A 226881-nucleotide genomic window follows, 5' to 3' on the forward strand; every position below is an offset into this window, starting at 1 on the left:
CAGATGCGGGTCGATGCGGGCGGTTACCTGAAGATGCATTCCTTCCACCCGTAAACACCCACCGACAGCTCCGAAGGAGATGCACCATGAGAATTCATGTCGACCAGGACATCTGTCAGGGACACACAATCTGCTCGATGGTCGCACCCGACCTCTTCCAACTCAGGGACGAGGACGGGCACGCCTACGCGATCGACGGTGACGTCCCCGCCGAACTCGAGGGCGTCGCGCGCGAGGCCATGCTCTCGTGCCCGGAGCGCGCGATCGTCGAGATCTCCGAGCATGCAATTCAGGAAGCCTGAACCGTAATATCCTCTGGCGCTGCGTAAGAGCGCCTCGATCGCACCCGGAGCAATCATGACAGCAGACGATGTTCGCAATGTCGAAAACCTGAAGAAGTGCCCGATCGACTATGAACGCCACGGGCCGAACTTTCGTATCGAGTTCGCGGAGAAAACACACGAGCTTCATGCGAAGTGTCCGATCGCGTGGACTGATTCATACGAAGACCACTGGGTTGCCAGCGGAATGGACGAGGTTTTCGCACTCGCTCGCCGATCCGACGCGGTAACCAACTTCCGGGACGCCGACGGCAGCAAGAACGGGTACAAGGGCATCTCCATCCCGGCGTATGACTATGGCCCGTACGACACTCCGTCATTCCTCGAGCTGGATCCGCCGGAACAGACCGACTTCCGGAAGACGCTCAACCCCTACTTGTCACCAGCCGCCGTCGTACGGTGGATTCCGGTCATCGACGACCTCGTTCGTGCGTGCATCGACGACAAGATAGAAAGCGGCAGTATCGATTTCGTCCACGACCTCGCGAACGTCGTTCCGGCGGTCGTGACCATGGGCATGTTGGGCCTGCCGCTCACCGACTGGGAAATTCACAACGAACCCGCTCACGCGCTGATGTACACCCCGCCAGGTTCGCCCGACCACGAACGGGTGACGCAGATGGCCATGGACAGCCGTGCCGCCCTGACCGCGGCGGTGCCCGAGGTGCGCGCGAATCCCCGACCAGGCCTGATGGACGCTCTCGTGAAGACAACCGTCGTAGGCAAGCCCCTCACCGACCAGGAGGTCACGGGCACAGCGATGCTGCTGGTGGGTGGCGGGTTCGACACCACAACTGCACTGACCGGTCAGTCCATCCTGTGGTTGTCTCAGCATCCGGCAGAGCGAACTCGTCTCATCGACGAGATCGACACTCTTCTCGACCCGGCGACTGAAGAATTCCTCCGCTATTTCACCCCTGCACAGGGCGACGCGCGGACCTTCAGCCAGGATATCGAGATCAACGGCGTCGAGTTCAAAGAGGGCGAGCGCCTTTGGATCTCATGGGCGATGGCAAACCGATCGCCTAATGTGTTCCCGAACCCGGATGAAGTGGACTTCGACCGCGGTGCGAACCGTCATGCTGCGTTCGGACTCGGTATCCACCGCTGCATCGGCTCGAACGTCGCTCGCGTCCTCTTCAAGCGGATGTTGACCGCGGTGCTCGAACGCATGCCCGACTTCGTCGTCGACTCGGAGAAAGTTGTGCATTACGAGTCCGTAGGGCAGATCAACGGACTGGTGAACATGCCCGCAACGTTCACACCCGGCAAACGGCTCGGTCCCGGCTTCGCCGAGACCATCGATCGAGTGCAGAAGATAGTCATCGAGCAGAGCTTGGCAGAACCTGTGGTGTCACGGAGAGAAGCGGCGAAGGTCGGCGACTGAGAACGTGCGGTGTTGCGGTAGGGAGTCTTGTTCCGAGTATCTCCCTGCCGCATTACACCAATGGACTGGGCTGGGGATGTGAGTAGTGATCCGGCTCGATGTGATGAAAAACTGATCAAGTTACGACAGTTCACGCAACTCCCCCTTGTCCCTCCCAGCTCCAGGCGAGCCGGGAGGGATTAAGGAAGCCTTTTCGTCAAGGATTGGGCACGAGGCCGGCGCCTGCATCGAAGTGAGCTCGAGCAGTCGCTCGCGTGAAGTGAAGTTTCCCGCAGCACTGTCCGCAGAGCGCTGTCCGCTGGCGGGACACACCAATTGTGAACCGAGTCGTCACCAAGGTAGCCCGTCATGTCGGACCGACGTTACTGTCGCACAGATCTGATCCTCGTAGTCAGCGTCGGAGATATAACTGCGTCAGCCCAGAACCTGGTAGCTCGGGTCTGTGGTGTCCCTTCGCCCCCAGGTTTCAGGTCCCGCTTGATTCGACGTCTCATGCATGAGGTCTGCAACGTAGATCCGATGATCGATTGCCCACAAGTCTTCGCGCAGAGACCATCGATCGACGTATCGGCCGCGGTGAAAGACATCGGTGACCGTTCCTCCCGACGGTGCCGACCGCAACCACACGGCGACATACGATTCGCTCTTCGCCGTGCCCGAATTCAGATCGACCGAGATGATGGTGTTGCTCACCATATGGGAATGCGACTCTAACCTGAGGTGGTAAGCCCACACGAAATCGAGAAACCCCGCTGCACTGCCTCGATATCCTGGACCGTAGTCAGCCGTACCGTCTGGGTGCCAGACACTGTCGGCCAGCGGTCGATCCATTCGATCGAGCCCACGGCAGTACGAGTACAGCGATTCGGCGATCTGCTGTCTGGCCGCCAACTCGGCGATGACGTTCGATTCGGTTGAAACCACGGTAAGCACTCTTCCCGCTAGATGTAAAGTGAGAAACTCGTCTTAGCCTACCCAAATCTCGCACCCGGTTCCTTCACGGATTCCGGTGGCCGGTACGACATTCCACCCGACCGCCGAATCACGCGAAAGGCCAACGCTAGATACAACCTAACGAACGAGACCTGGCCATCGCCCTGCCTTCACTGTCGTCGAATGCCAACATCCCGACACTCGAAACGCTAAACTTAAAATACAAGGATTAATTTTCAACGAAAGGAATTCCTCGTGATTGCAGCTGATCTACGTGACGAGCTCGCGTCGGGCTCCAGCATGAGTGTTGCCATCGCTCGCGAGTTCGACCGAGCTGTGGACAATTACGTCTACGAAGGTTTGGCCGACGGAGCGGTTGTATCCGTACTTTCGTCGCTTGTTGCCGCTGTTGGGATACTGGAAGAGGAAGTCCGGAGTCTTTCGAACATCCTCGCTCAGACGCGAGGCGAGTCAAGGGTCACCACGTCGGGCGAAGCTGCGACCCAGAATTAGGAGCAACCGACAGCGAGTAGGTGTCGGACCGGAGCACTCGAGGAGACCTTCGCCATCGAAAGGGCAAGGGGATGCCCAACTAGGCGGCAAACCAAGCCCAGTCGCGCAAGATCAAACCGTCATATTCGACTTCTCCAGAGACCGCTCTGCGTTGTATCGCAGGATCGCCGACGCAGTGTAATCGTCTACGCCATAACGCTCGGCGACCGCACCGACGAGTCTGGCGGCTCCATCTGCACCACCATCCGCCAAAAGATCCACGAGGACCGCCTGGTCCGCGGCGGCCAAGTCTTCGTCCCTGCTGTGATCCACTATGTGAGCGACGATCAGGGCAGATTGGCCGTTGGCTGGTTCAACAGCCATCACTACCGGCTCTCGCAGTATTCCATCGCGCCGCCGCAGGACTACGTGATTGCAGTGCTTCGCACTGAGCGCGGCGGCGACCTCTGGACGCACATCACGCAGACCACGCCGGGGTTGGTTGACCTGACGTTCCACCGATTCGACGAACGTTTCCCCGAGAATGCTCGCCGCAGCGCTACAGACAGTCACCGTGGACGTGGGTAAGTCGATAACCAGCCTTCCCACCAATGCTGTCGTGCCATCGCCCATTGTCTTCACCCCTACTCGTTCCAGCCGCTAGCCAACAGAGCGCGGATATGACGTACCCCAATGACAAAAACACTATAACTAATTAATACAAGTGAAGGAACTGTCCCGACGGAACCCGATCGAGATCGAAACACGACAATCGCAAGCTCAAGTCTTCTTCGTCGAGGCGATGGGTCCCGCACGAGTACGCGGGGTGTGGACGGGCGTCAGCCAAGACGGCAACCTCTGCGCCAACTCCGGGTCAGCTCCGGCGCCTGAGATGAAGGCATTGAGACAACCGACGAAGGCATTGCGCAGCGTTGGGCTGGAGCGAACACGCAATTCACAGAGCCCCACTCGACGTCAGTCAGATTCAGTGTCGTCGAGACTGCACGAGTGATCGCTCTCAGTGGAACCGGCGGGCGGTGTGGGCACGAGGAAGCCGGCTGCAACAATACTGGACTTTTCTGGGCAGCCCTTCCGATCTCCCCCAAAAAAGCGCATCAACCACGGCAACGACCCGCCGCCATTCTGACGGGCGCCAGCGCTCTTAAGGCTCAATCCGAGGTGGGCGTGTCTTCATCTTGCTCGGCAAGAGGATCGATGGTGTCGACGCCCTCCAACACCGTCAGCTCTTCTTCTGCCTCGGCTAGCAGACCTTTGGCCTCGGCCTCGATCTTCTTCACCCAATCGGACATCCCGAGCCTCGTCTCTTCAATACGGAGTTCTCGATTTCTGGGTTCAGGATACGTCGCCGGGCCTCTGCGAGTCAGCCGACTGGCTGCCGAGCTATCTACTCAGACCCGACATCTCCCGCTGGATGGCACAAGCACTTCACCAGCACTACGAGCGACCGTAGCGTGCGGAAAACACAACTGAACTGGAGATCTTCTATGAGTGCGCGCCATCCCGTAGCCCCACTGAATATCCACGATGTAGAGAATTTCGACCACGAAACCGAAGTCCTCGTCGTCGGATACGGCTGCGCGGGTGCAGCGGCAGCGTTGGAGGCCTGCGCTCGTGGCAGTGACGTGATTCTGCTCGAACGGGCAAGCGGTGGAGGCGGGTCGTCCGCACTGTCCGGTGGCGAAATCTATCTCGGCGGCGGCACCGAAACTCAGCGTGCATGCGGATTCTCCGATACTCCCGAAGATATGGCGGCGTACCTCATGGCTGCGCTCGGGCCGGACGCAGACAAAGAGAAAATCGATGCCTACGCCCATGGCAGTTTGGAGCACTACCAGTGGCTGGTCGATCACGGTGTGCCGTTCAAACCGTCGTTGTGGGATTCTCCTACGTGGGTGCCACCCACTGATGACGGTTTGATGTGGCTGGGCGAAAACAGCTGGCCTTACGACGAACTCGCCAAACCAGCTCCGCGTGGTCACCGCGTCACCGCCGATGGCTTCGGCGGCAAGGTGCTGATGGCAAAACTCTCCGAACAGGTGGCTGCCCGCAATATCGGCGTACACACCGATACATACGCCACCCGCCTCATCATGGACGGCATTCGCGTCGTTGGGGTCAGTGCACGTAGTTTCGGCAAGACGGTCACCTACCGCGCGCGACGCGGGGTTGTTCTCACCACAGGTGGCTTCGCCGACAATGCCGAGATGGTGGCTCAACACGCACCACAACTTGTGGGATTGGGCGTGAATAGTGATGGTGGCGACGACGGTCGGGGCATCGTTATCGCCCAGGCAGTCGGAGCTGCCGTCAAACACATGTCTGCCGGCCAGGTGGGAATCACGCTGGTTCCCGCAATGATGGTGCGCGGCATGATCGTCAACAACGTGGGGCAACGCTTCATCAACGAGGATGTATATCCCGGCTTGGTCGGTCAGGCTGCGTTGTACCGACACGGTCTCGATGTCTGGGTAATCCTCGATGAGCAGGCGTACGAAGAAGTCCCCGAAGTAGAACGTTGGGGGGTGCAGCCTCACTATGTGGCCGAAACCCTCGAAGAACTCGAGGAAGAAATCGGGATACCCGCAGGAGCGTTGGTCACCACGATCGGTGAGTACAACAAGCATGCAGCAGATGGAGTCGACCCGTACTTCCACAAATCTGCGCGATGGTTGCGTCCGCTCCAATCTCCTTACGCGGCAATTGATGTTCGACGCGGGATGGCGCCTCCCGAGCTTGGCGCATCGAATGGGGGCGGTGCCGAGGTGTTTACCACCGGCGGTCTGTGGACCACTGTCGACGGCAGGGTCCTCAATCTGGACGGGGAAGCTATCCCTGGACTGTTCGCGGCCGGCCGAGCAACATCAGGCCTGCATTCTTGGGGATACATCAGCGGAACCTCGTTGGGAGACGGCACCTTCTTCGGCCGCAGAGCCGGTATCTCGGCGGCCGGCCGATAGACAACCGCAGCCCCGGAGTTCGGCACTCCGGGGCATTCGAGCAGTGCTACTCCGGCAGGAAGATCGATTTGAGGCTGTAGTACGACGCGAGCCCTTCCGGCCCCAATTCACGGCCTACCCCACTCGCCTTGACCCCGCCGAAGGGCGAACCCCAGTCCAGGCCATAGGTATTCACTCCGAAGGAACCTGTTTCCACCTTCCGGGCCACGTCGATCCCTCGATCGCGGTCGGCAGTCCACACCGTGCCGCCGAGGCCGTACTCGGAATCATTCGCCAACGCGATGGCGTCGGCTTCGTCGCTGTAGGGGATCACGGTCAGAACCGGCCCGAACACTTCGTCCTTCGCGATGTTCGCGTCGTTGCTCAGATTGCCGAATACTGTCGGCTCAACGAACCATCCACGATCGAGGTGCGCAGGACGCTTGCCACCTGTCGTGACCGTTGCGCCCTCGGCACTTCCCGCGTCGATCATCGACAGAACTCGCTTGTACTGACGCTCGCTGACCAAGGGGCCGACAAAGGTACCGGCATCAGCGGGGTCACCGATCGGCAGCGACGCCGCCATTGCAGTCACCGCATCGAGGAATTCGGAATACCGAGTGGCCGGTGCAAGAATTCGCGTCGACATGTAGCACGTCTGACCACTGTTCAGCAGAGACGCCGTGGCCAGGCCTGCCACGGTCGTTTCGATATCAGCATCGTCGAGGATCAACGCGGCTGACTTTCCGCCGAGTTCGAGGGTGACGGGACGCAGAAGTTCACCACAGACTCGACCGATGTGCCTACCGGCAGGCGTCGAACCGGTAAACGCAACCTTGGAGACGCCAGGGTGGGCCACCAAGTACTGACCGACGTCGGGGCCGCCGGTCACGATGTTGAGAACGCCGGCAGGCAAGCCTGCTTCGACGGCTGCTTCCGCCAGGAGGTAGGAGTCGAGTGTCGTTTCGGGAGAAGGCTTGAGCACCACCGTGCAACCGGCGGCCAGTGCAGGAGCGATCTTGAACATCGACAGGATCGCCGGGTAATTCCACGGTGCGATCGCGGCCACGACGCCGACCGGTTCCTTTCGCACGATCGTCGTACCGGCACTGGAGAGACTCTGACGCACTTCTTCGACCGACGACGAACGAATCAGATCGGAGTAGTAGCGCAGCAGCTGCACCGGGGCGTCCCCCTCAGCAAACCGGGCGAGAGTGATCGGCATACCGTTCTGCCGGCTGACCAGCGAAGCTCGCTCCTCCGATCGCCGTTCGACGGCATCCGCGAACCTGTCGAGAATCGCGGCGCGATCGGAACCGTCCAGGTTTGCCCACTCCGAGGAGCGCAGTGCTCGGCCTGCGGCAGCGACGGCCGAGTCGACATCTGCCGTCGAGGATTCCGGAAAAATGCCAAACAACTGTTCGGTAGTTGGCGAGAATACCTGAATCGCACCACCAGTCGCCGGCTTTGCCCACTCACCGTCGATGAACAGAGTCGAATGCTCGATTTCCATGTCTGCCTCGGTACTTTCAGCTCGGAAGAATAGCCTGAGCGATCGATCGCAGACGCCACTGCAACGCCGTGAAGCCTCAACCTGCAATCGACAGGTTAGCGATCGTTCGTTTGACTACTATCGGTGAGCCACGAGGCGCTGTCAAGGACGTGGTTTGTTTCGGGTACTCGAGGCAGGAACGGGACAAGGCCTACAAACGCACAGTGGCTCGACGCTGAATCAGCGTCGAGCCACATGTGTCTATGCAGGCGAAAGTCAGTCCACGGTAGGCGCCCACTGCACACCGTTGATGTGCCCACCACCGTCGACGAAGAGGGTATTGCCGGTGACATAACGACTGTCGTCACTTGCCAGGAAGGCTGCAACGGGGCCGATATCGTCGAGGGGATCGCCGATCCGCCCCATCGGATTCTGCGCGGCCATGACGGCCACGTTCTCCGGATTAGCTTCGGCAACACGCTTATACGCCGCACTCTGCGCACCGGGGCAGATGACGTTGCAGTTCACGTGCTTGGGAGCCCACTCGCGGGCAGCAGTGCGAGTCAGTGTCCGCAGCGCTTCCTTGGCCGCGTTGTACTGCACCGAGTACATGTGAGCGTTCACGCCGTTGAGGCTGCACATGTTGATCACGCGGCCGGTGCCGTGACGCTCGAGTTCCGGCAGCGCCGCCTGCATGGCCCAGAAAGCGGCCATCACTGCCATGTCGAAACCGCCGCGCAACTGCTCGTCCGTCATCTTCTCCAGCCGAGCGAAACCGAAAGTCCGCCAAGCATTGTTGACCAGGATGTCAAGGCGTCCGAACCGCTCGACGGCCTTGTCGACCATGGCAAGAACCTGAGCTTTGTCGGTGACGTCGGTGCGGATGAATTCTGCATCCGCGCCCCACTCGTCGCGCAACCACTGGGCGGTTTCGAGGCCGGCCGCCTCGTCGATCTCGGCAACCAGCACCGACGCGCCTTCACGCGCGAAGGCACCTGCCACACCACGTCCGATGCCCATGCCGGCGCCGGTCACAACAGCTACGCGTCCGTCGAGCTTCCCCACTGGGGTTCCTCCTTCGTCAGAACCCCTACCTGGGGCGCGGAATTGTCTTGTCGATGAACAGACCCTCGACCGAAACGCACACTTCACCGTCGGGCGTCCTGATCTCGCCCACCGTGTGAACCTTGCGGCCTTCTTTGGAGATGAACTTGCCACTGATGGTCAAGGGCACGAACAACGGGGTCGGACGGTGGTAGCGCGTGCTCAATTGTGCTGTCATACCGGCTGTTCCACCCCAAGCGTTCGCGACACCGAGGACGTGATCGAGCAGCATCGCCGACACGCCACCATGCACGTGGCCGGGAGGGCCCTGGTACGGCAATGTCAACGTGACAACGCCCTGCACCGAACCGTCTTCGAGTCCTTCGAGAACCACCGGCGGTGCGATGGCGTTTTCTCGACCGGTCACCGGGTCGTGACGAGTGACGCCTTCACCGTTCCACATGTCGATCAATCGCTCTTCGACCTCGGGCGCATGCTGCTCGAGGTGAGCGACGATGCTGTTGAGTTCCTCGGCAACTCGATCGAGGTTTGCGTTGTCGCGGTCAGTGCGCTGTAGCGCGTCGATGAGCCTGCGCGCCGCCTCGGTCGCCCGATCGATGGGAGCATCCTGCGGCGGCGACGTCAGAACCGTTCCGCCCGGATGTGTTGCGGCAGTGGGGTGGGTTCCGACGGTCATCAGTTGATCTCCATAGTGGCGTGCGTGAGAACCGGGGAGTTCTCGCGCTCAGGGCAGGTTGCAGCCAGCGTCAAGGTGTTGCCGTCCTGCCACACCGACGTGGTGATGGATTCGCCCGGGAACAACGAACCGGCAAAGCGCACCGAGTAGTTCTTCACCCGAGAGGGGTCGCCGCCGAGCACACCGTCCACGACGGCCTTGCAGACGATGCCGTACGACGCGAGGCCGTGCAGGATCGGTGCGTCGAAGCCGGCCATCTTCGCGAATGCCGGATCAGCGTGCAGCGGGTTCATGTCTGCACTGAGCCGGTAGAGCAACGCCTGCGACGAACTCGTTGTGGAGGTGAGCACGGCGTCGGGCGCACGATCGGGAACTCCGGCAACAACTTCGGGGCCGGCGCCTCCACCGAATCCACCTTCACCGCGGGCCCAGATTTGCATTCCGGTGGTCCACAACGGATTACCGTCGGAGTCCGCGGCCGCAGTCTCGAGCACGATGACGGCAGCCTTGCCCTTGTCCCACACATCGGCAATGCGAGTGGAGATGCGCGCAGTACCCGTCGACGGGATCGGCGCGTGCAGGGTCAGCGACTGTCCGCCGTGCAGGATCTTGCGCAGATCGATGTCGATGCCGGGCATGTTCATCGCGGCGGGCGGCAGTACGCCTGCCGAAATGCCCTGACCCGCAACCATCGCGAAGGTCGGAAGAACCTTCAGACCCTTTTCGTACACCCAGGTGAGCTCGGCAGGATCCAGAGCATTTACTCCCGCTCCGAGGCCCAGCTGGTAGAGCATGACGTCGCGGTCAGTCCATGACGCTTCGCGCACAGTCGGTTCGGCGGCCAATGCCACCTCGAGATCGATAGCCATCAGTTCTCCAAAGTTCCGGCTCGGTAGACCGTCACGACGCACGCGCCGCCCAGTCCGAGGTTGTGCTGCAATCCGATTCGAGCGCCCTCGACCTGACGGGCGTCTGCGGTACCGCGGAGCTGCCACGTCAGTTCGGCGCACTGCGCCAACCCGGTGGCACCTAGCGGGTGGCCCTTCGAGATCAGGCCGCCAGACGGATTGACCACCCACTGGCCGCCGTACGTCGTGGCACCGGATTCGACGAGCTTGCCGCCTTCACCGGCCGCACACATTCCGAGACCTTCGTAGGTGATGATCTCGTTGATCGCAAAGCAGTCGTGCAGTTCGATGACATCGACGTCGTCGATGCTGATGCCGGCTTCGGCAAAGACCTGCTCGGCGGCCGCAGCCGTCATCGGAGCGCCGACCACGTCGATCATCGACTTCTCGGCAAACGCTGCCTCGGTGTCGGTAGTCATGGCCTGAGCGACGATCTCGATCGCACGGTCCTCGAGTCCGTGTTCACGGACGAACTTCTCACTCACGACGACGGCAGCACCGGCGCCGTCCGAGGTCGGCGAGCACTGCGAACGTGTCAGCGGCGCATGGATCATCTTGTCCTCGAGCACTTGTTCGAGGGTGTACTCGTCACGGAACTGCGCATACGGGTTGTTGACCGAGTGCTTGTGATTCTTGACCGCGACGGCAGCGATCTGTTCGACCGTGGTGCCGTACTTCTGCATGTGCTCGACGGCAGCGTTACCGAACAGCTGAGCTGTCATCGGCGAGCGGGCGAACCCGTAATCCTCGACCATGATCTTCAACTGCGAGTCCAAGGTGGTGACCTTGGGCATCTCACCGTTACCGGTCAGTGCCGTCTTGGTCATCTTCTCGAACCCGACGGCCAGTGCACAGTCGGCTTGTCCGGCCTGGACCCACTCGCGAGCCATCATCAGCGCCGTCGAACCGGTGGCGCAGTTGTTGTTGACGTTGAAAATCGGGATACCGGACAGACCTGTTTCGTACAGGGCACGCTGGCCCGCTGTCGACGCGTTGAACACGTAACCGACTGCAGCGCGCTGGATCTGGTCGTAGCTGATCCCTGCATCGGTGAGTGCGTTCGTGACAGCTTCGGTCACCATGTCCGGGTATTCCCAGTCACGGGTCTCGATCTTCTCGAACTTGGTCATACCCACGCCGATGACGAATGTGCGATTGCTCATGTGCAGATCACTTTCCCGGTTCGGGGTCACGAGGTAGACCCAGGATTCGCTCACCGATGATGTTGAGCTGAACATTCGTTGTACCACCCGCGATGGACATGCACTGCGAGTTCAGGAACATCTGAGTTGCAGACATCCGATGCTGGTCGCCCAGTAGCGAACTCGGTCCGGCCCACTCCATGGCCACGTCCCACACCTGCTGGATGTGCTCGACACCGATGAGCTTCGCAACGGAGGACTCCGCACCAGGCTGCGCACCGGACAGCGAGCGCAGCGTGGTCCGCAGACCCAGCAAACCGCCGGACTGCGCGTCACACAGCACCTTTCCGAGTACCGTCAACTGCTCGTCGTCGATACCGCCTGGCAGTCCGTCGACCAGGCTCAGCAGTGCCTCGCCGCCCGATCCCAGGGAGGAGTCGTTCGACAGCGAGACACGCTCGTTGGCCAGCGTGGTTCGAGCGAGCTTCCAGCCGTCGCCCGGCCCGCCGACGAGGCACTCGTCGGGAACGAAGACGTCGTCGAAGAAGACTTCGTTGAACAGTGCTTCCCCGGTGATCTCGCGCAGCGGGCGAATGTCGAGGCCGCTGTTCTTGATGTCGATGAGGAAGTAGGACAGGCCCTTGTGCTTGGGGGCGTCGGCGTCGGTGCGGGCGAGGCAGATGCCCCAGTGCGCGTCGCGTGCCATCGACGTCCATACCTTCTGGCCCTGCAACTTCCAGCCACCGTCGACCTTGGTGGCCTTCGTGCTCAGAGCTGCGAGGTCGGAACCTGCGCCCGGCTCGGAGAAGAGCTGGCACCAGACGATGTCACCGCGCAGTGACGGTGGGACGAACTTGGCAAGCTGCTCTTCGTTGCCGTGCGCGATGAGCGTCGGGATGACCCAGTTTCCGATAATCATGTCGTGCGGCTTGATCTTCGCCGCGCGCAGTTCCTCGGCGATCACGAGCTGGCTGACGGCGTCGGCGGACTTGCCCCACGGAGCCGTGAAGTGCGGTGCGGTGTAGCCCTTTTCCGCGAGGTACGTCTTCTGCGCGGCGCCTTCGAGTTCGAGCGCCGGAGCGAGTTCAGCGCGAACATCGGCGCGGATCGCCTCGGCCTCCGGCGGCAATTCGATGCTGAGCACGCGGCGGGTGCCGGCAATGGTCAGCGCGGCGACGCGGCGGCGCCAAGAAGCGGTGGAGCCCAACAGAATCCGCAGGGACTGCGCGCGGCGCAGGTACAGGTGCGCGTCGTGCTCCCACGTGTAGCCGATTCCGCCGAGCACCTGGATGCAGTCACGGGTGACGGAGAAACCGGCTTCGAGGGCCGTGGCTCCGGCGACTGCTGCTGCGAGAGAAGCCTCTTCGGCACCGACTCCGTTTGCGGGCGTCAGCGCACGCGCTGCGTCCCAAGCACAGACACGGGCCTGCTCGGCAAGAGCAAGCATCCGGGCAGCCTTGTGCTTGACACCCTGAAACTGACCGATCGGGCGCCCGAACTGCTGACGCACCTTCGCGTAGTCGGCAGAAGTGGTCACCGCCCAGTCGGCCAGACCCGACGCCTCGGCCGCGAACAGGGTTGCGGCGATGTCGAGTACACGCTGGCTGTCGATGTCGAGGATCTCGGCGGCGGTGAGCACCAGTCCGTCGACGGTGACCTCGGAATTACGACGCACGACGTCGTAGCTGGCCAAGTCGGTGACCTCGAGCCGGTCGCGTCCGAGCAGAACGAAACCGCTGTCCGTGGCGAGTAGGAACTGGTCGCCGACATGTCCGCCGAGGATGTGGCTCGACGTTCCGCTGAGGGTAGCGGTGTCACCGTCACGGGTGATCTTCAGCGAACCGGGCTGCACGGCAACAGCTCCGAGTGTGCTGCCGTCGACCAGGCCGGCAAGCGGCGCGGTGACTCCGGCGTCGCTGAGGACTGCGCTGACCAGCACGGTCGGCAGGAACGGGCCGGGAACCATCGAACGCCCCAGTTCCTCGACGACGATCGCAAGTTCGACCAATCCGTATCCGGCGCCACCGAATTCCTCGGCTACGTGCAGACCCAGAAGGCCCTGCTCGGCAAGCCCGTCCCAGAGTTGCGGGCGGGTCTCGACCTTGGCCTCGACAGCTTCGCGGATGACGGCCGGCGTTGCGTGGCGCGCGGCCCAGCCCCGTACGGAATCGCGGAGGTCGCGATCTTCTTCACTCAATCCAATAGTCATGTCTACCTCGTCAATTCGAAAGTGTGAGTACGGATCAGATGCGTTCGATGATGGTGGCGGTCGAGAGAGCTCCACCGGCGCACATCGTGATCAGAGCCGTGGACTTGTCGGAACGCTCGAGTTCGTGCAGCGCCGTCGTGATCAGGCGAGCACCGGTGGAACCGACGGGGTGTCCCAGAGCGATTGCGCCGCCGTTGACGTTGACCTTGGACAGGTCTGCCCCGTGGACCTGCGCCCAGGAGAGGACGACGGAGGCAAAAGCCTCGTTGATTTCGACGAGATCGATGTCGTTCAGGGTCATTCCGGCCTTGTCGAGCACCATCTGGGTGGACTCGATCGGTCCGTCCAGGTGGTAGAAGGGATCGGATCCGACCATGCCGGATGCGATGATCCGCGCGCGGGGCTTGAGGCCCAGTTCCTGTGCGCGCTCTTCACTCATCAGCAGCACTGCTGCGGCTCCGTCGCTGATCTGCGACGAGTTGCCGGCGGTGTGGATATGACCCTCGATGACCGGCTTGAGTCCGGCGAGCGCTTCCGCAGTGGTCTCGCGAAGGCCGCCGTCACGGGTCACCGTAGCGATCTCGCCGGTCGGCGTACCTTCCTTGGTGACGACCGGAGCCTTGACGGGCACGATTTCACGGTCGAAGCGACCTTCGGCCCACGCCTGGGCTGCGCGGCGCTGCGACTCGAGACCGAATGCGTCGACGTCGGCGCGCGTGATGCCACGCTTCTCGGCAATTCGCTGCGCAGAGGTGAACTGGTCGCCCATGTCGATCGTCCAGTCGTCCGGGTACGGGTTTCCCGTTCCGGGCGCATTTGCCTGGCCCAGGAACACACGACTCATAGCCTCGACGCCACAGCCGATACCGGCTGAGATCTGACCCGAGGAAATGAGGCCGGAAATCAAATGCACTGCCTGCTGGGCAGATCCACAGGCGCAGTCGATGGTGGTTGCCGCGGTGCTGTACGGCAGTCCGGCGTGCAGCCATGCCTGACGCGTGACGTTGTTGGACTGCTCGCCCGCCTGAGTGACACAGCCGCCGATGATCTGTCCGATGTCTTCCGGGGCGACGCCTGCCCGTTCGAGAACTCCGAGCTGCGCTGCTCCCAGAATCTCGGCGGGGTGCAGTCCCGCCAGCGCGCCGCGACGACGGCCGATCGGTGTGCGGGCGGCTTCGACGATGACTGCATGGCCCATGATGAGCGCTCCTTCGTAGAGATATCGGTTGGTGAGCTGGCTCACCTATCACTTTTCTGCAATGTATTCTATTTATTTAAGTAGAGCAACGCGGCGGTCCACGTTCAGTACGCTTCTTGAATTAGAATTCATTTCAATTTTGAGAATAAGACAAGCTCAACGCCCGGAGGCGAATCGCTGTCAGTGCCGCGAAAGATTGACCAGAAGCAAATCGCAGCCCTTGCGGATGTCGTACTCCGCGTCGGGAATCGAGATCCTGCCGTTGAGGCAGGACTGAATCACGCCGAACCACAGCTGCATCAGCAGTCGCAATGCGGTGTTGTCGTCTTCGGTGGGATTGTCGATTCCCGCCGCATCCAACACGATCTGACGAAAACCCCGATCGATCTTGCCTGCATCGGGAACTGTTGCGACGTTGGCGGTGCTGGTTGATTGCAGCATCGCTGTCGAGAGGGCCGGCCGACGCAGTAATCCACGGGTGGCGCGCACCAACACTTCGTAGACGGCATCCTGCGGATTTGCCGACTGCACCTGATGCTTGGTGAAGGTGTCGCCGATCTGATCGATCTGCTCGACCATCACGGCAACGAACAAGTGAGTTTTCGACGGGAAGTAGCGGTACAGCGTCCCGATAGCGACTCCGGCACGCTTCGCGACCTCGTGCATCTGGACGCGAGCAAGTTCCTTCTCCGTCGCCAGCTCTTCTGCAGCTTGCAACATCCGGACATGGCGTGCCCGCTGCTCGTCCGAACTGGGCTCGGCCGCGTCTCTGACCTCGGCAATTCTCGGCACCGTCGCCCCTAATCATCCTGTGAGTGTGTAGCGGCCGCGGACGACCGAGTCAATTCTCGCACCCAATCCCCGCATGTCGGCATATTGCCCGCTGAGTGAGACCTGACATAGCCAACGCGGGTCACTGGGTATTGCGTATAGGCCCCACCCTCTTCGAGTTAGGACGCAATGATGCAGGACTGGACCACGGAGTGCGACGTATTGGTCGTCGGTTCCGGCGGCGGCGCGCTGACCGGTGCTTATACCGCCGCAGCTGCCGGATTGAGCACCATCGTGATCGAAAAGACCAACCGCTTCGGCGGAACGTCGTCGTACTCCGGAGCTTCCATCTGGCTGCCGGGAACTCAGGTCCAGGAACGTGCCGGCCTGCCCGATTCCACCGAGAACGCGCGCACCTACCTGCGCTCACTGCTCGGTGATTCCGAGTCCGATCGCCAGGACGCGTACGTCGACACAGCCCCCGCTGTCGTCGCGCTACTGGAGAAGAACCCGAACATCGAATTCGAGTTCCGGGCTTTCCCCGACTACTACAAGGCTGAAGGCCGGATGGACACGGGACGCTCCATCAACCCGCTGGATCTCGACCCGGCCGACATCGGCGACCTCGCAGAACTGGTTCGTCCCGAGCTCGATCAGGACCGAACCGGCCAGGGCCATGCGCCCGGCAAGATGATCGGCGGACGTGCACTGATCGGCCGTCTACTCGCAGCCGTTCAGAGCACCGGCAAGGCCGATCTGCGCACCGAAACCACTCTCACCTCCTTGATCGTCGAAGACGGCCGCGTTGTCGGCGCCGAGGTCGAATCCGGTGGCGAAACCCAGCGCATCAAGGCAAACCGCGGCGTGCTCATGGCGGCCGGCGGAATCGAAGGCAACGACACGTTGCGCGAGCAGTCAGGCACCCCGGGCAAGGCCATCTGGAGCATGGGCCCGTTCGGCGCGAATACCGGCGACGCGATCAGTGCCGGCGTTGCTGTCGGCGGCGCAACAGCGCTGCTGGATCAGGCCTGGTTCTGCCCCGGCGTCGAGCAGCCCGACGGCAGCGCCGCATTCATGGTCGGTGTCCGCGGCGGGCTGATCGTCGACAAGGCCGGCGAGCGCTACCTCAACGAGTCGCTGCCGTACGACCAGTTCGGCCGCGCGATGGACGCGCACAACGACAACGGTTCTGCCGTACCGTCGTTCATGATCTTCGATTCCCGTGAACGCGGTGGATTGCCCGCGATCAGCATCCCCAACACCCCTCCCGCCAAGCACCTCGAGGCTGGAACCTGGGTTGCTGCAGATACTCTCGAAGAGCTCGCAGAAAAGACCGGCATCCCGGCTGACGCGCTACGTAGCACCGTCGAAAAGTTCAACGACGCAGCAAAATTGGGTGTCGACGAGCAGTTCCACCGCGGCGAAGATCCCTACGATGCGTTCTTCTGCCCGCCCAACGGTGGCGCCAACGCAGCACTCACCGCAATCGAGACCGGCCCGTTCTACGCGGCACGCATCGTTCTCAGTGACCTCGGCACCAAGGGCGGCTTGGTCACCGACATCGACGGCCACGTTCTGCGCGCCGACGGTACCGTGATCGACGGCCTCTACGCCGCCGGCAACACGAGCGCGTCGCTCAGCGGCCGCTTCTACCCCGGCCCCGGCGTCCCGCTGGGTACGGCCATGGTCTTCTCCTACCGAGCAGCCCAGGATATGGCGAAGTAGCACAACACAGGCAAGTGGGGCAGGCGATGTCGTACCGCCTGCCCCACTTGCCTTGTTTCACGGCGTGGCAATATCGAAATTCGGATCGAAGGTATCCATCACCTCGGCCAGCGCCTTCAAAACCGACAGATCACCTGTTGCACTTACTTTCCCACCGTCGAGAATCGCTGATGCGTCACCCGGTTTCAGCAGGATTCCCGCAAGTAGAGGCTTGGGACCGCTGAGCGTCAGTTGCGCATCCGGGACGTGCCCTGCCCGAGCGTTCAACACCGCCCGTCGCACCCACATGTTCCAATCCTGTTTTGTGTCAGCAAAACTGAAGTTGAAGGAAATGTCGACGTCGTCCGCCTTTTCGGCGATGAGATGTACACCCGCATAGTCGAAAAGCAGATCGATCGGCATCGCCAGAATTGTGTCGGTTGTGTCGGTGTTGATCTGGCCTGCACCGGTCACCCCGTTCCGCAGTTCCATCGCTGTGGCGAGAAAGATCGAACGATACTGCGGCACTTCCTGCTGGTATCCGAGCTGCTCGTAGGCGTCGGCCTGCAGGTTCTTCGCCTCGACGTCGTCAGGGTCGGCAAAAACGAGGTGGTGCAGCAGTTGCACTGCCCACCGGTAGTCACCGGACTCGAAAGCGTTGCGCCCTTCGGCAAGCAACTTTTCACGTCCGATCAGGTCGACGTGGCGCTTGGCATGATCTACCGGCAACAACGGCAAAATCGTCGCAGGGTCACCGTCCCAGAAGCCGAGCTCCTTGTGGAAGACAGCGCGAACGTTGTGATGCAATCCGCCGTGGTAGTAGCGGTTGTACCACTTCTGACCGATTGCCTCCGGTAGCCGGACGACCTCCGCAGCTTCGAGCGGCGTGTAGCCCTGGTTCGCGAATCGTAGCGCCTGATCGTGAATGAACTTGTACATGTCCCGTTGCGATTCAAGGAATTCCACCACCGTGGCGTTCCCCCATACCGGCCACGTGTGCGGACCGTGGTGAACTTCGACCTCGTCGCCCCACCGCACCAGTGTTTCATCCAAGTACCTGGCGAAGTTGCGCGCATCTCGGGTACGTGCGCCTCGGATCGTCTGGATGTTGTGCATCGAGTGATTGGCGTTCTCGGCACAGGTGAGTGCTTTGATGGCCGGGATCCAGATGTGCATCTCCTCCGGTGCTTCGGTGTCGGGAGCGTAGAGGAACTCGAAATCCCACCCGCCGAGATTGCGTACCTCACCGGTCTTGGTGATGCCGTCGGTCGGCGGAATGTAGGTCATGTGGATGTTCATTCCGTCAGCGCCAGAGCCCAGGCCAACGGTCACCAGCCCGCAATCACATTGTGGCAGAATCAAACCGAAGGTGTATCCCATCCGACGCGACATCGCGTTTCCGGTGATGACGTTCTCACCAATGGCGTGCTTGTTGAACGACTCGATGGTGCCCGGGGCGATGATGGGGATCTTGCCCGCCACCACATCGGCCTCGTCCACAAGTCCTTTGACGCCCGCGTAGTGGTCGAAATGGGTGTGGGTATAGATGATTGCAACGATCGGCTTGTTGTTGCCGAGTTCACGGCGGAAGAGTTCAAGACCTGCCTTGGCGAGATCAGCGCTGGTGGTGGTGTCGATGATGACCAGTCCGTCAGGGGCGTCGACGATGGTCAGGTTGACCGCGAATCGGACTTGATACAGACCGTCGACAACCTTGTACAGACCGCACCGCTTCACCAACTGCGATTGCCGCCACAGACTGGGATTCACCGACTCGGGCGCCTGCTTGTCATCAGCGATGTATTCGAGAGGCCGGCCATCGTGGATCAGTTCGCCCTTGTCGTTGAAGACCTGGTCGTCTTTCCAGCCTGCGATGAATCCACGATCGATGTCGCCGAAATCTTCCCGATCCGACATCGGGTAATCAGCCACCGCCGCGCGGTTGACCTCAGCGGTGAATGCTGTTGCTGGTTTTTCCTGCCCGGACATGACGTCTCCTCCGACTTCGTCTCAGAACCCTCAGGAGTCAATCTGGCCTGCCGACACCGTCGGCGCATCACCCGCAAGAGATGAGATCACTCCGCAGCAGCATTACTCCGCGGCTCGAAGCTCCGCGCACATCCTTCGGAAACCTTCATCGTCGGCCGGATCCGTCGGGATCGCCAAGGCAACGCCGTCACAGATGCTTCCGTACTTCGTAGTCAGCACTTCCGGCAACTCTGAATACGTGCATTGTGTGATCAACCCGTCAAGAACGTCGTCGGTAAGTACGCCGGCCAGATCGGCCCAGTCACCAGAGCGCGCCATCGACGTCAACTTCTCACCGACCTCAGGGAATCCCAGTACATCCAACGCAATTCGGTAGGCCGGTGTGGAGTACAGGAACGCAAGCTCTTTGCGTACCGGCTCACGGGCCGCAGCTACTGCGGCGCCATCACGCCCGGTGATCACCTTCGGAACTGCGACAATCCGAGGTTTCCGACCACCGGACTCGAGCGCCGGAATTATCTTCTCCCCGAGCACTTTCGGATGTGAACTTGTCGGATGTGCAACAAAACCGTCGGCAACCTCGCCTGCCAGGGCGCACATCCGCGCGTTCACCCCGCCCGTCCAGATCTCGGGTGCGGGGACGTCGATCGGCCCCGGATTGAAATACGGCTGCAACCGATTGAATGTGTAGTGCGTGCCCTCGTAGTCGAGAGCACTACCGGATCGGAAAGCCTGGAATATCGACCGGACAGCACCGACGTAATCGCGCAGTTGCGCAACAGGATCAGTCCACGGCATCGAATACCGTCCGACGATGTTTCCGCGCACCTGAGTTGCCAAACCCAACTGGAATCGGCCGCCGGAGAAGTCCGCCAGATCCCAGGCCGCCAATGCCGTGAGCATCGGACTACGCGCAAACGCCACCACCATGGACGTCCGCACGGTGAGCCTGGAACTGTGCTCAATGGCCAGAGCCGCAACGGCAAACGGATCTCGAACGGTCTCCGAAATGTGCACGGTGTCGAAACCGAGTTCCTCGATGCGGCGCACCCGTTCCGCAACGTGCCGGAGCGGGGTATCGGCAGGCAGCGACGTCACTAATTCCATGTGAATCCAACTACTCCAGACGTATCGACAACAACTTTCCTTCCGTTGCCACCTTACGTGCGTGCTCGTTGAAATCCGGTGCCGCACAGACAAACAGTGTTCGTCCGTCTGCCCCACCCAACCCGCAGGCAAACACCCCGGTTTCGAAGGGAATCTCGTCGATCACTCCAGATCCCGCCGCCACATGAAGTATCCGACTACCGATTGCGTCGGCTACCCACATCGAATCGTCCGCATCGATGCAGCACCCGTCGGGCGCGATCACCATCTGGGAAATGGTGGACTCCATCGTCGAACCATCAGGCACGCCGCCGAACGTCGCCCAATCACGACGCTCCCCCAGGGAACCGTCGTCCGCGACGGAGAAAACACTGATGCGATTGCCCAAGGTCTCGTCCACCAGCAGTTCCCCACTGGAAGTCAGTGCCATGCCGTTGGGAAAGTGCAGATCCCGCGCCACAACATGCACGCTGCCATCCGGATCGACCCGCAGCAGATCCGCAGTCTCCACCGCCGCCAGATTCATCAGATCGAACCCGAAGTTGCCGACGTACGCACGGCCGTGAGCGTCGACGAGCATGTCGTTGACGTTGCCGCTCACATACTTCGACAGGTCCGCATGAACGACCAGTTGCCCGTCCGGTTCGCGACGAAGGACCTTCTGATCGCGCATCGACACCACAAGCAACCTGCCGTCCGGCAACCAGCCGAGACCCGACGGCTGCCCGGGCACTTCGGCCTCGACGCGAACATCCGTTCCGTCTTCGCGAGCCGAAACCACCTGGTGGCTATAGAAATCCGATACCCAGATGCGGTCGTCGTGCCAACGTGGGCATTCGAAATAGGTGTAGCCGTCGAGTACGACGGTCGTCTCACGCGCCATGGCCTTGGACTCCCCTTAAATCGGTGAAGTGCGGTATCGGTGAAGTGCGAGCTTTCCGCCATTCAATCACCGGCACCGGGACACAGGGCCCGATTGCGACTATTCAGTCATCGACTCCTCGAAGATGTCGAAGGCCTCGTTCCAACCGTCGTACACATTCCCATCGCCCTTGAATCCGGGGATACCAACCAGGTGGAACGTCATTTCCGTCTTGTCCCCTTGCTCCACCAACGTGACGGTGATGCGGGGTGCACTCTCGACCGACTCCTCCGGGTTACCCCAGGTGAAGACCAGCCGCTTCGGCTCTTCGACTTCGAGATAGGTTCCGCCTGTCGGGTATTCGGCGCCGTCCTCGTCGTTGATCATCAAATAGCTGTATGTCCCACCAACGCGCGGGTCGATGGCGACGTGCTCGCGGGGGCTCCTCACACCACGCGGGTGCCACCAGCGCGCCGCCTCGTCCGGGTCGGTCCAGGCACGCCAGAGAAGTTCGCGCGGTGCGTCGAAGATTCGGATGATGGTGAATTCTGCGGTCTGATCGACATTGTGCTCACTCATTGCCCTTCTCCTTCTTCAATTCGGGATTCTTCAGTTCACGGAGCCGCTCGTCGAGAAGATCGAAACGCTCGTTCCAACCGCGACGGTGTTCCTCGACCCAGACGGCTGCGTCGTCCAGACCTTCGGCGCGCAGCGTGCAGGTGCGCCATTGCGCAGAGGCCGTCCGTTCGATCAATCCGGCCTTTTCGAGCACCTTCAGATGCTGCGATATCGCCGGCCGACTCATCTCGAACGGCTCGGCCAATTCCCCCACGGTCATGGAACCGCTGGTCAAGCGTGACAGCATCGCACGCCGGGTGGGATCTGCCAACGCCCCGAATACCGCGTCGAGCTCATTGCTCATTTAAGCAACTCCTTAATTAAGGAACAACTTAAATTTAGAACGCCCATCGGTCCCCGTCAAGCACTCCAGGCGTATCGCAATCGCTCGACGAGCACCGACTCGTCCAACTCCGAGCACCGTGACTTTTCGAGTGCTTTCACGGCAACCATTGCGTCGATGATCGCGTCTCCGAGGACACTCTTCGCAACTTCCGACAAACGCAGTCGTTGCAGCATCTCGCCCATCTCGGTCGGCATGCGCGTAATCGAAAGCACCGCCCGCTGTGCATCAGCCAGACCTGACGGATTGACGCTCACTTCCGGCGGCAGCGTCAGCGCACCGGCAATACCCGCATGCATGGCGCCGAGAATGACAGCAGTAGCAAGATACGGATTCGCGGAGGCATCCACCACTTTCACTTCGACGTTGGCGCCGTGAGGATTTCCGATGGATTCAGCGCAGAATCGGACTGCGGCCTCGCGGTTTTCATGACCCCAACAGATGAAGGCACCTGACCAGGTGTCGGGCTGCAACCTCAGTCCCGAAAGCGGCGACGACGCCAACACCGCGCCCAGGTCTGCGAGGTGAGCAAGTACGCCACCCACCGCACCGGCACCGTCTGCGGTCATCCCGTAATCCTGTTTTCCACCGGAGAAGATCGACTCGCCGGATCGAGTCAACGAAATATGCTGATGTGCACCGTTTCCCGATCCACCCACAATGGGCATCGGCGAGAACGATGCAGCCATTCCGTGCGATCGGGCGGTGCGGCAGATCAGAATTCGGGCTGTGATCACGCTGTCGGCCGCTTCGAGCGGTGACGCCGGCGCCAGCGAGATCTCGAACTGACCGAGGCCGTACTCCGCGTGAAACTGTTCGATATTCAGTTGGGCGCGTTCGGCATTCACCAACAGATCCCTGACAAAGCTCTCCTGCGCAAGTGCAGCTCCGAGTCCGTAGGCTGACCATTGTTCGGCCACAACCCCGCCGAAGAGTGTGAACTCGATTTCGTGACCCACCCGAGCTTCGAGATTGTCGTGCGCAAGCGTCTGGACTGTGCGTCGTAGTGCCGTTCGACTGCACACAGCCGATATCGATCCGTCCAACTCGTGCAGGGTCGCAGGCGCCCAGGACACATCGTCCCCCACGGCACGCAGGTCTGATTCCGCGATCCTCAACCGAAGATCACCCACCGCGGAAAGCTCCTCGGTGAAGGCGAGGGCGTCGTCGGCGCAGAACACACTCCAGCTCGGCGACGCACCCATCCCGCTGGTGACAAAAACGTCAACCCTGTTCGCGGGCACCATTTTCGCCCGCGAAACACCAGCCAGATCGACAATCGACCCGATGATCAGTTCGGAGGTGTACCTCACAGGGCGGAGGTTACCCCGCAACCTCACATTGTGAACCCGGGACAGTCAGATCAGATTGTCTTCGACCGGCAAACCGAATGCTGCCCGTCCGTACAGCGCCAGCGCCCGCTCCGGTTCGTTTGCCACATGCACGCTGCCCGCGTGAACGTCGCGCCACGCCCGCTCGATCGGGTTGCCGCGCGACAGCGAGTTTCCGCCGGCCGTCTTGAACAGCATGTCGATCGCTTCCACCGAACGCTCCGTAGCGCGAACCTGGTCACGCCGAGCACGCAGCCGCATCGAGAGCGGCAGCTCCTTACCGGCTGCGGCGAGTTCGTACATCTCGCGGACGTTGCGATCCATCTGCAGAATCGCCGCATCGATCTCCGACGACGCCCGCGCCACGGCCACCTGAGCGAACTGGTCCTCGCTGAACCGTCCACCGCCCAGGCTGAGCCGAACACGCTCGCGCATGACTTCGAGGTAACCCTCGTAGCAACCGGCGACAATTCCCACGCAAGGTGCTGCCACCGTCGACGTGAAGATAGTTCCGAAGGGCAATTTGTACAGCGGACCGGGATTGACCGCCTGGCCGGGTCCCTGCAAGTGGGCCGTCTCGTAATTGCGCTTCAACCGGTGCTCGGGGACAAAGGCCTTCTTCACAACTATTTCGTTGCTCGCCGTCCCGCGCATGCCCACCACGTCCCAGACGTCACGGATCTCGTAATCGGTGCGCGGTACCAACACAGTCATGAAGTCGACCGGACGCCCGTCCATGCCCACGACCATCGCTCCAAGCAAAGCCCAGGTGGCGTGCTCACAGCCTGAGGAAAAACCCCAGTTGCCGGACAGTTCGTATCCGCCTTCCACCGCCGTCAGACGACCGACCGGCGCATAGGCGGACGAGATGAGCGTCGACTGGTCCTCGCCCCAGACATCTGCCTGGGCACGGTCGTCGAAGAGGGCCAGATGCCACGGATGTACGCCGACGACGGAGGCGACCCACCCGGTCGACCCGCAGGCTGCAGAAATCGCACGAACCACTTCGTAGAACTGGACGGGATCACTCTCGGCGCCGCCGTAGCGCTTGGGCTGCAGCATCGCGAAGACACCCGCATCGCCAAGCTCACGAATGGTTCGATCCGGTATCTTCCTGGAGTCGTCCACCTTCTGAGCTCGCTCGGCAATCTTGGGAAGCAGATCGCGAACGGCGCTCAGAACCTTGTTGACCATGGGAAGACACTCCTTGCACCGATCAACGGAAACTGGATCGGCAAATAGACATAGCGGATGCCCCGTCACGATATCTTCTTCCGCGATTCCGCTGACCGGAAGTCCCGGAGGCCGGGACTGATGCCGTCTTCGACTCGGTCACACACTGGTCCCGCCTAGTGAGACGACGGCCAGAGCGCCCATCACGGCTCACCTAGCGTCAGTCTGACATTGACCCTGGAAAGGACGGGACTCATCGTGACGATCAATCAGTCCGACAACGACGAGGTTCGCGAGATCCAAGCTGGAACCGCACCTACTCGCTTTGCACGTGGATGGCACTGCATTGGACTCACGGAGTCCTTCAAGGACGGCGAACCGCACTCCATCGAGGCGTTCGGCACCAAGCTCGTCGTCTTCGCCGACAGTGAAGGCAACGTCAAGATCCTCGACGCGTACTGCCGTCACATGGGTGGCGACCTGAGCCAGGGCACCATCAAGGGCGACGCCATTGCCTGTCCGTTCCACGATTGGCGTTGGGGCGGCAACGGCAAGTGCCAGAAGATTCCGTACGCACGCCGCGTTCCCCCGCTCGCAAAGACGCGTGCATGGCAGACCCTCGACCAGGACGGCATGCTCTTCGTCTGGCACGACCCCGAGGGCAACCCGCCGACGGACGACGTAGCCATCCCCCGCATCGAAGGCGCGCTCAGCGACGAGTGGAGCGACTGGGTCTGGTACACCACGACCGTCGACACCAACTGCCGTGAAATCGTCGACAACATCGTCGACATGGCGCACTTCTTCTACGTGCACTACTCCTTCCCGACGTACTTCAAGAACGTCTTCGAAGGCCACGCCGCAACGCAGTACATGCGCGGCGTCGCTCGCTCGGACATGCGTCCGCACGCAGCAGGCACCCCGAAGATGGTCGGCAGCAACTCCGTCGCCACGTACTTCGGCCCCTCCTTCATGGTCGACGACCTGACCTACGAGTACGAGGACTACAACGTCGACTCCGTACTCATCAACTGCCACTACCCGGTCAGCGCAGACAAGTTCGTCCTCCAGTACGGCATCATCGTCAAGAAGTCGGATCGTTTCCAGGGCGAAGCCGCCGACGCGATGGCAGCGAACTTCGGCACGTTCATCGCCAAGGGCTTCGAGCAGGACGTCGAGATCTGGAAGAACAAGACTCGCATCGAGAACCCGCTCCTGTGCGAAGAGGATGGCCCGGTCTACCAGCTCCGTCGCTGGTACGAGCAGTTCTACGTCGACGTCGCGGACATCGCTCCCGAGATGACCGAACGCTTCGAATTCGAACTCGACACCGCGCGCCCCGTCGCCGCCTGGCAGAAGGAAGTCGAAGACAACCTCGCTGCGAAGAAGGCAGACGAAGATGCAGCCTCTTCAGTGCGCTGAGTGCAAGGCGCAGGTCCTGGTCCAGAAGAACAGTTGGGAACACACCACCGTTCAGTGGAGTGACCAGGCCCGCGCCAAGTGCCTCGAGATCGCCGACGAACGTGAATTCGGGCAACGTGAGGGACGCCCAGGCGCTCCTCGCAAGGAGTGCGGCGCCTTGATCGCGTCCATCGTGAACGCTGCAACGGCAGGCGAGCTCGAGATCCTCAACGACGAGCCGGTGCCCAAGCCGATCGTCGACGACAGCGAACCCGTTCCCGCTCCGTTTCATTAGTCAAGCCAACATCTTTCGAAGAAGGTAGTAATGATCGATCCTCAGTACTACGGCCCGTGGGCAGTCATCGCCGGCGGTTCCGAAGGTGTCGGCGCGGGGTTTGCCGACGAGCTCAGCAAGCTCGGTATCAACCTCGTGCTCATCGCCCGCAAGCCGGGCCCACTCGAGGAGACCGCAGCCAAGGCACGCGCCAACGGCGTCGAAGTACGCACTCTTGCACTGGATCTGCTGGTTCCCGACGCGCTCGATCAGATCAAGGCTGTCACCGACGACGTCGAGGTTGGCCTGCTCATCTTCAACGCCGGCGCCAACAGCTACGGCCACGAGTTCGTCACCGGTGATCTGACGGGATTTGCCGGAGTCATCGAGCTGAATATCAACAAGCAGCTCGAACTCTCGCACCACTTCGGCGGATTGATGAAGGATCGCGGACGCGGCGGCATCATGCTGCTCGGTTCGCTGGCCGGATTCATGGGCTCCGAGCACCAGAGCATCTACGCAGCGTCCAAGGCATTCGGACGCATCTTTGCCGAGAGCCTGTGGCTCGAACTCCAGCCGTACGGCGTTCACGTCGTCGAGTTCATTCTCGGGGTGACGCGCACACCGGCTATGATTCGCGCCGGTCTCAACTTCGACATCCCCGGCATGAACGTCGCCGAGCCCGAAGATGTTGCACGCGAAGGCCTCGAGCACCTTGCCGACGGCCCGATCTGGGTTGCCGCAGGAAACTACGAGGGCGCTCAGAAGCGCAGCGGCTTCCCCCGCGACAAGATGGTCAAGGGCGCTGCCGAAGCGATGCGCAAGCTGCTCAACCGCTGACTTCTGCTGTGCGCCTTTATTAACCCCTCTACGTTAAGAAAGGCGCACAGCATGAGCGTCGACATCACCACTCTTCTTGCCGAACGCGAGATCACCCGCTCCATCTTCGAGTTCGCCCGAGCCATGGACGCTCGCGATTGGGACGAACTCCACCGGATCATGACGCCGGACGCTACTGCAGAACTGGGTACCGGAACGCTGCGCGGACCCGCCGAGGTCGTGGCTTCCATCCGCTCGTTCCTCGACGAGTGCGGTCCCACCCAACATCTGATCGGCAACATGCTGGTCGAGGTGGTCGGCGATCTCGCCACCAGCCGCTCCTATGTCAGCGACATGCATGTTGGCACCGGGAGCAAAGCTCACCTGAACTTCTTCACCCTCGGCGACTACCACGATTCGTGGGCGCGGATCGACGGAACGTGGCGAATGACGCACCGCACCAAACATTCCCACGCCAGCCAGGGATCTATCGAGGTTCTGGGCACCGGCCCCAGCGGTTGGCGGAGCTGACTCAGCTCAACATCGACGAACGGCCGGTCGCGAGCGGGCTCTTGCTGGTGAGTCCCCCGTCGACCACCAAGGTCTGCCCGCTCATGTAGCGAGATTCGTCCGAGGCCAGGTAGACCATGGCGTGCGCGATGTCTTCCGGCTGCCCGAGGTACGGCAGAGCGTTTGCCTGCTTCATTCCTTCGATGACGTCAGCCGGGATGTTGTCCACGAGTGCGGGTGTCATGATCGCACCCGGTGCCACGGCGTTGCACCGAATGTTCTCCGGCCCGTACTGAACAGCGATGTACTGAGTCAGCCGGATCACCGCAGCCTTGGCCGCACCGTAGGCCGACTGCAAAGAATCACCGATCAATCCGCCAACCGACGCGGTGTTCACGATCGACCCACCGCCTGCCTTGATCATGTGCGGAATCGCCAGCCGCGACGCGACAACGGTGCTGCGAGCATTGAGCGCCATGACGCGATCCCACTCGTCCAAGTCCATCCGAAGCAGATCAAGATCCTTGCGCGGATTGCTTCCACCGACGTGATTACACAACACGTCGATGCCGCCGAATTCGGCTACTGCTCGGTCGATCATCGAGGCGACGGCATCTTCGTCCATCACATTGACGCCGAAACCTACTGCAATACCGCCTGATTCACGAATCGAAGCAGCAGCCTCCTCCGCGTGAGACGCATCAAGATCGGCAACCAGAACCTTCGCACCTTCTGCAGCCATCAACCCTGCCGCAGCGCGCCCGATCCCGCTGGCCGCCCCCGTGATCACAACATTCTTACCTTCGAGCCTGTTCATCTTCGTTCCTTTCGGCGTATCACCGAGCTCCGGATCTCCCGTAAGGCGGGAAATACCCAATTGATCCCAGTGAACGCCTGACGAACGGCTCGGTTCAACTTTCTTGAATGAACTCACAAGTACGTGACGAGTGGCCTTGCCCCTGCTACATCCCCACAACGAGTGCCGTCACGCACCGAAGATCAGCGCTCGAACGTGCCTTCCAGCCGATTGCGCGAGCCGGGGTGAATCAACCGCGCTGCGCTGACCAACCCGTGGGCTGACCATGTGCGCCGACGGATCAACAAGCAGGGTTCGCCGCGATCGATGTGCAGGAGTTTGCATTCGTCGGCGCTGCCCAATACTGCTTCCACGATGTGCTCACCACGTACCAGGGGTGCCACCTCGCTGAGATAATTATTGGGAGTCACGGCCGCAAAATCCTGAGACAAGTACTCCGGGGCCTCACGCGGGTTCACGTATCGGTCCTCGACCTGAATTGGCGTCTCGTCCTCGAAATGCACCATCAGCGAATGGAAGATCGTCTTCCCGACAGATTCCCGAAGGAACGTCTGCGTGTGGTCGGTTTCCTCTTCTCGGACGAAGACAACCTCCGTGCGATGTCGGTGACCCCGTCGTTGAATTTCGTCGGCGATGTTCTTGACCTCGAACAACGGCGAAGCGGCCTTGGTAGCCGCCACAAACGTTCCGACGCCGATCATCCGCACGATGAGTCCGTCATTGGTCAGTTCACGAAGCGCACGGTTGATCGTCATACGCGAAAGTCCCAGCGCACTGACCAACTGGTTCTCCGACGGTAGTTGATCACCCTCGGTCCAACGTCCGGAATTGATTTGGGAGATCACCAAGTTCTTGACACGCTCGTACGCCGGAGCGGATTCGCCGCCTGCCTCGTTGAACAGCAGCGCGAGTTCTGCGTCTACCTCGGCAATCGCCATCGTCTGCACCTGTTCGTAGGAAACCACCAAGTCGGTTCTCCCACCCGGTGATCGAAGTCTATCCGTTTCGGGCATTCTGCCAGTCTGCACCGCTGGCCTCCGCATCACTGGTTGACCATCCGCCGCAATTGGCTGGTCGCGACGGAAAGCGCGGCCAGGTCACGTTCACCTGAATCTTCGATCTCAGCCAACGTCAGTCGGGACCGTTCGATCCTGGGAGCATTTCTCACCTCCCAGCCTGCAAGCTTCGACTCGGTGGACTCACCCGCTGCCCCCGTGTTCAGGACGTCGAGTGTGAGAGCCCGTATCGTGGCGTACAACTCGTCCCGCAGCGACAGTCTCGCCAACGCATTCCACCGTCCGTCCTTGCTCAGACGGGACACACGGTTGAGCATCGGAACAAGACCGACGTATTCACTCAAGCGGAAGTACAGCGATCCGGTCTCGTCGATGTCGCGGCCTGCACGATCGGAGATTTCGACAACATCGAGAAGCCCGAATTGATCGAGAAGCAACTCCACCCGGTGCACAACTGTCTCGGGAGCGCCCTTCTCCGTGATCGCGCTCGATCGCGCGGCAAGGTTCTGCAGGTCGGAACCCACCATCCATTCACGCAACAACTCCGAAGCTGACACGAACGGTTTACGGAACGACAGGATTTCAGCACCGACGGCCAAGGGTTGTGGCCGTCGCGTCAGCATCCACCGTGACGCACGATCGAGCAGTCTCCTGGTGAGGAGAATCAACTCGTCGGACACATCTGTTGTGGTCCGAGCATCTCGAATCTCGGCCCACAGTTCACGTAATCCGAAAACCGCGGTGACGATCGTGAAAGCACGCACAGCGTCTTCGGGCGTCGCCCCGATTTCCTCTCCGAGCCGGAACACGTAGGTGATTCCGCCACGGTCGACAACCTCGTTGGTGAGTACGGTGGCAATGATCTCGCGGCGAAGTGGATGCCGGACGATGCCTTCGCAGTGATCACGCAATTGCTCCGGGAAGTACTGCACGAGAACCGGAAGAAATACGGGATTGTCGATCAAGTCGCCCTGCAGAAGTTCCGCTTTCAGGTCGAGTTTGATGTGAGCCGTCAATGTCGCGAGTTCCGGAGAGGACAACCCGAGCCCGGATTTTCGCAGTGCCGCCACCTCCTTTTTTGTCGGCAGTACTTCGAGACGGCGGTCCAGCGATCCCTTAGCCTCGAGGCTGCTGATCAGGCGACTGTGCACTCCGAGCATCTGGGTGCAGTCAGCGCGGGTTGTTCCCATCAGTTCGTTCTGAGAATGGTTGTCCGCCAGGACAAGAGCGGATACTTCGTCCGTCATGGAGGCAAGAAGTTCCGAACGCTCCTCTCGCGTTCGCGAACCTAACGCAATCAATCCATCGACTAGCACCTTGATGTTGACTTCGTGGTCCGAGCAGTCGACTCCCGCCGAGTTATCCAGCGCATCGGTGTTGATGCGGCCACCGGAACGTGCGAACTCGATGCGCCCCGCCTGAGTCAGACCGAGGTTGCCGCCTTCACCGACCACTCGAACGCGCAATTCGTTCCCGTTCACCCGAACGGAATCGTTGCTCTTGTCACCGACGTCGAGGCCGGACTCCGCCACGCATTTGACATACGTTCCGATTCCGCCGTTCCACAGCAGATCTACCGGCGCCCTCAGGATCACACGAACCAGTTCCGGCGGAGTCATCGCGGTGACATCCGAATCGAGGCCAAGCGCAGCCCTCATTTCTGCGCTGATCGGCACGGATTTCGCGGAGCGATCCCACACTCCGCCGCCGGAGCTGATCATCGTCGAGTCGTAGTCCGCCCAGGAGGATCGAGGTAAAGCGAACAGACGCGATCGTTCCTCGAAGGAATCACCCGCGGACGGATCAGGATCGACAAAGATATGACGGTGATCGAACGCGGCAATCAGTCGAATCTTCCTGCTGCACAGCATTCCGTTGCCGAACACGTCTCCACTCATGTCGCCGATACCGACCACGGTGAAATCCTCGGTCTGGGTATCGACGCCAAATTCCCGAAAGTGACGTCGCACGCTTTCCCAGGCTCCCCGCGCGGTGATTCCCATTGCCTTGTGGTCGTATCCCACCGATCCACCAGACGCGAAGGCATCACCGAGCCAGAAGTCGTATTGCGCTGCAACATCGTTAGCGATATCGGAGAACTTTGCCGTCCCTTTGTCCGCAGCTACGACAAGATACGTGTCGTCGTCGTCATGCCGAACCACCTTCGGCGCAGGTAATACCGTTCCCGACTCCGAATCGACGTTGTCGGTCACATCCAAGAGTCCACCGATGAACGTCCGATAGTTGCTGATCCCCGACGCCAGCAACGCTTCTCGATCGACTTCGGCTATGCCCGTGGCCAGCGGAGGACGCTTCACCACAAACCCGCCCTTGGCTCCGACCGGCACGATCACAGCATTCTTGACAGCTTGCGCCTTGACCAACCCGAGCACTTCGGTTCGATAATCCTCTTTTCGATCGGACCATCGAAGTCCACCCCTGGCCACCGAACCGAAACGCAGGTGCACGCCAGCCACCGACGGCGAATAGACAAAAATCTCGAACTTGGGTCGCGGTTCTGGTAATTCGCTGATCCTGCTCGAATCGAACTTGAGCGACAAGTGGTCGAACTCGAGCTCGTCGCGAACAAAGTAGTTGGTTCGCAATGTATGTCGGATCAGACCGAGAAGACCCCGCAGTATTCGGTCCGCGTCGAGTCCACTCACGTGCGCCACAGCCGTTTCTGCAGCGACGGCACTTGCCACTCCACCGTCGCCGTTCTCCTGTTCCGGATCGAACCGCTGTACGAAGAACTCGATCAATTGCGCGGCAAGGCCGGGATGCGCGCACAGCACTTCCGCGATGCGGGATGCGCTGTAGGGGAATCGTGCTTGCTGGAGAAACTCCGTGTACGCCCTCAGGACAACAACCTGACGCCAGTTCAGACCGGACAGAGCGATCAACTCGTTGAACGGATCCGCCTCGGCGCGTCCGGTGTGGACGGCGACAAAGGCGGCGGCGAGCCGCTGTGCGAATTCGTCGAATCCGTCGGTCGGGGCATTGGCAAATTTCAGAGTGAACTCGTAGATCCAGTACGCGTCGTCACCGTCCCCAGAGAGAAGGTACGGGCGCTCGTCGAGCACCTCGATACCAAAGCTCTGCAGCGCGGGCAATACCTCGCCCAGCGAGAGAGGCGCCCCCGCGACGAACAACGAAAGCCGATGACTACCAAGCTCATTTGTGACAGCCGACAACCTCAGATCTACGGAGCCAGCTTCAAGATCCGCGATGATCGACATGTCCGCAAGCGCTCGCGCGGCGTCGAAATCCTGCTTGTAGGCCTGCGGGAGTCGGTCGGCAAAACGTCTGCGGCGGTTCCGCTCTTCGAACTGCGTGACACCGACAAGAAAACGGTCATCCCACGTCAAGCAGGCTTCGACGATACGATCACGGAGCTCACGCGCGCGACGCACCGAAACGAACTCCGCGTCATGATCCACAGTTGCCGTGAAATGCACTACCGCCAAAGGAGATTCCGAGACTCGACTGGAAAATTCGACGTTCTCGGCTCCCAAAGCGCTCGCGAGCACGGATTCCGCTGTGATCCTGATCGTGGTACTGAACTTCTCCCGGGGCACGAACAGCAGCACTGCGATCTCACGACCGTCACCCACCGAACGCATGAAGGCATGCATCGAACGTCGCCCCTCGACTGACGTCAACTCGTCCAACACGTCCGACAACTCGGAAGGGCTGATCATCAATATCTCGGCCAGCGGAATGGACTGCACCACGGCCAACATTGCCTGCCCGATATATGAGTCTGCGTCGTATCCAACCGAGCTCAGTACCTGTCCGACTCGGTCTCTGACCAACGGCACGTCCCGCACGTCGACACCCTCACCGGTTGCCGTGAACGATCCGACAAATCGGTGCCGGCTCTCCTCGAGACGGATGTCGATTGCGGTGACGTACTCGGACCTTCCGTACTGCCGACCGAGGTGAACGATGCCGACCGTCATCGGCGAATCGTCGCTTCGTGGGATCGTCGTGAAACTCTGGGAGGGAAGCACACCGAGCGACATCGACTCGGTCGCCGTCTGCTGAACACAACCGGCGAAGCCGAAGTTGCCGGCGATACACCAACTCAAGAATTCGGATTCCTCGCCGAAGCCTGCGGACAGCAACTGCTCCCGAGCCAGTTCCGCCGCGCAGGCCAGAGCTTCACTATCCCCATGAACCCGCGCGATCCGGTCCAGCACAGCGCTGACATCCGACATCACACGAGTTGCTTGACCATCCGAACAACTCTCATGGAGGCCGATGTGGATCCACGATTCGACCTCCATGCCCTCCGGATCGGTGTTCTCCGAGGCTGGAACCGGAATCCCTGTGAACCCGTAGACCAGCTCCAGGACAGGGTGCACGATCAGTTCCGGCTCCACTCGCGAACGCGAGAGCGTTTCGAGGACAGCATCGACGAGGTGCGGCATATCAGCGCTGACGATCTGAAGTGCCGGTCCGGCACCCAATACACCGGCCGGGACAACCCGAACCACGGACGACTCGGACCCGCGACTTCTCGCGACTTCGGCGTGCGATGCAACCACTGCTTGCTTCCGCTGATCGCTCAGCGCGGCGTACTGCTTCGCCGACAACCCCTCGAAATAGGCGGAGCACAACGTACGCACTTCAGTGGCCACTGGCCTCGCATCAGCTGAAACCGGCTTCATGTCAGCACCTTCCGTCGGGAGCCACGCTGCTCCCGACTTGTTGGAAACTTGAATGTGAGAGTTGTCTATACAGGACTAGACAAGATGATCATTTCAGAATGTGAGCCCAGACACAACCGTCACGCGGGACGCATTCAAGCATCTTCATTGACATTGTATATACAGGCCTATACATTTAAATTTCGGTGGCAGTGACTCAGCACACAAACGGTCCGCATCAGCACCTCCGTTGGAGCGACTCGTGTCGAACTGACTCCCTGCGTCGAAACGAGGACTTCGGACCGACGCACCGACCGCACCACACTTCGGCACAGCAAGGAGATCAACATGGAAATCAGTACCCCCGGCCACGAGGCCCGCCTCGTACGCGCTCCCCGCGGCCCTGAGCTCACCACACTCGGATGGCAGCAGGAGGGCGCACTCCGGATGCTCATGAACAACCTCGACCCCGATGTTGCCGAGCATCCCGACAGCCTCGTCGTGTACGGCGGGACAGGCCGCGCAGCACGTAGCTGGGCCGCTTTCGATGCGATGGTATCCACGCTGAAGACCTTGAAGAACGACGAAACAATGCTGGTCCAGTCGGGCAAGCCGGTTGGCGTCTTTCGCACCAACGAGTGGGCGCCCCGTGTACTCATCGCCAACTCGAATCTGGTGGGCGACTGGGCGAACTGGGAAGAATTCCGACGGCTCGAAGACCTCGGTTTGACCATGTACGGCCAGATGACGGCCGGCTCGTGGATCTACATCGGCACTCAGGGAATCCTGCAGGGTACCTATGAGACCTTCGGCGCGATCGCCAAGAAGCGCTACAACGGTTCACTCGCCGGAACCATCACTCTCACAGCCGGACTCGGCGGCATGGGTGGCGCCCAGCCGCTCGCCGTCACGATGAACGACGGCGTTGCGATCTGCGTCGACTGCGACGTAACACGCATCGACCGTCGCATCGCCCACCGGTATCTCGACACCAAGGCCGAGAGTATCGAGCACGCGCTCGCACTGGCGGTGGAGGCACGCGACGCCAAGAGACCACTCTCCATCGGACTCGAAGGCAATGCGGCAGAGATCTTCCCGGCGTTGCTGGAGATGAAGGCCCCGATCGACATCGTGACGGATCAGACCTCGGCACACGACCCGTTGTCCTATCTCCCTGTCGGCATCGCCTTCGAAGACATGAAGACCATGTCGGACAAAGATCCGCAGAAGTTCACCGAGGACTCGCGTGACGCTATGGCCGCGCACGTCCGAGCCATGGTCGGTTTCATGGACGCCGGCGCTGAGGTCTTCGACTACGGAAACTCCATCCGCGACGAAGCCCGTAAGGCCGGATACGACCGTGCCTTCGACTTCCCCGGATTTGTTCCCGCGTACATCCGTCCACTCTTCGAGGAAGGCCTCGGCCCCTTCCGCTGGGCCGCACTGTCGGGCGACCCCAAGGATATCGAGGCAACCGACAAGGCCATTCTCGAACTCTTCCCGGACAACGAGCACCTGCGTCGCTGGATCACCATGGCAGGTGAAAAGGTTGCCTACGAAGGCCTCCCGGCCCGCATATGCTGGCTCGGATACGGCGAACGGCATCTTGCCGGACTCAAGTTCAACGAGATGGTCGCGTCCGGAGAACTGTCGGCACCGATCGCCATCGGCCGAGACCACCTGGACTCGGGTTCCGTTGCCTCCCCTTATCGCGAGACGGAGTCCATGATCGACGGGTCCGACGCAATCGCGGACTGGCCACTCCTCAACGCGCTGGTCAACACAGCTTCCGGCGCATCCTGGGTATCACTGCATCAGGGTGGCGGCGTGGGCATGGGGCGGTCGATGCACGCCGGTCAGGTGTGCATCGCAGACGGTACCGATCTGGCGGCGCGCAAGCTCGAAGCCGTTCTCACCAACGATCCGGGAATGGGCGTCATCCGCCATGCGGACGCGGGCTACGACCACGCTCTCGACACAGCTGCCACACGGGGCGTACGTATCCCGATGAACGAAAACTGAACCATCTCCGACGCCCACACCCGAGACAAGGAATACAGTGACCACGAACGGTTTTCGAACCACAGTTCTGACCAACATCGGAACGCTCGTCACCAACGACCCGTCTCTCGGTGAGGGAAAATTGGGTGTACTCCGCGATGCCGCAGTCGTTTTCGACGCAGGCGTCGTTGCATGGGTCGGCAATTCCACTGACGCCCCGGCTGCCGATATCGGTCAGGATATCGGCGGCCGGGCAGTCATTCCCGGCTTTGTGGAGAGCCACTCGCACTTGGTGTTCGGCGGTGAACGAGCCGAGGAGTTCGCCGCCCGCATGGCCGGCGAGAAGTATGCGGCCGGCGGCATTCGCAACACTATCGAAGCCACCCGCCGCTCCACCGACGACGAGTTGCGGGCCAACGTCCGACGCCTACTCGACGAATCCTTGCGCTCGGGCAGTACCACCGTCGAATGCAAGACCGGATACGGACAGAACACGGAGAGCGAACTGCGCAGCACGCTGATCGCCGGTCAGTTCACCGACGAGGTCACGCTGTTGGCTGCTCACGTTCCTCCACCTGAATTCGCCGGCCGCGCCGATGATTACGTCGCGATGGCGTGCGACGAGATGATCCCCACCTGCGCACCACACGCGAAGTGGATCGACGTCTTCTGCGAACGCGGAGCATTCAATCGTGAACAGGCACAGGCCGTTCTGAGTGCCGGCGTCGCTGCTGGGCTGATCCCGCGTGTGCACGGCAACCAACTCGGCGACGGCCCCGGAGTGCAACTTGCAGTCGAGATGGGCGCGGCATCGGTCGATCACGTCACCTACGTCACCGCAGACGACATCGACGCCCTGGCTCAGAGTTCCACTGTCGCAACTCTGCTGCCGGGCGCGGACTTTTCGACCCGCAACAAATACCCTGATGCTCGCGCACTGCTCGATGCCGGCGTCACAGTCGCCTTAGGCGCCGACTGCAATCCCGGCACCTGCTACACCACCAGTCTTCCGTTCTGCATCGCCGTAGCGGTGCGCGACATGCACATGACCCCGGCCGAAGCCGTCTGGTCTGCCACCGCCGGCGGCGCTCAGGCTCTGCAACGCACCGACATCGGGTCTCTGAGCATCGGAACCCGCGCCGACGCGATATCCCTCGACGCCCCGTCCTATCTTCATCTGGCCTACCGGCCGGGAGTTCCACTGGTGCGGGACGTGTGGAAGAACGGGCAACTCACCACTACTTATTGATATCAATTATCGGGAGGTCCCTGTGGCACATGCCATCACCGTCGACATCGCACCCAAACCGTGGACCGGCCGGTCAGACGGACTCAGTCCAGAACACCTGCGGTGGCACCAAGCGGTGCAACCCCACAGTGCCGACATCCCTCCCGGAGATTGTCTGCTGATCGGCTTCTCGAGCGACGAAGGTGTGCGCCGGAACAAAGGCCGTCGCGGTGCCGCCCACGGCCCGGCGGCACTGCGGTCGGCCTTGTCGTCGATGGCTCTGGCAGAACCATTGGTTCTGCAGGACGCAGGCACCGTCGTGGTGTCCGGTGAAAATCTCGAAGCGGGTCAAACAGCCCTCGGCACTGCCGTATGCATGGCGCTCGATGACGGACACTTCCCCGTTGTGCTCGGGGGTGGACATGAGATTGCATACGGGACATACCTCGGGGTGGCCGGTGCCGCGCTTCGCGCACCCGATACGGTGCTCGGTATCTTGAACCTCGACGCGCATTTCGACCTCCGCGCAGATCTGATCCCGAGTTCTGGCACACCCTTTTGCCAGATCGCCGAAGACGAGGCCGCTGCGGACACCTCGCATCGGTATGCCGTCGTAGGCATCAGCCAACCGAGCAACACCACGGCTCTGTTCGACACAGCGCACGACCTCGGAGTGACGTACCTCCTGGACGATCAGTGCGGTGTCGCCGACCGCCACCACGTGGAGCACTTTCTGGACGACTTCCTCGACAGCGTCGACATCGTCTATCTCACCATCGATCTCGACGTTCTCCCGGCCTCAGTCGCCCCCGGTGTCAGCGCCCCGGCGTCGTACGGCGTTCCGATGGAAACAATTCAGTACGTGTGCGACCGGGTAGCGAAAAGTGGAAAGCTCGTCGTTCTCGACGTGGCCGAATTGAATCCGTCCCTGGATATCGACAATCGAACAGCTCGCGCTGCGGCGCGACTGATTCACCGGGTAGTCACCAAGCACGTCCCGTTCACACATCCGCTCTGACGATCTCCTCGACCGCAACGTCCGCCGCACCAGGAAGTCTCCCTGGTGCGGCGGACGTTTGTGCATCCGGACCTAGCCCGGTCAAGGAATCAAACTGTTCTCCTGCAACCACTCCTGAGCGATATCCGTCATGTCGTCGAGGTCTGCAACACGCTGATTCATCTCGATCAGATCTTCCGTGGTCAGCGCCGCCGAGACGCCGGCAAGCACCTGACGGACGTCCTCGCGCGCCTTCAACTCGTTGATGACGGGCGTGATGTTCTCAGCAAGAAACAGGTGCTTCGTATCCTCGAGCGCCACCAGATTCTCGGATCGCATCGACGGGTCGGTGCTGAAGATATCCGCAACCTGGATCTGACCGCTCAGCAATGCATTGAGCGTCAACGGTCCGCCCGCATCGAGCGCCAGGAACTCCCGAAATGTCAGACCGTAGCGGTTCTTCAAACCGGCCACACCGTTTTCCCTCGTCTTCCACTCAGGTGGCCCACCGAGTGTCAATTCGTCGGCATGCTCCACGAGGTCTTCGACGGTCTCGAGCGAGTACTTGTCTGCGGTTTCCTGTTTGACGGCGAGGACGTCCTTGTCCTCGGCGGGTGACGATTCCAAGGCCACCAAGCCGGCGGGAAGCTTGGCTTCCAGTTCTGCGGTCACCTCGTCCGACGCAGTGGCCGTGGTCTTGCTGTCGAGATACTGCAACAGAGCCCCCGAATATTCGGGGATCAGATCAATGGAACCGTCGCGCAGTGCCGGAATGTACAGCTCCCGGCTACCGATATTGAACTTCTCGGACACATCTATGCCGTTGGCCTTCAATGCTTCCGCGTATATGGTCGCAATCAACTGACTCTCGGGAAAGTCCGCGGAACCGATGACGATCGCGCCCTCGCTGCTACCCCCACCGCCGGCAGCCAAGGGATCCTTGCCGATTCCGCACGCGGAGAGAGCCACTACAGTGGCGCCGACCAGAGCGGCCGTCAACAACTTCTTCATGTCGAATGTCCTTAGATGGGTGTAGGCGCCGGTACGGCGGTGGGCATCGGCGCTGTGGTCGACTGCTTGACCTTCGAGCGGTCTCGCCTGGTCAGTCCAGGCGAGACGATTCGAGTCGTCAACGCGCCGATTCCCACATCGAATACGAGTGCAATGAGTGAAACCAGAACAGCGCCGGCGGCCATCTGCCCGTAGTCGCTCTGGGCCTTGCCATCGATGAGTAACCGCCCGAGACCTCCGAGCGAGATGTATGCGGCAACCGTTGCAGTGGAGACGATCTGGAGCACTGCGCTGCGGACCCCGGAGAGCATCAATGGCAATGCGCAGGGAATTTCCACCTCGGTAAGAATGCGCATGGATCGAAAACCCATTCCACGCGCCGCGTCGACAGCCGCTTGATCGACGGCACGTACGCCGGCGTACGTGTTCGTGAGAATCGGTGGGATCGCCAGCAGTACCAGAACGATCAAGCTGGGAATCAAATAGGCGAGTCGATTCGAGAACGAGGGGGCAATGATCAGAACCAACAGGATCAGCAGGCCGATCGTGGGCAACGCGCGCAGTGAATTCGCCAGCCCCGCAACCACTACCGAACCCCTGCCGGTATGACCGATGTACAGACCGAGTGGAATCGCGATGGCTGCGGCGACGACGAGTGCCAGGAAGGTGTACATGAGGTGCTGCAGAACCAGAGTTGGAATACCGTCAGAGCCACTCCAATGAGCGGCGTCGAGCAGGAAGTCGATCATGATGTCGTCACTTTCGGGGTCCACGGCGTCAACAGCCGATTCGCCAACATGATGAGGAGGTCGAGAATGAGGGCCAGCACCAGACACAGCGCGATACCCGCGATGATGGGGGTGTAGAACCGGAGTTGGAATCCCTGTGTGAACAGTGAACCTATCTGCGGAATTCCCAAGAGCGCCCCGAGCGAGACCAGGCTGACATTGGAGACGACAGCCACTCGAAGTCCGGCACAGATCACCGGAACACCAACCGGCAACTGCACTTTCAGCAAGGTTTGATATGGGCGATAGCCCATCGCGGTTGCCGCCAAGACCGTTTCCGGCGGAACCGCGTCCAGCGCGTCCGCAACAACCCGCACCAAGAGTGCCACCGTATAGACGGTGAGTGCCACGATGATGTTCATCGGATCCAATATCTTGGTTCCCAGTATCGGTGGCAACAATACGAACAGGGCCAATGACGGAATCGTATAGAGCAATCCGGCAGTCCCCACTACATAGGGGTGCAGGCGTCGACTGCGGTGCGCCACCCAACCGATCGGCAGTGCCACGACCAGTCCGATCACCAACGGAATCAGCGACAACAGGATGTGCCACCCCACGAGATCGACGATGCGGTCGGATTGTCGTCCGAGCCATTCGAAGTTCATCGGGCACCGACCCCTGCAGAGACCAAGTCTGCCGCCTCGATGGCGTCAACTGCCGCATGAGCGGTAACCGTCCCGATGAGTTCGCCGTGGTCGTCCACTACTACGCCTCGCTTGCTCGGTGCCGACAGCGCCGCGTCGAGCAGAGCGCGCATCGTTCCGTTGGAGTTCGCAACCGTGCCACTGAGATTCAGATCATCAGGCCGGATGATGCCGGTGAGCCGAGCAGGCTCCACCCAGCCGAGCGGCTTCCCTCCGGAGTCGACGACCAGTAGCCAGGTATCCGATGTTGCACCGCGCGCAGATTCCGCCGTATCTCCCAGGTGTGCAATGGGTTCGGGGGCGGTTGGCAAACTTCCATCCAATGTTGCAAATCCCAATGATCGATAGCCACGGTCTCGTCCCACGAAATCAGCCACGAATTCGTCTGCGGGTTGCGTCAACAATTCGAGTGGGGTCGCCGCTTGAGCCAGGATCCCACCGGTCCGGAGAACAACCACCTGATCACCCAGCTTGAGAGCCTCGTCGATGTCGTGGGTGACGATGATGATCGTCTTTCCAATCTCCTGCTGCAAACGAAGGAATTCGTCCTGCAACTGACCACGAACCACCGGATCCACTGCACTGAACGGTTCGTCCATCAACATGAAGGACGGGTCGGCCGCCAAAGCGCGAGCTACCCCGACTCGCTGCTGTTGCCCACCGGACAGCTGCCAGGGATACCGGTCTGCGAAATTAGCCGCGAGTCCAACCGTCTCCAGTAACTCCATTGCACGCGAGCGTGATTCCTTCTTCGATTTGCCAAGAAGCCGCGGCATGGTGGCGATGTTGTCCACGATGGTCCGATGGGGAAACAGGCCTGCATGCTGGATCACGTAGCCGATGCGGCGACGCAGTAAGGCAGGATCCATACCCGACGTCGATTCCCCGTCCAGAGAGATAGTTCCCGAGGTCGGCTCGATCAGTCTGTTGATCATTCGCAGCGACGTGGTCTTACCACAGCCGGAGGGGCCGACCAGGGCAGTGATTTTGCCTGTCGGACATTCGAGATCGAGCTTGTCGACGGCGACCGTACCGTCTGGATACGCTTTGCTTACCTTGTCGAATTTGATCATCGGCGTACTACTTTCGTGTCGACCCGAGTGCTGACCCACTCGGGAGGGGAGTAAAGCTCTGGTGATTCGCTGAAGTCATGGAGTTTGTGCCAGAAATGTCACCGCGGCGGCCAGGTCTGCACTGAGCGGCCGATCCTCGGTGCGCGCGTCGAGAACTTTTTGGGCACGCTGCACATAGGCACCCAACTCGGTGGCCGGATCGAGCACACGGTTCTGCTGCCTCAGCGCCCGGATCGCCGAAATCAATTCGCACGCAAGCACGAGCCTCGATTGAACAAGGATGTCAGCGAGTTGTGTTGCGGCTTGAGAGGCGAAGCTGGCATGGTCCTCGGTTCCCCGAGAAATAACGGTATGCCCCAGTGAACCAGGCGCAGCGGACGACCGAATTTCCGCGATGGCCGCCGAGGTCGTGTACTCGAGCAACATCGTCCCACTGCTGCCCGCGGGTCCGTCCGCCAGAAACGCGCGCAGGCCGGTGACGCTCGGATCCGAGAGGTTCGCGAGTCGACACTGCGACAACAGTGCGGCACTGGCCAACGCCAACTTCGCTTCGTCGATAGCCAAGGCAATCGGCATCCCGTGAAAGTTGCCGTTGTGAAAGACTTTGTCGTCCTCGACCGACACCAGTGGATTCTCCGACGACGAGTTCATCTCGACGCTCAACGTCGTACCCAGTCTCTGTAGCGCCTGCCATGTCGCACCCAGAATTTGCGGCAGTGCGCGAAACCCGAACGAATCCTGCACCCTGACGGCTGTCACCAAGTGCGGCGTAAGAAGTTCGCGAATACGCGCGGCAACCTCTGCCTGTCCGGGGTGTTTTCTTGCCGCTTGAACCTGTGCGGCAAAGGGTTCCGCCGAGCTACGGGTGGCAATGACCGACAGAACGCTGACAACCAGACAGTGCCGCAGCCAATCGGCAACATCGACGGACGTATTACCGGCGATCGCGACGGTCATGGCATTTGTCGAGATGAGTGGCAACGCATCACCTTGATGCGGAGACCAAGCGGTGTGAACCGACCCGTCAGTTCGCGCACTTTCTCCCATCAATCCGAGCGCGATCTCGGAGAAAGCGCTGAGGTCGCCTGTCCCGATCGCTCCACGCGCATGGACGATCGGCAGTTGGCTGGACGCGACGGAATCCACCAGCGCACCGACGATATCGGGGTGCATTCCGGATCCGCCATTGAGAATCTGGTTGATCCTGATAATCATGGCTGCCCGCACAATGTGATCGGGGAGCGCAGGTCCTGACCCCGTCGCATGGCTTCGCAACAATCGAAGGTCCTGCTCGGCACCGTCGACCACCGACGTATCGCGATTCCCACCAACTCCGGTGGTTCTCCCATACACGGGTTGGCGGGCCGCTATTCCGACAGCTGTCTCCCAGGACTGCAGCGTCAGTTCGAGCGCACGAACGGTAGGCAACACGACAATGGGCGCCCCCGCGAGTCCCGCTACCCGTTCCACGGTCAGTGTCGAGCCATCCAGCGCTACTTCCGGATCGTCCACCAGAAGTCGTTCAGTCATCAGAACTCCGTCGATCGGCGTGGAACGCCTGTTGGGATCGTGCATGCAAGTCCCTCTCAGTGTGCTCCATCTCACTATTTATGAATGTATAGTCCTGTATATACATCTATCTGTCAAGAGGTGGCCGACGTCAACCACAACATTGACGTCGGCCCTATTCCCCTGAAAGTCCGGATCATCCAGACTTCAGCAACACCTCAGCGGGCAGAACTACGCAACCCCTACCGGCCGGTCACCGACGATCGAGATCCGATCCATCACGCGCCGCGCGGGAAAATAATCACTCGACGCATAGTGCTGACACGTCCGATTATCCCAGAAGGCAACGGTATTCGGCTCCCATTTCAACCGGACCTGGAACTCCGGACGGTTGACGTGCCGGTACAGCAGGGTGAGAAGTTCGTTCGACTCCTCTTGCGAAACGCCGACGATTCGCTGCGTGAAAGTCATGTTCACGAACAGGACCCGTCGGCCGCTCTCGGGAATAACGCGCACAACCGGATGCCGAACCGGCGGAAATTTGGGGCGCAGCATGTCTACCGCTTCGGCCGGCATCGACTTTCCGAACGCGTTGATCCAATCATGCTCGGCTTCAAGGTGTTCGATGCGTTCCTTGATGTCCTGCGGCAAGAGGTCGTACGCCGCAGCAGCGTCAGCCCACAACGTGTCGCCTCCAACTTCCGGCACTTCGACGGCTCGAAGAACTGCCGCAAAGGACGGATGCTCGTGCCACGTCACATCGTTGTGCCAGTTGTTCTCGACGCCCCCAACCATTGCGTCCTTGGCCAGCGTCGTGACGTCGATGTCGGTCTGACCAGGCTGGGTGTATTTGAAGAACGGATGCTGCTCCAGTGAACCCCATCGTTCCGCGAAGGCACGATGCTCCGCGCGGTCGATGTCCTGGTCCCGAAAGAACAGCACCTTCCACTCGAGCAAGGCGCGGCGTAGTTCGGCCATGACCTCGTCGGACAGGTCGCCACCCAGCCGCAGCCCCGAGATTTCCGCACCGATGGTGGGTGTGTGCGGCTTGACCGCAAAATGGATATACGGCTCTGGTGCAACCGTTTCCGGATTCCGTTTTGCCACTAGCGGGCCATACGCAGCCAATGGGTCCGTCGGAATCGGAAAGATCATGGTGGGAAACAGGACGGCCATCTTCAGACTCCCTCGAGTACAGCGACAGTGAACCAGATCACTTCAACTTTAAGGAGACGCCCTTAACCTGTCAATGACTCATCCCGGACTTATCCCTGCAACACCCCCTTGATCTCGTTCTTGAGCACCTTCCCCACTTTCGACCGCGGCAGATCTTCCCAGACGACAACCTCTTTCGGTGTCTTCACGCTTCCGATGCGAGCCTTCACAAAGGCCATGACTTCGGCTCCGTCGATGACAGCTCCCTGATGCGGCTGCACTACAGCCACAACGCGCTCGCCCCACTTGTCGTCAGGGAGGCCGATCACCCCACAGTCCTGAATTCCCGGATAGGCCATGAGGGCCTGCTCGACCTCCACCGAATAGACGTTGAATCCCCCGGTGATGATCATGTCCTTCGCCCGGTCGACGATGAACAGGAAGTTGTCCTCGTCCAGATATCCGATATCACCAGTGTGATGCCATCCGTGTGCCGATGCCTCCGCACTGGCTTCGGGGTTCTTGAAGTACCCCGCCATCACCAGCGAACTGCGAATCACGACCTCACCGCGTTCCCCACGCCCGAGCAGTTGCCCCTTGTCGTTCATGATTGCGACGGTGACCAAAGGCGACGGGCGTCCGGCGGAGGACAGCCGCTCGGTTGCAATGGCACCGTCCGGGCCGAAATGGTCCTTCGGTGCCATCGTGGAAATCATCATCGGCGCTTCGCTCTGGCCGAACAGTTGCGCCATGACCGGCCCGATCTTGGTGATCGCCTCCCCCAGCCTGGTCGGCGAGATAGGCGCTGCGCCGTACCAGAAGCATTGCAGCGAGCCAAGATCCGTATCCGCCAGATCAGGATGCTCGAGCAGCATATAGATCAGCGTCGGCGGCAGGAACGTGTGCGTGACCCGATGCCTCTGTACGTTCTCCAAGAACGCACCGAGATCGGGTTTCGGCATGATGACAACCTCCCCGCCCAACGCCATAATCGGAAAGCAGAGAACCCCGGCCGCGTGTGTCAACGGCGCCAACGCGAGATACACGGGACGACCCTCGAACGGGTAGCTCATCAACGTGATCGCTGTCATCGTCTCGATATTGTGGCCGGTCAGCATCACACCCTTGGGGCGCCCGGTGGTGCCGCCGGTTCCGACGAGCATGGTCACGTCGTCGGGCGGCGACGCCTCCGAATCTTGCTCCCCGAGCCACTTTTCGAGGGACGGCGCCCAGTCGGTCTCACCGTCGATGCAGACCAGCGTCGCCAATTTCGGCAGCGCCTGCCGGATCGAATCGACAAGAGGCGCATACGACTTCTGAAAGAACAGCGCCCGAGTATCGAACAGATCCAACAGGTCACGGTTTTCCGCAGCCTCATTGCGCGGATTGATCGGACACCACACCGCACCCGCCCGGCTGATACCGAAAACGCACGAAAACGAGATCGGATCATTGCCGGACAGGATGGCCACTTTGTCTCCCGGGGCAATCCCGGAGGCTGCAAGGGATGAGGCAAACCGGCGACTGAACTGTTGAACGTCACCGTAGGTGAGCGTGCGCTCCCCCATCGTCAAACATGGCGCGGTGGAACCGAGAGAGGCTCCCTTGTCGAGATAGTCGGTCAAACGCATAGCGGGAGCCTCTCAGGCAGAATCGAATGGTGGTCTAGGTGTTGACGGTGATTTCCGGCTCCAGCACCAAACCGAAACTCCTTAGCGCACCGAGCAATTCACGGTGACCGAAGGCCTGGCACGCCGACGCCAACCCGGCACGCTTGGGCGGCTGCTGCAGCAGCGAGTGAGCCGCGTACGCCTGCAGCAGGCCCGTCTGCTTGTAGTTGCAGTTGCCGTGGATGACGACGTGAGCACGTCCGAGCGGACCGGATGCGTACACCGAGTCCATCGACGTGTTGATGCGCGGGTTTTCCCGTGGCGGCATGCCTGCCTGCACCGAACCGGCGATTTCCGCCAGCGCTGCCTCCTGCTGATCGGCGGGCAACGTCTTGATCTGCTCTTCCACCATCTTCTGGGTGGCAACAACACCTTCCATCACCGACCGATCGAACACGCCACCCGCAGCCTTGACGTTGGACACGCGCGGGTCGTTCTTGAACCACACAGGATGGCAGGTTCCGCCCCACGGCAAAGCGAGAGCGGTTTCGTGCTGACCCGGAACAACAACGTCGAAGGTCGAACCGGGCGCCCACTGCACGTACTTGTTCTGCTCGAGGTAGTACCAGTTGGCTTTGAGGATCGTGAAGATGGTCTGGGTGGACGCGTACGTGGGAAAGCCCTTCCACAACACCAGAATATCGAGCGTGTCCAGGCCCGGATTCTCCAGCGCGATGTTGGCAGCGATCTCACCTGTCGTGTACATCTGCGCAATACCGGGTGAGAGCAACAAGCCTTTCTCCTGGTACTTGTCGCCGAACTTCTCTTGGACGTCGAGAACCCAGTCCTGCTCACCGGTGGTGTCCATGTAGTGGCAGCCGGCATTGAGCGCTGCCTCGACCACGGTGCCACCCAACTTGATGAACGGGCCAACCATGTTGCTGACTACCTGTGCGCCGGTGAACAACTCGGTCAATGCTTCTACCGTATGCTCCACCTCGACCACTTCGTGATCAACAGTGTCGAGGCCGGGGATCTTGTCGAGCACTTCCTGGATGCGTGCGGCATCTCGGCCGGCGGCGATGAACGGAATGTTGAACTCACGCAGGTATTCACACACGAGGCGTCCTGTGTACCCGGAAACGCCGTAGACGACGACTGGCTTCTTGTCAGACATGTTGGTTGAACCTTTCGAAGTTGGGGTCGAGCCGAAAAAGACTGTGTGGGTTACATACCCATGCCGCCGTCGACGGGCAGGCCGATACCGGTAATGAAGCGGGCAGCATCCGAGGACAGGAAGACGACCGCGTCCGCCATGTCGTTCACTTCACCGAGACGTCCGAGTGGCGTAAGGCCGATGACGTCGCCAACGGCCGCCTCCGCGCTCGGCCACAAACCGAGCTTCTCCATGTCCGACGCGAGACCCAGCCCCATCTCCGTCGCGACAAGTCCCGGATAGACGCAGTTCACGCGTACTCCGTAGCCGAGTTTTCCGGACTCCGTCGCAGCAACGCGGGTAAAGCGGTCGACGGCGGACTTGGTGGCCGAGTACCCACTGATTCCGGGAAACGGAATAGTGGCCGCAACCGACGAGATGTTGATGATGGAACCGCCGCCGCCGGCAATCCCACCAGGCCGCATGCTGCGCAAACCGTGTTTGGTGCCGAGCGCGGTGCCGAGGATGTTCACCTCACACATCCGGCGGATGTCATCCGCGTCCAGGTCCACCACGAGCGAAGAGATTTCAATGCCCGCATTGTTGACGAGGATGTCGAAACCGCCCAGGGTCTCCGTCGTGGCAGCGACCGCGTCAGCCCAGTTGGCGTCGTCGGTGACGTCCAGCTTCACAAAGCCGGTCTTGGCTCCGCCCGAACCGACGGCCTCCGCGGTTGCCCGGCCCTCGTCCTCGAGAACGTCGCCGATCATCACCGACGCTCCCGCCTTTGCCAACGCCTCTGCCATTCCTGCACCGAGACCCTTGGCGCCGCCTGTGACCAGTGCTTTTCGTCCCTCGAGATCAAACATGCTCATTTTTCACTGCCTCCATGACTGAAATGAATCTCGCGATGCCACCGTTCACAGCGACGCTGCCAAGTGGTGTGAGTCACAGAGTATTCAACTTTGGACGAGTGTCAAGAGAAATCTTGACGACTGTCAAGATTTTGTTACACGATCGTCAAAGAGCAGGGACTACACTGTTTCCAGCAGCCGGTCATACTGATGGCACACATCGCACGAACAGGACGTAACGCCGTGACTACCACCGTCGAGAATGCAAGTGGGACAACCAAAAAGTCCTCCCCGAGCAATGCCGACAAGGTCTCACGTCGGCAGGTCGACAAGTTCTCGGATCGCCGCGACGAGCTGGCCGAAGCAGCGTTGCAAACGCTCGCCGAACTCGGATATGCGCGTACCAGCCTGCGCGAAATCGCTCAGAACTCCGAGTTTTCCCACGGCGTCCTGCACTACTACTTCAGCGACAAAGTCGACCTGATCACACACTGCGTTCGCCACTACAAGGCGCGTTGCGTCACCCGCTACGACGGCATAGTCTCCACTGCGCAGACACCCGACGAGCTGCGAGCGGGCTTCGGCGCTATCTTGGCCGAGACCATGATCAACGAGGCGACCATGCACCGGCTCTGGTACGACCTGCGAGCACAGTCTCTGTTCGAGGATTCTTTCCGCGCGGATGTGGCCGCGATCGATGAAAGCCTCGAAAACATGATCTGGCGCATCGTCAGCCGCTACGCAGAGCTCCTCGACACCGAACCCACCATTACGCCCGCCGCTATGTACGGAGTTTTCGACGGCCTGTTCCAACAGAGTCTGCTTCGCCATTTCTCCGGCGACGCGAGCGCAGCCACGTATCTGTCCGGCGCCGTACAGTCGATTCTCTTACAGGTGGTGCCCACACCACACGCCTAGCGGGCAGCGATACTATCCGTGACAAACCTTGCGCCACGATCGAATTCGGCCACCACATCGTAGCCGGCATCCTGACGCCAGAACCTGACCAGCGTGCTGTAGACGCCACCGATCATCTGCGCCAAGAACAACGGTGGATAGTCGGCTCGAACTTCACCGGTCTCGAGACCGGCCGTGACGATGCGCAACAGTTCCACGTGAAACCGCTTGTCGTGGGCGGCTCCCGCACCGGATGCGGCAAAGTCGCGTTCCAATTCCGTTGTCACCATACGCAAATAGCGTGGATGCTTCACCGCTTGCAGTGCAAAATCCTCGAAGAGCTTGACGATTCGATCCGTCGTGGACATCGGCGTACCCATGAGCTTGTCCACCATTGACGCCAGCCGATCCAGATGGTCGCTGTGCAGCGCTTCGAGAACCGCATCCTTGCCCTGAAAATAATTGAAGAAAGTAGCCCGCGAAACTTCTGCCCGTTCGGCGATATCCTCGACGGTAGTGCTGGCAAATCCTTGCGCCGAGAAGAGAACACGGGACGCGGACAACAACCGATCGTTGGTGTCGCGCTTGTTCTGCTCGCGTTTGGAAACCATGTCTTTGGAAACCACGTCTTTCGAAACCACGCGGACTCGCCTCCTCAGCCCTTGGCCTTGCAATCAGCGTACGTAAGAATATAGATGGACTACAGTCCAATTATGTCGACTGTAACCACTGAACGCCAGGGCAAAGTACTTATCGTTCGGATCGAACGCGAAGAACGTCGCAACGCCATCAACCGCGAAACCGCCGAAGGCATCGAATCCGCACTCGACCTCCTCGACGACGATCCCGAGCTGTGGGTCGGCATCATCACCGGCACAACCTCCGTCTTCTGCGCCGGCACCGACATCCGTGAGCGCGCCGACCTTCGCATGCCGCGCGGTGGCGAATACGGCATCATCCGGCGACAGCGCAACACGCCGTTGATCGCAGCAGTCGAGGGATACGCATTGGGCGGCGGATTCGAAATCGCCCTGGCCTGCGACTTGATTGTTGCTTCTCGCACAGCACAATTCGGCCTTCCCGAGACCCGCCGCGGATTGGTCGCCACGTCGGGAGCCCTGTTCCGGGCACCACGCGCACTACCTCTCAACGTTGCCCGTGAACTCTTGATTACCGGCCGCACACTCGATCCCGAACGCGCGCTGAATTTGGGCGTCGTCAATGCGGTAACCGAACCGGGCAAGGCGCTCGACGAAGCATTGGCTATGGCGTCGGAAATCTGCGAATCCTCCCCCACCTCGGTGAGCCTGACTTTGAAGTCGGTGAATGCCCTGTACACCGAAGATGATTCGCAGGGCTGGAATGTCACCGACACGGCGCGCGATCACATCCTGCAATCGCCGGACATCGCCGAGGGACTCGACGCATTTGCCAACCGCCGAGTGCCACGTTGGAACAACGCCCCGACCGCATGAGCAACCAGCATTCGGGACAGATTCCCTATAGGGCTGGTGGGAAAGGTTGCCAGCCGGTTACAGTCACTGGCGTGACGGGATTCGGCGCATACACGACACGCACGCTGCTGACGCGGCGTCGCCATGTCGATTTTGCGCACGTCTGTACCTCTGGGTGTCCGATCTTCTGATCGGACCTACTTCCGCGGTCACCGCCCGCGGAAGGTATTCGTATGCTCACCCAGATCAGGGGATCTTTCTGTCATGACCACCGCATCCGTTTCACACTTGAGTTCCGTTGTTGCCGCGAACGCTGACGCGATCGGCAAGGACTCCGGCAAGGCTCATGTCGTCTTCAAGGCGTCGGCGCAAGCCCACGATGCCGTTGCCAGCACAGTCACGCTCGGCAAATACAGCGTCGAGGTCGACGAACCGCCGGCCCTCGGCGGCGAGAACACTGCCGCCAATCCGGTCGAGTACTACCTCGCTTCACTTCTGTCCTGCCAGGTGGTGACGTATCGAGTATGGGCGGACAAGCTCGGCATCCGACTCGACGACATCTCGGCACGCGCCGAGGGCGACCTCGACGTGCGCGGCTTCTTCGGATTCGACGACGCTGTCCGCCCCGGTTTTTCCGAGGTTCGTGTGGTTGTCACACTGACCGGCCCGGAATCGCGTGAGCGCTACCTGGAGTTGCAGGAGACGGTCGACGCCCATTGCCCCGTGCTTGATCTCACCCGCAATCCTGTTCCAGTGCATACAGTCGTCGAAACCGCCTGACCCGCATCAATCACCTTCACTACGGAGTATGAATTCATGAGCGAGAACACCCCAGCCGAAATTGATCCGACCGCCAACTGGTCGTTCGAAACCAAGCAGGTCCACGCCGGGCAGGGCCCCGACAGCGCCACCAATGCTCGGGCACTGCCGATCTACCAGACCACCAGCTACGTCTTCGACAGCACCGACCACGCCGCCGCGCTGTTCGGCCTCGCCGAACCCGGCAACATCTACACCCGCATCATGAACCCGACGCAGGATGCAGTCGAACAGCGCATCGCTGCCCTCGAAGGCGGAGTTGCGGCTCTACTGGTCGCGTCCGGTCAGGCTGCGGAGACGTTCGCGATCCTCAACCTCGCCGAAGCCGGTGACCACATCGTCTCGAGCCCGCGTCTGTACGGCGGCACGTACAACCTTTTCCACTACACGCTGCCCAAGCTCGGTATCACCGTCGACTTCGTCGAAGACCCGGACAACCTCGATCACTGGCGCGACGCAATCCGTCCGAACACCAAGGCGTTCTACGGCGAAACCATCTCCAACCCGAAGAACGACGTGTTCGACATCCCCGGCATCAGTGCGATTGCCCATGAGAACGGCATCCCGCTGATCGTGGACAACACCGTTGCAACTCCGTATCTCATTCAGCCGCTGAAGCACGGCGCGGACATCGTCGTACACTCCGCCACCAAATACCTTGGCGGACATGGCACCGCGATTGCCGGCGTCATCATCGACGGCGGAACTTTCGACTGGACCCAGGGTCGCCACACCAATTTCACCACCCCGGATCCCAGCTACCACGGCGTCACCTTTGCCGACCTCGGTGCGCCCGCTTACGCTCTCAAGGCCCGCGTTCAGCTTCTGCGCGACCTCGGTTCGGCAATCGCACCGTTCAACGCGTTCCTGATTTCGCAAGGCATCGAAACGTTGAGCCTGCGTATCGAGCGCCACGTGTCCAATGCGCAGAAGGTGGCCGAGTTCCTCGACAGCCGCGCCGAGGTTACGTCGGTGGCCTACGCCGGACTGCCGTCATCTCCGTGGCACGAGCGCGGAAAGCAGCTGGCGCCCAAGGGCACCGGCGCGATCGTGGCGTTCGAGCTGGCCGGTGGGGTCGATGCGGGTAAGAAGTTCGTCAACGCCCTGACTCTGCACAGCCACGTCGCCAACATCGGTGACGTCCGCTCGCTGGTCATCCATCCCGCGTCGACGACGCACTCGCAGCTCACTCCCGAGGAGCAGCTCGCGTCGGGCGTTACCCCGGGACTCGTCCGCCTGGCAGTCGGAATCGAAGGAATCGACGATATCCTCGCCGACCTCGAAATCGGTTTGGCTGCAGCAGCTTCCTGATCGCCGACAACAAAAGGCTCGGCCCCGACGCGAAAGTCGGGGCCGAGCCTTTTGCCGGGTGAAACTAGCTCTTGGGCGTGAAGGCCGCAAGCGGTTCGCTTGCGGACCAGTCGTGGCCCCAGTAGCTGTCCGCTGTGATTTCCTCAGCGGTGTAGAACGCTTCGTCGACCAGCATTCCCTCGCAACCGAATTCGAGGTCCCAACCACCGGGAGCGCGCACGTAGAACGACACCATCTTGTCGTTCGTGTGGCGCCCCAAGGTCGAGGAGATCGTGAAGCCGAGCTTGGCGACACGATCGAGTGCCTGACCGACAGAGTCGAGGGTCTCGGCTTCCATCATCAGGTGCACCAGACCAGGCTCGTCGACCGGCGGGGCCGGGCACAGAGCCAGGCTGTGGTGACGCTGGTTGACACCCATGAAGCGGACACGGCGAGCTGGCGGCGGCGCGTCGATACCGCCGAGGCGAATGGAGCCGCGCGGCAGGAAGCCGAGAACCTCGGTGTAGAAGGCGTGTGCTTCGTCGAAACGCGTGACGGGGAGCACGACGTGGCCGAGTCCCTGATCGCCGGTGACAAAGCGTCCACCGTGCGGGGTGACCAACGGGCTGTGGTCGAGAACCGGCCCGAAGAAGACCTCGACACGGTTGCCGTTGGGATCGTTGAACGCGATGACCTGCTCGGCGTCGCGGTAGCTGGCATCGGTCTCGGAGAGAACCTCGACCTCGACCCCGGCCTTCTCGACGGCTTCGCGAACACGCTGGAGCGCGAACTGATCTCGCACTTCCCAGCCCACTGCCAGCGCCTTGTCCGACTCACCCGGAAGGACGATCAGTCGCGAGCGACGCTCGTCCAGACGGAGGTAGAGGCCGTCGGGTTCCGGGCCGCTGCCGACCGCGAGACCGAGTCCGTCAACCACGAGCTCGCGCCAGCGAGCCACGTCCTGCGTTTGGATCCTGAGATACCCCAGGCCCCGAATTTCAGTCATGCCTAACCGTCCTTGCTTCGAAAGTATTTGTGGGACTAGATCATCGAGCGGTGGATGCCCTGCGGCTCGCCACCGAGCTGCGTCAGGGTCGACGCGTGGAAGATCGATCCGGGCACGTGGATGGCATGCGAGAGACCCGCGTGCGCGTCACGCCAGAATCGCTGCATCGGAGTGCTGAGCTGGAGGGCGCCGCCGCCGGAGCGAGCGAAGATCTCGTCCACTGCGCGCACTGCACGCCACGCGGCAGCCGTCTGAGTGCGTCGGCCGATGGAACGAAGTTCGAACGAAACTTCCTGGCCCTTTTCGGTCATGTCCCAGAAACGGTCGACCGTCTCGAGGATCGCCGCGCGCGAAGCCGCGATCTCCGCAGCAGCCTCGCCGATGGCGAAGAGTACGTACGGATCTTCCTTGATCGGGACACCACTGACTGTGACGCGCTCACGCTGGGCTGCAATGTTGCAGGCCAATGCGCCTTCGGCGATACCGATCAACGAGGAGGTGATGCCGAGCGGGAAGATGCAGGAGAACGGGAACTTGTACAGGGTCTCCGTGCGGCCGGCTTCCTTCCACGCGCTGCCGTCGTACACCTTGGACGCGTCGATGGTGCGGTAGGCGGGGAGAAAAGCATCCTTGATGATGAGGTCCTTGGAACCGGTGCCTCGCAGGCCCACGACGTTCCAGCTGTCCTGGTCGATTTCGTAATCGCTACGCGGCAGCAGGACGTGCAGGTGCTTCGGCGGCATGAGGGGCTTGCCCTCGGCGTCGCCGACCATCGCGCCGATCATGACCCAGTCACAGTGATCCGTTCCCGAGGAGAATGACCAGCGACCGTTGAGGATGTAGCCACCGTCGACGGGACGAGCAACACCCATCGGTGCGTACGGGGAAGCCATCCAGGTGTCCGGGTTCTCGCCCCAGACCTCTTCCTGCGCCTTCTTGTCGAAGAATGCAAGCTCCCACGGGTGGACGCCAACGATGCCGCTGACCCAGCCGGTTGCGCCGTCCATCGCGCCGATAGCCATTGCCGTCTCGGCGAACTCACGCGGGTGCGATTCGAGCCCACCGAATTCCTTGGGCTGGAACATGCGGATGACGCCGGAATCGCGAAGACGCTTCGCGTTGCCGTCCGACAGCTGCATGATCTTGTCGCCCTCGACGCCGCCTGCGCGGATCTCGTCGGCGAACTGAGAGATGTTGTCTAGAACCTGTCCCATGGTTTTCTCGGCTTTCTGGTTTCGGTACCCGGCGAATGCCTAGGCAGACTTCTTCGCGGCGAGTCCAAGCGCGATGTCGATCAACTGGTCTTCCTGCCCACCAACTACCTTGCGGCGGAAAACTCGCTGCGTATCACTGAGCATCGCGTCCTCCTGGAAGATCTGGCGAGGTGAAAATCTGTTGGTGAAACCGTGGCAGGTGCGGATCGGTAGTGCAGAAATGCTTCCCGGTGAGTGGGAGCAGCCCCTGTGCGCCTTTTTGGTAGTGGGAACTGCCGGAAAGGCGCACGGGGGCCGAAGGCCCTTACGGGCGGGTAAGGAATGCCAGAACTGCCGAGACCCAGGCGTCGCGGGCCTCGATCATCGTCCAGTGACCGCACCTGGGGAAGATGTGCACTTCACCGTTGGGAATGTCGCGCATCGGCAGAATCGCCATGTCGACGGGGCTGACGCGGTCATCGCGACCCCAGGTGAGCAGTGTCGGAGCCTTGATCTTGTTCAACTGTGCCCAGTACGGAACATCCGTCGACGCAGCAGCGGCGGCGCCCATAGCGGCCATGGCCTTGCTGCTGTACATCCGGCGTGCGATCTCGAGGGTCGTCGGCTCGGTGGCGAGCGCCCAACGCTCTTCGATGAGCTGCTCGGTGACAACGGCCGGGTCGAAGACCATCGACTGCAGCCAACGGATCAGGGCTTCGCGGGTGGGGTTGTCGGTGAATTCCATGAGGAGCTTGATGCCTTCACCGGGGCCGGGCGAGAAGGTGTTCTTGCCCATGCCACCGATGGTGACGAGCTTGCTGACGCGGTGCGGTTCGTCGATCGCGACCTTGGTGGCGACAATGCCGCCCATGGAGTTGCCGATCAGGTGGACGGGACCGAGACCGAGTCCGTCGAGGAACGCGCTGACCGAAGCCTGAGCCATCATCATCGGATGGCCGTCGCCCGGGTCGCTGACGCCGAAGCCGGGGAACTCGAGAACGTAGCAGTGGAAGTGCTCGGCGAAGTCCGCGAGAACGCCGCGGTAGTTGCGCCACCCGGTGACTCCGGGACCTGATCCGTGCAGCAGCACCAGCGGCGGACCGTCGCCGGCCTCGTGATACCGAAGCACACCGAGATCGGTCTGCAGCTCTTTCAGAGTGTCCTCGTAGCTCAGTTCAGTCGTCATACCCGGAACGGTGCCATCACCGCCGCTGAGCTGCTACGAACCGTCCCGATCAGCGAGACAGAAAGGGCAAGAAAACTCAGATCCACTGCTCGGTGGACGCCGCCAGAAGTCGGTCCATCGTGTCTGCCGAGAAGGTGTTTGTCGGGATCGGAGGAGCCTTGCGGCCACGGCGAGGCGCACCCAGCTCGGGGTACAGCGAGCGCGAGACCTCACGGGCCGCGTCGACTACCAACGGGGCGACTCGCTCGAGCTGAGCCGTCCGCATGTCGCCGCACAACGCAATGCTGCCGACGGGGCCTTCATGCCCACGAATCGCAGCGGCCACGCATGCCAGGCCGCGAGCGGATTCACCGCGCTCGAAGGCCAAGCCCCGGCGCTGACGGATGCGGTTGAGTTCCTGATGCAAGATGCCGATCTCCGCGATGGTGTTCTCGGTACAGCGCGGAAGGGTCGCGCCGAACAAGGCGTCGACGCGCTCCGGATCGATCCACGCGAGCATCGCCTTGCCGCCCGCGGTGGAGTGCGCAAGAACCCGGCCACCGACGCGCGACGGGAGTGCAGCGGCAAACCGGCCGCCGACCTTGTCGAGATAAACAGTTTCACGGCCGTCGAGCACCGAGAGGTGCACAACCATTCCGGTCTGAAGGTGCAGTTCGTGCAGGAGGGGTGCAGCAGCTTCACGAATCTGGCTGTGGCCACCGTCGCCGCCACCGAGGCCGAGTGCACGCCGTCCGAGGCAGTAGCCGAACGATGCGTGATCTACCCAGTCGAGCTTGACGAGCTGATCGAGAATGCGGTGGACGGTGGAGCGCGGCAACTGCGTGCGGCACGCCACCTCTTCCAGGGTGAGCCGTGCTGCGCGTCCGTCGAAGGCGTCGAGAATCAGCGTCATCCGCTCGACCATCGACGGCGGAAGATCCTTTTTAGCCTGAGCGCTGGTCGGCTGAGCAGTGGTCATGGTGTCGTTGATTTCAACGATGGTCATTGACGCCTCCCGGAAACTGGAATTGATTCTAGTGACTATAACCCAGGTCACAGTATCTGGAAAGCCAATCCGACAATCTCATCCCGATCACCGGAAATTTCTGTGCCAGAACTGCTCGTCGCAGCTATAAACGCTCGATGCACCTCGGACTCGTCACACCGGTACTGATCCAGCACCCCAGCACCCGATCAGATTGGGAAGCGACGGCTGAGATCGACGAGGTCGCACAGATCGCCGAAACTGCTGATCGCCTCGGTTTTCACCACCTGACCTGCAGTGAACATATCGCAGTTCCCACAGAAATAGCCGGAGAACGCGGCGGAACCTACTGGGATCCGCTCGCAACACTCGGATATCTTGCGGCTCGAACACGCACTATTCGGCTCGCAACTCAAGTGCTCGTGCTGGGATACCACCACCCACTGGAGATCGCGAAGCGCTACGGAACGCTGGATCGGGTCAGCAACGGGCGACTTGTCCTCGGCCTCGGAGTCGGGACGCTAAAAGAAGAATTCGATCTCATAAACGCTCCGTTCACCGATCGTGGAGCTCGCGCCGACGACGCCCTCGCAGCGCTGCGCACCTCGCTCTCCACTCCGCTCCCGGAGTACCACGGCGAGTTCTACGACTACTCGGGATTTGTTGTCGAGCCGCACGCCGTCCAACCGCGAGTGCCTCTCTGGATCGGTGGCCGCACCAAGCGCTCACTGCGCCGCGCACTCACCCATGGCGACGGCTGGGTTCCCTTCGGACTGCGCCTCTCGGAGCTCGCGGACATGCTCGCGGCAGCGCCGCTCCCCGAGAACTTCGACGTCATCTTGTCCACTGGCGCAGCCTTCGATCCGCTCGGCGACCCGGAACGCGTCGTCCGCTCACTGACCCGAGTCCGCGACGCCGGTGCCACGATCGCCAGCACGTCGATCAGCGCGTCGAGCGCTGAGCACTTCGCGGAACAACTCGAGGAACTTCACCGCATCGCCCTCGCCGAGGGCATCGATTTCACCTGATAGATCCACTTCGTCTACGTAAGGAATGCCGATGACCGACGCCACCGCACTGAGCAACTCACTTGCCCTGGTCGAATCACTGATTGCCCGAGTCGAATTGCTCGAAGACAAGCTGGCCATCACCGAACTGCTCACCGCGTACAGCCCGGCCGTCGACAGTGGATCTGCCGACGAGGTCGCAAACCTGTGGCTCGAGGACGGTGTCTACGACGTCGACACGGGAGCAATGCACGGCCGTGGCGAACTCCGCGCCATGGTGCGCAGTGCCGCTCATCAGAACTGGATCATGAACGGCGCAGCGCACATGATGACGCCGGCGCACATCCGCATCGACGGCAACAAAGCCGTGGCAACCTGCCACTCGCAGCTCGTCATCAAGGATCCCGAGAACCCGTCCGGATTCAAGGTTCTCCGGATCACCGCGAACCGGTGGGAACTGGTCAAGAACGACGGCGTCTGGAAGGTCGAATTGCGTACGAACGCGCTCCTCGACGGCCGCCCCGAAGCCCGCGCCCTCTTGGCCGCAGGAGTAACGAACTAGTTCTGCGCTCTGCCCGAGCGTCATCCAGCGCGTCCCTCACAAAACGCGCTGGATGACGTCGAACTAGTTAGCTTCCGTCAAAGTTGCCTTGGCCCAGCGGTAGTCGGCCTTGCCACTGGGAGAACGACGGATCTCCGACACGCTCACGACGGTACGAGGCACCTTGTACCGCGCGACCTGAGACGCGCAATGCTCACCGATCTCGGCGAGGTCCGGGACAGCGAAACCGTCACGAGTGGTGATGACCGCAGCCACGCGCTCGCCGAACTTGTCGTCCGGCACTCCGGCAACCAAGGCGTCGAGAACAGCCGGATGACTCTTGAGTGCCTGCTCGACCTCTTCGGGGTACACCTTCTCGCCACCGGTGTTGATGCACTGAGAACCGCGCCCCAGCAGAACGATCGAGCCGTCGGCCTCGACCCGTCCGATGTCGCCGAGTACCGACATGCGGACGCCGTCGACGACGGGGAACGTCGCTGCCGTCTTCACGGGATCGTTGAAGTATCCGACCGGAACGTGACCGGAACGAGCGATGTACCCGGTCTCGGGTGAACCGGGCTCGAGCGGACGCATCCGATCGTCCACGACACGAGTCTCGTCGCGAGCGGCGATCCGCATCAAGCCGTCCGCGCCGATCTCGAGGTTGCCGTCGACGCCGGACTCGGACGAACCGAAACCGTCGCGGATGATCAGGTTCGGAAGAATCGACTTCAACTGCTCACGCAGTGAGAGCGAGAACAACGCTCCGCCGGACGAGACCATGCCCACCGTGCTGAGGTCGTATTCGGCCGCGTTCGCAGCCAATTCGTCGGCGAGCGGGCGTGCCATCGCGTCGCCGACAACGGTGATGGAGACGGCCTTTTCGCTCCCGGCAAGCTGGAGCGTCTTCTTCGCGTCGAAACGCGCCATCAGAATTGCGTTGGCGCCCATGAAGAATCCGGTGAACAACGAGTAGGACGCCGCGCCGTGCATCAGCGGTGCAGTGCTGAGCATGTTCATCGCGGGGACGTGCGGCACAGCGGCGTACAGATCTTCGGCCTTGACGTGCGGAGGGCCGAACGGGTTTCCACCTGTGAGCGCTGCGAAGTAGAAATCCTCGTGACGCCACATGACGCCCTTGGGCATACCCGTCGTGCCGCCGGTGTAGATGACAAAGAGGTCGTCTTCGCTGCGCGGCCCGAAGTCTCGCTTGGCCGACTGCGCCTGCGTTGCAACGTCGTAACTGATGCTGTCGACGCCGGCAAGCTCGGCTTCGCCGACGACGACAACATGCTTGACGCCGGGCGTTGTGGGAAGGATCGACGCGACGGTGTCGGCAAACTCCTCGTCGACGATGAGTGCGACCGCCATGGAGTCGTTGTAGAGGTACGTCAGCTCGGCATCGACGTAGCGGTAGTTGACATTGATCGGCACTGCGCGAATCTTGAGGCAGCCCAACAGGCTCTCGACGTATTCGATGCTGTTGCGCATGTGCAAGGCGACGTGATCTCCCGGTCCGACGCCAACACTCGCGAGGTGATGGGCGATGCGGTTCGAGCCTTCGTCGAGTTCCGCGTATGTCCGTCGACGCCCGTCGCACACGATTGCCGTGCGGTCCGAGATCAAGTCCGTTACGCCCTCGTACAGATCTGCCAAATTCAGTGACACTGTTGGTGCCTTCCGTTATTTCAGGTGCGGCAGGTCCGGCCCGGCCGCATCTAGTGGTACTTCGAGTGCGTCATCCGCCGATCCGACGTCCCAACAACGATGCCAGGAGCTGCGCAGATCCTCCCGTTGTTCCACCCGATGCAGCCAGAGCGGATCCTGCTGTGAGGATCTCCGACGATTGGCTGGGGCGTAGATGCTTCCGAGCAGGCGAGTCGTTGAACATGGGTTGCTCCGGGCAGTGTCGGCGGTGACGCAAGTGCGTGCGCGCCCGGTCGGCGCGTAGCCACAAGGTGGCATGTCCAGCTCGTGACCTACATCACCGCTCCCACTGACCGGGACTGTAGTGTTCTGGCTCGCATTTCTGATCAAAACTAGAACTAATTCTGATTTTGACTCTGCTAGTTTTGCCGAATTTACGCCAAAATAGATTGAACAAATTAGAATGAATACTAATTTCTGACCCGGATCGAAGGAGCACGACATGACGCAATCACTGAGCTTGGAAGGCAAAGTAGCCGCAGTCACCGGTGCCGGCGCCGGACTCGGCCGCGCGGAGGCACTCGGCCTCGCAGCAGCCGGCGCAGCCGTCATCGTCAACGACATGGGCCCCGCAGCCAATGACGTGGTCGACGAGATCAAGGCTGCAGGCGGACAGGCCATCGCCATCACGGGCGACGTCTCCGACTGGTCTCTCGGTGCGCGCTTCGTCGAGGAAGGCGTCAAGAACTTCGGCTCCTTCGACATCCTCGTCAACAACGCGGGCATCCTGCGCGACAAGATGATCTTCAACCTGACCGAATCCGACTGGGACGACGTCATTCGCGTGCACCTCAAGGGCCACGCCGCAACCTCCCATGCAGCTGCAGTGCACTGGCGCGCCGCAAGCAAAGCAGCTGATGCTCCCGTCTACGGACGCATCATCAACACCTCCTCCGAAGCCTTCCTCTTCGGCAGCGCCGGACAGCCCAACTACTCGGCAGCCAAGGCCGGCATCACGGCTCTGACGCTCTCGAGCGCAGCCGGCCTCTCCCGTTACGGCGTCCGCAGCAACGCAATCTGCCCGCGCGCCCGGACAGCAATGACAGCAGATGCGTTCGGCGAGAACAACACCGGTGTCACCGGTCTCGATCCGCTTGCACCCGAGCGTGTTGCAACTCTGGTCAGCTACCTGGCTTCGCCCGCCTCGGACGAGATCAACGGACAGGTCTTTGTCGTCTACGGCAAGATGGTGGCGCTGATGGAAGCACCGAAGGTCGAGAACCGTTTCGACGCAGCCGGATCCGCGTTCACCGTCGAAGAGCTCGGTGGTCAGCTCTCGTCGTACTTCTCGGGCCGTGGCCCCTACGAGACCTACGCTGCTTACAGCATCGCCGGCCTCGAGAAGATCGCACTCGCAGTCGACGAGACCGCAACCGTCTAAACAGCATCAAACACAGAAGGAGCGTTTTCATGAGGTTGAACGGCAAGGTAGCGATTGTCACCGGCGGCGCCGGCGGAATCGGTCGCGCAATCACCCGAGTCTTTGCCCGTGAAGGCGCGAAGGTCCTGTTCGTCGACATCAACGACGAGCAGGGCCAGGCCCTCGAGCAGGAACTGGCCGGCGCCGGCAAGTTCCTCAACGTCGACCTTGCCGCCGCAGGTTCGGCCGAGCAGATCCGCGACGCCGCACTCGAGGCGTTCGGCAAGCTCGACATCCTGGTCAACAACGCCCACGCGTCTCGTCAGGCCCCGCTGCTGGAAACCACGCAGGACATGTTCGACCTGTCCTTCAACACCGGCTTCTACCCGGTTGTCCACCTGATGCAGGCGTGCCACGACGAACTGGCGAAGACCAAGGGTTCGGTCATCAACTTCGCCTCCGGTTCAGGCTTGGACGGTATGCCCACCCAGACGTCGTACGCAGCGGCCAAGGAAGCTGTGCGCGGTCTGACCCGCGTCGTTGCCAACGAGTGGGCGCCGGAAGGCATTCGGGTCAACGTGGTCTGCCCGTTCGCCGCAACCGAAGGCGTCGTCAAGTGGCAGGAAGCCTTCCCCGAGCGTGCAGCCGCGTCGGTGGCCAAGGTTCCTCTCGGACGTATCGGTGATCCCGAAACCGACATCGCTCCCGTCGTCGTGTTCCTCGCGAGCGACGACTCGCAGTACATGACCGGTCAGACGTTGATGGCCGACGGCGGCAGTATCAAACTGCGCTGAGCTGAAGTTCTTCTCGGTGAGCTCAGCTCACCGAGAAGAGCTTGGCCGCGTTGTCGTGTACGACGGCGCGCAACCACTCGTCCCCGAGATCGAACCGCGTAAGTGCTTGCAACGATTTGAGATACGGGTACGGAATGTTCGGGAAATCGCTCCCGAAGAGTATCCGGTCCTGCATGTCGATCAGGCGAGAGATATCCGACTTGGGAAAGGCACACTGCTCTTCCGTGAAGTCGGTGAACGCCATGGTGGTGTCCAGGCGCACATTCCCGTACGCCTCTGCAAGATCAAGGAATTCGCTGTACTCCGGCATACCCATGTGCGCGATGATCAGCGGCAACCTCGGGTAGCGCGCCAGCAACGACGCGATTCGATCCGGCCCGGTGAACGTACCCGGCGCCGGCCCTGAGCCACAGTGAATGACGATGGGTGTCTCGGCGTCCTCGAGTTGGCCCCACACGTTGTCGAGCAACGGATCGTTAGGGTCGTAATTGCCGACCTGGATGTGGGACTTGAAGATTCGCGCGCCCGACTCCAACGCTTTCCCGACGTACGACGCGGCCGTCTCTTCGGGATAGAACGTGGCCGTATGTAGGCAATCCGGCGTTTGGGCGGCAAACTCGACGGCCCACTGATTGAGCCACTCAGCCATCGCGTTCTTGTGCGGGTAGATCATCGAGGTAAAGGCGCGGACTCCGAATTCACGCAGCCGCTGTACGCGTTCCTCTTCCACCAGGCGATACGTGATCGGCCATGGTCGACCGATCATCGGCCCTGCCGAGTCGAAGTACCCCCACACTTTGTCCATGACACTCTTGGGCATGAAATGGGTGTGAACGTCGATCAAGCCCGGAACACCCAGCTCATCCCAAAAGTCCCGAACCGCGGCGATCTCCTCGGCCCCGGGGACCGAATCCGTATCTACGCACATAGCGAGCGCTCCTTCCGTTTGCTCGACCATACCGAGTGTTGTCGCGCTCACTGAGACAGGTGATTGACGGCAAGGCCGTACGCACTCGAATCTGAAGGCATCTTGCCGATTACTGCTGGAGGTTGCATGTCTTTGACCGAGTCCGAAGTCGCGTCACTCAGTCCTGTCGAGGAACTACTCGCAATCGAGGAAATCAAGAAGGTCTTCTCGGCTCGCCTGCGTTGCATGGACACCAAGCAGTGGCATATCTACCCGACACTGCACACCGAGGACGTCGTCAGCGAAACCTGGGGCGGCCTCCCCACGGACAAGCAACCCAAGACCGGTGACACCTCCAATCAGGTGGTCGGTATCGAGAAACTCACCAACGCCATCCGGAACATGCTCGACGGCGAGATTCCTCTCACCACGGCGCACCACGCACACACACCTGAAATCGTGTTGACCTCCCCCACCACCGCCACGGGAATCTGGGCGATGGAGGACATGCTGTGGTGGAACGACGGTGAGAAGGAATTGCACCTGCACGGCTACGGCCACTACCACGAGGAATACCGCAAAGAGAACGGTAAGTGGCTGATCAGCTACCGCACTCTCACGAGGTTGCGCGTCGATCAGGACCCCGGATTCTTCCGATTCATGAAAGCACTGTGATTGACATGACCAGTCCCCTTTTCCAGCCTTTGCGCATTCGTTCGCTCGAATTGCCCAACCGCATCGTCATGTCCCCGATGACGCGGACCTACTCCATCGAGGGCGTCCCCGGTCAGGATGTCGCCGACTACTACCGTCGACGCGCTGAGGGCGGCACCGGCCTGATCGTCACCGAAGGCGTTGCGATCGACCACGTAACTGCGGTCGACCATGCCAACGTCCCCAACCTGCATACGCCCGCCGCTCAGGCCGGCTGGCGCAAGGTCATCGACGACGTTCACGGCGCCGGCGGCAAGATCGTGCCGCAGCTCTGGCACGTCGGCCCGTTGTGGGGCGCGATGACGCAGATGGATCCTTCGCTCAAACCGATGCGCCCGTCCGGTGAGTGGGGCCCGCTCGGTGTCACCTCGTACTCTGCCGCCTACGTCGAGCGCGCTCAGGCAACAACCGACGCGATGACCGAGCAGGACATCGAAGACGTGATCGCCGCCTACGTCCGCAGTGCGAAGCACGCTGTCGAGCTCGGCTTCGACGGCATCGCCATCCACGGCGGCCACGGCTACCTACTGGATTCCTTCTTCTGGGAAGGCACCAACCGGCGCGACGACGCGTGGGGCGGCGACTTGGAGCGTCGTACCAAATTCCCCGCAGCCGTCGTTGCGGCGATCCGCGAAGCCATCGGCCCCGATCTGCCGATCATCTACCGCTTCTCCCAGCACAAGCAGCAGGATTTCACCGCGAAGATCGCGGAAACCCCGGAAGAGCTGGGCGTGATCCTGGGCGCTTTGGTCGATGCCGGGGTCGATGTGCTGGACGCCAGCATCCGACGCTTCGACGTTCCCGCCTTCGAAGGCAGCGACCTCTCGCTCGCCGGCTGGGCCAAGAAGCTGACTGGCGCCGTCACCATGGCCGTGGGCAGCGTCGGCCTCGGAAAGTCACTGCGCGACAGTCGCATCGAAGGCGTTGCACCCGTCGTGGACAACATCCCCCAGCTCGAGGAGCGCATCGGTAGCGGAGAGTTCGATCTGATCGCGATCGGCCGCTTGCACTTGGCTGATCCGGCACTCGCCACCACCCTGCGTGCCGGCGGCCCCTTGCCGGCATTCGATCGAGCGGTGCATGAGGGCAGCTTGATCTAGGGGCTACGCCTTTTAGAACAGCGTGAACAGATCTTCCGGTTCGACAGCCGTCGTGGACTTCTCCTTGTACGAGGAGTTCACGACGGTTACTTCTTTTTTCACCGGCACCGGTGCCTGCGCAGCAAGTGGTACCGACTCGATGTCCCCGGAGACAATCGCACGGGCGGCTTCGCCTGCCAGCTTGTCGGCCATCTCGTTGTAGTGGTTGCCCACGTGCCCGCGGACCCAACGGAAACGCACCGGCCCGACACGATCGGTGATGGCACGGTCGATGCTCTGCACAAGTTCCAGGTTCTTGACAGCGCCGCCGCTCGCGGTTTTCCAGCCCTTGCGCTTCCAACTCGGCAGCCACTCCGACGCACATTTGATGGCGTACTGGGAGTCCGATTCGATGAGCAAAGGCTCGTCTCCGGGGTGAGCGACAACGGCCTCGAAGAGCGCCCTCAACTCGGCGATCTGGTTGGTTCCGGATGATTCGCCGCCCGACATCGACGGACCCTCGTGATTTACCCAAGCCCAGCCGATAGCTCCGCCGGGGTTGCGCAGACAGGATCCGTCGGTGCTCACGATGATCATGGCTCGGACCTTACGTTGCCCCACCGACATGTGTCTGAACGCGGGGCGACCGTTGCAGATACGCTGGCCGACGATGACGCCGAAACTCGAGGCTGCCGAAGTCACGGTGACTTCTCAGCGACCACTCGATGCCGCGCTGACGCTCAGCCCGCATCAGCGCGGACCTGGCGACCCCGCTCACAGACGTACCCCGGACGGCGCGATCTGGCGAGTTTCCCGCCAACTTTCGGGTCCTGTGACCTACCGCATTACACAGTCGGATCGCCACACCGTCCGCGTGCAGTCGTGGGGCGTCGGCGCTACGGAGTTCCTGAGCGGAGCCGAAGCATTGCTCGGTCTCGACGACGAAGCCGACGATTTTGCTCCCGAACATCCCAAGCTGGCCGAAGCTCATCGACGCTTCCCGCATCTGCGGATCGGACGCACCGGACGCGTCATGGAGGCTCTCGTCCCCGCCATCCTCGAACAACGTGTCCACGGCGTCGACGCCTTTGCAGCGTGGCGACGTCTGCTGACCAAGTTCGGAGAACGAGCTCCCGGACCGGCGCCCGACGGAATGCGAGTTCCACTCACCGCGGATCAGTGGCGACGGATGCCGTCGTGGGAGTTTCATCGCGCGAACGTGGACCCGGCAAGATCCAAGACGATCGTGCAGTGCGCTCGGGTCGCCGATCGGCTCGAGCAAGCGTCAACCTTCTCGAGGGCGGAGGCGACGAGGCGATTGCGAGCCGTGCCCGGCGTCGGAATCTGGACCGCCGCCGAAGTTGCCCAGCGTGCATTCGGTGATTCCGACGCTCTGTCAGTGGGCGACTACCATCTCGCCGCAGTAGTCGGCTGGTCCCTCCTCGGGGAACCGATCGACGACGCTCGTATGGTCGAGTACCTCGCTCCCCTGCAACCGCATCGGTATCGGGCGGTCCGGCTCCTGCAGGTCAGCGGCCAGGCCGTCAAACCGAAGTTCGGGCCTCGCACCGCAATCGCCGATCACCGTTGGCACTGAGCGCAAGGAGAGTAATGATGTCGAGTCGATACGCACACATCGCGTTCTCACCCGCTGCGGTCGAGCGCCAGCGCGAGTCGGGCAGTTTCACGATCTACGGATCCAAACTCGATCAGCCCGATACCGGCCCCATGGAATTCGACTCTCGCGCTCGGGGTTTCGTTACATCTGTCGATTCGTTCTTTCTGTCCACGGTCACTTCCGACGGTTGGCCGTACATCCAGCATCGTGGTGGTCCCCGCGGGTTTCTCCACGTGTTGGGTCCGAACCGGATCGGCTTTGCCGACCTGCCCGGAAATCAACAATTCGTGACACTCGGCAACCTCGAGACCAACAACCGCGTCTCGCTCTTTGTCGTCGACTATCCGACACGAACCCGCCTGAAAATCTACGGCCGCGCTCACGTAGTCGACGCCGATGCCGACCCCACGCTGCTGCAACAACTTCTGGAGGTTCCCGGCGGCATCATGTCGGCCAAGGCGCAGCGCTCGATAGTCATCGACGTGGAAGCATTCGATTGGAACTGCGCGCGAAACATCACTCCGCGCTACGACAAGGAACGAATGGACGAATCTCTGGCGCTTGCCCGCAGGCCACTACAGGAACAGATCGACTCACTCCAGGCGGACGTTGCCAGGCTCGCCGCCGAGAACGAAGCGCTCCGCGCTCGAGTGTCGAATAACGAATGAGACTGGGCGGTTTCAGAGGTATCGGAGCCGGGTAGCCACTTGTCACGACCCGTCGCGAGGAAGTCGACGGGTCCGCTTGTGCCCGAAAGTTCCACACAGACAGATTGGCTTTCCCCATGAAACTGTCCCGAACTCTGACCATGACCGCGATTGTCGTTGCTGCCGTCGGCGCAGGCGCCGGCACGGCTGTTGCAGCTCCGAACACCGGCTTCGATCCGTTCAACCAACCGGTAAGCACGAACAGTCCAACTGCAGCGACGCTTTTCCCGGGTAACGATGCCAAACAAGCTGCGTTCGACACCATGACGAACGAAATCAATATCGGGTGGAACAACGGCGGCTTGCAGTCGACGCTCGGCGGTGCGGCCACAGGTATCGGGATTGGGTGCTTGTCGATCTTCCCCAACTTCATCGCCGGATGCATCGTCGGCGGAGCCATCGGAACGGGTATCGGTCTGGGCAACGGCATCATGAACGGAAACCCGAATGCCGCACCGGCAGTGGAGAAATTCTTCGCCACTCCCTAGTTCAGTCGTGGTATTTCAGTCGTGGTAGTTCAGTCGTGCGAGTGACCATGTGTGGGATCGTCGCCGAAGTGCGTGGCACCGATCGAGTGAAGTAGCTGGTGAACGGTGTCGTCAGCCAATTGGTAACGCATCGAACGGCCGTCTCGCGTGGCTGTCACCCACCCCTGGCTCCGAAGCAGCCGAAGTGCATGCGAGACAGCCGTCCCGCTCATTCCCAATGCCACGGACAGGTCCGTGACGCAGATCCCCGGCGCGTGATGCAGACACAGGAGAAGCCGAAGGCGATTGGCATCGGACAGCAGTTCAAACCTGTTGGACCACACAGTCACGTCCAGGCCTTCGAGCGCCGCCTGCCCGCGCCGGACATCGGCGATGTTCAAAGCGCCGCTTGACTCCATGCCCGACCGCCTCCGTAGTGCTGTTATCCCTCATACGGAGTGTACCCAGGGGACGCTCAGGCGGATTCCACCACAGCGGCCAGGCCCTGCCCGCCGCCGATACACATGGTCAGCAGCGCTTTTCCGCTACCGCGGCGACTGAGTTCATGCAGGGCTGTAGTCGTCATCCGGGCACCCGTCGCACCGACGGGATGTCCGAGTGAAATTCCGGACCCGTTGACATTGAGCCGATCGAGGTCCTCGAAGCCCCATTCCTTCACGACGCCGAGAACCTGGCACGCAAATGCCTCGTTCAGCTCCACCAACTCGAAATCGGAGAAGCTGCCGCCGGTCCGGGCAAAGAGCTTCGATACTGCTGCGACGGGTCCGAGTCCCATCAGCGCGGGTTCACAGCCGGCGGCAGCCCAACTGTCCAGGAAGCCGATCGGTTCGAGACCCAACTCGTCCAGTCGATCTTCGGCAACCACCAACATCGCAGCCGCAGCGTCATTCTGCTGACTGGCATTTCCGGCCGTGACGACGCCACCCTTCGTGACGGTCCGCAACCGACCGAGTGTGTCCATCGACGTGTCGTCGCGAATTCCCTCGTCGCTGCGGAACTCCGTGACGTTGCCCTTACGATCGGTCAGTTCCACGGAGACGATCTCGGTGTCGAAACGGCCGGAATCTCGCGCTGCCGTTGCCTTGCGATGACTGTCCACCGCAAACTGATCAGACTGCTCGCGACTGATGTCGCAGCGTTGCGCGACATTCTCCGCGGTTTCGATCATGCCGCTGATCTTGCCGAATCGCCACTCCGGCTGTGACCGCTCACGCCCACGATCGAGCCTGTCGAACAGTTGCAGCCCACCGGCTTTGGTGCCCCATCGCGCTCCGGTGGTGTAGTGCTCAATGCCACTCATTGATTCGACGCCGCCCGCAACAACAACGTCAGCAGCGCCTGTTTGAACCATCATCGCAGCGGTGATGATGGCCTGCAGGCCCGTTCCGCATCGGCGATCCGTCTGGAAACCGGCAACCGAGATGGGAAGCCCGGCCTCGAGCGCTGCCCACCGGCCGATGCACGGTGCCTCCGAATTGGCGTACGACTGCCCCATCGCAACATCGTCGATGCGGGCAGGGTCGATGCCGCTGCGACGAACCGTCTCCTTGATCACTGTGGCTGCCAAAGTCTCGGCAGGCACGTCACGCAGTGCCCCGCCGAAGCGGCCCACCCCGGTCCGAACCGGCGCAACCAGCGCTGCTCGTTTCATGATTTCCTCGAATCTTGTTCTGTAAGTGTGAGAATGACTCAGGCGACAAGCAGGCGAACCGTCTCGGCAACAAGCGCAGGCTTGGTAGCGCCCTCGATCTCGATCGTGTAGCGCACGACAATCGTCGCGCCCTTCGCAGTGCGCTCGAACGACAGAATTTCAGCGCCTGCGCGAACCGACGAACCGACCTTGACCGGTTCGGGGAATCGAACCTTGTTGCTGCCGTAGTTGACAGTCATGGCAATGCCGTCGACGCGCATCACCTGGGCACCGAGCACGGGCAGCAGTGACAGGGTCAGGTAGCCGTGTGCAATGGTGCCGCCGTACGGACCCTGCGCGGCGCGTTCGGGATCCACGTGAATCCACTGGTGATCTTCGGTCGCGTCGGCAAACTTGTCGACTCGCTCCTGGGTGACCGGAAACCACTCGCTGTATCCGAGGTGCTCGCCTACTGCCGACTCGACGTCGTCGATTCCGTTGAATACTCGCATGGTCTCTCCTGAGAGATTTTGGGTGACAACGAGATACGACCGCGGGAACCGCTAGTGCGCGCCTCGCCGTAGCGTCACTCGATAGGTGTACTGCTCGGGCAGGAAGTAGCTGACGGACAATTCGTTGGCCAGACCGGCAGCGTTGGTATACAGGCGATCGACGCGCAACATCGCATGCCCGGGTTCACAATTCACGTCCCTGGCAACGTCAGCAGTAGCCGGTGCCACCGTAATCGACTGCGCTGCTTCGATTATCGGACTGTCCAACAGTGGCTCCAATAACCCGATCACGGTATAGGAGCTGACGGCACCTGCCAACATTTCGGGTGCGTCGACGATGTGACGGGCAACAGCTTCGGGCAGGTGTGCGGTGGTCTGTACAAAGGGAATGCCCTCGTGAAATCGGCGAAATACCACCGTATACACCACATCCGTATCCAACCGGAGCCTGCTTGCCGCTTCGATGTCCACACGCCGAACCAGTGGCGCGACGACTTCCATTGTCGTGTCCTTCGACAGGTTCATCAGGTCTTCGATGGACCCCAGATGCCGCAGATACTGGCCGGTGTTCTCCGTCACGAACGTGCCACGACCCGGGACCCGATACACGATGCCTTCGGAAACCAGGTCGTGGAATGCTCGTCGAACCGTCTGGCGGCTCACGCCGTGCCGCGCCGCCAGTTCGGATTCGGTGGGTAGCTGAAGGCCGTCGCGGTAAGTTCCGGCGGATATCTGCTGACGAAGCTCACGGGAGAGGCGTTGATACGCCGGCTCCGTCTCTCTTTCCTTACCGCTCATAGCATTCAGATTCTACTGGCTCACCGAGTGGTCACAGACCACCGCGCGCAACCAGCTGCGCGACGATGACATTGCGCTGAATCTCGTTGGTGCCCTCGCCCACGATCATCAGTGGGGCGTCCCGGAAGTAGCGCTCTACGTCGTATTCCGTCGAATAACCGTAGCCACCGTGAATGCGGACCGCGGACAACGCAATTTCCATGGCAACCTCGGACGCATACAGCTTGGCCATTCCGGCTTCCATGTCGCACCGCTCGCCGCTGTCGTACTTCTCTGCCGCGTGCCAGGTCAATTGCCGAGCCGCGGTCAGCTTCGTCGCCATGTCCGCGAGGTAGTTACCGATCGACTGATGCTTCCAGATCGGTTTGCCGAAGCTTTCACGCTGCTGCGCGTAGGCAAGCGAATCCTCGAGTGCAGCGGTCGCAACACCGAGCGCCCGGCAAGCCACCTGGATACGGCCGGTTTCGAGGCCCTTCATCATCTGACCGAAACCCTTACCAGGCACGCCGCCGAGGATCGCGTCTTCGGAGATGCGGTAGTTGTCGAAGGACAACTCGCAGCTCTCGACGCCCTTGTAGCCGAGCTTGGGGAGATCACGGGAAACGTTGAGCCCCTCGCCCTGTTCGACCAGGACGATCGAGATACCGGCATGCCGCGGACTTGCCGAAGGATCCGTCTTGCACAACAGTGCGATCACACCGGATCGCCGCGCATTGGTGATCCAGGTCTTGGCTCCGTTGATGACCAGATCGGTACCGTCACTCTTGGCGTTGGTTGTCATCGCCTGCAGATCGGAGCCACCACCCGGTTCGGTAAGAGCCATGGTGGCTCGAATTTCACCGGTTGCCATCAGCGGCAGATACTTCAGTTTCTGTTCCTCGGTGCCGAACAGGGTGATGAGCTTGGCTACCACCGTATGTCCACCCATTGCACCCGCTAGCGTCATCCAACCTCTGGACAGCTCCTGGGTTACCTGCGCATAGCAAGGCATCGATACAGGGCATCCACCGTATTCCTCGGGAATGGCGAGGCCGTAGATCCCGATCTGTTTCATCTGGTCGATCCACTTTTCGGGATATTCGTTCGCGTGCTCCACCTCCTGCACGGAGGGCTTGACCTCGCGATCTATGAACGATCGCACCGTGTCGACCAGGAAGGTCTCTTCGTCGTTGAGCTTGAGCATGAATCCGCCTCGACATTGTTCAAAGTTTGTACGGCCATATTCAGCCATTGTTGACCCTTTGTCAACACTTCGCCTTGACAGTCACCCGCAAATGCTGCCAGCATCGTGGGAAAACCAGTGCAATTCTGGAAATAGCCACGCAATTTCGACTGATTCACGGCAACTCACCACATTTTCAACTGGCCGTACATTTGGGCCCTGATCGAGGTAATCGACACACGTGACAAACAACGAGTACCCAACTGTCCGACGCCGCACAGCCCTGGTTGCGCCCGGCAGCGACGAGCGCAAAGCACGCAAAGCACTGAACTCGACCGCGGACGAGGTGATCCTCGATCTCGAGGACGCCGTCACCACTGCCAACAAAAACACCGCCCGCGAGCTTGTCACCGAACTCGTTCGCGAGTTCGGCGCAACCCGAACCGTGTCCGTACGCGTCAACGGACCGACCACCCCGTGGTTCGTCGCCGACATGACCGCGTGCGGCGCACTCGGCGAATCGTTGACCAGTGCGATAGTCCCGAAGGTGGAATCTGCCGAGGAACTCCTCGAAGCGCAGCGGCTTCTCGTAGCAGCAGGCGGACACTCCATAACCCTGCAAGCGCTCATCGAGACACCGTTGGGCGTCTCGAACGTCGACGCCGTCACCCGATCGACGACGCGCCTGCAGGCAATCGTCATCGGATACGCCGATCTCGGTGCAGCACTGGGACGCTCACGCACCGCTCTCCCGGAGCACTGGCTGGCCGTGCAGGACAGAATTCTGATCGCCTGCCGCACTGCGGGCATCGCTGCCATCGACGGGCCGTTTCTCGGAATTGCCGACGACGACGCCTTCCGCCACTCCGCGGCCTGGACCAGCGCGCTCGGATTCGACGGAAAGTGGGTTATCCACCCGGCGCAGATCGATTCCGCTACTGCGGCATTCACACCATCGGACTCCGATGTCACCGACGCCCGACGCGTCTTGGGCGCACTCGAAGAAGCCGAAGCCTCCGGCGCCGGCGCAGCGCAACTCGACGGCCAGATGCTCGACGAAGCCGTCGCCGTCGCAGCACGTCGCACACTCGCCCGAGCAGAAGGAGTCAGGGCATGAGCGTACAGAATGGGAGCGACCATTACGCCGCCGAGCATTATGTAGGTGGACCGTATTTCGACGAGCTCACCCACGGGCAGGTTTTCGACGAAGCTCCCGCGGTAACGCTGACGAGTGGCCTTGCCGCCACCCATCAGGCCATCCTCGGCGACCGGATGCGACTGTCCCTCGACGCCCATCTCTCGACTGCAGTTACGGGAAGTGCTGCACCCGTTGCCAATCCCGGCTTGGTAACCGACATCGCGATCGGCCAGTCCACGGTGGTTACCCACCACGTGAAGGCCAACCTGTTCTACCGCGGACTGCGATTCCACAGGTTCCCCGTTCTCGGCGACACCCTGTACACGCGTACCGAGGTGGTGGGACTGCGCGAAAACTCGTCCAAGCCCGGTCGCGCCCCCACCGGCCTTGCGGCACTGCGGATGACGTCCACCGACCAGAACGGCAACACCGTTCTGGACTTCTACCGTTGTGCGATGCTGCCACTGAGCGGCAATCCCGACGACGGGCGCACGCGGCACGACGACGATCTGTCGTCCATCGGCCCTGACGCGCTCGCCCCGTACGTGACGCCGAAAGACTGGAACCTTGACGCCTATCGAAACAAGGTTCCCGGCAAGCACTTCGATCAGGCACTGGTCGGTTCGATCCACCGCAGCAGCGGCGACGTCGTCTCCAGCGCACCCGAACTCGCCCGGTTGAGCCTCAACATCGCGGCGACACATCACGACGAACGCGTCGGCGCCCATGGCCGTCTTGTCTACGGTGGCCACACCATCGGTATCGCCCTCGCGCAGGCAACTCGGGCACTCCCGAACCTGGTCACCGTTCTCGGATGGCATTCGTGTGATCACACCGGACCCGTCCACGAAGGCGATACACTCACGAGCGAACTCCGCGTCGAGAGCGCCACTCCACTCGAACACGGCACTGCCGTCGAGCTTCGATCACTTGTTTACTCCCACAACAGCTCTGCCAGCGACACCCCCGTACTTGACTGGCGATTCACAGCTCTGATGGCATGACCGACACGCTAAGGACCATCATGACCACCCAGAACACCTCCGCTGGCCCGTTGGCAGGACTCCGCATCATCGAGATCTCCAGCTTCGTCGCGGCTCCCCTGTGCGGACTGACACTCTCCCAACTCGGGGCCGAGGTCATCCGAATCGATCCCATCGGTGGCGCTTCGGACTACAACCGTTGGCCGGTGACCGATCAGGGCGAGAGCATCTACTGGACTGGCCTGAACAAGGGCAAGAAGTCACTCGCCGTGAACATGCGCTCCGACGAGGGGCAGGCATTGGTGCAACAACTCGTCACCGCACCCGGCCCCGGCAACGGCATCCTGGTCACCAACGCGGGCGGACGCGCGTGGATGAGCCACGCCACCCTCGCTGCTCTGCGAGAAGACGTGATAACCCTGGAAATCCTGGGCCGCCGCGACGGCTCCCCCGGAGTCGACTACACCGTCAACGCCGGGTTGGGATTTCCGATGATGACCGGGCCTGCAGACCACGCCGGCGTCGTCAATCACGTACTTCCGGCCTGGGACATGGCCTGCGGGTTGCATGCGGCACTGGCAATTACATCCGCAGCACGCAAACGGGACACCACCGGCGAGGGTTCACAGATCACCCTCCCCCTCGAAGACGTCGCGCTCGCAACGGCGGGCACACTCGGGTACTTCACCGAGGTCCAGATCAACGGACACAGCCGCACGTCCGGCGGCAACGCGGTGTACGGAACGTACGGAATCGATTTTCTCACCAGCGACAACGAACGTTTCATGATCGTCGCGCTGACCACCCGCCATTTCCGTGACCTCACGGCCATGACCGGAACAACCGAAGCCGTCGAAGCCGTCGAAGCTGCCTTGGGCGCAGATTTCACCACCGAAGCTGACAGGTACACCCACCGCGAGGTGCTCACCGCCCTGTTCTCGCGATGGTTCCGCGAACACACCGGCGCCGAAGTTGCTGCAGCACTGGACAAGACATCGATCCTGTCCGAGCGCTACCGGAGTTTCGAAACGGTTGTCGAATCCGGCGAACTCGAAAAGAACCCGATGTTCACGACGCTCGAACAACCTCGTATCGGCTCCTACCTCGCCGCCGGTCATCCCGCATCATTCAACGGAACTCACCTCACGACCGGACCCGCCCCGGTAGTCGGCGAAAATTCCGTGACCGTACTGGCCGAGATCCTCGGCACGACTGCAGATCGTGCGGCCGAGCTGGCAAAGAACGGCACAGTCGGCGTTCCGGCACTCTGATCACCTGCATACAACTTCGGCCTCGGGAAACTCTCCCGAGGCCGAAGTTGTAGGTACACAAGAACTGTCAGAGGCCAAGATCTTTCGCAATGATGGTTTTCATGACTTCACTTGTACCACCGTAGATTCGCGTGACGCGTGTATCAGCGTAGAGGCGAGCGATGGGGTACTCGGTGATGTACCCGTACCCACCGTGCAACTGGAGGCATTTGTCGATTACTCGACCGGCCGCCTCAGTACAGAACAGCTTTGCCTTTGCTGCATCGGCGATGGTCAGCGTGCCACGGTCATGATACTCCAGTGCGTTGTCGGACACCAACTGGATTGCATCAACTTCGGTAGCGCACTCCGCCAGAACGAATTTGGTGTTCTGGAACGCCGCAACCGGCTTGCCGAAGACCTTGCGATCCTTGACGTAATCGATGGCAAATCGAAGTGCTGCTGTGGCCGTCGCGGCCGCACCGAAAGCAATGGTCAATCGTTCCTGCGCCAGGTTGTGGGTCAGATAGCCGAAGCCGTCACCTTCTTCGCCGAGACGATCCTCGACAGGCACCTGGACGTCGACAAACGACAGCTCCGCGGTGTCCGAGGTCTTGAGCCCGATCTTGTTGATCTTGCGCCCCACCGAGAAACCCGGTGACGATGTATCGACCACCAGAATCGACAATCCACTACGACGGTTCTCCGCGGTACTGGGCGCGGTCCGGCACACCACCAGAATGCGATCGGCAAGCACGCCGCCGGTGATGAACGTCTTGGCTCCGTTGAGCACATAGTGCGTACCGTCCTCGGACAGCTTGGCCGACGTCGCGATGTTCGCCAGATCCGAGCCCGTTCCCGGTTCGGTCATCGCAATCGCGAACATCAGATCGCCGGATGCAAACCCGGGCAGCCACCGATTCTTCTGTTCCTCGTTTGCGTACTCGAGCAGGTACGGCAGGATGAGGTTCGTATGGACCGACTGCGAGCCGAACGACGCCCCGGCCGCGGCAACTTCCTCAGCTACGACGACATTGAACTTGAGCGAGGACTCACCGCCTCCGCCATATTCCTCCGGAACCTGAATTCCGAGTACGCCCAGCTCACCCAACCGGCGATAGAAATCACGGGGCGGGTGACCGTCTTCTTCCCACTTCTCGTGGACTGGCGTCACTTCCTTCGCGATGAAATCGCGGACGGTTGCCCGGAATGCCTCGTGATCCTCGTTGAACACGGTGCGCTGCATGTATGAACTCCAGTCGGTCAAGGGAAACGAGGGTGATCCTTTTTCTCAACTTGCCTCAATTTGCTGCGTGCGATCCAACACCCATCACCTATGTGTCCGATAGGGCATTCCAATACCCCCTGACCTGCGATACATAGGTAACCGCTATCGTTCCGATCACCGACGCGACATTGCCGAAAGTGATCCAGAACACGTTGAATAGGACTGCCGGCAACGCACACAATCGATCGCTTCGAGGCCGTGCTTCGATCACGATCGCCACCGCCTACCAACCTCGAAGGGACGCCCGTGACCAACATCGCGCAGCATCGTAACGACGTCCAACCAGAATCGTCTGTCGTCCCGGTCTTCGGCACCCGCAAGCGTGCATGGACGATGACCGGACTGGTCGTCTTCCTCTACGTCGTCAACTACGCCGACAAAGCAGTCCTCGGAATCATCGCTCAGCCGCTTGCACGTGAGCTCGGACTGAAGTCATCGCAAATCGGCATGGTCGGCTCACTGTTCTTCCTGATGTTCTGCATCGGTGGCTTCATGGCCGGACCCCTGAACAAGTACCTGACCCTTCGTTGGGCGCTGCTGATCTTGGCGGCGATCTGGTCCGTGGTCATGCTCCCCCTCGTTCTCGGCGCAAGTCTCGCAATGCTGATCGTCTCGAGGATGCTGCTCGGACTGGCCGAAGGACCCAGTTCGGCTCTGATGCACACCGCCGCATATTCGTGGCACCCACCGGCCAAGCGCGGCCTTCCCGGCGCGATGCTCGCCGGATCCGCTTCCGTCGCAAAGATCGCCCTCGCTCCCGTGCTGACGTTCATCGCCGTTCATTACGGTTGGCGCGCAGCAGTTCTCTCGCTCTCCGTTCTCGGTCTGGTGTGGATGGGTTGCTGGCTGGCCGGTTGGTCCGAAGGACCGTACACGAGCAAGGCAGTCAAGGCGACCAAGCAAGCAGATACCGAAGAATCAGTCGAGACGACTGCAAAAGCCGTCACCGAACCGAACGTTCCGTGGCGCAAGATCCTGCTCTCCCGCACGTTTGTCAGCTGCTGCTTCCTCATCGCCGCCATCTACGCGCTGACCACCGTCGTCCTCACCTGGCTGCCGTCGTACTTCGAGGTCGGCCTCGGTTACAGTGCGATGCAAGCCGGTTCGATGTTTGCACTGCCGTCGATCGTGGGCCTGATCCTCATGATCACCTCCGGTTCCGTCACCGACAAGTTGATCGGCCGCGGTTTCACGTCTCGCACAGTTCGCATCATCGTTCCCTGTGTCGGCGTTCTGATCTGCGGATCGATTCTCCTGTTCCTCCCCCAGATCTCCGCTCCCGCCCTCGCGGTCGCCATGGTGTCGATCGGCTACGGATTCTCGGCAATCACTTTCCCACTCATCAACGCCGCGATCTCCGAACTGTGCCCGCCGCAGCAGACTGCCGGAACCATGGGATTCTTCCTCGCCATCATGTCGATCGGTGGCCTGATTGCGCCTTACGCAACGGGAGTCATCGTGGATAACGCCGCAACGGCTGCCGACGGTTATGCCCAGTCCTTCCAGGCAATCGGCATCATCGGCGTCATTGCAGCGGTTCTGGTACTCGTCTTCGCCAATCCCGACCGCGACCGAAAGCTCATCCGCGGCTGAGAACTCCACTCATAGCCATTCGCTAACAAAGCCATTCACCGAAAGACATTGCCGGGTCGCCCTTGCTCGTGATCGACTCGAAGCACGACCCGACCGCACAGTCGCAACACCGGGCACGAACAGCAGGAGAGACACATGCGAGATGCCGTCATCGTCGACGCAGTACGTACACCGATCGGCCGACGCGGCCGCGCCCTCTCGGAGATCCATCCGGCGGATCTGTCTGCACACGTGCTGCGTGCACTCGCCGAACGGACCGGACTCGACGCGGCAACGGTCGACGACGTGATCTGGGGATGCGTCAGTCAGGTCGGCGAACAGGCCGGAAGCATCGCCCGCACAGCGGCACTCGCCGCCGGTTGGCCCGACAGCGTTCCCGGTGTCACGCTGACCCGCGCCTGCGGATCGAGCCAACAGGCAGTCTCCTTCGCCGCGGCCACCGTCATCTCCGGCCAGAACGACGTGGTCGTAGCGGGCGGCGTCGAATCGATGTCACGAGTGCCGATGGGAACCGCCAGCAAAAACGGTGAGCATTTCCCCGCTTCGGTACTCGAACGATTCGGCGTCGACGGATTCAGTCAGGGAACCGGCGCCGAGATGATGGCTCGCAAATGGACACTCACACGGACGGCTCTTGACGAATACTCCCTCCGCTCACACGAACTCGCGGCGCGCGCCACCGATGCGGGTGCATTTACCGGACAGATTGCTCCGATCGCCGACTTATCTCAGGACGAAGGAATTCGGCGAGGAGGAAGCCTGGAGTCGCTCGCGAAACTGCCGGCAGCATTCGACGCAGACGGAGTGATCCATGCCGGCAACTCTTCTCAGATTTCCGACGGAGCGGGCGCCACACTCGTCACGACCAGTGAGTACGCCCGAGCACGTGGCTGGAAGCCCCTCGTCCGTATTCACACCGCAGTTGTCGCGGCCGATGATCCTGTCATCATGCTCACCGGTCCGATTGCCGCCACGGCAAAGGCATTGGAGCGATCAGGGTTGTCCATCGACGACATCGGCGCCTTCGAGATCAACGAGGCATTCGCGCCCGTCCCACTGGCCTGGTTGGCGGAAACCGGCGCCGCCATCGATCGTCTGAATCCGCTCGGCGGCGCGATCGCGGTAGGCCACCCGCTCGGAGGATCCGGCGCCATTCTGATGACTCGGCTCGCGCATCACATGCGCGATAACGGAATCCGTTACGGACTGCAGTCGATGTGCGAAGCCGGCGGCATGGCCAACGCGACAATTCTCGAATTGATCTGACCCGACGTCATTGTCCGGTCTACTCGTCATCCAGCAGGAAAGAAGAACTTAATTCATGAAACTCGAGGGACTTTCCACCGCGATCACCGGCGGCGCTTCAGGTTTGGGCCTGGCAACCGCTCGACGACTGCTCGACGCCGGAGCACACGTCACCCTGATCGATCTGCCATCCTCCGAAGGTAAGCAGATAGCAGCCGATCTCGGGGCTGCGGCACAGTTCGTCGAGGCCGACATCACCGACAGCGAACAATTCGCGGAAGCACTCGACGCGGCGCACGAGCGTGGTGGCCTACGCGCAGTTGTCCACTGCGCCGGCGCCGGACGTCGGATGCGCATTCTCGACAAGGACGGTAAAGCGGGATCGGTCGAGGATTTCGAGTTCGTCGTCAAACTCAATCTCGTCGGTTCGTTCAACGCACTGCGTCTCGGCGCCGAGCGGATGGCAGAACTCGATGTCGTGGACGGTGAGCGCGGCGCCATCGTCATGACGGCGTCGGTCGCAGCCTTCGAAGGTCAGATCGGCCAGATCAACTACACGGCATCCAAAGCCGGGATCGTCGGTATGACCGTCACCGCTGCCCGCGATCTCGCCAGCCGAGGTATCCGCGTCAACACCATCGCGCCAGGCATCATGGACACACCATTGCTGGCACGTCTGCGCGAAGACGTGCGGGCAGGCCTCGAAGCCTCGGTTCCCAATCCGTCGCGGTTGGGCCGCCCCGACGAGTTCGGCCAGCTGGCGGTATCGATCCTCGAAAACGGCTACCTCAACGGCGAAACCATCAGACTCGACGGCGCTATCCGGATGGCGCCCAGGTGACGGGCGGGGGCATGACTGCCAATCCACAACTGCGCCACAATATGCAGTATCCAGACACCACCATGGCGTACTGGGCGCCCAGCATGGCGGCTCTCTACGGTGACCGCCTCGCCGTCGTGGACGGTGAGCGTACATGTACGTTCCGCGAACTCGGTGAGCGCAGTGCACAATTCGCCGGCGCGCTGCGACAGTCCGGTGTCGGTGTCGGTGATGTCGTGTTGCTGCACCTCGGAAACTGCGTCGAGTTCCTGCAGGCTTACTACGGCTGCTTGCAGGCCGGGGCAACGGTCACGTTGGTCAACCCCTTGCAGCCGGAACCGGGATTGCGCAAGCAGATCGAGGAGACGTCGGCCGTCGCTGCTGTCACTCAAAGCGCACAGCTGCACACACTCCTCGGGGCAGCGTCGGGAACCTCCGTCCGCACGATCGTTATGGTTCAGGACCCCGACGTCGCCGTTGACGCACCAGAGGCCGTCGTCGCGTTCGGCTCCTTCATCGCGGGCCTACCCACCGAATTCACCCCTGCCTCCGTCCGAGGTGACGACGTCGCGCACATTGCGTTCACCGGCGGCACCACCGGAGTTTCCAAAGGCGTTCGCGTTCTTCACCGCAACGTCGTCGGCAACGTCACCCAGATGTGTGGCTGGCGAACCGGTCACGAGTTGGACGTAGGTGCCGACGGACTCGTCACGCCGCGGCCCATCGACGGCCTCGACGTGCTCGGGCCGACGCCGGGAACGGGGGCGACTATCGTGGTCTCGCCTCTCTTCCACGCACATTCGTTGCTCAACACGTCGTTCCTGTTGATTTCCGGCCTCACTCAAGTTTTTGCCGGCCGGTTCGAACCCGGTCGAATGCTCGAATTGATCGAAAAGCACGGGGCCACCTATCTCACCGGCTCACCAGCCATGTGGCACGCACTGTCGGTCCACCCCGACGCGAACGTGCGCAACACCGACAGCGTCTGCGTCGTGTCCTCGGGCGCCGCCCCGATCGACAGCGTCACGCTAGCAGCTCTCCGCCGCGCATTTCCCAAAGCTCTTGTCGTCGAGGGTTACGGGCTGACCGAGGCGACGTGTGTTGTCACGGCAGCTCCGCTGATCAACGGTTCGGAATACCGTCAGGGCAGCGTCGGGTTCCCGATCTTCGACACCGAGATCCAGATTCGCGACCAGATCGACAGGCACACAGTGCTCGCCGAGAACGAACGCGGCGAACTGTGGGTACGCGGACCTCAGGTCACCGACGGCTATCTCGGCCACCCGGAAACCACCGCACAGCAATTTGTCGACGGGTGGCTGGACACCGGAGACATCGCATACGAGGATTCGGACGGATACCTCTTCATCTGCGACCGCGCCAAAGACATGCTCATCTACAAGGGGTACAACGTCTATCCCCGTGAACTCGAGGAAATCCTGATCTCGCACCCCGCAATCTCGACGGCCGCGGTCGTCGGCCGCGAGGTGGGAAGCAACGGTCAAGAGCCGGTTGCTTTTGTCGTGATGATTCCCGGAGCTGAATTCGACGCCGAGCAGATCAAGTCGTTTGTCGCCGAACAGGTGCTGCCGTACAAGAAGATTCGCGAAGTTGTCGAGGTCGAACTACTCCCCACCTCCGCCGCGGGCAAGGTCCTCAAGACCGACCTTCGCTCGAGGCTTCTCGAATCCGTCGACAAGACAGGTGGTTCTTAGATGACAACCTTCGCCGATCTGACCTCTCGGTTGCGGGTACCGGTTCTCGCCTCACCGATGTTCATCATCTCGACTCCTGACCTCGTCATCGCACAGTGCACCGCTGGGATCATCGGGTCGTTCCCGGCACTGAATGCTCGCCCACAATCAGCGCTTCGGGATTGGCTCAAACTGATCACGGTGGCGCGTGAGGAACACGACCGTGAGCACCCGGAAACCCCGTCGGCGCCGTTCGCCGTCAACCTCATCGTCCACCGGTCCAACAACCGACTGGAAGAGGACCTGGCAACCATCGCCGAGTTCGAGGTTCCCATCGTCATCACCTCGCTCGGTGCTCGCACCGACATCAACGATGCCGTTCATGCGTACGGCGGAATCGTCCTTCACGACGTCATCGACAACCGCTTTGCGCGCAAGGCCGTCGAGAAGGGTGCCGACGGACTGATTGCGGTAGCTGCCGGTGCCGGTGGTCATGCCGGTACGCAATCACCGTTCGCTCTGATTCGCGAGATCCGGGAGTGGTTCGCCGGTCCAGTTCTGTTGTCTGGCGCCATCGCTCACGGAGATTCGATTCTCGCTGCACTCGCTGCGGGAGCCGACTTGGCCTACGTCGGCTCGGCATTCATCGCAACCGAAGAGGCTAACGCCGATCCCGCGTACAAGGAGATGATCGCGGGTTCCGGGGCTTCCGACATCGTCTACTCCAACCTGTTCACCGGAGTACACGGAAACTACCTGCGCGGCAGCATCGAGGCCGCGGGATTGGACCCGGACAACCTAGCCGAATCCGATCCTTCCGCAATGAGTTTCGCGACGACCGACACCGATGCCAAGGCGTGGCGCGACATTTGGGGCGCCGGTCAGGGAATCGGACCGATCGACGCTGTCCTTCCGACACACGCAGTGGTCGAGCGTCTCGCCGCCGAGTTCGATGCTGCGCGCGAACGCATCTGCCGTCTCTAGCCCGGCAGGCATTCGTGCACCAAGTCCACGAATGCCTGCCCCACCGGCGAGAGGATGGACGGGTCGAAGACAAGCCCGTACGTCCGCAGGAATCTCGGCTCACAGGCCCGCTCCACAACCTGTCCCGGCATCGACTTCGCCACGGCACGCTCGACCAACGACCCGCCGAGCCCGGCAATGACCATGGGCAGCCTCGATTCCCGCTGCTCAGTGACGACGGCGAGCTCGGTTCTCGTCCCAGCCTTGCGAATCGAGTCTTCGATAGCGTCGCCCATCGCTGCTCCGCGAGGAACAAAAACCATGGGAATGTCGGGCATCTCGGCAAGGCGCACCGGCCCCTCCGGAAGTTCGGTTCCGACAGGATAGACCAGTCGATAGTCCTGTTCCCCCAGCTCGATGATCTCGAATCCCTTCGCTGCTTCGAGGGGCAAATGGGCAACCGCGAATTCGCAATGGCCGTCACGGATCAGAGAATCGAGATTGTCTTCACGCTCCAACTCCGAAAACCTCACTCGCGCCCGGGGATACCGAATGCAGAACTCGGCGATCAGATCGACGATGGTCCCGGACGTGAGAGCGGGAAACGCCATGATGTCGAGTCGACCGACGACGGCGCCGTCAGCAGCAGTCAACTGCCCCTCGGCGGCAGCAACATCGCGGAGCACCTGACGGCTCGGCCCGACCAGACTGCGTCCGGCCGCACTGAGCACCATCCCCCGCCCGATCCGATGGAAGAGCCTTACTCCCAGTTCGCGTTCCAGCCCGCGCAGTGCCTGAGACACTGTCGGCTGAGCGACGCCCAGCGCGGCAGCCGCACCACTGATTCCCTTGTTCTCGACAACCGCGAGAAAGTACTCCATCTGCCGAAATTCCACAGTTCACTCCTTCGCCGTGGATCCTGCAGAAGCGGTGGCCATTTCGGCTGCTGTTGCGATGAAAGCGGCGGCCGCGGGTGACTGCTCACCGGCGCGATAGACAAGACCGACGTCTCGGGCCAGCGGCGGATCGAACGAGAACGCGAGCACATCGTTCATCTGTTGCTGCGCAACCTTTCTCGGCACAACCGTGGCTCCGATGCCCCGACGTACGAGTTCCCAGGTGGTCACGGGGTGCACACAATCCACCACGACGTTCTCTGCACCGGCACTGAGCAGAGAACGGAATTGGTTCGATTGATCTCCGAGATCTACCACCAGTGGCAGAGCATGGAGGACGTCGCGCCGAACCGGATCGACCAACGGTTTCACAAGCCTGTCGGACAACGACACATGTGTGGCGAGCACCATCTCCTGGGTCGTTATCGGTGCGGTGACCAGACCTTCGTATCCGATACTCAGATCGGTGACTCCGACCTCGGCGGATCCACGCCTCAGGGCAGTATCCACTCCGGCCGGCCCGAAGGTATCGAGAACCCGCACGACAATCTTCGGAAAGTTGACCCGGAATCGCCGAACCAACTCGACCATCGGATCGATCGAGAATGCCGAGTACGACACGACGTCGACACGACCGAACTCGAGTTCACGGACGGCGGTCACCTTGGCCTTCGCGCGCTCGACGTCGGCAAGGATTCGCCTGGCCGCGAGATCGAATGTGCGGCCAGCATCGGTGAGGACCAGACGTCTTCCCGTCCGGTCGAACAAAGTGGCACCCAATCGGCGTTCAAGCGTACGAATCGCCTGAGAAAGCGAAGGTTGCGAAATGTAGAGAGACTGAGCCGCCTTCGTTATCCCACCGTGGTCGACAACAGCGACGAAGTAGGTAACAAAGTGCAGATCCACTCACCCATCATACGACCAGCGATGCATCCCTCATTCCACTCTAGGTGCCCCTGATACCGCCCACTCTCCGGTGAAGACCGGTTCGCGCTTTTCCACGAAGGCTCGAACTGCGTCGGTAGCGTCCGTCGCGAAATTGACGGCCTGTGCCCTCGCCTCGTTGTCCAACGCCTCTCGTAAGGTCAGCGAGGTGTGCTGCTCGAGCATGGCAGCAGACTGACTCAATGCGGCAGGCGGACCGTCAGCCAACCGCTGCGCAAGTTCGGCCGTGCGTTCGTCGAGTTCGGCCGGTTCGACCAGATAGGTCACCAATCCGAGTTCGTAGGCTTCCCGTGCGTCGATCGTCTCGGCGAGCATCACCAAACGTTTGGCTTGCTGGACGCCGACCAGTCTCGGCAGGATCCACGACCCGCCGAAGTCGACGGACAACCCCCGTTTGGCAAAGATCTGACTGAACTTCGTACCCTGTGCCGCCACCACGAAGTCGCAGAGCAATGCCATGTTCCATCCGGCTCCGACCGCAAACCCTTCGACCTTCGCCACCAGGGGCTTGGAAAACTCACCCAGTGCGATCGCGGTTGCATTGATGACTCGCATGCGATCGAGCGGGTGCGACGAGCCTCGCTTGTCGAGATCGGAGCCCGCACAGAAGGTGCCGCCCGCGCCGGTCAGGATCACGGAGCGAATCTGCGCGTCCTCCTGAAGTTCGTGCAGTGCCTCGCGCAGAGCGATCCAGGCCTCGAGGTCCAGGGCGTTGCGACGGTGTGGTCGGTCGAGCACGATCGTGGCAACAGCGCCGATGCGCTCGACACTGACGGCCGCACGCTCGATGGTTTCGGCACTCACGAGCCACTCCACACGGGAGAACGCTTCTCGGCAAATGCCGTGGCGCCTTCCTTGGCATCACGGGAAGCAAAGACCGGATCGATGAATTCGCGCTGCGCGACAAAAGCATCCGGGTCGGTGTACTTCGCGGACATCGCGAGGACCTGCTTGGTTGCTCGAACTGCCAATGGACCGTTTGCCGCCACCCGCGCCGCAAGTTCACGTGCGACCGCCAGTGCTTGTCCAGGTTCGGCGAGCCGATTGACCAGCCCGTGATGATGCGCCAACGTGGCGCTGAGCGGGTCACCGGTGATTGCGATCTCCATGGCCAGCTGATACGGCAGGATCTTGGGCAGACGCAGAAGACCGCCGGCGGCAGCGGCAAGCCCCCGCTTCACTTCGGGCAAGCCGAATTTCGCATCGGTAGACGCCACGATCAGGTCGGCCGCCAAGGCCAGTTCACAGCCGCCTGCCAGCGCCCAACCCTCGACCGCTGCGATCAGCGGCTTCGACGGCGGCGCCTCGGTCAATCCGGCAAATCCACGACCGGGGAGTGACGGCCGTTCTCCGCGCGCGAATCCCTTGAGATCCATACCGGCGCAGAAGGTTCCACCAGATCCGGTCAGAATGCCGATAGTAAGATCTGACCTCGCCTCGAACTCGTCGATCGCCGCAGCCAAGGCTTGTGCAAGTTCGAGGTTGACCGCATTCTTGGCCTCGGGTCGATTGAGTGTGATGACGGCGATGCCGTCGGCGAAGTCGGTGAGCACAACGCTCATGTTCGGTTCCTACTTCCGTGATGAGAATTTTTGAATGGTCACAGCGATCGAAGACTCCATCGCACGGGCGAACGGCCGGACGCGGTCACCATCTCGCGCTTGGCCAACACCACCAGATGAGCGTGGGTTTCGCGGACTGCCAGGCGAAGTAGTCGCGGCGACATCTGATCGAACGGGCGAGACCAGGAGATCGTGCGCGACAGTTCCCAGGCCGTCGATTCGGGATCGGCCGCAACGGCCGCAACGATTTCCGACAGCCTCGCCTCGTGATGTCCCATCAACTGACGTGCGCGATCGGCGATCCCGCGGAATCGATACTCGTGTGCGGGCAGCACCTCGCATTCACCCAAGGCTGTTGTTGCCTCGAGTGAGAGCAGGTAGCGATGCAGCGGATTCTCGAGTTCACCGGGAACCGTGGAGATGTTCGGACTGATCCGCGGCAGCATGTGATCACCGCTGAACAACAAGCCCCTGTCCTCTTCCACGAAGCAGAGGTGTCCGGGTGTGTGCCCCGGCGTCCATTGCGCGCGGAGATTCCATCCCGGCAGATCGAGTGGATCTCCGTCGCCCAGAACAACGTCGATTGATTCATGCTCGCCGAACCGCACCAGATCGACCCGAGACGCGTCGAGTACTGCAGTCGGCGCTCCGAGTTCGGACAGTTGCACATTCCAGCCGGTGATGTCCTCGCGTGCCTGTTCGGGACCGTGGTATCCGAGTAGCGTCGCATCAGCCACATGCATTGCCAGTGTTGCGCCGCTGACTTGCCGAAGACGCGGCGCCAGACCGAAGTGATCGGGATGCAGGTGTGTGATTGCCGCATACCGCACTTCGGAAACGTGGTAACCGGTCGACGCTATGCCGTCCACGAGAGCCTGCCACGACTGTTCGTGATCCCAACCGACGTCGATGAGTGCAAGTCCGTGGTCGAGCGCGAGCGCGTAGACGAGCACGTAACGCAAAGGGTTGTCCGGCATAGGAACCGGAATCGACCACAAACCGTCCCGTACCTGTTCCACCGGCGGAAGAATGTTCTTCGCCCAGGCCTCGCGTTGTGCGACGCCGACGTCTTCGGTCACGATCACAATGCTTCTCCGCTCGCACTCAGCGTGGTTCGCAGGCTCGACTTGAGCAGTTTCCCGCTCGCATTGCGAGGTAGGGAGTCCACGAAATGGATCTGTCTGGGCTTCTTGTACGACGCCAACCTCGCTGCGCTGAAGGCGATCAGCTCGTCGACGCTTGGCACGTCTGCACCGTCGACCAGTTTGATCACCGCGGTGACGGATTCACCCCAGCGCTTGTCGGGAACCCCGACAACTGCTACTTCGGCAACCGAAGGATGCTCGGCCAGAATCGATTCCACCTCGATCGGATAGACGTTCTCGCCGCCGGTGATGATCATGTCCTTGAGACGGTCGGTGACAAACAGGTAGCCCTCGTCGTCCAGGTGCCCGGCGTCGCCCGTTCGAAGAAAGCCGTCGTGCGTGAACAATTCGGCGCTTTCGCGTTCACGTCGCCAGTATCCGCGCGTGTTGTTTCTGCTGCGCGCGACAATTTCTCCGGATTCGTTGGGCGGCAACTCCTCGCCCGTCATGACGTCGCGAATGGAGATCTCCACGCCGATCATCGGCTTTCCCGCGGACCGCAGTAACCCGGAGCGCGGCCCACTGACGTGATGGTCGTAGGCACGAAGTACGGACACAGACCCCGTTGTTTCGGTCATCCCGTAGCGCTGAACGAACTTGCAGTTCAGGACATTCATAGCGTGAGCGAGGAGCGCCGGCGTGATCGGCGACGCCCCATACGCAACCACCTCCAAGCTGGACAGATCGAAACCCTCGAGAGTGGGCAGATCGACCAGTGTCTGAATTACCGCCGGTACCAGAAATGCGTGGGTGACATGGTGTGTTGCAATGGCTTCAGCCACCCGGGCCGGCGCCATGTCGCCGAGCAGAACCATCGGCACCCCGGCCGACAGACACGTACTCATCCAGCCGGCACCAGCGATGTGAAAGATGGGAAGTGCGTCCAGAGCCATTGCATTCGAACCGAATTCGTACACCTCGAACCCCACGGGTTCGTTGTACAAATTCCGGTGTGTGGCCACGACGCCTTTGGGGCGGCCGGTGGTCCCGGACGTGTACAGCTGCAGAACCGCGGTGTCCGGATCGTGCCCCAGTCCGGGGTCGATGCCCGTCCCGGACGCCACGAACTCTGCCCAGGTTCGCGAATCTGTCACGCCCCCTTCATCTCCCACAGTAACAACCGTCACCTCCGGCAACACTGCGGAGATCGCGGCGGCCCCTACTGCGAACTCGTCGTCGACGATCAAGACGTCGAGTTCTGCGTCCTCGGCGACGTCCACGAGCTCCCGCGGACTGAGCCGCCAGTTCAACGGAATGAAGACCGCGCCCGCCTTTGCACACGCGATGAAAGTTTCCGCGCCTTCGAGGCCCATTCGCAGTAATGCTCCGACACGAGCACCGCCCGTGGAAACCCCCACAAGTGCACTCCCCAACGCATTGGTCTCGGCATCGAGATCGGCACACGTCAATGTCCGGTCGCCGCACGTGATCGCGGGATCCGATGGTCGCGCCAACGCCGAGTGACGTATCCGGTTGGGCAGGTGAAGCTCGCTCACATCACGCTCCTGAGATTCGGCGGTACTGGAACAGTCGACCATCGCTATGGCCCGCGCCACAAAGACGAGTAGGCGCACCGAGCCATAGCTCAGACCTATATCGGCAGGTCGAAGGATGTCATCACAGTCGAGACGGCATCATCTGGGAGAATTCGTCAGATGCAGGCACCCGGGATGGACATTCGCAGCGCGCAGTACCTCGTTGCCGTTGTCGATCACGGCGGTGTCACCGCCGCCGCAAACGCACTGCACATCTCCCAGCCGTCGCTGTCACAGGCGGTGCGCAATCTCGAACGGACTCTCGGTTCCACACTGTTCGAGCGCACCGCACGCGGCTTGATCCCCACCGCGGCCGGAGCAGCCGTCGCCGACGCTGCTCGGACACTACTGCGCGACGTCGCCAAGGCCGAGACCGCAGTCGCTGCGGTGATCGCACTGCGATCGGGTGAACTCACCATCGCTGTTCAATCCGACCTTGCGCTCGACTGGGTCGCCGATCTGGCTGGTCAGCTTCACCGCACCGCTCCGGGTATCACCTTCTCCACAACCGCGGCGCCCAGCGCCCACGAGGTGCTCGCCTTGGTCCGGTCGGGCAGGTGCGAACTCGGTTTTCTCGAACGCGATCTCGCGGACGGACCGTCGGACGGCCTTCTCGAGATCGAGGCCAGTGCTCAGGAGATGGTTCTGTCGATCCCACCGGCACTTGCGGTCGACCTTCCCGATCCGGTGCCCCGCGCGTCGATCGGGGCCCTGCCCATGATCGTCGAAACACCGACAAGCCGTCGCAGCTACCCGATCGGAGGCGACGGGGGCCTCGTCAACGTCGTCGCCGAGGTCCCCGATCGCCTGGCCGTTCGTGAGATGGTCGGCCACGGCGTCGGCGCCGCACTACTACCCCGCTCCATCGCCGAGCAGGACTCCCCCGCGGCGAGCGTTCGATCGCTGGACCCACCAGTCATCCGACGGACACGCATCGTCTTTCGTGACGGATCGTTGTCACCGGCTGCGGCGGCGCTGGTTTCGAATCTCCCCGCTGCTCAGAGTCCTTCGACAAACAGCTTTCCCAACGGCGACAATCTCTCCGGATCGAACTCGATACCGTAGGTCAGCGAGATCGCAGGGCTCAACGGGAAAATTTCGGCCCCCGACGCGGCTGCACGTTCGGCAAGAGAACGTTCCATGAACGCCATCCCCAAACCGGCGAGGACGAACTCCCCGACGGTCTCCCGCTGCGCAAGTTCTGTCGACATCCGTGTTCTGGCACCGGCAGCATGCAAAGAAGACTCGATGACGATCCGGGCCTGTGAATGCTTCAGCACTCCGACTACGGGAAGATCAGGAAGCGCGGTCAACGAGACAGGCTCTCCCACAGCAGGTTTAATTCCACGTGGCCAGACCGAGAGCGGCGCCTGCGGGGGAAGAGCAAGCCAGTAGTCGTTCACTCCGATGATGTGTGTCGACAGTTCAGACATCTCCGGTGGCCAATAACTGAAAACCAGCTCGCACACCCCGTCAGCCAATACCTGTTCGGCGGTATCGCCGCGTGGGAGCTCGCTGACACGCACCGTGATTCCCGGGCAGCGTCGACGGAAATCGGCCACGATCCGCGCCACCGGCCCCTCCAGTCCCTGAGCGGCAGAGCAGATGTCCAGGCGGCCCTTTGGTTCGATATCCACCCCGATCGCAGCAGTGGACGCAGCTGCGCTACTTCGCATCATTTGCCGAGCGGGCCCGATCAGTGCGCGTCCGGCCGACGTCAAGACCAGACCCCGACCGACGCGGTGGAAGAGTTCGACGCCCAGTTCACGTTCGAGACCGCGAATACCTTGCGACAACGACGGCTTGGTCACCGACATGGACTGCGCCGCCGTCGCCAACGACATGGGCTGCGCTGCGCTCGCCAACGACATGGGCTGCGCTCCGCTCGCAAAGGACTCCCCGCCTGCAACGGCGAGAAAATACTCGATCTGACGTAGGTCCACCCGTCGACTTTACGACGGACACCAAAACGCGGTTCAGTTATACGAGCGCAACAGTCCCTTGCTGATGATCTGCTTCTGGATATCGCTGGTGCCCTCACCGATCAGCAGGAAGGGCGCCTCACGCATCAAGCGCTCGATCTCGTACTCCTTGGAGTACCCGTAACCGCCGTGAATACGGAAACTGTCCTGGGTGACTTCGGCACAGAACTCACTGGCCAGGTACTTCGCCATACCGGCAGCAACGTCGTTTCGTTCGCCCGAGTCCTTGAGCCGAGCCGCATTCACCATCATCAGGTGGGCCGCTTCGACTTTGGTACCCATCTCCGCGATACGGAACGCGATGGCCTGATGCTCGGCAATCGGCTTACCGAATGTCTCACGCTGCTTTGCATACGTCACCGCAAGTTCGAAAGCACGCTGCGCGATACCGCATGCACGCGCCGCCACATTCACCCGGCCGACCTCGACACCATCCATCATGTGCCGGAACCCGACGCCGGGCTTGCCACCGAGAACCGCGTCCGCGCTGATCTCGAAACCGTCGAAGACCATCTCCGTCGTGTCGATTCCCTTGTAGCCCATCTTCTCGATCTTGCCGGGGATGGTCAGGCCGGGAAGAACTTCACCGAATCCGGCAGGCTTCTCGATCAGCAACGTCGTCAGATTGTTGTGCGCCTTCTCCGCGCCTTCGTCCGTCTTCACGAGCACAGCCACCAGAGTTGACGAACCACCGTTCGTCAGCCACATCTTCTGCCCGTTCACCACGTAGTCGCCGGATTCGGTGCGTTTCGCCTTGGTCGAGATGGCAGCAACGTCGGAACCCAGTGCCGGCTCCGACATCGAGAAAGCACCGGTGAGCTCCCCGGTAGCCAGCCGCGGCAGGTAGTTCGCCTTCTGCTCCGGTGTCCCGTGTGCCGAAATCATGTGTGCCACTATGAAATGGGTGTTGATGACACCGGACACGCTCATCCAGCCGCGAGCCAATTCCTCGACGCACAGTGCGTACGTCAGGAGGGATTCTCCGATGCCACCGAACTCCTCGTCGATCGTCAGACCGAACAGACCCATGTCTTTCATCTGCTTGACGATGTCCGTGGGATACGTGTCGGTGTGCTCGAGTTCTTGCGCGGCGGGAATCACCACACGATCGACGAATCCCCGCACGGCACCGATGATGTCGTTCTGCGTCTCGGTCAATCCCGCAGTCTGCGCCAAACGCGTCACTGTTCCACCTGTTCTTCGAGGGAGATCCTCCGACCATTCAATCCCCGAAACGCAGGGGTGTCAAAGTTCGACAACCATACGAATGGTTAGGGAAAAACTATGTCCGAGCAGCACTTCTACCGCTGTTGACAACCACGGCGCGCATGCTGAATATTCGAGGGCACGCGTTCGTATTTCTCTAAACGCACCTTCCTCGTCCACACTCTCCCGACAGGCGCATTCCATGTATGACGCAGTCATCTGTGAACCCGTTCGTACGCCAGTAGGCGGATTCGGCGGGGTCTTCAAAGACGTTCCGGTAACCACGCTTGCGGCCACCGTGATGCGAGGACTGATCGAGCGGACCGGACTCCAGTCCGCCGATATCGACGACGTCGTCTTCGGTCAGGGTTACGCAAACGGCGAGGCCGCTGCCATCGGGCGCATCGCAGCACTCGACGCCGGACTGGATATCTCGGTTCCCGGCATCCAACTCGACCGCCGTTGCGGGTCAGGTTTGCAGGCAATCATCTACGCGGCCATGCAGGTTCAGACCGGCATGAGTGATCTGGTGATTGCCGGCGGCGCTGAAAGCATGAGCGGCGTCGAATTCTATTCCAACGACATTCGTTGGGGTACGAAGAAACCCTCCGTCGAGTTCCACGACCGCCTGGCCAAGCCCCGCACCAACTCGGGAGGCGTCAATTTCCCGGTCGAAGGCGGCATGATCGAAACAGCCGAAAACCTGCGACGCGAATATGCGATCTCACGCGACGAACAAGACCGCTACGCGCTTCGCTCGCACGAGCGTGCCGTGAACGCACAGGACAAGGGATACTTCGACGAGGAGATCATTCCTGTCACCGTCCCATCCCGCCGCGGCGACGCGAAAGTTGTTACCCAGGACGAGCATCCGCGTCGAGATGTGCAACTGTCCAACCTCGCCGCACTGCGCCCGCTGCGTAGCCGCGTCGACCCGGACGCGACCGTTACCGCCGGAAATGCCTGCGGGCAGAACGACGGCGGCGCGGCGGCCATCGTCACCACGCCCGCCAATGCCGAACGACTCGGATTGCGCCCCTTCGCGAAACTGGTCAGCTGGGGCGTCACCGGCGTCGAACCGAACCGCATGGGCATCGGCCCCGTTTCTGCGGTGGCAAAAGCGCTCTCACGGGTCGATCTGCAACTCTCCGACATCGATTTGATCGAAGTCAACGAGGCATTCGCCGCTCAGGTCCTCGCGTGCGCCCGCGCCTGGGGTCTGAGCGAGACGGATCTCCTCGAACGGTTCAACGTCAACGGTTCCGGCATCTCACTGGGCCACCCCGTCGGCGCTACCGGCGGACGAATCCTCGCGAACCTGCTGCGTGAACTCGACCGTCGCCAGGGCCGCTACGGAATCGAATCCATGTGCATCGGCGGCGGCCAGGGCATCGCCGCGGTCTTCGAAAACCTACGACGATAAAACGTTGGGGCGCTATCCGATCGATCCGTCTCGGTGAAGGTCGGCGATCTGATCGGCCGTGCGCCCCAACTCCGTCAGAATCGACTCGGTGTGCTGACCAAGGGAGGGCACATCACCCATCTTCATTTCCACGTCGGAGAAGGTCATCGGGGGTAGCACAGCGTCGATGGGCCCAACTTCTGTTCCCACGGATCGCCACCGCGAACGCTCGTCCAGCTGAGGGTGTTTCAGCAATCCGCCCATGTCGTTCAACGCTGCTGCGGGCACACCCGCTGCGGCCAGACGCTTATCCAGCTCTGCGGTCGAATACAGTCGCGTGAGCGATCCGACCATCTCATCCACCTCGGCTCGATTCTCGACCCGGACGATATTGGTGGCATATCGCGGATGATCCACCAGATCTTCCCGCCCGAAGACGTCGACCATGAGCGTCCGCCATCCGCGCTCGTTCTGGACTCCGATGAGGATCTGACCATCCGACGTCGGGAACGAATCGTACGGAACGATGGCCGCATGCCCGAGCCCGACTCGCGGAATCTGCTTGTCCGCATACATTTTCATGTACATCGGGTGGCCGAGCCACTCGACGGTCGCGTCGAACATCGACACGTCGACCGTTGCGCCTTTGCCAGTTCTCTCCCGACGGAACAAGGCACCCAGTATCGATGTCAGCGCGTACATCCCGGCTGCGATGTCGGAAACCGGAACACCCGTTTTCGTAGCCGTCTCGGGTGTTCCGGTCACCGAGATCATTCCGGTCTCGGCCTGCACCAACATGTCGTACGCCTTGCGCTCACGACGTGGTCCGGCGCTGCCGTATCCCGACATGTTGATCACGATGAGCCGAGGGAACTCTGCTCGGAGCGTGTCCGCACCGAAGCCCAGTCGATCTGCAGCATCCGGAGCGAGGTTCTGCAAGAAGACGTCGGCTTCCGCGATGAGATCGAGCACGACTCGACGGCCGGACTCCGACTTGACGTCGACGGCAATCGATTCCTTGGAACGATTGAGCCACACGAAGTGCGAGCCCTGACCGCGCACCGCGCCGTCGTAGTGACGAGCGAAGTCGCCCTCACCCACCCGCTCGATCTTGATCACGCGAGCACCCATGTCCGCGAGATGCCGACTGGCGAGCGGCGCCGCAACGGCCTGTTCCAACGCCACCACGGTAATCCCGTCGAGTGGGAGATCCGAATGCGACTGTCCCATGTCAGAGTCCATTCCTGAATTGAAGCACGCGCCTCAGATGTGGCGCCCGCCCGTAATTTCCAGGACGGTACCGGTCAGGTAGCTCGACATATCACTCGCGAGGAACACCACCACGGACGCAACCTCGGACGGTTCCGCGGCACGACCCATCGGAATTTCGGCCAGCTTGCTGTTCCAGACGCGCTCCGGCATCGCTTCGGTCATCGCTGTGCGAATCAGTCCGGGCTGGACGGCATTGACCCGAACATTCTTGAACGCAACCTCTTTGGCAGCAGCCTTCGTGAGACCGACGATTCCGGCTTTGGCGGCCGAGTAGTTGGTCTGGCCCAACATGCCGACCTTGCCTGAAATCGACGAGATGTTCACGATCGATCCCGTCTCACGCTCGCGCATGCGGGCCGCGGCTGCGCGAGTTCCGTTCCAGGCACCCTTGAGGTGGACGGCAATCACGTCGTCGAAGTCCTGCTCCGTCATGTTCCGCATTGTCGCGTCGCGAGTCATGCCGGCATTGTTGACCATGACATCGACTGGGCCGAAAGCACTTTCAGCTAGATCGAGCATTGCCTCGACCTGGTCGGAATGGCGAACGTCGCACGAGATGAACCGCGCCACGGAATCGCCACCGAGCTCAGCTGCGGCAGCGACGCCGACAGTCTCGTTGATATCGCCGATCACCACGGTGGCGCCTTCTTTGATAAAGGTTCGGGCAATTTCGAACCCGATACCCTGTGCGCCCCCGGTCACTACTGTCACCTTGCCGTCCAACAGTCCCATGTCCACTCCATTCGTCAGTTGAAGAAAGTACGTGCTGTATTACTTCGCTTGCTTCTTCGCTTGCGACACAAGACCGCCGCCGAGTATCAACCGCTGAATTTCACTGGTTCCCTCGTACAGGCGCAGCAACCGCACTTCCCGATAGATCCGTTCGACAGGAACGCCCCGCATGTACCCGCTGCCACCGTGGATCTGGACAGCGAGGTCAGCTACGTTTCCGACCATCTCGGTGCAGTAGAGCTTTGCCGCAGACGGTCCGAGTCGACGGTCCTCGCCGCTGACGTAGCGCGCCGCAACCTCACGGACCATTGCCCGGCCGGCCATCACACCTACTTGTTGATCTGCAAGCATCGCTTGGACCAATTGGAAGTCACCGATCACAGTCCCACCCTGTTCCGTGACAGTGGCAAAGGCGACAGATTCGTCGAGGGCTCGCTGGGCTGCTCCCACCGACAATGCGGCAATATGAACGCGTCCACGTGCCAAGGAAGTCATGGCAGCGCGATATCCGGTGTCTTCGTCGCCCCCGACCAGGGCCGATGCGGGGACGCGCACGTTGTCGAAGCTGACCTCGGAGGTCCAGGCACCTTCCTGACCCATCTTCTTGTCCTTCGGCCCCACCGTGACACCTTCGGTATCGGCCGGGACCAGGAAGACAGCGATACCGGGACCGTCGGAGTCGGCCGGACGCGTGCGTGCGAACACGACAAACAGTTGCGCTGTCGGGGCATTGGTGATGAACCGCTTGTTGCCGTTGATCACCCAGTCGCTCCCGCCGCGGACTGCCTTGGTGCGCAGGCCGGCGGGGTTGGATCCAGCGCCCGGTTCGGTCAGTGCGAAGGACGCGACTACCTCACCCGACGCGATGCGTTCGAGCCATTCCGCCTTCTGCTCATCGGTGCCGAAGCCGACGAGTACCTGTCCGGCGATGCCGTTGTTGGTGCCGAACATCGAGCGCAGAGCCAGCGACGTGTACCCGAACTCCATCGCGAGTTCGACGTCTTGCGTGAGGTCGAGGCCCAGACCACCCCATTCCTGGGGAATGGCGTAACCGAACAGTCCGATATCGGCGGCCTTCTTCCGGATGTCCTCCGGAATGGCATCGGTATCGGCTATCTCCTGCTCACGAGGGACAACTTCCTTCCGGATGAATTCCCTTGCCGTCGCCAAGATATCGGCGAAGTCGTCCGCGTCGACCTGCATACCCACCACTCACCTTGCTCGTTCCACGTTAATGCGTCTTCCGAAGTCAATCCGGTCGAGCATTATGAGTCAAAGACTTGAAAACGAACCGAAGGTAAGGCGATGCCTATATCGGCGCTATCGAATCGATCAGGCCCCAGTCGAGCGCACGCTCCGTATTGATCGCAGCACCGGAGAGAAACAGGTGGTACGAGCGCCAACGCCCGATCCGGCGCGGGATGGACACAGTGCCACCCGCTCCCGGAATCAAGCCCATCGAGATCTCAGGCAGGCGGAACACCGTATCCGGGTGCGCACACACATCGGCGGCAAAGGCCGGCACCTCGATGCCCGCTCCCACGCAACTTCCGTGAACCTGTACCTCGATTCGATCGGACAGCCGGGCCATCAGCCGCGCAGCTCCCGATCGCGTTCGAATCAGATGCGCGATCGCCAGATCCGGAGTGGTCCCGAACTCGTCCAGATCACCTCCCGCGGAGAACGACGGCCCAGCGCCGTCGAGCAGAACCTTCTCGATGCCGGGGTCCATCACGGCGACCTGTAATGCTGCGACCAGCCCGTCACGCACCTGCGCCCCGTAAGCGTTCCGACGTTCCGGGCGGTTGAGCGTGATGTGCAACAACCCATCTCGACGCTCGATCAGCACCGGTTCCTGCGGAGCTGGGGGCGGCAGCGGCCGTGGTCCTCGACCAGTGAGCCACCGCTCGAAGTCCGGAGTGCCCAACAGCGTCGAGTAGGCCAGAGATTCCACGTCAAGCGCTGCGGGGATCGACAGGTTTTCACCCAACCGCAGAACCTGCGAGGCAACAACTGACGCATAAGGATTTTCTTGGAAGCGGTCGAAGACAGACGCCAGTTCAGCGTCGGGATCTTCGACACCCACAAACTCTCGGACGTTCTCGGTCAATACCGTCGACACCGTCGAGTCGAGCGAACGCGCCAGTGTTCTTGTTGCGGCATCCGGTGTACGGCCCGTGTACCGCCCGAGAACAACACGGTCGGATCCGAGAACTTTCGCCGACACCGCACGGGCTTCGTCCTCTGAGAACTCCTCGTCCAGGTCGACCAGGACCACTGGATTATCAAGTGCGCCACCGTCTGCAAGAAGTGGAAGATCGATCCTGCCGTCGAGAATGTCCTGCGGCGACAGCGCGTGCATCTGGTTGACCATCTTCATCCTTCTCGAGCGCCGAATCATTGCTCGGCTTCCTGCACCCGACGGCAGTTCTGCACGCGGGATACCTTTTCCGGTAATACTTTTCGGAGTGTAACATCGGAGAATGTTTGCCTGGCCCGACGACGCGGACGAGGACCGCCGCGTCCTCGACTGGCTCGGCAGCGGGATAGTGCCACTCACCGGCTCCCCCGACGAATCTCCCAGAATTCCCCCCGGAAACGCCGCCACCCTGGCACGGCACCTCGGTGAATTCATCAACGGCAACGAAGACGGAGCCCGCTTTCTTTCCGAACGCGCGGCATTCACCGGATTCACCCGCAGCGGTTCAATCTCTCTCGGAGGCAGTTGCCGCCTCCTCCCTACACAGGACGGCTGGGCAGCCGTGTCCTGTGCCCGACCGGACGACCCGATTCTGCTCGGTGCACTGATCTCCGCGGAGATCGATGATGATCCCTGGCCGGCGGTCAGTGCCTGGTTAGCCGAACACCCCGGAGCCGAGTTGGCCGAGCGCGCAGCCCTACTCGGGTTGGCGGCTGCCCCGGTCGCACGCCCAACTGCGTCAGTTCCCGCGCCCACTACCCGGCGATCGGTCAAGGATCTGCTTGTTGTCGACTTCAGTGCACTGTGGGCGGGCCCTCTGTGCTCACACCTACTCGGAGCCGCGGGCGCGCGGGTCGTCAAGGTGGAGACCCCGACACGACCGGACGGAGCACGTCGCGGTAACAGCGAGTTCTACGAACTACTGCATGCCGGGCACGAGTCCGTCGTCCTCGATCCGAGTGCCGCTCCCGACAGGTCGGCGCTGGCGCAGCTCGTGGAACGCGCAGACATCGTTATCGAGGCGTCGCGGCCACGCGCACTCGCGGGCTTCGGGCTCGACGCAGAAGCCGCGGCCGCATCCGGTACCACCTGGATCTCCATCACTGCGGCAGGAAGAAACTCCGCTCGCATCGGATTCGGTGACGACATCGCAGCATCAAGTGGTCTTGTTGCACAAGATAATTCAGGTGCGCCCGTATTTGTCGGCGACGCGATAGCCGATCCCCTGAGCGGACTCATGGCAGCCGCCCTCGCCATGTCGGAGACGCCCACCGGCGCAGGATACCTCTGGGACCTCTCGATGGCCGACCTCGTCGCGTCGACGCTCACCCACGGAACCGATACTCCGTTGCCCCCATCGTGCACTGTGGCTATTCCGGAGAAACGCCAGTACGTCGGCAGTGCGCCCACCTCCGGCTCTGACACACACGCCGTTCTCCGCGGCCTCGGAATTGTCGCCCCTTGAACCATCTGCTGATCACCAATTGTTCTGTCGGTGGCCGTCACAGCCTCGACATTCGCATCACGGGCGGCGTGATCACGGAGATCGGCCGCGGACTGACTCGCCACGGCGAGGACGTCCTCGACGCCGACGGCAATCAGATCATTCCCGGCCTGTGTGATCACCACATCCACCTACATGCGCTGGCTGCCCGACGCAGTTCCGTGGAGTGTGGCCCGCCGGCCGTCCGAAATTCCGGAGAACTAGCTGCCGCACTACAGGTTTCACCAGGTTCCGACGGCTGGGTGCGAGGTGTCGGATACTTCGAATCGGTAGCGGGCGACCTCGATCGCGATGCCCTCGATCATCTTCACGCATCACGACCTGTTCGTATCCAACATCGCAGTGGCGCAATGTGGGTGCTCAACACAGCGGGCGTCGTTGCAGCCGGATTGGAACAGGCTGACCATCCCGGTATCGAACGCGATGCAGCCGGAAAACCAACCGGCCGAGTGTGGCGCGCAGATTCCTGGCTCCGAGCACGGATTCCGGGAAATGCCCCACCGCCGTTACGCGATGTGGCGACCGAACTGTCGCGACTCGGCGTCACTGCGGTAACTGATGCAACGCCGGACCTCGCTCCGGAGAGCATCGAATCCATCTGCGCAGCAATGTCTTCGGGAGAATTGCCACAACGGGTTCATCTCCTCGGTGTGCCACTGGGTGTCTCACTGCCGTCGACGGAACCAACCGTCGGCCCGTACAAGATCGTGCTTGCCGATTCCGGACTTCCCGATCTCGAACAGCTTGCCGCCGTTATCGAGTCCGCACACTCCATCGGGCGAGCGATTGCAGCACACAGTGTCAGCCGCGAAGCTCTGCTGATCTTGCTCTCCGTTCTCGGCGAAATCGGCACGATCCCTGGTGACCGGATCGAACACGGCGCATTGATTCCGATCGAATCCATTTCCGAGATCAACCGCCTCGGTTTGGCTGTCGTAACCCAGCCGGGGTTCATTGCCGATCGCGGTGACGACTACCTCGAACATGTTGCTGCCATCGACCACCAGGATTTGTACCGTTGCCGATCCTTGCTGGATGCATCTGTTCCGGTGGCGTTTTCGAGCGACGCACCGTACGGACCACTCGACCCGTGGGCAGTTATCGCAGCGTCACAGGCGCGGTTGACACCCGCGGGCACTGTTCTGGGCGATGCGGAGACAATCGACTACAACACCGCACTGGACGCCTATCTCGGCCGTCCCGGGGATCCAGGCGGCCCACCGCGCCGGGTAGAAGTCGGCGCAGCGGGCGACCTGGTTCTGATCTCCCGCTCGCAGCCGCCCTCAGTACTAGCCACGATCATCGGCGGCAGGCAGGTCTACTAGACGGTGCGCAGTTCCCGCTTCAACAGCTTCCCACTTTGATTCCGGGGAAGTTCCTCCACAAATCGAATGTGCTTGGGCACCTTGAAGGGAGCGATCTTTTCCTTCACGTAGGCGATCAACGCCTCCGGCGTCATGGCGTCCTGACCGTCCTTGAGAACAACGATTGCGGTGATCGCTTCGATCCACTTCTCATCGGGTGTTCCGATGACGGCAACTTCGGCAACACCGGGATGTGTGTAGATGGCGTCTTCGACTTCACGGGATGCGACGAGAATGCCGCCCGTGTTGATGACGTCTTTGATGCGGTCGACGACGGTGATGAAACCTTCACTGTCACGCACGACGAGGTCGCCGGAATGGAACCAGCCGTCGCGGAAGGCTTCTGCGGTTGCTTCCGGGTTTTCCCAGTAGCCATTGCAGAGTTGCGGTGAACGGTAGAGAACCTCACCGGAGACACCGTCCGCAACATCGTTGCCCTCGGCGTCGACAACACGGGTTTCCACGAAGAACACTGCCCGACCGCACGACGACGGCCTATCCGCGTGCTCGTCCGGCTGCAGAACTGCTGCCAGAGGGCCGATTTCGGATTGTCCGAAGCAGTTGTAGAAGCCGATGTCGGGGTAGCGCTCGCGCAGACGGTTCAGCACGGTGACCGGCATGATCGACGCACCGTACTGCGCCTTCTTCAGCGACGACAGATCCCGGGTGTCGAGATCGGGATGATTGGCGAGCGGCACCCAGACGGTAGGAGCGAGGAAAAGTGAGCCGATCTTGTCGGCTTCGATGCGGCGCAGAATCTCGGGGATGTCCGGTGCCGCCATCACGTTGACCGTCGCACCGACGGACAGGTACGGAAGCATGAACACGTGCATTCCCGCAGAGTGGTACATGGGCATGCAAATCAAGGGGTTATCTGCCTTGTCGAGCCCGAGCGCGATCACCGACGACACGTACTCGTAGACCAGAGCGGCGTGAGTCATCATCGCGCCCTTGGGCTTCGACGTCGTTCCCGACGTGTAGAGCAACTGCGCAAGATCCGTTGACGAGGCCCGCGGTTCGAAGTCCGGGACCTCACCCGACGTGCTGATGGCGACCACTGAATTCGTGTCGTCCCGCAGCGGCACAACGTGGTCGATATCGAGATCGCCGCGCACGGAGTCCAACGTCGGCAACAATGCCGGATCCACCAGAACGGCCCGAGCGCCGGACTGCGCAACCAGGTAGCGCAGTTCATCACCCTTGAGCGCGTAATTCACCGGAACGTGGACCAATCCTGCCCGGCAACTCGCGAGGAACCCGATGACATACGCGTCGGAGTTGGTTCCGTACGCGGCCACACGATCGCCGTGCTGCAAGCCGAGGTCGACGAGGTGCGCCGCGACCCGCGTTACCGCCTCGTCGAGTTCTCGATAGGTGCGCGAGCGATCTTCGAAAACAATGGCCACCCGATCGGGGTACTTGGCCGCCGAGCGCCGAAGCACTCCGTCGATGGTGTTGGTACGCGGGTCCAGGCTCATGAACGATAGATTATCGGACGTCCAACTAATGCGAAAGGGCTCGGCTCACTTGTTCTGCCACTGCGGCACCCGCTTATCCACAAACGCCTGCATACCTTCCTGAGCGTCGCAGGTCACGGCGTTTGTTGCCATCGTTTCCGCCATTGCCTCGTACGCCTGCGCCTGGGGCAGATCGATCTGCTGATAGAACGCCTGCTTACCGATCCGAACCGTCAGGGGGCTGGCGGTCGTGATCTTCGCAGCCAAGTCGCGCACTTCCCGGTCGAGGTCAGCCGGGTCGACCACGAAGTTCACCAGACCCCAATCAGCCGCCGTCTCAGCATCGATGGTTTGGCCCGTCAGCAGCATCTGCATCGACCGTTTGCGGCCAACTGCCCTACTCAGGGCCACCATCGGCGTGGAGCAGAACAACCCGATCTTCACCCCGGGTGTACCGAAGACAGCATTCGACGCCGCCACGACAAGGTCACACGACGCCGCCAACTGGCATCCTGCCGCGATTGCCGGTCCCTGCACGGCAGCGATCACCGGCTGGGCGATCTGCTGGACCGTTTCCATCATCTCGGTGCAGCCGTCGAATATCGCGCGCTCGTCATCGAGGGTGCGGCCGATCATCTCCGTCAGATCGTGGCCGGCCGAAAACACGGGCCCCTCGGCCCGCACGACAACGATGCGGACTCGCGGATCGGCGGAGAGTTCCCGAAGTCCCGCTGTCACCTCGCTCATGGTCTGCGCCGAGAGCGGATTGCGCCGCTGCGGCTGATCGAGCGTCAGAAATCCGATGCCCGTCGACTCTTCGACTGATGTAGCTACCGCACTCTCGTTTATCTGCGTCTTCGACATGCGTCCTCTCTACCAATCGAATCCGTCCCGGTCAACGAGACGAAACGGGCAGCTCGCACCGAAGCGTCGATACCTTTTCAGTTAATACTTCGCCACTACGAGGAGTGCCCATGAGCACCGACGCCATCATCACCACCGACCTTGCGCAGATCCTGCAGGCGCAACAGGACGCCACCCGCGCCGCGGGAGCGCCGACTGCAGAAGAGCGTCGCCGGCGCATTCAACAGGTGATCGACCTGCTCGTGGCGAACCACAAAGACTTGACCGAAGCCATGAACGAAGACTTCGGTGGACGCCTCCCGGCCTACTCGGTCATGAATGACGTTCTCGGATCGATGGTTTCACTCAAGCACGTCCGAGATTCCCTTGAAGACTGGATGGTTCGCTCTCCGCGCTCCACCGGCGCCGTCCAGGATCAGCTGGGCGCCAAGGCTTACGTCGCGTACCAGCCCAAGGGTTCCATCGGCATCATCGGCACCTGGAACGCGCCCCTCTTCACACTCTTGAGCCCCCTCGCCTGCGCACTCGGTGCCGGTAACCGTGCCGTTCTGAAGCCCTCCGAAATCGTGCCGCACACCGCTGCCGTCCTGGCCGACGCTGCGGTGCGCACCCTCGATCCACTCGAAATCGCCGTCGTCACAGGCGGACCCGATGTGGCCGACAATCTCACGTCACTGCCCTTCGACCACCTGGTCTTCACTGGAAGCACGTCCATCGGCAAGCTGGTGATGGCAAACGCCGCGAAGAACCTCGTGCCGGTCACCCTCGAACTGGGCGGAAAGTCGCCGAGCGTCCTGGGCAAGAGCGCAGACTTCGCCGAAGCTGCACACCGACTGGCTATCGCGAAGTCCACCAACGGCGGTCAGCTCTGCGTCTCCCCCGACCTGATCTACGTTCCGCGTGAAGGCATCGAACGATTCATCACCGCGTTCGCAAATTCGTTCACCGGCCTCTTCCCCACCGTTGCCGACAACACCGACATGGTCTCCATCGTCAACGACCGCCATCTCGCCCGCATCGAGGGATACATCGCCGATGCCGCGGATCGTGGGGCACGCATCATTACCGTTCCCGACGAAGAACTTTCGGCCGACACGCGTCGACGCCCACTGCGGATGGTCGTCGATCCTCCGGCCGATGCCGAGATCATGAAGGAAGAAATCTTCGGGCCGGCCGTCGTGATCTTGCCTTACGACGAGATGGATGCCGTTGTCGCCGATATCAACTCGCGCCCGAAGCCCTTGGCTCTGTACTACTTCGGTACCGATCTCGACGAGAAGGAATCGGTGCTCGAGCGCACCAATTCCGGTGGCGTCACGATCAACGACGCGATGGCGCACCCAGGTCTCTCCGACGCACCGTTCGGCGGCGTCGGCGCGTCCGGAATCGGCCACTACCACGGCCGCGAAGGTTTCCTCGAGTTCAGCCACGCACGTACGGTTCTCGAAGCGGCAGAACATGATCCGCGCGGCGAGTGGGGCATGTTGCCGCCGTACGGTGACAGCTTCGAGCAGATGATGCTGGCTCAGGTCACACCTTAGGGGCACAGCCCCTGTGCGCCTTTCCGCTAGTCACCGCGACCGGAAAGGCGCACGGGCGCAGCCCAACTGCCGAGCAGAGGCGCGATCTGCGCTATGTCGGCGACACCAGTCGCTGCGTCGATAACCACGTCGTACGCATCATCTTCGGGCGCATCGAGATGTAGCCCGTTGATCGAATAGAAGACAAAAGCAGCAACCCACGACAATCGCTTGTTCCGTCGACCAGGGCATGATTCCGGACGAGGGACTGCAGCAGCGCAGCTGCTTTGACATGAATGTCCGGATAAGCCTCGTCACCGAAGACCGTTGCACTCGGTCGATGCGTGGCTGATTCGAGCAAGCCGACATCCCGAACCTGCAGACCGCCGAGCTCATCACAAAGCACTAAAAGATCGTCGACCGTCAGATACCGAATCACTGTGAGAGACGGTCGAGCAACGGGCCGTACTCGGAAATGGCGGCGCGGGCAGCTCGTCGAACTTCGGTATCTTGACGCAGACGTGCCGCTCGATCAGCAATTGCCCTGATCACGGCTTCCTGCTTGCTCATATTCGAATGATACCGCTCTGATACCAGCACCGAAAGTGACAAAGTTACCGGTTAAGCGCTACCGAAGTGCAGCAAACCGAGCGCTCAAAAACTCGACCAACTGCCAAGGCTCCGTGTCCGGCGAATCGAGCAAGGCAATCAGTCCGTCCTTGTCGGCAGCAGCGATCGGTTCGATTCCCCCGAAGGTTCGCATAGCGCTGCCGGCGGGCAACACCCGCGCACAGACCAACGAACCAGCTTCGAGGTTCAGGCTTCCCCACTCGTCGGCGACGTCGTACGCCACGTCGGTTCGGACATCGCGCAACGTCAGCGATGTACCCGGCACCGTCGACGCAACCTCGTACACCGACTGCGGTACCTGCAACCACTGCTGCGCCAGTTCCAGTTCGTCGGCCGGCAACAGTTCACCTCGCCGTTCGACAAACACTCCAAAGATGTTGCTGTCGAAAAGTGCTGTGTCGACAGCCAATCCACCCTCGAGCGCACGAGTCAACGCGTCGTCGTCATCCCAATGCTGGGCGCGAACCTCGGCGAGGTCGAAGACAACATCGAAGTACTCGGGGCTGCGGGAGAAGAGTTGTGCCTTGATGTACAACCAATTTGCCCGGTCGTCGAAGGTGATCTCCGACTTACCCAGATGGCAGACCTTGTACTTGCGTCCGGATCCACACCAGCACTTGTCATTACGGCCCAGCTCAGGATGTTCGGCCGGCGCATAGCGCGCGAGAACGTCGTGCAGAATCTCCGACTCTCCGCCTTCGATCCGACCCAACAACGCAAGCGCCCGCGTTGCGTCGCTCCGATCCGCCGCGAGCAACGCAAGCTCGAAAATCGCCGGCACCCAATCGGGATCGCGATCGAGCGCGCTCTCGTAGTAGGCCTCGGCCACAATGACCTTGCCGAGACGATCAGCTGCCTTACCTGCGAGCCAGTACGCGGCGGGCTTTACCCGGCGCGGCCCCTTGTCAGCCAGCGCCGTAGCCACCGCGTGCAGGATCTCGTCGTGGTCGTCGAGTTCGGACAACAATTCAAGTGCCGCAGCAGCTGCCGGCGGTTCGGCAACGGCCACATAGATCTGCGGGTTCTCCGTGATCTGCGCACGCGCCCAGTCGCCGATTTCCGACGTGTCTTCCGGGAATTCGAGATGCGCAGCCGACACCAGATCGACCAGCGCGATAACCGCAGCTGCCTCGTCGGGGTGCAGGTTGTCGCGAATCTCGAGCATCCGCGCGCGGTTCGCCAAATGGAACGCCTCGAAATCGAACCCCTCGATCGCGACGTAATCGCCGTCGCGAACATAGCCGGCCGATTCGAGCAGTTCCCCCAGCGGAGCGGCGGGCTGACGGAACAGTGTCGGCTCCTCGAGCATCAACTGCCAGACAATCGCGTCGAGTGTTTCAGCGCCGGTATCGGTGAGGATGTTCGCTAGGGCGTCCGCAAAACCGGGTGTCGGATCGACTACGTCGGCAACGGTACAGAGCGTCAACTCACGATCTGCGACAAACAGCCCGATCAGATCGCCTGCCGCGCATTCCGACAATGCGTCGGGGGCAAGCAGAAAACCTTCGTCAGCCGGGAACGTCGGGTCGTCGATTCCGCGTTCGGCCAGGGCGGCGTCGTCGAGCCCACGATGTACGACGCGAATCTCCCGATCCTCGTTGTCATCGAAGCTGTCGAGAAAAACACGCAAGACCATGAGATCGGGGTTTGCGTCGAGAACGCCAGAGCTGATCTCGGCGTCGGTGAGGCGATGCGTGAGTATCCGGTGCTCGAACAGTGTGTCGAGCGCGGCGTAGCGGGCCCCGGTCAGATAGCCCAACAGCGGATCCTCGACGTACTCCACGAACTCCGTCATGTCGTCCGGCGTTCCATGCCCGGCGTCAGCCAGCAAGTTTCCCCAGTCAGCAGCGGTCTGGGGGCCATGTTCGCGCAACAACTCCATCGCAGCTTCGGCGATCAAGTCATTGGGGTCCATAGGTTCGCTCACCTATCCAACTTTATCCGGTAGGCCCCGGCACGAGTATTCCGCATCGACCAGCGTCGACGCCCTCAGCTCAGCACTCTGATCAGCTCAGCGACATCGTGATGATCCCGCCCTAGAACCTGGAGCACATTGGCGGCCTGCAACTCGGAAGACACGATGACGCTGCCGACAACCTGGGCGCTCGAACCTGCAGGCAGAACGCGAGCACACACCAGATCACCGGGCTCGAGATCTGCGGCACCACTGACAGTCACGGTGTCGCCGGTCCGGCGATCCAGCAGCGTGTTCATCTCGGTCACCTCGAACACGGAACGCTCGACATCGAGCCATTGACGTGCCGTCGCCACCTCATGTTCGGTGAGTAAATTTCCGCGGCGGGTGATGAACTGCGCGAAGATTCCACCCTCGAACAGCGCGATGTCCAAGGCCGGCCCGTCGAAGATACTCCGATCGTCGTCATCGCTGCCGGCGGCGACAAGATCGTCGAACTGAACCACCATGTCGGCAAATTCGGAGGAAAACGCGAACATGCACGCCTTCTTGTAGAGCCAGCGGCCGTCTTCTCGAACCGACTCGTCAACCTTCCCCAGATGGCAGACCTTGTATTTTCGGCCGGATCCACACCAGCACTTGTCGTTTCGTCCCAGCTCGGGATGCTCTACCGGAATGAACTCCTGCAGTACTTCGTACAGGGTTTCCTCGGATCCACCGTCGATCCTGCCCAGCAAAGACAGTGCTCGGGTCGCGTCGCTCCGGTCGGCGGTGAACTGAGCCAATTCGAAAAGTGCCGGACCCCAGTCAGCTTCCCATTCCAGTGCCTTCTCGTAGTGCGCTTCCGCGTCGAGAACGCGTCCGAGACGATCAGCCGCCTTACCTGCCAACCAGTGTGCCGCCGGCTTGACGGCCTTCGGACCGCGTTCGGCCAGCTCGCCGCCAAGCGCTTCGAGGATCATGTCTGCGGTGGGGTCCTGGTTCCGGAATCCCAGATCGAACGCCGCCACAGCTGCGCCCGCATCCGCAAGGGCGGCAAACGAATCAGGAACAACACCGACATGTCGACGTGCCCAGTCACGAAGGTCGAGATTCTCGATCTCGGCGTCGACATATCCGCGCTGAGCCAGGTCGACAAAAGCTACAACAGCTACGGCTTCGTCGTGCGTGAGATCGTAGGTCGACGCAATCTCTGCGGTCTGAATCTGAACTGCGTAAGCAGCGAAGTCGAATCCATTGCGTGCAAGGAGTTCTCGTTGATGCTCGTATCCTGCCGCGGCAAACATCTCGCCCAACGGAGTGCTGGGAACAGTGAACAACGACGAGTCGTCGACAGCGAGTTGCCAACCCACCGCCTCGAGCGCTTCCACACCGTTTTCGGCGAATATCTTCTCGAGTGCCGGCGCCAGATCCGGCTCGTCTTCGACATCCGCCTGCCACACCGTCAGTTCACCGTCTTCGATGGCAATCGCGATCAGATCACCAGCTGCGAAGTTGGCCAAAGTCCCGCGGGGCAAGGCAACAACACGGCGACTGAAAGCAGCGTCGATTCCGCGCTCTCGCAACAAGTCTTGTTCGAACTCTGCCTCGACAACCCGAACTTCGCCGTCGATACTCGACGCGAAACACAACACCGGTTCGAGGTCAGGCGTCGCCTCGAGCACCTCCGACGCGATCTCGATTTCGCTGAGCCTGTGCGTGAACACCAACCCTTCGAGCAGTTCGTCCAGAGCGACATACTTGCCGCCGGGGAGGTACCCGATCATCGGATCATCAAGGTACTCGAGCACTTCGGCAATGTCGGACGGCGAGCCGAACTCACTGACACACTGCGCCCATTCTTCGAGACTGAGCGGACCGCGCTCACGCAGAGCGGTCATCGCAGCAGTAGCGAGGGCATTGTCGTCGACTTCGTTCACCACCCAATAGTAGGCGAGCGCGCAGGCTCGCCAATCTGCCTCGACTAGCCGAGTCCACTGACCCCTTCACCCAACACCATCGCGCCGAGCAGAGCCAGGATCACCGTCATCATGACGGCGTTGTTGGCGGCCATCCACGATTTTGCCGAGTCGAGCATCGACGCGGCACGCTCGCCGAATACGAGGTTGACCACAACCGGTGCGGCGACTGGGCGCTCGCGACAATCGTGAACACAACAGCGGCGATGGCTTGCTCAGCCACGACGTAGGTTCCGGCGGCTATGGCCGCGCCTCCCGCGACGGCCAGTGCAGCATTCTTGGGATTGGCCGCTGAGAGCAACGCGATCCCCAGGGATTTCAGCGGGCTGAGCGAACTGACACTCGACATCCACTTCGGCTGAGTGGCTTCTGCGTCGCCCCGTGGCCGGGATCGCCATTGTCTGAATGCGAGCGCGAACAAGGCTAACCCCAGCACTATCCGGACGACACTTGCCCACCGCGTGGTCTCGGATTCGGGTACGGCGGTGTCGACAAAAGCGATAGTCAGTGCCACCACAGCTCCGATGCCCACGACCCAGCCGAGAATGAAGGCTGCAACCGAGCGCCGTGCGTCTGCAGTGACCAGCATGAGAACCACAACTGCCATCGGCACGGACACAATCGCCAAGCCGACTGCAACGGGCAATGATTGACCTAGCGCATCAAGCACGTGGGTCCTCTCGGTTAGTTAGCGCTCATAGCCCTTGCGCATATCATCTACTATCCGAGGCTGGTCGAGCGTCGACGGTTCCATGTCGCGGCGTGGACGGTCCCGCGGAAAGACCGAAGCCGACGCCAAAGTAGGTCCGTCGAGGAAGCGTAATTCCGGAGCGCTTTCAGGCAGACTCAATTCCGGTGACACTCCCCCGGACTGAGCAAGTACGTATCCCCAGTCACCAAAACTGGGAACGAACACGTGGTACGGGGAGACCCCCAAACCAACTGCGGATACCGTAGACACTGTTCGCCAATAGGCATCGGGCGTCGAATAGGGACTGCCCGACTGGACGACCATCAATCCGCCCGGATTGAGCGCTGCCGCGGCCAGACCGTAGAACTCCATCGAATAGAGCCTGCCCAATGCCGGGGTATCAGGATCGGGCAGATCGACGATCACCGAGTCGAATCCGGGTTGAGGCGTCTCGCGCAACCACCGAAAAGCATCATCGAGCACAACGTGTACGCGTGAGTCTTCGAGTGCACCGCCGTTCAACGATCGCAGTCGGGTGTTCGCCAGTTCGATGACGGCAGGATCGAGCTCCACTTGCACAATGTCCTGAACGCTGGGCATCCGCAACACTTCCCGTGCTGCAAGTCCGTCTCCGCCGCCCAAGATCAATACCCGTTGTGGATTGTTCGTGAGCGCCGGATACACCAGAGACTCCGTGTAGCGATGTTCGTCGACGCTCGAGAATTGGAGATCTCCGTCGAGGAAGAGCCGGACGTCGTTCTTACGTTCCGTGACAACAATTTCTTGATACTGCGATCGCGATGCCGCGACTACAGGGTCGGTGTACAAGCGCTGACGGGCCGTGGTTTCGATGTCGGAGGCGGCGATCAATAGCCATCCGATCAGGCTCGCTGCTAACAACATTGCCACGACGGCAATCAGTCGAGCGCGCAGGCTGAGCTGCCACCGCAGCAGAATCAAGGCAACGACTGCCGCAGCGACGAGGTTGATCATGCCGGTAATTGCTGCGCCCCGGATCATCCCGACCCACGGCAACAAGACAAACGGCCAGAGCAACCCGCCGATCAGCGCACCCAAGTAGTCGGCTGCATTCAGATTGGCGAGCACTTTTCCGGCACTTTGTGCGTCGTTGTCGGTGCGTCCGGATTGCAGCAACGTCATCAGCAGTGGCACTTCCGCACCCACGAGAATGCCGATCAGTGCCGTGGCAGCAACAAGAACTGCCCCGCTGGAACCAAAGAACGTGAAGGTGACGTAGAGCGTGACCGCGCTGAATCCACCGATGATGCCGAGCAGAATCTCCACTGTCACAAAGGAAATAGCCGCGTGCCCCAACAACGGTTTGGCGGCGAGGGCACCGATGCCGAGCGCCGCAACAAATCCGGCGACGATCAGTGACGTCTGCGTGATTCCGCCGCCAGTGAGACTGACCGACAGAGTGAGCAGGGCCAACTCGTAGATCAGTCCGCAGGCAGCGCAGGCAGCGACGGCTGCAAGGAGCAGCACCCGCGCCCGAGCAGTGAGCACAGCGCGTGAATCGGTGACAGTCATCAGGTGAGAGCAGCGGCGTTCACCAAGCCGATGGACAGCAGGGTCACGCCCACCGCCCAGGCCGCACCGCACATCTTCGGATCCTGTACCAGCGCAACCAACTTACCCGGCAGGAATGCATTCATCAGTCGCAGCGCAATCGCCTGGAGAACAATCGCGAACAGACCGTACACGGCTGAATCCGCAAGTCCCTGGGCAAATCCGTCGGAACTGGTGAGAATGGCGGTCACGACGATAATGGCAAGCGCCAGATGGTTGGCACCCAGAAGAATTGCCGCATTCGGATTCTTGTCGACGTACACCTGGTGGCGGAGATTGCCCGGCGTCATAAGATCGAGAACCAGAAATCCGGTGGCCAGAACTGCAACTCCGACGACGAAGTACGCCAGCGTCCCCAGAACACCACCGACCAGCAGAGCTGGGTCAACAGTGCCGATTTCCACAGTTTCAGCAGCAAGGTTGGCGTTCACGAAGCTCTCCTGAGTTTGGTCCGATTGTCACTTGATGTGGTCATTTCGCACTTCCCGATCCACCGCTGCCGCTGCCTCCACCGGCCGGTGAGCCCGGATTGAATCCCGGTCCCAGATAGGCATATCCGCCGCTGCGGTATGTGCCGTTGATGTCTTCGACCTTGATGGTGCTTCCCCCCGCTGCTGCGCTGACGGTAACGATGTCGTCGTCGTAACGCAGGTACTCGTTGCCGCCGTCGGCGCTGCGAGCCGCAGGTTCTTCCGCATCGACGATTCGCGACACCGTCGTACCGACAGGATCTTTCGACGAATACACAGCGACGTCGCCGGTTTGCGAACTCTTGGAATAATTGTCCGCAATGAAGTCCTTGACCGCGTTGCCGCACGACGACAGCACACATGCCATGGCGATCATGACGGGAACAACCCATTTCCTGCCGATCACGGATGCCACCTACTTCTGGTCTTCACAATCACTCCTGTCCCCTCCCCTGGGTACAAATGCCAACTCTGCCAAGCCCATCCATGCCCCAGGCTGCTGCCGAACAACACCGTGACAGCGGTGTCGTCTCCGGGAAACGAACCGCAAATCCAACCATCTGCCGCTGCCTGCACTTTCAGGCGGACAGCCTCGGCAACGAACTCGGTTCGATCGAGAGTCTGCGTGGAAGATTCGAAACGATACGGTCCCAGAACTTCAGCACCCGGCAGTGGATCGCCACCAGCTGTGACCGCATCGCAGGACACCTGCTCGGTCAAGGTCTCACCACCCGAGCGTGCCGTCACCACATGCGATGCCCCCAGCACTCCCAAAGTCAAAGCACCGTCGACTGTTTCGATAACAAGCTGGGCCAAGGCCGGTGGCGCAGGTGCGTCCACCACAAGGCCGAGCGCAGACGCATCCACGTCGGTGGGCTCCACGTCGAGGAGATGCACACTCACTGCGGAGGGCCGGAATGTATGACGGTCAACTCTGCACGGGTGACTGCGCGGCCGGTGGAAACCTCCCACGACTGGCCGCGCGCCCACTTCTCGAATGCAATGAGCCCAGTTTTGTCAGCAGTTGCATAGTCGGCGTAGTCCATCACGCCTGACGGCGCGGTTCCTGTCGTGCCCTCGGCTGTGAATCGTGCGGTTCCGCTTTCGATCCTGCGGTGCACCTTGTCGTCGAGAATGACGTCGCCACTCGGCTCGAGGTTGGTGCCCTCACGCCGCATCCACAGTGTCATCTCGAGTTCACCCTCGTCATCTTCGACGGTCAGCCAGCGGCGGCCGGTCGAACCGTCGAGAAGGTGCTCGCGCCAGATGTACCCCTCTTCGTCGAGGGTGATGGTCCCGCGAACCACGTGATCGATCCCCGCGTAGGTGACGATGTCTCCGACACCGATCTTGTGGGGGTCGTATACCTCCGGATAGTCCGCAAGCGGGTCTACACGCCCCACCGGAGCGCTCTTACGACCACGCAGAACCACGAAGGCCACTGCCGCGATCACAACAAGTATCAGTACAACTATCAGCACGTTCGTCAACGGTCACTCCGAAATCGTCGGGCTCGGCAAGGGCGCCGGGGCAATACCCTACCGATCGCTACTCGCCCGAGCGTCCGTACGTCGCTGCACCCGATCCCGTTCGATGCCGATTTCGGACAAACGGCCGTGTATACCCGGTCACGTTTCCCTGAAACCCGTTGGACGGATTAACTTTCGATGTGGATATCTCGGAATCCTCGAGGGCCCTCGGGCGTTGAACAACTATGGCCAATTACAAAACAGTCAATCCCGCGACAGGTGAAACCGTCAGGGAATTCGATACTTTGGATGACGCCGGAGTGGAAGCCGCACTGGAAAAGGCTCATAACGGCTATCTGAACTGGCGAAAGAGCGCGCCGACGCAACGCGCGCAGATACTGACCAGAACCGCCGAACTGTACAACGAACGTGCCGACGAACTGGCACGCATGATCGCCCTGGAAATGGGCAAGCCCGTTCGCGAAGCCAAGGGCGAGGTACAACTGTCCGCGGCGATCTACCAGTGGTACGCCGATCACGGACCGGCGTTGCTCGCAGAAGAACGACTCGATGTTCCCGGTGCCGAAGAGTCTGTGGTGTACCGACGCCCGATCGGGGCTCTCGTCGGCGTCATGCCCTGGAACTATCCCTACTATCAGGTCGCCCGGTTTGCGGCGCCCAATCTCATGCTCGGAAACACCGTCATCCTGAAGCACGCGTCCAACTGCCCTCAGTCGGCGCTGCTGATGGAGGAGATTCTGCAGCAGGCAGGCCTGCCAGAGGATGCATACGTAAACGTTTTTGCGAGCAACGAGCAGATCGCAGACATGATCGCTGACCCCCGTGTGCAAGGTGTCTCGTTGACCGGCAGCGAACGCGCCGGGACCAGTGTTGCGGAAACGGCGGGGCGCAACCTCAAGAAGGTGGTACTCGAGCTCGGTGGTTCGGATGTGTTCATCGTCCTCGACTCCGACGACATGGACGCCACAGTCAAGGCGGCAGCCAAAGCACGATTGTCCAACGCTGGTCAGGCGTGCAACGCCGCCAAACGATTCATCGTCGTCGAGGACTTCTACGACGATTTCACTCGGAAACTGACCGCATCGTTCCAGTCCGTCACGGCCGGCGATCCACTGGAAGCGGATACGGTCCTCGGTCCGCTGTCGTCCCAAACCGCAGCAGATACATTGCTCGAGCAGGTTCAAGACGCCGTCGACAAGGGCGCAACGCTTCTGACCGGTGGAGCGAAGATCGACCGACCCGGCGCCTACGTCCAACCGACATTGCTCACCGATGTCACCCCGGACATGCGCGCCTACAGCGAAGAACTCTTCGGGCCGGCGGGCGTGGTGTACAAAGTGAAGTCAGCGAAAGATGCCGTTGACCTTGCCAATTCGTCGGTGTACGGGTTGAGCGGATCCGTCTGGAGTACCGACCTGGACGCTGCTCGTGCGGTCGCCGCCGATCTCGACGTCGGAATGGCCTTCGTCAACGAACACGGAACCACTCTGCCCGGCCTTCCCTTCGGCGGAGTCAAACGCTCCGGAGTGGGTCGCGAGCTTGGCCCTTGGGGTATGGACGAATTTGCCAACAAGAAGTTGATCCGCGTGTCCAAGAAATAGGAGCTTTACGTTCGACCTGACAACTTTTCGACGGCGGCCGGATAGTCGGCCAGGATCTGATCGCGTGCGTCGTACAGATACCGCTGCAGCAATTCGACCGCCGTCGCATTGTCACCGGCTTTCAAAGCGCTGTATATCTCGTGATTCCGGGCGAGATACGGCGAGTGGAATCGGTGTGCGTCGTCCATGACGTGAAAGACCAGTCGCAGTTCGTTCCACACGCCGCCCATCAGTTCGTCGATTCTGCTGCTGTTACTCAGACCAGCGATAGCGCGATGGAAATGGATGTCGGCCGTTCCCACTCCGGTCCAGTCATCGGCGGCCAGACGTTCTTCTGCGAGCTCGAGCGCGGCGGCGACGTCACCGAGATTGCCTGTTTCCGGATCGAAATCTCGTACTCCCGCCGACTCGACCACCCGACGGCAGATGTACAACTCGGCGATGTCCTCAGCCGACGGGACTCGAACGAATACGCCACGGTTGAGTTCGTGTGAAACCAACCGGTCTTCGATGAGGATCTGGAACGCCTCGCGCACGGTATTTCGGGAGACATCCAACGCCGCGCAGATGTCGGGCTCGGACAGTCGTGCGCCCGGACGAAAGCTTCCGTCGATGATCAGCTCGCGCAGAATCCCGGCGACCCGCGCTGTTCGACTGGTGCGCTCGAGGAGCCCTCGATGGGCGGCCAACGCGGCGTTAGCATCCTCTTTCGGAGGATTCAGGCTGGTCAAGTGCACTCCTAGTGGTTTGTTGCTGCCCTCATCATAGTGAGAGCAGGGCGTCCGGACGGCCTACGGCTGCCCCCAAAAGTTTCCAGCACATTAATTATCCCTTCATGGGATTGCAGGATCGTTGAACGATTTTGTACGTTGGGAGTCCTGACATTCCATCTTCACGCGAGGTACCGATGACCGCTCCGATTCAAACCGCAGGTGCCCCTCCGCGCCCGTTCGACTGGTTCCGCACGCTTGGACCGAAGGGCAAGAAGGCATTCGTCGGCGCTTTCGGCGGCTACGGCCTCGACTCCTACGACTTCCAGGTTCTCCCTCTCGGGTTGGCCGCGATTGCCGCGTACTTCTCGATCACGACGGGACAGGCCGGTCTGCTGACCACCGTCACGTTGGTGGTTTCCGCGCTCGGCGGTGTTCTCGCCGGCATCCTGGTCGACCGCATCGGACGTGTCCGCACCCTGCAGGTGACGGTAGCGACCTACACGATCTTCACGGTCCTGTGCGGATTTGCACCCAACTTCGAGACGCTACTCATCTTCCGCGCGTTCCAGGGTCTCGGCTTCGGCGGCGAATGGGCTGCCGGCGCAATTCTGGTGGCCGAATACGCAAAGCCCGAGTACCGCGGCCGAGCGGTCGCCTTCGTCCAGAGCGCCTGGGCGGTGGGCTGGGGTTTGTCGGTCATCATCTACACGATCGTCTTCCAACTCTTCGATCCCGACATCGCATGGCGCGTTCTGTTCTGGACCGGAGTCATCCCCGCCTTCCTCATCATCTGGGTGCGCCGCAACCTCAAGGACCCGGAAGAAATCACGGAGAAGCGTGAGAAGAAGGCCGACAAAGGTTCTTTCCTCGCCATCTTCCGCGGCCCGATGCTCAAGACCACGCTGTTTGCTTCACTTCTCGCCACCGGAGTCCAGGGCGGTTACTACACACTCGCGTCGTGGCTTCCGACTTACCTGAAGAACTCACGCGGCCTCGACGTCGTGGGCACCGGCGGCTATCTCGCGATCCTCATCAGTGGCGCATTCCTCGGCTACGTCAGCGGCGGCATCCTCACCGACAAGCTCGGCCGTAAGCGGACCATGCAGCTGTTCGCCACCTTGTCTGCCGTGTTCATGGTGCTCTACACACAGGTTCCCGACGGCGCCAACACCCTCATCATGATTCTCGGATTCCCGCTGGGCTTCTGCACGTCGGCGATCTTCAGCGGATTCGGTTCGTTCCTCTCGGAGCTCTACCCGACCGCGCACCGCGGTACCGGCCAGGGCTTCACCTACAACTTCGGTCGCGCAGTCGGTGCGGTGTTCCCCGCCATCGTCGGTTTCCTCGCAGCCAGCAGTCTGGGCATCGGCGGCGCCATGATCTTCGGCGCCATCGGCTACGGCATCGCTGTCCTGGCACTCTTCGGACTCCCCGAAACCCTGGGACGCCAACTCAACTGATCGGTGTTTTGAACTGATCGGCGCCTTTTCAGGAATGAGGATTGGACTTCACCATGATCGAGAATCGCACCAACCCGGATCCACGCTCGGCTCGCGCGGGATTCAGAGCCGGAGACGTGTTCCCCACGTCCGGAATCGCACCGGGCTTCGCCCAGACCAATCTCATTGCGGTCCCTAAGGACTGGGCATACGACGTTCTGCTCTTCACGCAGCGGAACCCCAAGCCCTGCCCGGCACTCGACGTCACCGACGCCGGGGATTTCACGACGATTCTCGCTCCCGGAGCAGACATCAGGACGGATTTTCCGCTCTACCGCGTGTGGGTCGACGGCGAACTGACTGCTGAGATTCCGGATGCGACGCAATACTGGCGCGACGATCTGGTGGCATTTCACATCGGCTGCAGCTTCACCTTCGAACACCCTCTGATGGCCGCTGGGATTCCTCTTCGCCACGTCGAGCAGAACCGAAACGTCCCGATGTACATCACAAATCGCGAATGCCGGCCCGCCGGGCGGGTCAGCGGGCCGACCGTGGTGTCGATGCGTCCCGTCCCCGCAGACCAGGTCGAACAGGCCCGCTCCATCACCGCGCGTATGCCCGCCGTTCACGGTGCACCCATCCACATCGGCGATCCAGCCGAACTCGGCATCTCCGACCTGAGCCGTCCCGACTTCGGCGACGCTGTGGAACTCCAACCGGGCGACGTACCGATGTTCTGGGCCTGCGGAGTCACTCCGCAAGCTGCGGTCATGGCGTCGAAACTCCCGTTCGCCATCACTCATGCTCCCGGGCATATGCTGGTCACAGACGCCCCGGACAGCGATTACACCCTGGATCTGGCATGAACATCGACCTCAATTGTGATCTCGGAGAAAGCTTCGGAGACTGGCGTATGGGCGACGACGCGGCGCTCCTCGACATCGTGACGAGCGCCAATATCGCGTGCGGATTCCATGCCGGCGATGCGGCCACCATGCGACGGACCTGCGAGATGGCGGTCGAACATTCGGTATCCATCGGAGCGCACATCGGTTTTCGGGATCTGGTCGGATTCGGCCGACGGCACATCGACATCACACCAGGTGATCTGTTGGACGAAACTCTCTACCAGGTCGGCGCACTGGCAGGATTCGCTCACTCCGCGGGGTCTTCTGTCACCTACGTCAAGCCTCACGGCGCGCTCTACCACTCCGCATCGAAGAGTCCCGAACTCGCCGACGCTATCGTGTCCGCCATGACCGAATTCTCGAATCGCCTTGCGCTGCTGGGACCACCACAGTCTCATCTGCAGAAAGCTGCGGAGGCACACGGCGTCGACTTTGTCGCCGAGGGATTCGCCGATCGCACGTACACCCGGTTCGGGACGCTGACCCCGCGCAGTGAACCTGGTGCGGTCATCTCCGATCCGGCCGCCGCGACGGCACAGGCGATCGACTTGGCCAGCAGCGGAACGGTACTCACCTCCGATGGGATCGCCATCCCGATGTCGGTGAAAAGCATTTGTGTTCACGGTGATTCGCCTGGCGCCGTTGCCATGGCCAATGCCATCAAGGCCGGCTTGATCAACTCCCGCATTCGGGTGGAGTCGTTCACATGAGTCGCCCGACTATCCTCCCGGCCGGTGAACACGGGCTTCTGGTGGACCTCGACACCGAGGCCGATGTTCTGGCATTCACCCATGCGCTCACGCGCAACACTCCGGCTGGAGTGGAGGATTTCCTGCCCGCCGCACGCACGGTTCTCGTGATCTGCAGGCCCACGGCACATGTCACTGCGGTGCTCCATGAACTGAACGAACTGGCACGCACCATGTCCGAGGCAATCCCGGACGAGCGCGGCGACGATACTCCCTTCACCGTCAATGTCCGCTACGACGGACCCGACCTCGACGACGTAGCAAGGATCCTGAAAATGAGCCGCGCCGAGGTCATTTCAGCTCACACCTCAGCGGAGTGGCGCTGCGCCTTCATCGGATTTGCGCCGGGATTTGCCTACCTGACGTCCGGCGACGCTCGGCTCGACGTCCCGCGTCGAGCCCAATCACGCACCGCGGTGCCCGCCGGCGCCGTAGCCCTGGCCGGCGGATACAGCGCGGTGTACCCGCGAGCCTCCCCGGGTGGCTGGCAGATCATCGGCAGCACCGACGCCGTGATGTGGGACTTGGACGAAACACCGCCTGCCGCTGTGCAGCCCGGGCGTCGGGTGCGATTCGTCAATGAGGACAAGCGATGACCGGGGTGGAGATACTCGAAACCGGTCCGCTGAGCTTGGTTCAGGACCTCGGTCGAACCGGTCATCTGCGCTCCGGCGTCGGTGTGTCCGGTGCTGCCGACAGACGATCCTTGCGACTCGGCAATCGACTTGTCGGCAACTCCGAAGACGCTGCCGGAGTGGAAATTCTGATGGGTGGCCTGAGTCTTCGCGCGCAACAGCAGATCACCCTGGCCTTCACCGGAGCCCCCGCGCAGGCGTACCTCGACGGCATCCCCGTCGGACATTCGAGCGTCGTCGTCGCGGACCCCGGTCAGGTAGTCCGCTTGGAGTACGCGCCCACCGGCCTACGGACGTACCTGACCGTCCGGGGCGGAATCGCGGTGCCCAAGATTCTCGGATCACGCAGTACCGACACGCTTTCCGGAATCGGTCCGGCGCCCCTCAAACCCAACGACGTGCTTGAGGTCGGGCCCACTCCAGTCGCATTTCCGCTCCTGGACGTGGCACCTGTTCAGCCGGTTACAAACGGAACACTCGACATTCGGGTGATCTTCGGGCCGCGCGCGGATCGTTTTGCCAATCCGGAAACCCTGACCCAGGGGCGATGGACAATCTCGACCGACTCCGACCGCATCGGTGCCCGACTCGACCGCGTCGGCAATGACGCACTGCTGCAGCGGGTTGACGGACTCGAATTGCCCACCGAAGGCGTTGCGCTCGGTTCGATCCAAGTGCCGCCCAGCGGCCAACCCGTGATCTTCCTGGCCGATCACCCCATCACCGGCGGATATCCCGTTGTCGGTGTTGTGGCCGACGCCGATATCGACCGACTCGGCCAGGCCCGCCCTGGTCAGCAGATTCGCTTTATCGGTTTCTGACGTAGAACACGCAATCAACCTGGTGCGGCGTGATCGACGCGGCAACAGTTTCGGGTGTTATGGTCGGTTCCGAATAATCGGAACGAGAAAGATCGAAAAATGGTTGGTGAACTCGACATCTCCGGGTAAAACCCGGCACTGACGGCCACCGGTAAGCGCTTTCGCAGCGCTGCCGCAGTGGCCATGTTGTCGTTCACCACATCATTTCTTTCGCGGAGCCGCTTTGACGCGCCCGCGCGACACTCGAGGTCTCATCATGTCCGATTCATACATTGTCTGTTCACACCTGTCGTTTGCCTGGCCTGACGACACACCGGTTTTCGAGAAACTGTCCTTCAGTGTGCCCGGCGGCCGGACCGGGTTGGTAGCACCGAATGGCGCCGGAAAGAGCACCCTTCTCCGGTTGATAGCGGGTGACCTGCCCATAGGCGGTGGCAGTGTGTCCGTCGACGGGGTGCTCGGGTACCTTCCGCAGAGCTTGCCGATGACCGGCGACCTCACCGTTGCCGAGGTTCTGGGGATCGCACCGATCCTCGCGGCGTTGGACGCTGTCGAGTCGGGGGATGCCGCCGAAGAGCACTTCACCACGATTGGTTCCGACTGGGACATCGAGGAACGTACCGGCGCCCAACTGGACCGTCTCGGCTTGGGAGACCTGTCGTTCACCCGCCGACTTCACACGCTCAGCGGGGGCCAGGTCGTCTCGCTCGGTCTCGCTGCGCAACTGCTGCGTCGCCCGGACGTTCTGTTGCTCGACGAACCGACGAATAACCTCGATCTCGATGCGCGGCACAAACTCTACGGCGTCCTCGACGATTGGAACGGTTGCCTGCTACTGGTCAGCCACGATCGTGCTCTGCTGGACCGAATGGACCGCATCGCCGAACTCGACAATGGTGAAATTCGTTTCTACGGTGGAAATTTCACCGAATACGAAGGCGCCGTGAACGCTGCACGGGAAGTTGCCGAAAAGAACATTCGCAATGCCGAGCAGGACGTCAAGCGGGAGAAACGGGAATTGCAGCAGGCCCGCGAACGCGCTGCTCGTCGCGCAAGCAACGCAGCACGCAACCTCGGAAACGCCGGGCTACCGAAAATTTTTGCCGGGACGATGAAACGCAATGCCCAGGAGTCTGCCGGCAAGGCAAACGAGACGCATAACGCCCGCGTCGATTCGGCCAAGGCCCGACTCGATACCGCGGGGCGAGCGTTGCGCGATGAACAACGAATCACGTTGGAACTGCCCGGCACCGATGTTCCTGCGGGCCGGACAGTGTTCCTGGGCGAACGGATGCAATTCCGTTTGGGCGATCGGGAGGTCTTCGCCGACGGCGGGGCAGATCTGGCGATCCGCGGACCTGAGCGAATTGCGGTGACCGGTCCGAACGGCGCGGGCAAATCCACGCTGTTGCGGATCATCAACGGCGAACTGACCCCGAGTGGCGGCAAGATCGCACAGGCGCAGGGCCGCGTTGCGTATGTGTCACAGCGACTCGATCTACTCGATGTGAACCTCACCGTCGCGGAGAACCTGGCTGCTTTTGCCCCGGACATGCCGGCACCTCAGCGGATGAATCTGTTGGCACGCTTTCTCTTTCGTGGATCTCGCGTTCACCTTCCAGTCGGGGTCCTCTCCGGTGGTGAGCGGTTGCGAGCGACCCTCGCGTGCGTGCTGTTCGCCGAGCCGGCACCTCAATTACTACTACTCGACGAACCGACCAACAACCTCGACCTTGTCAGTGTCGGGCAGTTGGAGAGTGCGCTCAATGCCTATCAGGGTGCCTTCGTGGTCGTCAGCCACGACGAACGGTTCTTGTCCGAGGTGAAGGTCGAACGCTGGTTACGTCTGTCGGAGGGACGTTTACGCGAAGTCGCCGCACCGGCCAATGTCACCCTTGGTGCTGAACATGCCTGAAACAGCGTTGATTGCACAATATCTCGTCCGCACGCTGGGAACGCGGCGGGTACTCGACGGCGTCTCACTCACCGCGGCACCTGGTGATCGGATTGGTCTCATCGGCGAGAACGGCGCCGGGAAGTCGACTCTGTTGCGGGTGCTCGCGGGTACGGACGAGCCCGATGCGGGCAGCGTGGAGCGACCGTCTGATCTCGCGTTCCTGCAGCAGGAAACGGTGTACGACAACAAGACGACGATCGCCGACGTACTCGATACAGCCCTCCGGGACGCGCGCGAGATCATCGCCGAACTCGACAGAGCTGCACAGGAACTCAGTTGTGCGCCCGAGGATCACACTGCCGCCGACGCCTACACGGATTGCCTTGCACGCGCGCAGCGACACGAGGTGTGGGATGCGGACCGGCGGGCCGCGATGATTCTCGGCGGGTTAGGTCTCGGACACCTTCAGCATGAACGCCTCCTCTCGTCGTTGTCAGGTGGTCAACGCAGCCGGCTGGCCTTGGCGGCTCTGATGATTCGCCGACCATCCGCGCTGTTGCTCGACGAGCCGACGAACCATCTCGACGACGAGGCGGCATCGTTTCTGGCCGAGCATCTTTGCGGCCTGTCCGGGGTTGTCGTCGTGGCCACTCACGACCGCGCGTTCCTCGACGCCGTCTGCACGGATCTGATCGACCTCGACCCCGCTCTGGACGGTCCCACCCGCTACGGCGGTAACTACACCGCGTATCTGTTGCAGAAACGCGCCGAACTGGAACGCTGGCAACGGCGATTCGATCAAGAGCAGGAGGATTTGGACGCGTTGCGCTACGCGGCCGGTGTCAGTGCATACGAGGTTGCGCCGAATCATGTGAAGCGCGACAACGAAAAAATGGGATACGGTCACGCCGGGGGTCGAGTACAGAACCAGATCGCACGCCGGGTTCGCAGTGCCACCCGCCGGCTCGACAAGCTGGAACGAGACCAGATTGAGCAACCCCCGAAGCCTCTTCGATTCAGTCCTGGCGTGTTCATCACCCAGGCTGAGGACGAAATCCTCCTGTCATTGCGGCAGGTTCGAGTTCCTGGCCGAATGACGATGGACAGTCTCGATATCTCATCCACCGACCGACTACTGGTCATCGGAGCGAATGGGGCCGGGAAATCCACCTTGCTTGCAGTACTCGCCGGTGCGCTGGACCACACCGGCACGCTGGCGCGAAAACCCGACCTGACGATCGGTCTTTTGGCGCAGGACACCGCGTTCGATCGGGCTGACCGAACTGCGCGGGAAATCTATGATCTGACCCTCGGCGCGGAGATTGCCGAGAAGGTTCCGTTGGATTCCCTTGGCCTGTTGGCGGTTTGGGATCAGGACAAGTTGGTTGGCGAGTTGTCCGTCGGTCAGCGTCGCCGGCTGGCGTTGGCACTGTTGGTGGCCCGTCCACCCGAGTTGCTGCTTCTGGACGAACCGACCAATCACCTGTCCCCGAGCTTGTGCGGAGAACTCGAGGATGCCATGGGCACCGGCCCGGGCGCGATCGTGCTGGCCAGCCACGATCGGTGGCTACGATCCCGCTGGCAAGGAAAGGAAGTCCGAATGCACGGGGTGGAAGCGGGGTAGAAGCACTCGGGCCAGTTGTTGTCGGACCCAACCGTCACACTGGAGCAGTGAGAGTTGTCCTGGTTCCCGGTAGTACGACGTCCACGGGAGCAGTCACCGCGACGGTTGTTCGCACCGACCCCGACGGGACTGCCGTCGGCGACCGCGTCGAATATCCCGATCTGGTTGCCGCGGTCCAAGCTATCGAGAGTGCCGAGCATCCACGGTGGGTCTGGCCGAGCACCGCCTCGGTCTACCCGATGTTGCTGCGCGCCGGCGTCCACGTACAGCGCTGCCACGATATTTCGCTGACCCGCGCGATCCTGAGCATGCGCGCGGGTCAGCCGTCACCACCGGCCGAGGAGTCCGACGACGACCGTCTCGGCTTGTTCGACACCGCTCCCGTCCTCGATCCTGATGGTGTTGTTGCGGAGTTCGCGGAGCAACGCACTGTCATAGGCGCCGACGCGCGCCTGGATCTGCTGATTGCCGCAGAATCAGCCGGCGCGCTCAGTGCTGCTGAAATGACGCACGCCGGTTTGCCGTTCTCGACGCGGAAGCACCGCGAACTCCTCGAGGAGAGACTTGGCCCCCGGCCAACGGGGTACGACCTCCCCGTTCGCATGCAGGAACTTGCCACCCAGATCAGCGACGCCTTCGGGCGGACGGTGAACCCCGCGTCGTCCGTCGAGATCACCGAGGCATTCGGGCGCCAGGGCATCGAACTGCCGTCGACGCGCAAGTGGTTTCTGCAGGAAGTTGATCACCCGGCGGTTCCGTTGCTCCTGCGCCACCGCGAACTCGCCAAGCTGTACAGCACCAATGGCTGGCAATGGATGGACAGTTGGGTGCGTGGCGATCGCTTCCGCCCCATCTACGTTCCCGGTGGTGTCGTCTCGGGCCGGTGGGCAAGCCGAGGCGGCGGCGCCCTCCAGATCCCGAAGACCATGCGCTCGAGCGTTGTTGCCGATCCCGGGCACGTATTCGTGGTGGCCGACGCCGGTCAACTCGAGCCCCGGATTCTGGCTGCCATGTCACGCGACCGCCGCATGATGGCGGCAGCCGGTGATGACGATCTGTACGCCCTCGTTGGCGCCGAGGCATTTGGCGGCGACCGCGCCAAAGCCAAAGTTGCCATCCTCGGAGTGCTCTACGGCGCCACCGCCGGTGAAGCCAAAGCGCTACTCACGTTGCTGCGCAAGCGTTTCCCCGTAGCGGTCGAGTACGTCGAGCAGGCCGCCAAAGCCGGCGAGCGCGGCGAGGTAGTGCACTCTCTGCTCGGCCGAGCGTGTCCCCCGCCGTCTCCCGATTTCTATTCACACGGCGACGCTCACGCGCGCGGACGTTTCACCCGCAACTTCGTGGTGCAGGCAACGGCCTCGGAATGGGCTCTGTGTCTCCTCGCCGACCTGCGACGACGCCTCGCCGAGGACCCGGACGGCGAATTGGTGTTCTTCCAGCACGACGAGGTTGTGGTGCACACGCGAAACCCCGAGTCCGGTACAGCTCATGTACTGGCTGCGGCAGCATCCGCAACTCGACTGCTGTTCGGCGACACGGTTGTTCGATTCCCCATGGACGTCGGGGTCCGCGAAAGCTACGGAAAGAGCAGCGTCTAGCCCGCTCGGATGTCGTCGAGTTCGTGAACGCGTGTGCAGCACGCGTCGAGCAGGTCACGATCGTGGCTGATGAGAAGCACCCCGATACCGTGATCCGTTGCCCGTCGCTCGATCAACCGAACGATGGTGGCGGTGGTCGCGGCGTCGAGCATCGCGGTGGCTTCGTCGCAGATGAGGTAACGGGGTTGCTGCGCCAATGATCTCGCGAGCGCCGCGCGTTGAAGCTGGCCGTCACTGACCTGATGCGGGCGACGCGCCAGCAAGTCGGGTGTGAGTCCGACTTCCGAGGCCAGTGCATCGATGTCGATATCGCGGCCCGCGATGTCGGCGGGCTGCCCGATGATCCGTGCCAGCGTCTGCCGGGGATCAGTTGCGGCGCGTGGCGATTGGAAGAGCATGGACACAGCCCCTCTGAACTCAGCGGGAACACCGAACTTGGTTCCTGCAACGCGAGAACCGTCGATCTGCACTTCGCCGGACCACGGCGCGTCCAGCGACGCGAGAATCCTTGCCAGCGTCGATTTTCCGGTTCCGGACGGCCCGGTCAACCCGATCAGATGGCCGGCCGGGATCTCGAGGGAGACATTCTCGAGGACGGGACGCCCGCGCTCGTAGCCACCGGTGACATCCAGGGCGCGCAAACTCATCGTGCACTCACCTCCCGGCGGGTTCGGTACGTGCGCTCTCCGAACGTGACCAGTTCGGTTGGCCCACCGGATTGCGCGGACTCCGGTCGGCGCAGGTAGTAGACGCACTCGTCCGGAAGATTCGTCAATTGAGGGGGTGATCCGGGGATGGGATTGAGCCCGCGAGACGGCAAGGCTCCGAGCAGGTCTCGGGTGTAATCGTGAAGCGGCTCCTGCAGAACCTGCGCAGCCGGGCCAATCTCCATGATGCGCGAGGCGTACATGACGGCCAACCTGTCTGCGATCGCAACTCGGGTCAACGACGCCAGATCGTGAGTGATCAGCAGAACCGCGGCACCCGCATCGGCGCACTCGCGCAGCAGGCCGAGAACATGATCGGTGAGCGCGCGGTCCAGGTTGGCGGTCGGCTCGTCGGCCACGACCACCGACGGGTCCCCGGCCAACGCGCCGGCAATGGCAACCCGCTGCGCCATGCCACCCGACAGTTCGTGCGGGTAGCAGTCGAGGGTGGAAGGTTCGAGACCCACTCGCTGCGCCAAGCCGTCGCAGGTGTGGGCGGTTCCGAGTGCGTCGATTGTCTCCTGCAGTTGCGAGCGTGCCGTCCGCACCGGCGTGAGATATGTTGCGGCAGATTGTGGCACGAGTGCGGCATGACTACCACGGAAGGGTGTTCCGGAAAACACGTCGATGTCGTCGACGGTGATGGTACCGGTGCACTGAGTGCCAGGCGGCAGCATGTTCATCACCGATGTTGCGATGATGGACTTGCCGCAGCCGGATTCTCCGACCAGCGCTGTGACAGTCCCAGGCGGCACCGCAAGGTCGATGTTGCTGGCAGCGTGAACAATCGAGCCCCCGGGCAGCGGAATCCGGACGGTGAGCGCATCGATTCGAAGGCCGGTATTCACAGTCGAAGCTCCGATGGCCGAGGCGGCGCGAGCTTCGAACGCAATGCCGAACCGGCCACCGCCACCGCAACGGTAGTGACCACCAGAACGGCTGCGGGAAACACCAGCGTCCACCAACCACCGAGCAGCAGAGAACTGCGAGCCTCTTCCAGAAGTGTTCCCAGACTGGGCTTGTGGGGCGGAAGGCCGAATCCGAGGAACGAGAGCGTCGACTCGTGCCACACGGCGTGCGGCAGCAGGAGGACCACCGCGATCAAGGCCTGCGGCGCAGCAGCCGGAACCAGGTGGCGAGTGATCACATGTCTCCGGCTGGCTCCGGCGAGGACGGCTGCGTCGATGTACGGGCGGTCACGCAAATTCAGGATCTCGCCGCGGATGATGCGAGCTACCTGGGTCCAGTGTGTGAGTGCGATCGAGAGAACGATGGCGAGGATACTGCCGCGGAACATCGCGACGATGACGATGCCGAGCAGCAAGTGCGGGAGGGCGTTCACCGCGTCGGTGCCGCGCATGACAACTCGGTCCACCCAGCCGCCGAGGAGTCCGGCAGTGGTGCCTACCGCCACCCCGATTACCGTGGACAACAGTGCGCAGGCGAGAGCGATCAGCAACGACGTCCGGATACCGGCAGCGACTCGAACAAACAGGTCTCGCCCGGCAGAGTCGGTGCCGAAGGGATGCGTGAGCGACGGAGCCATCCGGGCCTGCGCGAAGTCGGTGACACGGTCGTCGACGTCGGCGATCCACGGAACCAAGCCGGCGTAGAGCGCGACGAGGATCAGGACACCGACGGCGATTGCGAAGCGGCGCTTAGCCATCTGTGCTCACCCTCGGGTCGAGGAGGGCAACAACCACATCAGCGAGAAGCGAGCCGAGCATGACCGTCAGAGTTGTTCCGACCGTGAGGAACGCGAGCAACGCCATGTCGAGGTCCCGAGCGGAGGAGACGATGGCACCGGCAATTCCCGGCCAACTGAACACTTCTTCCACCAGTACCGCACCGACGACAAGTTCGGGCAATCGGACTCCGATGATGTTGACGAACGGCGCAAGCGAGGTCGGCACGATATGACGTTGTGTGATGGTGGAAGTCGGTATTCCGCGCGCCACCGCCCCGGCGACAAATCCTTCACCAGTAGATCCGACGACGGATTCGCGCACTGCGAGGAGTAGCCACGGCATTTGGGAGATCGCAAGGACGGCGACCGGGAGAATGAGGTGCCGAATGACCTGCGCCGGTGTGGGATCGGCACCACCGTCGGTCAACCCGGCCACTGGCAACCAACCGAGAGTCAGCGCGAAGAGCGCGATAGCTCCGAGCGAGAGAACAAACGGCGGAAGTCCTTGAACGACGACGCACAGCCCGGACACGGTTCTGTCCAGGAGCCCACCCTTGCGGATTCCGGCGAGCACTCCCAGCACCAGCGACGCGAGAATCGCAATCACCAGACTGACGCCGACCAGGAGTAGCGTCCACGGCAGTCGTTCGGAGATGACTTGGGTGACTGGCTGATTGAAGGATCGAGAGACGCCCAGATCGCCGGTTATCACTGCATGCAGCCACGTCCAGTACGTGCTGTACCAGGGGTTGTCGAAACCCATCTGCGCGGCGATCAGGGCCTTGTCCGCTTCGCTGGTTGTCATGTACCGCGTGCCCAGATAGCCGACAAGCGGATCGAACGGCGAGATTGCCGCGGCGGCAAACAAACCGGCGGACACGACGATGATCACCGGGACGATGAACAGCATCCGGCGCCCGACCATCACGAGGATGGAGCGTCGGCGAGCGTTGTGCGATCGCGGCGGGTCCGACGTTGCGGCGCCGGTTCGTACGTCGATTGCCGTCATTGTTCTTGCGTCCACGTCTGCAACGACCACCACGGACCCCAGGTCACTCCGTGCGCGTGCGGTTCCAGCACCGGACCGGACATCGTCCAATCGGAATCTTTCGACACGTACGTGTGATCGAGGAAGACCAGGTACACATAACCGGGATCATCGACGTACGCCTGCTGCACATCTCGGTAGGCGGCGTCGCGGGTCGCTTGGTCGAGGCTTCGGCGACCGACGTCGAGTCCAGCGTCGACAACCTGATTCGAGTAGTCACTGGGATTGTCGTAGATGCTGCCGACACCGGGAGCGATGGACGCGGAATTGAGTGCGTCGTAGGCCTGGGTATCGGGATCGAACGGTTCGTCGCCGCCGCCGAGCAGTGTGGAGTCCCGATTGATTCGCGGATCGATGCGATCCCAGGACAGTGCTTCGAGATCTACTTCGACGCCGATCCCGAGTGCGTCGGATGCAAAGGCCTGGGCCAAGTCTCGACGGACCGTGTCCACAGAGTTGTACATGATCGTGAACTGCGCACGTCGACCGTCTTTCGAACGAATCCCGTCACTGCCTTCGATCCAACCGGCATCGGTGAGGATCTGCTCAGCCTTGGCCGGGTCGTACGCAAACGTTGCGTCCGGGTTGTACGAGGCACCGTAGACCTCGGGAATCGGCGTGGCGGCGACGCGGCCGTGCCCACCGAGAACGTTGTCGATCATGGACTGCCGGTTGGCGGCAAGATTCAGTGCCATGCGCATCGCCGGGTCACCGGCTACCGGGTTGTCGGTGGGCAGCGAAACACCACGCCAGTCCGCGGACTGATGGGCCGTCACCGACATGCCGTCCCGCGATTCGAACGTATTGGCAAGCAGCGGCGGGAGATTGGTGCCGTCGATCTCGCCCGAGGCCATCCGCTGCGCCCGGGTGTTGTCGTCCGGAACATAGAGCAGCGTGAGCTTCTTGATTTCCGGTGCGCCGTCCCAGTAGTTCTCGTTGGCCGCAAACACCGCGCGGTCGGGTGAAAGATCGACAAGGGTGTACGGCCCCGTCCCGATCGGTTCGGTGTTGAGCGTCGACTCGGCCGCCAGAGCGGGTGTCGCCACGGATTCCGACGGCACAATGCCGATCAGCATCTTGGTGAGTAGCGGTGCGTAGGAGTACGCGAGACGGAACTCCACGGTGTTCTGGTCCAGCGCTACGACATCGCTGATCATGTCGAACGACGACTTCGCCTCGGACGCTGATGCCGGATCGAGGATCGCCTTGTACGTGGCAACCACGTCGGCGGCGTCAAAAGTGGAGCCGTCGGAGAAGGTGACGCCGCCGCGGAGAGTGACGGTCCAGAGGGTGGCGTCGGCGTTGGCGGTGGGGATCGACGTCGCAAGAGCCGGTTCGAAACCAGGCATTCCCTCACCGCCGCGCAGGCGCACCAGACCGTCGTACATCTTGGCTTCGCCGGCCGCACCGAAGCCGGCGACGGGGTTGTATCCGCCCAGTTCGTAGCCGTCGGCGAGGACCAGACCGTCGCTTGCGGTCGACGTGCCCGACGGGGTGCTGCACGACGTGACGAGCAGGGTGCCGACGACGGCAGCGATCGCGAACGTCGGAACTCCGGAACGGATGAGACCCACTGTTTGCCCCTTTTCTTCTGAATAAAAATAACATCTGTACAGATATTCAGATAAAAAATGGGCAATGCGGACGTTTTGCCAGACGGCAGCGCGTCAGGACACTGTGTGAACCAGTTGCGGCAGCGGCAGGCCGGTGTAGTTCTCGGCAATCAAGGTCAGCCCTGCTTGGGAGCTGGTCACGACGTCGAGTTCAGCTTCCTGCCGTTTGATGTCGAACGGCGACGCGTCGGGTGCTGTATGCAGCATCGTCGACATCCACCACGAGAAATGCTGAGCACGCCACACCCTCGGCAACACAGCCGCGGAGTAGCCGTCGAGGGCTTGTCGATCCCCAGCGGTAAAGAAACCGACCATGGCGTCGGCCAGAACCCACACGTCTGCCAGCGCGAGGTTCATGCCCTTGGCGCCGGTCGGTGGGACAGTGTGCGCGGCGTCCCCGGCCAGGAACAAGCGGCCGGATTGCATGGGTTCACACACAAAGCTACGGAACGGCAGGATGCTCTTCGAGAAGATGGCACCCTCCTTGACCTCGACGCCAGGTCCGTCCACGCGTCGGTGCAACTCGTCCCAGATTCGATCGTCCGACCAGTCGTCGACAGTGTCGTCGACCGAAACCTGTAGGTAGTGCCGCTGCACAGTCTCGGATCGTGTGCTGCAGAGTGAAAATCCCCGCGGGCTGTGGGCGTAGATGAGTTCGTCCGACGTTCGGGGGGCCTCGGCAAGAATGCCGAACCAGACGAACGGGTACTGGCGGAAGTAGTCGGTGCGTACCTCGGGCTCCGGAATGAGGTGGCGCGTCCCGGTTCGCGAACCATCGCATCCCGCAACAAGTTCGGAGTCCAGCCGCTGCGCCTGACCGTCGGAGTCGACAAACGTGATGAACGGGCGATCGCCAGTGTGCTCGTGGACCTCGACGTCACTGACGCCGAAGCGAATGTCGCCGCTGTCTGCCAGCCTGCGCGCAATCAGATCGATGAGCACCTCATGCTGCGGGTACACAGTGACAGCCCGACCCGTGAGCCCTTCGAAGTCGACGCGACGCCCCTCACCGGCGAACCTGATCTGGGTACCGGTGTGGCGATGACCTTCCGCGAGTAACCGATCACCCACGCCGGTTGCGATCATCAAATCCACGGTGTTCTGCTCGAGAATTCCCGCCCGGATCGTTCCTTCGACGTCTTCGCGGGTACGGCATTCCAGGACAACGGAATCGATCCCCTGAAGATGAAGAAGATGGGAGAGCATCAGACCGGCCGGACCGGCCCCGACGATACCGACCTGGGTGCGAATGGGCGGCAGACTCATAGAACTCTCCTCGGTAGAGAACAACTTTTCACTGATTGGATGGTCGCGGGACATGAGGGCCGCCAACAAGGTAGTTTTCATTGAGTGAAAGAAGTCGCTACTCCGCCGGGAATGCTGGAACGAGCTATGGTCCTGCTCGATCTGTTCACTCCGCAGCACCCCCGCCAGACAATCACCGAACTTGCACTGGGTTCCGAACTGCCCGTGCCGACGGTCTTTCGCATCTGCCGAGAACTCACCAGGCTCGGAGCCCTCGAACGTGGCGACGACGGCCGATTTCAGATCGGACTTCGGGTCTGGGAGATCGGGTCCCGCGCACCCCGAGCACACGGTTTACGTTCCGTAGCAATGCCGTTCATGGAGGACTTGCACGAAATCACCGGGCAGAACGTACAACTGGTTGTCCGCGATCACCTCGAGGCTGTCTACCTGGAGCGGTTGTCGAGCCACGACGCCGTCGGTCTTGTCGGCCGGGCTGGTGGACGATTGCCGCTGCACGCGTCCAGCGGTGGGCTGGTGCTTCTGGCTCATGCTCCCCATGGCGTCTTCGACGATGTTGTCGCGGCCGGATTGCGGGCGCTGACGCCGTTCACGATCACCGAGGAACCTACGCTTCGTTCTCTGCTGGCCGAGATCCGCCGCACCGACATCGTCATAGCTCGCCAGTACCTCAATCTCGGCACGCTGGCGATAGCGTCGCCTATTCGCCGCTCTCGCGACGTTGTCGCGGCATTATCTGTTGTCGTTCCACTCGACACCGGCAGCGCTCCCCTCGTCCCGGCACTGCAGGCGGCCAGTCGCGCGATCTCCCGAGGAATTTCCTGACCCGAATCAGGTTTCACCTCGACGGAAGATCTTGTTGCCCAGCCAGACCAGCGGATCATAACGCCGATCCACGACTCGTTCCTTCATCGGGATGATTGCGTTGTCGGTGATCTTGATGTCCTCCGGGCACACCTCGGTACAGCATTTGGTGATGTTGCACAGACCGAGTCCGGACTGGTCTTGCGCGGCGTCCCGACGGTCTGCTGTATCGAGAGGGTGCATTTCGAGTTCGGCGATCCGAATGAAGAAGCGGGGGCCGGAAAACGCCTCCTTGTTGTCCTCGTGATCGCGCACGACGTGACAAGTGTTCTGACACAGGAAGCATTCGATGCACTTGCGGAACTCCTGCGAGCGGGCGACGTCGATCTGCTGCATTCGGTACTCACCGGGAGCCAAGCCGGGCGGCGGTGTGAACGACGGAATCTCGCGTGCCTTCCGGTAATTGAACGAGACATCGGTGACCAGATCACGGATGACCGGGAATGCGCGCATCGGAGTCACAGTCACCACTTCGTCCTCCGCAAAAGTCGACATCCGCGTCATACACAGCAGCCGCGGACGCCCGTTGATCTCCGCTGAGCACGATCCACACTTGCCCGCCTTGCAGTTCCACCGCACCGCGAGGTCCGGAGTCTGCGTGGCCTGCAACCGGTGAATGATGTCGAGCACCACCTCCCCCTCGTTCACCGGAACCGAATAGTCCCGCAGCTCACCACCATCGGCATCGCCGCGCCACACCCGGAAACTCGCGTCGTAGCCCATGTCAGGTTTTCCTTCCCGGATGGCCGGCAAGTTCGGCGTCCGTGTAGTACTTCGCCAACTCGTCGATGTCGAAGAGCGCCAAAAGGTCCGGTCGCATCGGCGATTGCGGCTCGGAGGTGACCTGCACGTCGGGAACAACAACATCCGCTCGCCCGGCGACCGCTGCATCCACAGCGCACACCAGCAGGGTGTTGCGCCACTGCGCAGCCATCGCCGGGTGATCGCCGCGAGTATGTCCGCCCCGGCTCTCGGTGCGCAGCAGCGCGGCTTTCGCGACACATTCGCTGACCAGCACCATGTTTCGCAGATCCACAGCCAGATGCCATCCCGGATTGAACTGCCGATGCCCCTCCACCACAACCGAATCGATCCGTCGTTTGATGTCGTCGAGCGTGCGCAGCGCGCGGTCGACTTCCTCAGCGGTGCGGATGATGCCGACCAAGTCGTTCATCGTCTGCTGCAGTTCGGTGTGCAGGGTGTACGGGTTCTCGAGGGCACCGGCGTCACCCTGAGGTTCGAACGGCGAGAGCAACATCCGTGACGCGGCATCCACGTCGCCGTCCGCCACGACGGGCCGAGCAGGCAGCGACTTCACATAAGTCGCGGCGCCGAGGCCGGCTCGTCTACCGAACACGAGCAAATCCGACAGCGAATTTCCGCCCAGCCGGTTGGACCCGTGCATTCCGCCGGAGCACTCCCCCGCCGCGAACAACCCCGGTACGTTCGACGAACCGGAGTCTGGGTCGACCTCGATCCCGCCCATCACGTAGTGGCAGGTCGGACCAACTTCCATTTGCTCTTTTGTGATGTCGACGTCCGCGAGTTCCTTGAACTGGTGATACATCGACGGCAACCGGCGCTTGATTTCCTCGGCCGGCATTCGCGACGCGATGTCGAGGTACACACCGCCATGCGGGGTTTCGCGTCCCTCCTTCACCTCCGTGTTGATGGCACGAGCCACCTCGTCGCGGGGTAGCAGATCGGGGGTGCGCCTGTTGTTCTCCTGATCCTCGTACCACCGATCGGCTTCTTCTGCCGTCTCGGCGTACTGGCCCTTGAACACCGGCGGGATGTAGGAAAACATGAAGCGGTCGCCCTCGGAGTTCTTGAGCACACCACCGTCACCGCGTACGCCCTCCGTCACGAGAATGCCTTTGACGCTCGGCGGCCACACCATGCCCGTCGGGTGAAACTGAACGAACTCCATGTTGATCAAGTTGGCGCCCGCGCGAAGTGCCAGCGCGTGTCCGTCCCCGGTGTACTCCCACGAATTGGATGTGACCTTGAACGACTTGCCAATTCCGCCGGTAGCCATCACCACGGCCGGTGCTTCGAACAGCACGCACCGTCCACTCTCACGCCAGTATCCGAAGGCACCGGAAATACGGTCGCCGTCCTTCGTCAGTTCCGAGATGGTGCATTCCGCAAAGATCTTGACGCGTGCCTCGTAGTCTCCGGTGGCCGCGAAGTCTTCCTGCTGAAGCGAGACAATCTTCTGCTGCATCGTCCGAATGATCTCGAGACCTGTTCGGTCACCGACGTGAGCGAGCCGCGGATACGTGTGACCACCGAAGTTGCGTTGACTGATTCGCCCGTCCGGCGTCCGATCGAACAGTGCGCCATAGGTTTCGAGTTCCCACACTCGATCCGGCGCCTCACGCGCGTGCAGCTCCGCCATCCGCCAGTTGTTGAGGAACTTCCCACCGCGCATCGTGTCCTGGAAATGCGTCTGCCAGGTGTCCTTCTCGTTGGCGTTGCCCATCGCGGCAGCGCACCCACCCTCCGCCATGACGGTGTGAGCCTTGCCGAACAGCGACTTACAGACCACGGCAACAGAGAGTCCTTGCTCTCTGGCCTCGATCACCGCGCGTAGTCCGGCTCCGCCAGCTCCGATCACCACGACGTCGTAGGTGTGCCGTTCGACTTCGGTCATTCACTCTCCCTGAAGAATTGGGTGGTCAATTGATCAGACGTAGGTCGTCGATCGTCCCGCTGGCCACGAGCATGATGTAGAAATCGGTGATCATGAGTGTGCCGAGCGTGGTCCACGCCAGCTGCATGTGCCGCGTGTTGAGTTTGCTCACCTGCGTCCACAACCAGTAGCGGATCGGATGTTTCGAAAAATGGGTGAGCCGTCCACCCGTGACGTGACGACACGAATGGCACGACACCGTGTAGGCCCACAGCAAGCACACGTTGCCGACGAGGATCAGCGTGCCGAGACCCATCCCGAAGCCACCGTCCGCTCCGTGGAAAGCCCGAATCGCGTCGTAGGTATTGATGATCGACACAACAACAGCGACGTAGAAGAAGTACCGATGCGAGTTCTGGATGATCAGCGGAAGTCGTGTTTCACCCGAGTACGCGCGATGTGGTTCTGCGACCGCACAGGCAGGCGGCGACAGCCACACAGACCGGTAATAGGCCTTGCGATAGTAGTAGCAGGTCAGCCGGAATCCGAGAAGGAACGGCAGCACCAGGAACCCGAGCGGAATCCACATCGGCAATTCACCGATCGGTGTGCCGAAATCGCTGGAACCCGGCGCACACGAGTCGCTCAGGCACGGAGAGTAGAACGGTGTCAGGTAGTGATAGTCCGCGACCCAGTACGCGCTGCGGACGAACGACCGGATCGTCGCGTAGACCAGGAAGACGGACAATCCCAGTACGGTCAGTAGCGGCGCTCGCCACCACCGGTCCGTTCTCAGCGTGCGTGCCGCAATGCGAGCACGCGAAGAAGCACCGACCCCACTCGAATCGATCGGTGGTGCACTCATCCGTCGTGCTCGGTCGGGTGGCCGCCGATACCCTCGTCATCGGCGCCCTGCCACATCGACGCGTCGTACGGTGTGTCGGGCACGGGGATTCGTTCAGCCTGTTCGTGATGGGTCAGGTGCGGCGGCGATGCGTCAAGATCGCCGGAGTCGATCTCGAGCCGCTCCAGATCATTGACCAACCGGCGGACCTGCGGCACGTCGCCGTACAAGGACCGCAGCGAACCGACACAGTGACGGAGATGGTCGATGGTGCGCTCGAGTTCGAGCATTTCGGTGGTTGACATAAATCTCTCCAACCGATCGGTAGAAGTGGTGACTCATATCGGCTTCGACAACCGGGTCGCTGTACCTCCTGCGCGTGAAAGTTGTGTTCCTCGCATCAGCGGGTACCCCAATTGCGGTAGTTCCACCCGGCTTGCTCGCGTGTTCTACTGAAAATGTTGTTTTATCGGTGACGGCCTCATGTGCCCCCAGGAGAACGATGACCAAACTGGATTCCACTGACGCGGAAAAGAACGACGGCAGAGCGATCAGAGCCTTTCGCCTGCCGATCTTCACGGTGATCGCATTGGCGATCTTCGCCTTTGTCGCGGGCGGTTTCGGCGGTTCGTTCCAGAGCAAACTCGCGGAGGTTCAGAAGAACGACAACTCGTCGTATCTTCCGAGTTCGGCAGAGTCCACCGTCGTCGCAAATGAATCCGCGAAATTCCTTCCGGTGGAGACCATTCCTGGTTTTGTCGTATTCCATCGGGATTCCGCGCTGACCGATGCGGACAAAGCTGCTGTCGAATCTGCACGTCAAGCCATTTCCCGAGTACCCGGCGTCGATGCCGACGGGATGCAGCCAACTCAATTCTCCGCCGACGGCACCATTGCATCCATTTTCGTTCCGCTGATCGCCAAGGACGACGGCGCCGCGGTGTCCGGTGAGGAGCTGGCGGCAACCGAACAGAAAGTCCTCGACGCGGCCGAGCAGGCTGCCGGCGACATGGAAGTACTACCGGCAGGTCCTGGCGGGCTCCTGGTGGCCTTCATCGACGCTTTTGCCGGCTTGGACAGTGCGCTCCTCGGCGCCGCCTTACTCGTTGTCATCCTGATTCTTCTAGTGGTCTACAGATCGCCGGTGCTGTGGTCTTCCCGCTGTTCTCGGCGCTCCTGGCAATCGGCTTGTCGTCGATGGTGATCTACTTCCTCGCGAAGGCCGAGATCCTGACCTTGACCGGTCAATCTCAAGGAATCTTGTTCGTACTCGTGATCGGTGCGGGCACAGACTATGCGCTGCTGCTCATTTCGCGTTACCGCGAAGAACTTCACAGCTACCCCAATCGATTCGACGCGATGATACGAGCGTGGCGTGAATCAGCGCCCGCGATCACAGCATCGGCTGTCACTGTCGTTCTCGGACTGCTCTGCCTGACCTTCTCGCAGTTGAACTCCAACAAGAGCCTCGGCCCGGTGGCCGCGATCGGGATTGCCTGCACGTATCTGGTGATGATGACGTTCATGCCCGTCGCACTGGCGGTGGTCGGCCGCTGGGTGTTCTGGCCCCGAACTCCACGCGTCGATCACGCCGCAGATCTTGCGACGCACGGCATGTGGGGCAAGATCGCGACAACTGTCGGCAACAGGGATCGCTCGCTGTGGATCGGCGCGTCGATCCTGCTCATCGTGTTGTTCGCGGCCGGAATCGGAAGCCTGAAAACCGATGGGCTGACCGCGGCCCAGAACTTCACCAACACTCCGGACGCCGTTGTCGGGCAAGAACTCTACGATTCCGCGTTCGACCCGGGAGCCGGTGCCCCGGCCGTCATCACTGCGAACGCGGATCAGTCCGATGCGGTCATCAAAGCGGCAAGCGCTGTCGAGGGTATATCCCAGGACGCCGGGTCTGTATGCACGCAAGTCGACGTGGCGAAGGTCAGCGAATTGATCAAGACCAATCCAGCGGCCGTCGCCCAGGCAGCCGCCGCCGGCTGTGCCCCACCAGGCTTCACTGCCCCACCGATCAACGGTCGAACCATGATCAACGCGATGCTTGTCGATTCATACGACTCGCCACAGGCACTCGAGACGATCAAACGCCTCCGGACCGCTGTACACGCAGTTCCAGGCGCCGACGCTCTTGTGGGCGGCAGCACCGCAACCACACTCGACGTTCAAGCAGCGTCGGTGCGCGACCGCAATCTCATCATCCCCATCGTGCTTGCGGTTATCTTCGTTGTTCTTGCGCTACTGCTTCGCGCGCTGGTCATTCCCGTAATTCTGATTGCAACGGTGGTCCTTTCGTTTGCGGCCACCTTGGGCGTCAGCGGCTTCTTCTTCACTCACGTCTTCGGTTTTGCAGGCGCAGACCAGTCGTTCCCGCTCTACGCGTTTGTCTTCCTCGTAGCGCTGGGCATCGACTACAACATCTTCCTGATGACCCGTGTTCGCGAGGAAACCGGTGAATTCGGCACTCGCGCAGGTGTATTGCGCGGACTTGCCGTCACCGGCGGCGTCATCACCTCGGCCGGGATCGTGTTGGCGGCAACGTTTGCCGTCCTGGGAATTCTTCCACTGGTCTTCCTGGCCGAGATCGGTTTTGCCGTTGCGTTCGGCGTGCTGTTGGACACGATCATCGTGCGCAGCGTCCTGGTTCCCGCTCTGTCCCATGACATCGGCAAGAAAATCTGGTGGCCATCTAGCCTGGCGACCTCGAAAGACTGACTAGAGAAAAGCTTCTTTCGTCCACAGATGAAACAACGCGTAAGCGCGCCACGGTCGCCATTGCTCCGACAATGCCGCAGCTTCCTTGCCGGACGATACACCCAACGCGCGTTTGAGAACCAGATCATCCGGCACAAACGCGTCCCGATCTCCGAGGATCCTCACGGTGAGATAGTCGGCAGTCCACGGCCCGATTCCTGGCAGAGCTAGAAGATCAGCACGAAATCGCACTGGGTCGGCATCCCAGCCGAGATCAAGATACTCGACAGCGGCAATCGCCAAGGTGTGCACCGTTCGTGCACGCGCACTGGTCAATCCGACAGCTTTCTGTATCGCGTCCGGGGAACTGGCCGCTACAGACTCCGCCGATGGGAAGGCCGAGAACTCGTGATTCACAGGTAGTCCGAACGCTCCGACAATCCGTCCGCCAAATGTTCGCGCCGCCCCCAGCGAAACCTGCTGCCCCAGAACAGCCAGCACCGCAGTCTCGAAACCGTCGACGCTACCGAGCACACGTAAACCTGGCCGGGCCGAGATCAGCGGAGCCAGCGTCTTGTCCGACGCCAGCACCGCCTCCCACACACGATGATCGCCGTCGAGATCGAGCCACCGCCGTACAACCGACTCGAGCTGAGCGGCGTCCGTGTCCCTGTCCGCGCTCACCGACACACAATCGTCGTGCCATGACACCGACACGATCACGGGACCGGTCGGCAACGGCACGACGCGCACATGAACCCCGTCGTCGTGACGTTCCAATCCGGCTACCGCATGGGCCTTCAACGCGCCGATCAACGGCTCCGTCGCATACGGCGGCATGAACGGAAGAGTCAGCGTCGCAGCCTTGTTCATTGCCGCGATTCCAGGTCCAGCAGTACGGCCTTGAGCTCCGGGCCGCCCGCGTACTGGCCCAGGCTTCCGTCACTTCGGACAACTCTGTGACATGGCACCACCAACGGCAATGGATTCTTCGCACACGCCGTGCCCACCGCCCGCACTGCACGCGGGCTACCCGACGCCGCGGCGACCGTCGAATAGCTTGCGGTGTGGCCGTATTCGATCTCCGGAAGGTGGCGCAGCACTTCACGCCGAAATCCCTTTGCCAGCTGGAAATCCAAATCCAGGTCGAATTCCCTTCGGGCGCCGGCAAAGTACTCGTCCAGCTCCCGGGCAACGGCGTCGAGCCTGCGCGGATGATGCAGGACACGAGGACTGACAGTATCGGCCAGCCGTCCAAGCACGACGTCGTGCCCCTCGACGGCAAACGCCACCCGCACCAATCCGACGTCCGTTGCAGCGAGGAGCAATTTCCCGATCGGCGAATCAACGATCCGATAGGCAACATCGATCAACTGCGCCGCCGCAGCGGCATCAGCCAGCCGTGAGTGCAGTCGCGCCAGCGCTTCCGGGTCGGACGCGGGGAGTGCGCCGAACACATCAGCTTCGGTAGTCATGATCGGCTCCCTTCCGGAATGGTGTTGGGTAAGTATGTTTTTCGCAGGGACGCAATACCGTCGGAGCCGGCCTTCCTCGCGGCGGACGGAGTACTGCCCAGAATCTCGGCGATCTCCGCGTACGGCAGCCCGCCCAGGAAGTGGTACGCCACCGACGCTCGCTGCTTGAACGGCAGTTGTTCGAGTGCATCCCAGAGTTCGTGATTCCAGGTTCCCGGAAGGCCGATACGCGTCGGCAATTCCGGAAGGTCGTCGGTGGGAATCGCGACGCGCGCTCGTACTCGCACGATGTCGATGGCTTTGCGGTGCGCAATGGTCACGAGCCATGCCTCGACATTCGCGCCGGGATCCAGGTCCGGATAGGCACGCATTGCCGCCAGGAAGGTCTCGGACCACGCGTCCTCCGCATCGACCGGACCGACCACAGCGCGGCACACCCGAAGCACCACCGCCCCGTGCTCTGTCACGACGTTCTCGAATGGTTTCAGTGCCACGATCGGTAAACGCTCGCATCACGAGTTATGTGAGTTCGTTCCATCAGAACAGCACGTCCGAGACTCCGCCGGACTCTTGCTCGAGCAGAAAGCGCTTGCGGTCGAGACCGCCCGCAAAGCCCGTCAGGCTCCCGTCACTACCGACCACGCGATGGCAGGGCACGATGATGCTGATCGGATTCTTACCGTTCGCCGCCGCGACAGCACGAATCGCCAGAGGGTTGCCAAGGGTTTGCGCGAGGTCCATATAGGACCACGTCTGCCCGTAGGGAATTGTCCGCAGCGCATCCCACACTCGTTGCTGAAACTCCGTGCCCGACGGATCCAACGGCAACGAGAACTCGGTTCGCTCTCCGGAAAAATACTCGTCCAACTGTTCCCGGACAGCACCGAAATTCGCGGGTGAACTCTCCCCGAAGGTCGACTCGTTCGGCTTGTGACGATGCTCTGCCATGTAGAGACCGCACAAGCCGTTTGCCGTCGCGACCAGTGTCAACGGCCCGATCGGCGACTCGATCACTGTGTGGGTACGGTTAACCGCCATGTCTCGATCCTTCCAGGTATCGAGTAGCGACGGCCAAGATGTGGGAACGCCAGCGCCTGAGCTACTCATATCTCGAAGACGCCCCGACTCACAGGAATGTGAGAAATGCCTGCACTTCCGACCATTATCAGGCAGTATCGAGTGATGGCTCTAGTTTTGCCGGGACGTTCCAGCCTGGTCCACTCCGTCAGCGATGTGGTGCACTGGTCGCTGTCGACGGTCGCTTTCGCGCTCACGCTCCCTGCCCGCCTCGAGGCGCTGTTGGTGAGCGTCGAGAGACTGGTTGCGCGAATCAGCCAGATAGCCGAGAACGCAGACCGCGTCGTAGTCGGCGCAGCTTCCGTCACTGTTCGCGCCGAGACGTTGATCGAAGCCGTCGAGCAAACATCGGACATCGCGCAGCAACTTCTCGAGCTGTACGAACCCATCGCAGTTCAACTGGCTCCGTTAGCTGCCAGGTTTGCGGATGATCTCAGCGAATCCGAAGTCACTGCCGCCATCACGCTGATCGACAAGCTCCCGGAACTCACCGAGCGGGTCACTGCCGTCCTGCCGATTCTCGCCACCTTGGACTCGGTCTCCCCCGAAGTCCACGAACTCCTGGGGGTCGTGAAAGACCTGAAACAGGCGATCGTCGGTGTTCCCGGGTTCCACTTCTTCCGCAAGCGTGGCGAGAATCGGCCGGGTTGATCAGGCCCCGTAGCCGTCGGTCCCGGCTCGGGTCATCACGATCTTGGGGACCACTGCCCTGGCGGACAAACGTAGCAACCCGTCGACCAGTTCGACGATGTCGTCGACTTTGATCATCGATTCCGGCGTAATCCGATCGTGCGTCCACGCCGACATGTCGGTGTCGACGTATCCCGGAGCAATTGCCGTGCCGCTGATGCCGTTTCCCGATTCTTCGGCGTTGAGCGCCTCGATCATCGAAATCAACGCTGCTTTGGTCGCACCGTAAACACCCAAGCCGCTTTCGGCGTACACCCCGGCAATTGATGCCAGCGCAACAACCTTTGCTCCGCCACTCGGATGTGCATCCGCTGCCAGGCGCAGGAACGGCAACGACGCCTGAAGCAGGGCCAAGGGCGTCCGCAGATTCACTGCGAGCGTCTTGTCGAAGCGCCTCATGGGGTAGTCCGCGATGCGCCCGCTGGTTCCCACACCCGCATTGAGAATGAGTGCACGCATCGAACCGAATCGATCACCGTGAGCGGCAACCAATTCCGTCGCAAAGCTCTCGTCTGCCATGTCACCGGCCAGCACCAGAACGTCGGGCGAACCGGCACGACGCAGTTCCTCGGCAACTGCGTCGAGTGTCTCACTGTCTCGCGCCGTGATGGTCAATCCGTATCCGAGCGTCGCGAGACGCGTCGCAATGCCCAGCCCGATGCCTTTGGACGCGCCGGTGACGAGCGCCGACGCACTCACGCGAACTTCCCGTTCAACGCGTTCAGCCCCGCCGAGATCAGTTCGGGTACCGCAGTTCCCGCACTCTCGAAACCACCACCGACTGTCGCACCGGCCCGGAAACGATGATCGATCCCCTGAGCGACAACGGCCAGCTTGAAGAATCCGAGTGCCATGTAGAAGTTCCAGTTGCCGAGATCCCGACCCGAGACGCGCGAATAGCTTTGGGCCAGATCGACAACAGACGGCAATGACGAACTGGTCCAGGCTGCCGGCTCCCCGAGAACCAGGTCCAACGCGGAATGGCGATACACGCACATCATAGCGATATCGGCCAAAGGGTCACCGAGAGTAGACAGTTCCCAGTCCACCACGGCCGCGACCTTCGTGACATCGTCGGCAGCGAGGATCGTGTTGTCGATCCGGTAGTCACCGTGAACGATCGACGACTCGGATTTCGCCGGAATAAGTTCCGCGAGAGCAGAAGCCAAGCGGTCGACGTCCGCAGAATCCTCGACCTTCACCCGCGACCACTGACCGGCCCACAATTTCACCTGCCGCGCGACGTACCCGTCGGGACGCCCCAATTCTCCGAGGCCGACGGCGTTGTAGTCGACATCGTGCAGCGCCGCAAGTACGCGCACCAATTCATCGACGCAGGCCGTGACCTGTTCTGCCGGAAGAGCATCCAGTTCCGACTTCGTCCGGATCACCTGACCTTCGATGAACTCGACGACCGTGAACGTCGCACCCATCACCGACGAGTCCTCGCACAGGGCGACGGTGGGAGCCACCGGCACCGCAGTGTTCTGCAGTGCCGACGTGATGCGGAATTCCCGCGCCACATCATGGGCCGACGGCGTCAATCCCGCAGTCGGAGGGCGGCGCACAATCCAACTGGATGTGTCGTCGTAGATCCCGTAGGTGAGGTTGGACTTGCCACCGGAGATCAGTTTCGCACGCAGATCGCCGGTCACCGCGACGTCCGAGTCGAGCAGGTACTTCCGCAGGGCAACCAGGTCGAGACCGGGAAACTCAGTCATCACGCCCCGTCTCGAGCAGCTCGACGTGCCGCGCCCACAACGCGCTTCGCGATTGCCCACCGATGAACCTCGGACGGTCCGTCGTACACGCGGAACGGGCGGACCTCGCGGGACAGGCGTGCGAGAGGCAAGTCGTCGGACACACCGATACCACCGCACATCTGGATGGACCGATCGACGATACGGAAGATCGCCTCCGCTGCATACGTTTTTGCGATCGACGTGGAGTTGCTTGCATGGCCACCCTGATCGAGCTCCCAGCACGCCTGAACCAGCAGCGCGCGAGTGGCCGCGATGTCGATTTCGTTGTCCGCGATCATCTTCTGGATCATCCCGAGGTCACCGAGCTTGGAACCGAATCCTTCACGCTCCGCCACCCGGGCCACGGCGATGTCGTGCCCACGACGCGCGGCGCCCAGCCAGCGCATCACGTGTGTCATGCGGGCAGGGCCGAGACGTACCTGTGCGTAGGCGAAGCCCTGGTCGACCTCGCCCAGAACAGCCTCGTCGGGGACAAAGAGATCTTCGAAAGTGACCTCGCAGTGGCCACCGATCATGGACTTGTCGAGGGTTCCGATATGACGACCGACGATCAATCCCGGGGACTCTGCCGGCGCGAGAAACATTGTGGCACCGCCACGTTGGCCGGGTTCACCCGACGTGCGCGCCATGATGATGAAGAAGCCTGCGCCGTCAGCGCCGGTGATGAACCACTTCTTGCCGTTGATCTTCCAGCCACCCGGAGCCTTCTCGGCGCGGGTATTGAGGGCCGACGGATCGGATCCGGCGCCGGGCGCCGGTTCTGTCATCGCAAAAGCCGAACGCTTGTCACCACGGGCGAGCGGAGCGAGGAACTGTTCCTTCTGCGCCGCGTTTGCCACGTGGGCCAGCATGTGGACGTTGCCCTCGTCCGGGGCGGCGATGTTCAGTGCGGTCGGACCGAACAGTGAGTAGCCGGCCTCCTCGAATACCGGCGCACGATCACTCATGTTGAGACCGTGCCCGCCGTATTCGATCGGCGCATGGGGAGCGAAGACGCCTGCAGCCTTTGCCGCGGTCTGCATCTCGATGCGAGTTGCGTCGCCGCCTGCAACGGCAATGTCGCCGCCATGCTTGTCCTCGATCGGGAGAACGACATCCCGAGTGAAGGCGCGCGTCTTCTCGATCAGCGCGGTCACCTCCGGCGCATACGTCAGATCGATTGCCACCATCCACCTCCAAGTAAGACCGACCGAGCGATCGTTCGGTACCAGCACTCTCGCACATGCCGACTCACCGGGTCAACAATCTTCGAGCAATGCCTCCGAATGATCGAGCCGACCGGCAACCACCATGTCCCGGTACAGCTCATCTTTGTTCATCAGCTCGTCGTGGTTGCCGATGTTGCGAATCCGGCCGGCTTCCATGACCACGATCCAGTCGGCGTCGCGCACGGTCGAGAGTCGATGAGCGATCGTCACCACAGCCCCGGTGCGCGCACGTTCGTTGATCGCATCGACTATCGCGGCCTCGGTGAGAGTGTCGACCTGGGCAGTGGCTTCGTCGAGCAGGAGCAACGCACTCGGCCGCAGAACTGCACGTGCCATCGCGATCCGCTGACGTTGTCCGCCGGACAGCGACGTGGCGGTCAGAGCGGTGTCGAGTCCGTTCGGCAGGGCCTCGATCGCGTCGTCGAGCCGGAGCAGACGTAGTACTGCCTGCACCTCGTCATCGGTCGCGTCGGGATGACTGAAGACCACGTTCTCTCGGATCGTTCCCGGCACCACCGGCGTCTCCTGCTCGACATACGCCAGGCTTTCGCGCACTGCTCGGTGATCGAGCGCGTTGTATCCGACTCCGCGCAGAAGAACCTCACCGGCTCCTGGTTCGACAAATCGCAGCACGGTCGAGAGCAACGTGGTCTTTCCTGCACCCGACGGTCCGACGATCGCCATATGTCCCCGCTGCGGGATGACCAGCGAGACGTCGCTCAGCGCTGGCTCGGTCGAGCCGTGGTAGCTGACCGTGACGTTGCGCAATTCGATCAACGGCGCGACCGGGTCGGTTTTCTGGACAACTCCCAAGGCAACGTCATGCGTCTCCGTAGGCATCGACTGCATCTCTCGAATCCTGATGGCTGCCGCGATTCCCGACTGAACAGAGGTGACGTTCTGCGCAAGCTCCGAGACCGGACCCATCAGCGTGAAGGCGTAGAGCAGAAAAGCGATGAGTGTGGAGACTGCCATTTCACCGTCGGCGACGCGCCAGGCACCGAACCCCAAGATGGCAATGATCGACCCTTGAATGGCGGTCCACGCGACAGTCCATGCGGTCGCGGATACTCGAACCGCTGTGACTGCATGCTTTTTTGCATCGGCCGCATTGTTCGTCACGAGAGCGCCGACTCGATCCTCCGCGAGTGACACCTTGACCGTCCGGATTGCTCGCAAACCACCTTCGAGAACTCCACCGAGCTTGCCGAGCGATTCCTGGGTTCGAGCCTCCGCTGCGGAAATCCGGGGCATCAGAACGGCAAAGAGGATGGAGGCGAACACGATTGCCACCATGGTCACGCCCAGCAACGGCAGATCGAGAACACCCATCAAGACAATCGTTCCGATGGTCAGGGCGGCGGCATTGAGAATGTTCACCGCGGCTGACGACGCGGCCTCACGCAACAGCAAGGTGTCCGACGTGACTCGGGTGACCAACTCGCCCACCGACCGCGATTGCAACGACGGCACGGTCGCGGCCAGGAACCGTCGGACCAGCGAGGACCTGGCGTCGAACACGACCTTCTCGGCGGCAGTGCCGAGCACGATCCATTGAGCGCAGCCGAGCACTGCGCCCACCACGAGAAGGACGACCAGTGTCAGGATCGGCCCTTGCAGCGAAGCGCCGGTGTCGAGCGTATCGAGAACCCACTTGGTGACCATCGGCGTCGCCAGCGTCGCCGCTGAGCCACACAGGGCCAAGACCAACCCGAGCAGGAGCGACGGCAGGTGCGGGCGAGCGAACTCGGCAAGAACGCGGAGATTGCTCCATTTCGGCGTGGGTTTGCGAGCGTCAGATTCGAGCATAAATTTATGGAACACGAATGTTCCAAAAAGGGCAAGGGAATTCCGATACGGAAAGACTGGATACCGAAACCGGACACGGCTACGCTTCGAATTCGTGACAACGATCCACAGCGCACCAGAACAAAGCGCAACCCGCGAGCGCACTCGCAAGGCAATCCTCGATGCCGCCATTTCAGTGTTCGCGTCCAAACCCGCCGCGACGCTCAGCGAAATCGCATCGGCCGCAAAAGTCGGCCGGACCACCCTGCACCGCTACTTTCCCGAACGGTCAGACCTGGTCGAGGCCGTCGCGTCAGAGGCCACCCACGCCGTCGACAAAGCTGGCGCAGCGGCGAGACTCGGTGATGGCACCGGTGCCGAAGCACTGGTTCGCCTGTGCCACGAGTACTTCGAACTGGCCGACCTTCTGACGGTCCTGTTCTTCACACCCGGTGTGTATCAAGAAGATTCCTTTGCCGAATCCGCATCCAACGACAGCGGAGTCAGCGACGCCATCGAACGTGGACACTCCGACGGTTCCATCGATCCCGACATGAGTTCGGACTGGGTACAGAACCTGCTGTGGTCGCTGCTCTACACATCCATGGACTACGTCAATCGTGGCGCAGGCACCCGACTGCAAGCGTTGGATCTGACGGTTCGCAGTCTCCGTCGCGGAATTACGCCCGATCCCGCGGGCTAGGCCGTCACCGCCCGAACCCAAAGGAGTCAGCCATGCCAACTCACCCGCTCGATCGTCGCGTTCTCCTGAAAACCGCCCCGAACTTCCGCGACCTCGGCGGCATTGCCGTTGCAGGTGGCACCGTCCGTCCAGGCGCGCTCTACCGTTCGGCGACGCTCGCGAAACTCGACGGCGACGACGTTGCCGCAGTCGCCCGCTTGGACATTCGGACTGTGTACGACCTGAGGACCGCCGCCGAGCGCGACGGCGCACTCGACAATCTCCCCGACTCGACACGGACGGTCTGGCTCGACGTACTCGCCGACAATGCCCAGAACGCCGCAGCCACCGGACTACTCATGACGGACCCGGCCGCGTACGCCGAAACGATCAGCGGCGGGCGTGGGATCGCGCAGATGGAGGAAGCGAACCGCAACTTCGTCACCCTGCCATCCGCGCTCGACGCCTACCGCACGTTCTACCTCGACCTCATCGACGAAAAACGCACCGGGGCAGCACTTTTCCACTGCACCACCGGCAAGGATCGCACCGGATGGGCCGCAACCTCCTTCCTGCTCCTCCTCGGCGCCGACGAAGCCGATGTACGCGCCGACTACCTGCAGACGAACACCGATCTGGCACCCATGACGGAACCGATACTCGACTTCGCCGCAAGCAAAGGCGTCGACGCCGAACTGCTCCGGCCCCTCCTCGGCGTCCGTGACAGCTACTTCGACGCCGCGCTCGACGAGATGCGCGCACACTTCGGCACCGTCGAGGACTACGCACTCAACGGACTCAAGCTCACCGCAGAGCAACTCACCGCGCTCCGCGAGCGGTTCACATCCCGATCGGGCTTTATCAGCGCGACGTGACCGGGGCCCTGACCGGACAGGCATCTTCGCCCTCGTCCCGCTTCTTCGGGCGATTGCCCACCCGGGTGACCACGACGACGGCGAGGATGCCCACCGCCAAGCCGAGCGCGGTGTACGGAGTGAAGGATTCCCCGAACATCAGCGCACCCCAGACCGCGGTGACGGGAGCGATCAAGAACATCAACGTATTGACGGACGTAATGCCGACCCGACGGAGCAACAACCAGTACAGGCCGTAACCACCGAAGGTGGACAGCACGATCAACCAGAGCAATGCGATCCAGAATGTGTTGACACTCGGCGGTACGGCATTTCCGGAAGCGACCGCTAGAGCCGTGAAAACTATTGCGCTGGTTGAGCAGTGGATAGCCAGAGCCTGCAGTGGCGGCGTGGACGTGGGAGCACGTTGTTCGACGAAGGTGGATGCGACCAGGCAGAGCATCCCCAGGAACGGGATCGCGTACGACCACCACGGCGCCGCTGTACCGGCTCCGGCGTCGGCGGCGGTGACCATCGCGACGCCGCCCAGCCCGATCACCAACCCGACCCACTGTGTGCGCGGCACTGCGACACCGAGGACCGGGCCGAGCAGCGCGGCTGCCACCAGCGGCTGAATACCGTCGATCAGTGCAGTTGTTCCGGTGTTCACGCCGAGATCGACTGCCCAGTACACAGACAACAGGTATCCGCTCTGGGAGAGCATCCCGATCACCACCTGCCTGCCGAGAGTCCGCGGGGCCGGCATCGTGTTCAGGCGCCGGGCGGACAACCAGACAATCGGGACGAGTACTGCGGCGAGCGGGAGGAACCGCCACATCAGCACCGTGGGGATCTCGGCGCTGCCCGCGCCGAGTTTGGCTCCGATAAATCCCGAACTCCAGCACGCGACGAACAAGACCGACAAGGTAGCCGTCACGGCAGATCTCGGGATCGCGATCCGAGGTATACCGATCTGTTTACTCATACCTCGACTATACAGATCGGTATACTTTTGGCCATGGCAGAGGAATCCGTACCCGAGTTGACTCCGAAAGCGCGTCGCATCCTGGAGTCGGCGTCGAAGTTGTTCTACGAACAGGGGATTCACGCCGTAGGTGTGGATACCGTCGCACTGGACGCCGGGGTCACGAAGAAGACTCTGTACGAGCGGTTCGGCTCGAAGGACGGTCTCGTCGTGGAATATCTGAAGGACCGAGATCGGCGGTGGCGAGCCTTTCGCGACAAGAAGCTGGCATCAGCCGGAGACACTCGCGCCGAACAGTTGAGTGCGGTGTTCGATGCTTCCGCCTCCTGGTCCAAGGCGAGCGGAGGCAAGGGGTGCAGCATGATCAACGCGCACGCCGAGTTCAGTGATCGCTCACATCAGGTGTTCGCTGTTATCGCCGAACAGAAGCAAGAAATGATGAATCTCTTTCGGCGCATTCTGGCGACAGAAGGGCAGGCCGACCAACGCCTCGTCGAGTCCCTCATGCTGCTTCACGAAGGTGCCCTCGTCGCAGACGGGATCGGCATAGGCACCGACCCCTTCGGCGTCGGCCGGGACGCGGCCCTCGAATTGCTGAAGAACTCCAGGTGATCGCCGAAGTCCCGCAGCATCAACCAAACATCACATCCCAACCCGCTTCGCCCCCACCGTGCACCTCGCAATCCCCAAATACCGCTCCACCAACTCCTCCGGCGACAATTCACCATCCGGCCGATACCACTGCGCCACCGCCACACACATCGTCACGACGGCCCGACTCGCGTCCACTGGATACTCGGCGTCGAATTCACCCGCTCGAACTCCGTCGAGAATGATCCGGTCGACCTGCTTCTGCTGTTCGTCACGTTGAGCGATGTAGCTAGCCCGACCCTCCGGTTCCATACTCCGAAGCTCCGAAGACGCGATGAACGACTGCTCCCGTCGAAACATGTGGAACCGCAACAGTGATTCGATCACCGCGTCGAAGCGATCCGACGGATCTGGGCCGGCTTCGATCTCGGCGGCGCGACTGCGTTCGAGCAACTCGCCCATCACCACCGTGGTCAAGCCGACGAGCAAGGCCTGCTTCGACGGATAGTGGTGGTACAGACCTGGCACCGAGAGCCCCGCTCGCGCTGCGATGTCCCGAATCGATGCCCCGTGGTACCCCTGCTCGACAAACGCTTCCAGTGCCGCCGCGAGAGGCTTGGACAGACCCAGGTCTTCGTAGTGTCGCCAGGATTCGGGCATAGCAGGCTCGTTTGTCATAACCGTTACCGTAGATCCACTTGCGCCGACACCGAACATGTCACCGTCATTGGTTACAGTCGATGTCCACCGATAAACAAGGGACCAGTCATGATCCACGTTCGCCATTCCGCGGTTGCCGCCGTACCCGTTGACGTCGCGTTTGCCTACATAGACGACTACCGGAATGTCGTGAACTGGATGTACGGCGTCTCCGAGTTCTACCCAGACGGCGAGTTCGATCAAGGTCTGGGCGCAACATTCGACGCCGCAATCCAAATTGGTCCGAGCACCGTGCGCTCGAAGCTCGAAATCACCGAGTGGGAGAAAGACCGCATCATCACACTCTCATCACTGGGAGATGTCGCCAATTCGTCTACCTGGGAATTCACGCGGGTAGACGACACCAAAACCGAGTTGGCGGTCGATTTTGCCTACAAGCTGCCCGACGGTCTGGCCGGCAAAGCGCTGGGCCTCGTAGTGGGTCCGTTCATCGAGAACGCGGTCCGCAACAGTGAGGAAACTCTGCGCCAGAATCTCGAAGCGGAGTTCGCACGCGGAACCCGCTGAGCCGCTGCTACCGCTGCAATCGGAGCGCGTTGGCCCAAATCTGGGTAGCGGTCTTGACCACTTCTTCGAAGGGCACCGGCTTGCCGTCTGAGCCCGGTTCCTCAGACACGAACACGCTGTAGGCGAAGCGGCTCACCATCGACGAGAGTGCCCGCGACGCCAACAACGGATCCAGCGACGTGTCGGCCTTCCCTTCCGTCTGCAACCGCTCGATGGCTTTTGCATTGCGCGTGATGAAGGTTGCACCACGATCGCGTCGTAGTTTCGCGAAGGCCGGATCGATCTGTGCCACCTGCTCGAGCAGACCCATCAATTTGGCATTGCGTTGGAAGGCAATCAGGTACGCGCGGTTGCTCGACTCGAGCACAGCGTAAGGGTTGTCCGCGTCGCGGACGCGACCCATGCCGGGGTGCAGCATGTCTTCCTGCGCGACTTCGAGGACAGCGGCAAAGATCTGCTCTTTGTTGTCGAAGTACGTGTAGAACGTGCCCGTGGAGCAGTTCGCTTCCTTCGTGATGTCGGTCAGCCGGGCGTCGAGGTACCCCGCTCGCTCGAACACCGTCCGGGCTGCCGCAACCAGAGAAGCCCTGGTCCGGACCCCGCGCGCCGTCACCGGGAGGTCACGTAAAAGCTCCGTTGCAGCCATGGACGGCGGCGGACGGTCTTCCCAGTTCTCCGAGGGGTCGGCGTTTGAAGTCACCTGCTACTTATACGGCAAACGGGATGACCTCCCGTCATCGACGTCAGGTGATCGTGATCCCGCCGTCGACGGCAATGGTCTGGCCGGTGACGTATCCGCCGGCCGGGGAGGCCAGCCACACCATGGTTGCCGCGAGTTCTTCCGGATCTCCCATTCGACCCATGATCAAGCGGGGAGCCATCGATTCGAGGTAGCCGTCGTTGTATTGGTCGGTCATTTCCGACTTGAAGAATCCCGGCGCGATGGCATTGACACGGATGCCCTTGCGGGTTCCCCACTGCTGAGCCAGGTCGCGGGTCAATCCGACGATGCCGGCTTTGCTGGCTGCGTAGGCAGCCTGCGGCAGTCCCGCCGTGGTCAACCCGAGAATGCTGGAGATATTGACGATGGAACTGCCCGGCAGCATCACTCGACCGCACGCCTGCGCAGCCCAGTACGAACCGTTGAGATTGATGTCGATGACGGAACGAAACTCGTCGGGAGTTTCACGGGTTGCCGGAACCGCGGTTCCGACGCCGGCGTTGTTGACGAGTACGTCCACGCGACCGAACTTCTCCATAGCTGCGTCGACCATGTGCTGGGCCTGGGCCGGATCGACAATGTCGGTGGCCACACACAACGCTTCACGGCCTGCATCACGCACGAGCTTGGCGGTGTCTTCGAGCTTGTCGACGCGCCTGGCTGCCAGCACGACGTCGGCTCCCGCCTCAGCTGCGGCTCTTGCAAATGCCACCCCGAGACCCGACGACGCACCGGTCACGATGACAACTCGATCTGTCAGAGAGAACTTGTCGAGAACAGACATACGCGGTGATGCTCCTGTGGTCGAAGGGCTCGGGAGGAAATAGCGCTTGCGGTCGAAACTACAGGCCGAGGTCGCGGCCGATGAGTTCCTTCATGATTTCGTTGGATCCGGCCCAGATCTTGGTGACGCGAGCGTCCATCCAGGCGCGAGCAGCCCGGTACTCGGTCATATAGCCGTAGCCACCGTGCAGTTGGACGCAGTGATCGAGGACCTCGTTCTGTACCTGCGCGGTCCACCACTTTGCCTTGGCTGCGTCGATGGCGGTCAGCTCGCCGGCCGCATGGGCGGCGACGCAGTTGTCGACGTAAGCCTGGGTGACCTCGACGCGGGTCACCAAATCTGCGAGCAGGAATTTGTTCCACTGCAGCGAGCCGATGGGCTGACCGAAAGCCTTGCGGTCCTTGGCATATTGCAGCGTCTCCTCGAGAATCGGAGCAGCGTGCGCAATGTTGGACACTGCAGCGCCGACGCGTTCCTGCGGCAGCATTTCCATCATGTGGATGAAGCCGCGGTCGATCTCGCCGATGATGTTGGTGGACGGCACGCGAACGTTCTCGAAGAACAGTTCCGCGGTGTCGGACTCGTGCTGGCCGACCTTGTCGAGCTTGCGTCCGCGCTCGAAACCGTCCATGCCGGTTTCGACGGCAAAGAGGGTGATGCCCTTGGACTTCTTCTCGGGGCTGGTGCGGGCTGCGACGATCACGAGATCAGCGTTGTAGCCGTTGGTGATGAAGGTCTTGGAGCCGTTGATGATCCAGTCGTCGCCGTCCTTGACCGCCGTGGTCTTGAGCGAGGCGAGGTCGGATCCGCCGGAGGGCTCGGTCATGCCGATTGCGGTCAGCATTTCGCCGGTGCAGAACTTGGGCAGCCAACGCTGCTTCTGCTCTTCGGTGGTGAGCTGAACGAGGTAGGGAGCAACAACGTCGGCGTGGATGCCGAAACTCGAAGCAACCGCTGCACTTGCGCGCGAGAGTTCTTCTGCCAGCACCGCGTTGAAGCGGTAGTCACCGGCTTCGCTTCCGCCGTACGCCTCCGGGACCTCGAGACCGAGGAAGCCGTTGCGTCCCGCTTCGAGCCAGATCTCGCGGTCGATGAAGCGCTGATCGATCAGCTTCTCTGCGACCGGAAGGATGTTCCGGTTGACGAATTCGCGAGCCGATTCGCGAAACGCCTCGTGATCGGGTCCGTACAGAGTGCGACGCATGAGGAGTTGCTTCCTTTCGGTGCGGCGTTCCCGCACGTGACGACCAATCTAAGCGCATGCTTAGAATCTAAGCACTTGCTTATAGTGGTTCGAGAGCGCGATATTGTCAACATCCGACATCCGTGACACCTGGAGGAACTGTGAGCGATTCACCTGACGTGGTGATCAGCCCCTCCAAAGCTGCAGCCCGCATCCGTGCTGCCGCCGTCGACGCGTTTGCCTCCGCCGGGTACGGCGGCACCACTACCCGTGACATCGCCGCGCGCCTCGACATGAGTCCCGCCGCCATGTATCCGCACTACCGCTCGAAAGAAGAGCTGCTTTTCGCGATCAGCTACGAAGGCCACACCGAAGCGTTGAAGGTTGTCGAGAGCGCTGACCGACCGGGTGAAGAACCGGCGGTTCGCCTGCGTGAACTGGTCGGCACCTTCGCCAGTTGGCAGGCCGGGCACCATTCACTCGCGCGCGTCGTCCAATACGAACTCACCGCACTCACCCCCGAGCACTACCGGACTGTCGTCGCCCTTCGCCGCAGCACGACGCGAGTGGTCAGGGAAGTCGTCAACGCCGGAGTGCAGTCTGGCGATTTCACGATCCCCGACGCAGAAGGTGTCACGCTCGCACTGATGTCCCTGTGCGTCGACGTGTGCCGCTGGTTCCCTGCCGGCAACTACACGGATCCGGAAGATATCGGAAAGCTGTACGGAGACTTGGCCTTACGGATGGTCGGCGCGAGCGCGAAGTAGCTACTCCACTATCTCCCCGAGACGACGCTCCAAGTAGGCCCGCTCCGGTTCGGTACCAACCAGTTTCAGAGCTCGCCGGTACGCGGATTCTGCAGCATCGATGCGGCCCAATCGCGCCAGGAGTTCGCCTCGCGCGAGGTGGTACGGGTGATAGTCGGCAAGTTTGGGCTCCGCGGACAGCTCATCCAGAGCAATCAATCCCGCCTCATCGCCGTCGCGCATCGCCAGTGCCACTGCTCGGTTGACTGCGACGACGGGCGAAGGCGTCAGCGTGAGGAGTACTCCGTACAGCGCGCAGATCTGCGGCCAGTCGGTGCTCTCCACATCCGCTGCCTCGTCGTGCAACGCCGCGATTGCGGCCTGCACTCCGTACGGACCAGGCGCTCCCCCGGTCAACGCGACCACGACGAGGTCGCTGCCTTCCTCGATCATCGGCTGGTCCCAGCACCCGCGATCTTGATCGTCGAGGAGCACGATCCCGCCACCGGTGTCGGTGCGGGCATCCCGACGCGCGTGGACGAGAAGCATCAGCGCAAGCAATCCGGCAATCTCGCGCTCATCGGGAAGCAATGCGCGCAAGATCCTCGCCAGCCTGATCGCCTCTACGGCCAAGTCGATTCGTTGCAGATCCGGACCCGAGCTGGCGGCGTACCCCTCGGTGAACACCGAATAGATCACCTGCAGAACACCAGGAAGACGCTCCGGGAGTTCTTCGGCGCTGGGAGTTCGGAAGGGAATCCGAGCCTGACGGATCTTCTTCTTCGCGCGCACTATCCGCTGCGCCATCGTCGCCGAAGGTACGAGGAAGGCGCGAGCAACTTCAGGCGTCGTCAACCCGCCGAGGCAACGCAAGGTGAGGGCGATCCGGTCATCTTCCGCGAGTGCGGGATGTGAGCAGGTGAAGAACAGCTGCAACCGCTCGTCGGGAAGTTCCCCGTCGACCACAGGCGGCGCCGGGTCGGCACGATCGGCGTCCACCTGCATCACGGCCAATCGCGCCGCATAGGCCTGATCACGCCGAAGCCGGTCGACGGCTTTGCGACGCGCCGTGGTCAGCAGCCACGCGCCGGGTTTTGCGGGCACTCCGTCCACCGGCCAATGCACCAACGCGGCCTCGACGGCTTCGGAGGTGACCTCCTCGGCAAGATCCAGGTCACCGAAACGGCGGACGAGCGAGGCCAAGAGTCGTCCACGTTCCTCCCGGAACACGGACTCGACCGAGTTCTCAGCCTGCTCGTCCACGGCGAATCAGTCCCCGAACCCGGCCAGCGGACGCACCTCGACGCTGCCACCGTCACGGGCGCCGGGGCATCGAGCAGCCCAGGCCAGGGCGGCATCGAGGTCGGGAACGTCGATGACGTCGTAGCCGCCGAGGATCTCGCGGGTTTCGGCAAACGGCCCGTCGGTGACGGTCTTTTCCCCGGACGGCGAGACCCGAACCGTCGTCGTGGTGGTCAGGTCGGCGAGGGCATCGCCGGACACCCAGATGCCGGCGTCCTTCATTTCCTTGTCGTAGATCTCCCAGTCCTCCATCGTGCACTGAGGTTCGGTGTCTCCGCCGGGTGCGGTGTAGATGAGCAACATGTACTTCATGGCTGAACTCCCTGGTCTGTTGTTTCTCTTCCGGCTTTCTTGCCTTACAACATGACGACGAACGGTTCTTCCTCAAATCGACAGACGACGCGAAAAAACTTTTGGCAGGCACTCCGACGAGCTGCCGCTAGGCTGAAGTTTATGTCCGAACGCGACCGTGATGTCGGCGGAAAGCCACTCAACGCACGCCCGCGCGACGGTCTCGGGCGCCCTCTGCCTCGCGATTCCGCTGACGGTGTTCCCCGAATTCCGGACGACGTGCGTCTGCCGCCGGACGAGGCGATCACCGAGGCACAACGCCTCCTCGATCACGGCATGCCGTTTCACGCACACGAGATTCTCGAAGGAACGTGGAAAAACGCACCCGCCGAGGAACGCGACCTGTGGCAGGGAATGGCCCAACTTGCCGTCGGGCTCACGCACTTGCTGCGCGGCAACACCACCGGCGCGGTATCGCTGCTGACCCAGGGGCACGATCGGATCAGGCACTACGAGATCGAAAGTCCCCACGACCTCGACATTGCAGGTTTACTGACATGGTCCGAGCATCTGATCGCAGAGATCGATCGTCCCGGAGATTTCCCCGCCCCTCCGATTCCGAGGTTGAGAATTCCCTGATGCCTATCTTCCCGATGTTCCCGCTCGGCTCCGCGTTGCTTCCGGGTGAATTGCTGCCGCTCAACATCTTCGAGCCCCGGTACCGGGCGCTGGTCGAGAACGTTCTCGCGGCCGCTGACGGTCCACTGTTCGGAGTTGTCCTCATCGCTCGAGGTCACGAGGTGGGCGGAGGGGAATCACGCCACGATGTCGGCACACTGGCACGCATAGAATCCCATGTCGAGATGGGTGCCGGGCGGTATCAGTTGTACTGCCGGACGGAAGACCGAATTCGCGTCAAACAGTGGCTACCGGATGATCCTTATCCGCTTGCGGAGGTTGAATTGTGGCCGGACGAGAACAACGGAACACCGGTCACCGCCTACGAATACGACTCTTTGCTCGAGCGCATCGAGTTCATGTACGGAATGTTGGGAAAGCTTGCGCTGCGGGCCGGGGAACAGACTCCACGAATGCCTGCCCCACCGTCTGCATTGGATCCGTTGGGTTCGCGGCTGTACGCCCTGGCCCGCAGCATTCCGATGGGCGACGCCGACCGCCTGGCGATATTGACCGCGCCAGGCGCCGACGAACGTATCCGCACACTGTCCGAAGCAGTCGAAAACACCATCGAGGTGGCGCAGTTCAATCTGCTCTGAGTGCGATTACGCCATGGTCTGACCCATATCGATGACGATCTTCGTTCCGGTGACTGCGCGGGAGAGATCTGTCGCGAGGTAGACCACCGCATTGGAGATGTCCTCGACCGTCGTGCGCGGAACGGAGGTGAGGGGCCACTTGTAGGAATTCATGTACTCGGGATGCGTTGTGAGCACCTTGCCGACGTTGGGATCGTTGCCCATCTCGGTCTCCACCGCGCCGGGGTGAATGCTGTTGACTCGAATGTCGAAGCTACCCAATTCCGTTGCTGCAGTGCGGGCCAAGCCCACGAGGCCGTGCTTGGCCGCCGAGTAGTGCGCACAACCGGGCGCTTCGGCGACGCCGGCAGCGCTGCTGACAAGCACAATGGAACCACCGTTGCCGGCCTCGATCATCGCGGGAACCGCAGCAGCCATCGTGCGCCAGACACCATTGAGATTGATGTCCACCAGCGTCGACCACTGCTCTTCCGGCATCTCCCAGAACCGGTTCCACGTTGCGATACCGGCATTCGCGATCACGACGTCGAGGCGACCGAACTTCTCGACGCCTGACGCCACTGCCGCGCGCAGAGCCTCGAGGTCACGCACATCCGCTACTGCGGTGACGATCTCGCGCCCCTCGGCTCGAACGAGGCGCGCCGTCTCTTCGAGGTCGGCCTCGGTTGCAGCTGCGTAGCCCACATCCTCGGAGACGGACGCGCACACGTCGACGGCGATGACGTCGGCACCTTCCTGAGCGAGTCGAATCGCATGATTGCGGCCCTGACCCCGCGCTGCTCCGGTAATGAAAACGACCTTGCCTGCCAACAGTTGTGTCATTCCACGGACGGTAATGCGACTGCGACTGGGCGAGGTCGTCGACTCCCGGACAACGGGAGCAGACAAGGAAGTCGAGACGACGTCCTCTGCGCCGCACCTCGCACTCGACTTCCGAACACCGGGACTGACGTTTGAATGTGTCCTGCATCACCGCCACTGTTGTCAGCGAGTGGCGGGATACTCCCTGCCTCCGACGCAGTTGAGGACACCAAAGTCGTGAATGGAACGGTCACAACCTCCAAGGTCAGGCTAGCTACCCGAGAATCCATGTTGGCTCGCGTGACGTCGATTGTCGATGCATACACCTCACCGCACGAGCGGCTCAACCTCGAAGAACTGGCACTGCGGACCGGTTTGCCGCGATCGACTACCCACCGGATTCTCCTGGAGATGGTCGAACTGGATTGGCTCATGCGACACGATCGCGCGTACCGCCTCGGCCCTCGGGCGCTGGGCACGGTCGGCCCGGAAGTGGCGCAAGCGCATGTGCGTATTGCGGCCAACGACATCATTCGCGAGCTCTATCTGCGCACCGGCATGGTGATTCATCTCGGTGTTCTCCACGGTGGACACGAGTACTTTCTGGACAAGATGGGTGGACCGCTCGCCGCCGCGTTGCGCTCACGCGTCGGTGCACGATTTCCCGCGCACCGCGGCGCGGGTGGGCGTTCCATGCTGGCTCTGCTTTCCCCGGAAGAAGTCGATCCGATGATCGAGAGAAACCTTGCGGCTGTACCTTCTGACGACCCTCGAGAATTGGATGCCCTGCACGCCGAACTTGCACGTATTCGTACGTCGCACGGCATCGCCTATCAATCGACCGGGAGGGTCCCGGGGTTCGGTTCCGGAAGAATCTCCAGCTTGGGTTGCGCGATAAGAACTCCCGACGGCGCGGTGGTGTCACTGTGTGTCGCGGGCGAGGCTGAGAAGGTTCATCTCGACCGAGTCACGCCACTGGTCAGGAAGGCCGCCGACGACCTAGCAGCAGCCGTTTGACCTGCTCCATCTCGATAGTCGAGATGCACCGACTGTCCATACAGAGCCTTTGGCTTACTGATTCGAGTACGGCACTAACTGCCCAAGAGGACGAGAGGAATCACCGTGGACGAATTCGAAGGCAAAGTTGCACTGATCACGGGAGCCGCACGAGGCCAAGGACGTTCTCACGCAGTGTCTTTTGCCGAGCGAGGCGCCGACGTCGTCATTGTCGATCGGTGCGAAAATCGTGAGACCGTCACATACCCCATGGCAACTATCGAGGACCTGGACGAAACCGCACGGCTGATCGAGAAGACCGGACGCCGCGCGCTGATCGTACGGGCCGATGTGGCTGATCGAGCTGCGATGGACAGCGCGGTAGCGCAGGGAATCTCAGAATTCGGCCGTATCGACATCGCTGTCGCCAACGCCGGAGTGTCCGCAATGGGTGCCGTCCAAGCAACCTCGACAGCGCTGTGGGACGAAACAATCGGAAGCAATCTCACCGGGGTGTTCAATACCATCGGCGCCGTAGCACCGGGGATGATCGAACGCGGATACGGCCGGATCATCACCATCTCGTCGATGCTCGGCCGCCAAGGTGCAACAAACACCGCAGCCTACGTCGCGTCCAAGTGGGGCGTCATCGGGCTGAGCAAGAGTTCTGCGCTCGATCTCGCGCAGCACGGAATCACCGTCAATGTTGTTGCGCCAGGGAATATCAGCACTCCCATGATCCACAACGACAAGCTCTATCGGCACATGCGCCCCGACCTCGAATCCCCCACCGCCGACGATGTGGAACCCATCTTCCGGTCACTGCACAGCCAGCCTGTTGCCTGGCTTGATCCCTTCGAGATCACGCGCGCGGTGCTCTTTTTCGCGGCCGAGGGCAGCGCCCACATCAGCGGAACAGTCATGCCGGTCGACGCCGGTAACGCTGCCCGCGTCACCGGCTGATCACGCATCGCTCGAACAGTATTCGACCAAAGGAGCCTCACAATGACAACATCAGTACCCGACTCAGACGACGCTATCCGCGAGATTCAGGCCGGCGACGCCCCCACCCGATTTGCTCGCGGCTGGCACTGTCTTGGCCTCTCTCGCGAATTCAACGACGGAAAACCACACTCGATCAACGCTTTCGGCACCAAGCTGGTCGTCTTTGCCGGCGAGAGTGGTGACCTGAAGGTGCTGGACGCCTACTGCCGCCACATGGGTGGCGATCTGTCGCAAGGTGAGGTCAAGGGTGATTCTGTAGCGTGCCCATTCCACGACTGGCGCTGGGGCGGCAACGGAAAATGCACCGGCATCCCCTACGCCCGCCGCGTACCTCCGCTGGCCAAAACTCGATCCTGGCCAACGCTCGATCAGGACGGAATGCTGTTCGTCTACAACGACCCCGAAGGCAATCCCCCGCCGCCTGAGGTAGCACCGCCGCGCATTCTCGGCGCACTGTCCGACGAGTGGACGGATTGGAAGGGCTTCAAGCAGATCGTCGTCAACACGAACTGCCGTGAACTCATCGACAACAACGTCGACATGGCTCATTTCTTCTACATCCACAAGTCATTTCCGACGTACTTCAAGAATGTGTTCGAAGGCCACGTCGCTGCTCAGTACATGAACGGCGTTGGCCGTGACGATTTTCGTCGGCCCGCCGCGGCCGGTGAACCGAAACTGTCGGGAAATAGTTCTTCGGCAGCGTATTACGGCCCGTCGTTCATGATCGACGAGTTGACGTACCACTACGAGAACTTCGATATCGAGTCGATTCTGCTCAATTGCCATTACCCGATCGACGAGAACAGTTTCGTTTTGACGTACGGCGTGATCGTCAAGAACTCCGAGCATCTCGACGGTGAAGCCGCGACCAGTATGGCCGAGAGCATGAGCGGGTTCATCAGCACCGGTTTCGAGCAGGACGTCGAGATCTGGAAGAACAAGGCACGCATCGACAATCCACTCCTCTGCGAACAGGACGGGCCGGTGTACCAGCTTCGCCGTTGGTACGAGCAGTTCTACGTCGACGTCGCCGACATCAGCCCGGACATGGTGGCCCGCTTCGAATACGAACTCGACACCACACGTCCCGTCGAGTCGTGGCGACAAGAGGTTGCCGACAACATGGCAGCACGTCAGTGAGCGAGCCTGTTCAGATCACCTGTGGGACATGCTCGGCCGAGGTTGTGGTGGAGAAGTTCAGTTGGCACCACACAACGGTGCAGTGGGACGCGGCGACGCTGTCCCACTGCACTGAACTCGGCGTTCCCGCAACCGCGACGCATGACATCGCCCCGATGCGCAGCTGCCCACGGCTACGCGACGCGATCGACGTGGCGGCAGTCGAAGGGAAGTTCGGCGACCTCGACTGACCCCCTCAGTCGACGATCACGACATGCAGATTTCGTGGGCCGTGAACACCTTCGACGCGCTCGAGTTCGATATCGGAAGTTGCCGACGGCCCACTGATCATGGTGGTGGGCCGTTCGGGGGTCAGCTTTGCCATCGCCTCGGGCACACCAACTTCCACGCTTGCGCGATGAACGACGCAAATGTGGGTATCAGGCACCAGAGTCAATGCGCGACGCCCCTGATCCGGACCGGCATCGAGAAAAATGGTGCCGGTCTCGGCGCAGGACACTCTGGACCCCGTAACCACCGCGTCCAGTCTCTCGAGCTCCGGCGCAGGCACCTCGGAGCTGTCGACCACCAGTTCGCCGCTGAAGCCTGCAACCCAGGAGCGGTCAAGGCCGACAGGTATACCCACGGTTTTCAGATCGTTCGCGATGAGAATGCCGTTGATCGTCTCCGCGATATCCGTTGCGCTGCACTGATAAACATGCGCCTTGTAGTCCACCAAACGGTCGACAAGAAGTTCGATGCGCTCGGCATCGGGCAAGGTTCTGCCGGTGCGGTACTGACGTGGGATCTGCGCATCGTTTGCGGGAGCCAGCGTGATCGCGTCCCGAATGCGTCCGAGCACCACTTCGCGTGAATTCATTTGCCGGCCTTCCCTTCGCGACGAGCCTCGTCCAGCGCCGCTCGGCCTTCGTCGGAGTCCCACCAGGACCGGAAGGTCTGCTTGGGCGGCGCCGGGATATCCCTGGCCGCGGTCCAGCCGTTCAGCGGCGGCGGAAGCGTCGAGATCTTGCCCTTCTTGCCCGCTACGATGCGGCCGAGCCCAGCTGCCTTCTGCGCGGCAGTCCAGCGCGTCGACGAGGACATCGCGAACGACGCTGCTTTCATCGCCACCGATTCAGCCGTCACACCGGCCTGTTCCACCTTCTGGTGCCTCAATTCGACCAGCAGCGAAGGGATATCGATCTTGACCGGGCACGCGTCGAAGCATGCGCCACACAGGCTCGAGGCAAAGGGAAGCGTCGAGTTGGGGTCGTCCTTGCCGTGCATCCCGGCCAGCTGCGGTGTGAGCACTGCGCCGATCGGTCCCGGATACGTTGATCCGTAAGCGTGTCCACCCGTGCGCTCGTAGACAGGGCACACGTTGAGGCAGGCCGAGCACCGAATGCAGTTGAGCGCCTCGCGGCCGATCTTGTCGGCCAAGGCCGCGGTACGTCCGTTGTCGAGCAGCACCAGGTGAAACTCCTGTGGGCCGTCACCGGGCGTGACACCGGTCCACATCGAGGTGTACGGGTTCATCCGCTCACCCGTCGAGGACCGCGGGAGAAGTTGGAGGAAAACCTCGAGATCCTGATACGTCGGCAGGATCTTTTCGATGCCCATCACGGTGATCAGAGTTTTCGGCAGCGTCAGGCACATGCGTCCGTTGCCCTCGGACTCCACGACGGTCAGCGTGCCGGTGTCCGCGATCCCGAAGTTTGCACCCGAAATCGCGACCGGGGTGGTCATGAACTTGTGGCGCAGGAACTTTCGCGCAGCGCCGGCTAGGTCGGCCGGATTGTCCCCGAGATCGGGGTCCACATCCGGCATCTCACGCAGGAAGATCTCCCGGATCTCGGATCGATTGCGATGGATCGCGGGAACCAGGATGTGCGACGGTTTGTCGTGGCCGAGTTGGACGATCAGTTCGGCTAGATCGGTCTCGTACGCCAAAATTCCCTGGGTTTCGAGGTGTTCGTTGAGTCCGATCTCCTGCGTTGCCATCGACTTGACCTTGATGACCTCGTCGGAGCCGGTAGCTTTGACAAGCTCGGTCACAATAGAGTTGGCCTCGTTGGCATCTGCCGCCCAGTGAACGTGTCCGCCGCGTGCGATCACCGCGGCTTCGAACTGTTCGAGGAGTTCAGGCAACCGCGCCATGACGTCGGTTTTGATTGCAGATCCGGCGTCGCGCAACTCTTCCCAGTCCGGAAGCTCACCCGTTACATTGAGGCGCTTGGCGCGAATGGTGTGCGTGGCCTTGCCGATATTGCGTCGTAGTTGCGCATTGGCCAGCTCGTGATGCGCTGCGACGGGGAACTTTTCGGTTCCTCGCAGAAATCCCGCACCTTCGGGCGACCTCGGGGGAAAGCTGGGCAGACCCAGCGTCACGGCACTCATGCGTGCACCCGGCTTTCCACAGATGCCAGGATCTCAGCGAGGTGAATGGTCTTGGCCCCCATCTGCAGTCGCGACATTCCGCCGCCGATATGCATGAGACAGGACGAATCTCCGGCGCTGCAGAACTCTGCGCCGGTGTCGGCCACATGGCGAATCTTGTCGGCCAGCATGGCCGTCGACGTCTCGGCGTTCTTGATGGCAAACGTGCCGCCGAATCCGCAGCAGGAATCGGCTTCGGGGAGTTCCACCAGATCGATGTCGCGAACGTTGCGCAGCAACTGGAGCGGCTTGTCGCCTACTCGCAGCATGCGCAGCGAGTGACAGGTCGGGTGATAGGTGACCCGGTGCGGGAAGTACGCGCCGACATCTGTGACATCGAGAACGTCTACGAGGAATTCGGAGAGTTCGTACGTCTTTGCCTTCACCGTCTGTACCTGCCCACACAGTGACGCTGTGCCGTAGCGCTCGGCAACAATCTCATGCTGATGCCGGATCGAACCGACGCACGATCCCGACGGCGCGACAACAGCGTCGATCGACGTGTCACCGAACGTATCGGCGTAGTTCGCGACCAGCGGCAGCGCGCCCGGCTGATAGCCGGTGTTGACGTGCATCTGCCCGCAGCAGGTCTGCCCGGGCGGAAACACGACGTCGTGCCCAAGACGGGTGAGCAGGAGGGCGGTGGCCTTGGCCGCATCAGGAAACATCGTGTCTCCGATACAGGTGGCGAACAGCGCTACTCGCATGTGATCTCCGCAATCTTTCGGTGTGGTCAGACCACAGTAAAGCACGGTCAGCGCCACAAGGAACCCGAATACCCCGAAAAAACAAAAAATCCACACAATGCTCGATTGTGAGCCGGGTCATGGTGTACGTTCCTGTGGTCCGACCACACAAACCGTCATTCAGACCGTCTGTCAGGAGATACCAGTGGCTACCGAGCTACTCGCGGTGACTTTCACACCGTCCACTACCGCGATCGGCGGGTCGTTGACCGCGTCGGCGCTCGTCGGGCTGCTTCCCCTGGCGACGTTCTTCGTCCTTCTGACCGGATTCAAACTCAAAGCCTGGTACTCCGGACTCGGCGCGCTGGCAGTTGCCGCGATCGTGGCTGTCGTCGGCTTCGACATGCCCACGTCGCTGACAGCACTCTCGGCTCTCCAAGGCATCACCTTCGGGCTCTTTCCGGTCATGTGGATCGTGGTCACCGCCATCTGGTTCTACGAATTGACAGTCGTCAGTGGACGTTTCGAAGACTTGAGACGCGTCTTCAATACCGTGGGCCGGGGCGATATGCGCGTGCAGGCAATGCTCATCGCATTCTGCTTCGGCGGAATGCTCGAAGCGCTCGCAGGTTTCGGAGCCCCCGTCGCTATTACCGGCGCCATGCTCATCGCACTCGGTATGCCGCCGATCCGCGCGGCCGTGACCGTCCTGGTCGCCAATACTGCACCGGTTGCCTTCGGCGCCATGGCAATTCCGATCACGACGGCCGGCAACCTGACGGGCATTCCCGCTACCGAGATCGCAGCCGTCGTCGGTCGTCAGACCCCGATCCTGGCACTGTTCGTACCGCTTCTGCTTCTGTTCCTGGTTGACGGAAAACGCGGAATGAAGCAGGTCTGGCCCATCGCATTGGTCACCGGCGCCGTTTTTGCGCTCGCACAGTTCTGGTGCTCCAGCCACTTCTCGTACGAATTGACCGACGTCGTCGCATCTCTCGCCGGCCTCGCGGCTGCTGTGACGATGCTCCGCTTCTGGCATCCCGCCACTCCCGACGATCAGCGTTCCAAGGTCGAACCCGAAAAGCTCAGTCCGTCAAGAACCTTCCTGGCACTTTTCCCCTACCTTCTCGTAGTCGTGGTCTTCGGCGTCGCCAAACTCTGGACCGCCGGATTCGACCTCCCCGCCTGGCTGAGCAAGACTGACCGCAAGGTCGAATGGCCTGGTCTGTACGGAAATCTGCTGACCGACACAGGAACTCCCTCGTCGAGCGCGATCTACACGTTCTCCTGGCTGTCGAACCCCGGCACGCTGCTCTTGATCTGCGGCATCATCGTCACAGCCGTGTACGGATTCTGGACTCACGGCGGACGATTCCCGTTGACCGCCGGGCAATCGCTGACCACGTTCGGTACGACAGTCGTGAAGATGCGTCTGGCCATTGCGACGGTCGCCACTGTGCTCGGCTTGAGCTACGTCATGAACCAGTCCGGACAGACCGTCTCGATCGGCACCTGGCTGGCCGGCACCGGCGCTGCATTTGCCTTCTTCTCTCCCATGCTCGGCTGGCTCGGTACTGCCGTGACCGGTTCAGACACCTCCGCAAACGCCCTGTTCGCCAAGCTGCAGCAGGTTGCTGGACAAACCGCGGGCATCGATCCGACATTGTTGGTCGCGGCCAATACATCGGGTGGTGTCGTAGGAAAGCTGGTCAGCCCGCAAAACCTGACGATCGCCGCGACCGCAGTCGGCCAGGTGGGCAGCGAGCCCATCCTGCTGCGCAAAGTCATCGGATACAGCCTCAGCATGCTGCTTATCCTCTGCACGCTCGTGTATCTGCAGTCCACACCGGTCCTGTCGTGGATGCTCCCGTAAGCGCCACCTAGGCTCTTGGCTCATGCCCTCCGATTCGAGTCCACGCGCGTGGGAACAAGTACTGACGCACCTGGAGAAGCGGCTGACCTCGGGAGAAGTCGTCCCGGGTCAGCGGCTTCCGGGTGAGCGCATTCTGGCGGCCGAACTCGGCGTCGGCCGATCATCGGTACGCGAGGCTCTACGCGTCATGGAAGCACTCGGACTACTCAAAGCCCAGACGGGATCCGGCCCGACCTCCGGCGCGATGATCGTGGCCCGCCCTACCGGCGGCATGACCATGCTGATGCGGATGCAAGTTGCCGCACAAGGGTTTCCGGTGACAGATGTAGTGAAGACGCGCCTGGTTCTCGAAGCCGAGGTCATGCAGGAACTTGCGCGGACGCAACCCACACCGGACCTGGGAGCCGCTGTCGAATTACTCGACTCCATGGACAACCTTGATCTCAGCGCACACGAGTTCCTGATCCTCGACGCACAATTCCACGTTGCGCTGGCCGATGCTGCCGGCAACCAGGTTGTCGCGGCCATGATGACGGGGCTGCGCGAATCCATCGAGGCGTACGTCCTCTCCGGAGTGAACCTGGAGTGCTGGCCAACCACGTGCTGCCGGCTCCGGAATGAACACCGCGGAATAGTCGACGCCGTGCAGGCCGGAGATCCTGAGTTGGCGCGCGAACGCATCACCGGTCACATCCGTGGGTACTACGCGGAGAGCACTCACACCGGGGCCTGAACGTGGGTTGGTAATTGCACCCGTTTTTGTAGTGTAAGGTTGGTTTCACACCGACGCGGGGTGGAGCAGCTCGGTAGCTCGCTGGGCTCATAACCCAGAGGTCGCAGGTTCAAATCCTGTCCCCGCTACAAAGTGAAGGCCCGTAGGTTGCGCAAGCAACCTACGGGCCTTTTGCTGTGCGCGCCAATTCAGGAACGAGCCACCCGGCCCATCAGATAGAACTCCGGATTCGGCATCATCCCCGAGAAACTGGCCATTCTGTTGCTCAGGCCGAAGAACGCGGTAACAGCAGCGATGTCCCAGGCGTCCTCGTCACCGAAGCCATGCTTGTTCAACGCCTCGAAATCCGCATCGCAGATCTCGTGCGACGCGGAGTTGACCTTGGTTGCGAAGTCGAGCATCACCCGCTGACGATCGGAGATGTCCGCTGTCCGATAGTTCACTGCCACCTGATCGGCAACCAGCGGCTTCTTTTCGTAGATGCGCAGGATCGCACCGTGCGCGACCACACAGTACGTGCATTTGTTCGCCGCTGAGATGGCGGTAACGATCATTTCACGATCACCCTTGGTGAGCGCAGAGTCTTCCTTGAGCATGATCGCGTCGTGGTAGTCGAAGAAGGCCCGAAACTCTGCGGGACGACGCGCGAACATCAGGAACACGTTGGGCACGAACCCTGATTTTTCCTGAACAGCAAGGATTTTGGCAGCGATATCCTCGGGCACGTCGGCCAGCTCTACTTGCGGAAAACGGTCGGTCACGGTGCCTCCTGGGCTGTCAGCCAATGATCAAATTAAGATAATCACCATTAACTGAGTTGTCCAGGGGCTCCGACGTGCATCGCACCCGGATCCCCTAGTTCGCCATGCAGTCCGCCCAAGAAGATCCGCAACAACTCCGTGAGTTGCGCCTGCTGGGGAGCAGACAGCACCGAAACCAAGTCGGCCTCGCGGCCGAGCACACGGTCGACCAATTGCTCCACCACCTCATGCCCCGCGGCCGTCAGCGACACGTCGACAACCCTCGACCCCGACTTCGTCGACCGCTCCACCAAACCGGCAGCTTCAGCCCGAGCCAGCCTTTGTGAAATTGCGCCTGCCGTCACTCCGGTCCGTTCGGTGATCTGACGGGTCGTCAATCGATACGGCTCCCCAGCTCTCCGCAAGACGCTCAGCAGATCAAGCGTTGCCGTATCTGCGCCCGCGGCGGTAAGGATTCGCCGGCGGTCCTCACCGAGGAGTTTTGCGCACGCCCACAGCCTGGTCACGATGCCGATCCCCTCGACCGGAGTTCCCGGACGCTCGCGCAACCAGGCCAAGGCAATCGCGTCGACGTCGTCGTCAGGGTCCAAGCCACCAGTCACATTGCACCTCATTTAGATCTAAATGATACGTTCTCGTATAGACCTAAACGTAGCTCACTGGAGGAAGACATGACACGCACAGTTCTGGTCACCGGCGGCGGAACCGGCATCGGCCGCGCCGTAGCAGCCGCATTCGCTCAGAGTGACGACACAGTGTTCATCACCGGACGACGCACCGGACCGCTCGAGCAGACAGCAAGCGAACTGAGCTCGAACGTTCACGCCGTAACCTGCGACAACTCTGACCCGAAGGATCTGAAGCGGCTTCAAGACACGCTCCCGGCAAACCTCGACGTCGTAGTGCATTGCGCGGGCGGTAACACGGACTTCGATCGAGAGGCGCCGTCGGATCTCGATACCTTGGCCGCCGGATGGCGAGCCAATCTCGATTCCAATCTATTGTCGGCGGTTCTGACCACTGCTGCCGTCCGCGATCGCCTCACCCCCGGCGGCCGCGTCATCACTATCGGATCCATCGCCGCAGACAAAGGTGCGGGCGCCTACGGCGCAGCCAAAGCTGCTGTCGCAACCTGGAATATCGACCTTGCCGCCGAATTGGGTCCACTGGGAATCACCGCGAACATAGTTTCTCCCGGCTACATCGCCGACACCGAATTCTTCCGTGACGTTCTCACCGACGCTCGACGGGAGGCACTGATCGAAGCCACGAGCACCAAGCGCGCCGGGACTCCGGAAGACGTCGCTGCCGCAGTCCTCTTCCTGGCCTCGGCGGGCGCCGGACAGATCACCGGTCAGGTAATCGCGGTCAACGGCGGAGAACGAACAAGTCGTTGATCTAGCCGCCGTTGATCTAGCGCAGATGACGGCCGAAGAACGCGTCGATTCTCCTCCAAGCATCTTCTGCTGCAACCGGATCAGGGCCCATCCCGAGGATTCGCTCCAGCGGACGCAGCACCTTGGGACCGGCTTCGGCATCGTTGAGGAACGCGTGTCCGGCCGTCGGATATTCCTTGATGTCGTGTTCGACGCCGGCCCTGTTCAGGGCGGTTTCCAGTTTCAGCGCCGCACCCCGCAAGGTGACGTCCTTGCCGCCGAAGCTACCCACCAGCGGGCATGAATCTGCCACTGCCGCATCAAGTTTTCGCGGGAGCTGTCCGTAGTTGACCGAAGCGACGTCAAAATCTTCGGCGCTGATCAGCGCGAATCCGCCGCCCATACAAAATCCGATGACACCGATCTTCCCGGTGCAGTCCGCGGATTCGACCAGCCAGTTTCGTGCGACCCCGATGTCGGTAAACGCCCGCCCCTGCCCGCGGAGCATCGACGTCATCGTCGGTACGAGGCAGCGCCTCGCCCCACCCGCGCTGTACAGATCCACGGCCAACGTCAGAAAGCCGGCGCCGGCGAGGCGCTGCGCTTGCCGCCGCATGACGTCGTCGAGCCCGAAAGCCTCGTGAATCATCACCACACCCGGCCACTGGCCAGGGGTGTCGGGAGTTTCGAGGATGCCACGGAGCGGTTGGGATCCGCCGACAACTGCGGCGCGGGCCGTCAGATCGATGTCCACCATTACCCGATCGTAAGCATTTGCCTGGTAAATGTGCCCGATTCACCCCATCTGAAGTGCGTTTTCGCACGCGGGCGTGCGCCCTGTTGCGCGGCATGGGAGGATGGGGGAATCGAGATCGGGACTTCGATGTGAAACCCGGATCGATTTTGTAGGGAGTATTTGTATGGCACAGGGCATCGTGAAGTGGTTCAACGGCGAAAAGGGCTTTGGTTTCATTGCTCCCGACGACGGAACACCGGACGTGTTCGTTCACTACTCTGAGATCTCAGGCAACGGCTACAAGTCGCTCGACGAGAACCAGCGTGTGGAGTTCGAGGTTGGCCAGGGCCAGAAGGGCCCCCAGGCCACCAATGTGCGCGCTGTCTAGTCAGTGACACAAGAAGAGGGTCGTACCCGCAAGGGTACGGCCCTCTTCTGTTTCTCCTACTGCTCTTGATCGTCCGCACGGGCTTTGATCACAGCAGCCACCGCGGCCTCGATATTCGATTCCGCGACAGCTTTGTCGACGCCGAGGTCGCTCAGAACACCGGAACCGTCCTCGAGTTCCAGCAGTGCTAGCAAGATGTGTTCGGTTCCGATGTAGTTGTGCCCCAAGCGAAGAGCCTCACGGAAGGTCAGTTCGAGAACCTTCCGGGATTGAGCGTCGTACGGGATGAGTTGCGGCAACTCCTCTGATTCGGCCGCAGGCAAAGCCTCTACGACGGCCGTGCGCACTGCGGCAGGTTCGATCCCCTGCGCTGCAATTGCCTGTGGTCCTAACGCTTCCGGTTCGGTCAGGAGCCCGAGAACAAGATGTTCGGGTCGAATCTCCGCATTACCGGCCGCTCGGGCTTCGTTCTGCGCAGCCATCACCACATTCTTGGCACGAACCGTGAACCGACTGAAACCGTCTTCGGGAACCATCAGCTTGCCCTCACCAGCCGCTTTCGGCACAAAACGCTTCTGCGCGGCTTGTTTGGAGACGCCCATGCTCCGACCGATGTCGGTCCACGACGCGCCTGAGCGCCGCGCCTGGTCTACGAAGTGACCGATCAGGTGATCAGCTACTTCACCGAGATGATCAGCGGCAACCATTGCGTCGGACAATTGATCCAACGCGTCGGTGTGAACTTTCTTGATGGCGGCGATGAGGTCGTCGAGTCGGACTTGGTTTGTCATCTTCACTGGATCCTCATGCGTCAACCATAAGTTGACGCATGAGGATCGTCAACCCTGAGTTGACGATCCCCGATTCACGAAAAGAAATCACTCAACACCGGCACGATTGCAGCATCGGACACACCATGCGCCTGGCCCGGAATTTCCAACGTCTTCGCTCCCGTAATTGTCGCGCCGATTCGCGCCGCCGAGGACCGACCCCACTGCCCACTGTCACCGCCGTACATGACCAAGGTGGGGACTGTAGCCGAGGCCAGCCAATGGAGCGACTCGCTTCCGTGGTTACAGATGGCGACGTCGTACGGCAGGGTGTGAGCAATGGCGCACATGCCTGGCCAGTCCGAACTCTGCTTCATCTCCTCGACCATGTGCGGCGACGCACCGGTCAGTGAGAGGAACCGCACCACCGCCCCCTCCCTGTCTCCGGCGGCAACCAATCGCCAGAGGTCACCTAGCGCGGCCGCATCCGACTGACCTTCGTCCATGTACGGCGCCTCGTAGACGGCAAGCTTCCTCATCGGAACGCCCTGCGCCGCAGCTTCCAACGCCAGTGCGGCGCCCGAAGAAAGCCCGTAGACCAGCGGCACCTCCCCAGTGGCGGCGATAACGGCGCGCAAGTCCTCCACCTCGGCCCCGATGGAATATGCACTGCCGTCGCCGCTGTCTCCGCGACCACGCCTGTCGTAGGAGTACACGGTGAAATCTGCTGCCAGCTCTGCGGCCAGGGAGTCGAACCACTGCCGATCGCAGAACGCTCCGGCGACAAGAACCACTGCTGGTCCTGCGCCGGAGCGTTCGTACGCGATCATTGTTCCGTCCGCGGAGCGCACTGTGTCCATGACCATCTCCTAGGGTTGGAGGACATCTCCTTCCCTGATTAGACCGCCGCAGACTCCAGAAGTCACCGATTCGGCATCAGCTGATTTTGGCGTACAGAGCATCCCACCCCTGGGCGACGTACGAAATGGTGTAGATCGAACCGTAGAAAGTCGATCCGCCGAGGTTAGTGACGTTGCCCGCCTGCACCGCCGGGAGTCGCTGCCACAGCTTGCTGGCCACCAACGCCTGATACGCCGCACTGTCCTCGTCCTCGGTGATCATGAAACCGTCGACGCCGGCCAGTACGTCCAAACCCTCGAGGCTGACGCCGCCTTCCGGATCCAGACCTTCCGCAGTGACGGTCTTTCCGCCGATATCGCCGAGCGTCATGTCGCTGGGCTTGTCGCCCTTTTCCGACGTACGAATACTGGTGACGTAGAGAGTGTTGGTGTCCGGCAGGAATGACACACTCGCAACCGTCTTCGACGCGATCTTCTCGGCATGACGCGATTGAATATCCGCAATGAGGTTGTCGTAGTCGAGAATCAGCTGGTCGAGCGTCTCGGTTCGGCCGAGCCAGCCCGACAGCCTGGTGAGGTTGGTTCGCCAGTCGTCGGTGAACTCGGTGGTGAGAACCGGTGCGATGGTCTGCATTTCACCAACGGGCCACCACTCACTTTCATAGTTCAGGCACACGATCAAGTCAGGTTCGAGCGCAAGAATCTGCTCACGATTAGGGATTTCGGACAGGAAAGGCACCGATGCGTCGACGGGCACCCAGGGCGTAGCCTGTGCATAGGTGTATCCGACCAGCGGAAGCTCCAGCGCCACAGCAGGTTCGAGATCGAGCCGAGAGTCGATCGCGACCACACGCTTGGGCTCGACGGGAATGTCGTACGTTCCGAGCGGGGTGGTCACCGAGCGCATTTCGTTTGCGGCGGCACTACTTCCGCTCTCGCCGCACGCCGCGAGAAAAGCACCCAATCCGGCGATGCCTGCACCGATTCCGAATTGGCGTCGAGTCAGATTCGAGACGATGCGATTATCGGTGTACCCCCGCGGGAGCAGCAGGGTAGATGAAGCGGGCATGTGCGCGGACCTTCCAGAAGAACGTGATCATCCACCCTTCGCGGGCGAATAAGGATGCCCTAATAGCGTACGTACCGTGCATCGTCGCGACCGGCCCAGAAGTGTTCGGTTCCGGCCACTGATCTCAGTTTGCCCCCAGCACCTGCCCGGACCACTCGACCAACGGCGTCAATGCGCGCCACGCCTTGCGGACTTCCTTCAGCGTCCGAGGACTGTCCAACCACGACGGACTGGGATAGCTGCGGCCGGCCGTCAACGACTTGTGCCGCAACAGTTCGATGCGCGGATGATCAACGGTGTACCCGCGCGGCGCCGTCTTGAGCGTGTCACCACCCACCGTGAATCCGGCCTTGCGCACACCTGCGAGAATCTTCTCGAGTTCCGCACCTCGGACGTCGTCGTCGACCGCCGCTCGGTACCGCGCGATCGTTTCGGACGTGCTGGCGTAGAAGCCCCCGGCAACCATCAGTCCCGCCGCATCGATCTGAACGTAGTAGCCACAACTCTGCGCAAGGCCCACAAAAGCACCTTGGTGCGTCTTGTACGGAATCTTGTCCTTCGAGAAACGCACATCACGGTACGGCCGAAACAGTTTGGCTGTGCCGAATTCGTCTTCCAATTCCGTGACCAACGCCGCCATCGGTCGACGAACGATCTCGTCGTACGTCTGCTTGTTGGCCGACCACCACACCTTGCTGTTGTCCGCTTCGAGATCCTCGTAGAAGTCGAGTGCAGCAACAGGTATTCCAGTGAACGCAGCCATGCGTAAAGCGTAGTCGTATCGATTGGAGGGGCCATCACCTCCCGATGTGAGCCATGCGCTGCAGTGATGCCCCGATCGGGCAGAATCCGTAGACTGCGTGGGGATGATTTCCGAAATGCAGGCCTGGCAACTGACCGATACCAATCGAGACTGGCTCATCCACCGACCCATCGAAATCGCGATCTATGTGGTGCTGGCGGTAATTCTGCGATTCGCTCTGCACCGTGTGATCGATCGAATGTCGAACGGGCGCAAGCCTTCGGTGAACGCACGCAGGACACAGCGTGCCCGCACCATTGGTTCCGTCCTCAAATCGACCGTCTCCATTGTCATCCTGGTCTGGTGTGTGCTGCAGATTCTCGGGATCCTGGGTGTCAACGTTGCACCGTTCATCGCCTCTGCCGGCGTCATCGGCCTCGCCATCGGTTTCGGCGCACAGAATCTGGTGCGTGACTTCCTCTCCGGAATCTTCATGCTGCTCGAAGACCAGTACGGCGTCGGTGACGTCGTAGATCTGGGTGATGCGGTGGGCACTGTCGAAACCGTCGGTCTGCGCGTCACCACGGTCCGAGATGCAAACGGAACCTTGTGGTACTGCCGTAACGGTGAGATTCTCCGAGTCGGAAACATGAGTCAGGGCTATGCGACCGCTGTACTCGATCTCCCCATCGCCCACAACGCCAACGTGCACCGGGCATGCGAAGTCGCAACGCGGGCCGTACTCGAGGCGGCTGAATCCGACTCCATCCGATCGGACATGATCGAAAAGCCGGAGATGCTGGGAGTCAATTCCGTTACTGCAGAATCGATTACCATCCGGGTTACCGCGCAGGTCAAACCAGGCCGGCAGTGGGCAGTCCAGCGTGCATTTGCCCGCTCTGCCCTGACTGCGTTCGAGCAACACGGGATCGAGGCGCCATACCTACCGATCCTCCGCTGAGCAAAACTATTGACGCCGGTGCCTTCGACAGATGCAATTACTCGAGCACAGAGGGAGTTACGTGAGTACAGCGTCGGAGTTGATGGTCGACATACCCGGCGGCGTGGTCGATCTGCGTGACGACCGCAAGGCCATCCATTGGAGCGTCGACATCGCTCCCTTCCGGATGGCTCGATACGTCACGACCGTGCGCGATTCAGCGAATCCCAAGGTCAACGTGTCCTGGATCGACGCGATCGCAGCGTGCAACAACCTGTCAGCGCAGGACGGACTGACACCTGCCTATCACGACCTCGACAGTGAATCTCCGACGTGGGATCGCACATCGAATGGCTACCGGCTCCCCACCGAAGCGGAATGGCAGTACGCCTGCAAAGCCGGGACTCCCGGGTATCGCTACGGCCCGATCGATGAAATCGCCTGGTACGAAGCAAACTCCGGTGACACTTGCCATCCTGTCGGATCGAAGGCCCCGAACGCGTGGGGACTTCACGACATGATCGGCAACGTCTGGGAATGGTGCTGGGATCTCTACGACCCGGAGGTATACGGCACTTACCGCATCTTCCGCGGTGGCAGTTGGGCGGAGGTGGCGCGGGGTTGTGGCGCTAGCGTTCGGCGTCGTAGCCACCCGAGCTTCGCAATCGACGACTTAGGGTTCCGTATCGCCCAATCTGCCGGTCCCGGCGCATAACATGTGAAGAATCCGCACACCGGAACCGGTGGGGAGAGAGGGCACAACAATGCAGCGTGAAGAGTCGTCGTTCACCGGAGTGTCCGGCACCAAGATCGTTTACGACGTGTGGACGCCGGACCGTGAGCCCACCGGCATCCTTGTCCTGTGCCACGGACTCGGGGAGCATGCTCGGCGCTACGACCACGTGGCCGCGAGACTGGGTGAACTCGGTCTGGTCGTGTACGCACCTGATCATCGTGGGCACGGACGTTCCGCCGGCAAACGCGTCCACCTCAAGGAGTTCTCCGACTTCACCGACGACGTCAACACCCTCTTCGGTATCGCCACCGCCGCCTATCCCGGCAAGGACAAGTTCCTTCTCGGCCACAGCATGGGCGGCGCGATTGCACTCTCGTACGCCCTGGATCATCAATCGGATCTCAAGGCATTGGCGCTCTCAGGACCTGCCGTGATCATCGCCACCGGTACTCCCAAAATCGTCATGCAGGTGGGCAAGTTCCTCGGCAAGTACCTCCCGGACGTTCCGGTCGAGAGCCTGGAAGCTGCGGCGGTGTCTCGCGATCAGAAGGTAGTCGACAAGTACAACGCAGATCCATTGGTCCATCACGGCAAGGTCCCGGCCGGCATTGCGCGTGGAATGATCACGGCGGCAGAGGGATTCCCAGCTCGCCTGCCGTCGCTCACCATTCCTGTTCTACTGCAGCATGGTTCAGCCGACAGACTCACCGACCCGGCCGGAAGCAAGCTGGTCGCAGACCTCGCCGGCTCCCCTGATGTGACCCTGAAGGTCTACGACGGCCTATACCACGAAATCTTCAACGAGCCTGAGCAGGAAGAAGTTCTGAACGATCTTGTCGAGTGGCTGCGCCCTCGCGTTAGCGGAGCTTAGGTTCGATGACACCGTGCGGGATCCTCTTGGCCGCAGGCGGAGGATCCCGCATGGGCACACCCAAGGCGTTGAAGTTCGACGCCGACGACCGATCATGGCTACGCCGCGGTGTGTCGACTCTCCGCGACGCGGGCTGCTCGCCGGTCATCGTGGTGCTCGGAGCTCGAGCAGCCGACGCCGTAGCACTCCTGCCGCCTGAGTCCGCGGATACCCTTGTGGTGGAATCAGACTGGCAGAAAGGCATGAGCGAATCACTACGCTCGGGCCTGGAGGCGGCACAGAACCTGGATGCAGTGGCCGCTGTCATCACCCTTGTCGACCTACCGGACCTCGACACCACGACCATCACCCGAGTGACCGGCCCGACGGTTCAGTCAGATGACCTCCGACGCGCTGTATTTCACGGCACCCCAGGACATCCCGTCGTCATCGGCCGCGATCACTGGCCGGCCCTGATCGCTTCCCTGGCGGGCGACAGCGGCGCCAACGCGTATCTGCGCGCGCACCACGCCGATCACGTGGAGTGCTCAGACCTGAGCACCGGCCGGGATGTCGACTATCCGCAACCCTGAGCACGCTTGCTGAAATGTCCCACCAAGATTCACCAGACACAGTTACGTACGCGGACACTCCGTCCATGTCCATCTGAGCAGCGGATGCTCTGCTGCTGTGCGCCGCCCGAGCTCACAAACCGGCCGGGGTGATGTTGGGGTTCGCCCATGCAGGCGGTTCCCGGCGCGGCATCGAGCCCTGACCGTCCAGCGTCTTCACCTCGAGACCTTGATGCCAGGGAAAGTGCAAGCTGAACGCCACGAGCCCGGTCCGTTCATCGGCAGGAACAGTGCACATCGCGAAGACTGTCTCCACGAGGTATTCGACTGGTTCCGTCTCGTAGCCTGCAGGAAGGAGTGCCTCGGCGCCAGGCGTCGAAATAGCTGTCGACGGCCCAACCGCGTTGACTGCGATGTTGTCGTCGAGTAGTTCCGCTGCGAGGCCCTGAGTCAAGCGATGCAGGGCAGCTTTGGCTGCCGCATAGATGACGTCACCCGATGTCTTGTTGTACTCACGGAACGGCCTGATCGGACTCAGCCCTGTTGACGACCCGATGTTCACGATCCACCCCGCGCCGCGGGAACGCATGTGCGGAATTGCATTGTGCGCCAGCACGAAAGGTGCACGAATATAATGCTCCATGGTTCGGTCGAACGTCTCGAGCGACATCTCGTCGATGGTCGAGTAGTCTGCAAACCCCGCATTGTTGACCAGGATATCGATTCCACCGGTGGCCTCGACAACGCGGTCGATCAGGGTGTCACGCGCGTCGACATCTTCCAGATCTGCCGGAATAGCCAGCGCTCTACCACCATTCACCTCGATCATCGCGATGGTCTCGGCAAGCGAGCCTTCGACTACGACGCTATCCCCGCCTCGAATCGCCGATGTCGGGCCGGACGATCGTGCGGTGACCACCACCGTCGCACCTTCGGCCGCAAGTCGGCGAGCAATAGCACGTCCGATACCGCGACTACTTCCGGTGACCAACGCCGTCTTGCCCGTCAATGACTTTGTCATTTTGGTTCTCTCAGTCGTAGGTTTCGAGGGCGCAGGTGGTTAACGTGAATCTCATATCTTCAGGCTCGCTTGGTCCCTCGACAGGTTCCGCTTACCAGGATGATGCAATGGAGGCCGAACTGGTTGCCACTCTCCCGCGTGGCGGGAAACGACACTGTCCTGACTTACCGCCGACAGACTGATACGAGAGATCAACTCACGCAAAACATCTACTACAGAATGCATCGATGGCCTGCGGTACACCAGCAATCGGAAACTTTGTCTCCCGGTACGCGAGACAAGCACTACTGCAGGGGTTTTGATCAGAAGTAGTCTAGAAATATGGCAGGCGAAAAGATATTCGTGATAGACCGAATCCTCACAGAACGGGGGTGCGGGAAACGGTTCGTCGATGCATACACAACTCAGTACGTACCCCGCGCACAGCGCCGCGGCATGACACTGACAAATATTCTCGTCAGTCCCCCGCTCTGGATCGAGGACGAAACCAACATCGTGACGATTACCTGGACAGTGGACGGCACGTCCGGTTGGTGGAAAATGACACGCCAAGGTCGAGCCGATCAGGAGTCCAGTCAGTGGTGGGAACGGCACTCTGCGTTGACAATCGAGCGCAGTCGCACCATGGCTGCTGACGCAGCCGATATCGAGGGACTCTCCGATGTATAGCGTCACACGAATCGTCCACGCCGCCGAAAATGCATCGCGCGAGACCTGGGACGACGCCGTGGCCTCTGTGACAGTGGCGGCTGAAGCAGCGGGTGCCACCCGCCTGGTTGTGTCGAGAACGCTGCCGGGAGTGATCAACGGTGGAGATTTGATCGTCCACTTACAGTTCACCGACGAAACGTCGTGGCAATTGGCGAGCGACGCACTCGACGCCAGCTTCGAGCATCCGGCCATCGAGCGGTTCCACGGCGTCGAGTACACGTCCGGATCGACCGGACGGTCGGCGATCGACACCCGTAACAGTGTCTACCGAACATTGCTCCTGCGAGTTGAGCCCGGCACCGAGGCAAGCAAGGTCGAGCATTTCGAACGCGATTTATTACGGATGCCGGCGCTGATCTCGTCCATCGGTGCATGGCGACTCAGCCGTGTCAGTTCTGCCGTTGGCCCGACTCCATGGACGCATGTGTGGGAGCAGGAATTCACTGACCAGGCTTCATTACTCGGGCAGTATCTCGATCATCCGATCCATTGGGCTGTCGTGGACCGTTGGTTCGATCCGGAGTGCACCGAGGTCATCGTCCGCGATCGGATCTGCCACAGCTTCTGTTCGATCGACGACGTCGTTCTCGCGAGCGATTAGCCACAGGCCCGGCCCCCTCGAGGGCCGGGCCTGCACCCATGCGCGATCGCCTATCTCTTTTCGAGCACTCCGCGAACCATTGCCCAGATGTCACGTCGAGCGGGTTCCGTGAACGAGAGCGAGGTGAATGTCAGAAAACCGTGAAACAGTCCATCGAACCGGTGATGGACGACGGGCACATCGGCCGCCTCCAACATCTGCGCATATGTGTCACCCGACGTGCACGGCGGATCGAGTTCGGCGGTGATGATGACAGCCGGCGGTAGGCCGGTAAGACTTTCTGCCCGCGTCGGAATCACACGAGGATCGTCGGTTCCGTTGGGTGCATATTGCTGCCAGTACCACTTCATCGCCGAAGTGGTGTTGTAGTAGCCGGTGCCGTACAGCCGATACGATTCCGTCTCGAAATCGTCGTCTATCACCGGGTACAGGAGAACCTGCGCCGCAATTGCCGGGCCCCCTCGATCTCGCGCCGCAATGGATACAGTGGCTGCAAGATTTCCACCGGCGCTGTCCCCAGCGAGGACGATGTTCGACGGATCTGCGCCGTAGTCACCCGCATTTTTTGCCGCCCATTCCAAGGCTGCGTACACATCATCATGCGCTGCCGGAGCCTGATGCTCAGGAGCAAGCCTGTAGTCAACTGCAACCACCACAGCGCCAACACCTTCCGCCATCGAGCGACAGAGTTCGTCGTGACTGTCGAGATCGCAAAATACGAAACCTCCGCCGTGTGCGAACACCACGACCGGCAGATCATCATGATCTGTGTGCGGCCGGAACACCCTCAACGACAGATCTCCTCCCGGACCGTCGATCGTGAGATCGTGAACATCGCGCATGCCCGGTAGCCCCTGCAGCGGAGCACGCCGACTACGAATCAGCTCACGCAGTTCTACTGGCGGGAATTTCGTCACGTCCGGGAATCCGGATTCCAGCGCGGCCAGCATTGCCGCAACTTCTGGATGGACTGTCATGAATGATCTCCTGATCGTCTACGAATTCTGTTATCTCGGTGCGGAAATCGCCATTTCCTGAGCCTCCGCTGCGTCCCGTTCAAATCCGTTGCATCCGGACTCCGCCACTTCGCGCCCACGCCATGTGCGGCACTCACGATGTGACACCCCTCTCGAAATCCGTCGCCGATACCCGACACACCGGAACACTTACGTGCTGCCACGATAAGTCGCCCACCTGGCGATGAGAACCGACTCTCCCGTCCAGTGGTCGCTTATGACAACGAACTCCCAGCCGTGAACTGCTATCCGAATTTGGCCCCGGCCGTCCACTAATCCTGACGCAAATGCCTAAGCCAGGTTTGGGAAGCGATTCAGCGAATCAGGATCGACGCCCGGGTCTCGGCCGTTCTGGCATTCCTTACCCGTGCAGAAGCCGACCAATAGAGAAAAGTCAGGCGCTGATCTGACGCTTCGACGCCAAGGTACGTTCCAGGAACGCGATACTCAGATCAACGATCGTGCGCCCTTCGCGCAGCGCCTTGCCGATCACCGGGAAGGCATGGATCTGCCCACTCCAGATGTGGGTTTCGACGGTTTGCTCTGCCTTGATGAAGTTTTCGGTCATTATTTCCACGTCCGGGCGCATCAGTTCGTACTCAGCGCACACCAGAAACGAGGGCGCAAGCAACTTCGGATCGGCGTTGATCGGTGACTGCTCGCCGACAATGTTGTCCGGTCCGTTCAACCATCGATCCTTGAGTTTCTCGACCTGCGACATCGGCAGGTACGCATCGCGTTTCATGAAATCAGGATCGTGCTCTTCGAGGTCTACGTTGAGGAGCGGCGAGTACCCGACAACGGCGGCCGGGCGTGTGATTCCGCGCAGCGCTGCTATCTCGGCGACCTTCATTGCCAGGTAGCCGCCTGCCGAATCACCGGCAACCACAATCTTGTTCGGGTCTTCCGCGGTCTCGAGAAGTGCCGTGTACGCGGCCATGGCGTCAACCACGGACGTGCCGATCGACCCTTCGGGCAACTGCCGGTACCGAACGGAGATCACCGGGACGCCGGCTTTGGCGGACAGGAGGCCACACAGTGCTCGGTGGGTGGCAAGTCCGCAGAAGATGAATCCACCGCCGTGGAAGTAGAGAATGGTGGCTCCCTCGAGCGCGCCGGTAGCGCGGCGCGGGTGCGTGACCTTCTCGCAGGAAACCCCGCCCATCGTCAGCGGTTCGATGTCGAGATTCTTGGGCTTGGGCAGGCGGTCGGCAAGTGCGTCGAGCTTTTCGAGTTGCCGGATCCCGCGGTCACCGGTCGGCCAGTAGGTGAATGCGGGCTTCACAAATGTCCTGGTCACAGCAAAGATGAACCGTGCGCGCGGGCTCACGTTCCAGTGCCATACCGTCGAATCTCGCGTCCGCATAGCGTCCTCCCAGGTCAAGGCATTTTGTGTATCCGAGTTACACATACCTTGACTGAACGATAACCGACGCAATTTCGACAGGACAGGCTGGCGCCCGAACTCAGTATCCGAGCTCTTCGAGCCGTCGCAGAATTTCCTCCACTATCTCGACTGGACTACCACCGACGTCGATGATGATCGCCTGTTCATCCGGGTCGATCGGCTCGAGCGTGGAGATCTGCGAGTCCAGCAGTGACGGCGGCATGTAGTGGTCGAGGCGCGCAGTCAGCCGCTGGCCGATCTGATCGCGCGAACCGGCAAGATGAACGAACACGACGTTCTCACCCCGCAGTATGTCGCGGTAACTGCGTTTGAGTGCCGAGCACGTGACGATGCCCGGCTGCCCTGCATCGGTATGTTGCGTGATCCAGTGCGCGATCTTGTCCAACCACGGCCAACGGTCGTCGTCGTTCAACGGATGCCCGGTAGCCATCTTCTCGATGTTGGCCTGCGGGTGCAGATCGTCGCCCTCTTGGAGATCCCAGCCCATCGCGCCGGCAATCATTCCGCCGACAGTCGATTTGCCGGAGCCCGATACACCCATCACGACAAGCACGGGATTCTTCTGTGCTGCTTTCTCAGTCATGCCCAACCCCTAGATAATTGCGCTCAGGACAAGGACACCGGCAAGTCCGGACACCGAGATAATGCACTCCATCACCGTCCACGTCTTGAGGTTCTGCACAACGGTGACGCCGAGGTATTCCTTGACCAACCAGAATCCTGCGTCGTTGACGTGTGAAAGGAAGAGCGAACCCGCGCCGATCGCCAGCACCATCAACGAAACGTGAGTCGAAGAGAGCTCGGCGGCAACAGGAGCCAGGATTCCGGATGCCGTGACCGTCGCCACGGTTGCCGAACCTGTTGCGACGCGGATCAATACAGCGACCAGCCACGCGAGGAAGAGCACCGGCAAGCTGCTGCCCTTGATCGCGTCGGCAATCACGTCAGCGATACCCGTGTCGATAAGCACCTGCTTGAAACCACCACCTGCGCCGACGATCAGCAGGATGCCGGCAATCGGCGGCAGTGAACTCTCGAGTGACTTCGAAATGGCCTTGCGATCCATTCCGCCGCCGCGTCCGAGCAGCACCATGCCGACCAGAACTGCGAGTCCCAAAGCAACAACCGGGGTTCCGAGGAAGTCGAGTACCGATTTGGGGAGCGATTCGGAATCAGGGGCGATGACCTCAGCCAGAGCTTTGCCGAGCATGAGCACCACGGGAAGCATGATCGAGGCAAGAGTGGCCGCGAAACTGGGGCGCTGCACCTTCTCCTCTTCGCCCCGATCCTCGCCTGTGACAAAGAGATCGGGAACTTTGACATCTACCCAGCGGGCCGCGATCTTGCCGAAGACCGGGCCGGCCAGGATCACCGTCGGGATGGCAACGAGTACACCAAGCGCCAATGTCAGACCGAGGTTGGCGTTCAACGCGGAAACGGCGACCAGTGGTCCGGGGTGCGGCGGAACCAAGCCGTGCATCGCAGACAGACCCGCGAGGGTGGGAATCGCGATACGAATCAAGGACTGCCCGGACCGCCTGGCCACCAGAATGATGACGGGCATCAACAGGACGAGGCCGATCTCGAAGAACATCGGCAAACCGATGACGGCGCCAACCAGAGCCATCGTCCACGGCAGCGCCCGGTCACTTGATCGACTGACGAGGGTGTCCACTATTCGATCAGCACCGCCGGAGTCGGCCAGCAGTTTGCCGAACATGGCACCGAAGCCGATGAGAATGCCGACGCCGCCCATCGTCGAGCCGAACCCTGTCGCGAAGGCCGCAACGGACTCAGCCGATCCGAGCCCTGCAGCCAATCCGACGCCTACCGCTCCGATCGACAGAGCAAGGAAGGGGTGCAGATCGAGCCAGGTGATGAGCGCGATGATCACGGCGACGCCCGCAACGGCGGCGATGATCAGTCGAGCATCGCTTCCAGCCGGGACGACCTCGGCTGCCAGCAGTGCTGTGGTGTTCATAGGGACTCCAGTCCAACGAGTGATGGAGGTCACTGTTCCTCAATTAACCTACAATTTCAAGACCAGACACTAATTTGTAGTATTTATCGGACTTTCATCGGGCTTAATCCATACACATGGGACGATCTACGCATGGCCTCACTCCCGTTTCAGCAACTGCATGACTCGATGCTGGAACAACTGGGTCAGGACATCGTCAGTGGTGCCCTCGCGCCGGGCACCACGATCTCCGCGGATGAAGTCGCGACCCGCTACGACGTGTCCCGCACAGTCATCCGGGAAGTCGTGCGAGTACTCGAATCACTCGGCCTCGCATCGGTGCGTCGACGCGTCGGAATCACGATCCTCGGATCGGAGCATTGGAACGCGCTCGATCCCACTGTCATCCGCTGGCAATTGGCCGGCCCCGGTCGGTTCGAGCAACTGTCGATCCTCAGCGAACTACGCTCGGGAATCGAGCCTCTGGCTGCTCGCTTGGCCGCGACCCGGGCCACCCCGCAGCAGTGCGGCGCGCTCACTGCGGCGGTGATCGGGATGTCAGCTACCTCACGGGCTGCAGACACCGACGCCTATCTGGGGCATGATTCGGACTTTCATCGCACACTGCTCGCAGCGTCCGGAAACCCGATGCTGCGTGCGATGTCACAGATCGTCGTCGAGATCCTCGAGGGCCGAACCCGCCACGCCCTGATGCCCCACGAAGCTGATCCGGAAGCCATTCACCTGCACGGAGTGGTCGCGTCGGCAATCCAGTCCGGTGACGCCGACGCCGCCGAAGCCGCGATGCGGTCGATAGTCGCGGAGTCCGCCGACGCCGTCGAAACCATGCGTACATCCGCGCCGCCGAGCGCGCCGTAAGTAAGCCGAGCCACAGACTCTGCTGATTTGCTCCGCAACCGCTCCGCAAGTGGAACGCTTGGAACCATGACATCACTCGCTACGCCCGAGAGCGCACTCTGATGGCCCGCCCGGTACGCGTCGTTGTACTCGGCGCAGGATCCTGGGGAACCACGGTTGCCGGGCTGGCCGCCCGCAACACCCCCACCTTGTTGTGGGCACGCAGTGCGGACACCGCTGACGAGATCAACTCCCAGCGCACCAACAGCAGGTACCTCGGTGAACGCAGGCTTCCGAAAGGCTTGAAAGCGACATCCGACCTGGTTCAGGCAGCGCGCGAGGCCGACGTTCTGGTCTGCGGCGTTCCGTCGCATGCCGTTCGTTCCACACTTGCCGAGATCTCCAACGAGGTTCGCGCGTGGGTACCGATCCTGTCGCTCGCGAAGGGTCTCGAACCCGGTACGCGTCAGCGACCCACCGAGGTGATCGCCGAGTGCCTGCCCGGACACCCTGTCGGGCTTCTCGCCGGACCCAATATCGCCAAGGAGATTGTCGACGGCATGGCCGCCGCCTCCGTCGTCGCGACGCAGGACGACCGCGTTGCCGCAGCACTGCAGCCACTCTTTGCGTCGTCGGTGTTCCGCGTCTATCGCAACACCGACGTCCTGGGATGTGAACTCGGCGGCGTCCTCAAGAACATCGTCGCGATCGCGTCCGGAATGGCCGACGGTCTTGGCGTCGGCGACAACACCCGTGCCATGGTGTTGGCTCGTGGGCTCGCGGAGATGACCCGGATGGGCGAAGCGATGGGCGCCAATCCGCGAACCTTTGCCGGCTTGACCGGCGTCGGCGATTTGATTGCCACCTGCATGGCTCCCACCTCCCGCAACCGCCGAGTGGGCGAAGCACTGGCGCAGGGCCTGACAGTCGAGGAAGCCGTCGAGAAACTGGGTCAAGTTGCCGAGGGCGTGAAAACCGCTCCGACGGTCATGGCTCTGGCCCGCGAGTACGGCGTGGACATGCCGATCGCGGCGGAGGTCGAGGCGGTCATCGCCGGCCGTCAAAGCGCCAACGACGCTTACCGAGGTTTGCAGAGGGTGGCTGCAGGCGACGAGGAAGACATCGCGTGATCAATATCTACAGGTATCTAGCCCATTAGCTAGATACCTGTAGATAGATCAATCGATACTCAAGCAATCACTGGACGCAGGATCCACCAACCGCCGACAGCCAGCACTCCCACGTTCACCACGAAGAACAACGTGACCCACACGATCGCGGGTATCGGCGAGAGTCTGGCCAGTTGATCCGCGTCGGAATCCGGCGCACCGCCGCGGCGGCTCCGCTGACGCTGCAGTTCGACGACCGGGCGGGGTCCGGCAAACAGCAGGAAGAGCGTCAAGAAGTATGCGGCGGCCACCTGCAGTTCCGCCGATCCCCACCACACGAGAGCAAACAGCGCCGCCCCCACTACGGCAAGCGAGAACACTCCGTACAGATTGCGGATCAACACCATCATCACCGCAACAACGAACAGTCCGATCCACAACACCAACACCGCCCGTTGCGCACCCAACAAGGCGGCCGCTCCCAGTCCGAGAATCGACGGACCCACATAGCCCGCGAACGTCATCACGATGACGCCGAATCCTGTCGGTTTACCCGAGGAGATGGCAACCCCCGACGTATCCGAGTGCAGCCGAAGACCTTTCAACCGTCGGCCGACCAGGACAGCAACAATGAGATGAGCGCCCTCGTGTGCGATGGTCACGACGTTGCGGGCAACCTGCCACAGGTGTGGTTCGAGGACGATCACCACGGCGACAAGCGCTGCCAGCGGAACTACCCAGGCTTGCGGAGCAGGGCTGATCGCCGTAACCCGATCCCACGCGGTCTCGAGCGCGTTCACTCTGCCTGCCCACGCAAGTAGCGGCCGAAGTGCGGCACCGTGAATCCGATCGAGCCTCGCTCCGCGGAATAGATCAGTCCCTTCTTGATCAGCCCGTCACGCGCCGGTGACAACGACGCGGGTTTGCGTCCGAGCTCAACCGCGATCGCTGCCGTCGCAACCGGCCCGTCGTCACCGGACAGATCTGCCATGGCACGCATGTACTCCCGCTCTGCCGGAGTTGCTCTCTCATACCGTGATCCGAAGAACCCGACCGCCAATTCCTCCTCGGCCGTCGGAGCACCTACCCGCACATCGTCTTTCGTGATCGGACTCGACGCGGCCACATCCCACGTGGCTTTTCCGTAAGCCTGAACAAAATACGGGTAGCCGTCCGCCGCGTCGTACAGAGCGTCGAGCGCTGCGTCCGTGAATTCGACATCCTCACGTGCGGCGGGTGCGATCAACGCCTGGTCTGCCGCATCACGTTCGAGTCGATCGATCCGGTGGTAGCTGAACAGCCGCTCCGAATAGCTTTTCGACGCGGACAACACTGCAGGCAGGTGCGGAAGTCCCGCTCCGACCACGATCAAAGGTGCTGCGTCCTGACTCAATTCGTGGCAGGCCCCACAGATCGCCGATACGTCTGCCGCACCGAGATCCTGCATTTCGTCGATGAAAATCGCGATACCGACACCGACGTCCCGCGCCAACGACGACGCATCCATCAGCAATTCGACCAAGTCGATTTCGATATCGCCACTGTCGGCCCGCCCTTTGAGCGCCGGCGCGTCAATACCTGGTTGCCACCGCTCACGCATCCCCTTGTCTGCCGTCGCCCGGAGTGCAAACGATTTCAGAACACCGAGAAACTGCTCGACCCGCTCAGGATCGCGATGCGAGACCGCAATCTCCCGGACGGCCATGTGCAGGGCCGACGACAGTGGGCGTCGTAGGTCTTGGTCGGGGCGAGCCTCGATCTTGCCCGTCCCCCAGCTCTTCGAGATGGCCGCCGACCTGAGCTGGTTCAGCAGCACGGTCTTTCCCACACCGCGGAGCCCGGTCAGGACAACACTGCGCTCGGGTCGACCGCGCGCGATGCGCTCGAGCACGACGTCGAACGCGTCTATCTGCTTGTCTCGACCGGCCAGTTCCGGCGGCCGTTGGCCGGCGCCAGGGGCATATGGATTGCGTACGGGGTCCATGCCCATCGACGGTACAAGTCAGCTAGCCGAATATGCCGTCATCTAGGGCGTGTCCTAGAGAGAACTAGTAAGCGCAATATCGACTGGATGCAAAGGTAGCCAGATGACCCCACATGTGGAATCGATCCTGGAAGGGCCGCGAGGTCGACGTTTGTGCCTCGAACTTGCCAGGGAGTTGGAACCGGACATTGCTAGCGCAATCTTCCGGCTCGCCCACGGTGTCGAGAAAACAAGTGAGGGGATTCTCGTTCCCGCGCCATGGGTGGACGACGCCGAACCCTTCCCCGTTTCATTGCTGGAGCACCTCTCCGCGGACCTTGCGTCGCTCGATCTGTCCGGCCTCGACACCACGCAGACAGTGACCGCTCTGGGACGATCGGTGAACTCTGCCATGTACTGGCAGGAGCCGGACGGTGCTGACGTGCTCGCGGGCCACCCGATCATCCGATCAGCCCTCGCCTACATTGCCGAACGAATTGCGACGTCCCCGATCATGGAGTGGTTCACGGAGTCTCGCCGGACCGAGCAGTGGGCCATCGACTGGCGATCGGCCAATGCCTGGCCACCACTGCCGAAACATCCGCGACAAACCCTGCGCCAGTGGGCAATCAAGGAACGCGCCGAAGAAGAACGCGCCGCGCGGGAACGCCCACGCGACCCCAACGCCAGTTGGGGCGGAACATGGTGGTCAATCCCCCTCGGACTTGTCAAGACTATCGGTCGACTTCCTGCTGGGTTGGGCCTCGAGGAAGACGGCTACGGGTGGAAGCAAGCGACCTCGATACCGGTCCGCGGGTCCGGGCGGACGTTCGAGGTTCGTTCGGCCGAGGACTGGATCCTGCTGTGCCGTGAGTTTCCGCTCGAGGTCACCGCGTCCCGCCGACATGTGTGGTTTCAGGCGACCGGCCGCGACGGCCGGTGGGTCATCCCCGATTGGGAGCGTGTCGCGAATGAGTGGGACGCCGTGCACCTCACGCTTTTAGGCTATCTCAGTAGCGCGACGCGGGTCCTGCACGTCGACACCGAGACCGCTTCGGTCATTGGCGGATGGGACCCCGACACCACCATCTGGCTCACGGATGTCGCACGCGAATGGGATGGCCCGCGACAGGATTGGCACCTCGACGGAGGCAGCGACACTTGGATTTTGACGCTATAGGCGCTTTCTGCCGGGATCTGGGTACTGCGAGAGCACTTTATTCCGATACGCGCGGAACTCGTCGAAGCTCCCGGTGAGGGCCTGTAAAAGTTCGGCGGGGCTCTCCACCCAAGCCGCGTCGTCGAGTTCCGGAAGATCTTCGGGCGCGTGGTTGCGCTGCGGCACAAGAAACGTCGGATCACCAGAGGGGTTGACGATCATGAAACCGGCAGCGACACACAGCTCGTAGATGAACTCGCACTCTGCACCGGTAAGGCTGGCATGAAAGATACCGCCACTCAAAGGATCACTCTTGTCCAGTGGGTCGAGGTACAGGTCAGAGAAACGATCGTCGAAGCTCAGAGGCTTGCCGTCGAGATCGAAGATCTCTCCTCCGTACCGGCCCGCAACGAGTTGCAGGCCACGCCGTTCGAGGAAGTCGGCGACGCCGCCGCGGTCGGCATCAACCTGCTCGTCCTGCTTGATGCGCATGAAGGTCAACGAGAAGCCCATGTCGGCACACTAACCCGAACGCGCCGACTAACCGGCGCATTCGATCACGACCTGGACCGCGCCTTTGTCGGTGCCGATATGGCTGAGCCAGTACCCCCCGACATCCATTCGGTGAGCAGGGTTTGCCACGACCCGCAGTGGCAGCGCAGGTAGGTGACAGTCCCTTCGCTGGTCCGATGACGCGATTCGATTTCCCACCGGTGGATGCACCTGACGCTGGCAAGTTCTGTTTTCTTCATACGACAACCATGATGTAATGCCATTATGCATCTCAACCCTTACGGCGAATATGCGGTGACTTTGGCCGCCGACCTGGCCAATCGCCATCCCCAGAACCTGAATGAACTCGTCGAACGTTGCGTCGAGGCGGGCATCATTCTCGATTTCCCCATTGCTGAGAAAGACCTCGGAGAGACGCTCGACCTCCTGATCGAATGGTCGAAAATCGTCGACGTCACAGATGAGAATGCCCGTGCCGAACTGGTGAACGTCATGTTGGAGCAAGCGTCGGCCTACCCGCGCATGACCAATCACGCGGGCGATGGCTGGCATCTGCACTACCGCGATCCACAGCAGTCGCTTGCCGAGGTCCTGAAAGCCTTGTTTTCAGTTGGGACGGCACTACACCTCGTGGGCCGCGGAATGCATCGTCTGGGCCGATGTTCCCTCGAGGAGTGCACCAACATCTATGCCGACACCTCACGCAACGGCAGACAACGGTACTGCTCCCCGACCTGTTCAAATCGAGACGCGGTACGACGCCATCGCGCGCGAACCTGAACTCGCTACGAGGTGGGCACGACTACATCTATGCCCGAGCCGCCTTGGAAGTCGAAGCTCCCGAGATTGGCGCCGAGGCTCTCGCTGTTGCTGCCGGTGTTGACGGCACTGCCGTTACCGCTACCCGAATCACTACTTCCGGCGGAGATCCGCTCCCAGGCCTCGATGAGATCGTTCACACTCTCGAACCCGAGACCTTCCAACGAGCCTGAAACACTTCCCGTTCCGAGCCCTTCGAAGAATCCGCCGACAACCACAACTTCGGGCAAGCTTATTGCCGGAAGCGTCGTGATCGGCGGAATGAGACTCGGAATGAACACGCAGGCACCGACAACCGCGTAAACCCCGGTGGGAATATCGGTGACAGTCTTGGTCAGCTCTCGCTGCGGAAGGACTCCGAACAGATCACCGATGTTCGTAACCTGTGGATAGACAAGGACACCGGGATCGAGCAACGACGCCGGGTCACTGATGACGGCGGGCAGATTCCTGATATCGACAATCGCCGGTGTGCAGTTGATCAGGCTCAGTCGCGGATTCGGATTCTTGATAGTGAACGTAATGTTGTTGCCCGACACACTCACCGAGAGCGGGGGTGGCAATACAACCCGTTCTGCCGACGCCGCAGCCGGCGTCAGAAATACCATTCCGATCGCCGCAGCGGACGCCAGTGCAATTCCGCTGAGAATTCTGGTGAATCCACGTGTGGCCATAACCTTCTCCGCTCAGCTGCCGAACAGTCCTGTGAGACTACCGGTATTGATGCCGCCGAGGGGACCGCCGATGATAACCACGGCGGGAGTTCCGATTGTCGGGGTGAGTCCACTTCCGTCGCGGAAGTCGACGCATCCGCCGACAACGGCGTACGTACCGTCGGGAAGATCAGGTGCAGTCTTGGTAACGGTCGAGCCCACTCCGACTCCGAAAAGCGTGGATGGATCCGAAACATCCGGATAAACAACAACATTCGGATCGAGTAATTTGCCGGGCTCCTGGGCAACAGCCGCCGCGTCCGCCGCGTTCAGGACAAATACCTGGCACCACGAGGTGATCGTCGTGTTGGTATTGCGCACCGTCAGCGTCAGGTCGTTACCGTCAACCGAGTACGACACCTCGGGAGCCGTCGTTGCTGCCGACGCGACTGCCGGGTTGATCAGCACCCCGACACCGAGCGCTGCCGCTGCTACAGCGGCGGTCCCGACTACACGACGAACTGCACTTCGGCGCTGAATCAGCATTGACATCCCTCTCGATCACGTTCGACGGCAACCAGCAAAGGGTAGAACCACCCATCCTGCCGGGTCGTTCGAACCGCCGGAGTCGCATGGACCGAAGGCAGATCAAGGACCAATGTCCCGCATGCGGTTACACCCGAGTCGCCACTGCGCCGCGAACCAGACCACGACGCTCGAGGATGGGACGAACTCCCTCACCGAACTGGTAGGTCTCCTCGAGATGTGGATAGCCCGACAAGATGAAGTGGTCCAACCCGATTGCCGCGTATTCCGCAATTCTGTCGGCAACTTCCTCGTGCGAACCGACCAGAGCGGTACCCGCACCACCGCGCACCAATCCGACTCCCGTCCACAGGTTGGGCGCAATTTCCAGTGAACGCGCACCGATGCCTTCCCGGTATGCGGATCCACCGCCATGCAGTTCGTTCATCAGGCGCTGGCCCTCCGAATTCGACCGGGCGAGGTTCGCCTGCGCACGCTCCACCGTCGCCGGATCCAGAGCGCCGAGCAGACGATCAGCCTCGGCCCAGGCTTCTTCGGCCGTGTCACGACTGATGACATGCAAACGAATTCCGTAATCGAGCCGCCGCCCCTGGATCTCCGCCAAGTCCCTGATCCACGCGATTTTCGCGGCAACAGCAGATGGTGTTTCACCCCAGGTGAGGTAGGTATCGGCAAAGCGCGAAGCGACGGTTCCCGCAGCGGGTGACGATCCGCCGAAGAAGACGGGCGGAACCGGGTCCGGAAGGCGATGCAGCTCAGCATTTTCCACGCTGACGTACTCGCCGGAGAAATCAACCGGACCGTTTCCTGCCCACAGTTGACGGACGACGTCGAGGTACTCGCCACAACGCGCGTAACGCTGATTCTTGTCCAGGAAGTCGCCGAACGTCCGCTGCTCGTAGTCCTCGCCGCCGGTCACGACGTTCAGGAGCAACCGTCCACCTGATTGCCACTGAAATGTTGCTGCCATCTGAGCTGCCAACGTCGGACTCGTCAGGCCGGGCCGCAGAGCGACAAGGAATTTCAGGGTTTCAGTGGTGTCGATCATCATCGCCGTCGTCAGCCAGGCATCCTCGCACCAGGCTCCCGTGGGAGTGAGGACTGCTTCGAAGCCGTTGGCCTCGGCTGCGGCGCCGATCTGATTGAGGTACTTCAGTGTGGCCGGTCGATCTCCGGACATGCCACTGCCGTGGCCACCGGCCATCAGATTCCGGGAATCGCCATAGGTGGGCAGGTACCAGTGGAAGCGCAAGGACATGGCAGTTCCTTCGGATCGACAACAACAAACAGGGGCAAAGACTCCATTAGACCGTTCGAGCGCGCCCGGCAACAGGGTTGAAATCGCGATGATTCTTACCATCAGCCACCGCGCATCTACAGATATTCGTTAATCTTGCGAATTTGCTAGATATGGATAGAAACACCGGACAAAGGCAAATTTATCGATACGCGATCGCATCGGATACATCCGTGTATCGTTTAGGAAACCAGCACAAGGAGGTACCGATGACGGATGTTGACACCTCCCCTACAAAACGTGTCACTAAACGTCGAGGTCAAACGCGTCAACGACTTCTCGACGCCGCCGCTGAGGTTTTTGGCGACCAGGGATTCGGACACGCAACCGTCGAGCAGATCTGCGAACGAGGCGGATACTCACGTGGCGCCTTCTACTCCAACTTCGACTCCCTTGACCAACTGTTTTTTGCCATGTGGGAACAAAAGTCCGCCGCGATGCTCGCTGATCTGAAGTCAGCCACCGCCGCAATCAGTACCGACTCCCTCGACATGACTGCCGTCGTCGGACGGATTGTTTCCGTAGTCCCGGTAGACGCGCAGTGGTACCGGATCAATGCCGAGTTCACGGCGCACGCACTCCGCAACGATGCACTGCGAACTGCAGTGGCCGACCGCGAAGACGCGATACTCCAGACTTTGCTTCCCCTGGTGCAGTCCGCACTCGGTGACGTCGGACGGCGCATCGTGGGAGATCCGACCACATTGGGGCGCGCCCTGGTCGCCGTTCACGACGGCACCAGCGTGCAGTGCCTGGTCGATCCCGACACCGACGCCGCGTTTGCCCTTCGCCTCGACATCTTTACTCGAATCCTGCTGTCCTACACCGAACCAATCCCGCCCCACCCATCATCAGAGGAGTCCCCATGAGCGAACATGCCGACGTCATCGTTGTCGGGGCCGGGCTTGCCGGCCTTGTCGCCACGTACGAACTGACCCGGGCGGGACGCAAAGTCCTTGTCGTAGAACAGGAAAATGCAGCCAACCTCGGCGCTCAGGCGTTCTGGTCACTCGGCGGACTGTTCCTCGTCAACAGTCCGGAACAACGCCGACTCGGCATCAAGGACTCACTCGACCTCGCCATGCAGGACTGGATGGGTACCGCGGCCTTCGATCGGGATCGCGAAGACCACTGGCCTCGTCAATGGGCAAAGGCGTACGTCGAATTCGCGGCCGGCGACAAGCGTCAGTACCTGCACGACTTGGGGCTTCGGTTGATGCCCAACGTCGGCTGGGCCGAGCGCGGCCGCGGAATGGCTCTCGGACACGGCAATTCCGTACCGCGATTCCATCTCACCTGGGGAACTGGCCCCGGCGTCGTCGACGTGTTCCTGAGCCGAGTGATCGCCGCCCAGAAACGCGGACTGGTCACGTTCAAGCACCGCCACCAGGTCGATCAACTGGTGGTCACCGACGGCGCTGTCACCGGCGTCCGCGGCACCGTTCTGGAACCTTCCAACAACCTTCGCGGAGTTGAGAGTTCCCGGACCCCGGTCGGCGAATTCGAGTTCGCCGCACAGGCTGTCGTGGTGACCTCCGGCGGAATCGGCGGCAACTACGAGCTGGTGAAGAAGAACTGGCCGGAACGACTCGGCAAGGCGCCGAAGCACATGCTGACCGGCGTACCCGCACACGTCGACGGACGGATGCTCGAAATCACCGAATCCGCGGGCGGAAACATCGTCAACCGCGACCGCATGTGGCACTACACAGAAGGCATCCAGAACTGGAATCCCATCTGGCCCAACCACGGAATCCGCATCATCCCCGGACCGTCGTCGATGTGGTTCGACGCTACCGGCAAGCGTCTGCCGGTACCCAACTTCCCCGGGTTCGACACGATGGGCACCTTCAAGTACATCCTCGACAGCGGCCACGAGTACACCTGGTTCATCCTCGATCAGAAGATCATCGAGAAGGAGTTTGCCCTCTCGGGATCGGAGCAGAATCCGGACTTCACCAATCGAGATTTCAAGCTCCTCCTCGAACGCATCAAGAAGGGTGCACCCGGCCCTGTCGAAGCCTTCAAGCAGAAGGGCGCGGACTTCGTGGTGCGCAACAACCTTCGCGACTTGGTCGACGGCATGAATGCCCTGACTGACACGCCACTACTCGATTTCGAGGACATCGAGCGCGAAATGATCGCCCGCGACCGCGAGGTAGACAACAAGTACAGCAAGGACTTCCAGGTCACCGCCATCCACGGTGCCCGTAATCTGCTGGCAGACAAAATCGTGCGCGTCGTTGCTCCGCACAAGATCCTGGACCCCAAGAACGGCCCACTGATCGCTGTTCGTCTGCACCTACTCACCCGAAAGACGCTCGGCGGCTTGGAAACCAATCTGGACTCGCAAGTGATCAAGGCCGATGGCAGCGTCTTCGACGGCCTCTATGCAGCTGGCGAGGTTGCCGGCTTCGGTGGCGGTGGCGTCCACGGGTACAGCGCCTTGGAGGGAACCTTCCTCGGTGGCTGCATCTTCTCGGGCCGCGCGGCAGGCCGAGCGCTGGCCCGAGACCTGTAGCGAGCTGGTGACGCCGGCCTCGAGATCGTGCGACCTCGAGGCCGGTGCTCTACAACGATGTCCCGAACAGCATTCCGAGTAGATATGTTGCTGCCGCGGCGCCGTAACCGATGGCAAGCTGACGGAGCGCCCGCTTGAAAGGCGGCCCGCCGGAGAGCAGTCCGACAACAACGCCGGTGCCCAGAAGGGCAATACCCACCAGCAGCGAAGCCACGATCAGCGCCGTCACACCTTCCAGCCCGAACAGGTACGGCAGCACGGGAATGATTGCGCCGGAGGCAAAGAAACAGAAGCTGGCGGCTGCAGCTCCCAAACCGGTGCCGACAGACTCGTGAGCGTCTTCGACATCTGTCACACCGAAGTTGTTGTGCTCCAGGACCTCCGCCGCTCTCACTTCGGCTTCTTCGGCCGTCATGCCGCGGGCTCGGTACACCAGAGCCAACTCGTTGGCGTCGACGTCGAGCAATCCGACGGCATCGCGCGCGTCGGTACCTGGAGTGGACGCTTCCAACAATTCACGTTGCGAGCGGACGGAAACGTATTCGCCGGCACCCATCGACAATGCGCCGGCAAGCAAACCTGCCATGCCGGTGAGCAACACGATCTGATTCGAGACTCCGCTGCCACTGATACCGAGAACCAGGGCCAAGTTACTCACCAGACCGTCGTTTGCGCCGAACACGGCCGCGCGGAAGGTTCCCGACAGCCGATTGCGCCCACGAGTTGCCAGCGCGCGCACCACTTCTTCGTGGATCTTCTCGTCGGCACCCATCGAGGCAGTTGCATCCGCGTCGTTCGGGTAAGGCGATCGGGTCTCTGCACGTTGAGCGAGCGCAAGAACGAAGACCGAGCCGAATCGTCGGGCGAGGAACCCGAGGATACGAGTGCGTATGTCGCCGGGCATCGGCTTTCCGACATGTTCGCCGAGGAGGGCACGCCAGTGTGCCTCGTGCCGACCCTCAGCTTCGGCGAGCGCAAGGAGGATCTCGCGTTCCTCACCGGTGCGCCGCCCTGCGAGGTCGCGGTACACCGCGGCTTCTGCCTGCTCGTCGGCGAGATAGCGTCGCCAACGCTTGATGTCTCGCGGGTCGGGATCAGGCCTCGCGTTCGGAACTGTCGGCATCAAAACTCCTCACGCTCGGCAGGTGAAATAGGGCACTCGCTTGCCGCATTCCCGCACATCCCAGCCCTGATTCGGATATACCGGACACACATGTCGGCCGGCCGGAGGAACGAACCATGAATCCCACAGTAATACGTCGGATCGTCCTTCTCGCGGCATCGCTGACCGCGATTGCCCTCGTCAGCGGTTGCGGATCCGATAATTCGGACACGGCCACCAGCACTACGGTTCCCACCACTTCCTCGGCGCTACCAACGTCCGCAGCGCCCGGACCGACTCCGGCAACAACTACACACGCAAACCACTCGGCGACATCGAGTACACAGGTCAGTCCCGAGAACTGCACGGTCGCAGAACTCAGCGTCACCCTTGGACAGGCAAGCGGTGCCGCCGGTTCCACCGAACTACCGGTGGTGTTCACCAACACCAGCACGCGAACCTGCACCCTCGACGGCTTCCCCGGCGTTTCCTACGTAACCGGTGCGGACGGCAGCGAGGTGGGCGCAGCGGCAACGCGCACTGGCTCCGGATCTGCGGTCTCCCTCGCACCGGGTTCCGCTGGAACCGCCTTGGTTCGCGCCACCAACGTCGCCAACTATCCGGCCGACCAGTGTGGTGTCACCGACGTCGCCGGACTACGTGTGTACCCGCCCAACTCCTACGATGCGGTGTTCCTCCCCTACCCCACCGAGGGTTGCTCGATGACCGGCGCGAACATCAATCAGCTGAGCGTCGCACCGGTCACCGGCTGAGCATTACGGCTTGAGGCGTCGTACACCCCATAGCGCCGGGATCAAGAACAGTCCCGAAAGCACGAGTGTCAGAGCAGCTTCCGTCACCTGGAATCGGCGGAACTGATCGGACGAATGGTAGCGGATCTCGCGGTGGTCTGCTCCGTGCTCGCGCAGACAGACCTCCATGTCTCGATCCTGCTGCGCCAACAGTACATCTATACGGATTGTGTACTCGGCGCCCGTCTCCTCGGGACGCTGATCGTACGGATTCTCGTCGCCAGAGCCATTCCAGGTGCATTCGTCATAATCAACGTCGACGAAATTTCCCTGGATGTCGACGTACCCCTGCTCGATTTCCCAGTCGCCGCCAAATTGTTCGTAACCGCCCAAATACGAAGAGTATCTACTGGATCCGTCCAGTGGCGATGCTTCGACGCTGAGCTCCGCGTAGTGCGGCCTCGCGACAAACTGAAACATGGCCAGTACTGCCACGACACCGGCCATCGTCAGCGCCATTGCACCGATCGAACTCCGCACCAGCAACGCGAGAGCCGCGCCAAGAATCAGAGCCATGAATGTGTATGCACCCAAGGCTAATCCGCTGGACTGAAAGAAAGGATACGACAGGTTCGGTGGGTCGACGAATGTCGCTCGGCCGGCAACAAATGCGAAGTTGCTGTTGGCGGGCAGCCTCCGAGTCCACTCCAACACGAAACCGAGCAACGCAGCAGCGACGGTCAGCGGAACAAAGACAACCAGCACTCTGGTCCAGAACCAGCGAGCCCGGCTGACCGACTGGGTAAGCCCCAACACATGTGTTCCCTGCTCGATATCCCGGGAAAACGCTGTTACACCAACCAATGCTCCCAGGAACACCGGCAGCATCGTTGCAATGAGAGTGGTCGCGGTCAGAGCAGTTTCAGCCGCACAGATCGCCGTTGTGTTGCCGAAACAACCGAAAAACGATCCGAAGGGGCGGCCACTGCCATCGCTCTTGATAATTGCACCACCGACCAAGCCCGTAAGCGCGAGCACCGCAATGATTCCCAGTGAGAAAATGAGCGACGTTCGATGATGACGCCAGGTAACCCAGATCATGCCGACACCTTCGCTTCTGCGCTCAGATGCCCGAGCACTAGATCGTCCAGAGTTGCATCGTCGACACTCCAACCTGGTAGTTCATTCGGTCGACGACCGGCCACGAGGTGGGAATTTCGGCGCAGCCCGACATCGGTGTGAACAACAGTGCCGCCACCCACCACGTCCGACGGATCGCCATCACCAACCAATACGTAATGGGCTGAGACCAATTCATCCAACGATCCGGAGAGTCGAGCATTGCCGTCGCCGAGAAGAAGTAACCGATCCGAGACGTCTGCCAATTCGGAAATGATGTGCGAGGACAACAGGACGGTTGTCCCGTGCTCTGCGACATCTTCGAGCAGCGAGGTGGCGACAGACCGTCGGGCAAGTGGATCGAGGTCTGCCAGCGGTTCGTCGAGAAGCAACAGCTTCGGCCTACGTCCGAGTGCCAAAGCCAGTGCCACCCTGGTTCGTTGACCGGGAGAGAGCGTCTTGGCCTTCGCATCGAGCGGAATGCCCGCACGTTCCACCAAGGCAAGCGCGTACTTCGCATCCCAGCTGTCATTGGTGTAGGCGCCGAACCGAAGCAGTTCCGCAACAGTGAATTTCGGGTACAGCGGTTTGTGCTGGGCCAGATAGGCCAGGCCCGGGCTGATACCGTCACGACTCGGAGCGGCGCCGAGTACGGAAATGGCGCCGTGATCCGGCGTCGTCAATCCCACTGCCAAGGACATGAGTGTCGACTTGCCGGCGCCGTTGACGCCGACAAGCGCGGTGATGCTCCCTGCCTCGACTTCGAAGGTGCATGCGTCGAGCACCTTCTTGCGCCCGTAGCGCTTGTCCACGTCGGCCATGGTGAGCGCAGATTCTTGGTCGGTCACGATGTCTCCCCCTCAATCTCGGACGAATCAGATTTGACGAACTCACGCTCGAGTTCCATGTCGACCAGTGCCTCGATATCCGTGCGCTCCAGTCCTGCGGCCACCGCATCACGCATCCACCGGGAAAGCTCTGCCCGTAGAGCGGAGTTCTCCGCCATGCCCGGCTTCGCGAGCGACTTGGTCACGAACGTCCCCAACCCCGGCCGCGGCGCAACAAGACCGTCGCGTTCGAGTTCCTTGTAAGCCTTCAGAACTGTGTTGGGGTTGATGGCAAGAGCCCCCACAACGTCCTTGGCGGTAGGCAGACGGTCACCGACCTGTAGGTCACCGAGCCGTAGTGCCTGCTTCACCTGGACGACCAATTGCACGTAGGTGGGAATGCCGGATCGGCGGTCGATACGGAAGTCGATCATCCGAACCCTTTCACTAGTTCATTAGTGGAATAGATATTTACCGTGCCTTTGCCGCTCGAGTCAAGAGCGGCCGCCCCTGTAAAGTGCAAATGCCCCGGGTTTCCGGGGTGCCACGCTGCTTGTGAAGTCCGGTGAAAGCCCGGCACTGTCGACGCAACTGTGAAGTTGTCCGTGTACCCACGGATGAACGAGTCAGGTCACCCAGCCTCGTGGCGACACGATGGTCCTCGGACGAAGGACGCTCGTGCAGCCCAGCCCTCCGGCCGCGCCGCATGGCGACTTTCTCCGCACTGATGGAGGGGTGGCTGTGAACATTCGGCCGACACGCACGTTCCGATCGATCTTTGCGGCGCTGGCGGTGAGTACGGCGCTGTTGGCCGGTGCCTGCAGCAGTTCCACCACCTCCGACGCCCCCACCACGTCAGCGGTCTCCGACGGCTCATTCCCCGTGACGGTGGAATCCGGTCCCACCGGTTCTGGCACCGACATCACGATCGCGGCGCGTCCGACGTCGATCGTCTCACTCAGCCCCAGCGCTACCGAGACGCTGTGGGCTGTTGGCGCGGGCGATCAGGTCAAGGCCGTCGACAACCAGTCCGACTACCCGGCCGGCATCCCGGTCACCGACCTGTCCGGCTTCTCGCCCAACGTCGAAGCCATCCTCGGCTACGCACCGGATCTGGTTATTGCGTCCGACGACATGAACGACCTCGTGTCCGGGCTTCAGAAGGCAAAGGTGCCGACTCTCCTTCTGCCGGCGGCAACGAGCATCGACGACGTCTACGCACAGATCGAGCGCGTCGCGATCGCAACCGGCCACGAGGCAGAGGGCGCCGAGGTGGTCAGTGACATGCGCACCGAAATCGACGCAGCGGTGGCGAGCGTTCCGGCCCGCGAGCAGCCCCTCACGTACTTCCACGAACTCGACTCCTCGCTCTACACGGTGACGAGCACAAGTTTCATCGGCCAGATCTACGGCTTGTTCGGCATGAAGAGCATCGCCGACGCAGCCGCTCAGGGCGATTACCCGCAGCTTTCGGCGGAGTTCGTGGTTCAGGCCAACCCTGATCTGATCTTCCTGGCGGACTCGCAGTGCTGCGGTGTCACCGCGGAAGCTGTTGCAGCGCGCCCCGGTTGGAACGGGATGAAGGCTGTGACCGGCAACCAGATCCACGTACTCGACGAAGACCTGTCCAGTCGATGGGGACCCCGCGTCACCGACCAGGTGAAAGCTGTTGCCGCGATCGTGGCGCAGGTTCCGACGGCCTGAGTTCTCTGATGCACAAAGCCGGTCTCGCGAACCATCGAACCACCGCGCTGGTCGGTGCCGCACTCATTTTATGCGTGTCACTGTTGATCGGCGTTCTGGTGGGACCGGCAGGCCTTACCCCTGATCGGGTCATTCTCGAACTGCTCGACGGGATTCCGGGCGTCGATATCGATTCCGGGCTGACCGTTCAACAGCAGGCAATTCTCTGGCAGATCCGACTTCCCCGCGTAGTCCTGGGTGCCTTGGTTGGCGCGATGCTGGCCGTCGCGGGAGCCGCGTATCAGGGTGTGTTCCGAAATCCGTTGGCCGATCCGTATCTTCTGGGAGTGTCCAGTGGTGCCGGACTTGGCGCAACGTTGGCTATCGTCTCCGGCGGGGCTGTGGGAATGTTCGGAATCCCCATGGCCGCCTTTGTCGGTGGCGTTCTAGCCGTGTTCATCACGTACGCTCTGGGCCGCAGTATCGGCGGCGCCCAGAACGCGGTCGTCATCATTCTGGCCGGCGTTGCGGTGGCCGCGTTCACCAATGCCGCGCAAACTTTTGTGCAGCAACGGTTCGACGATTCACTGCGCGAGGTCTATTCGTGGTTGCTCGGCGGTCTGTCGACGGACGGTTGGTCGGAAGTTCTTGTTGTGCTGCCGTACGTGATTGTGGCCTCGGCAGTCATCCTGATTCACCGTCGAGTACTCGACGTCATGGCAGTTGGTGACGTGGAGGCAGCCAGTCTCGGTGTGGATCCCGCCCGCTCTCGACTCGTCCTGGTTCTTGCGGCAACTCTCGGTACAGCAGCAGTGGTCAGTGCCAGCGGCCTCATCGGCTTTGTGGGAATTGTTGTTCCCCATGCCGTTCGACTGGTCGCAGGACCTTCGCATCGACTGCTTCTCCCGCTGTCGCTGATGCTGGGCGCAGCGTTCCTCGTCCTCACCGACGTTGCCGCCCGATCATTGATGTCCCCCGCCGAACTTCCCATCGGCGTTGTGACAGCCATGATCGGCGCCCCGTTCTTCCTGCTCGTCCTACGCCGCAGTCGGGTGTCGGCATGACCGAGTTTGCCGTTCACTGCCAGGACCTTCGGGTCGTCCTGGGCGGCAACAACGTTGTCGACGGCATCGGACTCGACGTTGCAGAGGGTGAATGGGTTGCTGTTGTGGGACCGAACGGCGCCGGGAAAACCACGCTGATGCATGCGCTCGCCGGGTTGATTCCGTCGGCCGGCCAACTCACCGTCTCCGGCCGTAACCCTCGAGATGCCGGTCGCAAAGCCATGTCTCAAGTTGTCGCGCTGATGCCACAACGGCCAGTAGTGCCGGAAGGCGCAACGGTCACCGAACTTGTCGCGCTCGGCCGAACTCCGTATCTGCGACGCTTCGGCACGGAGACCGCCGCCGATCGCATGGTGATCAACAACGTCATTCAGCGCCTGGACCTCACTGAATTTGCCGATCGCCGGGCTACCGAACTGTCCGGCGGTGAATTGCAGCGAGTAGTGCTGGCCCGAGCGCTCGCCCAGGAACCGAAAGTGCTGCTCCTCGACGAGCCCACCAGCGCCCTCGACATCGGACACCAGCAGCAGGTCCTCGATCTTGTGGAGGCAATGCGCTTGTCGGACAACATCACCGTGATTGCCGCGATGCACGATCTCACTCTCGCGGGGCAGTACGGATCGCGCATCGTCTTGCTCGATCGGGGCCGCGTGGTGGCAGACGGACCACCGGCCGACGTTCTACGTTCGGACCTCCTCGGCGAGATCTACGGCGCCCGCGTCGAGGTTCTCGATCGACCGAGCGGACCCGTCGTAGTACCGATCCGCGAGAAGGACGGCCGCTGATGGAACTGGTGATACTGGGTACCGGCGCCGCCGACGGTTGGCCCAATCCCTTCTGCGAGTGCACATCCTGCACGGCCGCACTGGCAAGCGGCACGGCCCGAGGGCACACAGCGGCCCTGCTGGACAATCGAATCCTGCTCGACTGCGGCCCCGAAGTACCACGCGCCGCTTCGCGATCCGGCCGCACCCTTGCCGGAGTCGAACACATCCTGCTCACTCACTCGCATCCCGATCATCTCGGCCCGATGGCGCTGCTCTTCCGATCCTGGGCCGGTCGCACCGAACCACTGCAGGTACTCGGACCTCCTGACGCCCTTGATCTCTGCCGCGACTGGGTGGGGCCACACGACCCGGTCACCTTCACACCGCTTGTCGCCGGCCAATCGATCATGCTGGGTACATATGACGTTCGCGCTCTCGAAGCGACACACGAAGTTCCGACCCTGCTCTACGACATCACCGACCAAGCCGGCGCCCGCATCTTCTGGGCCACCGACACCGGGCCCATCGCACCGTCGACAATCGCCGAGCTCGAGAACGCCTCGTTCGACGCGCTCTTCCTCGAGGAAACCTTCGGATTCAAGACCGATCATGGCACCGGGCACCACGATCTGCCCAGCTTCGCGCGGACGGTCGCCACACTGCGCGAAATCGGCGCGGTCACAGACAGAACCGACATCGTGGCCGTCCACCTCGGCCACCACAACCCGCTCGCACACGAACTCTCGGCAGCACTAGAACAGTGCGGCGCACGAACCGTTCTCGACGGCACAGTGCTGCGCATCGGCTCCAGAGCGCCTGGCCGAACTCTGGTTACCGGTGGCGCCCGGGCGGGCAAGTCCACCTACGCCGAAGCACTACTGTCCGGATACCGGCACGTCACATACATCGCCACCGGAGATCCACATGACGACGATCCCGACTGGACGGAAAGGGTAGCGTCACATCGCGCGCGGCGGCCGGCAACCTGGGCAACGCTCGAAACCGTCGATGTATTCGAAATACTCTCCGGCGCAAGCGACCCCATCCTGCTCGACTGCCTGGGTACCTGGCTGACAGCACGGATGAATCGCCATGATGCCTGGCTGGACGGCGACACGGCTGCGGTTCGCCAAGACATCGATCAGTTGCTAGCGGCCTGGAAGTCCTGCCCCGTCCCGATCATTGCAGTCACCAATGAAGTCGGCAGTGGAGTTGTTCCGGAAACCAAGTCCGGTCGTCTCTTTCGGGACCTGCTCGGCCTACTGAACGCACGCATCGCCGATGCGTCCGAGTCGGTTGTCTTGATGACCGCCGGACTACCCACCCGTCTACGCTGACATCTCAGATCAGCCCGGTCAGACGCCGCGCGCAATCGAGGAGAAAGCCCACCAACTCTCGGTCCTCCACAGTGACACGTTCGCACGAACCCTGGATACACAATCCGCCGGCGACCAGGTCGGCATGATCGCGAATGGGCACCGCTAACGCCGACCGCCCGAGCCGAGATTCCTGATTCTCGAACGCGAACCCCTGCAATCGAACCGAACGCAACTGCTCGGCCAGCATGGCACGATCATCGATCGTGAATTCGGTGAGTCGACGTAGTTCCAGATCGACAACGAGCCGCTCGTCGTAGGCCAACAGAAGTTTGCCCAGCGCATTTGCATGGATGTTCTTCGAAAGCGTGGTTATCCCGATGATCTCGTGATCAGGGTCCTTGTCGATGAATCGGAGTCGCCCGGCGTTGAACGACGCAACATGCAATCCGTATCTCGTGTGGGTACGCATGTCTTCGACTTGTTCGTGCAGCGACGGCGCCGGGCCACTCGTTGTTGCGGCATGCGACAACTCAGCCGTCCGACGCCCCAACGCAAAGCCGGACAGGTCAGGTACCCGCACGAGAAAACCCTCTGCCACCAACAGATTCAGCATCCGATACGCCGTGGCCGATGGAACTCCCGCGAAAGTGGCGATCTCCTTCGCTGTTGTTCCCGGTCCTAGATGCGCAACCGCCTCGAGCATCCCGAGCGCTTTCTGAACCGCTTTGGGTTGCTGCCCGCTGAAGTGCGATTCTTCGCTGGTCCGTTTGCCGACTCTGGTGCCGGTGGTGGCGCGGTCGGCGCTCACTCGCCCCACTCCGGTAGGTCGCGGTCTGCGGCAGAACGATCCGGCACCAGGCGTCGTCGACCGTCGTCGCCGATAAGGAGTGTTCCGGCCCCAGGCAGGAGGTCCGCAGTTTCAAGGCTGTCGAAAGCTCCCACCGCCGTGAGACTCTCAGGCCGCACCCGCCGGAGAATTGCACTCCAGATCACTCCGGATGCAGCAAGCGCTCCAGCTGCACACGGCAGCGCCCAGATTCCGTGGACGGCACCGTCGAGAATGATGTACACAAGCAAACCGGCCCCGGCGACGCTGACCGACAACGTGCACACACGCGTCACCGCTGTGTGCTCGCCGATTCGGTTCAAGAACTTCCAGGACGCAAAGGCCACCAACGTGTACGCACACACGAGGGCAATTTCCACCACTCCGTCGAAAGAGCCTGAATCATCTCTCACCGCATCGGAAAACAGAAGAACGCCGACTGTGCTGACGGAGACAAACGCGAGGACCGCAATGTAAGGGGTTCGGAATCGACGGTGCATCCGGGCGAGCGATGACGGCAGCACCCGTTCGACGCCCATGGAGTACAACAACCTCGAACCCGCTTGCGCGCAGCCGAGAGTGCATGCCAGCCACGAGCACGTCATACCGATCTTGACGGCCAGAACCACCCCGGCGCTGGCACCGGATGCCGTCCCCTGGAAGTACGCCCCGACGATGGTTGCGCCATGCCCCGTCATCGCCGCCCACGCTGCAAAGACGAATAGTAGCCCGCAGATGATCGGCGAAATCAGCACTGTGCGTGTGACGGTGATCAACGGGCGCTTGGCCTCTGGACCGAAGAATGCTGCACTCTCGAATCCGGCCATACTCAGAACAGTCAGCATCGCCAGAAAAGGAACCACGCTCAAAGACTGATTCGGCAGTGACACAGTGCTTGTCGTATCGGTACGGGTTGCCAGCATCACCGCGATGATCAAGATCAACGAACAGCTTTCGATCACCAGAATCGCGCGGGTCGCAAACCGAACTCCACGCACCGCTATCCACGCAACGGTGAGGGCGATCAGTACGGTCACGACTAACGTCGAAAGCGGCCCGCCTACATTGGTGCCGATGAGCGAAATCGTGTCCAGCAGACTGGGAACCGCCTGGGCCAACACCGATATCGAGATCCCGAGATACCCGACGACCAACGCGGCTCCGACTAAAAGCGCACTTCGTGTTCCGGTACCTTGGAAGACAAAGCTGTAGAGCGAACCAGCCGCCGCCAGCCTGCGGGTGAAATGCGTGATGCAGAGCGCAACCAGAAAGACCGCGGATGTTGTCGCGGCGATAGCGGCCAAACCTGCGTACCCAGGGCTGTACGTGATCATCCACAATGCGATGAACACCATTCCCGTAGCCGGTGCGATGGTCGACAACGACTGTCCGAGAAGATCGATCGGCGTCAGCCGCCGCCGACCCAGACCGCGCAACGGCGAGTACACCGGCTCGCCGTCCTGATCCGCACTCTGTGCCCGCGCGAGTGCCGCGCGCAACGCCGCCGTCACGGCCATGTCTCACCGTCCGTCCGATATCTGATTCACCGATTTCGGTCAAGTTAGTCCGCATTTGTTTCCGGCCAGTTTCCACCGTGGCGCGCAGTGACGATCCAAGTGGGAATCCGCGCGCTCGAGGTCTCGCCCGCTGGCCCTGCCACAGCTCCGAACCATGTCGATCCCGTGCCGAAGAAACCTACTGAACTGCACAAATATCGATTCTCACCGGCGGCGCGCATTCCCAGTTGCGTATCCCCCGGACGTATCCACGCCGAAGCATGTTCGCCGCATCACCAGTACAGGATGTGTCCCACACACCAGCGCTTGCCGACCTGAAAGGGAGGAATCATGGACTTCACCATCGCTGCCGTATCGGCGATCATCGGGTTTGTCCTACTGCTCGCCGGCATCCCCAAGCTGACGGACTACGACGGTGTTCTGCGTTCGGTACGTGGATACAAAGTCCTTCCGAGCGGGCTCGAAGGACCGGTTGCCCGGGCACTTCCCATCGCCGAGACCGTGGCGGGCGCACTTCTCGTGACCGGCATCGCCCGGCAGTGGGCGGCCGGGGTTGCCGCACTCATGTTCGCGTCGTTCTTTGTCGGCCTTGTCGTCAACCTTGCTCGCGGCCGACGCGACCTCGACTGTGGTTGCTTCGCATTCGGCATCGGCGAGATCCCGCGTATCGGATGGTTCCACGCGGTACGTGCCGGAATCCTTGCCGCTGCGTCACTCTCCATCCTGGCAATCGGCAGCTCCGCGGGCGCGGGCGCGCAAGCAACAGCTGCCACCCTCGCACTCCTCCTGGTGCTGGCCGGCGTCGCCATCGCACAGATCCGATCCGTCGTTCATTTCGGCAAGCGCCCCGTCGACGACTACCTCTCGAGTGCTTCCGTCCGACTGCGTGCCGCCGGCGCCACGTCTCGGTACGGCGTTTGACCTTCTCCCTATTCACCGACTGCGCAAAGGCAGGACTTCTACGATGACTACTTTTCTACTCGTAGCGACCGTGATTCTCGTGATCGCCGTGGCCGTACTGTTCTTGATGGTTCTCGCTCTCGCCCGTGAAATCGGCCGTGTGCAGGTGCGTCTCGGACCACTCGGTGCCCGAATGATGGATACCGGTCCCAAGGTCGAACAGGTCGGGCCGTCGTTTGCCGGTTTGATCGACCAGGAAGGTCGAACCGTCGGAGTTGGTGGTCATCGAGACAAGGCTCAGCTCCTGCTGTTCACAGCACCGAGTTGCTCGACCTGCAAGAGCCTGCTTCCCGGCGTGCGGGCAATGGCCCGAGCCGAATCCGACCTCGACGTTGTCATCATCTCCGACGGAACCCCCGAGGAACACCGAGAGTTCTTGGCCGGCAGCGGCATCGGTTCCGAGCTCAGCTACATCGACGCTCGTGACGTCGGCATCGCCTACCAGGTGGGCACCACTCCGTACGGCGTAATTCTCGACGAGCACGGCAAGATTCGCGGCAAGGGCCTGTGCAACCACATGGCTCAGGTCGAGAGCCTGCTCAACGCACTCGAGTCCGGAACCCCCTCACTCCAGCACCTTCATGCGCAGGCTAAGTCGGGCAGCGCGGCCTGATCACCCTGAGTTCTGCTCGTTCCTCTTCACGAATCAGGAGAAATTTGTTGGACGACAATGCGTTTCCACAGCACAACATGACAGAGAACCGATATCCGGTAGACGAGGCAACCGTTCAAGCGCAGGCCGAATGGATGGCAGGCCAAGGTGGTTCACTGACCAGCCGCACCGGCCGCAAGCTCTCCGAACGCGTCTCGCGGCGGTCGATGATCAGCCGAATCGGCAAGTGGACCATGGGAGTATCCGGCGTAGCGCTGATCAGCACCTTGCCCGTCACTCGTACCGCGTTTGCTCAAGAAGCCACGCCTCCCGCTCCGGCACCGGGCCCGGAACCGCTTGTTCCCGTGTACGACGGCAAGGATCCCGCGGAATGTGAATACTGGCGCTGGTGCAACATGGACGGCACATCCTGCGCTGCCTGCAACGGCGGCGGTGTCACCACGTGCGCGCCCGGCAGTAAGCCAGGCGCCGAGTTCTGGGTTGGCTGCTGCACCAATCCCGATACCGGAAAGACCTATCTGATCGCGTACTACGACTGCTGCGGTGCGCCTTCGTGTTCCAACGCCTTCTGCGGCGAGCCGGACATGCAGGCAGTGATGTACAACCCGGTTTCCGGCAGCTACGACCAGGAAATCATCTGGTGTGTCTCCGACGAATCGCAGGCGTACACCTGCACCATGGCTCCCATCATCGGTGAGGACTGCCAGACCCGTCCGGCTGCACGCCCCAAGGTCGGTGCCGGATCATGAGCAGTTCACGAACCCGAAAGCTCGCCCGTCCCGCCGTCGCAATACTGCCTCTCACCGTTGTGCTCGCACTGGCCGGTTGCAGTTCGTCCGACAACGACGAACCTTCCAGCGCAGGTGATGTCACCTATCCCACCGTCCCGTTCACTGCTCCTGGTGATGGCATTTCGCTCGGTCACGACGATCAGGAAATCGGCGACACCATTCCCGAACCCCTGCACGTCGGGTCGATCGTTCCGATTGCCGCTGACCGACTCCTCGGCGTCGAAGGTGGATTCGGCCAGCTCGAACTCAGTGTCAACGTCATCGATCCGAAAACCGGTGTGGCCGAGAGCCGCATCACCGTCGGACCCGGTATCTGGGATCCCGTCATCCACGGATTTGTCGGTGACTCCGACGATGACCCAGCGGTGCTCGCCGCCGAAGTGTGGCGTCCCCGAGGTTCGCGTGGCGCAGCCGATTTCACGGTCAGCACCTACTCCGGCAACCTGCTGGAGCCGGCCGAGGTCATGCTTCCGGACGTCGCACGTGTGCATTCGCGTGCCGGCTCCAATGCCGTCACCTCCGACGGCAAGTTCTTTGTCACTTGGGACGACGGCCTGTACGGCATCCGTGTTGTCGACTTGGAGAAGCAGGAGGCGACCGGCGCCCTCCAGATCGTCGGATGTGGACCGTTCACCTGGATGGTCGGACACGAACTCTACAGCGTGTGCGAGGACACCCGTGAGCTGCTTCAAGTCACAATCAGCGACGACGGAGTCCCCACCGAGACCGCCCGATCCAAGGTCTTGCCCGACGATTTCGTCTCGACTCGCAAAGTGACGTGGGCGGCCGACGCGCAGAAAGCGTTGTTGGTCAGCGAGAACGGTGACGTCTTCGTCTTCGACTTCTCGAACGGACTACCCAAGGAAGCCGTCAAGCCCATCGGAAATGCGGGCCAGGATTCCGGACGCTTCTCCGAGAACCTCATCAATGCGGATGCAACGCGTCTGGCAATCGAGTACACCGACAGCGCAATTCACCCGGACTCCGCTCGCGGTGGTTCGATCGTGAAGATCGATCTCTTCGACGCGGCTACGTTCGCCCCGATCAAGAGTCTTTCTCTGGCCGACCTCGGCCTCACCGATATCGGAAGCACCGCCTTCTCAGTTGACGGTGCAACGTTCTACGTGCTCGGCACCGGACCGGAGGTAGAAGGCTCCGCTCCGCAGAAGATCTTGGGCTACAACGCAACCACCGGTGAGCAGGTCAGTTCCGTGGATATCTCGGGCAATGTCGGTGATGTCACCGGGTTGATCACACCAGAAGTACTTCGATGAGTCGTCCCGGATCCGGTGTAGTGATGGGCCGGCGCCGCTTCCTGAGTCTGGGAGCACTCGGCGCCGGGGCAATCGGGCTCGGCGCCGTGGGAACGATCGCCGGATGCAGTTCCACTGCAGCAACTCCGACGCCGCTGACCGATCTCGACTTCATCATGCCCACCGACCCCGAAGTTGCTGCTGCAGAGTCGGCACGAGCCTGGAACGGAACCACCGCCGCGTTTGCCTTGGCAGCCGGATTCTCGACGGTTGATCTCGGCGGACGCCTCGTGGACACATGGACGTACGGTGGCGCTGCTGTCGCTCCGGAACTTCGGCTGAAGTCCGGTGACCGGGTGAACGTCTCCGTCCAGAACAACCTCGATGCCGAAACCACGCTGCACTGGCACGGAATTCGAATCCGCAACGACATGGACGGCGCGGCACCCACCACGCAGGCTCCCATCGCGGCGGCTTCGACCTTCGACTACAACTTCGTCGCCCCGGATCCGGGAACGTACTGGTACCACTCGCACAGCGGACTACAGGCAGACCGCGGACTCTTCGGCGCCATGATCGTCGAGGACCCGAACGACTCCAGTGGGGCCGACGCCGATGCCGTTCTGGTACTCGACGACTGGGTCGACGGATTGGGTACCACACCGGATTCCATACTGATGGCACTCAATCCGGCAATTGCCGGCGGCCACGGCGGCCATGGCGGAGCCGCATCAACACCCGTTGAGCACGCCGAGGGTGACATGGCAGTTGCGCAGCAGTTGGTGAGCGCCGGCCATGGTTCGTCCGAGCCTTTGGGCGGCATGACACAACACATCGCGTATCCATTGCACTTGATCAACGGGCGACCGCCCAACGATCCAGCTGTGGTGACCGCTGCGCCCGGTTCGACTCTGCGACTACGAATCATCAACGCGGCGGCCGAAACTCCGTACCGGTTTGCCGTGGCCGGGCATGAGATGACGATCGTAGCCACCGATGGCTTCGACGTGGAGCCGACTCACGCCGACGCCATCATCGTCGGAATGGCGCAGCGCTACGACGTACTCGTGACGGTCAAGTCGGGAACCTGGCCGGTGGTCGCCAAGGTCGAGGGCCGCGACGGATACGCGTCGACCGTCCTGCGCAGCACCGACGCGTTGGCACTCTCGAATCCGGATGTGGGTGGTGTGATCTCGGAGTTGGGCGGCCGTTTGGTGCTCGAAAGCGCTCTCCGTCCCGCGGAATCCACACGCCTCGAGACGAAGTCACCCGATCGCGACTACCACATCGAGTTGATCCAAGCCGGAGATCGTTACGTGTGGGGTATGGCCGGTGCCGATGCGGGCAAACTCGTGATGAAACAGGGTGAACGCGTTCGGATTACGATGAAGAACACGTCCACCATGTGGCATCCCATGCACACTCACGGCCACACCTTTGCGGTACCGGATTACGGCGGGCTTCGCCGTGACACCGTCAACGTGCTACCAGGCAGCGAACTCGCCATCGAGTTCGATGCCGACAACCCCGGCGAGTGGATGTTCCACTGCCACAATGCCTACCACTTCGAAGCCGGAATGACGGCAAATCTGCGTTACGTCCGCTGACAAGTAAGAAGAATCGAGAGGACCTCTCATGAAGAAGCTCGTTCCCGCTTTCCTCGCCGCTTGTGCGGCTTTGAGTCTCACCGCCTGCAGCAGCGGCAGTTCGGCGTCGGACGAACCCGCCGTCGTGATCGAGGTGAAGAACATGGCCTACACACCGGCGTCGGTCACGATCGAAAAGGGCCAGACCGTCGAGTGGAAGTTCGACGACGGCGGACTCCCCCACGACGTGGTCGGTAACGGTGAGCTCGAAGGGAAACTGAAGAGCGAGTTGCTCACCGAGGGAACCTTCTCGTTCACGTTCGACGACGCCGGTACCTTCACCTACCACTGCACGCCCCATCCGATGATGGTCGGCACCGTGATCGTTCAATAGTGAGGAGGTGGATCGCCGGCTTCAGCCTTGCCGTCGCGGCAACGTGTGTTCCCGCGTGCGGCACAGAAGGTCCCGCCCCCGACGTCGTGGTCGAGATCAGCAATGTTCAGTTCAGTCCGATGGACGTCACCGTTGAACATGGCGGCACCGTCGAGTGGCGTTTCGACGACGGCGGACTTCTGCATCATGTGGAATCACCCGGACTGTTCGACAGTGGCATCACCGGAGATGGCACCTTCCGGCACACGTTCGAGAGCGCCGGCGTCTACGAGTACTCGTGCTCCGTGCACCCGTACATGATCGGAGTCATCACAGTGTTGTGACTACTGGCTCATCATTTTTCGTGAACTACATACATTTTGGAGGATCTGATGACTACCGTTCTCTCACACGGCCCACTCCAGACCGATGTCCCTGACATTCGGCCGACCCTTCAAGGCTCAGTCGGCACGGCTACTCGCGCCAGCCTCATCGCCGCAGGTGCTGCGGCGGGTGCCGGCATTGCACTCGTGGCTGCGCCTTCTGCGACAACAGCTTTGACCACTGCGGTTGTCGGAGCCGGACTGGTCACCTCACTGGCCGCCAACTGGTCGACCTGCGGAATGTCGGTTGCCGGAGTTGTTGCCGCACCGAAGCAAGCCGACCGTAAGGGATCGTCAACTCCGGTACGCCGACTCGGTTGGCATGCACTGGGTTCCGTCACGACAGGTGCCGTCACCGGCGCCCTGATCGGCGCTCTCGGCGCGGCGGTGTCCGGTTTCATTCCGATCGGCTGGGCGTTGGGTGCCTGGGCTGTTGTGGCACTTGCGTACGGTCTGCACGAGTTGGGTGTTCTCACGATGCCGACTCCGATGCGGCGCCAACAGCTTCCGCGCCATCTGCGCCGCACCATGGCGCCGTGGAAGGTCTCACTGATCTTCGGCGCTATCATCGGGCCCGGATTCCTGATCTTCATCCGCTCGAGTGCGTACTACCTCCTTGCACTCGGTGTTATCGCCTCGAGCTCACCGGCTCTCGGCGCTGCACTGTTCACCGTTGTCTCCCTCGGCCGCTGCATGCCTAGCCTCGCGGCAATCGTGCACACCAATCGCGGTGGCTCGATGCCCGGTTTCCTCTCGGTCATGTGCGTCGTAGACCGTCGGGTGCAGAGCATCACGGGCGCCGCACTGATCGCACTGGGAGCATTTGCTGCTTTCGCGTTGGTCTGAGTTTCCGTCGAAAGTAGTGTGGCCGGTGAGCATTTGCTCGCCGGCCACACTGCGGTCCGGAGATTCGTACCAGAGACGAGGCTTGCCTCAGTCCGAGAGGAAGACAATCGGTGTCGCTTCGGGAATTCTCCAACTTTCTGATCGAACGCATCGACGCCGCGGCCGCGGTCTACGGGTCCGGACGGCCCATTCCCGAAGCAGAAGCACGTGAGCGGTTGGCTGCCGAATTCATCGTGCCGAACGACGGCTACCTGGCGTTCATCGGCAGATGGGGCGGGTGCTACGTCGGGGTGTCCGTCCACGCCTGGGATCAGAGTTCACTCCTCGGGACAACCAGGTGCCTGGAACTCACAGCCCGTGCGCGCGATGACTTCGGCGAGATCAGGTGCGGATGCGCCGAGATCGCCATGCCGTCCTTGCTCTCGCGCGGCGGCGGTTGAATGTGTTGTGAGCGATGGTCCGTGACAAAGTGGTCTATTTGCCAGGACCAACTGCCGCATTGGCCGCGCAGATAACTTCTGAAGCGATCAGTAACAGACCCGAATGGACTGTGTTCTGGCCCGCGTCCATTCGTAAGCCGTATCAAGCGTTGTCGCTATGCGGCAGGGACACCCGTCGACTGGTGCGGGTGCGATGTGAGCAGTGACTCAATCGAGACAGAACTCATTACCTTCGACATCTTGCATTACGAGGCATGACTCGTTGTAGCCATCGGCGCGCAGTAGTCGCACACGTACCGCACCGAGTGCGATCAATCGTGCGCATTCGGATTCGAGCGCGACCACGCGTTCTTCGCCCACGAGTCCCGTACCTACTCGCACGTCAATATGTAGTCGATTCTTGACAACCTTGTTTTCAGGAACGCGCTGAAAGTGCAGGCGCGGACCTATACCCGAGGGATCGATACATCCCGATCCGTTGCGCTCGTAACCTAATACTTCGCACCAGAATTCCGCTACGCGCTCAGGCTCCTCACAGTCGAAGGTGACTTGAATCTTCTTGATCGATGCCATCGGATCACAGTAGATGCGGGTCTCTTCGTTTGCACGTTCTTTATCGCATGGTTCGCGCTAGACGTGAGCTGCGGTGAGAATTTCGTGAATCCGTCACCTTAGTGATCGAGTGTCGAATCCAAGAACTCTTTGGTGAATACCGATCGCGCACAGAACTACCGAAACATCAGCGCCCAGCTCCCGAAGGGCGAGAGCTGCGTTCCTGACCGCACCGCCAGTGGTGATGACATCTTCGACCAGGGTGACAGTCTTCCCTGCGACGTCGATTCCCTCTGCCAGCTTGTTGGTTCCGTACGACTTCGGTTCCTTACGGATAAAGACCGCCGGTAGACCGGTTGCCTGGCTGAGCATAGTGACGATCGGGATACCGCCCATTTCCAGTCCGCCGAGTATTTCGGTGTGTTCTGGAACCAACGGGGCCATGCGGTCGGCGATGCGACGTAGAAGGTCCGGGTCGGTTTCGAATAAGTATTTGTCGAAGTACTCGGAAGCGGTTATTCCCGAGCGGAGAGTGAACTTGCCCGTCAGGCAGCGTGAGGAGGGGCAGATCCATCTCCCAGTTTGGCGGCATATGCTCGCATACAGGTCCTTCGTACCTGCATCGCCTCCGGCTCAGCCAGACGGAACGGCCTGCGGCCGTGCTTGACAAAACCTATTGAGATTCCTTTCAAGTGTTATGGGCTCGAGCCGTCGGCTAGAGCTGACCACCCGCGTCGACGGTATGCGTGGTTCCCGTGACATAGCGTCCGCTGTCTCCGACGAGGTAGAGCACTGCGTCGGTGATGTCGGATGATTCGAGCGCGGGCACCGGCAGGGTGTTGAGTGTCAATGCGGCTTCCTCGAAGTCAGCGCGTGTAGGCGCGGCGAGGTCCGGCCGGAAGAGCTTGTAGGTGGCGTCGTTGAGGATCATGTCGGTTGCCACGGTGGTGGGATGGATGGTGTTGACTCGGATATTCTGCGGCGCAAGCTCTTTGGCGAGCACCTTCATGAACCCGACCAGACCCGCCTTAGCCGCTGAGTAATGCGCGGTATTCGCGTTCGCTTTCAGAGCGGCGAGTGAGCTCGTGATCACCACAGAGCCGCCCCGACCACCCGCGACAATATGCGGCACCGAAGCGACACAGGTCTTCCACACTCCGGTGAGATTGATATCGATCATCGTCGACCAGGTTTCCTCGGACATCTCCAGCGTCGAAGCAGGCACCGAGATACCGGCATTGGCGAGCACGATGTCGAGGCGGCCGAGCTCATCGACACCGGCGTCGACCACTGCTTTCAAGCCGTCGAGGTCCCGGACGTCGACTTCGCGGGCAACAATGCGACGACCGAGGGCTTTGACCGCACGCTCGGTTTCCGCGAGGTCGTCCGCCGTGGCGGTCGGATACGGCACTGTGTCGACCTGGCGACATACGTCTATCGCGATGATGTCGGCCCCTTCTTGCGCGAGCCGTAGCGCATGGCTGCGCCCCTGGCCCCGTGCAGCACCGGTGACGAATGCAACTTGACCCTCGAATTGCCCCATGACAGAAAACCTTTCGGCACATGTGGCACCGACCTTCAGCGGTGCCGCGTCGTACAACCGAGGTTATGTCAGTCGATGCCAAAACATGGCGTTTTGAGAAAACTCACCACCCGGGCGATACGGGTAACCCGCCCAAGCCCGAAGGCCGACGCCATGGCCGGGCGAACCTGGAACGATGGACGCGTGATGAGTACCGACAACCGAATCGACCGCGGCGGCAGGCCGGCGGCAACAACCGCGCACCACCTCGCCGCCGTCGCCCAGAGACTGTTCGTCGAACGCGGCTTCGACCGGACCAACGTCGAGGACATCGCGCACGAAGCGGGAATCAGCACTCGAACCTTCTTCCGATACTTCCCGACCAAGGCCGACGTCCTGTGGGTCGAATCGGACGCCGAGATCAGTCGGCTGCGACAAGCACTGGCCGACAGCACCACGACCGAACCGTACGAAGCCGTCTTGGTGCGCGCCGTAGTCACCGCCATGGCTTTCCCCGACGACCAGATCGAATGGGCCAGACACCGCGCCCAACTGGTCCTTACGGAACCCGCCGTGCAAGCGCAGGCATCGCAGCGCCACACGCGGTGGCGAGCCGCTGCCACCGAATTCGTCAGCGCTCGCACCCCCGACGATTTCTTCCCGATTGCGGTGGGACACGCAGTACTCGCCGCCACACAATCGGCCCACGAGTACTGGATCGCGCATCCAGAGACGCAACTCGCCGATCAGCTCGAACGTGCACTGCTCCTGCTCCTCCCACCCCTACCCACAGCGGTCTAGCTCGCATCGACCTTGGAATCGAGATCCAATGCTCGGCTTGAATTACCTCCGCTCGAGGTAAACCACCAGGACAGCGCAGCGAAAGAATTGTCCGTCCCGCTGGGCGCACCTCGAGATGCGGAGGTTCCGATGCCCGAGCTCGGCAACAACTCACCGCCCATGGGCGGAGGTGTAGAACCTGCTCACGGCGACGTAGTCGGGCAACCCCATACCTCCGCCGAGGGGCAACCGATCATCGCTGCAGAACAAGACGCTGCCCGAATCAGCTCACCCGCCCACCCGCTGGGTAAGCCCGGACCGAGCTTCGACCGCAAGTCTCCGTTCATGATCGGAATGGCCGCAGCCGCGGGAGTGGCCGTCACTTACGGCGGGATCGAGTTACTGATCGCAGCACACGGCGTACTCGTCCTCATTGTCATCGCCGCGTTCCTCGCAGCCGGCCTCGAACCCGTCGTGTCTTGGTTGGTGCAACACCGAATTCCCCGTTGGGCGGCTGTGACCGTGGTCTTTCTCGCGGCCTTCGGCATGCTCGCCGGTTTCCTCGCTGCCGCGATACCCCCGATCGTCACCCAAGGCAGCGCACTCGTGGACAACGCCCCTGGCTACCTGCACCACCTCCAAGAGCGCTACCCCGCCATCGACGAACTCAATTCTCGATTCCATCTTCAGGACAAGCTCCAGCAGACGATCGGTGGCGAAGGTGTCCCGGATGTCGTCGGCGGGATCCTCGGTGCCGGTAAGTTCGTGTTCAGTGCGATCAGCGGAACCGTCATCGTGGTTGTCCTCACCGCCTACTTCCTCGCCAACTTCCCCCGAATCCGCGCCTCGCTCTACCGCCTGGCACCCCACTCCCGCCGCCCGCGGACCATCCTGATCGGCGACGAGATCTTCGCCAAGGTCGGTGGATACGTCCTCGGAAACATCCTGATCTCGCTCATCACCGCCGTTCTCACCTTCATCTGGCTGATCACCTTCGGCGTTCCGTACCCACTATTGCTCGCCGTACTGGTCGCAGTACTCGACCTGATCCCGATAGTCGGATCGACGCTCGCCGGAATCGTCGTAGCACTGGTGGCTTTGACTGTGTCACTACCTATTTCGCTCGCCACCGTAGCCTTCTTCATCATGCTCCGACTCGTCGAGGACTACGTGCTCGTGCCGCGCATCATCGGCCGGACCGTCCAAGTACCACCCCTGCTTACGGTCGTTGCTGTCCTGCTCGGCGGGGCTCTGCTCGGAATCGTCGGCGCACTGCTCGCCATCCCGATCGCTGCCGCGATCTTGCTGCTGGCCCGCGAAACACTCCTCCCCCAGCTGGACCGTCGATAATCTGCCGGGGTTGTTTCGAACTCCTGTGTTCACGGAATAAGCATGGTCTTGATGGAGCGTCGCTCGTCCATCGCCGCATATGCCTCAGCGACCTGATCGAGCGGCAGAGTCAGATCGAAGACCTTGCCCGGCTGGATGTGCCCGTTCCAGACGCGGTCCAGAAGATGGTCGAGGTATGCCCGCACCGGTGCAGGTCCACCGCGCAAACCGACGTTCTTCCAAAACATGTGCCGCTGAGGAAGATCCGCGACATGGGGTACGCCGACCCAGCCAACCATGCCGCCGGGGCGCGCGGACCGCAGGGCCTGCTCGACGGAATCGTGAGTACCGACGCACTCGAGCACCGAATCTGCTCCGATTCCGGATGTGAGTTCCTTGACCCGCTCGACGCCGTCGTCGCCGCGTTCGGCAACGATCTCGGTGGCGCCGAATTCCAGTGCGAGACGCTGCCGATCCTCATGGCGGCTCATCGCGATGATCCTCTCCGCGCCCAGTTCCGCTGCTGCAAGTACACCGGAGAGGCCCACCGCGCCGTCACCCACAACCACGACCGTGCTTCCCGGCTTGACGCCTGCGCTGACCGCCGCATGCCAGCCGGTACACATGACATCGGAGAGCGCCAGGATGTTCGGGATCATCGCCTCGTCCGGCAGTTCGGGGGTGGCGATGAGTGTTCCGTCGGCATTCTGAACACGGATCAACTCTGCCTGGCAACCGTCGTATCCGGTGCCGTGGAGGCAATTCGCGTGTGCGCCGACTTTGCACAGCGCGCAGGTGTTGTCGCTGGTCAAGAATCCACCGACCACAAACTGTCCGGGCTTCACGGTGGTGACGTCGCTGCCAACCGCTTCGACGATGCCGACGTACTCGTGGCCGATGGGCGTCGGCTTGGTGACCTCCGCGATGCCACGATATCGCCACAGATCCGAACCGCACACGCACGCTGCCACTGTGCGGACTATCGCGTCGGTGGGCTCCACGATCACGGGATCGGGTCGGTCCTCGAAGCGGATGTCATTGGGACCGTAGATAATTGTGCCGCGCATGAATAACTCCTTCGCTGCCGTTTGCGCTTCAAGCGGGGAAAACCTCGAGGGTGGCCGAACGCGGTCCACTTTCGACAAGGTGATCGACAATGCTCGGGTACTGGCGGTACTTCTTCCGGTAAGCACTGTCCACAAGCGGGAGGTCTGCGTCACCGGCCTCGACGAACTTCACCTCGTACGCGCTGCCGCCGGAAATAATCTGCCCGGTTCCGGTCGCGATCGCGCCCTTGAACCAGGCTGCCGGACGGCCGTTGGTAGATCGGATGAAGAGCCGGTCACCGTCGCCGACGATCCAGATGATCGTGGGCCTTCTCAGCGAACCGTCGGCCCGCCTGGTCGCGACCTGCACTTCCTGAGGGTTCGCGATTGCCGCTACCTGCTCTTCGCTCCAGCCTGTCATTGCCCGTACCCCTTGCATCGACGACATGTTCCTTCAGCCAACCCCAGATCTGCCACGGGCGCGAGGGCCAGGGGTTACCGGTAATGGCAGTGCCTCCTTCGAGGGAGTTCGGCAACCTGACACCCTTTGTGCGCAGCGAGCACCCCTTGCTGCACGCCACAACCGTTGTTCACTGTGCACAAACCGTGCTCACTCAACAGCTCTTGATATGCAAGCTCCAGCTTGCCTATAGTGGTGCCGTGGTCACCATCTACCGTGCTCTCGACGACGACACGAGGCGCATCATCCTCGACGAACTCGCAGCACATGACGGCCAGACTCTGTTCGAGATCTGTTCACTGCTCACGATGCGACACGGTCTGGGCTTCACGCGTCAGGCGATCTCTCAGCACCTCGGTGTACTCGAGTCGGCTGGACTGGTCGTGACCGAGCGGCGCGGACGCTCCAAATTCCACTACTTCAATCCCGAGCCACTTGCCGAAATCACCCGGCGGTGGCCCATCGAGACAGGAACACCATGCAAATCAAACTGACAAGCATCTTCGTCGACGACCAGCGAGCAGCACTCGCCTTCTACACCGATGTCCTGGGTTTCACGAAGCACCACGACATCCCACTGGGCGAGGATGCATGGCTCACCGTCGTCTCGCCGGAGGTACCGGACGGCCCGCAACTCCTGCTCGAGCCCGCGAAGCACCCGGCTGTGAAGCCGTATCGCGATGCTCTTGCCGAGGAAGGCATTCCACTCGCTCAGTTTGCCGTCGAGGACGTGGAGGCCGAGCATGCCCGCCTGACGGAAAAGGGTGTGGTGTTCACGCAGGCTCCGACGGATATCGGCACCGCCGTCATCGCTGTCTTCGACGATACGTGCGGCAACCTGATCCAGATCATCGCGGAGAAGCCGGCTCAGTGAGACTCCTGCTGTGCACCTTTGTTAACCGACCGCGGTTAATAAAGGCGCACAGCAGAATTGACCGAATCCTCCGGCGGACTCGTAACCTTGGCATCACGACCGGACAGCATGTCGATTGCCGCTTTCGGCTTGGCGAGAATCCACTCTCGGGCAGCATTTTTGACTAATGTCGTTGTTGCGCAACCACAGTCACTGTTCACGCCGTCCGCATCGATTCCGGCGTCACGGCATAACGCGACGGCGCGGGGAACATGGTAGCCCTGGGTGACAATCAACGCCTTCGACACACCATACGTATGTATTGCCCTCGAGCAGGTGTCATACGTGTCCAGGCCGTACGGATCCCCGACGATACGACGCTCATCGATCCCCTGCTCTACCAGGTAATTTGTCATGGCCGCGATCTCGTCGCCCGAAGCTCCATTCGCGTCCCCGGACACCAGCACGGCGCTCGCTTTACCGTCCTCGACCAGTTGAACGGCCGCGTCGAGGCGCCCTTTCAGGAACGCCATCGGCTTGCCGTCCTTGATCTGAGCACCCAGAACGATTACCACCGGAGCCTCGGGCGCATCCGCGACGTCGAAGGTGTGCCCCTTCGCGGCAACGGAGATCCAGACGACGGACCCCACATAGGCAACGACGCCGAGTGCAACGAGACCCGCAATCCACCGCTTCACTAGCGGAAGAGATTCGCGACAAACGGAATCGTGTCGGCTTGCGATTCGATCAACGCGCCGCTGTGGTCGGTGTTGTACGCCTTGAACGTCACGGGTTCACCATTCGCAACCAGAGCCGCGACGAGCGAAAGTGCCGACGGGGCAGGCACATCCACGTCCAGCAAGCCTTGGCCGATGAAAATGGGGCGGTCGTAACCGCTGGTCGGCACACCCATGTAGTCGTTCAGGAGACGGTAGAAGTTCGGGATTTCGTTCAGCGGGCGAGACAGCACCTCGCCCAGAACGAGCTTCTTCGATGCATCTTCCAAGTCTGCGGCGCACAGTTTTTCGGCCAGATCGACCTGCTCGCGACCCAGCGGAGTCAGGTACGAGTTGACGTCGATTTCCGGGTGAGCTTCGCGCAGACCCGCCAGAATGTAGAGGGCGTACGAGGTCAAGCCTCCGCCGAGTGCAATGGGCGGAAATCCGGGACCGGCCGGCAGGAAGACCAGTTCGATGTTTGCCGGCACACCCGTCCCCACACCGCCCCGGTAGTCGAGAGAATCCCCGCCGTATTCGGTTGCGTATCGCGCGGTGGTGATTGCCGCGCCGCCGCCTTGCGATTGTCCGACCACTGCCCAACGATTCGAGATCGAGGAATCGAGGGCGCGAGCGGCCTTCACGGAATCAACGACGCTGTGCGCCTCCACTTTTCCGTCGAGGTATGGCATGAGGCCCGGAGTTCCCAGCCCGACGTAATCGGTTGCGACCACGGCGTAGCCTTCGGCGAGCCAGCGGCCCAGATACGGGTAGTCGCGTTCCGGGAGTCCTGGCCCGACCAAGGAAGGTGCGCAGGAGTCGTCGAGGCCGGTGGTTCCGTGCGCCCACGCGATGACGGGCCAGCCGCCTTCGGGGGCGGGGCCAGCTGGTACGTAGTACGCACCGCTACTGAGGGCAGGGCTGCCGTCGGAACCGATGGTCCAGTACGTGAATCGAGTAGCGTCGACGGTCCCCGGAATCCAGAGATCGCGCGGTAGCGGTTCGCTCGACACAACGGTTCCGGTCGCAACCGAAACCCCAGGTGCCTCCGCAGACGCCATTGGCGCCAAGACCACCGAACTAATTGCCGCAGCACACAGCGCCGCAATAATCGACTTCGACTGAAAATTCACGTCCCGACAACCCCTCACTCCGATGCACTGGAGTCATCGTAGGACGTGGTTCCGATCGGCGCGGCTGATTGTCACCGCTGCGACGACTACGCCGATCACCACTCCGATGAGGGTGTCCGCCACTCGCGCGAGCGCCGCGCTGGTCTCGATGGGTGCACTGAGACCGATGAGCACCAGGGCCATCGGCGTCACGGCAACCGACGTCAACGCGTAATTCTTGACGACAAACAGCTCTGCCGCGGTCTGCAGAATCACCACTGCAACAACAGCCTGCCAATAGCCGAGTGTCAGGGCGATCAGAGCGGCAGCGATGATCGCTCCGCCGACGTTGCCGACAAGCCGTTGGATTCCGCGTTGAACGGTCTGCTTGTAGTTCAGCCCCTGCATTGCTGCCATCGCACCCATCGACGCCCAGAGCGGATGCTCGAGTCCGGCGCCCGCGGCAACCCATCCGGCCAATGCCGACGCCATGACAATACGAACGGCATTCATCACCACGGCGCGCGAGTACAGATGCCGTAGACCGGCGACGACGTAGTTCTCCGGCGCGGGCAATTCTGATACAGGCTCGAGCGAGTGCTCGATCATGCTGGAGCGCTTCATCTTACGAAGCTCATCCTCGTGCACTGCAATATCGCGAAGCAGCGACGGGTCGCCATGCTCGCTCCACAATCGCACTGCGGCATCCGCTTCGCCGAGCACCGCCATCAGTTCACGACCATGACCCAGCGTCGACTTGATCCGACTGCTCGACGCGATAACCGTCCGCGCATGGGCAATCGACGCCCGCGCAGTCGGGACTGAACCACCGGCCTCTAGCTTCCCGACGTTCGCAAGCGCGCGAGCGACAGCCAGACGTGCGGGGCCCATCGGCAGCACAAGCGCGGGAAGCATCGCCGCGGCCCATCCGATCAGTACACCGATCGTTCCGGCGACAACCAGCCGAACCAGATCCGCAAAGCTCGTGGCGAAGCCTGCTGCACCCGTCGCGGCAAAGACAAGAATCACCGGCCCTGGACCAGTGATGCGGAAGCCAGAGATGAAGCAGTAGGCAGCGCCGGCCGCCAACGAGAGAACACCGATCTGCGCCCAGACCGGCACACCGAACATCCCCAGAGCCGCACCAAATGCAATGAACGCAACCAACGCTGCGCCCACTATCGCGAGTTTGCCGGCCAACCGGGGGTATGGCTCGTATCGTCCGAACGCCGCACTCAGCGCGCCCAGCGCTGCAAATCCCGCCAGCTCTTCGTGCCCGAGCACACCACCCAAGATCAGGACTACCGCTGTTGCCAGACCGACCCGTATCGCCGGGGCAATTCCAGCGTCGGCGGAACCGAGCCGGAAAGCCGCCCGCCACGTCTGCGCTGAGACCGAATGCGCAATTGCTCCGCTCGAATGGCGGAGTCGGCTCGATGTCGTGGTCGGAGTAGGCGTCACTAATCCAGCATACAGTTATTTCACTAGTAAATTACTTGTGAAGTACTGTGAAATCAGTCGCTAAGATGTGTGCCATGGATCAGGCCAACAGTCCCGAAGACGACTTCATCGACAAAGTCCGTCGTGAATGGAATCGTGCCTACCCTGACATCGACACCTCGCCGGTCGAGGTGATGGGACGGATCACCCGAATCAGTTCGCAGTCCCTCCACCAACTTGATCGCGCCCTGGCTCCCAGCGGCGTCTCTCGCGCCGAATTCGACGTGATGAGCGCACTGGCCCGCAGCGATCGCCCACTTCGCGCCAGCGAGGTCACCGCAGTCACCATGTTCAGCGGCGCCGCCACCACCAAGCATGCCGATCGACTGGCCAAGCTCGGACTGGTGGAGCGTCAACGGTTCGAACGTGACGGACGCGTCGTACTTCTCCAATTGACCGAAGCTGGAAGAGCTTTGGTAGAGGCAGAGTTTCCGCGCCGGGTCGAACGCGACCGCCGGCTGTTGTCGGGACTGAGCGAGAACGAGAAAGTGCAACTCACCGCACTCCTCAAGCGGATCTCGGTCAACATCGACGCCGGATTACCCGACTGAGCTACTTCGGCAGCGGAACGTTCTGCAAGCGAACCTGTCCACGCGCCACTTCTTTTCCCGTTTCCGGATCGGTGATGACAACCGACCACAACTGCTGAACGCGGCCCTGCTGAATCGGAAGTGCCACGACATCGACGCGTCCGCCGGTGCGGGCTCGCAAGAAGTCGGTTCCGTTGTGAACGCCAACGGCAAATTCTCCACGGTCCGCGACAGCGGTACTCGCACCGATACTTGCCGCCGATTCCACAGCCGTTGTGTAGACGCCGCCGTGCACCACACCCCACGGCGTGTGATGAGCGTCGGACAGATCGATATGTCCGACAACTTTGGTGCCGGACACCTCGTCGAGTTGTAATCCTGCGGCGCTCACAAAAGCGCTCGCCGCCTCGAGATCCACATCGGCCACGTCATGCTCCTTGTCTAGTCGGTTGGATTTCCCAACTCACAGTGCGGCATAGATTTGATGCCGTCAAGTGCTAAGTTGGATTTCGCAACCCACAGTCGATCGGAGTGAGCGTGACACCCAAAGGTCGTAACTGCTCCATCGCCAAGGCGTTGGACCTTGTGGGCGAGAAATGGTCGCTTCTGATCCTGCGTGAGATCGTCCTCGGGCAACGACGCTTCGACGCCATCGCGAGGGGCACCGGTGCCAGTCGGGATATTCTTGCCGCCCGGCTTCGGACGCTCGTCGACGCCGACGTGCTGACAAAACGCCTGTACGAGGATCATCCCCCACGCTACGAATACGTCGCCACCGAGTCAGGTAAAGCGTTGTATCCGATTCTGATGGCGATCATGGAATGGGGAGACACCTACGCGATCGACGGCCCGCCCCCGACCGTCGTCGAACATCGGTGCGGCGAGCAACTGCACGCGCAAGTGGTGTGTGCCCATTGCAACGAACCGCTCGAGGCGCGGGACGCCACCGTCCTGCACCTCTCGCCGACAGCTCCCTAACGCTCCGGCGGAAACCCACCTGTTGCGATCGGTCCCCACGAATCGACGGTGACGCGGATCAGGCTCTTGCCCTGCTTGTGCATCGCTCGCCGGTACTCGTCCCAGTCGGGATGATCGCCGGCGATCGAGCGGTAGTAGTCGACCAGGGGCTCGACGGATTCCGGCAGGTCGATGAGCTCGGCCGTCCCGTTCACCTGCACGTACGGTCCGTTCCACTCGTCGGAGTGGATACACAACGACACCGTGGGAGTACGACGCACATTCACCGCTTTAGCCCGCTCCGGGTAGGTGGAGATGACGATGCGGCCTTCGTCGTCGACACCACACGTGATCGGTGAAATCTGGAGTTCGCCGGACTTGCGGACGGTCACGAGAGTGGCACGGTGGCGTGGTCTGATGAATTCGAGTAACTCGGCGTGCGAAACCCGGTCTGCACTCGCAATTTTCGACATACAACCAGCCTAGGTGGGTTTACGCGCTCATGGCATCTCGATGGTCTGAGCGCGCGCGATCTCGCCGATCGCGGTGGTGATGTACGTCGTCAGCGGTTTCTTGACAACCGCGGACAAGCTTCCGATCACAAGCGCAGCTGAACGCAGGTATGCACCGTGGCCGATCCGGAACGAGTCGTCTTCGAGATCGGTAATGCCGAGGGCGCCGGTGTACACGGCGGCGAGAGCCTGCACGTCGAGGTCGGGAAGCCACACGATGGTGGCCTTGGCGCAGGCAGTGAGCGCGTCTTGCACATCTTCGCTCGAGAGTCCGTCCGGGTGGGTGTCCTCGAGGAGTTCACGAACGATAGCCGCGTGCACCGATGTGACCTGCTCGAACGACAGCGTGCGCAGTTCATCGACCGCCTCGGTCAACGCATCGCGGTTGGCCGCTCGCACCGCGGCCAGCGCGTCTGCCGTGGCAGCGGCGATGTCGCGGGCAACCTTCGGCCACTCGGTGGGCCAACTCTGCTGGGGGTTCACGTTCGGTTCTCCTTGTTCGCGCTCGCGTGTGAGCTTGCCAGGTGGCACCGACAGCACACATTCAGATGAAGCGGGCCAGGAATGCCATCGCGTTGTGGGGCGCAAAACCCTTCATGTCGTTGTCGAAGTACACAAACACGTCAAGCTCGTCGCTCATCCAGCCCTGAGCGCGTTCGGACCAGCTGTCCAGGGCTTTGTCGGTGTAACCGCTTGCGTACAGTTCCTTGTCGCCATGCATGCGCAGGTAGACAAAATCGCTGGTCGGCGTAGTGATCTGGGGGTACCTTCCCGCGGTATCGGCGACGACAAACCCGATGTCGTGCTCGCGCATCAGTTCCACCGCTTCCGGCACGGCAAAACTGGCATGCCGCGCCTCCACCGCATAGCGGATCGGGAGTTCGATCTCTGCGTGCGCCAATACCCTGTCTTCGGTCAGCTTGTCGTCATGGTGGGCGGCCAGTTCGGCAGCCTGCGTCGTCGTACGCGGAAGCAGTTCGAAGAAGCTCGCCAACCGTTCGGGCTCGAACTGCAAGGTGGGCGGCAACTGCCAGAAGATCGGCCCGAGTTTCGGACCCAGCGCAAGCACACCCGCCGCAAAGAAGTTCGCCAGCCCTGTCTGTGTGTCGAGCAGCCGCTTCATGTGCGTGATGTACCGACCGCCCTTGAGGGCAAACACAAAGTCGTCCGGTGTTTCACTGCGCCACTTCGCGAAACTCTCCGGTTTCTGAAGCGCGTAGAACGAGCCGTTGATTTCGATCGATGTCAATTTCTCTGCGGCATAGGATAATTCCTTGCGATGCGCAAGGCCACTCGGATAGAAGTCTCCACGCCAGGCGGGATACGTCCACCCTGAGATACCTACTCGGATATCTGCCACCAGATCAGACTAGACGCCCGATACCCCGGCACTGAGCGCAACGGACACCGGCACGACGGTCAGGCACACCACTGCTGCGACAAACAATCCGATGACGAGCCGACGATCCCACTTTCCGCGGGCGCCGCTTGCCGCAAGCATGAAGATCACAAAACCCACACAGACAGACACGATCGTCACGATCACCGGAGTACCAACCATGGGTTGATTGTCCCCTACCACTTTGTGGGTATACCCCTCGGAGGTGAATACCCCTGCCGAGCAAGGAGTCGAAATGCCGAAATACCTCTGGCAAGTGACGTACACACCAACCGGGGCCGCCGGCCTTCAGAAGGAAGGTGGCACCGCCCGCCGCGATGCAATAACCCACATGGTCGAAAGTGTCGGCGGCACAGTCGAATCCTGCCACTTTGCACTCGGCAGTCATGACATGTTTGTCATCGGCAGCCTTCCCGACGCCGTTGCCGCC

At 61.6% G+C, this 226881-nt stretch carries 231 protein-coding genes, 1 tRNA gene and 3 pseudogenes (1 of these 235 only partly in view); 99 read left to right on the top strand and 136 right to left on the bottom strand.

The window, feature by feature from the left end:
• Nucleotides 1-86: 86 nt before the first annotated feature.
• Together R4P64_RS00005 and R4P64_RS00010 are read left to right on the top strand one after the other, a co-directional pair.
• Nucleotides 87-302: a ferredoxin gene (locus R4P64_RS00005; RefSeq protein WP_033233201.1), complete on the top strand. Its 216-nt coding sequence runs from the start codon at nt 87-89 to the stop codon at nt 300-302.
• Between the two features lie 55 nt (nt 303-357).
• Nucleotides 358-1728, top strand: coding sequence for a cytochrome P450 (locus R4P64_RS00010; RefSeq protein ID WP_092804011.1), 1371 nt, complete (start codon nt 358-360; stop codon nt 1726-1728).
• A gap of 414 nt (nt 1729-2142) precedes the next feature.
• Here the strand turns inward: R4P64_RS00010 and R4P64_RS00015 are convergent, their stop codons facing one another.
• Complete coding sequence (locus R4P64_RS00015) at nt 2143-2652, bottom strand: nuclear transport factor 2 family protein (protein ID WP_033233802.1); 510 nt, start codon at nt 2650-2652, stop codon at nt 2143-2145.
• 264 nt (nt 2653-2916) lie between these two features.
• On the opposite strand from R4P64_RS00015, the gene R4P64_RS00020 reads away from it, so the two are divergent.
• Nucleotides 2917-3174, top strand: a complete 258-nt coding sequence (locus R4P64_RS00020; protein ID WP_317545366.1) for a hypothetical protein — start codon at nt 2917-2919, stop codon at nt 3172-3174.
• Nucleotides 3175-3285: 111 nt separating this feature from the next.
• Here R4P64_RS00020 and R4P64_RS00025 read toward each other — a convergent pair whose 3' ends face one another.
• Together R4P64_RS00025 and R4P64_RS00030 are read right to left on the bottom strand one after the other, a co-directional pair.
• On the bottom strand, nt 3286-3786 hold the full coding sequence (locus tag R4P64_RS00025) for a hypothetical protein (protein ID WP_033233204.1): 501 nt from the start codon (nt 3784-3786) through the stop codon (nt 3286-3288).
• A gap of 536 nt (nt 3787-4322) precedes the next feature.
• A complete protein-coding gene (locus R4P64_RS00030) occupies nt 4323-4463 on the bottom strand; it encodes a hypothetical protein (RefSeq protein ID WP_181317471.1) in 141 nt (46 codons plus the stop codon).
• A 195-nt stretch (nt 4464-4658) separates the two neighbouring features.
• Between R4P64_RS00030 and R4P64_RS00035 the strand changes: the two genes are divergently transcribed.
• The gene (locus tag R4P64_RS00035; RefSeq protein WP_317818823.1) at nt 4659-6131 is read left to right on the top strand and encodes an FAD-dependent oxidoreductase; all 1473 of its coding nucleotides are present in this window, start codon (nt 4659-4661) and stop codon (nt 6129-6131) included.
• Between the two features lie 46 nt (nt 6132-6177).
• On the opposite strand, the gene R4P64_RS00040 is transcribed toward R4P64_RS00035, so the two are convergent.
• The 8 genes from R4P64_RS00040 to R4P64_RS00075 form a co-directional block, all read right to left on the bottom strand.
• Entirely contained in the window at nt 6178-7623 is a 1446-nt protein-coding gene (locus R4P64_RS00040; protein WP_317818824.1) for an aldehyde dehydrogenase, read from the bottom strand.
• A gap of 255 nt (nt 7624-7878) precedes the next feature.
• Nucleotides 7879-8667 carry an SDR family NAD(P)-dependent oxidoreductase gene (locus R4P64_RS00045; protein WP_287164257.1) on the bottom strand — a complete coding sequence of 263 codons (789 nt, stop codon included), beginning with the start codon at nt 8665-8667 and terminating at the stop codon, nt 7879-7881.
• A gap of 25 nt (nt 8668-8692) precedes the next feature.
• Nucleotides 8693-9343 (bottom strand): PaaI family thioesterase, encoded by a 651-nt coding sequence (locus R4P64_RS00050; protein ID WP_033233208.1) that lies wholly within the window; start codon nt 9341-9343, stop codon nt 8693-8695.
• A complete protein-coding gene (locus tag R4P64_RS00055) occupies nt 9343-10212 on the bottom strand; it encodes a MaoC/PaaZ C-terminal domain-containing protein (protein ID WP_095887152.1) in 870 nt (289 codons plus the stop codon). Before R4P64_RS00055 ends, R4P64_RS00050 begins: the two co-directional genes overlap by 1 nt.
• Nucleotides 10212-11414, bottom strand: a complete 1203-nt coding sequence (locus R4P64_RS00060) for a lipid-transfer protein (protein WP_045064948.1) — start codon at nt 11412-11414, stop codon at nt 10212-10214. The genes R4P64_RS00055 and R4P64_RS00060 overlap by 1 nt, the downstream gene beginning before the upstream one ends.
• 7 nt (nt 11415-11421) lie before the next feature.
• Nucleotides 11422-13602 (bottom strand): acyl-CoA dehydrogenase, encoded by a 2181-nt coding sequence (locus R4P64_RS00065; protein ID WP_033233212.1) that lies wholly within the window; start codon nt 13600-13602, stop codon nt 11422-11424.
• Nucleotides 13603-13636: 34 nt separating this feature from the next.
• Complete coding sequence (locus R4P64_RS00070; RefSeq protein ID WP_033233804.1) at nt 13637-14800, bottom strand: steroid 3-ketoacyl-CoA thiolase; 1164 nt, start codon at nt 14798-14800, stop codon at nt 13637-13639.
• Nucleotides 14801-14980: 180 nt separating this feature from the next.
• Complete coding sequence (locus tag R4P64_RS00075) at nt 14981-15592, bottom strand: TetR family transcriptional regulator (protein WP_033233213.1); 612 nt, start codon at nt 15590-15592, stop codon at nt 14981-14983.
• A gap of 171 nt (nt 15593-15763) precedes the next feature.
• Between R4P64_RS00075 and R4P64_RS00080 the strand changes: the two genes are divergently transcribed.
• Nucleotides 15764-17296: an FAD-dependent oxidoreductase gene (locus tag R4P64_RS00080; protein ID WP_045066711.1), complete on the top strand. Its 1533-nt coding sequence runs from the start codon at nt 15764-15766 to the stop codon at nt 17294-17296.
• A 57-nt stretch (nt 17297-17353) separates the two neighbouring features.
• On the opposite strand, the gene R4P64_RS00085 is transcribed toward R4P64_RS00080, so the two are convergent.
• The 7 genes from R4P64_RS00085 to hsaA all read right to left on the bottom strand — a co-directional run bounded on the left by R4P64_RS00085 (nt 17354) and on the right by hsaA (nt 24719).
• Nucleotides 17354-19264 carry an alkyl/aryl-sulfatase gene (locus tag R4P64_RS00085; protein ID WP_317818825.1) on the bottom strand — a complete coding sequence of 637 codons (1911 nt, stop codon included), beginning with the start codon at nt 19262-19264 and terminating at the stop codon, nt 17354-17356.
• A gap of 102 nt (nt 19265-19366) precedes the next feature.
• On the bottom strand, nt 19367-20371 hold the full coding sequence (locus tag R4P64_RS00090) for a TIGR03617 family F420-dependent LLM class oxidoreductase (protein ID WP_317818826.1): 1005 nt from the start codon (nt 20369-20371) through the stop codon (nt 19367-19369).
• A 10-nt stretch (nt 20372-20381) separates the two neighbouring features.
• Entirely contained in the window at nt 20382-21254 is an 873-nt protein-coding gene (locus R4P64_RS00095; RefSeq protein WP_033233807.1) for an SMP-30/gluconolactonase/LRE family protein, read from the bottom strand.
• Between the two features lie 99 nt (nt 21255-21353).
• The gene (locus R4P64_RS00100) at nt 21354-21812 is read right to left on the bottom strand and encodes an SRPBCC domain-containing protein (protein ID WP_033233215.1); all 459 of its coding nucleotides are present in this window, start codon (nt 21810-21812) and stop codon (nt 21354-21356) included.
• Complete coding sequence (locus R4P64_RS00105; RefSeq protein WP_033233216.1) at nt 21805-22155, bottom strand: ArsR/SmtB family transcription factor; 351 nt, start codon at nt 22153-22155, stop codon at nt 21805-21807. The genes R4P64_RS00100 and R4P64_RS00105 overlap by 8 nt, the downstream gene beginning before the upstream one ends.
• A gap of 56 nt (nt 22156-22211) precedes the next feature.
• On the bottom strand, nt 22212-23507 hold the full coding sequence (locus R4P64_RS00110; protein ID WP_317818827.1) for a glutamine synthetase family protein: 1296 nt from the start codon (nt 23505-23507) through the stop codon (nt 22212-22214).
• Nucleotides 23508-23552: 45 nt separating this feature from the next.
• The gene (gene hsaA / locus R4P64_RS00115; RefSeq protein WP_033233218.1) at nt 23553-24719 is read right to left on the bottom strand and encodes a 3-hydroxy-9,10-secoandrosta-1,3,5(10)-triene-9,17-dione monooxygenase oxygenase subunit; all 1167 of its coding nucleotides are present in this window, start codon (nt 24717-24719) and stop codon (nt 23553-23555) included.
• Nucleotides 24720-24956: 237 nt separating this feature from the next.
• Here hsaA and R4P64_RS00120 point away from each other — a divergent pair, with 237 nt between their 5' ends.
• From R4P64_RS00120 to R4P64_RS00135, 4 genes are read left to right on the top strand one after another with little or no spacing between them, the layout of a single operon-like run.
• Nucleotides 24957-26120 carry a Rieske 2Fe-2S domain-containing protein gene (locus R4P64_RS00120; protein ID WP_033233219.1) on the top strand — a complete coding sequence of 388 codons (1164 nt, stop codon included), beginning with the start codon at nt 24957-24959 and terminating at the stop codon, nt 26118-26120.
• A complete protein-coding gene (locus R4P64_RS00125) occupies nt 26098-26394 on the top strand; it encodes a hypothetical protein (RefSeq protein WP_033233220.1) in 297 nt (98 codons plus the stop codon). The genes R4P64_RS00120 and R4P64_RS00125 overlap by 23 nt, the downstream gene beginning before the upstream one ends.
• A gap of 30 nt (nt 26395-26424) precedes the next feature.
• Nucleotides 26425-27213: an SDR family NAD(P)-dependent oxidoreductase gene (locus tag R4P64_RS00130; protein WP_045064968.1), complete on the top strand. Its 789-nt coding sequence runs from the start codon at nt 26425-26427 to the stop codon at nt 27211-27213.
• A 51-nt stretch (nt 27214-27264) separates the two neighbouring features.
• Entirely contained in the window at nt 27265-27723 is a 459-nt protein-coding gene (locus R4P64_RS00135; protein ID WP_317818829.1) for a nuclear transport factor 2 family protein, read from the top strand.
• A gap of 1 nt (nt 27724) precedes the next feature.
• Here the strand turns inward: R4P64_RS00135 and R4P64_RS00140 are convergent, their stop codons facing one another.
• The 3 genes from R4P64_RS00140 to R4P64_RS00150 form a co-directional block, all read right to left on the bottom strand.
• A complete protein-coding gene (locus R4P64_RS00140) occupies nt 27725-28519 on the bottom strand; it encodes an SDR family NAD(P)-dependent oxidoreductase (protein WP_317818830.1) in 795 nt (264 codons plus the stop codon).
• Between the two features lie 182 nt (nt 28520-28701).
• Entirely contained in the window at nt 28702-29457 is a 756-nt protein-coding gene (gene hutC, locus R4P64_RS00145; RefSeq protein WP_317545370.1) for a histidine utilization repressor, read from the bottom strand.
• Nucleotides 29458-29561: 104 nt separating this feature from the next.
• Complete coding sequence (locus R4P64_RS00150) at nt 29562-34208, bottom strand: NAD-glutamate dehydrogenase (protein ID WP_317818831.1); 4647 nt, start codon at nt 34206-34208, stop codon at nt 29562-29564.
• A 327-nt stretch (nt 34209-34535) separates the two neighbouring features.
• On the opposite strand from R4P64_RS00150, the gene hutU reads away from it, so the two are divergent.
• Genes hutU through hutG form a run of 3 tightly spaced genes read left to right on the top strand, consistent with a single transcriptional unit; the run spans nt 34536 to nt 38434 of the window.
• Nucleotides 34536-36209: a urocanate hydratase gene (gene hutU / locus R4P64_RS00155; RefSeq protein WP_317545349.1), complete on the top strand. Its 1674-nt coding sequence runs from the start codon at nt 34536-34538 to the stop codon at nt 36207-36209.
• Between the two features lie 37 nt (nt 36210-36246).
• Nucleotides 36247-37437 (top strand): imidazolonepropionase, encoded by a 1191-nt coding sequence (gene hutI / locus R4P64_RS00160; protein ID WP_317818832.1) that lies wholly within the window; start codon nt 36247-36249, stop codon nt 37435-37437.
• A 22-nt stretch (nt 37438-37459) separates the two neighbouring features.
• Nucleotides 37460-38434 (top strand): formimidoylglutamase, encoded by a 975-nt coding sequence (gene hutG, locus R4P64_RS00165; protein WP_317818833.1) that lies wholly within the window; start codon nt 37460-37462, stop codon nt 38432-38434.
• 81 nt (nt 38435-38515) lie between these two features.
• On the opposite strand, the gene R4P64_RS00170 is transcribed toward hutG, so the two are convergent.
• The 9 genes from R4P64_RS00170 to R4P64_RS00210 form a co-directional block, all read right to left on the bottom strand.
• Nucleotides 38516-39424 (bottom strand): ABC transporter substrate-binding protein, encoded by a 909-nt coding sequence (locus R4P64_RS00170; protein ID WP_317818834.1) that lies wholly within the window; start codon nt 39422-39424, stop codon nt 38516-38518.
• An 11-nt stretch (nt 39425-39435) separates the two neighbouring features.
• A complete protein-coding gene (locus R4P64_RS00175; RefSeq protein WP_317545368.1) occupies nt 39436-40173 on the bottom strand; it encodes an ABC transporter permease in 738 nt (245 codons plus the stop codon).
• Nucleotides 40170-40820, bottom strand: a complete 651-nt coding sequence (locus tag R4P64_RS00180; RefSeq protein WP_317545345.1) for an ABC transporter permease — start codon at nt 40818-40820, stop codon at nt 40170-40172. The genes R4P64_RS00175 and R4P64_RS00180 overlap by 4 nt, the downstream gene beginning before the upstream one ends.
• Entirely contained in the window at nt 40817-41932 is a 1116-nt protein-coding gene (locus tag R4P64_RS00185; protein ID WP_317545344.1) for an ABC transporter ATP-binding protein, read from the bottom strand. The genes R4P64_RS00180 and R4P64_RS00185 overlap by 4 nt, the downstream gene beginning before the upstream one ends.
• A 75-nt stretch (nt 41933-42007) precedes the next feature.
• Nucleotides 42008-43462: an aromatic amino acid lyase gene (locus R4P64_RS00190; protein ID WP_317545343.1), complete on the bottom strand. Its 1455-nt coding sequence runs from the start codon at nt 43460-43462 to the stop codon at nt 42008-42010.
• Between the two features lie 210 nt (nt 43463-43672).
• Entirely contained in the window at nt 43673-44617 is a 945-nt protein-coding gene (locus R4P64_RS00195; RefSeq protein WP_317818836.1) for a TauD/TfdA dioxygenase family protein, read from the bottom strand.
• 89 nt (nt 44618-44706) lie between these two features.
• Nucleotides 44707-46227 carry an AMP-binding protein gene (locus R4P64_RS00200; protein WP_045064976.1) on the bottom strand — a complete coding sequence of 507 codons (1521 nt, stop codon included), beginning with the start codon at nt 46225-46227 and terminating at the stop codon, nt 44707-44709.
• A 34-nt stretch (nt 46228-46261) separates the two neighbouring features.
• Nucleotides 46262-47383: a DUF5938 domain-containing protein gene (locus tag R4P64_RS00205; protein ID WP_045064978.1), complete on the bottom strand. Its 1122-nt coding sequence runs from the start codon at nt 47381-47383 to the stop codon at nt 46262-46264.
• 50 nt (nt 47384-47433) lie between these two features.
• A complete protein-coding gene (locus tag R4P64_RS00210) occupies nt 47434-48237 on the bottom strand; it encodes an SDR family NAD(P)-dependent oxidoreductase (protein ID WP_317818837.1) in 804 nt (267 codons plus the stop codon).
• 189 nt (nt 48238-48426) lie between these two features.
• On the opposite strand from R4P64_RS00210, the gene R4P64_RS00215 reads away from it, so the two are divergent.
• On the top strand, nt 48427-49134 hold the full coding sequence (locus tag R4P64_RS00215; RefSeq protein ID WP_116102730.1) for a TetR/AcrR family transcriptional regulator: 708 nt from the start codon (nt 48427-48429) through the stop codon (nt 49132-49134).
• Here R4P64_RS00215 and R4P64_RS00220 read toward each other — a convergent pair.
• Nucleotides 49131-49754 (bottom strand): TetR/AcrR family transcriptional regulator, encoded by a 624-nt coding sequence (locus tag R4P64_RS00220; protein WP_261984489.1) that lies wholly within the window; start codon nt 49752-49754, stop codon nt 49131-49133. The genes R4P64_RS00215 and R4P64_RS00220 overlap by 4 nt on opposite strands.
• 72 nt (nt 49755-49826) lie before the next feature.
• Between R4P64_RS00220 and R4P64_RS00225 the strand changes: the two genes are divergently transcribed.
• The 3 genes from R4P64_RS00225 (at nt 49827) to R4P64_RS00235 (ending at nt 52697) form a co-directional block, all read left to right on the top strand.
• Nucleotides 49827-50588 (top strand): enoyl-CoA hydratase-related protein, encoded by a 762-nt coding sequence (locus tag R4P64_RS00225; RefSeq protein ID WP_187328524.1) that lies wholly within the window; start codon nt 49827-49829, stop codon nt 50586-50588.
• A gap of 243 nt (nt 50589-50831) precedes the next feature.
• On the top strand, nt 50832-51347 hold the full coding sequence (locus tag R4P64_RS00230; RefSeq protein ID WP_033233232.1) for an OsmC family protein: 516 nt from the start codon (nt 50832-50834) through the stop codon (nt 51345-51347).
• A 36-nt stretch (nt 51348-51383) separates the two neighbouring features.
• Entirely contained in the window at nt 51384-52697 is a 1314-nt protein-coding gene (locus R4P64_RS00235; protein WP_141485160.1) for a bifunctional o-acetylhomoserine/o-acetylserine sulfhydrylase, read from the top strand.
• Between the two features lie 64 nt (nt 52698-52761).
• Here R4P64_RS00235 and bphC read toward each other — a convergent pair whose 3' ends face one another.
• The 5 genes from bphC to R4P64_RS00255 form a co-directional block, all read right to left on the bottom strand.
• Nucleotides 52762-53682, bottom strand: a complete 921-nt coding sequence (gene bphC / locus R4P64_RS00240; protein WP_033233234.1) for a biphenyl-2,3-diol 1,2-dioxygenase — start codon at nt 53680-53682, stop codon at nt 52762-52764.
• A gap of 35 nt (nt 53683-53717) precedes the next feature.
• Nucleotides 53718-54896, bottom strand: coding sequence for an acyl-CoA dehydrogenase family protein (locus tag R4P64_RS00245; protein ID WP_033233236.1), 1179 nt, complete (start codon nt 54894-54896; stop codon nt 53718-53720).
• Between the two features lie 39 nt (nt 54897-54935).
• Entirely contained in the window at nt 54936-55040 is a 105-nt protein-coding gene (locus R4P64_RS33965; protein ID WP_072782658.1) for a hypothetical protein, read from the bottom strand.
• A 160-nt stretch (nt 55041-55200) separates the two neighbouring features.
• The gene (locus tag R4P64_RS00250; RefSeq protein ID WP_033233239.1) at nt 55201-56061 is read right to left on the bottom strand and encodes an alpha/beta fold hydrolase; all 861 of its coding nucleotides are present in this window, start codon (nt 56059-56061) and stop codon (nt 55201-55203) included.
• A 76-nt stretch (nt 56062-56137) separates the two neighbouring features.
• A complete protein-coding gene (locus R4P64_RS00255; RefSeq protein WP_033233241.1) occupies nt 56138-57046 on the bottom strand; it encodes an IclR family transcriptional regulator in 909 nt (302 codons plus the stop codon).
• 137 nt (nt 57047-57183) lie between these two features.
• Between R4P64_RS00255 and R4P64_RS00260 the strand changes: the two genes are divergently transcribed.
• Together R4P64_RS00260 and R4P64_RS00265 are read left to right on the top strand one after the other, a co-directional pair.
• Complete coding sequence (locus R4P64_RS00260) at nt 57184-58053, top strand: TIGR03619 family F420-dependent LLM class oxidoreductase (RefSeq protein WP_033233243.1); 870 nt, start codon at nt 57184-57186, stop codon at nt 58051-58053.
• Between the two features lie 31 nt (nt 58054-58084).
• Nucleotides 58085-58594, top strand: a complete 510-nt coding sequence (locus R4P64_RS00265) for a nuclear transport factor 2 family protein (protein WP_033233245.1) — start codon at nt 58085-58087, stop codon at nt 58592-58594.
• Between the two features lie 63 nt (nt 58595-58657).
• On the opposite strand, the gene R4P64_RS00270 is transcribed toward R4P64_RS00265, so the two are convergent.
• Nucleotides 58658-60241: an acyl-CoA synthetase gene (locus tag R4P64_RS00270; RefSeq protein WP_033233247.1), complete on the bottom strand. Its 1584-nt coding sequence runs from the start codon at nt 60239-60241 to the stop codon at nt 58658-58660.
• Nucleotides 60242-60722: 481 nt separating this feature from the next.
• Here R4P64_RS00270 and R4P64_RS00275 point away from each other — a divergent pair, with 481 nt between their 5' ends.
• Nucleotides 60723-61661: a 3-oxoacyl-ACP reductase gene (locus R4P64_RS00275; RefSeq protein ID WP_033233249.1), complete on the top strand. Its 939-nt coding sequence runs from the start codon at nt 60723-60725 to the stop codon at nt 61659-61661.
• A 29-nt stretch (nt 61662-61690) separates the two neighbouring features.
• Nucleotides 61691-62434, top strand: a complete 744-nt coding sequence (locus R4P64_RS00280; RefSeq protein ID WP_033233251.1) for an SDR family NAD(P)-dependent oxidoreductase — start codon at nt 61691-61693, stop codon at nt 62432-62434.
• 22 nt (nt 62435-62456) lie between these two features.
• On the opposite strand, the gene R4P64_RS00285 is transcribed toward R4P64_RS00280, so the two are convergent.
• Nucleotides 62457-63362, bottom strand: coding sequence for an amidohydrolase family protein (locus R4P64_RS00285; protein ID WP_051730442.1), 906 nt, complete (start codon nt 63360-63362; stop codon nt 62457-62459).
• Nucleotides 63363-63488: 126 nt separating this feature from the next.
• Here R4P64_RS00285 and R4P64_RS00290 point away from each other — a divergent pair, with 126 nt between their 5' ends.
• Complete coding sequence (locus R4P64_RS00290) at nt 63489-64016, top strand: nuclear transport factor 2 family protein (RefSeq protein ID WP_033233253.1); 528 nt, start codon at nt 63489-63491, stop codon at nt 64014-64016.
• A gap of 5 nt (nt 64017-64021) precedes the next feature.
• Nucleotides 64022-65155 carry an NADH:flavin oxidoreductase gene (locus tag R4P64_RS00295; RefSeq protein WP_033233811.1) on the top strand — a complete coding sequence of 378 codons (1134 nt, stop codon included), beginning with the start codon at nt 64022-64024 and terminating at the stop codon, nt 65153-65155.
• 12 nt (nt 65156-65167) lie between these two features.
• Here R4P64_RS00295 and R4P64_RS00300 read toward each other — a convergent pair whose 3' ends face one another.
• Nucleotides 65168-65731 (bottom strand): ribonuclease H, encoded by a 564-nt coding sequence (locus R4P64_RS00300; protein WP_219112971.1) that lies wholly within the window; start codon nt 65729-65731, stop codon nt 65168-65170.
• Nucleotides 65732-65804: 73 nt separating this feature from the next.
• On the opposite strand from R4P64_RS00300, the gene R4P64_RS00305 reads away from it, so the two are divergent.
• The 3 genes from R4P64_RS00305 to R4P64_RS00315 all read left to right on the top strand — a co-directional run bounded on the left by R4P64_RS00305 (nt 65805) and on the right by R4P64_RS00315 (nt 67947).
• On the top strand, nt 65805-66731 hold the full coding sequence (locus R4P64_RS00305) for a DNA-3-methyladenine glycosylase family protein (protein WP_033233255.1): 927 nt from the start codon (nt 65805-65807) through the stop codon (nt 66729-66731).
• Between the two features lie 17 nt (nt 66732-66748).
• The gene (locus R4P64_RS00310; RefSeq protein WP_317818838.1) at nt 66749-67420 is read left to right on the top strand and encodes a pyridoxamine 5'-phosphate oxidase family protein; all 672 of its coding nucleotides are present in this window, start codon (nt 66749-66751) and stop codon (nt 67418-67420) included.
• A gap of 116 nt (nt 67421-67536) precedes the next feature.
• Nucleotides 67537-67947: a hypothetical protein gene (locus tag R4P64_RS00315; protein WP_033233259.1), complete on the top strand. Its 411-nt coding sequence runs from the start codon at nt 67537-67539 to the stop codon at nt 67945-67947.
• A 29-nt stretch (nt 67948-67976) separates the two neighbouring features.
• On the opposite strand, the gene R4P64_RS00320 is transcribed toward R4P64_RS00315, so the two are convergent.
• From R4P64_RS00320 to R4P64_RS00340, 5 genes are read right to left on the bottom strand one after another with little or no spacing between them, the layout of a single operon-like run.
• Nucleotides 67977-68345 carry an ArsR/SmtB family transcription factor gene (locus R4P64_RS00320; protein ID WP_033233260.1) on the bottom strand — a complete coding sequence of 123 codons (369 nt, stop codon included), beginning with the start codon at nt 68343-68345 and terminating at the stop codon, nt 67977-67979.
• A gap of 56 nt (nt 68346-68401) precedes the next feature.
• Nucleotides 68402-69598 (bottom strand): acetyl-CoA C-acetyltransferase, encoded by a 1197-nt coding sequence (locus R4P64_RS00325; protein WP_092804087.1) that lies wholly within the window; start codon nt 69596-69598, stop codon nt 68402-68404.
• A gap of 38 nt (nt 69599-69636) precedes the next feature.
• Nucleotides 69637-70089 carry a MaoC family dehydratase gene (locus R4P64_RS00330; RefSeq protein ID WP_172936979.1) on the bottom strand — a complete coding sequence of 151 codons (453 nt, stop codon included), beginning with the start codon at nt 70087-70089 and terminating at the stop codon, nt 69637-69639.
• A gap of 51 nt (nt 70090-70140) precedes the next feature.
• Nucleotides 70141-70887, bottom strand: a complete 747-nt coding sequence (locus R4P64_RS00335; RefSeq protein WP_033233266.1) for a GntR family transcriptional regulator — start codon at nt 70885-70887, stop codon at nt 70141-70143.
• 31 nt (nt 70888-70918) lie between these two features.
• Nucleotides 70919-72070, bottom strand: coding sequence for an acyl-CoA dehydrogenase family protein (locus R4P64_RS00340; protein ID WP_033233268.1), 1152 nt, complete (start codon nt 72068-72070; stop codon nt 70919-70921).
• Between the two features lie 220 nt (nt 72071-72290).
• Here R4P64_RS00340 and R4P64_RS00345 point away from each other — a divergent pair, with 220 nt between their 5' ends.
• From R4P64_RS00345 to R4P64_RS00355, 3 genes are read left to right on the top strand one after another with little or no spacing between them, the layout of a single operon-like run.
• Complete coding sequence (locus tag R4P64_RS00345; RefSeq protein ID WP_317818840.1) at nt 72291-73166, top strand: CoA ester lyase; 876 nt, start codon at nt 72291-72293, stop codon at nt 73164-73166.
• Nucleotides 73163-74191: a MaoC family dehydratase gene (locus R4P64_RS00350; protein ID WP_317818841.1), complete on the top strand. Its 1029-nt coding sequence runs from the start codon at nt 73163-73165 to the stop codon at nt 74189-74191. Before R4P64_RS00345 ends, R4P64_RS00350 begins: the two co-directional genes overlap by 4 nt.
• A 20-nt stretch (nt 74192-74211) precedes the next feature.
• Complete coding sequence (locus R4P64_RS00355) at nt 74212-75441, top strand: CoA transferase (protein WP_317818843.1); 1230 nt, start codon at nt 74212-74214, stop codon at nt 75439-75441.
• Nucleotides 75442-75508: 67 nt separating this feature from the next.
• Here the strand turns inward: R4P64_RS00355 and R4P64_RS00360 are convergent, their stop codons facing one another.
• Nucleotides 75509-76666, bottom strand: coding sequence for an acyl-CoA dehydrogenase family protein (locus R4P64_RS00360; protein WP_317818844.1), 1158 nt, complete (start codon nt 76664-76666; stop codon nt 75509-75511).
• Between the two features lie 297 nt (nt 76667-76963).
• Between R4P64_RS00360 and R4P64_RS00365 the strand changes: the two genes are divergently transcribed.
• From R4P64_RS00365 to R4P64_RS00385, 5 genes are all read left to right on the top strand, one after another.
• Nucleotides 76964-78301, top strand: coding sequence for an MFS transporter (locus R4P64_RS00365; RefSeq protein WP_411742635.1), 1338 nt, complete (start codon nt 76964-76966; stop codon nt 78299-78301).
• Nucleotides 78302-78436: 135 nt separating this feature from the next.
• Nucleotides 78437-79567 (top strand): thiolase family protein, encoded by a 1131-nt coding sequence (locus R4P64_RS00370; RefSeq protein ID WP_045065010.1) that lies wholly within the window; start codon nt 78437-78439, stop codon nt 79565-79567.
• Between the two features lie 55 nt (nt 79568-79622).
• On the top strand, nt 79623-80387 hold the full coding sequence (locus tag R4P64_RS00375) for an SDR family NAD(P)-dependent oxidoreductase (protein WP_045065012.1): 765 nt from the start codon (nt 79623-79625) through the stop codon (nt 80385-80387).
• 11 nt (nt 80388-80398) lie between these two features.
• The gene (locus R4P64_RS00380) at nt 80399-82081 is read left to right on the top strand and encodes a class I adenylate-forming enzyme family protein (protein WP_317818845.1); all 1683 of its coding nucleotides are present in this window, start codon (nt 80399-80401) and stop codon (nt 82079-82081) included.
• Entirely contained in the window at nt 82082-83044 is a 963-nt protein-coding gene (locus R4P64_RS00385; RefSeq protein WP_317818847.1) for a nitronate monooxygenase family protein, read from the top strand.
• On the opposite strand, the gene R4P64_RS00390 is transcribed toward R4P64_RS00385, so the two are convergent.
• Genes R4P64_RS00390 through R4P64_RS00415 form a run of 6 tightly spaced genes read right to left on the bottom strand, consistent with a single transcriptional unit; the run spans nt 83041 to nt 89067 of the window.
• Complete coding sequence (locus R4P64_RS00390; RefSeq protein WP_033233289.1) at nt 83041-83919, bottom strand: LysR family transcriptional regulator; 879 nt, start codon at nt 83917-83919, stop codon at nt 83041-83043. The genes R4P64_RS00385 and R4P64_RS00390 overlap by 4 nt on opposite strands.
• A gap of 3 nt (nt 83920-83922) precedes the next feature.
• Nucleotides 83923-84825 (bottom strand): LysR family transcriptional regulator, encoded by a 903-nt coding sequence (locus tag R4P64_RS00395; RefSeq protein WP_317818848.1) that lies wholly within the window; start codon nt 84823-84825, stop codon nt 83923-83925.
• 30 nt (nt 84826-84855) lie between these two features.
• Nucleotides 84856-85668 carry an enoyl-CoA hydratase/isomerase family protein gene (locus tag R4P64_RS00400; RefSeq protein ID WP_141485169.1) on the bottom strand — a complete coding sequence of 271 codons (813 nt, stop codon included), beginning with the start codon at nt 85666-85668 and terminating at the stop codon, nt 84856-84858.
• Nucleotides 85665-86426: a crotonase/enoyl-CoA hydratase family protein gene (locus R4P64_RS00405; protein WP_033233296.1), complete on the bottom strand. Its 762-nt coding sequence runs from the start codon at nt 86424-86426 to the stop codon at nt 85665-85667. Before R4P64_RS00405 ends, R4P64_RS00400 begins: the two co-directional genes overlap by 4 nt.
• A 38-nt stretch (nt 86427-86464) precedes the next feature.
• Nucleotides 86465-87511, bottom strand: a complete 1047-nt coding sequence (locus R4P64_RS00410; RefSeq protein ID WP_317818849.1) for an MBL fold metallo-hydrolase — start codon at nt 87509-87511, stop codon at nt 86465-86467.
• Complete coding sequence (locus tag R4P64_RS00415) at nt 87508-89067, bottom strand: AMP-binding protein (RefSeq protein ID WP_317818850.1); 1560 nt, start codon at nt 89065-89067, stop codon at nt 87508-87510. Before R4P64_RS00415 ends, R4P64_RS00410 begins: the two co-directional genes overlap by 4 nt.
• 159 nt (nt 89068-89226) lie before the next feature.
• Here R4P64_RS00415 and R4P64_RS00420 point away from each other — a divergent pair, with 159 nt between their 5' ends.
• The gene (locus R4P64_RS00420; protein ID WP_317818851.1) at nt 89227-90171 is read left to right on the top strand and encodes a LysR family transcriptional regulator; all 945 of its coding nucleotides are present in this window, start codon (nt 89227-89229) and stop codon (nt 90169-90171) included.
• On the opposite strand, the gene R4P64_RS00425 is transcribed toward R4P64_RS00420, so the two are convergent.
• Nucleotides 90105-91049, bottom strand: coding sequence for a LysR family transcriptional regulator (locus R4P64_RS00425; protein WP_317818852.1), 945 nt, complete (start codon nt 91047-91049; stop codon nt 90105-90107). The genes R4P64_RS00420 and R4P64_RS00425 overlap by 67 nt on opposite strands.
• Before the next feature lie 33 nt (nt 91050-91082).
• The gene (locus R4P64_RS00430) at nt 91083-92273 is read right to left on the bottom strand and encodes an acyl-CoA dehydrogenase family protein (protein ID WP_317818853.1); all 1191 of its coding nucleotides are present in this window, start codon (nt 92271-92273) and stop codon (nt 91083-91085) included.
• 223 nt (nt 92274-92496) lie between these two features.
• Between R4P64_RS00430 and R4P64_RS00435 the strand changes: the two genes are divergently transcribed.
• On the top strand, nt 92497-93717 hold the full coding sequence (locus R4P64_RS00435; protein ID WP_317818854.1) for an acetyl-CoA C-acetyltransferase: 1221 nt from the start codon (nt 92497-92499) through the stop codon (nt 93715-93717).
• A 12-nt stretch (nt 93718-93729) separates the two neighbouring features.
• Here R4P64_RS00435 and R4P64_RS00440 read toward each other — a convergent pair whose 3' ends face one another.
• The 4 genes from R4P64_RS00440 to R4P64_RS00455 all read right to left on the bottom strand — a co-directional run bounded on the left by R4P64_RS00440 (nt 93730) and on the right by R4P64_RS00455 (nt 98074).
• Entirely contained in the window at nt 93730-94926 is a 1197-nt protein-coding gene (locus R4P64_RS00440) for a CaiB/BaiF CoA-transferase family protein (RefSeq protein WP_317544970.1), read from the bottom strand.
• Between the two features lie 33 nt (nt 94927-94959).
• Complete coding sequence (fabG, locus tag R4P64_RS00445) at nt 94960-95700, bottom strand: 3-oxoacyl-ACP reductase FabG (RefSeq protein WP_033233311.1); 741 nt, start codon at nt 95698-95700, stop codon at nt 94960-94962.
• 39 nt (nt 95701-95739) lie between these two features.
• A complete protein-coding gene (locus R4P64_RS00450) occupies nt 95740-96903 on the bottom strand; it encodes an acyl-CoA dehydrogenase family protein (RefSeq protein WP_116102709.1) in 1164 nt (387 codons plus the stop codon).
• A gap of 106 nt (nt 96904-97009) precedes the next feature.
• Nucleotides 97010-98074: an enoyl-CoA hydratase/isomerase family protein gene (locus R4P64_RS00455; protein WP_317818855.1), complete on the bottom strand. Its 1065-nt coding sequence runs from the start codon at nt 98072-98074 to the stop codon at nt 97010-97012.
• Nucleotides 98075-98183: 109 nt separating this feature from the next.
• Here R4P64_RS00455 and R4P64_RS00460 point away from each other — a divergent pair, with 109 nt between their 5' ends.
• Both R4P64_RS00460 and R4P64_RS00465 read left to right on the top strand, forming a co-directional pair.
• Nucleotides 98184-99365 carry a CoA transferase gene (locus R4P64_RS00460; protein ID WP_317818856.1) on the top strand — a complete coding sequence of 394 codons (1182 nt, stop codon included), beginning with the start codon at nt 98184-98186 and terminating at the stop codon, nt 99363-99365.
• A complete protein-coding gene (locus tag R4P64_RS00465) occupies nt 99362-100729 on the top strand; it encodes an amidohydrolase family protein (RefSeq protein WP_317818857.1) in 1368 nt (455 codons plus the stop codon). Before R4P64_RS00460 ends, R4P64_RS00465 begins: the two co-directional genes overlap by 4 nt.
• Here the strand turns inward: R4P64_RS00465 and R4P64_RS00470 are convergent.
• The gene (locus R4P64_RS00470) at nt 100726-102246 is read right to left on the bottom strand and encodes an acyl-CoA synthetase (protein WP_317818858.1); all 1521 of its coding nucleotides are present in this window, start codon (nt 102244-102246) and stop codon (nt 100726-100728) included. The genes R4P64_RS00465 and R4P64_RS00470 overlap by 4 nt on opposite strands.
• Before the next feature lie 45 nt (nt 102247-102291).
• Nucleotides 102292-103089: an enoyl-CoA hydratase gene (locus tag R4P64_RS00475; protein WP_033233380.1), complete on the bottom strand. Its 798-nt coding sequence runs from the start codon at nt 103087-103089 to the stop codon at nt 102292-102294.
• Between the two features lie 110 nt (nt 103090-103199).
• On the opposite strand from R4P64_RS00475, the gene R4P64_RS00480 reads away from it, so the two are divergent.
• Entirely contained in the window at nt 103200-104630 is a 1431-nt protein-coding gene (locus tag R4P64_RS00480) for an aldehyde dehydrogenase family protein (protein ID WP_172936997.1), read from the top strand.
• A 26-nt stretch (nt 104631-104656) separates the two neighbouring features.
• On the opposite strand, the pseudogene R4P64_RS00485 reads toward R4P64_RS00480, so the two are convergent.
• The 10 genes and pseudogenes from R4P64_RS00485 to R4P64_RS00530 form a co-directional block, all read right to left on the bottom strand.
• A pseudogene (locus R4P64_RS00485) lies at nt 104657-105048 on the bottom strand (type II toxin-antitoxin system death-on-curing family toxin).
• Complete coding sequence (locus R4P64_RS00490) at nt 105045-105179, bottom strand: hypothetical protein (protein WP_257013245.1); 135 nt, start codon at nt 105177-105179, stop codon at nt 105045-105047. Before R4P64_RS00490 ends, R4P64_RS00485 begins: the two are co-directional and overlap by 4 nt.
• A gap of 58 nt (nt 105180-105237) precedes the next feature.
• On the bottom strand, nt 105238-107166 hold the full coding sequence (locus R4P64_RS00495) for an SEC-C domain-containing protein (protein WP_317818860.1): 1929 nt from the start codon (nt 107164-107166) through the stop codon (nt 105238-105240).
• A gap of 62 nt (nt 107167-107228) precedes the next feature.
• Nucleotides 107229-109073 (bottom strand): SEC-C domain-containing protein, encoded by a 1845-nt coding sequence (locus tag R4P64_RS00500; RefSeq protein WP_317818861.1) that lies wholly within the window; start codon nt 109071-109073, stop codon nt 107229-107231.
• 44 nt (nt 109074-109117) lie between these two features.
• Nucleotides 109118-109719: pseudogene (locus R4P64_RS00505) on the bottom strand (GAP family protein).
• Nucleotides 109720-109800: 81 nt separating this feature from the next.
• Nucleotides 109801-111354: a polyamine aminopropyltransferase gene (locus tag R4P64_RS00510; protein ID WP_317818863.1), complete on the bottom strand. Its 1554-nt coding sequence runs from the start codon at nt 111352-111354 to the stop codon at nt 109801-109803.
• A complete protein-coding gene (locus R4P64_RS00515; RefSeq protein ID WP_033233385.1) occupies nt 111354-111824 on the bottom strand; it encodes a DUF350 domain-containing protein in 471 nt (156 codons plus the stop codon). The genes R4P64_RS00510 and R4P64_RS00515 overlap by 1 nt, the downstream gene beginning before the upstream one ends.
• Nucleotides 111825-111864: 40 nt before the next feature.
• Nucleotides 111865-112230, bottom strand: coding sequence for a DUF4247 domain-containing protein (locus R4P64_RS00520; RefSeq protein WP_371851334.1), 366 nt, complete (start codon nt 112228-112230; stop codon nt 111865-111867).
• A gap of 35 nt (nt 112231-112265) precedes the next feature.
• A complete protein-coding gene (locus R4P64_RS00525; protein WP_317818864.1) occupies nt 112266-112766 on the bottom strand; it encodes a DUF2617 family protein in 501 nt (166 codons plus the stop codon).
• A complete protein-coding gene (locus R4P64_RS00530; protein ID WP_033233388.1) occupies nt 112763-113353 on the bottom strand; it encodes a DUF4178 domain-containing protein in 591 nt (196 codons plus the stop codon). Before R4P64_RS00530 ends, R4P64_RS00525 begins: the two co-directional genes overlap by 4 nt.
• Nucleotides 113354-113577: 224 nt before the next feature.
• On the opposite strand from R4P64_RS00530, the gene R4P64_RS00535 reads away from it, so the two are divergent.
• Nucleotides 113578-114954, top strand: coding sequence for an NAD-dependent succinate-semialdehyde dehydrogenase (locus R4P64_RS00535; RefSeq protein ID WP_033233389.1), 1377 nt, complete (start codon nt 113578-113580; stop codon nt 114952-114954).
• A gap of 5 nt (nt 114955-114959) precedes the next feature.
• On the opposite strand, the gene R4P64_RS00540 is transcribed toward R4P64_RS00535, so the two are convergent.
• The gene (locus R4P64_RS00540; RefSeq protein ID WP_317544938.1) at nt 114960-115691 is read right to left on the bottom strand and encodes a GntR family transcriptional regulator; all 732 of its coding nucleotides are present in this window, start codon (nt 115689-115691) and stop codon (nt 114960-114962) included.
• Nucleotides 115692-115861: 170 nt separating this feature from the next.
• On the opposite strand from R4P64_RS00540, the gene R4P64_RS00545 reads away from it, so the two are divergent.
• From R4P64_RS00545 to R4P64_RS00580, 8 genes are all read left to right on the top strand, one after another.
• A complete protein-coding gene (locus R4P64_RS00545) occupies nt 115862-117127 on the top strand; it encodes an MFS transporter (protein ID WP_033233390.1) in 1266 nt (421 codons plus the stop codon).
• Between the two features lie 53 nt (nt 117128-117180).
• The gene (locus R4P64_RS00550; protein WP_317818865.1) at nt 117181-117975 is read left to right on the top strand and encodes a putative hydro-lyase; all 795 of its coding nucleotides are present in this window, start codon (nt 117181-117183) and stop codon (nt 117973-117975) included.
• Nucleotides 117972-118727, top strand: coding sequence for a 5-oxoprolinase subunit PxpA (locus R4P64_RS00555; RefSeq protein WP_317818866.1), 756 nt, complete (start codon nt 117972-117974; stop codon nt 118725-118727). The genes R4P64_RS00550 and R4P64_RS00555 overlap by 4 nt, the downstream gene beginning before the upstream one ends.
• Nucleotides 118724-119362 carry an allophanate hydrolase subunit 1 gene (locus tag R4P64_RS00560; RefSeq protein WP_317818867.1) on the top strand — a complete coding sequence of 213 codons (639 nt, stop codon included), beginning with the start codon at nt 118724-118726 and terminating at the stop codon, nt 119360-119362. The genes R4P64_RS00555 and R4P64_RS00560 overlap by 4 nt, the downstream gene beginning before the upstream one ends.
• The gene (locus tag R4P64_RS00565; RefSeq protein ID WP_317544935.1) at nt 119359-120222 is read left to right on the top strand and encodes a biotin-dependent carboxyltransferase family protein; all 864 of its coding nucleotides are present in this window, start codon (nt 119359-119361) and stop codon (nt 120220-120222) included. Before R4P64_RS00560 ends, R4P64_RS00565 begins: the two co-directional genes overlap by 4 nt.
• A gap of 256 nt (nt 120223-120478) precedes the next feature.
• Nucleotides 120479-122137, top strand: coding sequence for an ABC-F family ATP-binding cassette domain-containing protein (locus R4P64_RS00570; protein ID WP_317818868.1), 1659 nt, complete (start codon nt 120479-120481; stop codon nt 122135-122137).
• Nucleotides 122130-123743 carry an ABC-F family ATP-binding cassette domain-containing protein gene (locus R4P64_RS00575; protein WP_317818870.1) on the top strand — a complete coding sequence of 538 codons (1614 nt, stop codon included), beginning with the start codon at nt 122130-122132 and terminating at the stop codon, nt 123741-123743. The genes R4P64_RS00570 and R4P64_RS00575 overlap by 8 nt, the downstream gene beginning before the upstream one ends.
• Nucleotides 123744-123790: 47 nt before the next feature.
• Nucleotides 123791-125341 (top strand): bifunctional 3'-5' exonuclease/DNA polymerase, encoded by a 1551-nt coding sequence (locus R4P64_RS00580; RefSeq protein ID WP_219110268.1) that lies wholly within the window; start codon nt 123791-123793, stop codon nt 125339-125341.
• Here the strand turns inward: R4P64_RS00580 and R4P64_RS00585 are convergent.
• From R4P64_RS00585 to R4P64_RS00610, 6 genes are all read right to left on the bottom strand, one after another.
• On the bottom strand, nt 125338-125988 hold the full coding sequence (locus tag R4P64_RS00585; protein ID WP_116102679.1) for an ABC transporter ATP-binding protein: 651 nt from the start codon (nt 125986-125988) through the stop codon (nt 125338-125340). The genes R4P64_RS00580 and R4P64_RS00585 overlap by 4 nt on opposite strands.
• Nucleotides 125985-126896, bottom strand: coding sequence for an ABC transporter ATP-binding protein (locus R4P64_RS00590; protein ID WP_317818871.1), 912 nt, complete (start codon nt 126894-126896; stop codon nt 125985-125987). Before R4P64_RS00590 ends, R4P64_RS00585 begins: the two co-directional genes overlap by 4 nt.
• Nucleotides 126893-127714, bottom strand: a complete 822-nt coding sequence (locus R4P64_RS00595) for an ABC transporter permease (RefSeq protein ID WP_116102676.1) — start codon at nt 127712-127714, stop codon at nt 126893-126895. The genes R4P64_RS00590 and R4P64_RS00595 overlap by 4 nt, the downstream gene beginning before the upstream one ends.
• On the bottom strand, nt 127707-128744 hold the full coding sequence (locus R4P64_RS00600; protein ID WP_317818872.1) for an ABC transporter permease: 1038 nt from the start codon (nt 128742-128744) through the stop codon (nt 127707-127709). The genes R4P64_RS00595 and R4P64_RS00600 overlap by 8 nt, the downstream gene beginning before the upstream one ends.
• Nucleotides 128741-130357 carry an ABC transporter substrate-binding protein gene (locus tag R4P64_RS00605; RefSeq protein ID WP_261984661.1) on the bottom strand — a complete coding sequence of 539 codons (1617 nt, stop codon included), beginning with the start codon at nt 130355-130357 and terminating at the stop codon, nt 128741-128743. Before R4P64_RS00605 ends, R4P64_RS00600 begins: the two co-directional genes overlap by 4 nt.
• Before the next feature lie 93 nt (nt 130358-130450).
• Nucleotides 130451-131662 (bottom strand): 4-hydroxybenzoate 3-monooxygenase, encoded by a 1212-nt coding sequence (locus tag R4P64_RS00610; RefSeq protein ID WP_317818874.1) that lies wholly within the window; start codon nt 131660-131662, stop codon nt 130451-130453.
• Nucleotides 131663-131773: 111 nt separating this feature from the next.
• Here R4P64_RS00610 and R4P64_RS00615 point away from each other — a divergent pair, with 111 nt between their 5' ends.
• Nucleotides 131774-132487: an IclR family transcriptional regulator gene (locus tag R4P64_RS00615; RefSeq protein WP_033233401.1), complete on the top strand. Its 714-nt coding sequence runs from the start codon at nt 131774-131776 to the stop codon at nt 132485-132487.
• 6 nt (nt 132488-132493) lie between these two features.
• Here the strand turns inward: R4P64_RS00615 and R4P64_RS00620 are convergent, their stop codons facing one another.
• Genes R4P64_RS00620 through R4P64_RS00635 form a run of 4 tightly spaced genes read right to left on the bottom strand, consistent with a single transcriptional unit; the run spans nt 132494 to nt 136310 of the window.
• A complete protein-coding gene (locus tag R4P64_RS00620; RefSeq protein ID WP_033233402.1) occupies nt 132494-133249 on the bottom strand; it encodes a succinate dehydrogenase/fumarate reductase iron-sulfur subunit in 756 nt (251 codons plus the stop codon).
• Between the two features lies 1 nt (nt 133250).
• Nucleotides 133251-135182, bottom strand: coding sequence for a fumarate reductase/succinate dehydrogenase flavoprotein subunit (locus R4P64_RS00625; protein WP_172937011.1), 1932 nt, complete (start codon nt 135180-135182; stop codon nt 133251-133253).
• A gap of 25 nt (nt 135183-135207) precedes the next feature.
• Entirely contained in the window at nt 135208-136026 is an 819-nt protein-coding gene (locus R4P64_RS00630; RefSeq protein WP_033233404.1) for a hypothetical protein, read from the bottom strand.
• Nucleotides 136023-136310 (bottom strand): hypothetical protein, encoded by a 288-nt coding sequence (locus R4P64_RS00635; RefSeq protein ID WP_033233405.1) that lies wholly within the window; start codon nt 136308-136310, stop codon nt 136023-136025. The genes R4P64_RS00630 and R4P64_RS00635 overlap by 4 nt, the downstream gene beginning before the upstream one ends.
• Nucleotides 136311-136507: 197 nt before the next feature.
• On the opposite strand from R4P64_RS00635, the pseudogene R4P64_RS00640 reads away from it, so the two are divergent.
• A pseudogene (locus R4P64_RS00640) lies at nt 136508-138732 on the top strand (MMPL family transporter).
• Here the strand turns inward: R4P64_RS00640 and R4P64_RS00645 are convergent.
• Genes R4P64_RS00645 through R4P64_RS00660 form a run of 4 tightly spaced genes read right to left on the bottom strand, consistent with a single transcriptional unit; the run spans nt 138733 to nt 141224 of the window.
• Nucleotides 138733-139584, bottom strand: coding sequence for a DNA-3-methyladenine glycosylase family protein (locus R4P64_RS00645; RefSeq protein ID WP_317818875.1), 852 nt, complete (start codon nt 139582-139584; stop codon nt 138733-138735). It lies immediately after the preceding pseudogene.
• Nucleotides 139581-140186 (bottom strand): methylated-DNA--[protein]-cysteine S-methyltransferase, encoded by a 606-nt coding sequence (locus R4P64_RS00650; RefSeq protein ID WP_092804218.1) that lies wholly within the window; start codon nt 140184-140186, stop codon nt 139581-139583. The genes R4P64_RS00645 and R4P64_RS00650 overlap by 4 nt, the downstream gene beginning before the upstream one ends.
• On the bottom strand, nt 140183-140680 hold the full coding sequence (locus R4P64_RS00655) for a sigma-70 family RNA polymerase sigma factor (RefSeq protein WP_317544923.1): 498 nt from the start codon (nt 140678-140680) through the stop codon (nt 140183-140185). Before R4P64_RS00655 ends, R4P64_RS00650 begins: the two co-directional genes overlap by 4 nt.
• A 43-nt stretch (nt 140681-140723) precedes the next feature.
• The gene (locus tag R4P64_RS00660; RefSeq protein ID WP_317544922.1) at nt 140724-141224 is read right to left on the bottom strand and encodes a methylated-DNA--[protein]-cysteine S-methyltransferase; all 501 of its coding nucleotides are present in this window, start codon (nt 141222-141224) and stop codon (nt 140724-140726) included.
• Nucleotides 141225-141368: 144 nt separating this feature from the next.
• Here R4P64_RS00660 and R4P64_RS00665 point away from each other — a divergent pair, with 144 nt between their 5' ends.
• Complete coding sequence (locus R4P64_RS00665) at nt 141369-141914, top strand: hypothetical protein (protein ID WP_033233835.1); 546 nt, start codon at nt 141369-141371, stop codon at nt 141912-141914.
• On the opposite strand, the gene R4P64_RS00670 is transcribed toward R4P64_RS00665, so the two are convergent.
• The 4 genes from R4P64_RS00670 to R4P64_RS00685 all read right to left on the bottom strand — a co-directional run bounded on the left by R4P64_RS00670 (nt 141915) and on the right by R4P64_RS00685 (nt 146733).
• Nucleotides 141915-142652, bottom strand: a complete 738-nt coding sequence (locus R4P64_RS00670; RefSeq protein WP_317818877.1) for an SDR family oxidoreductase — start codon at nt 142650-142652, stop codon at nt 141915-141917.
• Nucleotides 142649-143674, bottom strand: a complete 1026-nt coding sequence (locus R4P64_RS00675; RefSeq protein ID WP_317818878.1) for a phosphotransferase family protein — start codon at nt 143672-143674, stop codon at nt 142649-142651. Before R4P64_RS00675 ends, R4P64_RS00670 begins: the two co-directional genes overlap by 4 nt.
• Complete coding sequence (locus R4P64_RS00680; protein WP_045066726.1) at nt 143674-144882, bottom strand: acyl-CoA dehydrogenase family protein; 1209 nt, start codon at nt 144880-144882, stop codon at nt 143674-143676. Before R4P64_RS00680 ends, R4P64_RS00675 begins: the two co-directional genes overlap by 1 nt.
• Before the next feature lie 72 nt (nt 144883-144954).
• On the bottom strand, nt 144955-146733 hold the full coding sequence (locus tag R4P64_RS00685) for an ABC transporter ATP-binding protein (protein WP_317818879.1): 1779 nt from the start codon (nt 146731-146733) through the stop codon (nt 144955-144957).
• 94 nt (nt 146734-146827) lie between these two features.
• On the opposite strand from R4P64_RS00685, the gene R4P64_RS00690 reads away from it, so the two are divergent.
• Nucleotides 146828-147415, top strand: coding sequence for a TetR/AcrR family transcriptional regulator (locus R4P64_RS00690; RefSeq protein WP_033233415.1), 588 nt, complete (start codon nt 146828-146830; stop codon nt 147413-147415).
• Between the two features lie 32 nt (nt 147416-147447).
• Nucleotides 147448-148269 (top strand): tyrosine-protein phosphatase, encoded by an 822-nt coding sequence (locus R4P64_RS00695; protein WP_317818880.1) that lies wholly within the window; start codon nt 147448-147450, stop codon nt 148267-148269.
• Here R4P64_RS00695 and R4P64_RS00700 read toward each other — a convergent pair.
• The gene (locus R4P64_RS00700) at nt 148256-149233 is read right to left on the bottom strand and encodes a DMT family transporter (RefSeq protein WP_317818882.1); all 978 of its coding nucleotides are present in this window, start codon (nt 149231-149233) and stop codon (nt 148256-148258) included. The genes R4P64_RS00695 and R4P64_RS00700 overlap by 14 nt on opposite strands.
• Before the next feature lie 33 nt (nt 149234-149266).
• Here R4P64_RS00700 and R4P64_RS00705 point away from each other — a divergent pair, with 33 nt between their 5' ends.
• Nucleotides 149267-149845 (top strand): TetR/AcrR family transcriptional regulator, encoded by a 579-nt coding sequence (locus tag R4P64_RS00705; RefSeq protein WP_317542891.1) that lies wholly within the window; start codon nt 149267-149269, stop codon nt 149843-149845.
• Nucleotides 149846-149875: 30 nt separating this feature from the next.
• Here the strand turns inward: R4P64_RS00705 and R4P64_RS00710 are convergent, their stop codons facing one another.
• Nucleotides 149876-150502, bottom strand: coding sequence for a TetR/AcrR family transcriptional regulator (locus R4P64_RS00710; protein WP_045066727.1), 627 nt, complete (start codon nt 150500-150502; stop codon nt 149876-149878).
• A 90-nt stretch (nt 150503-150592) separates the two neighbouring features.
• On the opposite strand from R4P64_RS00710, the gene R4P64_RS00715 reads away from it, so the two are divergent.
• Nucleotides 150593-151051 carry an SRPBCC family protein gene (locus R4P64_RS00715; protein ID WP_033233420.1) on the top strand — a complete coding sequence of 153 codons (459 nt, stop codon included), beginning with the start codon at nt 150593-150595 and terminating at the stop codon, nt 151049-151051.
• A gap of 7 nt (nt 151052-151058) precedes the next feature.
• On the opposite strand, the gene R4P64_RS00720 is transcribed toward R4P64_RS00715, so the two are convergent.
• The 3 genes from R4P64_RS00720 to R4P64_RS00730 all read right to left on the bottom strand — a co-directional run bounded on the left by R4P64_RS00720 (nt 151059) and on the right by R4P64_RS00730 (nt 153760).
• A complete protein-coding gene (locus R4P64_RS00720; protein WP_045065096.1) occupies nt 151059-151697 on the bottom strand; it encodes a TetR/AcrR family transcriptional regulator in 639 nt (212 codons plus the stop codon).
• A 97-nt stretch (nt 151698-151794) separates the two neighbouring features.
• Entirely contained in the window at nt 151795-152556 is a 762-nt protein-coding gene (locus tag R4P64_RS00725; protein ID WP_317818883.1) for an SDR family NAD(P)-dependent oxidoreductase, read from the bottom strand.
• Nucleotides 152557-152614: 58 nt separating this feature from the next.
• Nucleotides 152615-153760, bottom strand: coding sequence for an acyl-CoA dehydrogenase family protein (locus R4P64_RS00730; protein WP_033233424.1), 1146 nt, complete (start codon nt 153758-153760; stop codon nt 152615-152617).
• Between the two features lie 140 nt (nt 153761-153900).
• Between R4P64_RS00730 and R4P64_RS00735 the strand changes: the two genes are divergently transcribed.
• Nucleotides 153901-154506, top strand: coding sequence for a TetR/AcrR family transcriptional regulator (locus R4P64_RS00735; RefSeq protein ID WP_092804242.1), 606 nt, complete (start codon nt 153901-153903; stop codon nt 154504-154506).
• On the opposite strand, the gene R4P64_RS00740 is transcribed toward R4P64_RS00735, so the two are convergent.
• Together R4P64_RS00740 and R4P64_RS00745 are read right to left on the bottom strand one after the other, a co-directional pair.
• Nucleotides 154507-155748, bottom strand: a complete 1242-nt coding sequence (locus R4P64_RS00740) for an RNA polymerase sigma factor (RefSeq protein ID WP_317818884.1) — start codon at nt 155746-155748, stop codon at nt 154507-154509.
• Nucleotides 155749-155754: 6 nt separating this feature from the next.
• Nucleotides 155755-156099, bottom strand: coding sequence for a YciI family protein (locus tag R4P64_RS00745; RefSeq protein ID WP_033233427.1), 345 nt, complete (start codon nt 156097-156099; stop codon nt 155755-155757).
• A 141-nt stretch (nt 156100-156240) separates the two neighbouring features.
• Between R4P64_RS00745 and R4P64_RS00750 the strand changes: the two genes are divergently transcribed.
• Together R4P64_RS00750 and R4P64_RS00755 are read left to right on the top strand one after the other, a co-directional pair.
• Nucleotides 156241-156717 carry a DUF309 domain-containing protein gene (locus R4P64_RS00750; protein WP_045065112.1) on the top strand — a complete coding sequence of 159 codons (477 nt, stop codon included), beginning with the start codon at nt 156241-156243 and terminating at the stop codon, nt 156715-156717.
• Nucleotides 156717-157355 carry an LON peptidase substrate-binding domain-containing protein gene (locus R4P64_RS00755; protein ID WP_033233429.1) on the top strand — a complete coding sequence of 213 codons (639 nt, stop codon included), beginning with the start codon at nt 156717-156719 and terminating at the stop codon, nt 157353-157355. The genes R4P64_RS00750 and R4P64_RS00755 overlap by 1 nt, the downstream gene beginning before the upstream one ends.
• 6 nt (nt 157356-157361) lie before the next feature.
• On the opposite strand, the gene R4P64_RS00760 is transcribed toward R4P64_RS00755, so the two are convergent.
• Nucleotides 157362-158177, bottom strand: a complete 816-nt coding sequence (locus R4P64_RS00760) for a mycofactocin-coupled SDR family oxidoreductase (protein ID WP_045065134.1) — start codon at nt 158175-158177, stop codon at nt 157362-157364.
• A 216-nt stretch (nt 158178-158393) separates the two neighbouring features.
• Here R4P64_RS00760 and R4P64_RS00765 point away from each other — a divergent pair, with 216 nt between their 5' ends.
• The 4 genes from R4P64_RS00765 (at nt 158394) to R4P64_RS00780 (ending at nt 161530) form a co-directional block, all read left to right on the top strand.
• Nucleotides 158394-159173, top strand: a complete 780-nt coding sequence (locus tag R4P64_RS00765) for an IclR family transcriptional regulator (protein ID WP_045065136.1) — start codon at nt 158394-158396, stop codon at nt 159171-159173.
• A 105-nt stretch (nt 159174-159278) separates the two neighbouring features.
• The gene (locus R4P64_RS00770) at nt 159279-160115 is read left to right on the top strand and encodes a mycofactocin-coupled SDR family oxidoreductase (RefSeq protein ID WP_317818886.1); all 837 of its coding nucleotides are present in this window, start codon (nt 159279-159281) and stop codon (nt 160113-160115) included.
• Nucleotides 160116-160157: 42 nt separating this feature from the next.
• The gene (locus tag R4P64_RS00775; protein ID WP_033233432.1) at nt 160158-161300 is read left to right on the top strand and encodes a Rieske 2Fe-2S domain-containing protein; all 1143 of its coding nucleotides are present in this window, start codon (nt 160158-160160) and stop codon (nt 161298-161300) included.
• Complete coding sequence (locus R4P64_RS00780; RefSeq protein ID WP_317818887.1) at nt 161297-161530, top strand: hypothetical protein; 234 nt, start codon at nt 161297-161299, stop codon at nt 161528-161530. The genes R4P64_RS00775 and R4P64_RS00780 overlap by 4 nt, the downstream gene beginning before the upstream one ends.
• Before the next feature lie 5 nt (nt 161531-161535).
• Here the strand turns inward: R4P64_RS00780 and R4P64_RS00785 are convergent, their stop codons facing one another.
• Genes R4P64_RS00785 through R4P64_RS00795 form a run of 3 tightly spaced genes read right to left on the bottom strand, consistent with a single transcriptional unit; the run spans nt 161536 to nt 164422 of the window.
• Nucleotides 161536-162159: a lactate utilization protein C gene (locus tag R4P64_RS00785; protein ID WP_317818888.1), complete on the bottom strand. Its 624-nt coding sequence runs from the start codon at nt 162157-162159 to the stop codon at nt 161536-161538.
• The gene (locus tag R4P64_RS00790; RefSeq protein WP_045065146.1) at nt 162156-163676 is read right to left on the bottom strand and encodes a LutB/LldF family L-lactate oxidation iron-sulfur protein; all 1521 of its coding nucleotides are present in this window, start codon (nt 163674-163676) and stop codon (nt 162156-162158) included. The genes R4P64_RS00785 and R4P64_RS00790 overlap by 4 nt, the downstream gene beginning before the upstream one ends.
• Nucleotides 163673-164422 carry a (Fe-S)-binding protein gene (locus tag R4P64_RS00795; RefSeq protein WP_172937026.1) on the bottom strand — a complete coding sequence of 250 codons (750 nt, stop codon included), beginning with the start codon at nt 164420-164422 and terminating at the stop codon, nt 163673-163675. The genes R4P64_RS00790 and R4P64_RS00795 overlap by 4 nt, the downstream gene beginning before the upstream one ends.
• Nucleotides 164423-164606: 184 nt before the next feature.
• Between R4P64_RS00795 and R4P64_RS00800 the strand changes: the two genes are divergently transcribed.
• From R4P64_RS00800 to R4P64_RS00810, 3 genes are all read left to right on the top strand, one after another.
• Nucleotides 164607-166274 (top strand): L-lactate permease, encoded by a 1668-nt coding sequence (locus R4P64_RS00800; protein ID WP_045065149.1) that lies wholly within the window; start codon nt 164607-164609, stop codon nt 166272-166274.
• Between the two features lie 22 nt (nt 166275-166296).
• Nucleotides 166297-167007 (top strand): FadR/GntR family transcriptional regulator, encoded by a 711-nt coding sequence (locus R4P64_RS00805; protein WP_033233444.1) that lies wholly within the window; start codon nt 166297-166299, stop codon nt 167005-167007.
• A gap of 54 nt (nt 167008-167061) precedes the next feature.
• Nucleotides 167062-167135: transfer RNA gene (locus tag R4P64_RS00810), tRNA-Met, on the top strand.
• A gap of 60 nt (nt 167136-167195) precedes the next feature.
• Here R4P64_RS00810 and R4P64_RS00815 read toward each other — a convergent pair.
• Entirely contained in the window at nt 167196-167768 is a 573-nt protein-coding gene (locus R4P64_RS00815; protein WP_116102652.1) for a peroxidase-related enzyme, read from the bottom strand.
• A gap of 47 nt (nt 167769-167815) precedes the next feature.
• On the bottom strand, nt 167816-168370 hold the full coding sequence (locus R4P64_RS00820; protein ID WP_317818891.1) for a MarR family winged helix-turn-helix transcriptional regulator: 555 nt from the start codon (nt 168368-168370) through the stop codon (nt 167816-167818).
• 69 nt (nt 168371-168439) lie between these two features.
• On the opposite strand from R4P64_RS00820, the gene R4P64_RS00825 reads away from it, so the two are divergent.
• The gene (locus R4P64_RS00825) at nt 168440-169165 is read left to right on the top strand and encodes an SDR family oxidoreductase (protein WP_317818892.1); all 726 of its coding nucleotides are present in this window, start codon (nt 168440-168442) and stop codon (nt 169163-169165) included.
• 16 nt (nt 169166-169181) lie between these two features.
• On the opposite strand, the gene R4P64_RS00830 is transcribed toward R4P64_RS00825, so the two are convergent.
• Complete coding sequence (locus R4P64_RS00830; RefSeq protein ID WP_317818893.1) at nt 169182-169901, bottom strand: dienelactone hydrolase family protein; 720 nt, start codon at nt 169899-169901, stop codon at nt 169182-169184.
• Between the two features lie 163 nt (nt 169902-170064).
• Between R4P64_RS00830 and R4P64_RS00835 the strand changes: the two genes are divergently transcribed.
• Nucleotides 170065-170268 carry a cold-shock protein gene (locus R4P64_RS00835; protein ID WP_003939930.1) on the top strand — a complete coding sequence of 68 codons (204 nt, stop codon included), beginning with the start codon at nt 170065-170067 and terminating at the stop codon, nt 170266-170268.
• 56 nt (nt 170269-170324) lie between these two features.
• On the opposite strand, the gene R4P64_RS00840 is transcribed toward R4P64_RS00835, so the two are convergent.
• From R4P64_RS00840 to R4P64_RS00855, 4 genes are all read right to left on the bottom strand, one after another.
• Nucleotides 170325-171059, bottom strand: a complete 735-nt coding sequence (locus tag R4P64_RS00840; protein WP_317818894.1) for a Clp protease N-terminal domain-containing protein — start codon at nt 171057-171059, stop codon at nt 170325-170327.
• Between the two features lie 74 nt (nt 171060-171133).
• The gene (locus R4P64_RS00845; RefSeq protein WP_317818895.1) at nt 171134-171898 is read right to left on the bottom strand and encodes an alpha/beta hydrolase; all 765 of its coding nucleotides are present in this window, start codon (nt 171896-171898) and stop codon (nt 171134-171136) included.
• Between the two features lie 76 nt (nt 171899-171974).
• Nucleotides 171975-172967 carry an ABC transporter substrate-binding protein gene (locus R4P64_RS00850; RefSeq protein WP_033233456.1) on the bottom strand — a complete coding sequence of 331 codons (993 nt, stop codon included), beginning with the start codon at nt 172965-172967 and terminating at the stop codon, nt 171975-171977.
• Between the two features lie 124 nt (nt 172968-173091).
• Nucleotides 173092-173730 (bottom strand): DUF2461 domain-containing protein, encoded by a 639-nt coding sequence (locus R4P64_RS00855; protein WP_233365364.1) that lies wholly within the window; start codon nt 173728-173730, stop codon nt 173092-173094.
• Nucleotides 173731-173833: 103 nt separating this feature from the next.
• Between R4P64_RS00855 and R4P64_RS00860 the strand changes: the two genes are divergently transcribed.
• The 4 genes from R4P64_RS00860 to R4P64_RS00875 all read left to right on the top strand — a co-directional run bounded on the left by R4P64_RS00860 (nt 173834) and on the right by R4P64_RS00875 (nt 176828).
• A complete protein-coding gene (locus tag R4P64_RS00860) occupies nt 173834-174670 on the top strand; it encodes a mechanosensitive ion channel family protein (protein WP_033233458.1) in 837 nt (278 codons plus the stop codon).
• An 82-nt stretch (nt 174671-174752) separates the two neighbouring features.
• Nucleotides 174753-175364 carry a formylglycine-generating enzyme family protein gene (locus tag R4P64_RS00865; RefSeq protein WP_218833754.1) on the top strand — a complete coding sequence of 204 codons (612 nt, stop codon included), beginning with the start codon at nt 174753-174755 and terminating at the stop codon, nt 175362-175364.
• 49 nt (nt 175365-175413) lie between these two features.
• Nucleotides 175414-176256, top strand: a complete 843-nt coding sequence (locus R4P64_RS00870; RefSeq protein ID WP_317818897.1) for a lysophospholipase — start codon at nt 175414-175416, stop codon at nt 176254-176256.
• A 5-nt stretch (nt 176257-176261) separates the two neighbouring features.
• Complete coding sequence (locus R4P64_RS00875; RefSeq protein ID WP_317818898.1) at nt 176262-176828, top strand: nucleotidyltransferase family protein; 567 nt, start codon at nt 176262-176264, stop codon at nt 176826-176828.
• Between the two features lie 112 nt (nt 176829-176940).
• Here the strand turns inward: R4P64_RS00875 and R4P64_RS00880 are convergent, their stop codons facing one another.
• Nucleotides 176941-177828: an SDR family NAD(P)-dependent oxidoreductase gene (locus R4P64_RS00880; RefSeq protein ID WP_317818899.1), complete on the bottom strand. Its 888-nt coding sequence runs from the start codon at nt 177826-177828 to the stop codon at nt 176941-176943.
• Nucleotides 177829-178263: 435 nt separating this feature from the next.
• Here R4P64_RS00880 and R4P64_RS00885 point away from each other — a divergent pair, with 435 nt between their 5' ends.
• Together R4P64_RS00885 and R4P64_RS00890 are read left to right on the top strand one after the other, a co-directional pair.
• On the top strand, nt 178264-178497 hold the full coding sequence (locus R4P64_RS00885; RefSeq protein ID WP_230590087.1) for a hypothetical protein: 234 nt from the start codon (nt 178264-178266) through the stop codon (nt 178495-178497).
• Nucleotides 178490-179140, top strand: coding sequence for a Dabb family protein (locus R4P64_RS00890; protein ID WP_317542948.1), 651 nt, complete (start codon nt 178490-178492; stop codon nt 179138-179140). Before R4P64_RS00885 ends, R4P64_RS00890 begins: the two co-directional genes overlap by 8 nt.
• A 50-nt stretch (nt 179141-179190) precedes the next feature.
• Here the strand turns inward: R4P64_RS00890 and R4P64_RS00895 are convergent, their stop codons facing one another.
• From R4P64_RS00895 to R4P64_RS00910, 4 genes are all read right to left on the bottom strand, one after another.
• A complete protein-coding gene (locus R4P64_RS00895; RefSeq protein WP_033233470.1) occupies nt 179191-180117 on the bottom strand; it encodes an alpha/beta hydrolase in 927 nt (308 codons plus the stop codon).
• A 433-nt stretch (nt 180118-180550) separates the two neighbouring features.
• Nucleotides 180551-181522 (bottom strand): alpha/beta hydrolase, encoded by a 972-nt coding sequence (locus R4P64_RS00900; RefSeq protein WP_317818900.1) that lies wholly within the window; start codon nt 181520-181522, stop codon nt 180551-180553.
• A gap of 100 nt (nt 181523-181622) precedes the next feature.
• Nucleotides 181623-182147, bottom strand: a complete 525-nt coding sequence (locus tag R4P64_RS00905) for a gluconokinase (protein ID WP_317818902.1) — start codon at nt 182145-182147, stop codon at nt 181623-181625.
• A gap of 9 nt (nt 182148-182156) precedes the next feature.
• Nucleotides 182157-183545, bottom strand: coding sequence for a GntP family permease (locus R4P64_RS00910; RefSeq protein ID WP_033233479.1), 1389 nt, complete (start codon nt 183543-183545; stop codon nt 182157-182159).
• 132 nt (nt 183546-183677) lie between these two features.
• Between R4P64_RS00910 and R4P64_RS00915 the strand changes: the two genes are divergently transcribed.
• Nucleotides 183678-184403 (top strand): FadR/GntR family transcriptional regulator, encoded by a 726-nt coding sequence (locus R4P64_RS00915; protein ID WP_317818903.1) that lies wholly within the window; start codon nt 183678-183680, stop codon nt 184401-184403.
• Nucleotides 184404-184504: 101 nt separating this feature from the next.
• Nucleotides 184505-185512 (top strand): NAD(P)H-dependent glycerol-3-phosphate dehydrogenase, encoded by a 1008-nt coding sequence (locus R4P64_RS00920; RefSeq protein WP_092804301.1) that lies wholly within the window; start codon nt 184505-184507, stop codon nt 185510-185512.
• A gap of 59 nt (nt 185513-185571) precedes the next feature.
• On the opposite strand, the gene R4P64_RS00925 is transcribed toward R4P64_RS00920, so the two are convergent.
• Nucleotides 185572-186291: a M50 family metallopeptidase gene (locus tag R4P64_RS00925; RefSeq protein WP_045065287.1), complete on the bottom strand. Its 720-nt coding sequence runs from the start codon at nt 186289-186291 to the stop codon at nt 185572-185574.
• Entirely contained in the window at nt 186288-187475 is a 1188-nt protein-coding gene (locus R4P64_RS00930; RefSeq protein ID WP_033233842.1) for an ATP-binding protein, read from the bottom strand. Before R4P64_RS00930 ends, R4P64_RS00925 begins: the two co-directional genes overlap by 4 nt.
• Before the next feature lie 103 nt (nt 187476-187578).
• On the opposite strand from R4P64_RS00930, the gene R4P64_RS00935 reads away from it, so the two are divergent.
• Nucleotides 187579-188634: a hypothetical protein gene (locus R4P64_RS00935; RefSeq protein WP_317818905.1), complete on the top strand. Its 1056-nt coding sequence runs from the start codon at nt 187579-187581 to the stop codon at nt 188632-188634.
• Here the strand turns inward: R4P64_RS00935 and R4P64_RS00940 are convergent.
• A complete protein-coding gene (locus R4P64_RS00940; RefSeq protein ID WP_141486774.1) occupies nt 188629-189126 on the bottom strand; it encodes a hypothetical protein in 498 nt (165 codons plus the stop codon). The two genes, R4P64_RS00935 and R4P64_RS00940, sit on opposite strands and share 6 nt — an antisense overlap.
• Before the next feature lie 264 nt (nt 189127-189390).
• On the opposite strand from R4P64_RS00940, the gene R4P64_RS00945 reads away from it, so the two are divergent.
• Complete coding sequence (locus tag R4P64_RS00945; RefSeq protein WP_033233491.1) at nt 189391-189906, top strand: CGNR zinc finger domain-containing protein; 516 nt, start codon at nt 189391-189393, stop codon at nt 189904-189906.
• 5 nt (nt 189907-189911) lie between these two features.
• Here R4P64_RS00945 and R4P64_RS00950 read toward each other — a convergent pair whose 3' ends face one another.
• The 3 genes from R4P64_RS00950 to R4P64_RS00960 all read right to left on the bottom strand — a co-directional run bounded on the left by R4P64_RS00950 (nt 189912) and on the right by R4P64_RS00960 (nt 192402).
• Nucleotides 189912-190619 carry a hypothetical protein gene (locus R4P64_RS00950; protein WP_317818906.1) on the bottom strand — a complete coding sequence of 236 codons (708 nt, stop codon included), beginning with the start codon at nt 190617-190619 and terminating at the stop codon, nt 189912-189914.
• 12 nt (nt 190620-190631) lie between these two features.
• Complete coding sequence (locus tag R4P64_RS00955; protein WP_317818907.1) at nt 190632-191144, bottom strand: hypothetical protein; 513 nt, start codon at nt 191142-191144, stop codon at nt 190632-190634.
• 127 nt (nt 191145-191271) lie between these two features.
• Nucleotides 191272-192402, bottom strand: coding sequence for an LLM class flavin-dependent oxidoreductase (locus R4P64_RS00960; protein ID WP_033233493.1), 1131 nt, complete (start codon nt 192400-192402; stop codon nt 191272-191274).
• A gap of 248 nt (nt 192403-192650) precedes the next feature.
• Here R4P64_RS00960 and R4P64_RS00965 point away from each other — a divergent pair, with 248 nt between their 5' ends.
• Together R4P64_RS00965 and R4P64_RS00970 are read left to right on the top strand one after the other, a co-directional pair.
• A complete protein-coding gene (locus R4P64_RS00965; protein WP_033233495.1) occupies nt 192651-193310 on the top strand; it encodes a TetR/AcrR family transcriptional regulator in 660 nt (219 codons plus the stop codon).
• Complete coding sequence (locus R4P64_RS00970) at nt 193307-194962, top strand: FAD-binding dehydrogenase (protein ID WP_033233497.1); 1656 nt, start codon at nt 193307-193309, stop codon at nt 194960-194962. The genes R4P64_RS00965 and R4P64_RS00970 overlap by 4 nt, the downstream gene beginning before the upstream one ends.
• Nucleotides 194963-195011: 49 nt before the next feature.
• On the opposite strand, the gene R4P64_RS00975 is transcribed toward R4P64_RS00970, so the two are convergent.
• Nucleotides 195012-196085, bottom strand: coding sequence for a VIT1/CCC1 family protein (locus R4P64_RS00975; protein ID WP_317818909.1), 1074 nt, complete (start codon nt 196083-196085; stop codon nt 195012-195014).
• A gap of 116 nt (nt 196086-196201) precedes the next feature.
• On the opposite strand from R4P64_RS00975, the gene R4P64_RS00980 reads away from it, so the two are divergent.
• Nucleotides 196202-196837: a DUF4232 domain-containing protein gene (locus R4P64_RS00980; protein WP_317818910.1), complete on the top strand. Its 636-nt coding sequence runs from the start codon at nt 196202-196204 to the stop codon at nt 196835-196837.
• A gap of 3 nt (nt 196838-196840) precedes the next feature.
• Here R4P64_RS00980 and R4P64_RS00985 read toward each other — a convergent pair whose 3' ends face one another.
• From R4P64_RS00985 to R4P64_RS00995, 3 genes are read right to left on the bottom strand one after another with little or no spacing between them, the layout of a single operon-like run.
• Nucleotides 196841-197917 (bottom strand): ABC transporter permease, encoded by a 1077-nt coding sequence (locus tag R4P64_RS00985; RefSeq protein ID WP_317818911.1) that lies wholly within the window; start codon nt 197915-197917, stop codon nt 196841-196843.
• The gene (locus R4P64_RS00990) at nt 197914-198783 is read right to left on the bottom strand and encodes an ABC transporter ATP-binding protein (protein WP_317818912.1); all 870 of its coding nucleotides are present in this window, start codon (nt 198781-198783) and stop codon (nt 197914-197916) included. The genes R4P64_RS00985 and R4P64_RS00990 overlap by 4 nt, the downstream gene beginning before the upstream one ends.
• Nucleotides 198780-199196, bottom strand: a complete 417-nt coding sequence (locus R4P64_RS00995) for a GntR family transcriptional regulator (protein ID WP_045065297.1) — start codon at nt 199194-199196, stop codon at nt 198780-198782. The genes R4P64_RS00990 and R4P64_RS00995 overlap by 4 nt, the downstream gene beginning before the upstream one ends.
• A 307-nt stretch (nt 199197-199503) precedes the next feature.
• Here R4P64_RS00995 and R4P64_RS01000 point away from each other — a divergent pair, with 307 nt between their 5' ends.
• Genes R4P64_RS01000 through cobU form a run of 4 tightly spaced genes read left to right on the top strand, consistent with a single transcriptional unit; the run spans nt 199504 to nt 203613 of the window.
• Nucleotides 199504-200466, top strand: coding sequence for an ABC transporter substrate-binding protein (locus R4P64_RS01000; protein WP_317818913.1), 963 nt, complete (start codon nt 199504-199506; stop codon nt 200464-200466).
• 8 nt (nt 200467-200474) lie between these two features.
• On the top strand, nt 200475-201509 hold the full coding sequence (locus tag R4P64_RS01005) for a FecCD family ABC transporter permease (RefSeq protein WP_045065301.1): 1035 nt from the start codon (nt 200475-200477) through the stop codon (nt 201507-201509).
• Nucleotides 201506-202294 carry an ABC transporter ATP-binding protein gene (locus tag R4P64_RS01010; RefSeq protein WP_045065303.1) on the top strand — a complete coding sequence of 263 codons (789 nt, stop codon included), beginning with the start codon at nt 201506-201508 and terminating at the stop codon, nt 202292-202294. The genes R4P64_RS01005 and R4P64_RS01010 overlap by 4 nt, the downstream gene beginning before the upstream one ends.
• On the top strand, nt 202294-203613 hold the full coding sequence (cobU, locus tag R4P64_RS01015) for a bifunctional adenosylcobinamide kinase/adenosylcobinamide-phosphate guanylyltransferase (RefSeq protein ID WP_317818915.1): 1320 nt from the start codon (nt 202294-202296) through the stop codon (nt 203611-203613). The genes R4P64_RS01010 and cobU overlap by 1 nt, the downstream gene beginning before the upstream one ends.
• A 4-nt stretch (nt 203614-203617) precedes the next feature.
• On the opposite strand, the gene R4P64_RS01020 is transcribed toward cobU, so the two are convergent.
• Nucleotides 203618-204403 carry an IclR family transcriptional regulator gene (locus R4P64_RS01020; RefSeq protein ID WP_045065308.1) on the bottom strand — a complete coding sequence of 262 codons (786 nt, stop codon included), beginning with the start codon at nt 204401-204403 and terminating at the stop codon, nt 203618-203620.
• The gene (locus R4P64_RS01025; RefSeq protein ID WP_317542985.1) at nt 204400-205938 is read right to left on the bottom strand and encodes an APC family permease; all 1539 of its coding nucleotides are present in this window, start codon (nt 205936-205938) and stop codon (nt 204400-204402) included. The genes R4P64_RS01020 and R4P64_RS01025 overlap by 4 nt, the downstream gene beginning before the upstream one ends.
• A 330-nt stretch (nt 205939-206268) precedes the next feature.
• Between R4P64_RS01025 and R4P64_RS01030 the strand changes: the two genes are divergently transcribed.
• The 9 genes from R4P64_RS01030 to R4P64_RS01070 all read left to right on the top strand — a co-directional run bounded on the left by R4P64_RS01030 (nt 206269) and on the right by R4P64_RS01070 (nt 213183).
• A complete protein-coding gene (locus R4P64_RS01030; RefSeq protein ID WP_233365860.1) occupies nt 206269-206859 on the top strand; it encodes a MauE/DoxX family redox-associated membrane protein in 591 nt (196 codons plus the stop codon).
• A 43-nt stretch (nt 206860-206902) separates the two neighbouring features.
• Nucleotides 206903-207511 (top strand): redoxin domain-containing protein, encoded by a 609-nt coding sequence (locus R4P64_RS01035; protein WP_045065315.1) that lies wholly within the window; start codon nt 206903-206905, stop codon nt 207509-207511.
• Between the two features lie 77 nt (nt 207512-207588).
• Nucleotides 207589-208260, top strand: coding sequence for a methylamine dehydrogenase light chain (locus R4P64_RS01040; RefSeq protein WP_317542989.1), 672 nt, complete (start codon nt 207589-207591; stop codon nt 208258-208260).
• Nucleotides 208257-209576, top strand: a complete 1320-nt coding sequence (locus tag R4P64_RS01045; protein WP_317818916.1) for a hypothetical protein — start codon at nt 208257-208259, stop codon at nt 209574-209576. Before R4P64_RS01040 ends, R4P64_RS01045 begins: the two co-directional genes overlap by 4 nt.
• The gene (locus R4P64_RS01050; RefSeq protein WP_317818917.1) at nt 209573-211162 is read left to right on the top strand and encodes a multicopper oxidase family protein; all 1590 of its coding nucleotides are present in this window, start codon (nt 209573-209575) and stop codon (nt 211160-211162) included. The genes R4P64_RS01045 and R4P64_RS01050 overlap by 4 nt, the downstream gene beginning before the upstream one ends.
• A 28-nt stretch (nt 211163-211190) precedes the next feature.
• Nucleotides 211191-211535, top strand: a complete 345-nt coding sequence (locus tag R4P64_RS01055) for a plastocyanin/azurin family copper-binding protein (protein ID WP_317818918.1) — start codon at nt 211191-211193, stop codon at nt 211533-211535.
• The gene (locus R4P64_RS01060) at nt 211535-211858 is read left to right on the top strand and encodes a cupredoxin domain-containing protein (protein ID WP_080711673.1); all 324 of its coding nucleotides are present in this window, start codon (nt 211535-211537) and stop codon (nt 211856-211858) included. The genes R4P64_RS01055 and R4P64_RS01060 overlap by 1 nt, the downstream gene beginning before the upstream one ends.
• Nucleotides 211859-211906: 48 nt before the next feature.
• The gene (locus R4P64_RS01065) at nt 211907-212743 is read left to right on the top strand and encodes a methylamine utilization protein (RefSeq protein ID WP_317818919.1); all 837 of its coding nucleotides are present in this window, start codon (nt 211907-211909) and stop codon (nt 212741-212743) included.
• 110 nt (nt 212744-212853) lie between these two features.
• Nucleotides 212854-213183, top strand: coding sequence for a hypothetical protein (locus R4P64_RS01070; RefSeq protein WP_317818920.1), 330 nt, complete (start codon nt 212854-212856; stop codon nt 213181-213183).
• A gap of 207 nt (nt 213184-213390) precedes the next feature.
• Here the strand turns inward: R4P64_RS01070 and R4P64_RS01075 are convergent, their stop codons facing one another.
• The 3 genes from R4P64_RS01075 to R4P64_RS01085 all read right to left on the bottom strand — a co-directional run bounded on the left by R4P64_RS01075 (nt 213391) and on the right by R4P64_RS01085 (nt 215278).
• On the bottom strand, nt 213391-213756 hold the full coding sequence (locus R4P64_RS01075) for a VOC family protein (protein ID WP_317818921.1): 366 nt from the start codon (nt 213754-213756) through the stop codon (nt 213391-213393).
• A 93-nt stretch (nt 213757-213849) separates the two neighbouring features.
• Nucleotides 213850-214179 (bottom strand): orotate phosphoribosyltransferase, encoded by a 330-nt coding sequence (locus tag R4P64_RS01080; RefSeq protein WP_317818922.1) that lies wholly within the window; start codon nt 214177-214179, stop codon nt 213850-213852.
• 271 nt (nt 214180-214450) lie between these two features.
• On the bottom strand, nt 214451-215278 hold the full coding sequence (locus R4P64_RS01085; RefSeq protein ID WP_317818923.1) for a mycofactocin-coupled SDR family oxidoreductase: 828 nt from the start codon (nt 215276-215278) through the stop codon (nt 214451-214453).
• A gap of 186 nt (nt 215279-215464) precedes the next feature.
• Here R4P64_RS01085 and R4P64_RS01090 point away from each other — a divergent pair, with 186 nt between their 5' ends.
• Together R4P64_RS01090 and R4P64_RS01095 are read left to right on the top strand one after the other, a co-directional pair.
• Nucleotides 215465-216058, top strand: coding sequence for a TetR family transcriptional regulator (locus tag R4P64_RS01090; RefSeq protein ID WP_317818924.1), 594 nt, complete (start codon nt 215465-215467; stop codon nt 216056-216058).
• 129 nt (nt 216059-216187) lie between these two features.
• The gene (locus R4P64_RS01095) at nt 216188-217387 is read left to right on the top strand and encodes an AI-2E family transporter (RefSeq protein WP_317818926.1); all 1200 of its coding nucleotides are present in this window, start codon (nt 216188-216190) and stop codon (nt 217385-217387) included.
• A gap of 29 nt (nt 217388-217416) precedes the next feature.
• Here R4P64_RS01095 and R4P64_RS01100 read toward each other — a convergent pair whose 3' ends face one another.
• A complete protein-coding gene (locus tag R4P64_RS01100) occupies nt 217417-218433 on the bottom strand; it encodes a zinc-dependent alcohol dehydrogenase family protein (protein WP_317818927.1) in 1017 nt (338 codons plus the stop codon).
• Nucleotides 218434-218461: 28 nt separating this feature from the next.
• A complete protein-coding gene (locus R4P64_RS01105) occupies nt 218462-218833 on the bottom strand; it encodes a DUF2255 family protein (protein ID WP_317543008.1) in 372 nt (123 codons plus the stop codon).
• A gap of 248 nt (nt 218834-219081) precedes the next feature.
• Between R4P64_RS01105 and R4P64_RS01110 the strand changes: the two genes are divergently transcribed.
• Nucleotides 219082-219366 carry an ArsR/SmtB family transcription factor gene (locus tag R4P64_RS01110; protein ID WP_033233848.1) on the top strand — a complete coding sequence of 95 codons (285 nt, stop codon included), beginning with the start codon at nt 219082-219084 and terminating at the stop codon, nt 219364-219366.
• Nucleotides 219351-219746 (top strand): VOC family protein, encoded by a 396-nt coding sequence (locus tag R4P64_RS01115; protein WP_219110296.1) that lies wholly within the window; start codon nt 219351-219353, stop codon nt 219744-219746. Before R4P64_RS01110 ends, R4P64_RS01115 begins: the two co-directional genes overlap by 16 nt.
• Before the next feature lie 35 nt (nt 219747-219781).
• On the opposite strand, the gene R4P64_RS01120 is transcribed toward R4P64_RS01115, so the two are convergent.
• The 3 genes from R4P64_RS01120 to R4P64_RS01130 are packed head-to-tail and all read right to left on the bottom strand — an operon-like array spanning nt 219782 to nt 223029.
• Nucleotides 219782-220423, bottom strand: a complete 642-nt coding sequence (locus R4P64_RS01120) for a vancomycin high temperature exclusion protein (RefSeq protein ID WP_233365851.1) — start codon at nt 220421-220423, stop codon at nt 219782-219784.
• The gene (locus R4P64_RS01125) at nt 220423-221574 is read right to left on the bottom strand and encodes an alpha/beta hydrolase family protein (RefSeq protein ID WP_317818928.1); all 1152 of its coding nucleotides are present in this window, start codon (nt 221572-221574) and stop codon (nt 220423-220425) included. Before R4P64_RS01125 ends, R4P64_RS01120 begins: the two co-directional genes overlap by 1 nt.
• Before the next feature lie 33 nt (nt 221575-221607).
• Nucleotides 221608-223029 carry an FUSC family protein gene (locus R4P64_RS01130; RefSeq protein WP_317819723.1) on the bottom strand — a complete coding sequence of 474 codons (1422 nt, stop codon included), beginning with the start codon at nt 223027-223029 and terminating at the stop codon, nt 221608-221610.
• A gap of 59 nt (nt 223030-223088) precedes the next feature.
• On the opposite strand from R4P64_RS01130, the gene R4P64_RS01135 reads away from it, so the two are divergent.
• Nucleotides 223089-223604 (top strand): MarR family winged helix-turn-helix transcriptional regulator, encoded by a 516-nt coding sequence (locus tag R4P64_RS01135; protein ID WP_033233554.1) that lies wholly within the window; start codon nt 223089-223091, stop codon nt 223602-223604.
• Between the two features lies 1 nt (nt 223605).
• Here the strand turns inward: R4P64_RS01135 and R4P64_RS01140 are convergent, their stop codons facing one another.
• Complete coding sequence (locus R4P64_RS01140) at nt 223606-224010, bottom strand: PaaI family thioesterase (protein ID WP_033233555.1); 405 nt, start codon at nt 224008-224010, stop codon at nt 223606-223608.
• Between the two features lie 110 nt (nt 224011-224120).
• Between R4P64_RS01140 and R4P64_RS01145 the strand changes: the two genes are divergently transcribed.
• Entirely contained in the window at nt 224121-224561 is a 441-nt protein-coding gene (locus R4P64_RS01145; protein WP_045065347.1) for a winged helix-turn-helix transcriptional regulator, read from the top strand.
• Here the strand turns inward: R4P64_RS01145 and R4P64_RS01150 are convergent.
• The 4 genes from R4P64_RS01150 to R4P64_RS01165 all read right to left on the bottom strand — a co-directional run bounded on the left by R4P64_RS01150 (nt 224558) and on the right by R4P64_RS01165 (nt 226613).
• Entirely contained in the window at nt 224558-225013 is a 456-nt protein-coding gene (locus tag R4P64_RS01150) for a PPOX class F420-dependent oxidoreductase (protein WP_317818930.1), read from the bottom strand. The genes R4P64_RS01145 and R4P64_RS01150 overlap by 4 nt on opposite strands.
• Before the next feature lie 27 nt (nt 225014-225040).
• Nucleotides 225041-225535: a hypothetical protein gene (locus tag R4P64_RS01155; RefSeq protein ID WP_095888031.1), complete on the bottom strand. Its 495-nt coding sequence runs from the start codon at nt 225533-225535 to the stop codon at nt 225041-225043.
• 61 nt (nt 225536-225596) lie between these two features.
• Nucleotides 225597-226412, bottom strand: a complete 816-nt coding sequence (locus R4P64_RS01160; RefSeq protein WP_317818931.1) for a DUF72 domain-containing protein — start codon at nt 226410-226412, stop codon at nt 225597-225599.
• Nucleotides 226413-226421: 9 nt separating this feature from the next.
• The gene (locus R4P64_RS01165; RefSeq protein ID WP_033233559.1) at nt 226422-226613 is read right to left on the bottom strand and encodes a hypothetical protein; all 192 of its coding nucleotides are present in this window, start codon (nt 226611-226613) and stop codon (nt 226422-226424) included.
• A gap of 73 nt (nt 226614-226686) precedes the next feature.
• Between R4P64_RS01165 and R4P64_RS01170 the strand changes: the two genes are divergently transcribed.
• Nucleotides 226687-226881, top strand: partial view of a GYD domain-containing protein gene (locus R4P64_RS01170; RefSeq protein WP_092804380.1) — the 5' portion only. The gene runs 129 nt beyond the window's last position; 195 of the gene's 324 nt are visible here — the first part of the coding sequence; its start codon is at nt 226687-226689; the stop codon falls past the right edge of the window.

This window comes from Rhodococcus sp. IEGM 1366 (assembly GCF_033142425.1).
Classification (GTDB): Bacteria; Actinomycetota; Actinomycetes; order Mycobacteriales; family Mycobacteriaceae; genus Rhodococcus_F; species Rhodococcus_F globerula.

Excerpts from the sequence above, each read along its gene's own strand:
- R4P64_RS00005 (WP_033233201.1), top strand. The coding sequence starts at position 87 with ATGAGAATTCATGTCGACCAGGACATCTGTCAGGGACACACAATCTGC.
- R4P64_RS00010 (WP_092804011.1), top strand. The coding sequence starts at position 358 with ATGACAGCAGACGATGTTCGCAATGTCGAAAACCTGAAGAAGTGCCCG.
- R4P64_RS00025 (WP_033233204.1), bottom strand. The coding sequence starts at position 3,786 with ATGGGCGATGGCACGACAGCATTGGTGGGAAGGCTGGTTATCGACTTA.
- R4P64_RS00030 (WP_181317471.1), bottom strand. The coding sequence starts at position 4,463 with ATGTCCGATTGGGTGAAGAAGATCGAGGCCGAGGCCAAAGGTCTGCTA.
- R4P64_RS00035 (WP_317818823.1), top strand. The coding sequence starts at position 4,659 with ATGAGTGCGCGCCATCCCGTAGCCCCACTGAATATCCACGATGTAGAG.
- R4P64_RS00040 (WP_317818824.1), bottom strand. The coding sequence starts at position 7,623 with ATGGAAATCGAGCATTCGACTCTGTTCATCGACGGTGAGTGGGCAAAG.
- R4P64_RS00050 (WP_033233208.1), bottom strand. The coding sequence starts at position 9,343 with ATGACCGTCGGAACCCACCCCACTGCCGCAACACATCCGGGCGGAACG.
- R4P64_RS00055 (WP_095887152.1), bottom strand. The coding sequence starts at position 10,212 with ATGGCTATCGATCTCGAGGTGGCATTGGCCGCCGAACCGACTGTGCGC.
- R4P64_RS00060 (WP_045064948.1), bottom strand. The coding sequence starts at position 11,414 with ATGAGCAATCGCACATTCGTCATCGGCGTGGGTATGACCAAGTTCGAG.
- R4P64_RS00065 (WP_033233212.1), bottom strand. The coding sequence starts at position 13,602 with ATGACTATTGGATTGAGTGAAGAAGATCGCGACCTCCGCGATTCCGTA.
- R4P64_RS00070 (WP_033233804.1), bottom strand. The coding sequence starts at position 14,800 with ATGGGCCATGCAGTCATCGTCGAAGCCGCCCGCACACCGATCGGCCGT.
- R4P64_RS00080 (WP_045066711.1), top strand. The coding sequence starts at position 15,764 with ATGCAGGACTGGACCACGGAGTGCGACGTATTGGTCGTCGGTTCCGGC.
- R4P64_RS00085 (WP_317818825.1), bottom strand. The coding sequence starts at position 19,264 with ATGTCCGGGCAGGAAAAACCAGCAACAGCATTCACCGCTGAGGTCAAC.
- R4P64_RS00090 (WP_317818826.1), bottom strand. The coding sequence starts at position 20,371 with ATGGAATTAGTGACGTCGCTGCCTGCCGATACCCCGCTCCGGCACGTT.
- R4P64_RS00095 (WP_033233807.1), bottom strand. The coding sequence starts at position 21,254 with ATGGCGCGTGAGACGACCGTCGTACTCGACGGCTACACCTATTTCGAA.
- R4P64_RS00100 (WP_033233215.1), bottom strand. The coding sequence starts at position 21,812 with ATGAGTGAGCACAATGTCGATCAGACCGCAGAATTCACCATCATCCGA.
- R4P64_RS00105 (WP_033233216.1), bottom strand. The coding sequence starts at position 22,155 with ATGAGCAATGAGCTCGACGCGGTATTCGGGGCGTTGGCAGATCCCACC.
- hsaA (WP_033233218.1), bottom strand. The coding sequence starts at position 24,719 with ATGGTCAACAAGGTTCTGAGCGCCGTTCGCGATCTGCTTCCCAAGATT.
- R4P64_RS00125 (WP_033233220.1), top strand. The coding sequence starts at position 26,098 with ATGCAGCCTCTTCAGTGCGCTGAGTGCAAGGCGCAGGTCCTGGTCCAG.
- R4P64_RS00130 (WP_045064968.1), top strand. The coding sequence starts at position 26,425 with ATGATCGATCCTCAGTACTACGGCCCGTGGGCAGTCATCGCCGGCGGT.
- R4P64_RS00135 (WP_317818829.1), top strand. The coding sequence starts at position 27,265 with ATGAGCGTCGACATCACCACTCTTCTTGCCGAACGCGAGATCACCCGC.
- R4P64_RS00140 (WP_317818830.1), bottom strand. The coding sequence starts at position 28,519 with ATGAACAGGCTCGAAGGTAAGAATGTTGTGATCACGGGGGCGGCCAGC.
- hutC (WP_317545370.1), bottom strand. The coding sequence starts at position 29,457 with ATGGCGATTGCCGAGGTAGACGCAGAACTCGCGCTGCTGTTCAACGAG.
- R4P64_RS00150 (WP_317818831.1), bottom strand. The coding sequence starts at position 34,208 with ATGAAGCCGGTTTCAGCTGATGCGAGGCCAGTGGCCACTGAAGTGCGT.
- hutU (WP_317545349.1), top strand. The coding sequence starts at position 34,536 with ATGGAAATCAGTACCCCCGGCCACGAGGCCCGCCTCGTACGCGCTCCC.
- R4P64_RS00170 (WP_317818834.1), bottom strand. The coding sequence starts at position 39,424 with ATGAAGAAGTTGTTGACGGCCGCTCTGGTCGGCGCCACTGTAGTGGCT.
- R4P64_RS00175 (WP_317545368.1), bottom strand. The coding sequence starts at position 40,173 with ATGATCGACTTCCTGCTCGACGCCGCTCATTGGAGTGGCTCTGACGGT.
- R4P64_RS00180 (WP_317545345.1), bottom strand. The coding sequence starts at position 40,820 with ATGAACTTCGAATGGCTCGGACGACAATCCGACCGCATCGTCGATCTC.
- R4P64_RS00185 (WP_317545344.1), bottom strand. The coding sequence starts at position 41,932 with ATGATCAAATTCGACAAGGTAAGCAAAGCGTATCCAGACGGTACGGTC.
- R4P64_RS00190 (WP_317545343.1), bottom strand. The coding sequence starts at position 43,462 with ATGACTGAACGACTTCTGGTGGACGATCCGGAAGTAGCGCTGGATGGC.
- R4P64_RS00195 (WP_317818836.1), bottom strand. The coding sequence starts at position 44,617 with ATGGCCGTCCTGTTTCCCACCATGATCTTTCCGATTCCGACGGACCCA.
- R4P64_RS00200 (WP_045064976.1), bottom strand. The coding sequence starts at position 46,227 with ATGCGTTTGACCGACTATCTCGACAAGGGAGCCTCTCTCGGTTCCACC.
- R4P64_RS00205 (WP_045064978.1), bottom strand. The coding sequence starts at position 47,383 with ATGTCTGACAAGAAGCCAGTCGTCGTCTACGGCGTTTCCGGGTACACA.
- R4P64_RS00210 (WP_317818837.1), bottom strand. The coding sequence starts at position 48,237 with ATGAGCATGTTTGATCTCGAGGGACGAAAAGCACTGGTCACAGGCGGC.
- R4P64_RS00215 (WP_116102730.1), top strand. The coding sequence starts at position 48,427 with ATGGCACACATCGCACGAACAGGACGTAACGCCGTGACTACCACCGTC.
- R4P64_RS00225 (WP_187328524.1), top strand. The coding sequence starts at position 49,827 with ATGTCGACTGTAACCACTGAACGCCAGGGCAAAGTACTTATCGTTCGG.
- R4P64_RS00230 (WP_033233232.1), top strand. The coding sequence starts at position 50,832 with ATGACCACCGCATCCGTTTCACACTTGAGTTCCGTTGTTGCCGCGAAC.
- R4P64_RS00235 (WP_141485160.1), top strand. The coding sequence starts at position 51,384 with ATGAGCGAGAACACCCCAGCCGAAATTGATCCGACCGCCAACTGGTCG.
- bphC (WP_033233234.1), bottom strand. The coding sequence starts at position 53,682 with ATGACTGAAATTCGGGGCCTGGGGTATCTCAGGATCCAAACGCAGGAC.
- R4P64_RS00245 (WP_033233236.1), bottom strand. The coding sequence starts at position 54,896 with ATGGGACAGGTTCTAGACAACATCTCTCAGTTCGCCGACGAGATCCGC.
- R4P64_RS33965 (WP_072782658.1), bottom strand. The coding sequence starts at position 55,040 with ATGCTCAGTGATACGCAGCGAGTTTTCCGCCGCAAGGTAGTTGGTGGG.
- R4P64_RS00250 (WP_033233239.1), bottom strand. The coding sequence starts at position 56,061 with ATGACGACTGAACTGAGCTACGAGGACACTCTGAAAGAGCTGCAGACC.
- R4P64_RS00255 (WP_033233241.1), bottom strand. The coding sequence starts at position 57,046 with ATGACCATCGTTGAAATCAACGACACCATGACCACTGCTCAGCCGACC.
- R4P64_RS00260 (WP_033233243.1), top strand. The coding sequence starts at position 57,184 with ATGCACCTCGGACTCGTCACACCGGTACTGATCCAGCACCCCAGCACC.
- R4P64_RS00265 (WP_033233245.1), top strand. The coding sequence starts at position 58,085 with ATGACCGACGCCACCGCACTGAGCAACTCACTTGCCCTGGTCGAATCA.
- R4P64_RS00275 (WP_033233249.1), top strand. The coding sequence starts at position 60,723 with ATGACGCAATCACTGAGCTTGGAAGGCAAAGTAGCCGCAGTCACCGGT.
- R4P64_RS00280 (WP_033233251.1), top strand. The coding sequence starts at position 61,691 with ATGAGGTTGAACGGCAAGGTAGCGATTGTCACCGGCGGCGCCGGCGGA.
- R4P64_RS00285 (WP_051730442.1), bottom strand. The coding sequence starts at position 63,362 with ATGTGCGTAGATACGGATTCGGTCCCCGGGGCCGAGGAGATCGCCGCG.
- R4P64_RS00290 (WP_033233253.1), top strand. The coding sequence starts at position 63,489 with ATGTCTTTGACCGAGTCCGAAGTCGCGTCACTCAGTCCTGTCGAGGAA.
- R4P64_RS00295 (WP_033233811.1), top strand. The coding sequence starts at position 64,022 with ATGACCAGTCCCCTTTTCCAGCCTTTGCGCATTCGTTCGCTCGAATTG.
- R4P64_RS00300 (WP_219112971.1), bottom strand. The coding sequence starts at position 65,731 with ATGATCATCGTGAGCACCGACGGATCCTGTCTGCGCAACCCCGGCGGA.
- R4P64_RS00305 (WP_033233255.1), top strand. The coding sequence starts at position 65,805 with ATGACGCCGAAACTCGAGGCTGCCGAAGTCACGGTGACTTCTCAGCGA.
- R4P64_RS00310 (WP_317818838.1), top strand. The coding sequence starts at position 66,749 with ATGTCGAGTCGATACGCACACATCGCGTTCTCACCCGCTGCGGTCGAG.
- R4P64_RS00315 (WP_033233259.1), top strand. The coding sequence starts at position 67,537 with ATGAAACTGTCCCGAACTCTGACCATGACCGCGATTGTCGTTGCTGCC.
- R4P64_RS00320 (WP_033233260.1), bottom strand. The coding sequence starts at position 68,345 with ATGGAGTCAAGCGGCGCTTTGAACATCGCCGATGTCCGGCGCGGGCAG.
- R4P64_RS00325 (WP_092804087.1), bottom strand. The coding sequence starts at position 69,598 with ATGAAACGAGCAGCGCTGGTTGCGCCGGTTCGGACCGGGGTGGGCCGC.
- R4P64_RS00330 (WP_172936979.1), bottom strand. The coding sequence starts at position 70,089 with ATGCGAGTATTCAACGGAATCGACGACGTCGAGTCGGCAGTAGGCGAG.
- R4P64_RS00335 (WP_033233266.1), bottom strand. The coding sequence starts at position 70,887 with ATGAGCGGTAAGGAAAGAGAGACGGAGCCGGCGTATCAACGCCTCTCC.
- R4P64_RS00340 (WP_033233268.1), bottom strand. The coding sequence starts at position 72,070 with ATGCTCAAGCTCAACGACGAAGAGACCTTCCTGGTCGACACGGTGCGA.
- R4P64_RS00350 (WP_317818841.1), top strand. The coding sequence starts at position 73,163 with ATGAGCGTACAGAATGGGAGCGACCATTACGCCGCCGAGCATTATGTA.
- R4P64_RS00355 (WP_317818843.1), top strand. The coding sequence starts at position 74,212 with ATGACCACCCAGAACACCTCCGCTGGCCCGTTGGCAGGACTCCGCATC.
- R4P64_RS00360 (WP_317818844.1), bottom strand. The coding sequence starts at position 76,666 with ATGCAGCGCACCGTGTTCAACGAGGATCACGAGGCATTCCGGGCAACC.
- R4P64_RS00370 (WP_045065010.1), top strand. The coding sequence starts at position 78,437 with ATGCGAGATGCCGTCATCGTCGACGCAGTACGTACACCGATCGGCCGA.
- R4P64_RS00375 (WP_045065012.1), top strand. The coding sequence starts at position 79,623 with ATGAAACTCGAGGGACTTTCCACCGCGATCACCGGCGGCGCTTCAGGT.
- R4P64_RS00380 (WP_317818845.1), top strand. The coding sequence starts at position 80,399 with ATGACTGCCAATCCACAACTGCGCCACAATATGCAGTATCCAGACACC.
- R4P64_RS00385 (WP_317818847.1), top strand. The coding sequence starts at position 82,082 with ATGACAACCTTCGCCGATCTGACCTCTCGGTTGCGGGTACCGGTTCTC.
- R4P64_RS00405 (WP_033233296.1), bottom strand. The coding sequence starts at position 86,426 with ATGAGCGTTGTGCTCACCGACTTCGCCGACGGCATCGCCGTCATCACA.
- R4P64_RS00420 (WP_317818851.1), top strand. The coding sequence starts at position 89,227 with ATGCAGGCACCCGGGATGGACATTCGCAGCGCGCAGTACCTCGTTGCC.
- R4P64_RS00435 (WP_317818854.1), top strand. The coding sequence starts at position 92,497 with ATGTATGACGCAGTCATCTGTGAACCCGTTCGTACGCCAGTAGGCGGA.
- R4P64_RS00440 (WP_317544970.1), bottom strand. The coding sequence starts at position 94,926 with ATGGGACAGTCGCATTCGGATCTCCCACTCGACGGGATTACCGTGGTG.
- fabG (WP_033233311.1), bottom strand. The coding sequence starts at position 95,700 with ATGGGACTGTTGGACGGCAAGGTGACAGTAGTGACCGGGGGCGCACAG.
- R4P64_RS00450 (WP_116102709.1), bottom strand. The coding sequence starts at position 96,903 with ATGCAGGTCGACGCGGACGACTTCGCCGATATCTTGGCGACGGCAAGG.
- R4P64_RS00455 (WP_317818855.1), bottom strand. The coding sequence starts at position 98,074 with ATGGTCAACCAGATGCACGCGCTGTCGCCGCAGGACATTCTCGACGGC.
- R4P64_RS00460 (WP_317818856.1), top strand. The coding sequence starts at position 98,184 with ATGTTTGCCTGGCCCGACGACGCGGACGAGGACCGCCGCGTCCTCGAC.
- R4P64_RS00470 (WP_317818858.1), bottom strand. The coding sequence starts at position 102,246 with ATGAGCCTGGACCCGCGTACCAACACCATCGACGGAGTGCTTCGGCGC.
- R4P64_RS00475 (WP_033233380.1), bottom strand. The coding sequence starts at position 103,089 with ATGTCGAAGACGCAGATAAACGAGAGTGCGGTAGCTACATCAGTCGAA.
- R4P64_RS00480 (WP_172936997.1), top strand. The coding sequence starts at position 103,200 with ATGAGCACCGACGCCATCATCACCACCGACCTTGCGCAGATCCTGCAG.
- R4P64_RS00490 (WP_257013245.1), bottom strand. The coding sequence starts at position 105,179 with ATGAGCAAGCAGGAAGCCGTGATCAGGGCAATTGCTGATCGAGCGGCA.
- R4P64_RS00510 (WP_317818863.1), bottom strand. The coding sequence starts at position 111,354 with ATGACTGTCACCGATTCACGCGCTGTGCTCACTGCTCGGGCGCGGGTG.
- R4P64_RS00520 (WP_371851334.1), bottom strand. The coding sequence starts at position 112,230 with ATGGCATGTGTGCTGTCGTCGTGCGGCAACGCGGTCAAGGACTTCATT.
- R4P64_RS00535 (WP_033233389.1), top strand. The coding sequence starts at position 113,578 with ATGGCCAATTACAAAACAGTCAATCCCGCGACAGGTGAAACCGTCAGG.
- R4P64_RS00545 (WP_033233390.1), top strand. The coding sequence starts at position 115,862 with ATGACCGCTCCGATTCAAACCGCAGGTGCCCCTCCGCGCCCGTTCGAC.
- R4P64_RS00550 (WP_317818865.1), top strand. The coding sequence starts at position 117,181 with ATGATCGAGAATCGCACCAACCCGGATCCACGCTCGGCTCGCGCGGGA.
- R4P64_RS00555 (WP_317818866.1), top strand. The coding sequence starts at position 117,972 with ATGAACATCGACCTCAATTGTGATCTCGGAGAAAGCTTCGGAGACTGG.
- R4P64_RS00560 (WP_317818867.1), top strand. The coding sequence starts at position 118,724 with ATGAGTCGCCCGACTATCCTCCCGGCCGGTGAACACGGGCTTCTGGTG.
- R4P64_RS00565 (WP_317544935.1), top strand. The coding sequence starts at position 119,359 with ATGACCGGGGTGGAGATACTCGAAACCGGTCCGCTGAGCTTGGTTCAG.
- R4P64_RS00570 (WP_317818868.1), top strand. The coding sequence starts at position 120,479 with ATGTCCGATTCATACATTGTCTGTTCACACCTGTCGTTTGCCTGGCCT.
- R4P64_RS00575 (WP_317818870.1), top strand. The coding sequence starts at position 122,130 with ATGCCTGAAACAGCGTTGATTGCACAATATCTCGTCCGCACGCTGGGA.
- R4P64_RS00585 (WP_116102679.1), bottom strand. The coding sequence starts at position 125,988 with ATGAGTTTGCGCGCCCTGGATGTCACCGGTGGCTACGAGCGCGGGCGT.
- R4P64_RS00595 (WP_116102676.1), bottom strand. The coding sequence starts at position 127,714 with ATGGCTAAGCGCCGCTTCGCAATCGCCGTCGGTGTCCTGATCCTCGTC.
- R4P64_RS00600 (WP_317818872.1), bottom strand. The coding sequence starts at position 128,744 with ATGACGGCAATCGACGTACGAACCGGCGCCGCAACGTCGGACCCGCCG.
- R4P64_RS00610 (WP_317818874.1), bottom strand. The coding sequence starts at position 131,662 with ATGAGTCTGCCGCCCATTCGCACCCAGGTCGGTATCGTCGGGGCCGGT.
- R4P64_RS00615 (WP_033233401.1), top strand. The coding sequence starts at position 131,774 with ATGCTGGAACGAGCTATGGTCCTGCTCGATCTGTTCACTCCGCAGCAC.
- R4P64_RS00620 (WP_033233402.1), bottom strand. The coding sequence starts at position 133,249 with ATGGGCTACGACGCGAGTTTCCGGGTGTGGCGCGGCGATGCCGATGGT.
- R4P64_RS00625 (WP_172937011.1), bottom strand. The coding sequence starts at position 135,182 with ATGACCGAAGTCGAACGGCACACCTACGACGTCGTGGTGATCGGAGCT.
- R4P64_RS00630 (WP_033233404.1), bottom strand. The coding sequence starts at position 136,026 with ATGAGTGCACCACCGATCGATTCGAGTGGGGTCGGTGCTTCTTCGCGT.
- R4P64_RS00635 (WP_033233405.1), bottom strand. The coding sequence starts at position 136,310 with ATGTCAACCACCGAAATGCTCGAACTCGAGCGCACCATCGACCATCTC.
- R4P64_RS00645 (WP_317818875.1), bottom strand. The coding sequence starts at position 139,584 with ATGAACAAGGCTGCGACGCTGACTCTTCCGTTCATGCCGCCGTATGCG.
- R4P64_RS00650 (WP_092804218.1), bottom strand. The coding sequence starts at position 140,186 with ATGACTACCGAAGCTGATGTGTTCGGCGCACTCCCCGCGTCCGACCCG.
- R4P64_RS00660 (WP_317544922.1), bottom strand. The coding sequence starts at position 141,224 with ATGGCGGTTAACCGTACCCACACAGTGATCGAGTCGCCGATCGGGCCG.
- R4P64_RS00665 (WP_033233835.1), top strand. The coding sequence starts at position 141,369 with ATGGCTCTAGTTTTGCCGGGACGTTCCAGCCTGGTCCACTCCGTCAGC.
- R4P64_RS00675 (WP_317818878.1), bottom strand. The coding sequence starts at position 143,674 with ATGACTGAGTTTCCCGGTCTCGACCTGGTTGCCCTGCGGAAGTACCTG.
- R4P64_RS00685 (WP_317818879.1), bottom strand. The coding sequence starts at position 146,733 with ATGCTCGAATCTGACGCTCGCAAACCCACGCCGAAATGGAGCAATCTC.
- R4P64_RS00695 (WP_317818880.1), top strand. The coding sequence starts at position 147,448 with ATGCCAACTCACCCGCTCGATCGTCGCGTTCTCCTGAAAACCGCCCCG.
- R4P64_RS00700 (WP_317818882.1), bottom strand. The coding sequence starts at position 149,233 with ATGAGTAAACAGATCGGTATACCTCGGATCGCGATCCCGAGATCTGCC.
- R4P64_RS00705 (WP_317542891.1), top strand. The coding sequence starts at position 149,267 with ATGGCAGAGGAATCCGTACCCGAGTTGACTCCGAAAGCGCGTCGCATC.
- R4P64_RS00710 (WP_045066727.1), bottom strand. The coding sequence starts at position 150,502 with ATGACAAACGAGCCTGCTATGCCCGAATCCTGGCGACACTACGAAGAC.
- R4P64_RS00715 (WP_033233420.1), top strand. The coding sequence starts at position 150,593 with ATGATCCACGTTCGCCATTCCGCGGTTGCCGCCGTACCCGTTGACGTC.
- R4P64_RS00720 (WP_045065096.1), bottom strand. The coding sequence starts at position 151,697 with ATGGCTGCAACGGAGCTTTTACGTGACCTCCCGGTGACGGCGCGCGGG.
- R4P64_RS00725 (WP_317818883.1), bottom strand. The coding sequence starts at position 152,556 with ATGTCTGTTCTCGACAAGTTCTCTCTGACAGATCGAGTTGTCATCGTG.
- R4P64_RS00730 (WP_033233424.1), bottom strand. The coding sequence starts at position 153,760 with ATGCGTCGCACTCTGTACGGACCCGATCACGAGGCGTTTCGCGAATCG.
- R4P64_RS00745 (WP_033233427.1), bottom strand. The coding sequence starts at position 156,099 with ATGAAGTACATGTTGCTCATCTACACCGCACCCGGCGGAGACACCGAA.
- R4P64_RS00750 (WP_045065112.1), top strand. The coding sequence starts at position 156,241 with ATGTCCGAACGCGACCGTGATGTCGGCGGAAAGCCACTCAACGCACGC.
- R4P64_RS00755 (WP_033233429.1), top strand. The coding sequence starts at position 156,717 with ATGCCTATCTTCCCGATGTTCCCGCTCGGCTCCGCGTTGCTTCCGGGT.
- R4P64_RS00760 (WP_045065134.1), bottom strand. The coding sequence starts at position 158,177 with ATGACACAACTGTTGGCAGGCAAGGTCGTTTTCATTACCGGAGCAGCG.
- R4P64_RS00775 (WP_033233432.1), top strand. The coding sequence starts at position 160,158 with ATGACAACATCAGTACCCGACTCAGACGACGCTATCCGCGAGATTCAG.
- R4P64_RS00785 (WP_317818888.1), bottom strand. The coding sequence starts at position 162,159 with ATGAATTCACGCGAAGTGGTGCTCGGACGCATTCGGGACGCGATCACG.
- R4P64_RS00790 (WP_045065146.1), bottom strand. The coding sequence starts at position 163,676 with ATGAGTGCCGTGACGCTGGGTCTGCCCAGCTTTCCCCCGAGGTCGCCC.
- R4P64_RS00795 (WP_172937026.1), bottom strand. The coding sequence starts at position 164,422 with ATGCGAGTAGCGCTGTTCGCCACCTGTATCGGAGACACGATGTTTCCT.
- R4P64_RS00805 (WP_033233444.1), top strand. The coding sequence starts at position 166,297 with ATGCCCTCCGATTCGAGTCCACGCGCGTGGGAACAAGTACTGACGCAC.
- R4P64_RS00825 (WP_317818892.1), top strand. The coding sequence starts at position 168,440 with ATGACACGCACAGTTCTGGTCACCGGCGGCGGAACCGGCATCGGCCGC.
- R4P64_RS00830 (WP_317818893.1), bottom strand. The coding sequence starts at position 169,901 with ATGGTGGACATCGATCTGACGGCCCGCGCCGCAGTTGTCGGCGGATCC.
- R4P64_RS00835 (WP_003939930.1), top strand. The coding sequence starts at position 170,065 with ATGGCACAGGGCATCGTGAAGTGGTTCAACGGCGAAAAGGGCTTTGGT.
- R4P64_RS00840 (WP_317818894.1), bottom strand. The coding sequence starts at position 171,059 with ATGACAAACCAAGTCCGACTCGACGACCTCATCGCCGCCATCAAGAAA.
- R4P64_RS00845 (WP_317818895.1), bottom strand. The coding sequence starts at position 171,898 with ATGGACACAGTGCGCTCCGCGGACGGAACAATGATCGCGTACGAACGC.
- R4P64_RS00850 (WP_033233456.1), bottom strand. The coding sequence starts at position 172,967 with ATGCCCGCTTCATCTACCCTGCTGCTCCCGCGGGGGTACACCGATAAT.
- R4P64_RS00855 (WP_233365364.1), bottom strand. The coding sequence starts at position 173,730 with ATGGCTGCGTTCACTGGAATACCTGTTGCTGCACTCGACTTCTACGAG.
- R4P64_RS00860 (WP_033233458.1), top strand. The coding sequence starts at position 173,834 with ATGATTTCCGAAATGCAGGCCTGGCAACTGACCGATACCAATCGAGAC.
- R4P64_RS00865 (WP_218833754.1), top strand. The coding sequence starts at position 174,753 with ATGGTCGACATACCCGGCGGCGTGGTCGATCTGCGTGACGACCGCAAG.
- R4P64_RS00870 (WP_317818897.1), top strand. The coding sequence starts at position 175,414 with ATGCAGCGTGAAGAGTCGTCGTTCACCGGAGTGTCCGGCACCAAGATC.
- R4P64_RS00875 (WP_317818898.1), top strand. The coding sequence starts at position 176,262 with ATGACACCGTGCGGGATCCTCTTGGCCGCAGGCGGAGGATCCCGCATG.
- R4P64_RS00880 (WP_317818899.1), bottom strand. The coding sequence starts at position 177,828 with ATGACAAAGTCATTGACGGGCAAGACGGCGTTGGTCACCGGAAGTAGT.
- R4P64_RS00885 (WP_230590087.1), top strand. The coding sequence starts at position 178,264 with ATGACACTGACAAATATTCTCGTCAGTCCCCCGCTCTGGATCGAGGAC.
- R4P64_RS00890 (WP_317542948.1), top strand. The coding sequence starts at position 178,490 with ATGTATAGCGTCACACGAATCGTCCACGCCGCCGAAAATGCATCGCGC.
- R4P64_RS00895 (WP_033233470.1), bottom strand. The coding sequence starts at position 180,117 with ATGACAGTCCATCCAGAAGTTGCGGCAATGCTGGCCGCGCTGGAATCC.
- R4P64_RS00900 (WP_317818900.1), bottom strand. The coding sequence starts at position 181,522 with ATGCGGACGCGAGATTCGACGGTATGGCACTGGAACGTGAGCCCGCGC.
- R4P64_RS00905 (WP_317818902.1), bottom strand. The coding sequence starts at position 182,147 with ATGACTGAGAAAGCAGCACAGAAGAATCCCGTGCTTGTCGTGATGGGT.
- R4P64_RS00910 (WP_033233479.1), bottom strand. The coding sequence starts at position 183,545 with ATGAACACCACAGCACTGCTGGCAGCCGAGGTCGTCCCGGCTGGAAGC.
- R4P64_RS00915 (WP_317818903.1), top strand. The coding sequence starts at position 183,678 with ATGGCCTCACTCCCGTTTCAGCAACTGCATGACTCGATGCTGGAACAA.
- R4P64_RS00920 (WP_092804301.1), top strand. The coding sequence starts at position 184,505 with ATGGCCCGCCCGGTACGCGTCGTTGTACTCGGCGCAGGATCCTGGGGA.
- R4P64_RS00930 (WP_033233842.1), bottom strand. The coding sequence starts at position 187,475 with ATGGACCCCGTACGCAATCCATATGCCCCTGGCGCCGGCCAACGGCCG.
- R4P64_RS00935 (WP_317818905.1), top strand. The coding sequence starts at position 187,579 with ATGACCCCACATGTGGAATCGATCCTGGAAGGGCCGCGAGGTCGACGT.
- R4P64_RS00940 (WP_141486774.1), bottom strand. The coding sequence starts at position 189,126 with ATGGGCTTCTCGTTGACCTTCATGCGCATCAAGCAGGACGAGCAGGTT.
- R4P64_RS00945 (WP_033233491.1), top strand. The coding sequence starts at position 189,391 with ATGCATCTCAACCCTTACGGCGAATATGCGGTGACTTTGGCCGCCGAC.
- R4P64_RS00950 (WP_317818906.1), bottom strand. The coding sequence starts at position 190,619 with ATGGCCACACGTGGATTCACCAGAATTCTCAGCGGAATTGCACTGGCG.
- R4P64_RS00955 (WP_317818907.1), bottom strand. The coding sequence starts at position 191,144 with ATGCTGATTCAGCGCCGAAGTGCAGTTCGTCGTGTAGTCGGGACCGCC.
- R4P64_RS00960 (WP_033233493.1), bottom strand. The coding sequence starts at position 192,402 with ATGTCCTTGCGCTTCCACTGGTACCTGCCCACCTATGGCGATTCCCGG.
- R4P64_RS00965 (WP_033233495.1), top strand. The coding sequence starts at position 192,651 with ATGACGGATGTTGACACCTCCCCTACAAAACGTGTCACTAAACGTCGA.
- R4P64_RS00970 (WP_033233497.1), top strand. The coding sequence starts at position 193,307 with ATGAGCGAACATGCCGACGTCATCGTTGTCGGGGCCGGGCTTGCCGGC.
- R4P64_RS00975 (WP_317818909.1), bottom strand. The coding sequence starts at position 196,085 with ATGCCGACAGTTCCGAACGCGAGGCCTGATCCCGACCCGCGAGACATC.
- R4P64_RS00980 (WP_317818910.1), top strand. The coding sequence starts at position 196,202 with ATGAATCCCACAGTAATACGTCGGATCGTCCTTCTCGCGGCATCGCTG.
- R4P64_RS00985 (WP_317818911.1), bottom strand. The coding sequence starts at position 197,917 with ATGATCTGGGTTACCTGGCGTCATCATCGAACGTCGCTCATTTTCTCA.
- R4P64_RS00995 (WP_045065297.1), bottom strand. The coding sequence starts at position 199,196 with ATGATCGACTTCCGTATCGACCGCCGATCCGGCATTCCCACCTACGTG.
- R4P64_RS01005 (WP_045065301.1), top strand. The coding sequence starts at position 200,475 with ATGCACAAAGCCGGTCTCGCGAACCATCGAACCACCGCGCTGGTCGGT.
- R4P64_RS01010 (WP_045065303.1), top strand. The coding sequence starts at position 201,506 with ATGACCGAGTTTGCCGTTCACTGCCAGGACCTTCGGGTCGTCCTGGGC.
- cobU (WP_317818915.1), top strand. The coding sequence starts at position 202,294 with ATGGAACTGGTGATACTGGGTACCGGCGCCGCCGACGGTTGGCCCAAT.
- R4P64_RS01025 (WP_317542985.1), bottom strand. The coding sequence starts at position 205,938 with ATGGCCGTGACGGCGGCGTTGCGCGCGGCACTCGCGCGGGCACAGAGT.
- R4P64_RS01030 (WP_233365860.1), top strand. The coding sequence starts at position 206,269 with ATGGACTTCACCATCGCTGCCGTATCGGCGATCATCGGGTTTGTCCTA.
- R4P64_RS01035 (WP_045065315.1), top strand. The coding sequence starts at position 206,903 with ATGACTACTTTTCTACTCGTAGCGACCGTGATTCTCGTGATCGCCGTG.
- R4P64_RS01040 (WP_317542989.1), top strand. The coding sequence starts at position 207,589 with ATGACAGAGAACCGATATCCGGTAGACGAGGCAACCGTTCAAGCGCAG.
- R4P64_RS01045 (WP_317818916.1), top strand. The coding sequence starts at position 208,257 with ATGAGCAGTTCACGAACCCGAAAGCTCGCCCGTCCCGCCGTCGCAATA.
- R4P64_RS01050 (WP_317818917.1), top strand. The coding sequence starts at position 209,573 with ATGAGTCGTCCCGGATCCGGTGTAGTGATGGGCCGGCGCCGCTTCCTG.
- R4P64_RS01055 (WP_317818918.1), top strand. The coding sequence starts at position 211,191 with ATGAAGAAGCTCGTTCCCGCTTTCCTCGCCGCTTGTGCGGCTTTGAGT.
- R4P64_RS01065 (WP_317818919.1), top strand. The coding sequence starts at position 211,907 with ATGACTACCGTTCTCTCACACGGCCCACTCCAGACCGATGTCCCTGAC.
- R4P64_RS01075 (WP_317818921.1), bottom strand. The coding sequence starts at position 213,756 with ATGGCATCGATCAAGAAGATTCAAGTCACCTTCGACTGTGAGGAGCCT.
- R4P64_RS01080 (WP_317818922.1), bottom strand. The coding sequence starts at position 214,179 with ATGGCCCCGTTGGTTCCAGAACACACCGAAATACTCGGCGGACTGGAA.
- R4P64_RS01085 (WP_317818923.1), bottom strand. The coding sequence starts at position 215,278 with ATGGGGCAATTCGAGGGTCAAGTTGCATTCGTCACCGGTGCTGCACGG.
- R4P64_RS01090 (WP_317818924.1), top strand. The coding sequence starts at position 215,465 with ATGAGTACCGACAACCGAATCGACCGCGGCGGCAGGCCGGCGGCAACA.
- R4P64_RS01095 (WP_317818926.1), top strand. The coding sequence starts at position 216,188 with ATGCCCGAGCTCGGCAACAACTCACCGCCCATGGGCGGAGGTGTAGAA.
- R4P64_RS01100 (WP_317818927.1), bottom strand. The coding sequence starts at position 218,433 with ATGCGCGGCACAATTATCTACGGTCCCAATGACATCCGCTTCGAGGAC.
- R4P64_RS01105 (WP_317543008.1), bottom strand. The coding sequence starts at position 218,833 with ATGACAGGCTGGAGCGAAGAGCAGGTAGCGGCAATCGCGAACCCTCAG.
- R4P64_RS01115 (WP_219110296.1), top strand. The coding sequence starts at position 219,351 with ATGCAAATCAAACTGACAAGCATCTTCGTCGACGACCAGCGAGCAGCA.
- R4P64_RS01135 (WP_033233554.1), top strand. The coding sequence starts at position 223,089 with ATGGATCAGGCCAACAGTCCCGAAGACGACTTCATCGACAAAGTCCGT.
- R4P64_RS01150 (WP_317818930.1), bottom strand. The coding sequence starts at position 225,013 with ATGTCGAAAATTGCGAGTGCAGACCGGGTTTCGCACGCCGAGTTACTC.
- R4P64_RS01165 (WP_033233559.1), bottom strand. The coding sequence starts at position 226,613 with ATGGTTGGTACTCCGGTGATCGTGACGATCGTGTCTGTCTGTGTGGGT.